General features: G+C 73.3%; 220 protein-coding genes, 3 tRNA genes, 1 other RNA gene and 1 riboswitch (1 of these 225 running past the window's edge). Of the genes, 152 read left to right on the top strand and 72 right to left on the bottom strand.

The genetic code is table 11. The features are described from left to right. Positions 1–322: 322 nt before the first annotated feature. The 3 genes from GFH29_RS01350 to GFH29_RS01360 are packed head-to-tail and all read left to right on the top strand — an operon-like array spanning position 323 to position 2,351. On the top strand, positions 323–637 hold the full coding sequence (locus GFH29_RS01350; protein ID WP_153321700.1) for a WXG100 family type VII secretion target: 315 nt from the start codon (positions 323–325) through the stop codon (positions 635–637). A gap of 45 nt (positions 638–682) precedes the next feature. After that, positions 683–988 (top strand): WXG100 family type VII secretion target, encoded by a 306-nt coding sequence (locus tag GFH29_RS01355; protein WP_153321701.1) that lies wholly within the window; start codon positions 683–685, stop codon positions 986–988. Between the two features lie 7 nt (positions 989–995). After that, positions 996–2,351 carry an EsaB/YukD family protein gene (locus tag GFH29_RS01360; protein ID WP_153321702.1) on the top strand — a complete coding sequence of 452 codons (1,356 nt, stop codon included), beginning with the start codon at positions 996–998 and terminating at the stop codon, positions 2,349–2,351. 284 nt (positions 2,352–2,635) lie between these two features. Here GFH29_RS01360 and GFH29_RS01365 read toward each other — a convergent pair. Further along, positions 2,636–2,724: transfer RNA gene (locus GFH29_RS01365), tRNA-Ser, on the bottom strand. 131 nt (positions 2,725–2,855) lie between these two features. Between GFH29_RS01365 and ffs the strand changes: the two genes are divergently transcribed. The 8 genes from ffs (at position 2,856) to GFH29_RS01400 (ending at position 9,312) form a co-directional block, all read left to right on the top strand. Continuing rightward, positions 2,856–2,946, top strand: an RNA gene (gene ffs / locus GFH29_RS01370) — signal recognition particle sRNA small type. Positions 2,947–3,048: 102 nt separating this feature from the next. Then, positions 3,049–4,653 (top strand): DNA polymerase III subunit gamma and tau, encoded by a 1,605-nt coding sequence (locus tag GFH29_RS01375; protein WP_228387689.1) that lies wholly within the window; start codon positions 3,049–3,051, stop codon positions 4,651–4,653. Further along, a complete protein-coding gene (locus GFH29_RS20585; protein ID WP_228387690.1) occupies positions 4,590–5,222 on the top strand; it encodes a hypothetical protein in 633 nt (210 codons plus the stop codon). The genes GFH29_RS01375 and GFH29_RS20585 overlap by 64 nt, the downstream gene beginning before the upstream one ends. Before the next feature lie 58 nt (positions 5,223–5,280). Further along, positions 5,281–5,664: a YbaB/EbfC family nucleoid-associated protein gene (locus GFH29_RS01380; RefSeq protein ID WP_153321703.1), complete on the top strand. Its 384-nt coding sequence runs from the start codon at positions 5,281–5,283 to the stop codon at positions 5,662–5,664. A 9-nt stretch (positions 5,665–5,673) separates the two neighbouring features. After that, positions 5,674–6,270: a recombination mediator RecR gene (gene recR / locus GFH29_RS01385; RefSeq protein WP_153321704.1), complete on the top strand. Its 597-nt coding sequence runs from the start codon at positions 5,674–5,676 to the stop codon at positions 6,268–6,270. Next, complete coding sequence (locus GFH29_RS01390; RefSeq protein WP_153321705.1) at positions 6,267–6,890, top strand: DUF5063 domain-containing protein; 624 nt, start codon at positions 6,267–6,269, stop codon at positions 6,888–6,890. Before recR ends, GFH29_RS01390 begins: the two co-directional genes overlap by 4 nt. A gap of 102 nt (positions 6,891–6,992) precedes the next feature. After that, positions 6,993–8,267 (top strand): aspartate kinase, encoded by a 1,275-nt coding sequence (locus GFH29_RS01395; RefSeq protein WP_153321706.1) that lies wholly within the window; start codon positions 6,993–6,995, stop codon positions 8,265–8,267. Between the two features lies 1 nt (position 8,268). After that, positions 8,269–9,312, top strand: coding sequence for an aspartate-semialdehyde dehydrogenase (locus GFH29_RS01400; RefSeq protein WP_153321707.1), 1,044 nt, complete (start codon positions 8,269–8,271; stop codon positions 9,310–9,312). A 30-nt stretch (positions 9,313–9,342) separates the two neighbouring features. Here GFH29_RS01400 and GFH29_RS01405 read toward each other — a convergent pair whose 3' ends face one another. The 3 genes from GFH29_RS01405 to GFH29_RS01415 form a co-directional block, all read right to left on the bottom strand. Next, the gene (locus tag GFH29_RS01405; protein WP_153321708.1) at positions 9,343–9,708 is read right to left on the bottom strand and encodes a hypothetical protein; all 366 of its coding nucleotides are present in this window, start codon (positions 9,706–9,708) and stop codon (positions 9,343–9,345) included. Positions 9,709–10,253: 545 nt separating this feature from the next. Then, a tRNA-Pro gene (locus GFH29_RS01410) sits at positions 10,254–10,327 on the bottom strand. Positions 10,328–10,403: 76 nt separating this feature from the next. After that, complete coding sequence (locus GFH29_RS01415) at positions 10,404–11,327, bottom strand: metallophosphoesterase (RefSeq protein ID WP_153321709.1); 924 nt, start codon at positions 11,325–11,327, stop codon at positions 10,404–10,406. Between the two features lie 25 nt (positions 11,328–11,352). Here GFH29_RS01415 and GFH29_RS01420 point away from each other — a divergent pair, with 25 nt between their 5' ends. Continuing rightward, positions 11,353–11,817, top strand: coding sequence for a GatB/YqeY domain-containing protein (locus GFH29_RS01420; RefSeq protein ID WP_153321710.1), 465 nt, complete (start codon positions 11,353–11,355; stop codon positions 11,815–11,817). Between the two features lie 86 nt (positions 11,818–11,903). Here the strand turns inward: GFH29_RS01420 and GFH29_RS01425 are convergent, their stop codons facing one another. Next, on the bottom strand, positions 11,904–14,129 hold the full coding sequence (locus tag GFH29_RS01425) for a transglycosylase domain-containing protein (protein WP_153321711.1): 2,226 nt from the start codon (positions 14,127–14,129) through the stop codon (positions 11,904–11,906). A gap of 192 nt (positions 14,130–14,321) precedes the next feature. Between GFH29_RS01425 and GFH29_RS01430 the strand changes: the two genes are divergently transcribed. Then, a complete protein-coding gene (locus GFH29_RS01430; RefSeq protein ID WP_153321712.1) occupies positions 14,322–14,624 on the top strand; it encodes a WhiB family transcriptional regulator in 303 nt (100 codons plus the stop codon). Between the two features lie 58 nt (positions 14,625–14,682). Here the strand turns inward: GFH29_RS01430 and GFH29_RS01435 are convergent, their stop codons facing one another. The 3 genes from GFH29_RS01435 to GFH29_RS01445 are packed head-to-tail and all read right to left on the bottom strand — an operon-like array spanning position 14,683 to position 17,721. Next, positions 14,683–15,894 carry an ArsA family ATPase gene (locus GFH29_RS01435; RefSeq protein ID WP_153321713.1) on the bottom strand — a complete coding sequence of 404 codons (1,212 nt, stop codon included), beginning with the start codon at positions 15,892–15,894 and terminating at the stop codon, positions 14,683–14,685. Further along, complete coding sequence (locus tag GFH29_RS01440) at positions 15,891–16,928, bottom strand: ArsA-related P-loop ATPase (protein ID WP_153321714.1); 1,038 nt, start codon at positions 16,926–16,928, stop codon at positions 15,891–15,893. Before GFH29_RS01440 ends, GFH29_RS01435 begins: the two co-directional genes overlap by 4 nt. Before the next feature lies 1 nt (position 16,929). Further along, a complete protein-coding gene (locus GFH29_RS01445) occupies positions 16,930–17,721 on the bottom strand; it encodes an IclR family transcriptional regulator (RefSeq protein ID WP_228387691.1) in 792 nt (263 codons plus the stop codon). 103 nt (positions 17,722–17,824) lie between these two features. Between GFH29_RS01445 and GFH29_RS01450 the strand changes: the two genes are divergently transcribed. The 3 genes from GFH29_RS01450 (at position 17,825) to GFH29_RS01460 (ending at position 20,095) form a co-directional block, all read left to right on the top strand. Further along, a complete protein-coding gene (locus tag GFH29_RS01450; protein WP_153321716.1) occupies positions 17,825–18,607 on the top strand; it encodes a CoA transferase subunit A in 783 nt (260 codons plus the stop codon). Beyond that, positions 18,604–19,242 (top strand): CoA transferase subunit B, encoded by a 639-nt coding sequence (locus GFH29_RS01455; protein WP_153321717.1) that lies wholly within the window; start codon positions 18,604–18,606, stop codon positions 19,240–19,242. Before GFH29_RS01450 ends, GFH29_RS01455 begins: the two co-directional genes overlap by 4 nt. Before the next feature lie 112 nt (positions 19,243–19,354). Then, positions 19,355–20,095, top strand: a complete 741-nt coding sequence (locus tag GFH29_RS01460) for an SDR family oxidoreductase (RefSeq protein WP_153321718.1) — start codon at positions 19,355–19,357, stop codon at positions 20,093–20,095. 20 nt (positions 20,096–20,115) lie between these two features. Here the strand turns inward: GFH29_RS01460 and GFH29_RS01465 are convergent, their stop codons facing one another. Further along, positions 20,116–21,468: an MFS transporter gene (locus tag GFH29_RS01465; RefSeq protein WP_228387692.1), complete on the bottom strand. Its 1,353-nt coding sequence runs from the start codon at positions 21,466–21,468 to the stop codon at positions 20,116–20,118. Between the two features lie 76 nt (positions 21,469–21,544). On the opposite strand from GFH29_RS01465, the gene GFH29_RS01470 reads away from it, so the two are divergent. The 3 genes from GFH29_RS01470 to GFH29_RS01480 all read left to right on the top strand — a co-directional run bounded on the left by GFH29_RS01470 (position 21,545) and on the right by GFH29_RS01480 (position 24,864). After that, positions 21,545–22,834, top strand: a complete 1,290-nt coding sequence (locus GFH29_RS01470; protein WP_153321719.1) for an Nramp family divalent metal transporter — start codon at positions 21,545–21,547, stop codon at positions 22,832–22,834. Positions 22,835–23,119: 285 nt separating this feature from the next. Further along, positions 23,120–24,154, top strand: a complete 1,035-nt coding sequence (locus GFH29_RS01475; protein WP_228387693.1) for an IS30 family transposase — start codon at positions 23,120–23,122, stop codon at positions 24,152–24,154. Positions 24,155–24,267: 113 nt separating this feature from the next. After that, entirely contained in the window at positions 24,268–24,864 is a 597-nt protein-coding gene (locus GFH29_RS01480) for a YdeI/OmpD-associated family protein (RefSeq protein ID WP_153321720.1), read from the top strand. A gap of 25 nt (positions 24,865–24,889) precedes the next feature. On the opposite strand, the gene GFH29_RS01485 is transcribed toward GFH29_RS01480, so the two are convergent. After that, positions 24,890–27,289: an ABC transporter permease gene (locus tag GFH29_RS01485; RefSeq protein WP_153321721.1), complete on the bottom strand. Its 2,400-nt coding sequence runs from the start codon at positions 27,287–27,289 to the stop codon at positions 24,890–24,892. Next, a complete protein-coding gene (locus GFH29_RS01490; RefSeq protein ID WP_153321722.1) occupies positions 27,286–28,032 on the bottom strand; it encodes an ABC transporter ATP-binding protein in 747 nt (248 codons plus the stop codon). The genes GFH29_RS01485 and GFH29_RS01490 overlap by 4 nt, the downstream gene beginning before the upstream one ends. A 178-nt stretch (positions 28,033–28,210) precedes the next feature. On the opposite strand from GFH29_RS01490, the gene GFH29_RS01495 reads away from it, so the two are divergent. Continuing rightward, positions 28,211–29,137 (top strand): hypothetical protein, encoded by a 927-nt coding sequence (locus GFH29_RS01495; protein ID WP_153321723.1) that lies wholly within the window; start codon positions 28,211–28,213, stop codon positions 29,135–29,137. Positions 29,138–29,189: 52 nt separating this feature from the next. On the opposite strand, the gene GFH29_RS01500 is transcribed toward GFH29_RS01495, so the two are convergent. Together GFH29_RS01500 and GFH29_RS01505 are read right to left on the bottom strand one after the other, a co-directional pair. Beyond that, complete coding sequence (locus GFH29_RS01500; RefSeq protein ID WP_228387870.1) at positions 29,190–29,858, bottom strand: response regulator; 669 nt, start codon at positions 29,856–29,858, stop codon at positions 29,190–29,192. A gap of 20 nt (positions 29,859–29,878) precedes the next feature. Then, positions 29,879–31,060 (bottom strand): sensor histidine kinase, encoded by a 1,182-nt coding sequence (locus tag GFH29_RS01505; RefSeq protein WP_153321725.1) that lies wholly within the window; start codon positions 31,058–31,060, stop codon positions 29,879–29,881. A gap of 92 nt (positions 31,061–31,152) precedes the next feature. Between GFH29_RS01505 and GFH29_RS01510 the strand changes: the two genes are divergently transcribed. From GFH29_RS01510 to GFH29_RS01530, 5 genes are all read left to right on the top strand, one after another. After that, the gene (locus GFH29_RS01510; RefSeq protein WP_153321726.1) at positions 31,153–31,311 is read left to right on the top strand and encodes a DUF4177 domain-containing protein; all 159 of its coding nucleotides are present in this window, start codon (positions 31,153–31,155) and stop codon (positions 31,309–31,311) included. Positions 31,312–31,313: 2 nt separating this feature from the next. Beyond that, positions 31,314–31,787, top strand: a complete 474-nt coding sequence (locus GFH29_RS01515; RefSeq protein ID WP_153321727.1) for a RidA family protein — start codon at positions 31,314–31,316, stop codon at positions 31,785–31,787. Beyond that, positions 31,787–32,665, top strand: coding sequence for an NUDIX hydrolase (locus GFH29_RS01520; RefSeq protein ID WP_153321728.1), 879 nt, complete (start codon positions 31,787–31,789; stop codon positions 32,663–32,665). The genes GFH29_RS01515 and GFH29_RS01520 overlap by 1 nt, the downstream gene beginning before the upstream one ends. Beyond that, positions 32,662–33,471: an MBL fold metallo-hydrolase gene (locus GFH29_RS01525; RefSeq protein ID WP_228387694.1), complete on the top strand. Its 810-nt coding sequence runs from the start codon at positions 32,662–32,664 to the stop codon at positions 33,469–33,471. Before GFH29_RS01520 ends, GFH29_RS01525 begins: the two co-directional genes overlap by 4 nt. Positions 33,472–33,617: 146 nt before the next feature. Then, the gene (locus GFH29_RS01530) at positions 33,618–34,526 is read left to right on the top strand and encodes a DUF559 domain-containing protein (RefSeq protein WP_153321729.1); all 909 of its coding nucleotides are present in this window, start codon (positions 33,618–33,620) and stop codon (positions 34,524–34,526) included. A 134-nt stretch (positions 34,527–34,660) separates the two neighbouring features. Here GFH29_RS01530 and GFH29_RS01535 read toward each other — a convergent pair whose 3' ends face one another. Then, positions 34,661–35,377 carry a Crp/Fnr family transcriptional regulator gene (locus GFH29_RS01535; protein WP_153337075.1) on the bottom strand — a complete coding sequence of 239 codons (717 nt, stop codon included), beginning with the start codon at positions 35,375–35,377 and terminating at the stop codon, positions 34,661–34,663. Between the two features lie 130 nt (positions 35,378–35,507). Between GFH29_RS01535 and nth the strand changes: the two genes are divergently transcribed. From nth to GFH29_RS01555, 4 genes are read left to right on the top strand one after another with little or no spacing between them, the layout of a single operon-like run. Further along, positions 35,508–36,224: an endonuclease III gene (nth, locus tag GFH29_RS01540; RefSeq protein ID WP_228387695.1), complete on the top strand. Its 717-nt coding sequence runs from the start codon at positions 35,508–35,510 to the stop codon at positions 36,222–36,224. Next, a complete protein-coding gene (locus tag GFH29_RS01545) occupies positions 36,221–36,844 on the top strand; it encodes a TlpA family protein disulfide reductase (RefSeq protein WP_153321731.1) in 624 nt (207 codons plus the stop codon). The genes nth and GFH29_RS01545 overlap by 4 nt, the downstream gene beginning before the upstream one ends. Then, entirely contained in the window at positions 36,841–37,569 is a 729-nt protein-coding gene (locus tag GFH29_RS01550) for an NUDIX hydrolase (protein ID WP_153321732.1), read from the top strand. The genes GFH29_RS01545 and GFH29_RS01550 overlap by 4 nt, the downstream gene beginning before the upstream one ends. Then, on the top strand, positions 37,566–38,741 hold the full coding sequence (locus GFH29_RS01555) for a MarP family serine protease (protein WP_153321733.1): 1,176 nt from the start codon (positions 37,566–37,568) through the stop codon (positions 38,739–38,741). The genes GFH29_RS01550 and GFH29_RS01555 overlap by 4 nt, the downstream gene beginning before the upstream one ends. 79 nt (positions 38,742–38,820) lie before the next feature. Here the strand turns inward: GFH29_RS01555 and GFH29_RS01560 are convergent, their stop codons facing one another. Continuing rightward, a complete protein-coding gene (locus GFH29_RS01560) occupies positions 38,821–39,225 on the bottom strand; it encodes a phage holin family protein (protein ID WP_153321734.1) in 405 nt (134 codons plus the stop codon). Positions 39,226–39,401: 176 nt separating this feature from the next. Between GFH29_RS01560 and nhaA the strand changes: the two genes are divergently transcribed. Next, positions 39,402–40,772: a Na+/H+ antiporter NhaA gene (gene nhaA / locus GFH29_RS01565; protein WP_153321735.1), complete on the top strand. Its 1,371-nt coding sequence runs from the start codon at positions 39,402–39,404 to the stop codon at positions 40,770–40,772. Positions 40,773–40,975: 203 nt separating this feature from the next. On the opposite strand, the gene GFH29_RS01570 is transcribed toward nhaA, so the two are convergent. The 10 genes from GFH29_RS01570 to GFH29_RS01615 form a co-directional block, all read right to left on the bottom strand. Further along, on the bottom strand, positions 40,976–41,233 hold the full coding sequence (locus GFH29_RS01570; RefSeq protein ID WP_153321736.1) for a hypothetical protein: 258 nt from the start codon (positions 41,231–41,233) through the stop codon (positions 40,976–40,978). A gap of 506 nt (positions 41,234–41,739) precedes the next feature. After that, a complete protein-coding gene (gene acs, locus GFH29_RS01575; RefSeq protein WP_153321737.1) occupies positions 41,740–43,746 on the bottom strand; it encodes an acetate--CoA ligase in 2,007 nt (668 codons plus the stop codon). 126 nt (positions 43,747–43,872) lie between these two features. Next, positions 43,873–45,486, bottom strand: a complete 1,614-nt coding sequence (locus tag GFH29_RS01580; protein ID WP_153321738.1) for a cation acetate symporter — start codon at positions 45,484–45,486, stop codon at positions 43,873–43,875. A 1-nt stretch (position 45,487) separates the two neighbouring features. Next, positions 45,488–45,850 (bottom strand): DUF485 domain-containing protein, encoded by a 363-nt coding sequence (locus GFH29_RS01585; RefSeq protein WP_153321739.1) that lies wholly within the window; start codon positions 45,848–45,850, stop codon positions 45,488–45,490. A gap of 140 nt (positions 45,851–45,990) precedes the next feature. After that, a complete protein-coding gene (locus GFH29_RS01590) occupies positions 45,991–47,178 on the bottom strand; it encodes a PucR family transcriptional regulator (RefSeq protein ID WP_153321740.1) in 1,188 nt (395 codons plus the stop codon). 21 nt (positions 47,179–47,199) lie between these two features. Continuing rightward, positions 47,200–48,726: a cation acetate symporter gene (locus GFH29_RS01595; RefSeq protein WP_153321741.1), complete on the bottom strand. Its 1,527-nt coding sequence runs from the start codon at positions 48,724–48,726 to the stop codon at positions 47,200–47,202. Between the two features lie 4 nt (positions 48,727–48,730). Continuing rightward, positions 48,731–49,108, bottom strand: a complete 378-nt coding sequence (locus tag GFH29_RS01600) for a hypothetical protein (protein WP_153321742.1) — start codon at positions 49,106–49,108, stop codon at positions 48,731–48,733. Further along, complete coding sequence (locus tag GFH29_RS01605; RefSeq protein WP_153321743.1) at positions 49,105–49,851, bottom strand: LytR/AlgR family response regulator transcription factor; 747 nt, start codon at positions 49,849–49,851, stop codon at positions 49,105–49,107. Before GFH29_RS01605 ends, GFH29_RS01600 begins: the two co-directional genes overlap by 4 nt. Then, a complete protein-coding gene (locus GFH29_RS01610; protein WP_228387696.1) occupies positions 49,848–50,975 on the bottom strand; it encodes a sensor histidine kinase in 1,128 nt (375 codons plus the stop codon). Before GFH29_RS01610 ends, GFH29_RS01605 begins: the two co-directional genes overlap by 4 nt. A gap of 77 nt (positions 50,976–51,052) precedes the next feature. Then, positions 51,053–51,925: a class I SAM-dependent methyltransferase gene (locus GFH29_RS01615; protein WP_153321745.1), complete on the bottom strand. Its 873-nt coding sequence runs from the start codon at positions 51,923–51,925 to the stop codon at positions 51,053–51,055. A 47-nt stretch (positions 51,926–51,972) separates the two neighbouring features. On the opposite strand from GFH29_RS01615, the gene GFH29_RS01620 reads away from it, so the two are divergent. Continuing rightward, positions 51,973–52,725 carry an oxidoreductase gene (locus GFH29_RS01620; RefSeq protein WP_194289571.1) on the top strand — a complete coding sequence of 251 codons (753 nt, stop codon included), beginning with the start codon at positions 51,973–51,975 and terminating at the stop codon, positions 52,723–52,725. A 307-nt stretch (positions 52,726–53,032) separates the two neighbouring features. On the opposite strand, the gene GFH29_RS01625 is transcribed toward GFH29_RS01620, so the two are convergent. From GFH29_RS01625 to GFH29_RS01640, 4 genes are all read right to left on the bottom strand, one after another. Further along, complete coding sequence (locus GFH29_RS01625; protein ID WP_153321746.1) at positions 53,033–54,007, bottom strand: ABC transporter substrate-binding protein; 975 nt, start codon at positions 54,005–54,007, stop codon at positions 53,033–53,035. A gap of 94 nt (positions 54,008–54,101) precedes the next feature. After that, the gene (locus tag GFH29_RS01630) at positions 54,102–54,827 is read right to left on the bottom strand and encodes an ABC transporter ATP-binding protein (RefSeq protein ID WP_153321747.1); all 726 of its coding nucleotides are present in this window, start codon (positions 54,825–54,827) and stop codon (positions 54,102–54,104) included. After that, positions 54,824–55,681 (bottom strand): ABC transporter permease, encoded by an 858-nt coding sequence (locus GFH29_RS01635; protein WP_228387697.1) that lies wholly within the window; start codon positions 55,679–55,681, stop codon positions 54,824–54,826. Before GFH29_RS01635 ends, GFH29_RS01630 begins: the two co-directional genes overlap by 4 nt. A 103-nt stretch (positions 55,682–55,784) precedes the next feature. Continuing rightward, complete coding sequence (locus tag GFH29_RS01640; RefSeq protein ID WP_153321748.1) at positions 55,785–56,582, bottom strand: HAD family hydrolase; 798 nt, start codon at positions 56,580–56,582, stop codon at positions 55,785–55,787. 130 nt (positions 56,583–56,712) lie between these two features. On the opposite strand from GFH29_RS01640, the gene ssd reads away from it, so the two are divergent. The 8 genes from ssd to GFH29_RS01670 all read left to right on the top strand — a co-directional run bounded on the left by ssd (position 56,713) and on the right by GFH29_RS01670 (position 62,812). Further along, positions 56,713–57,759 carry a septum site-determining protein Ssd gene (gene ssd / locus GFH29_RS20390; protein WP_153337077.1) on the top strand — a complete coding sequence of 349 codons (1,047 nt, stop codon included), beginning with the start codon at positions 56,713–56,715 and terminating at the stop codon, positions 57,757–57,759. After that, the gene (locus GFH29_RS01645; protein WP_194289572.1) at positions 57,756–58,934 is read left to right on the top strand and encodes a TadA family conjugal transfer-associated ATPase; all 1,179 of its coding nucleotides are present in this window, start codon (positions 57,756–57,758) and stop codon (positions 58,932–58,934) included. The genes ssd and GFH29_RS01645 overlap by 4 nt, the downstream gene beginning before the upstream one ends. After that, complete coding sequence (locus GFH29_RS01650; protein ID WP_153321750.1) at positions 58,931–59,713, top strand: type II secretion system F family protein; 783 nt, start codon at positions 58,931–58,933, stop codon at positions 59,711–59,713. Before GFH29_RS01645 ends, GFH29_RS01650 begins: the two co-directional genes overlap by 4 nt. Further along, a complete protein-coding gene (locus GFH29_RS01655; protein ID WP_228387698.1) occupies positions 59,710–60,450 on the top strand; it encodes a type II secretion system F family protein in 741 nt (246 codons plus the stop codon). The genes GFH29_RS01650 and GFH29_RS01655 overlap by 4 nt, the downstream gene beginning before the upstream one ends. 166 nt (positions 60,451–60,616) lie before the next feature. Next, on the top strand, positions 60,617–60,808 hold the full coding sequence (locus tag GFH29_RS01660; RefSeq protein ID WP_153321751.1) for a DUF4244 domain-containing protein: 192 nt from the start codon (positions 60,617–60,619) through the stop codon (positions 60,806–60,808). Positions 60,809–61,054: 246 nt separating this feature from the next. Further along, on the top strand, positions 61,055–61,195 hold the full coding sequence (locus tag GFH29_RS20590) for a hypothetical protein (RefSeq protein ID WP_228387699.1): 141 nt from the start codon (positions 61,055–61,057) through the stop codon (positions 61,193–61,195). After that, positions 61,192–61,509, top strand: coding sequence for an Rv3654c family TadE-like protein (locus GFH29_RS20400; RefSeq protein ID WP_228387700.1), 318 nt, complete (start codon positions 61,192–61,194; stop codon positions 61,507–61,509). The genes GFH29_RS20590 and GFH29_RS20400 overlap by 4 nt, the downstream gene beginning before the upstream one ends. Positions 61,510–61,594: 85 nt before the next feature. After that, entirely contained in the window at positions 61,595–62,812 is a 1,218-nt protein-coding gene (locus GFH29_RS01670; RefSeq protein WP_153321753.1) for a cysteine desulfurase-like protein, read from the top strand. Between the two features lie 33 nt (positions 62,813–62,845). Here GFH29_RS01670 and GFH29_RS01675 read toward each other — a convergent pair whose 3' ends face one another. Then, positions 62,846–65,206, bottom strand: a complete 2,361-nt coding sequence (locus GFH29_RS01675; RefSeq protein WP_153321754.1) for a DEAD/DEAH box helicase — start codon at positions 65,204–65,206, stop codon at positions 62,846–62,848. Between the two features lie 187 nt (positions 65,207–65,393). Between GFH29_RS01675 and GFH29_RS01680 the strand changes: the two genes are divergently transcribed. The 7 genes from GFH29_RS01680 (at position 65,394) to GFH29_RS01710 (ending at position 76,140) form a co-directional block, all read left to right on the top strand. Continuing rightward, positions 65,394–65,732: an anti-sigma factor antagonist gene (locus GFH29_RS01680; RefSeq protein WP_153321755.1), complete on the top strand. Its 339-nt coding sequence runs from the start codon at positions 65,394–65,396 to the stop codon at positions 65,730–65,732. Positions 65,733–65,897: 165 nt separating this feature from the next. Beyond that, positions 65,898–68,264, top strand: a complete 2,367-nt coding sequence (locus GFH29_RS01685; protein ID WP_153321756.1) for a sodium-translocating pyrophosphatase — start codon at positions 65,898–65,900, stop codon at positions 68,262–68,264. Between the two features lie 64 nt (positions 68,265–68,328). Beyond that, positions 68,329–69,816, top strand: coding sequence for a methyltransferase (locus GFH29_RS01690; protein ID WP_153321757.1), 1,488 nt, complete (start codon positions 68,329–68,331; stop codon positions 69,814–69,816). A 126-nt stretch (positions 69,817–69,942) separates the two neighbouring features. Then, complete coding sequence (gene topA / locus GFH29_RS01695; RefSeq protein ID WP_153321758.1) at positions 69,943–72,660, top strand: type I DNA topoisomerase; 2,718 nt, start codon at positions 69,943–69,945, stop codon at positions 72,658–72,660. Positions 72,661–72,740: 80 nt separating this feature from the next. Continuing rightward, positions 72,741–73,391, top strand: a complete 651-nt coding sequence (gene tmk, locus GFH29_RS01700; RefSeq protein ID WP_153321759.1) for a dTMP kinase — start codon at positions 72,741–72,743, stop codon at positions 73,389–73,391. Then, positions 73,388–74,566, top strand: coding sequence for a DNA polymerase III subunit delta' (locus GFH29_RS01705; RefSeq protein ID WP_153321760.1), 1,179 nt, complete (start codon positions 73,388–73,390; stop codon positions 74,564–74,566). Before tmk ends, GFH29_RS01705 begins: the two co-directional genes overlap by 4 nt. After that, positions 74,563–76,140 carry an alpha/beta hydrolase gene (locus GFH29_RS01710; protein ID WP_153321761.1) on the top strand — a complete coding sequence of 526 codons (1,578 nt, stop codon included), beginning with the start codon at positions 74,563–74,565 and terminating at the stop codon, positions 76,138–76,140. The genes GFH29_RS01705 and GFH29_RS01710 overlap by 4 nt, the downstream gene beginning before the upstream one ends. A gap of 27 nt (positions 76,141–76,167) precedes the next feature. On the opposite strand, the gene GFH29_RS01715 is transcribed toward GFH29_RS01710, so the two are convergent. Then, positions 76,168–77,094: a LysR family transcriptional regulator gene (locus tag GFH29_RS01715; RefSeq protein WP_153321762.1), complete on the bottom strand. Its 927-nt coding sequence runs from the start codon at positions 77,092–77,094 to the stop codon at positions 76,168–76,170. A gap of 102 nt (positions 77,095–77,196) precedes the next feature. Between GFH29_RS01715 and GFH29_RS01720 the strand changes: the two genes are divergently transcribed. Both GFH29_RS01720 and GFH29_RS01725 read left to right on the top strand, forming a co-directional pair. Continuing rightward, positions 77,197–77,385: a hypothetical protein gene (locus GFH29_RS01720; RefSeq protein ID WP_153321763.1), complete on the top strand. Its 189-nt coding sequence runs from the start codon at positions 77,197–77,199 to the stop codon at positions 77,383–77,385. A 98-nt stretch (positions 77,386–77,483) separates the two neighbouring features. Next, a tRNA-Thr gene (locus GFH29_RS01725) sits at positions 77,484–77,559 on the top strand. Positions 77,560–77,646: 87 nt separating this feature from the next. Here the strand turns inward: GFH29_RS01725 and GFH29_RS01730 are convergent. After that, positions 77,647–78,261, bottom strand: coding sequence for a malonic semialdehyde reductase (locus GFH29_RS01730; protein ID WP_153321764.1), 615 nt, complete (start codon positions 78,259–78,261; stop codon positions 77,647–77,649). Between the two features lie 91 nt (positions 78,262–78,352). On the opposite strand from GFH29_RS01730, the gene GFH29_RS01735 reads away from it, so the two are divergent. Further along, positions 78,353–78,721 (top strand): winged helix-turn-helix transcriptional regulator, encoded by a 369-nt coding sequence (locus GFH29_RS01735; protein ID WP_153321765.1) that lies wholly within the window; start codon positions 78,353–78,355, stop codon positions 78,719–78,721. A gap of 188 nt (positions 78,722–78,909) precedes the next feature. Further along, entirely contained in the window at positions 78,910–79,317 is a 408-nt protein-coding gene (locus tag GFH29_RS01740) for a DUF6157 family protein (protein ID WP_153321766.1), read from the top strand. A gap of 14 nt (positions 79,318–79,331) precedes the next feature. On the opposite strand, the gene GFH29_RS01745 is transcribed toward GFH29_RS01740, so the two are convergent. Then, positions 79,332–80,039 (bottom strand): YoaK family protein, encoded by a 708-nt coding sequence (locus GFH29_RS01745; RefSeq protein ID WP_153321767.1) that lies wholly within the window; start codon positions 80,037–80,039, stop codon positions 79,332–79,334. On the opposite strand from GFH29_RS01745, the gene GFH29_RS01750 reads away from it, so the two are divergent. The 3 genes from GFH29_RS01750 to GFH29_RS01760 are packed head-to-tail and all read left to right on the top strand — an operon-like array spanning position 80,032 to position 82,715. Continuing rightward, entirely contained in the window at positions 80,032–81,030 is a 999-nt protein-coding gene (locus GFH29_RS01750) for an endonuclease/exonuclease/phosphatase family protein (RefSeq protein ID WP_153321768.1), read from the top strand. The two genes, GFH29_RS01745 and GFH29_RS01750, sit on opposite strands and share 8 nt — an antisense overlap. 15 nt (positions 81,031–81,045) lie before the next feature. After that, positions 81,046–82,029 (top strand): alpha/beta hydrolase, encoded by a 984-nt coding sequence (locus GFH29_RS01755; protein ID WP_153321769.1) that lies wholly within the window; start codon positions 81,046–81,048, stop codon positions 82,027–82,029. Next, a complete protein-coding gene (locus GFH29_RS01760) occupies positions 82,026–82,715 on the top strand; it encodes an acyltransferase (RefSeq protein ID WP_228387701.1) in 690 nt (229 codons plus the stop codon). The genes GFH29_RS01755 and GFH29_RS01760 overlap by 4 nt, the downstream gene beginning before the upstream one ends. A gap of 28 nt (positions 82,716–82,743) precedes the next feature. Here the strand turns inward: GFH29_RS01760 and GFH29_RS01765 are convergent, their stop codons facing one another. Then, complete coding sequence (locus GFH29_RS01765; protein WP_153321770.1) at positions 82,744–83,508, bottom strand: IclR family transcriptional regulator; 765 nt, start codon at positions 83,506–83,508, stop codon at positions 82,744–82,746. A gap of 145 nt (positions 83,509–83,653) precedes the next feature. On the opposite strand from GFH29_RS01765, the gene GFH29_RS01770 reads away from it, so the two are divergent. From GFH29_RS01770 to GFH29_RS01825, 12 genes are all read left to right on the top strand, one after another. Then, positions 83,654–84,511, top strand: coding sequence for a 2-keto-4-pentenoate hydratase (locus GFH29_RS01770; protein ID WP_153321771.1), 858 nt, complete (start codon positions 83,654–83,656; stop codon positions 84,509–84,511). Then, positions 84,511–85,467, top strand: coding sequence for an acetaldehyde dehydrogenase (acetylating) (locus GFH29_RS01775; protein ID WP_153321772.1), 957 nt, complete (start codon positions 84,511–84,513; stop codon positions 85,465–85,467). The genes GFH29_RS01770 and GFH29_RS01775 overlap by 1 nt, the downstream gene beginning before the upstream one ends. Then, positions 85,464–86,498 carry a 4-hydroxy-2-oxovalerate aldolase gene (dmpG, locus tag GFH29_RS01780; protein WP_153321773.1) on the top strand — a complete coding sequence of 345 codons (1,035 nt, stop codon included), beginning with the start codon at positions 85,464–85,466 and terminating at the stop codon, positions 86,496–86,498. Before GFH29_RS01775 ends, dmpG begins: the two co-directional genes overlap by 4 nt. A 125-nt stretch (positions 86,499–86,623) precedes the next feature. Next, positions 86,624–87,019: a hypothetical protein gene (locus GFH29_RS01785; RefSeq protein WP_153321774.1), complete on the top strand. Its 396-nt coding sequence runs from the start codon at positions 86,624–86,626 to the stop codon at positions 87,017–87,019. Positions 87,020–87,150: 131 nt separating this feature from the next. Next, the gene (locus GFH29_RS01790; protein ID WP_153321775.1) at positions 87,151–87,696 is read left to right on the top strand and encodes a hypothetical protein; all 546 of its coding nucleotides are present in this window, start codon (positions 87,151–87,153) and stop codon (positions 87,694–87,696) included. A 181-nt stretch (positions 87,697–87,877) separates the two neighbouring features. Next, entirely contained in the window at positions 87,878–88,813 is a 936-nt protein-coding gene (gene paaA / locus GFH29_RS01795; RefSeq protein ID WP_153321776.1) for a 1,2-phenylacetyl-CoA epoxidase subunit PaaA, read from the top strand. After that, positions 88,810–89,097, top strand: a complete 288-nt coding sequence (gene paaB, locus GFH29_RS01800) for a 1,2-phenylacetyl-CoA epoxidase subunit PaaB (RefSeq protein ID WP_153321777.1) — start codon at positions 88,810–88,812, stop codon at positions 89,095–89,097. The genes paaA and paaB overlap by 4 nt, the downstream gene beginning before the upstream one ends. After that, positions 89,081–89,962: a 1,2-phenylacetyl-CoA epoxidase subunit PaaC gene (paaC, locus tag GFH29_RS01805; protein WP_153321778.1), complete on the top strand. Its 882-nt coding sequence runs from the start codon at positions 89,081–89,083 to the stop codon at positions 89,960–89,962. The genes paaB and paaC overlap by 17 nt, the downstream gene beginning before the upstream one ends. Before the next feature lie 5 nt (positions 89,963–89,967). Then, entirely contained in the window at positions 89,968–90,468 is a 501-nt protein-coding gene (gene paaD, locus GFH29_RS01810; RefSeq protein ID WP_153325574.1) for a 1,2-phenylacetyl-CoA epoxidase subunit PaaD, read from the top strand. Then, positions 90,468–91,529 (top strand): 1,2-phenylacetyl-CoA epoxidase subunit PaaE, encoded by a 1,062-nt coding sequence (gene paaE / locus GFH29_RS01815; RefSeq protein ID WP_153321779.1) that lies wholly within the window; start codon positions 90,468–90,470, stop codon positions 91,527–91,529. The genes paaD and paaE overlap by 1 nt, the downstream gene beginning before the upstream one ends. Positions 91,530–91,623: 94 nt before the next feature. Then, the gene (locus GFH29_RS01820) at positions 91,624–92,493 is read left to right on the top strand and encodes a fumarylacetoacetate hydrolase family protein (protein ID WP_153321780.1); all 870 of its coding nucleotides are present in this window, start codon (positions 91,624–91,626) and stop codon (positions 92,491–92,493) included. A gap of 20 nt (positions 92,494–92,513) precedes the next feature. Continuing rightward, entirely contained in the window at positions 92,514–93,482 is a 969-nt protein-coding gene (locus GFH29_RS01825; protein ID WP_153321781.1) for an aldo/keto reductase, read from the top strand. Positions 93,483–93,501: 19 nt separating this feature from the next. Here GFH29_RS01825 and GFH29_RS01830 read toward each other — a convergent pair whose 3' ends face one another. Then, positions 93,502–94,107 (bottom strand): TetR/AcrR family transcriptional regulator, encoded by a 606-nt coding sequence (locus tag GFH29_RS01830; RefSeq protein WP_153321782.1) that lies wholly within the window; start codon positions 94,105–94,107, stop codon positions 93,502–93,504. Positions 94,108–94,149: 42 nt separating this feature from the next. On the opposite strand from GFH29_RS01830, the gene GFH29_RS01835 reads away from it, so the two are divergent. After that, positions 94,150–94,650 (top strand): pyridoxamine 5'-phosphate oxidase family protein, encoded by a 501-nt coding sequence (locus GFH29_RS01835; RefSeq protein WP_153321783.1) that lies wholly within the window; start codon positions 94,150–94,152, stop codon positions 94,648–94,650. Positions 94,651–94,707: 57 nt separating this feature from the next. Then, positions 94,708–95,178, top strand: coding sequence for a ribonuclease H family protein (locus tag GFH29_RS01840; protein ID WP_228387702.1), 471 nt, complete (start codon positions 94,708–94,710; stop codon positions 95,176–95,178). A 117-nt stretch (positions 95,179–95,295) separates the two neighbouring features. Here the strand turns inward: GFH29_RS01840 and GFH29_RS01845 are convergent, their stop codons facing one another. Both GFH29_RS01845 and GFH29_RS01850 read right to left on the bottom strand, forming a co-directional pair. Next, positions 95,296–96,069, bottom strand: a complete 774-nt coding sequence (locus GFH29_RS01845; protein ID WP_153321784.1) for a CoA-transferase subunit beta — start codon at positions 96,067–96,069, stop codon at positions 95,296–95,298. Then, positions 96,066–96,959: a CoA transferase subunit A gene (locus GFH29_RS01850; protein ID WP_228387703.1), complete on the bottom strand. Its 894-nt coding sequence runs from the start codon at positions 96,957–96,959 to the stop codon at positions 96,066–96,068. The genes GFH29_RS01845 and GFH29_RS01850 overlap by 4 nt, the downstream gene beginning before the upstream one ends. A gap of 145 nt (positions 96,960–97,104) precedes the next feature. Here GFH29_RS01850 and GFH29_RS01855 point away from each other — a divergent pair, with 145 nt between their 5' ends. After that, positions 97,105–97,986, top strand: coding sequence for an IclR family transcriptional regulator (locus GFH29_RS01855; RefSeq protein ID WP_153321785.1), 882 nt, complete (start codon positions 97,105–97,107; stop codon positions 97,984–97,986). Between the two features lie 13 nt (positions 97,987–97,999). On the opposite strand, the gene hsaA is transcribed toward GFH29_RS01855, so the two are convergent. Further along, positions 98,000–99,166 carry a 3-hydroxy-9,10-secoandrosta-1,3,5(10)-triene-9,17-dione monooxygenase oxygenase subunit gene (hsaA, locus tag GFH29_RS01860; RefSeq protein WP_153321786.1) on the bottom strand — a complete coding sequence of 389 codons (1,167 nt, stop codon included), beginning with the start codon at positions 99,164–99,166 and terminating at the stop codon, positions 98,000–98,002. 170 nt (positions 99,167–99,336) lie between these two features. Between hsaA and GFH29_RS01865 the strand changes: the two genes are divergently transcribed. Then, the gene (locus GFH29_RS01865) at positions 99,337–100,125 is read left to right on the top strand and encodes a hypothetical protein (RefSeq protein ID WP_153321787.1); all 789 of its coding nucleotides are present in this window, start codon (positions 99,337–99,339) and stop codon (positions 100,123–100,125) included. Between the two features lie 15 nt (positions 100,126–100,140). Here GFH29_RS01865 and GFH29_RS01870 read toward each other — a convergent pair whose 3' ends face one another. Further along, positions 100,141–100,725 carry a TetR/AcrR family transcriptional regulator gene (locus GFH29_RS01870; RefSeq protein ID WP_153321788.1) on the bottom strand — a complete coding sequence of 195 codons (585 nt, stop codon included), beginning with the start codon at positions 100,723–100,725 and terminating at the stop codon, positions 100,141–100,143. 228 nt (positions 100,726–100,953) lie between these two features. On the opposite strand from GFH29_RS01870, the gene GFH29_RS01875 reads away from it, so the two are divergent. From GFH29_RS01875 to GFH29_RS01940, 14 genes are all read left to right on the top strand, one after another. Continuing rightward, entirely contained in the window at positions 100,954–101,508 is a 555-nt protein-coding gene (locus GFH29_RS01875) for an FAS1-like dehydratase domain-containing protein (RefSeq protein WP_153321789.1), read from the top strand. After that, complete coding sequence (locus tag GFH29_RS01880; RefSeq protein ID WP_153321790.1) at positions 101,505–101,927, top strand: Zn-ribbon domain-containing OB-fold protein; 423 nt, start codon at positions 101,505–101,507, stop codon at positions 101,925–101,927. Before GFH29_RS01875 ends, GFH29_RS01880 begins: the two co-directional genes overlap by 4 nt. Beyond that, entirely contained in the window at positions 101,924–102,349 is a 426-nt protein-coding gene (locus GFH29_RS01885; protein WP_153321791.1) for a MaoC family dehydratase, read from the top strand. Before GFH29_RS01880 ends, GFH29_RS01885 begins: the two co-directional genes overlap by 4 nt. After that, positions 102,346–103,527, top strand: a complete 1,182-nt coding sequence (locus GFH29_RS01890) for a lipid-transfer protein (RefSeq protein WP_153321792.1) — start codon at positions 102,346–102,348, stop codon at positions 103,525–103,527. The genes GFH29_RS01885 and GFH29_RS01890 overlap by 4 nt, the downstream gene beginning before the upstream one ends. Before the next feature lie 24 nt (positions 103,528–103,551). Further along, entirely contained in the window at positions 103,552–104,385 is an 834-nt protein-coding gene (locus tag GFH29_RS01895) for an SDR family NAD(P)-dependent oxidoreductase (RefSeq protein ID WP_153321793.1), read from the top strand. Then, positions 104,382–105,521 carry a steroid 3-ketoacyl-CoA thiolase gene (locus GFH29_RS01900; RefSeq protein WP_153321794.1) on the top strand — a complete coding sequence of 380 codons (1,140 nt, stop codon included), beginning with the start codon at positions 104,382–104,384 and terminating at the stop codon, positions 105,519–105,521. The genes GFH29_RS01895 and GFH29_RS01900 overlap by 4 nt, the downstream gene beginning before the upstream one ends. Positions 105,522–105,565: 44 nt before the next feature. Next, positions 105,566–107,794 (top strand): acyl-CoA dehydrogenase, encoded by a 2,229-nt coding sequence (locus GFH29_RS01905; protein WP_153321795.1) that lies wholly within the window; start codon positions 105,566–105,568, stop codon positions 107,792–107,794. A gap of 48 nt (positions 107,795–107,842) precedes the next feature. Continuing rightward, positions 107,843–109,057 carry an acyl-CoA dehydrogenase family protein gene (locus GFH29_RS01910; RefSeq protein ID WP_153321796.1) on the top strand — a complete coding sequence of 405 codons (1,215 nt, stop codon included), beginning with the start codon at positions 107,843–107,845 and terminating at the stop codon, positions 109,055–109,057. 1 nt (position 109,058) lies between these two features. Further along, positions 109,059–110,189 carry an acyl-CoA dehydrogenase family protein gene (locus GFH29_RS01915; protein ID WP_153321797.1) on the top strand — a complete coding sequence of 377 codons (1,131 nt, stop codon included), beginning with the start codon at positions 109,059–109,061 and terminating at the stop codon, positions 110,187–110,189. After that, entirely contained in the window at positions 110,186–110,797 is a 612-nt protein-coding gene (locus GFH29_RS01920) for a PaaI family thioesterase (protein ID WP_153321798.1), read from the top strand. The genes GFH29_RS01915 and GFH29_RS01920 overlap by 4 nt, the downstream gene beginning before the upstream one ends. Beyond that, positions 110,794–111,618 (top strand): SDR family NAD(P)-dependent oxidoreductase, encoded by an 825-nt coding sequence (locus GFH29_RS01925; RefSeq protein WP_153321799.1) that lies wholly within the window; start codon positions 110,794–110,796, stop codon positions 111,616–111,618. Before GFH29_RS01920 ends, GFH29_RS01925 begins: the two co-directional genes overlap by 4 nt. A gap of 146 nt (positions 111,619–111,764) precedes the next feature. Continuing rightward, positions 111,765–113,360: an ABC transporter substrate-binding protein gene (locus GFH29_RS01930; RefSeq protein WP_228387704.1), complete on the top strand. Its 1,596-nt coding sequence runs from the start codon at positions 111,765–111,767 to the stop codon at positions 113,358–113,360. 113 nt (positions 113,361–113,473) lie between these two features. Continuing rightward, on the top strand, positions 113,474–114,907 hold the full coding sequence (locus tag GFH29_RS01935) for an MFS transporter (protein ID WP_194288897.1): 1,434 nt from the start codon (positions 113,474–113,476) through the stop codon (positions 114,905–114,907). Positions 114,908–114,978: 71 nt separating this feature from the next. Continuing rightward, positions 114,979–116,646 (top strand): AMP-binding protein, encoded by a 1,668-nt coding sequence (locus GFH29_RS01940; protein ID WP_153321801.1) that lies wholly within the window; start codon positions 114,979–114,981, stop codon positions 116,644–116,646. Between the two features lie 77 nt (positions 116,647–116,723). Here GFH29_RS01940 and GFH29_RS01945 read toward each other — a convergent pair whose 3' ends face one another. The 3 genes from GFH29_RS01945 to GFH29_RS01955 are packed head-to-tail and all read right to left on the bottom strand — an operon-like array spanning position 116,724 to position 118,919. Next, positions 116,724–117,512: an SDR family NAD(P)-dependent oxidoreductase gene (locus GFH29_RS01945; RefSeq protein WP_153321802.1), complete on the bottom strand. Its 789-nt coding sequence runs from the start codon at positions 117,510–117,512 to the stop codon at positions 116,724–116,726. Continuing rightward, positions 117,509–118,003: a nuclear transport factor 2 family protein gene (locus GFH29_RS01950; protein WP_153321803.1), complete on the bottom strand. Its 495-nt coding sequence runs from the start codon at positions 118,001–118,003 to the stop codon at positions 117,509–117,511. Before GFH29_RS01950 ends, GFH29_RS01945 begins: the two co-directional genes overlap by 4 nt. Positions 118,004–118,061: 58 nt before the next feature. After that, entirely contained in the window at positions 118,062–118,919 is an 858-nt protein-coding gene (locus GFH29_RS01955) for a TIGR03619 family F420-dependent LLM class oxidoreductase (protein WP_153321804.1), read from the bottom strand. A 169-nt stretch (positions 118,920–119,088) separates the two neighbouring features. On the opposite strand from GFH29_RS01955, the gene GFH29_RS01960 reads away from it, so the two are divergent. Beyond that, positions 119,089–119,976, top strand: a complete 888-nt coding sequence (locus GFH29_RS01960; protein ID WP_228387705.1) for an IclR family transcriptional regulator — start codon at positions 119,089–119,091, stop codon at positions 119,974–119,976. A 213-nt stretch (positions 119,977–120,189) separates the two neighbouring features. Here GFH29_RS01960 and GFH29_RS01965 read toward each other — a convergent pair whose 3' ends face one another. Then, positions 120,190–120,732, bottom strand: coding sequence for a flavin reductase family protein (locus GFH29_RS01965; protein WP_228387706.1), 543 nt, complete (start codon positions 120,730–120,732; stop codon positions 120,190–120,192). Positions 120,733–120,987: 255 nt separating this feature from the next. Between GFH29_RS01965 and GFH29_RS01970 the strand changes: the two genes are divergently transcribed. The 6 genes from GFH29_RS01970 to GFH29_RS01995 all read left to right on the top strand — a co-directional run bounded on the left by GFH29_RS01970 (position 120,988) and on the right by GFH29_RS01995 (position 128,357). Then, positions 120,988–121,857, top strand: a complete 870-nt coding sequence (locus tag GFH29_RS01970) for an alpha/beta fold hydrolase (RefSeq protein ID WP_153321805.1) — start codon at positions 120,988–120,990, stop codon at positions 121,855–121,857. Next, a complete protein-coding gene (locus GFH29_RS01975; RefSeq protein WP_153321806.1) occupies positions 121,854–123,572 on the top strand; it encodes an FAD-binding protein in 1,719 nt (572 codons plus the stop codon). The genes GFH29_RS01970 and GFH29_RS01975 overlap by 4 nt, the downstream gene beginning before the upstream one ends. Before the next feature lie 6 nt (positions 123,573–123,578). After that, the gene (locus tag GFH29_RS01980; RefSeq protein ID WP_153321807.1) at positions 123,579–124,598 is read left to right on the top strand and encodes a ferredoxin--NADP reductase; all 1,020 of its coding nucleotides are present in this window, start codon (positions 123,579–123,581) and stop codon (positions 124,596–124,598) included. Between the two features lie 124 nt (positions 124,599–124,722). Further along, the gene (locus tag GFH29_RS01985) at positions 124,723–125,907 is read left to right on the top strand and encodes an acyl-CoA dehydrogenase family protein (RefSeq protein WP_153321808.1); all 1,185 of its coding nucleotides are present in this window, start codon (positions 124,723–124,725) and stop codon (positions 125,905–125,907) included. Positions 125,908–125,988: 81 nt separating this feature from the next. Continuing rightward, on the top strand, positions 125,989–126,903 hold the full coding sequence (locus GFH29_RS01990) for a VOC family protein (RefSeq protein WP_153321809.1): 915 nt from the start codon (positions 125,989–125,991) through the stop codon (positions 126,901–126,903). Further along, positions 126,900–128,357 (top strand): FAD-dependent oxidoreductase, encoded by a 1,458-nt coding sequence (locus GFH29_RS01995; RefSeq protein ID WP_153321810.1) that lies wholly within the window; start codon positions 126,900–126,902, stop codon positions 128,355–128,357. The genes GFH29_RS01990 and GFH29_RS01995 overlap by 4 nt, the downstream gene beginning before the upstream one ends. A gap of 281 nt (positions 128,358–128,638) precedes the next feature. Here GFH29_RS01995 and GFH29_RS02000 read toward each other — a convergent pair whose 3' ends face one another. From GFH29_RS02000 to GFH29_RS02010, 3 genes are read right to left on the bottom strand one after another with little or no spacing between them, the layout of a single operon-like run. Next, entirely contained in the window at positions 128,639–129,436 is a 798-nt protein-coding gene (locus tag GFH29_RS02000; RefSeq protein ID WP_153321811.1) for an SDR family NAD(P)-dependent oxidoreductase, read from the bottom strand. Then, the gene (locus tag GFH29_RS02005) at positions 129,433–129,750 is read right to left on the bottom strand and encodes a ferredoxin (RefSeq protein WP_153321812.1); all 318 of its coding nucleotides are present in this window, start codon (positions 129,748–129,750) and stop codon (positions 129,433–129,435) included. The genes GFH29_RS02000 and GFH29_RS02005 overlap by 4 nt, the downstream gene beginning before the upstream one ends. Beyond that, on the bottom strand, positions 129,750–130,913 hold the full coding sequence (locus GFH29_RS02010) for a Rieske 2Fe-2S domain-containing protein (RefSeq protein WP_153321813.1): 1,164 nt from the start codon (positions 130,911–130,913) through the stop codon (positions 129,750–129,752). Before GFH29_RS02010 ends, GFH29_RS02005 begins: the two co-directional genes overlap by 1 nt. 249 nt (positions 130,914–131,162) lie before the next feature. Between GFH29_RS02010 and GFH29_RS02015 the strand changes: the two genes are divergently transcribed. Continuing rightward, positions 131,163–131,762, top strand: a complete 600-nt coding sequence (locus GFH29_RS02015) for a TetR family transcriptional regulator (RefSeq protein ID WP_153321814.1) — start codon at positions 131,163–131,165, stop codon at positions 131,760–131,762. Positions 131,763–131,786: 24 nt separating this feature from the next. Here the strand turns inward: GFH29_RS02015 and GFH29_RS02020 are convergent, their stop codons facing one another. Continuing rightward, on the bottom strand, positions 131,787–132,710 hold the full coding sequence (locus tag GFH29_RS02020) for a 3-oxoacyl-ACP reductase (RefSeq protein ID WP_153321815.1): 924 nt from the start codon (positions 132,708–132,710) through the stop codon (positions 131,787–131,789). Positions 132,711–132,909: 199 nt separating this feature from the next. Between GFH29_RS02020 and GFH29_RS02025 the strand changes: the two genes are divergently transcribed. The 4 genes from GFH29_RS02025 (at position 132,910) to GFH29_RS02040 (ending at position 136,998) form a co-directional block, all read left to right on the top strand. Further along, positions 132,910–133,782, top strand: a complete 873-nt coding sequence (locus GFH29_RS02025) for a MaoC/PaaZ C-terminal domain-containing protein (RefSeq protein WP_153321816.1) — start codon at positions 132,910–132,912, stop codon at positions 133,780–133,782. A 1-nt stretch (position 133,783) separates the two neighbouring features. Continuing rightward, positions 133,784–134,410 carry a PaaI family thioesterase gene (locus GFH29_RS02030; protein ID WP_153321817.1) on the top strand — a complete coding sequence of 209 codons (627 nt, stop codon included), beginning with the start codon at positions 133,784–133,786 and terminating at the stop codon, positions 134,408–134,410. A gap of 7 nt (positions 134,411–134,417) precedes the next feature. Next, positions 134,418–135,875 carry an MFS transporter gene (locus GFH29_RS02035; RefSeq protein ID WP_153321818.1) on the top strand — a complete coding sequence of 486 codons (1,458 nt, stop codon included), beginning with the start codon at positions 134,418–134,420 and terminating at the stop codon, positions 135,873–135,875. Between the two features lie 154 nt (positions 135,876–136,029). Further along, entirely contained in the window at positions 136,030–136,998 is a 969-nt protein-coding gene (locus GFH29_RS02040) for an MsnO8 family LLM class oxidoreductase (RefSeq protein ID WP_153321819.1), read from the top strand. Between the two features lie 14 nt (positions 136,999–137,012). Here the strand turns inward: GFH29_RS02040 and GFH29_RS02045 are convergent, their stop codons facing one another. Continuing rightward, on the bottom strand, positions 137,013–138,662 hold the full coding sequence (locus GFH29_RS02045) for a class I adenylate-forming enzyme family protein (RefSeq protein ID WP_153321820.1): 1,650 nt from the start codon (positions 138,660–138,662) through the stop codon (positions 137,013–137,015). A 205-nt stretch (positions 138,663–138,867) separates the two neighbouring features. Here GFH29_RS02045 and GFH29_RS02050 point away from each other — a divergent pair, with 205 nt between their 5' ends. From GFH29_RS02050 to GFH29_RS02075, 6 genes are all read left to right on the top strand, one after another. After that, a complete protein-coding gene (locus GFH29_RS02050; protein ID WP_153321821.1) occupies positions 138,868–139,629 on the top strand; it encodes an SDR family NAD(P)-dependent oxidoreductase in 762 nt (253 codons plus the stop codon). 217 nt (positions 139,630–139,846) lie between these two features. Next, the gene (locus GFH29_RS02055) at positions 139,847–140,797 is read left to right on the top strand and encodes an ABC transporter permease (RefSeq protein ID WP_228387707.1); all 951 of its coding nucleotides are present in this window, start codon (positions 139,847–139,849) and stop codon (positions 140,795–140,797) included. Then, complete coding sequence (locus GFH29_RS02060; protein ID WP_194288898.1) at positions 140,790–141,827, top strand: ABC transporter permease; 1,038 nt, start codon at positions 140,790–140,792, stop codon at positions 141,825–141,827. Before GFH29_RS02055 ends, GFH29_RS02060 begins: the two co-directional genes overlap by 8 nt. Then, positions 141,824–142,867, top strand: coding sequence for an ABC transporter ATP-binding protein (locus GFH29_RS02065; RefSeq protein ID WP_153321823.1), 1,044 nt, complete (start codon positions 141,824–141,826; stop codon positions 142,865–142,867). Before GFH29_RS02060 ends, GFH29_RS02065 begins: the two co-directional genes overlap by 4 nt. After that, positions 142,867–143,856: an ABC transporter ATP-binding protein gene (locus GFH29_RS02070; RefSeq protein ID WP_153321824.1), complete on the top strand. Its 990-nt coding sequence runs from the start codon at positions 142,867–142,869 to the stop codon at positions 143,854–143,856. The genes GFH29_RS02065 and GFH29_RS02070 overlap by 1 nt, the downstream gene beginning before the upstream one ends. A gap of 6 nt (positions 143,857–143,862) precedes the next feature. Continuing rightward, entirely contained in the window at positions 143,863–145,266 is a 1,404-nt protein-coding gene (locus GFH29_RS02075; RefSeq protein WP_153321825.1) for an amidase, read from the top strand. A 68-nt stretch (positions 145,267–145,334) separates the two neighbouring features. Here GFH29_RS02075 and GFH29_RS02080 read toward each other — a convergent pair whose 3' ends face one another. Next, entirely contained in the window at positions 145,335–145,907 is a 573-nt protein-coding gene (locus GFH29_RS02080; protein ID WP_153321826.1) for a VOC family protein, read from the bottom strand. A 33-nt stretch (positions 145,908–145,940) separates the two neighbouring features. Here GFH29_RS02080 and GFH29_RS02085 point away from each other — a divergent pair, with 33 nt between their 5' ends. Beyond that, positions 145,941–147,251 carry an HNH endonuclease signature motif containing protein gene (locus tag GFH29_RS02085; protein ID WP_153321827.1) on the top strand — a complete coding sequence of 437 codons (1,311 nt, stop codon included), beginning with the start codon at positions 145,941–145,943 and terminating at the stop codon, positions 147,249–147,251. 479 nt (positions 147,252–147,730) lie between these two features. Here GFH29_RS02085 and GFH29_RS02090 read toward each other — a convergent pair whose 3' ends face one another. The 3 genes from GFH29_RS02090 to GFH29_RS02100 form a co-directional block, all read right to left on the bottom strand. Next, entirely contained in the window at positions 147,731–149,359 is a 1,629-nt protein-coding gene (locus tag GFH29_RS02090; RefSeq protein WP_194288899.1) for an ABC transporter substrate-binding protein, read from the bottom strand. Positions 149,360–149,526: 167 nt separating this feature from the next. Continuing rightward, positions 149,527–150,012 (bottom strand): nuclear transport factor 2 family protein, encoded by a 486-nt coding sequence (locus GFH29_RS02095; RefSeq protein WP_228387708.1) that lies wholly within the window; start codon positions 150,010–150,012, stop codon positions 149,527–149,529. 25 nt (positions 150,013–150,037) lie between these two features. Continuing rightward, entirely contained in the window at positions 150,038–150,859 is an 822-nt protein-coding gene (locus GFH29_RS02100) for an SDR family NAD(P)-dependent oxidoreductase (protein WP_153321829.1), read from the bottom strand. A 66-nt stretch (positions 150,860–150,925) separates the two neighbouring features. Between GFH29_RS02100 and GFH29_RS02105 the strand changes: the two genes are divergently transcribed. Both GFH29_RS02105 and GFH29_RS02110 read left to right on the top strand, forming a co-directional pair. Then, on the top strand, positions 150,926–151,696 hold the full coding sequence (locus GFH29_RS02105) for an SDR family oxidoreductase (RefSeq protein ID WP_228387709.1): 771 nt from the start codon (positions 150,926–150,928) through the stop codon (positions 151,694–151,696). Between the two features lie 72 nt (positions 151,697–151,768). Beyond that, positions 151,769–152,986, top strand: a complete 1,218-nt coding sequence (locus tag GFH29_RS02110; protein WP_153321830.1) for an acetyl-CoA C-acetyltransferase — start codon at positions 151,769–151,771, stop codon at positions 152,984–152,986. A gap of 81 nt (positions 152,987–153,067) precedes the next feature. On the opposite strand, the gene GFH29_RS02115 is transcribed toward GFH29_RS02110, so the two are convergent. Further along, positions 153,068–154,672, bottom strand: a complete 1,605-nt coding sequence (locus tag GFH29_RS02115; RefSeq protein ID WP_323368675.1) for a FadD3 family acyl-CoA ligase — start codon at positions 154,670–154,672, stop codon at positions 153,068–153,070. Positions 154,673–154,798: 126 nt separating this feature from the next. On the opposite strand from GFH29_RS02115, the gene GFH29_RS02120 reads away from it, so the two are divergent. Beyond that, entirely contained in the window at positions 154,799–155,431 is a 633-nt protein-coding gene (locus GFH29_RS02120) for a TetR/AcrR family transcriptional regulator (RefSeq protein WP_153321831.1), read from the top strand. Between the two features lie 101 nt (positions 155,432–155,532). Here the strand turns inward: GFH29_RS02120 and GFH29_RS02125 are convergent, their stop codons facing one another. From GFH29_RS02125 to GFH29_RS02150, 6 genes are all read right to left on the bottom strand, one after another. Beyond that, entirely contained in the window at positions 155,533–156,294 is a 762-nt protein-coding gene (locus GFH29_RS02125) for a CoA-transferase subunit beta (protein WP_153321832.1), read from the bottom strand. Further along, positions 156,291–157,157, bottom strand: a complete 867-nt coding sequence (locus GFH29_RS02130; protein WP_153321833.1) for a CoA transferase subunit A — start codon at positions 157,155–157,157, stop codon at positions 156,291–156,293. The genes GFH29_RS02125 and GFH29_RS02130 overlap by 4 nt, the downstream gene beginning before the upstream one ends. A gap of 83 nt (positions 157,158–157,240) precedes the next feature. Beyond that, a complete protein-coding gene (locus GFH29_RS02135; RefSeq protein WP_153321834.1) occupies positions 157,241–158,344 on the bottom strand; it encodes an acyl-CoA dehydrogenase family protein in 1,104 nt (367 codons plus the stop codon). A 9-nt stretch (positions 158,345–158,353) separates the two neighbouring features. Then, positions 158,354–159,334: an acyl-CoA dehydrogenase gene (locus GFH29_RS02140; RefSeq protein ID WP_153321835.1), complete on the bottom strand. Its 981-nt coding sequence runs from the start codon at positions 159,332–159,334 to the stop codon at positions 158,354–158,356. Then, positions 159,331–160,524 carry an acyl-CoA dehydrogenase family protein gene (locus GFH29_RS02145; RefSeq protein WP_153321836.1) on the bottom strand — a complete coding sequence of 398 codons (1,194 nt, stop codon included), beginning with the start codon at positions 160,522–160,524 and terminating at the stop codon, positions 159,331–159,333. Before GFH29_RS02145 ends, GFH29_RS02140 begins: the two co-directional genes overlap by 4 nt. Further along, positions 160,521–161,426 carry an enoyl-CoA hydratase gene (locus GFH29_RS02150; protein ID WP_153321837.1) on the bottom strand — a complete coding sequence of 302 codons (906 nt, stop codon included), beginning with the start codon at positions 161,424–161,426 and terminating at the stop codon, positions 160,521–160,523. Before GFH29_RS02150 ends, GFH29_RS02145 begins: the two co-directional genes overlap by 4 nt. 114 nt (positions 161,427–161,540) lie before the next feature. On the opposite strand from GFH29_RS02150, the gene GFH29_RS02155 reads away from it, so the two are divergent. From GFH29_RS02155 to GFH29_RS02165, 3 genes are read left to right on the top strand one after another with little or no spacing between them, the layout of a single operon-like run. Beyond that, positions 161,541–162,722 (top strand): acyl-CoA dehydrogenase family protein, encoded by a 1,182-nt coding sequence (locus tag GFH29_RS02155; protein WP_153321838.1) that lies wholly within the window; start codon positions 161,541–161,543, stop codon positions 162,720–162,722. Further along, positions 162,719–163,516, top strand: a complete 798-nt coding sequence (locus GFH29_RS02160; RefSeq protein ID WP_153321839.1) for an SDR family oxidoreductase — start codon at positions 162,719–162,721, stop codon at positions 163,514–163,516. The genes GFH29_RS02155 and GFH29_RS02160 overlap by 4 nt, the downstream gene beginning before the upstream one ends. A gap of 33 nt (positions 163,517–163,549) precedes the next feature. Beyond that, complete coding sequence (locus GFH29_RS02165; RefSeq protein ID WP_153321840.1) at positions 163,550–164,713, top strand: acetyl-CoA C-acetyltransferase; 1,164 nt, start codon at positions 163,550–163,552, stop codon at positions 164,711–164,713. A gap of 78 nt (positions 164,714–164,791) precedes the next feature. Here GFH29_RS02165 and GFH29_RS02170 read toward each other — a convergent pair whose 3' ends face one another. Further along, a complete protein-coding gene (locus GFH29_RS02170; protein ID WP_153321841.1) occupies positions 164,792–165,226 on the bottom strand; it encodes a VOC family protein in 435 nt (144 codons plus the stop codon). 294 nt (positions 165,227–165,520) lie between these two features. Between GFH29_RS02170 and GFH29_RS02175 the strand changes: the two genes are divergently transcribed. Beyond that, positions 165,521–166,789: an HNH endonuclease signature motif containing protein gene (locus GFH29_RS02175; protein WP_153321842.1), complete on the top strand. Its 1,269-nt coding sequence runs from the start codon at positions 165,521–165,523 to the stop codon at positions 166,787–166,789. A 50-nt stretch (positions 166,790–166,839) separates the two neighbouring features. Here the strand turns inward: GFH29_RS02175 and GFH29_RS02180 are convergent, their stop codons facing one another. After that, the gene (locus tag GFH29_RS02180) at positions 166,840–167,097 is read right to left on the bottom strand and encodes a hypothetical protein (RefSeq protein WP_153321843.1); all 258 of its coding nucleotides are present in this window, start codon (positions 167,095–167,097) and stop codon (positions 166,840–166,842) included. A gap of 138 nt (positions 167,098–167,235) precedes the next feature. On the opposite strand from GFH29_RS02180, the gene GFH29_RS02185 reads away from it, so the two are divergent. Next, complete coding sequence (locus GFH29_RS02185; RefSeq protein ID WP_153321844.1) at positions 167,236–167,787, top strand: GNAT family N-acetyltransferase; 552 nt, start codon at positions 167,236–167,238, stop codon at positions 167,785–167,787. 59 nt (positions 167,788–167,846) lie between these two features. On the opposite strand, the gene GFH29_RS02190 is transcribed toward GFH29_RS02185, so the two are convergent. Together GFH29_RS02190 and GFH29_RS02195 are read right to left on the bottom strand one after the other, a co-directional pair. Then, entirely contained in the window at positions 167,847–168,917 is a 1,071-nt protein-coding gene (locus GFH29_RS02190; protein ID WP_153321845.1) for an NAD(P)H-dependent flavin oxidoreductase, read from the bottom strand. Between the two features lie 50 nt (positions 168,918–168,967). Continuing rightward, positions 168,968–169,720 carry an enoyl-CoA hydratase family protein gene (locus GFH29_RS02195; protein WP_153321846.1) on the bottom strand — a complete coding sequence of 251 codons (753 nt, stop codon included), beginning with the start codon at positions 169,718–169,720 and terminating at the stop codon, positions 168,968–168,970. A 135-nt stretch (positions 169,721–169,855) separates the two neighbouring features. On the opposite strand from GFH29_RS02195, the gene GFH29_RS02200 reads away from it, so the two are divergent. The 4 genes from GFH29_RS02200 to GFH29_RS02215 are packed head-to-tail and all read left to right on the top strand — an operon-like array spanning position 169,856 to position 173,332. After that, positions 169,856–170,728, top strand: coding sequence for an SDR family oxidoreductase (locus GFH29_RS02200; RefSeq protein ID WP_267128530.1), 873 nt, complete (start codon positions 169,856–169,858; stop codon positions 170,726–170,728). Beyond that, positions 170,725–171,513 (top strand): MaoC/PaaZ C-terminal domain-containing protein, encoded by a 789-nt coding sequence (locus tag GFH29_RS02205; RefSeq protein WP_153321848.1) that lies wholly within the window; start codon positions 170,725–170,727, stop codon positions 171,511–171,513. The genes GFH29_RS02200 and GFH29_RS02205 overlap by 4 nt, the downstream gene beginning before the upstream one ends. Positions 171,514–171,569: 56 nt before the next feature. Continuing rightward, positions 171,570–172,499, top strand: a complete 930-nt coding sequence (locus GFH29_RS02210; protein WP_153321849.1) for an NAD-dependent epimerase/dehydratase family protein — start codon at positions 171,570–171,572, stop codon at positions 172,497–172,499. Continuing rightward, a complete protein-coding gene (locus GFH29_RS02215) occupies positions 172,496–173,332 on the top strand; it encodes an SDR family oxidoreductase (RefSeq protein ID WP_153321850.1) in 837 nt (278 codons plus the stop codon). The genes GFH29_RS02210 and GFH29_RS02215 overlap by 4 nt, the downstream gene beginning before the upstream one ends. A gap of 13 nt (positions 173,333–173,345) precedes the next feature. Here GFH29_RS02215 and GFH29_RS02220 read toward each other — a convergent pair whose 3' ends face one another. Continuing rightward, a complete protein-coding gene (locus GFH29_RS02220) occupies positions 173,346–173,951 on the bottom strand; it encodes a TetR/AcrR family transcriptional regulator (protein ID WP_153321851.1) in 606 nt (201 codons plus the stop codon). A 123-nt stretch (positions 173,952–174,074) separates the two neighbouring features. Here GFH29_RS02220 and GFH29_RS02225 point away from each other — a divergent pair, with 123 nt between their 5' ends. Together GFH29_RS02225 and GFH29_RS02230 are read left to right on the top strand one after the other, a co-directional pair. Then, positions 174,075–175,241, top strand: coding sequence for an acyl-CoA dehydrogenase family protein (locus GFH29_RS02225; RefSeq protein WP_153321852.1), 1,167 nt, complete (start codon positions 174,075–174,077; stop codon positions 175,239–175,241). A gap of 26 nt (positions 175,242–175,267) precedes the next feature. Beyond that, positions 175,268–176,395, top strand: a complete 1,128-nt coding sequence (locus GFH29_RS02230) for an acyl-CoA dehydrogenase family protein (protein ID WP_153321853.1) — start codon at positions 175,268–175,270, stop codon at positions 176,393–176,395. Positions 176,396–176,716: 321 nt separating this feature from the next. Here the strand turns inward: GFH29_RS02230 and ilvA are convergent, their stop codons facing one another. Next, entirely contained in the window at positions 176,717–177,985 is a 1,269-nt protein-coding gene (gene ilvA / locus GFH29_RS02235) for a threonine ammonia-lyase IlvA (protein ID WP_153321854.1), read from the bottom strand. An 89-nt stretch (positions 177,986–178,074) separates the two neighbouring features. Between ilvA and GFH29_RS02240 the strand changes: the two genes are divergently transcribed. Then, positions 178,075–179,127, top strand: a complete 1,053-nt coding sequence (locus GFH29_RS02240; RefSeq protein WP_228387710.1) for a hypothetical protein — start codon at positions 178,075–178,077, stop codon at positions 179,125–179,127. 108 nt (positions 179,128–179,235) lie between these two features. Here the strand turns inward: GFH29_RS02240 and GFH29_RS02245 are convergent, their stop codons facing one another. Beyond that, on the bottom strand, positions 179,236–179,991 hold the full coding sequence (locus tag GFH29_RS02245) for a putative protein N(5)-glutamine methyltransferase (protein WP_228387711.1): 756 nt from the start codon (positions 179,989–179,991) through the stop codon (positions 179,236–179,238). Positions 179,992–180,021: 30 nt separating this feature from the next. On the opposite strand from GFH29_RS02245, the gene GFH29_RS02250 reads away from it, so the two are divergent. Next, entirely contained in the window at positions 180,022–181,227 is a 1,206-nt protein-coding gene (locus GFH29_RS02250; protein ID WP_228387712.1) for an NADH:flavin oxidoreductase, read from the top strand. Here GFH29_RS02250 and GFH29_RS02255 read toward each other — a convergent pair. After that, positions 181,211–182,983 carry a GNAT family N-acetyltransferase gene (locus GFH29_RS02255; RefSeq protein WP_153321858.1) on the bottom strand — a complete coding sequence of 591 codons (1,773 nt, stop codon included), beginning with the start codon at positions 182,981–182,983 and terminating at the stop codon, positions 181,211–181,213. The genes GFH29_RS02250 and GFH29_RS02255 overlap by 17 nt on opposite strands. Before the next feature lie 42 nt (positions 182,984–183,025). On the opposite strand from GFH29_RS02255, the gene GFH29_RS02260 reads away from it, so the two are divergent. The 3 genes from GFH29_RS02260 to GFH29_RS02270 all read left to right on the top strand — a co-directional run bounded on the left by GFH29_RS02260 (position 183,026) and on the right by GFH29_RS02270 (position 185,781). Then, entirely contained in the window at positions 183,026–183,808 is a 783-nt protein-coding gene (locus tag GFH29_RS02260; protein WP_153321859.1) for an alpha/beta fold hydrolase, read from the top strand. Positions 183,809–183,879: 71 nt separating this feature from the next. Then, positions 183,880–184,710, top strand: coding sequence for an SDR family oxidoreductase (locus tag GFH29_RS02265; RefSeq protein ID WP_153321860.1), 831 nt, complete (start codon positions 183,880–183,882; stop codon positions 184,708–184,710). 9 nt (positions 184,711–184,719) lie between these two features. Then, complete coding sequence (locus GFH29_RS02270) at positions 184,720–185,781, top strand: MBL fold metallo-hydrolase (protein WP_153321861.1); 1,062 nt, start codon at positions 184,720–184,722, stop codon at positions 185,779–185,781. A gap of 16 nt (positions 185,782–185,797) precedes the next feature. On the opposite strand, the gene GFH29_RS02275 is transcribed toward GFH29_RS02270, so the two are convergent. After that, positions 185,798–186,256, bottom strand: coding sequence for a GNAT family N-acetyltransferase (locus tag GFH29_RS02275; protein ID WP_153321862.1), 459 nt, complete (start codon positions 186,254–186,256; stop codon positions 185,798–185,800). Between the two features lie 88 nt (positions 186,257–186,344). Next, positions 186,345–186,453: riboswitch (TPP riboswitch) on the top strand. On the opposite strand from GFH29_RS02275, the gene GFH29_RS02280 reads away from it, so the two are divergent. The 6 genes from GFH29_RS02280 to GFH29_RS02305 all read left to right on the top strand — a co-directional run bounded on the left by GFH29_RS02280 (position 186,446) and on the right by GFH29_RS02305 (position 195,000). After that, complete coding sequence (locus GFH29_RS02280) at positions 186,446–187,513, top strand: thiamine ABC transporter substrate-binding protein (protein WP_153321863.1); 1,068 nt, start codon at positions 186,446–186,448, stop codon at positions 187,511–187,513. (Overlaps the previous riboswitch by 8 nt.) Before the next feature lies 1 nt (position 187,514). Next, positions 187,515–189,155, top strand: coding sequence for an ABC transporter permease (locus GFH29_RS02285; RefSeq protein ID WP_228387713.1), 1,641 nt, complete (start codon positions 187,515–187,517; stop codon positions 189,153–189,155). After that, positions 189,155–190,144: an ABC transporter ATP-binding protein gene (locus GFH29_RS02290; RefSeq protein ID WP_153321865.1), complete on the top strand. Its 990-nt coding sequence runs from the start codon at positions 189,155–189,157 to the stop codon at positions 190,142–190,144. Before GFH29_RS02285 ends, GFH29_RS02290 begins: the two co-directional genes overlap by 1 nt. A 62-nt stretch (positions 190,145–190,206) precedes the next feature. Further along, positions 190,207–191,247, top strand: a complete 1,041-nt coding sequence (locus GFH29_RS02295; protein ID WP_228387714.1) for a phosphatase PAP2 family protein — start codon at positions 190,207–190,209, stop codon at positions 191,245–191,247. Positions 191,248–191,558: 311 nt separating this feature from the next. Then, complete coding sequence (locus GFH29_RS02300; protein ID WP_153321866.1) at positions 191,559–192,893, top strand: C40 family peptidase; 1,335 nt, start codon at positions 191,559–191,561, stop codon at positions 192,891–192,893. A 61-nt stretch (positions 192,894–192,954) separates the two neighbouring features. Next, on the top strand, positions 192,955–195,000 hold the full coding sequence (locus tag GFH29_RS02305) for an acyl-CoA dehydrogenase (RefSeq protein ID WP_153321867.1): 2,046 nt from the start codon (positions 192,955–192,957) through the stop codon (positions 194,998–195,000). Between the two features lie 69 nt (positions 195,001–195,069). Here the strand turns inward: GFH29_RS02305 and GFH29_RS20405 are convergent, their stop codons facing one another. Continuing rightward, positions 195,070–195,564 (bottom strand): inorganic diphosphatase, encoded by a 495-nt coding sequence (locus tag GFH29_RS20405; RefSeq protein ID WP_416224758.1) that lies wholly within the window; start codon positions 195,562–195,564, stop codon positions 195,070–195,072. Between the two features lie 162 nt (positions 195,565–195,726). On the opposite strand from GFH29_RS20405, the gene dacB reads away from it, so the two are divergent. From dacB to tilS, 3 genes are read left to right on the top strand one after another with little or no spacing between them, the layout of a single operon-like run. Beyond that, on the top strand, positions 195,727–197,223 hold the full coding sequence (dacB, locus tag GFH29_RS02310; protein ID WP_194288900.1) for a D-alanyl-D-alanine carboxypeptidase/D-alanyl-D-alanine-endopeptidase: 1,497 nt from the start codon (positions 195,727–195,729) through the stop codon (positions 197,221–197,223). A 34-nt stretch (positions 197,224–197,257) separates the two neighbouring features. Continuing rightward, positions 197,258–198,301 carry a zinc-dependent metalloprotease gene (locus GFH29_RS02315; RefSeq protein WP_228387715.1) on the top strand — a complete coding sequence of 348 codons (1,044 nt, stop codon included), beginning with the start codon at positions 197,258–197,260 and terminating at the stop codon, positions 198,299–198,301. 3 nt (positions 198,302–198,304) lie between these two features. Beyond that, a complete protein-coding gene (tilS, locus tag GFH29_RS02320; protein WP_153321869.1) occupies positions 198,305–199,321 on the top strand; it encodes a tRNA lysidine(34) synthetase TilS in 1,017 nt (338 codons plus the stop codon). Between the two features lie 143 nt (positions 199,322–199,464). Here the strand turns inward: tilS and GFH29_RS02325 are convergent, their stop codons facing one another. After that, positions 199,465–200,052 carry an LppM family (lipo)protein gene (locus GFH29_RS02325; RefSeq protein WP_153321870.1) on the bottom strand — a complete coding sequence of 196 codons (588 nt, stop codon included), beginning with the start codon at positions 200,050–200,052 and terminating at the stop codon, positions 199,465–199,467. Between the two features lie 104 nt (positions 200,053–200,156). Between GFH29_RS02325 and GFH29_RS02330 the strand changes: the two genes are divergently transcribed. From GFH29_RS02330 to GFH29_RS02375, 10 genes are all read left to right on the top strand, one after another. Next, entirely contained in the window at positions 200,157–201,011 is an 855-nt protein-coding gene (locus GFH29_RS02330) for a hypothetical protein (RefSeq protein WP_153321871.1), read from the top strand. 76 nt (positions 201,012–201,087) lie between these two features. Then, positions 201,088–201,639 (top strand): hypoxanthine phosphoribosyltransferase, encoded by a 552-nt coding sequence (hpt, locus tag GFH29_RS02335; RefSeq protein WP_153321872.1) that lies wholly within the window; start codon positions 201,088–201,090, stop codon positions 201,637–201,639. Between the two features lie 111 nt (positions 201,640–201,750). After that, the gene (ftsH, locus tag GFH29_RS02340; protein WP_153321873.1) at positions 201,751–203,835 is read left to right on the top strand and encodes an ATP-dependent zinc metalloprotease FtsH; all 2,085 of its coding nucleotides are present in this window, start codon (positions 201,751–201,753) and stop codon (positions 203,833–203,835) included. After that, positions 203,832–204,452: a GTP cyclohydrolase I FolE gene (gene folE / locus GFH29_RS02345; protein ID WP_153321874.1), complete on the top strand. Its 621-nt coding sequence runs from the start codon at positions 203,832–203,834 to the stop codon at positions 204,450–204,452. Before ftsH ends, folE begins: the two co-directional genes overlap by 4 nt. A gap of 49 nt (positions 204,453–204,501) precedes the next feature. Beyond that, positions 204,502–205,368 (top strand): dihydropteroate synthase, encoded by an 867-nt coding sequence (gene folP, locus GFH29_RS02350; RefSeq protein WP_228387871.1) that lies wholly within the window; start codon positions 204,502–204,504, stop codon positions 205,366–205,368. Beyond that, entirely contained in the window at positions 205,365–205,760 is a 396-nt protein-coding gene (gene folB, locus GFH29_RS02355; protein ID WP_153321875.1) for a dihydroneopterin aldolase, read from the top strand. The genes folP and folB overlap by 4 nt, the downstream gene beginning before the upstream one ends. Continuing rightward, positions 205,757–206,326 (top strand): 2-amino-4-hydroxy-6-hydroxymethyldihydropteridine diphosphokinase, encoded by a 570-nt coding sequence (gene folK / locus GFH29_RS02360; RefSeq protein ID WP_153321876.1) that lies wholly within the window; start codon positions 205,757–205,759, stop codon positions 206,324–206,326. Before folB ends, folK begins: the two co-directional genes overlap by 4 nt. A gap of 15 nt (positions 206,327–206,341) precedes the next feature. Further along, on the top strand, positions 206,342–206,851 hold the full coding sequence (locus GFH29_RS02365) for a DUF3180 domain-containing protein (protein WP_153321877.1): 510 nt from the start codon (positions 206,342–206,344) through the stop codon (positions 206,849–206,851). A 10-nt stretch (positions 206,852–206,861) separates the two neighbouring features. Further along, a complete protein-coding gene (locus GFH29_RS02370) occupies positions 206,862–207,467 on the top strand; it encodes a hypothetical protein (RefSeq protein WP_153321878.1) in 606 nt (201 codons plus the stop codon). A 108-nt stretch (positions 207,468–207,575) separates the two neighbouring features. Then, positions 207,576–208,661 (top strand): GNAT family N-acetyltransferase, encoded by a 1,086-nt coding sequence (locus tag GFH29_RS02375; protein WP_228387716.1) that lies wholly within the window; start codon positions 207,576–207,578, stop codon positions 208,659–208,661. Between the two features lie 182 nt (positions 208,662–208,843). Here the strand turns inward: GFH29_RS02375 and GFH29_RS02380 are convergent, their stop codons facing one another. After that, the gene (locus GFH29_RS02380; RefSeq protein ID WP_228387717.1) at positions 208,844–209,899 is read right to left on the bottom strand and encodes an ABC transporter ATP-binding protein; all 1,056 of its coding nucleotides are present in this window, start codon (positions 209,897–209,899) and stop codon (positions 208,844–208,846) included. 3 nt (positions 209,900–209,902) lie between these two features. On the opposite strand from GFH29_RS02380, the gene GFH29_RS02385 reads away from it, so the two are divergent. Genes GFH29_RS02385 through GFH29_RS02395 form a run of 3 tightly spaced genes read left to right on the top strand, consistent with a single transcriptional unit; the run spans position 209,903 to position 212,340 of the window. Then, positions 209,903–210,619, top strand: a complete 717-nt coding sequence (locus GFH29_RS02385) for an ABC transporter permease (protein WP_228387718.1) — start codon at positions 209,903–209,905, stop codon at positions 210,617–210,619. Continuing rightward, on the top strand, positions 210,616–211,371 hold the full coding sequence (locus GFH29_RS02390) for an ABC transporter permease (protein ID WP_153321879.1): 756 nt from the start codon (positions 210,616–210,618) through the stop codon (positions 211,369–211,371). Before GFH29_RS02385 ends, GFH29_RS02390 begins: the two co-directional genes overlap by 4 nt. Positions 211,372–211,389: 18 nt before the next feature. Then, entirely contained in the window at positions 211,390–212,340 is a 951-nt protein-coding gene (locus GFH29_RS02395) for an ABC transporter substrate-binding protein (RefSeq protein WP_153321880.1), read from the top strand. Positions 212,341–212,368: 28 nt separating this feature from the next. Here the strand turns inward: GFH29_RS02395 and GFH29_RS02400 are convergent, their stop codons facing one another. Beyond that, positions 212,369–213,496, bottom strand: coding sequence for a glycosyltransferase family 2 protein (locus tag GFH29_RS02400; RefSeq protein ID WP_228387719.1), 1,128 nt, complete (start codon positions 213,494–213,496; stop codon positions 212,369–212,371). A gap of 90 nt (positions 213,497–213,586) precedes the next feature. Between GFH29_RS02400 and GFH29_RS02405 the strand changes: the two genes are divergently transcribed. The 9 genes from GFH29_RS02405 to GFH29_RS02445 form a co-directional block, all read left to right on the top strand. After that, a complete protein-coding gene (locus GFH29_RS02405) occupies positions 213,587–216,391 on the top strand; it encodes a glycosyltransferase (RefSeq protein ID WP_153321881.1) in 2,805 nt (934 codons plus the stop codon). A 354-nt stretch (positions 216,392–216,745) separates the two neighbouring features. Further along, positions 216,746–217,660, top strand: coding sequence for a Rossmann-like and DUF2520 domain-containing protein (locus GFH29_RS02410; protein WP_153321882.1), 915 nt, complete (start codon positions 216,746–216,748; stop codon positions 217,658–217,660). Then, positions 217,657–218,592 carry a pantoate--beta-alanine ligase gene (panC, locus tag GFH29_RS02415; protein ID WP_153321883.1) on the top strand — a complete coding sequence of 312 codons (936 nt, stop codon included), beginning with the start codon at positions 217,657–217,659 and terminating at the stop codon, positions 218,590–218,592. The genes GFH29_RS02410 and panC overlap by 4 nt, the downstream gene beginning before the upstream one ends. Continuing rightward, positions 218,592–219,011: an aspartate 1-decarboxylase gene (panD, locus tag GFH29_RS02420; protein WP_153321884.1), complete on the top strand. Its 420-nt coding sequence runs from the start codon at positions 218,592–218,594 to the stop codon at positions 219,009–219,011. Before panC ends, panD begins: the two co-directional genes overlap by 1 nt. Positions 219,012–219,020: 9 nt before the next feature. Beyond that, complete coding sequence (locus GFH29_RS02425; RefSeq protein WP_153321885.1) at positions 219,021–220,721, top strand: L-aspartate oxidase; 1,701 nt, start codon at positions 219,021–219,023, stop codon at positions 220,719–220,721. Beyond that, positions 220,718–221,644, top strand: coding sequence for a carboxylating nicotinate-nucleotide diphosphorylase (nadC, locus tag GFH29_RS02430; protein WP_153321886.1), 927 nt, complete (start codon positions 220,718–220,720; stop codon positions 221,642–221,644). The genes GFH29_RS02425 and nadC overlap by 4 nt, the downstream gene beginning before the upstream one ends. Beyond that, positions 221,644–222,435 carry a type III pantothenate kinase gene (locus tag GFH29_RS02435; protein ID WP_153321887.1) on the top strand — a complete coding sequence of 264 codons (792 nt, stop codon included), beginning with the start codon at positions 221,644–221,646 and terminating at the stop codon, positions 222,433–222,435. Before nadC ends, GFH29_RS02435 begins: the two co-directional genes overlap by 1 nt. 166 nt (positions 222,436–222,601) lie before the next feature. Continuing rightward, positions 222,602–222,937: a histone-like nucleoid-structuring protein Lsr2 gene (locus GFH29_RS02440; RefSeq protein WP_153321888.1), complete on the top strand. Its 336-nt coding sequence runs from the start codon at positions 222,602–222,604 to the stop codon at positions 222,935–222,937. Positions 222,938–223,250: 313 nt separating this feature from the next. Then, on the top strand, positions 223,251–225,078 hold the 5' portion of the coding sequence (locus tag GFH29_RS02445; protein ID WP_153321889.1) for an ATP-dependent Clp protease ATP-binding subunit. 752 nt of this gene lie beyond the right edge of the window; 1,828 of the gene's 2,580 nt are visible here — the first part of the coding sequence; it begins with the start codon at positions 223,251–223,253; its stop codon lies beyond the right edge, outside the window.

The following is a 225,078-nucleotide window of genomic DNA, read 5'->3' on the forward strand; positions in this document are numbered from 1 at the left end:
GTGCGGGTGATGCTGCGACGCCGCGCCCCCGGCCCCGCGCCGCCCGGTGCCAGTGCTGTGCAGAAGCCCGCCGTACGCCGCGGTGTGGACGACTCCCGGCCCGCCCCGACCGCTGCGCTGGTGGCCCGGCCGAGCGGGTCTCGGCGAGGGCTGTGGAAAGCGGGGAAGGCCGGTTTCGTGGTCCGGGACGAGCGGTAGGGGCGCAGTGTCCGGACGCGCCGCACGGCCCGCTCGGACCGCGACATCGACGTCGCAGCACCATCCCCCTCTCGCCCATCTCGACTGCGTGACGGCGCCCGCTGTCACCGGACAGGAGCACGTGATGACCACCGGTACCTACGGCCAGGGCGCAGGCACCCTCTCGACCGGGGCGGCGCTCGTCGCCGACGCCCGCGTCGACTTCGACCAGCTCTCCGCCCAGCTCTCCGAACAGATCGGCGGCGCCCAGGCGCGGTGGCAGGGGCAGGGCGCGCAGGCGTTCTTCCGGCTGCACCAGGCGTGGACGGCGAAGCAGTCCACGATCGTCGCCGCGCTCGAGGAGCTCGAGAGCTCGTTGACCCGCACCGAGCAGATCAACACCACGACCGACGACCAGCAGTCGGCCACCTTCACCGCGGCCGCCGCACGGCTCGGCTGACCCGGCCCTCTCGACCATCCCCACCACTGACCACAGGAGCCCCCCATGACCTCAGCACCCGACGGCGGCATGCTCGTCGACCACGCCGGCCTCGACCAGGCCGCCGACGACCTGCGGCGCAAGGCCCGCGAGATCGACCAGCGCCTCGACCGGCTCGAGAGCGAGCTCGCATCGCTGCGCAGCGAGTGGACCGGGCGCGCCCAGGAGGCCTACCTGCAGGCCAAGGCGACCTGGGACGCCGCGATGACCGAGATGCGTGAGCTGCTCGACGACACCGGTCGCGCCGTCTCCGTCTCCAACGCCGACTACGCAGCGGCCGACGCCCGGGGCGCCGCGACCTTCGGCGCCTGAGCGCGCGGTGGCCGGCCCGACGCCGTCCGCGGGCGGCCCCGACCCTCCCGGGCCCGCCGCGTTGCTGCGGGTGACGGTGGCCTCGGCCACCCGCCGGGTGGACCTGGTGCTGCCCGGCACGGTCCCGGTCGCCGAGCTGCTCCCCGAGCTCGCGCGGTCGGTCGGGCTGCTCGATCCGCGCACGGCGCACCTCGGCCACCGGCTGCGCACGACCACGGGACGCCCGCTCTCCGGCGAGGTGGGGCTGCTCGCGCAGGGCGTCGCCGACGGCGCGCTGCTCACCGTGGTCGGCGGGATCGCGGACCCGCCGCCGCGCCGCCACGACGACCTCGCCGAGGCGGTGCTCGACGTCGTGGAGCACGACCTGGCCCACCACCACACGTCCACCACCCGGCGTACTGCCCTGGTCACCGCCACCCTGCTCCTGGTCCTCGGGGCGCTCGCGCTGCTGGCCCAGGACGAGCCGATGCGCGCCGGGGCCGGAGCCGCGGGCGCCGCCGCCGGGCTGCTCGGCGGTGCGGTCCTGCTCTCCCGGCTGCGTCCCGAGCCGGGCGCGGCGCTCACCGCCCTCGGTGCCGCGGTGGCGTACGCCGTGGTCGCGGGCGTGCTGCTCGCCGCGCAGGGCGGCGTACCCGTCGTGCTGGGTGGGTCCGTCGGCGCCGCGTCCGCGGGGCTCGTCGGCCTGGTCGCTCTCGGGCCGGGCCGCACCTGGGCGATCCCGCCGGTGCTCGCCGGCCTGCTGGGGGTGGCCGGGGTCGTGGCCGAGCGGGAGCTCGCGGGCGGTCCGGGGGCCGTCGCGGCGGTCCTGCTCGTGCTCGTGGTGCTGGGGTCCGTGCTGCTCCCGCGGCTCGCGCTGAGCCTGGCCGCCCCGGACCTCGACCCGGCGCGGCGCCACCCCGACCGGCCCGTCGACCTGGCCGGCGTACGCCGCGACGTGCGTGCCGCCCACGAGATCCTGCTGGCCCTCCTGGTCGGCGTCGGCCTCGCCGTTCTGGTGCTGGCACCGGTCGCGGTGTCGCTCGGCGCTGCGGGCACCGCGCTCGCGGTGGCCGGTTGCCTGGTCGTGCTGCTGGGCGCGCGCCGCCACCGCGTCGGCGCCGAGGTGGTGGCCACGACGGTCCTCGGCCTCGCCGCCCTGCTCGCCACCGCCGTGACCGCGCTGGTGCTGCACCCTCACTGGCGACCGGGCGCCGCGGCGGCACTCCTCGCCTCCGGTGTCGGCGTCCTCCTCGCGTACGTCGTCCCAGGAGCGGGGTCGGTGCGGCGGGGCCGTCTCGGCGACCTCGCCGAGACCGCCGTGGTGCTGTCCCTTCCCCCGCTGCTCGTGGTGGCCAGCGGGCTGTCGGCCGCCATCCGAGGCTGACGTGGTCACCCGACGCGATCTCGCGGAGGCGCAGTCCTTCGAGCGTCGCCGGGTGGTGGCGGCGTTCGTGTCCGGCACTCCTGACGGGCGCGAGGCGGAGCCGCCCCGGGCCGGCCGGCTGCTGCTGGGAGGGGTGGTGCTGGCGGTGCTCGTCCTGCTCGGCAGCGTGGCCGCGGGCCCGGTCGAGGAGCTCCTGACCGAGCGGGGACGGTCGGGCGCCGCCCCGCAGCAGGGCGGTGGCGAAATGCGAAGGAGCCCCCGACGCGGACGTCGAGGGCTCCTGCTGGCGGAGGATAGGGGATTCGAACCCCTGAGGGCTGTTAACCCAACCCGCTTTCCAAGCGAGCGCCATAGGCCACTAGGCGAATCCTCCGCGACGGAGCGTACCGGTCACGCTGACAGGGGGTGAAATCGACCCCGCCCGAGCCCGGTTCCCGGCCGTCGTGGCGTCCGCGGGGCCGGCCGTCTTGGTGCCTCCCGCGGGCGTCGCCTAGAGTTGCGGCCAACCCCCCGCGTGGCGGCATCTCGCCCAACTCCCCCAGGGCCGGAAGGCAGCAAGGGTAAGTGAGCTCTGTCGGGTACGCGGGGGGCCTTTTCATGTCCCGGGCAGGTCGCGCTTCTGTCGTGCCTGTGTCCGGAGCGACGTCGTCGGACCGGTGCGCTACCGGCTGTCGGACCCGGTGGTTAGGGTTCTGACGTGGAGTCACCCCTCGCGTTGTACCGCCGCTACCGGCCCGAGACCTTCGCCGAGGTCATCGGTCAAGATCACGTGACCGGCCCGCTGCGCGCCGCGCTCGCGAACAACCGGGTCAACCACGCCTACCTCTTCTCCGGCCCGCGCGGCTGCGGCAAGACCACCTCGGCGCGCATCCTGGCCCGAGCCCTGAACTGCGAGAAGGCGCCGGTCGCCGACCCGTGTGGGGAGTGCGAGAGCTGTCGTGACCTGTCCCGCGACGGGGGCGGCTCGATCGACGTGATCGAGATCGACGCCGCCTCGCACGGCGGTGTCGACGACGCCCGCGACCTGCGCGAGAAGGCGTTCTTCGCGCCGGTGAAGAGCCGCTACAAGGTCTACATCATCGACGAGGCCCACATGGTCTCCCCGCAGGGCTTCAACGCCCTGCTCAAGCTGGTCGAGGAACCGCCCCCGCACCTGCGCTTCATCTTCGCGACCACCGAGCCGGAGAAGGTCATCGCGACCATCCGCTCGCGCACCCACCACTACCCCTTCCGGCTGATCCCGCCGCGGCTGCTCTCCTCCTACCTCTCCGAGCTGGCCGCCAAGGAGGGTGTCGCGATCGAGCCCGCGGCCCTGCCGCTGGTGGTCCGCGCCGGCGGCGGCTCGGCGCGCGACACCCTGTCGGTGCTCGACCAGCTGCTCGGCGGCAGTGGGCCCGAGGGAGTCACCCGCGAGCTCGCGACCGGCCTGCTCGGCTACACCCCCGACACCCTGCTCGACGAGGTGGTCGACGCGTTCGCGGCCGGTGACGGCGCGGCGGTGTTCGGGGTCGTGGACAAGGTGATCGAGACCGGGCAGGACCCGCGCCGCTTCACCGAGGACCTGCTGCGCCGGCTGCGCGACCTGGTGATCGTGGCCGCCGTGCCCGAGGCCACGGTCTCCGGGCTGATCGACGTCTCCGAGGACCAGGGCGAGCGCCTGGTCGCCCAGGCCGCGCGCTTCGGCAGCACCGAGCTCTCCCGCGCCGCCGACCTGGTCGCCACCGGGCTGACCGAGATGCGCGGCGCGACCGCGCCGCGACTGCTGCTGGAGCTGATCTGCGCCCGGGTGCTGCTGCCGGGTGCCGACCACTCCACCGAGGGCGTGATGGCCCGCCTCGACCGCCTGGAGAAGCGCCTCACCATCACCGGCACGCCCTCCCCCGCCGCCCGTCCGGCCGCTGCCCCGGCACCGCCGGCCCAGGACCGTCCGGCCGACGTGCACGTGGCGGCCGAGCGGCACCCCGAGGTGGCCGCTCCGCCCGCTCCCGCCGCGGCCCCGCCCGTTCCCGCCGCGGCCCCGCCCGCCCCGCAGCAGCCCGCCCCGCAGCAGCCTCCCGCGCCGGCACCCCAGCAGCCGCCGCCCAGTGGTCGACACCTGCCGCGCCCGGCTCCGCCGCGCCCGCCCAGCAGTCCGCTCCGCAGCAGTCCGCGCCCGCCCAGCAGTCCGCGTCCGCCCAGCCCGCCGCCCAGCCCTCCGCGCCGCACGCGGCCGGGTCCGGCGGCCTGTCGCTGGTCGACGTGCGTCGGCTGTGGCCCGACATCGTCGAGGCCACCAAGCTGCGCCGGCGGGTGGCGTGGATGATCCTCACCCAGAACTGCCAGGTGGTCGGGCTCGAGGGCAACGTGCTGACCGTCGGGTTCTCCAACGTCGGTGCGCGCGACTCCTTCGTGGCCGGCGGCTGCGACGCGGTGCTGCGCCAGGCCGCGATCGACGTGGTCGGAGCCGAGTGGCGCATCGAGACGATCATCGACCCCGGCACCCAGGTCGACGCCTCCCGCCCCGCGGCACCGGCGCCGGCCGCACCCGCCGCACCTGCCGCGCCCGCGGATCCCGCTCCTCAGCAGGTTGCGCCGACCGCGCCCGCCCAGCAGCCGGGTCACGACGCCCCGCCGGCCGGCGCGGACCAGGCGCCGCCCGAGGCCCGCGCGCCGCGCGCGCCCGACCACGACCCGATCCACCTGGCCCGCCAGGCGGTCCAGCCGACCCGCGCGGCCGGGACCCCCGAGCCGGTGGTGACCGAGGACGTCGTCGACCGCGACGCCGACGCCCGGCGTGACGACCTCGACGCCGACCTCGACGAGCTGGGCGGCGCGGAGCTGCTCCAGCGTGAGCTCGGAGCCAAGCTCATCGAGGAGATCCGCCACCAGTGACCCCGTTGACCCAACAGATCCAGCACCAGACCCAGGACAGGACCCAGGTGAGACCGCGATGACCCAGAACCCCTTCGACGCGCTCGGCGGCGGCGGTTTCGACATGAACGCGCTCCTGCAGCAGGCCCAGCAGATGCAGGAGCAGCTCCAGCAGGCCCAGGAGCGCCTGGCCGACTCCACCGTGGAGGGCACCGTGGCCGGCGGCGCCGTGACGGTGACTGTCAACGGCGTCGGCGAGCTGGTCGGCGTCGCGATCAAGGCCGGGCAGTTCGACGGCGAGGACGCCGACGACCTCTCCGATCTCGGCGACATGGTCGTGGCCGCCTACCGCGACGCCAAGGCCCAGGCCGACGCCCTCGCGAGCGAGACGCTCGGCCCGCTGGCCGGAGGTCTCGCCGGGGGCGACGCCCCCGGCGGGCTGCCCGGTCAGCTCGGTTTCTAGGAACCCGCCTTGTACGAAGGTGTCGTCCAGGACCTGATCGACGAGCTGGGCCGCCTGCCCGGTGTGGGTCCCAAGAGCGCGCAGCGCATCGCGTTCCACATCCTGCAGGCCGACCCGGTCGACGTGCGCCGTCTCGCCGACGTGCTCACCGAGGTCAAGGCCAAGGTGAAGTTCTGCTCGGTCTGCTTCAACGTCTCCGAGGACGAGCAGTGCCGCATCTGCCGCGACCCACGTCGTGACCCCTCGGTGCTGTGCGTGGTCGAGGAGTACAAGGACGTCGTCGCGATCGAGCGGACCCGCGAGTTCCGGGGTCGCTACCACGTGCTCGGCGGGGCGATCTCGCCGATCGACGGGATCGGCCCCGACCAGCTGCGCATCCGTGAGCTGATGACGCGCCTGGCCGACGGCGCCATCACCGAGACGATCCTGGCGACCGACCCCAACCTCGAGGGGGAGGCGACGGCGACCTACCTGACCCGGATGCTGCGTCCCCTGGGGTTGCGCGTGACGCGTCTGGCGAGTGGACTGCCGGTGGGGGGTGATCTCGAGTACGCCGATGAGGTGACTCTCGGCCGAGCATTCGCAGGAAGGCGGACCGCCGAATGAGCAGCCACAGCCCCACCCCCAGTGCTCCTCCCGCCGCGGTCCTCGACGCCGCGACCGAGGACTTCGCCCAGCAGATCGCCGACCAGGTGGAGAGCTTCCTGCTCGCCCTGCAGGCCATCGCCCGCGACGAGGCCGGCGGGCGGGCGATCTCGCTGCTGCTCCTCGAGGTCAGCCAGCTCCTGCTGGCCGGTGCCCGCCTGGGCGCGCAGTCGGACTTCACCCCGGACGAGGAGTACCAGCCCGACGTCGGGCCGGACCCCGACCTCGACCTGATGCGCGAGCGGCTGGCCCGGCTGCTGGAGTCGGTGGACACCTACGTCGTGAACTTCGACGCCTACGCCCCCGAGCTTGTCGAGGAGCACCTCTCCGACGACCTCGCGGCCATCGCCGCGGAGGTCGCCAACGGACTGCGCCACCATCGGGCCGGCAACCTCGCCGAGGCGCTGTGGTGGTGGCAGTTCTCCTACGTCTCCTCCTGGGGCAATACCGCGAGCGGCGTCCTGCGCGCGCTCCAGTCGATCGTGACCCACGACCGCCTCGACACCGAGGAGCTCGACGAGGACGAGCAGCTTGCCGCAGCTGATGAGATGCTCGGTGGGAGCGAGGAGCCCGCGCGATAAACTCGGGGGCGCCGCCAGGGGCGCCCGGGCCAGACTTGGTCCGCGCCCCTTTTGCTGTGCGGTTCGTCCAGGGATCTCCACCGAGTTGCGAGGGAAGCAGTCGTGAGCATTGTCGTGCAGAAGTACGGCGGCTCGTCCGTCGCTGACGCAGCCGGCATCAAGCGGGTGGCGCAGCGCATCGTGAACACCCGCAAGGCCGGTCACGACGTCGTCGTGGTCGTGTCGGCGATGGGTGACACCACCGACGAGCTCCGCGACCTCGCCGAGCAGGTCTCCCCGCTGCCGCCGCCGCGCGAGCTCGACATGCTGCTGACCGCCGGGGAGCGGATGTCGATGGCGCTCGTGGCCATGGCGATCGCCCAGCTCGGTCACAAGGCCCAGTCCTTCACCGGCTCCCAGGCCGGCGTGATCACCGACTCCGCCCACGGTCGCGCCAAGATCATCGACATCACCCCGGGCCGCATCGAGCAGGCCCTCGCCGACGGTGCGATCGCGATCGTCGCCGGCTTCCAGGGTGTCTCGCAGGACACCAAGGACGTCACCACGCTGGGTCGCGGTGCCTCGGACACGACGGCCGTGGCGCTCGCCGCGGCGCTCGGCGCCGAGGTCTGCGAGATCTACAGCGACGTCGACGGCGTCTTCACCGCCGACCCGCGCATCGTCCCCGCCGCGCGCAAGCTCGACCGGGTCTCCGCCGAGGAGATGCTCGAGATGGCCGCCTCCGGCGCCAAGATCCTCCACCTGCGGTGCGTCGAGTACGCGCGCCGCTACCAGATGCCGATCCACGTCCGCTCCTCCTTCTCCCAGAAGGAGGGCACCTGGATCATTCCCGACGCCCAGGCAGGAGCACAGTCCATGGAGCAGCCGATCATCGCCGGTGTCGCCCACGATCGGTCGCAGGCCAAGATCACGGTCGTCGGCGTCCCCGACAAGGTCGGTGAGGCCGCGCGGATCTTCGAGACCCTCGCCGCCGCCGGCGCCAACATCGACATGGTCGTGCAGAACGTCTCGGCCGCGGCGACCGCGCTGACCGACATCTCCTTCACCCTCCCGCGCGCCGACGGGCAGGCCGCGATGGCTGCGCTCGCCCGCATCCAGGACACGGTCGGCTTCGACCGGCTGCTCTTCGACGACCAGGTCGGCAAGGTGTCGCTGGTCGGTGCGGGCATGCGCTCGCACCCCGGCATCACCGCGAAGTTCTTCTCGGCGCTCGCCAACGCCGGGGTCAACATCGGGATGATCTCGACCTCCGAGATCCGCATCTCGGTGATCGTCGACGAGGTCCAGGTCGACGAGGCCGTGCGCGCCACCCACACGGCGTTCGACCTCGACGCCACCGAGGTCGAGGCCGTCGTCTACGGCGGGACCGGTCGCTGACATGGGCATCCGGATCGGCGTCGTCGGCGCCACGGGCCAGGTCGGCGTCGCGATGCGCCAGATCCTCGCCGAGCGCTCCTTCCCCGTGGAGGAGATCCGCTTCTTCGCCAGCCCGCGTTCCGCGGGCAAGGTGCTGGCCTACGAGGGCCGCGAGGTCGTGGTCGAGGACTCCACCACCGCCGACCCCAGCGGTCTCGACGTCGCGCTGTTCTCGGCCGGCGCCACCGCCTCGCGGGCGCTGGCGCAGAAGTTCGTCGACGCCGGCGTGATCGTGGTCGACAACTCCTCGGCGTTCCGCAAGGACCCGACGATCCCGCTGGTCGTCTCCGAGGTCAACCCCGAGGACGCCCGCGGTGTCATCGAGGCCGGGCGTGGGATCATCGCCAACCCGAACTGCACGACGATGGCCGCGATGCCGGTGCTCAAGCCGCTGCACGACGAGGCCGGCCTGCGTCGTCTCGTGGTCTCGACCTACCAGGCCGTGAGCGGCTCCGGCATCGCCGGCGTCGCGGAGCTGGCCGGCGGCGTCGCCGCCGCCGGGGACAAGGCCAGCGAGCTCGCCTACGACGGCGAGGCCGTGGACTTCGGCGAGCCGGGCGTCTACCGCCGCACCATCGCCTACAACGTGCTGCCGTTCGCCGGCAACCTCGTCGAGGACGGTCTCAACGAGACCGACGAGGAGCAGAAGCTGCGCAACGAGTCGCGCAAGATCCTCGGGATCCCCGAGCTGCGGGTCTCCGGCATCTGCGTGCGGGTCCCCGTCTTCACCGGCCACTCGCTCTCGGTCAACGCCGAGTTCGACCGCGCGATCACCCCCGAGCGCGCCACGGAGCTGCTCGCCGGCGCCCCCGGCGTCGAGCTCGCCGAGATCCCCAACCCGCTCCAGGCCGCCGGCAAGGACCCGTCGTACGTCGGCCGGATCCGGCGCGACGAGGGCGTCGACGGCGACCGGGGTCTCGCGCTGTTCATCAGCAACGACAACCTGCGCAAGGGCGCGGCACTCAACACCGTGCAGATCGCGGAGCTCGTCGCCGCCGCGCGCTGAGCCCGCCCACGCTGCGAGCCCGCCCGGGAGTCACTCCCGGGCGGGCTCGTTCGCGTCGGAGACCACGGCGTGGCTCAGGGCGTACGCCGCGGCGGCGAGCGCCGGCACCGCCGCCACCATCCAGGTCTCGAAGACGTGGTCGGCCAGCACCAGCACGACCACGGCCAGCAGGCCGACGCCCAGCAGGCTGGTCCCGAGCGGCCCGGGATGGCGCAGCGCCCGCAGCACGGCGCCGCCGAGCACGACCAGCACCGCCGTGATCGCCAGCAGCAGCGCGAAGCCCGGACCGCGCCCGCACGCGGACGTGCCGCGCACCGACTCGCAGGCCTGCATGCCGCCGGCGGTCAGCGAGACCGCGCCGAGCCCCACCACGAGGCCGCTCAGGATCGCCGCCACCAGTCCCGGGACGACCAGGTCGACCAGCAGCGGCTTGCGCGGCTCTCGAGGAGCCCAAGGGGCGGGCGGGGGCGCCAGGGGCCGTGACGGGCGCTCAGGGGCCCGTACGCCGCCCGCAGGACGCTCCTGGACCCTCTGCGGGGCCGGTGGCGGGGGAGGAGGCTTCGGCGCGGCAGCGGCAGGAGCAGGAGCAGGAGGAGGCGCGGGCGGCGCAGCCGGCGGGGCTGGCGGCGCGGCTCGCCCGGCCGCGGCGCGGCGCCGGCGGAACGGGTTCAGCGAGGGCGGCTCGAGGGAGGGCGCACCCCCGACGCGGTCATCGTCTGCCATGGCGCAGAGTGTCGCAGACCACGTTCTCTGCCGGCAGAACGGTCGAGTCGAGACTTGTGACGCTCGAGTCGAGACTTCTGACCGCATGAGTCGAGACCTGCGCCGCCATTGGCGCCGACTCGCGCAACCATTGGGGCCGACTCGCGCAACCATTGGCGCCGACTCGCGGAAATGACAGGAGCCGGACCCGCCTGAGCGGATCCGGCTCCTAATCGGTGTCGGGCTGACAGGATTTGAACCTGCGGCCTCCTCGTCCCGAACGAGGCGCGCTACCAAGCTGCGCCACAGCCCGATCTTGATCACGGGTTTCACACCCGCTCACAAGCACGGGAGCATACCGGAGGTGGGCTCCGGTTCCCCAATCGGGCTCAGTCGCGGGCGACGAGGGTCAGCAGCGTCGCCTCCGGGCGGCACGCGACGCGCAGCCGGAGGTAGGGGTTGGTCCCGACGCCGGCGGACACGTGCAGCCACGAGGAGCCGGGGTCGCCGGGGCGGGAGTCCGCCGGGTGGCGGTGCAGGCCGCGGGCGCGCGCCGGCTCGAGGTCGCAGTTGGTGGTCAGCGCCCGCCCGCCGGGCAGGCACGCCTGCCCGCCGTGGGTGTGCCCGGCCAGGATCGCGTCGTACCCGTCGGCGGCGAGCTGGTCGAGCACCCGCAGGTACGGCGCGTGCGCGACCCCCAGGCGTACGTCGGCGTCGGGGGCGGCGCGGCCGGCGATGAGGTCGAGGCGGTCGTAGGACAGGTGCGGGTCGTCCACCCCGGCGAAGGCGAACCGCGTTTCGCCGACGCCCAGCTCGGCGCGGGTGTTGGTGAGGTCGCACCAGCCCGCCTCGCTGAACCGCGAGCGGAGCTCGCGCCACGGCAGCTCGGGGACGTCGGTGTGGCGCCGGCCGTCGTCGGGCAGCAGGTAGCGCAGCGGGTTGCGCATCCGGGCCTCGTAGTAGTCGTTGCTGCCGAGCACGAAGACGCCGGGCACGTCGAGCAGGCCGCCGAGCGCGTCGACCAGCGGCGCGACGGAGTCGCGGTGGGCGAGGTTGTCGCCGGTGTTGACCACGAGGTCCGGGCGCAGCGTGACCAGCGAGGAGAGCCAGTCCTGCTTGCGCTGCTGCCCCGGGGTGAGGTGGATGTCGGAGAGGTGCAGCACCCGCAGCGGGCGCTGTCCGCGGGGCAGCAGCGGCACCTCGACGCGGCGCAGGGTGTAGGCGCGGGCCTCGGTCGCGGCGTAGGCGGTGAGCGCGGCGCCGCCCACCGCGCCGAGGCCGGCGGCAGCCGTCAGAGCGCGGGTCCAGAGCATGGGACAAGGCTGCCACAATGGCGCCATGAGCTCTTTGAAGGACCGTCTCCGTGCCGACCTCACCACGGCCATCAAGGCCCGCGACGAGGTCCGCTCGGGGACCCTGCGCATGGTCCTGACCGCGATCACGAACGCCGAGGTCTCGGGCAAGGTCGCCCGCGAGCTCACCGACGACGACGTCATCGGCGTGCTGTCGGCCGAGGCCAAGAAGCGGCGCGAGGCCGCGGTCGCCTTCGAGGACGGCGACCGGCCCGACCGGGCCGCGAAGGAGCGGGCTGAGGCGGCGGTGATTGCCGACTACCTGCCCGCGCAGCTGACCCCGCAGGAGATCGCCGACGTGGTCCGCGAGGCGCTGGAGAAGACCGGCGCGGCCGGCGAGGGCATGAAGGCGATGGGCAAGGTGATGGGCGTCGTGACGCCGCAGGTCAAGGGCCGCGCGGACGGTGCCGCCGTGGCCGCGGAGGTACGCCGCCAGCTCGGCGCCGCCTGAGCGTTCCGCCCCCGCTACGACGACGGACCCGCACCCTCGAGGAGTCGAGGGTGCGGGTCCGTTGCTGTCCGGTCCTGGCGGCGGGCTCAGCGCCCGCGGCCACCGCCGCGTCCGCCGCGCCCGTTGTTGCCGCGGTTGCCGCCGTTGCCACGGTCGTCGTCGCGACCGACGTCGTCGCCACGGTCGTTGTCGTCGCTCTCCGGGGCCGGCGGCGGGGCGACCGCGGTGACGCCCGCGCCCGGCACGTCGGAGGGGTAGACGAAGGTGTTGTTGTCGGTGAAGTCGTCGATGACCTTCATCGCGTCACCCCACATCGGCCCGGCGAAGCCGGAGCCGGAGGCGGTGGAGATGTAGTCGCCACCGATCGTCTGGCCGACCAGCGGGATCGGGGTGCCGAAGTCGTTGGCGCCGGCGATCATCGCGGCGGTGGCCACCTCGGTGGTGTAGCCGATGAACCAGACGGCCTTGCCGTCCTGGGTGGTGCCGGTCTTGCCGGCGGCGTCCTGGTCGAGCGCCTGGGCCGAGGCGAAGCCGCCCTCGATGACACCGCGCAGCACGTCGTTCACGGCGTCGGCGTTGCGCTGCTCGAGCACCTGCGTGCAGCGGTTGGGGTACTCCTTGAGCACGTTGCCCTGGGCGTCCTCGATGCTCACGACCGGGCGGCTCTCGCAGTGCAGGCCGCGGGCGGAGAACGTCGCGTAGGCCTCCGCCATCTCCAGCGGGCTGACGTCGGCGACGCCGAGGGTGAACGTCGGCACCCGCTCGGCCTGGCCCGGCCCGTCACCGGTGGGGTTGTCCAGCTCGAGGCCGAGCTTGCGGGCGAGCTCGTAGGGCTTGCAGATACCGATCTGGCGCTCGAGCTGGGCGTAGAAGGTGTTCACCGACTCGCGCGTGCCGGAGTACATGTTCTTGGTGCCCGAGGTCGTGGAGTTGCCGACCTGCCAGGTGCCGTAGCCGTACGGCTCGCCGTCGCAGTCCTCGAAGCCGGACTCCGACAGGGTGAGCGAGGAGGGGGAGTTGAACGACGTCGTCAGCGGCAGGCCGTCCTCGAGGGCGGCGGCCAGCACGAACGCCTTGAAGGTGGAGCCGCCCTGGAAGCCCTGGGAGTTGCCCAGCGACTCCTTGACGACGTAGTTGAGGAACGTCTGGCCCTTGTCGCGGTCCGGGCCCATCGGCCGGGACTGCGCCAGGGCGCGGACCTTGCCGGTGCCGGGCTCGACCATCGCGAGACCGCCGATCGCGGAGTCGGTCGGGTAGACGTGGGTGGCGACCGAGGCGTCCGCGGCGTCCTGGAAGCGCTGGTCCAAGGTGGTGCGGATCGTCAGCCCGCCGGCCCACAGCAGCTCACGGCGCTCGGCCTTGGTGCTGCCGAGCGCAGGGTCGCGCATGAGGTACTCGACGACGTAGTCGCAGAAGAACGGCGCCGCGGAGTCGACGCAGCCGTTGTTGGTGGGCTGGGGGTCCAGGCGCAGGCCCTGGCGCTTGATCTTCTCGGCGCGGGCGCGCGGCACGACGTTGAGCTCGGCCATCCGGTCCAGGACGATGTTGCGGCGCTCGAGGGCGCGGTCCGGGGCGTTGGTCGGGTCGTAGCCGGAGGGGTTCTTCACCAGCCCGGCCAGCATCGCGGACTGGGCGAGGTTGAGGTCCTTGGCGTTGACGTCGAAGTAGTTCTTCGCCGCGGCCTGGATGCCGTAGGCGCCGTCGCCGAAGTAGACGGTGTTGAGGTAGCGCTCGAGGATCCAGTCCTTGCTGTGGGCCTGCTCCATCGCCACGGCGTACTGCAGCTCGCGCAGCTTGCGCGCATAGCTGCGGTCGGTCGCCTCGAGGCGCTCCTGCTTGGTCTTGGCCTGGGTCACCAGGGTCTGCTTGACCAGCTGCTGGGTGATCGAGGATCCGCCCTGCACCGCGCCGTCGTTGGCGGCGTTGGTCAGGAATGCGCGCAGCGTGCCCTTCAGGTCGAGGGCGCCGTGCTGGTAGAAGCGGTAGTCCTCGATGGCCACGATCGCCTTGACCATCGTGCGCGAGATCTGGTGGAGCGGGACCTCGACCCGGTTCTGGTCGTAGAGCGTGGCGATGGTGTCGCCCTCGGTGTCCACGATCCGGGTGCGCTGCGGCAGCGCGAGCGTCTCCAGCTCCTTCGGCAGGTTGTCCACGGTCTCGGCGACGTTCTTCGCCCCGATCCCTGCGATCCCGGCGAACGGGATGACTAGACCAGCGACGACGACACCGAGGACAGCGGAGACCGCCACCATCACGGCCAGGTGGCTGAGCAGCCTGCGGGCTCGCAGGCGCTCGGAGGGGAGCTGCGACATGACCTCAGGGTACGGGGCTGAATCGACCCCTCCCATGTCGTAGTCGACACAGACTAGTCAATTCGGACTATGCCCAGTGGTCCTTCTGGGCCTGTACGGGAGGGGAGATGCCCCCTACCTTCATGGTGGAGGGGTAACCCGGGAAGGCGTCATGGGGACGTTGACCTATCTCGGAACGATGTGGGGACATCTATGTGGGTAGAGGACTGGACGCCGCGTGCCGCGTGCCGCGAGACGTCGCCTGACCAGCTTTTCGTCAGGGGAGCAGAGCAGAACAAGGCCAAGCTGGTGTGCTCGGGATGCTCCGTGCGCACCGAGTGCCTGGCCGAGGCGCTCGACAACCAGATCGAGTGGGGGGTCTGGGGAGGGATGACGGAGCGCGAGCGCCGTGCGCTGCTGCGCCGCCGCCCCGCGGCCTCCTGGCGCACGGTCCTGGAGACCGCCCGCGCGAAGGGCACCACCGGGACCCCGGTCCCGGATCAGACCACCGTCTGAATCGGCGCGTCGGCCACGGCGGTCCCGCGCGAGCGGGATCGCCCTGGCTGCCGACCCGTCAGCTTTCGCCGGCCTGGCCGGCCAGCAACGCACCGACCTGCCGCAGCCCGGCGAGGTCGTGGACGTCGCCGGGCAGCGCGGGCACCACCGCGGTCTCGACCTCCGGGTGGGCCGCCGCGAACCGCTCGCCCAGCGCGGCCTCACGCTCCACCGCGCGGACCCGGTCGGCGTGCAGGCGCAGCAGGCCCGCGGTCAGCGACCGGGGGTCGCGCTTGCGGATGCGCGCGGCGGCGGTCATCGCCTCGTCGGCGGAGAGTTCGCCACGCGGGGTCGGCGTCGCCCGGTTGACGACGAGTCCGCCCAGCGGCATCTGGTCCTCGCCGAGGCGCTCGACGAAGTACGCCGCCTCGCGCAGCGCGTCGGGCTCCGGCGCGGCGACCACCAGGAACGACGTGCCGTCGGCCTGCAGCAGCGCGTAGGTCTTCTGCGCGCGCGCCCGGAAGCCGCCGAACACGGTGTCGAGCGCGGCCACGAAGGTCTGCAGGTCGCGCAGCATCTGCCCGCCGATGACCTTGGTGAGGGCGTTGGTCACGATCCCGACGCCGGCGCTCATCAGCCTGGCCGGGCCGCGGGCCGGGGCGAGCATCACCCGCACGAAGCGGCCGTCGAGGAAGCTGGAGAGCCGTTCGGGGGAGTCCAGGAAGTCCAGGGCCGAGCGCGACGGCGGGGTGTCCACGACGATCAGGTCGTAGCTGCCGTCGGCGCGCGCGTCGTGGTGGATCTGCCCGAGCTTCTCCATCGCCATGTATTCCTGGGTGCCGGCGAAGGAGCTGGACAGCGCGATGTAGAAGGGGTTCTCCAGGATCTGCTGGGCCTTCTCGGGCGTGGCCTGGGAGAGCACGACCTCATCGAACGTGCGCTTCATGTCCAGCATCATCGCGTCGAGGCTGCCGCCGGCGGCGTCGTCGACGCCGACTACCCGGCGCGGGGTGTTGTCGAGCTGCTCGATGCCCATCGACTGGGCCAGGCGGCGCGCGGGGTCGATGGTGAGCACGACCACCTTGCGGCCGCGCTCGGCGGCCCGCAGCGCGAGCGCCGCGGACGTCGTGGTCTTGCCGACGCCGCCGGAGCCGCAGCACACGATGATCCCGGTGGCGGGGTCGTCGAGCATCGCGTCCACGTCGAGGACCGGCGCGGTGCCGGGGCGGGCGGCGAGCGGGCCGACGCGGGTGCGACCGGTGCGGGTGCGACCGGGGCGTGCGGGGCTCATCCGAGGCCCTGCTCGCGCAGTCGGGCGGCGAGGTCGTAGAGCCCGCCGAGGTCGACGCCCCCCGGCAGGCGGGGCAGCTCGATCACCGGGACGCCGAAGCCGTCGACCACTGCCCGTTGGGCCTCCTCGAGCGCGCGGCGCTCGGCGTGGTCGCGTGCCTCGGCCACCAGCGCGTCCACGAGCTCGGGGGTGACCTCGACCCCGGCGGCCTCCAGGTCGGCGCCGAACCCCGCCTCGTCGAGGTCGCCGGCGCGGACCAGCGCCAGGTCGCGCTCGGGGATGTCGCGGGGGCGGACCTGGTTGACCACCACGCTGCCGACCGGGAGCGCGTCCGCGCGCAGCTCCTCGATGCCGTCCCAGGTCTCCTGCACGGGCATCTCCTCCAGGACGGTGACCAGGTGGATGGCGGTTCGCGGCGAGCGGAAGAGGGTCATCATCGTGTCCGCCTGGCTGCGGATCGGCCCGACCTTGGCCAGGCCGGCGAGCTCTCTGCCGACGTTGAGGAACTGGGCGATCCGGCCGGTCGGCGGCGCGTCGAGCACGACCGCGTCGTAGGTGACCGCGCCCTTGTTGCGGCTGTTGCGCTCGACGGCCTCGTAGACCTTGCCGGTCAGCAGCACGTCGCGCACGCCCGGGGCGATCGTCGTGGCGAACTCGGTGACCCCGAAGCGGTCCAGGGCCCGGCCGGCGCGCCCGAGCTTGTAGTACATCGCGAGGTACTCCAGCAGCGCCGACTCCGCGTCGATGTGGAGCGCGTGCACGCTGCCGCCGCCCCGCCCGCTGCGCGCGTCGTCGGCCTCGTTGTGCGCGAGGCCCGTGGCGATGCGGCGCTCGGCGTACGGCAGCGGGTCGACGTCGAACATCCGGGCGATGCCCTGGCGCCCCTCCACCTCGCACAGCAGCACGTCGCGCCCGTGCGAGGCGAGCGCGAGGGCGAGGGCCGCGGCGACCGTCGACTTGCCGGTGCCGCCCTTGCCGGTGACGACGTGCAGGCGCACCTGCTCGCGCCCGGCGCTGGTGTCGGTCTGGCTCACCTCACGAAGAGTAGGCGCTGGGTCCACGGCGTTGCAGTGCTCGGGACAGCTCGTGGGCCTCGCGCAGCAGCAACCGGCCGAGCTCGCGGCGGCGCTCGGGGCCCAGGCGCTGCTCGATCGCGGTGATGCTGAGCGCCCACCGGGGCCGGCCGTCGGTGTCGAAGACCGCCGCGCCCAGCCCCCAGCTGCCGTCGACGATGAGGCCGGGGTTGACGGCGTACCCCTGGGCGCGGGTGAGCGCGATGTGGCGGCGCACCTCCTCGGTGCGGTGCTGCTCGCCCCACGCGGGGGTGAGGTCGGTGCGGGCGAGCAGCTCGTCGATCTCGGCGTCCGGCAGGTGGGCCAGCACGACCATGCCGGCCGAGGCGACCCCGAGCGGGAAGCGCACCCCCTCGCTCAGCACGTGCGAGCGGATCGGGAAGCTGCCGTCCTCGCGGACCAGGCAGATCGTCTCGTCGCCGCGTCGCGCGGAGAAGAACGCGCTCTCGCCGCTGGCGTCGGCCAGGCGGCGTACGAACGGGTGCGCCACCGCCGTGACGTCGTAGCGGGCCGCGGCCGCGGTGCCGAGGAAGAACAGCTCCGGGCCGAGCAGCCAGCGCCCGTTGCCGGGGTCCCGGTCGGCCAGTCCCTCCCGGGCCAGTGCGCTCAGCAGCCGGTGGGAGGTGGGGCGGGCGAGCCCGCACCACTGGGCCACCTCGGTGGTGGTGGCGCCGCCGGGCTCGTGGGCGGCCAACGCCCGCAGGACGGTGGCGGTCCGACCGACGACGTCCACCGGCGGGGTCGTCGCGTTCACCTGGTGAACGCTACCGCGTGCCGGGGTCCGGTGGGCGAGTGATCCGCGGGGACCGGGGCGCGCGGCGTTGACGCGCCGGGGGGCTGCTGCCTTGAATCGCGGGATGGACAAGGTGATGGAGTCGGCTGCGGCCGCGGTCGCCGACATCCCCGACGGCGCCTCGCTGGCCGTCGGCGGTTTCGGCCTCTGCGGCATCCCCTCGGTGACGATCCAGGCGATCCTGGAGGCGGGCACCCGCGACCTGGAGGTCTTCTCGAACAACGCCGGCGTCGACGACTGGGGGCTGGGGCTGCTGCTCACCGCCGGTCGGTTGCGCCGCGTCGTCGCGTCGTACGTCGGGGAGAACAAGGAGTTCGCCCGGCAGTACCTCTCCGGGGAGCTCGAGGTGGAGCTGAACCCGCAGGGCACGCTCGCGGAGCGGATGCGCGCGGGCGGCACCGGGATCCCGGCGTTCTTCACCGCGACCGGCGTCGGCACCCAGGTCGCCGAGGGCGGGCTGCCGTGGCGCTACGACGACGCCGGCAACGTGGTCGTCGCCTCCCCGGCGAAGGAGGTCCGGGTCTTCGAGACCGCCGAGGGCCCGCGCGAGTTCGTGCTCGAGCAGGCGATCGTCGCCGACTTCGGCCTGGTCCGCGCCTGGAAGGGCGACCGGCACGGCAACCTGGTGTTCCGCGACGCCGCCCGCAACTTCAACCCGCTCGCGGCGATGTGCGGGCGCACCACCGTCGCGGAGGTCGAGGAGCTCGTCGAGCCCGGCGAGCTGGACCCCAACGAGGTGCACCTGCCCGGCGTGTTCGTGCACCGCGTGGTCGCGCTGACCCCCGAGCAGGCCGCCGACAAGCGCATCGAGAAGCGGACCGTGCGCGCCCAGGAGGAGAACCGATGAGCTGGACCCGCGAGCAGATGGCCGCCCGCGCGGCCTCCGAGCTGACCGACGGCTCCTACGTCAACCTCGGCATCGGCCTGCCGACGCTGGTGCCGAACTACGTCGCCGACGACGTCGAGCTGGTGCTGCAGTCCGAGAACGGCATCCTCGGCGTGGGCGCCTACCCGGTCGCCGGCGAGGAGGACCCCGACCTGATCAACGCCGGCAAGGAGACCGTCACGGTGCGCCGCGGTGCGTCGTTCTTCGACTCCGCGCTGTCGTTCGGGATGATCCGCGGCGGCAAGATCGACGCCGCGATCCTCGGCGCCATGCAGGTCTCGGCGGCCGGCGACATCGCCAACTGGATGATCCCCGGCAAGATGGTCAAGGGCATGGGCGGCGCGATGGACCTGGTCCACGGCGCGAAGAAGGTCATCGTGCTGATGGAGCACGTCGCCCGCGACGGCTCCTACAAGATCGTCGAGGAGTGCTCGCTGCCCTACACCGGCAAGGGTGTCGTGCAGCGCATCATCACCGACCTCGCCGTCATCGACGTGCACCCCGACGGGCTGCACCTGGTCGAGCTCGCGCCCGGTGTCACCGAGGACGAGGTGCGCGAGAAGACCGAGCCGGAGCTGGTCTCCGCGCTCGGCTGACCCGGGGTCTTTCCGCGCAATTGCTGGGAAAAGCACGTCGATTCGGCCGCGGCCGGTGTTTTTCCCAGCAATTGCGCAGATATGCGCACCCGCGGCGCGGCAGGATCGGTCCATGCTGATCGCTGTCGCCGGGTCCACCGGGGTGGTGGGCCGCCACGTCGTCGAGGTCGCGGGCGAGCGCGGCCACCAGGTCGTCGAGCTGGCCCGCGCGCACGGGGTGGACCTGACCACGGGCGCCGGTCTCGCCGCGCGCCTGGACGGCGCCGGGGCGGTCGTCGACGTGACCAGCGTGCGCACCCAGCGGCGCTCGCAGGCGGAGGCGTTCTTCGGCGCCGTCACTCGTACGCTGCTGGACGCCGAGCAGGCGGCCGGCGTCGGGCACCACGTCGCGCTCTCGATCGTCGGCGTCGACGACGTGGCCTCGGGCTACTACCAGGGCAAGCAGCTGCAGGAGCGGCTGGTGACGGCCGCGCCGGTCGGATGGAGCCTGCTGCGGGCGACGCAGTTCCACGAGTTCGCCGAGCAGGTGCTCGGGTTCGCGCCCCTCGGCCCGATCTCGCTCGTGCCGCAGATGCTCAGCCAGCCGGTCGCCGCCGTCGAGGTGGCGCAGGCGCTCGTCGACCTCGTCGAGGCCGGGCCGTCCGGCCGCGTCCCGGACCTGGCCGGCCCGGAGCGGCTGTCGATGGTCGACCTGGCGCGCAGGGTGTCGCAGGCCCGGGGGCTGGGGCGCCGGGTGGTCGGCGTACCCGTGCCCGGCGCCGGGGGTCGGGCGATGCGCTCCGGCGTGCTCTGTCCGACCGGCGACGGCCCCCGCGGCACGACGACCTTCGCGGACTGGCTGGCCGGCTCCTGAGCCTGGGCCTGGCCTGCGCCTCAGCCGGGTGGGCGGGTCCGCGCGGCCGTGAGCACACCGAGCACCGCGAGGACGGCGGCCAGCACGAAGACGCCCAGGAACGGGTCGGCGCCGGCCCGCTCGGCGGTCGCGTAGACGATCCCGGACGCCGCGAGCGCGACCGCACCGCCCAGGGAGTCGGCGATCGACAGCGCGGAGGAGTTGAAGCCGCGGTCGGCGTCGGTGGAGGCGGCCAGCGTCGCCACCCCGGTCCGGGGGTAGCCGAAGCCCATCCCGGCACCCGCGACGACGTACGACGCGACGGCGAGCGCGGGGTGCCGGTCCGTGGCGACGACCAGGGCGAGCGCGACGGTCCCGCCGAGCACCAGTCCGGTGCCCCAGCACATCGCGCCCCGATCGGAGACCCGCTGGCCCAGGCGCGACTGGAGCTGGCTGGCCGCCGCCCACACGACGCCGACGATCATCAGCGCGACCCCGGCCCGGGTCGGTGTCTGCCCCCACCGCTCCTGGAGCACGAAGACGATGTAGGCCTCCGCGCAGAAGAACGCGGCGCTGAGCATGCCGCGGGTCCCGACCACGGCCGGCAGCCCGGGTGCGGCGAGCAGGGCGCCGGCGGGAAGCAGCCGGCGCAGGCTGACCACGACCACCACGAGCGCGAGCACCGCCAGCGCGAGCAGCGCCCCGCGTCGCGACCCGAGCAGCTCGAAGGCCAGCACGGCGGTGGCCGCGGCCATCGCCCACAGCAGCCGGGCGGTCGGGAACGGCGTGTCCGCGCCGGTGGCGCCCACCCGCCGCAGCGCCGGCGCGACCAGGCCTGCGGCCAGCGCCACGAGGGCCACCACGCCCAGGAACACCCAGCGCCAGCCGAGCGCGTCCGCGACGCTCGCGGCGAGCGCCGGGCCGAAGAGCGAGGGCAGCACCCAGGCCGCGGCGAAGCTGGCGAACACCGCCGGCTGCAGCACGGGTGGGAACACCAGCCCGACCAGCACGTAGAGGCAGACGGTGAGCGCCCCGCCGCCGAGCCCCTGGAGCACCCGGCCGGCGACGAGGACCTCCATCGAGGGAGCCGTCCCGCAGACCAGCAGGCCGAGCGAGAACAGCACCAGCGCCGCGCCCAGCGGGCCCGCCGGGCCGCGCCGGTCGCTCCAGCCGCCGGCGACCACCATGCCGACCACGCCGCTGGCCAGCGGCGCGGCGAAGGACAGCGCATAGAGGCCGACGCCGTCCAGGCGGTCGGCGACGGTCGGCATCACCGTCGTCACCGCCGTCGCCTCGAACGCCACGAAGGCGCACAGCGCGAACATGCCGATCGTCGTCGCGGCGTACGCCGGGGAGAGCAGCCGCGGTGGCTGCGGAGGTGCTGCGGGATCCACCCGTGGACCGTAGGACCTGCCGAGCGTGCGGCGTCAACCAGGTTGCGGCGCGGGCCCGTTGGGGCACCGTCAGCCCATGACCGACCTCGGGAACCAGGCCGACACCGCCCGCCCACCGCGCTGGAAGGTGATCGGTCCCGGCCTGGTCGTGGCCGCGACCGGCGTCGGTGCGGCCGACTTGGTCGCCACGCTGGTCGCCGGCGCGAAGTTCGGCTACACGCTGCTGTGGGTGGCGGTGCTCGGCTCGATCATCAAGGTGGTGCTGGTTGAGGGCGCGGGGCGCTACTCGCTGGCCACCGGGCGCACGATCTTCGAGGGCTGGCGCAGCCTGGGCCGCTGGACCACGTGGTACTTCGCGCCGTACATCGTCATCTGGGGGCTGGTGTACGGCGCGACCGCGATGTCGTCCTCCGCGCTGCCGCTGGTGGCGATCTTCCCGGACCTCTCGCTGCGCTGGACCGCTGTCGTGATCGGCCTGGTCGGGCTGGCGCTGGTGTGGTTCGGCAGCTACGCGGCCTTCGAGAAGGTGATGGCCGCGCTGGTCGGGGTCATGTTCGTCGCGGTGGTGGGCGCGGCGCTGGTGGCCACGCCCAACCTCGGCGAGATCGTGCTCGGTCTGCGCCCGGTGTTCCCCGACGACTCGGTGGTCAACGTGCTGGCGATCGCGGGCGGGGTCGGCGGCACGATCACGCTGGCGGCGTACGGCTACTGGCTGCGCGAGAAGGGCTGGAGCACCCCGAAGTTCATGCGCGTGATGCGCATCGACAACGGCGTCGCCTACACCGTCACCGGCATCTTCGTGGTCGCCATGCTGATCGTCGGCGCCGAACTCTACCACTCGGTCGGGATCGCGGCGGAGACCGGCGACCAGGCGCTCGTGCAGCTCTCCGACATCCTGGACGACCGCTACGGCGAGGTCTTCGGCAAGCTGTTCCTGATCGGGTTCTTCGCCTCGTCGTTCTCCTCGCTGATCGGCGTGTGGAGCGGGGTGAGCCTGATGTTCGCCGACTTCGTCGGCAACCTGCGCGACCTGCCGTCGGGGCACCCCGACACCCGCACCGGCGGCCGCTACTTCCGCGGCTACATGCTGTGGCTGACCTTCCCGCCGATGCTGCTCCTGCTGCTCGACGAGCCGGTCGGCCTGATCCTCACCTACGGCGTGCTCGGCGCGCTGTTCATGCCGTTCCTCGCGATCACCCTGCTGGTGTTGCTCAACAAGCGCCGCGCCGGTGCGCTCCCGCACTCCGACGTCCCGCCCGAGTGGCGCAACGGCTGGCTGTCGAACGGCTTCATGGCGCTGTGCGCGGTGCTGTTCATCGCGCTCGCGGTCAACGAGATCCGCGAGACGCTCGCGCCGTACGTGTGAGTCGGGGTGCGTCGGCGGTGGGGGCGTCCATAACCGCGCAATTGCTGGGTTTGGTACCTGTTCTGCGGGGCGGTCTCAACTGGTCGGTGCAACACGACTGCGGAGGTTGTGTTGCGGGATCTCGATATCGCGTGTGCTCGGGCGTTGGAGTTGTTGGCTCATGGCGTGTCGGTCAAACACGCTGCGGAACTGGTCGGGATTGATCGGGGCACACTGCGGGAGTGGGCCAGGCTCGCGGGCATGCAGATGCGCAGGGGACGCCACGGTGGGGTCGTCGGGGCGAGGATGCCCTCGATCGAGGGCGATTGGGTCGATCAGCACGGGCGGTTGACACAGGCCGGGCGGGCGTTGATCCAGATCCGCCGAAGTGAGGGGCGCTGCCCGGCGAGGATCGCGACCGAGTTGGGAGTTCACCGCAGCACGGTGGGACGCGAGCTGGCGCGTAATACCCACGACGGCCGCTACCAGGCCGCGGGCGCGCAGGCGATGACGCTGGCGCGCCGCTCGCGGCCCAAACCGGTCAGGCTGGGCGAGGACGGCGAGTTGCGTGCTGCGGTGCTGCATCGGCTGCGCGACCGGTTCTCTCCTGAACAGGTCAGTCATGATCTACGCCGGGCCTATCCGGGGCGCGACGATATGCAGGTGAGCCACGAGACGATCTACCAAGCCCTCTACGTGCAGGGCAAAGGATCGTTGCGTGAGGAGCTGGCGCTGGAGAAGGCGCTGCGTTCGGGTCGTAGCACTCGGCGGCCGCGATCGAAGCTGCCCTCGCGTGGGGGCCGGTCCTGGATCGGGGCCGAGGCTCACATCAGCCAGCGCCCGCCCGAGGCCGCCGACCGAGCTGTACCGGGCCACTGGGAGGGCGACCTGGTCATCGGTGCCGGTGGTAAGTCGGCCTTGGTCACGCTGGTCGAGCGCGCCACCAGATACGCCTTGATCCGGCGGCTACCGATGACCCACGACGCTGCCACGGTCGCGGCCACACTCGTGGAGATGATGAGCAGCCTGCCCGAGTCGCTGCGCCGGTCGCTGACTTGGGACCAGGGCAGCGAGATGGCCACGCACGCGACGTTCACCCTGGCCACCGGGTGCGGGGTCTACTTCGCCGACCCGCACAGCCCCTGGCAACGCGGCACCAACGAGAACACCAACGGCCTCGTGCGCGACTTCCACCCCAAGGGAACTGACTTCAACCAGGTCAGCGACGAGGACATCGCCGAGATGGAACGCCTCCTCAACATCCGACCCCGACAGACCCTCGACTGGGACACCCCCGCCGATAGGCTCCGCGAACTACTGGATGTTGCACCGACCACCTGAGGCCGCCCGGCGGGAGCGGTGCTTTTCCCAGCAATTGCGCGGATAGACGCGCACCCGCGCGCCCGCACACCCGCACCCGCGACGCTGTCGGCGCAGGCGCCTAGGGTCGGGACATGGCGGACCTCGAGGAGCTGCTCGTGCCCGACGCCGCGGCGTGGCGGGCCTGGCTGGTCGAGCACCACGCGGACTCGCCGGGGGTGTGGCTGGTGCTGACCAAGAAGGGCGGCACGCTCACGGCGCTGACCCGGGCGGCCGCGCTCGACGACGCGCTCTGCTTCGGCTGGATCGACGGGCAGGCGCGGCGCCGCGACGAGGCGACGTCGTACCAGCGGATGACGCCGCGCACCGCACGCAGCCGCTGGTCGCAGGTCAACGTCGACCTGGTCGCGCGCCTCGAGGCGGAGGGCCGGATGATGCCCGCCGGCCGGGCCGCGGTCGAGGCGGCGCGGGCCGACGGGCGCTGGGCTGCGGCGTACGCACCGCCCTCGACCGCCGAGCTGCCCGACGACCTGGCCGCCGCGATCGCCGCCGACCCGGCGGCGCAGGCGATGCTCGAGGTGCTGACCAGCCAGAACCGGTACGCGCTGATCCACCGCCTCGGCGCGATCAAGCGGGCCGAGACGCGCGAGCGGCGGATCGCGGAGTTCGTGGCGATGCTGGGCCGTCACGAGACCATCTACCCCCAGAAGCGCCGGCCCGCGCCCGGGTGACCCGGGCGCGGGCCGGCGGTGCTGCTCAGTCCAGGGCCAGCCCGGCCGCGGGGGTGATCCGCGCGGCCCGGCGTGCAGGCAGCACCCCCGCGAGCAGCCCGGCGACCGCCGCGACCACCGCCACCAGGGCCAGCTGGCCCCAGGGCAGCACCACCGCGACCTCGTCCACCGCGCCGCCGACCAGCGTCCGCACCGCGACCCAGGCGAACACCACCCCGATGAGCGTGCCGAGGGTCGTGGCCACCGCCGAGAGCAGCACCGCCTCCGCGGCGAGCATCCGGCGCAGCTGACGGCGGGTCAGGCCGAGCGCGCGCAGCAGGGCGTTCTCCCGGGCCCGCTCCAGCACCGAGAGCCCCAGCGTGTTGGCGATGCCCACGAGCGCGATCACGACCGCGATGCCCAGCAGGGCCAGGACGGCGATGGTCAGCACGTCGAGCTGGAGCAGCACCCAACCGCGCAGTGCCAGGGCGTTGGTCAGGTCGACGCCCGCGTTGGCCGCCAGCGCTCCCAGGTCACCGGCGAGGTCCTCGGTGTCGGCGGTGTCGGTGGCGCGCACCCAGACCGCGCGCGGCAGCGGGTCGGCGCTGAGCCGGGCGAGCGTCTCGGGCGCGACCAGTGCCGCCTCGCCCCAGCCGTCGGCGGTCTCCAGCCGCAGCCGCTCGGTGTGCCCCTCGACGGTGACGGCGACCTTGGCGGGCACCTCGCCGCTCTCGAGGAGCTCCCACGGGACCACGATCACGCCAGGATCCGGGGTGATCCTTCGTGCGTCGTGGGCGAGGGACACGGCCGGGGCGCTGTCGAGCACCGGGATGGTGCCGACGCCGTCGACCTCGGCGCTCACGCCGTCGAGCGCGACCGCCTCGCGGACGCCCGCGGTGGACCGGACGTCCCCCAGCAGGCTCTCCTCCAGCGGCGCCCCGCTCGAGGTGAGGGCGAGGTCGAGCGGGTAGGAGCGGTCCAGGTCGGTGTCGACGGAGTCGCGCGAGCTGGCCAGCCCGGTCAGCACCGCTGTCGTCAGCGTGACGCCGACGAGCAGCGAGGCCGTCGTGGCGGCGGTACGCCGGGGGTCGCGCACGGCGTTCCCGGTCGCGAGCCGGGCGGTGCTGCCGCGGCCGAGCGCGCCGACGACGCGGACCAGTGCGGGCACGACCCACGGCCCGAGCACCAGCACGCCGGTGAAGGACAGCATGCCGCCGGCCAGCATCGCCAGCACGTGGTGCTGCGTGACCGCCACGGCGAGCAGCCCGGCGCCGCCGAGCACCGCGAGCAGGCCGGTCACGCTGCGCACCCGTCCGGACGCGGTGCGCACGTCGACGCCCGGGTCGGGGCGCAGCGCGGCGAGCGGGCTGACCCGGACCACCTTGCGCGTCGGCAGCCAGGCCGCGAGGACGGTGACGAGGACCCCGACCGCGCCCGCCGCGGCGTACCACGTCGGCGGCGCCCACGAGCTGCCCAGCGTCCCGGAGGCCAGCTGGGTGCGGGCGAGGGCGACCAGGCCGTGGCCGAGCGCGGTACCCACGGCGAGGCCGAGCACCGAGGCCCCGACGCCGAGGGCGAGGGCCTCCAGGCGGATGGAGCGCAGCAGCTGGCGTCGGGTGACGCCCACGCAGCGCAGCAGCGCGAGGTCGCGGGTGCGCTGGGCGAACAGGATCGAGAAGGTGTTGGCGATGACCAGCACCGAGACGAACAGCGCGATCGCGGCGAAGACCAGCAGCAGCATCGCGACCACGTCGACGTCGCGGGTCACCTGGGCCTGCCGCTCCTGGACGAACTGCGCGGTGGGGCGCACCACAGCGCCGGTGCCGCGGGCGGCCTCGGCGGCGCCGGGCCCGGCGTAGGCCACGCTGTCGACGTAGAAGGTCGAGGACCAGCGCTGCAGCTGCGACCACGGCAGGTAGAGCGCGGCCCTGTCCGAGGCGGCCGGGGTGTCGACCATGCCGACGACGGTGGCCTCGAGCGCCCGGCTGCCGGAGCCGATGCGGATCGGGTCGCCCACGGTGAGCCCGGCGGTCTTGGCGCCGTTCACGTCGGCCACGGTCTCACCCGGGCCCTGCGGCCAGCGTCCCTCGCGCAGCTCCTGCCAGCGCAGGGCCGCGACGTCGGCGAGGGGCGCGACGGTGGCGCGCTGGTCGAGCACCGCGTCTGCGGAGGTGACCGGCAAGGTGACGTCGCCGATGATCACGGCGTCGTCGCCGACCGACTCGGCGCGGCGCACGATGGTGGCGGCCTGGTCGGTGCCGAGGTCCGAGACCACCGAGTCGGCGCCGGTGTAGGGGAGCCCGACCCCGGCGACCAGGCCCTCCTTGGCGGCCGAGGACAGCGCGGCGGTCACGACGACGAACGAGACGCCGATGACGACGGCGACCACCGCCGCGACGTAGCGCCGCGCGTGGCTGCGCAGCGAGGCCAGGAGCACGGTCCTCATCGCTCGCCCCGCAGCGTCGCGACCAGCGCGTCGGGCGTGGGGTCGAGGAGGTGCGCACGGACCGCGCCGTCGGCGAGCACCACCACGTCGTCGGCGTACGCCGCCGCGTCGAGCTCGTGGGTGACCATCACGACCGTCTGGCCGAGCTCGCGCACCGAGTGGCGCAGCAGGTCGAGGACCTCGGCGGAGGTCTCGCTGTCCAGGTTGCCGGTCGGCTCGTCGGCGAAGACCACCGCGGGCCCGGTGATCAGGGCGCGGGCGATCGCGACGCGCTGCTGCTGGCCGCCGGAGAGCTCGCTGGGCCGGTGGCTCAGGCGATCGGTGAGCCCGAGGATCTCCACGAGGCGGGTGAAGCGCTCGGGGTCGGCTTGGCGTCCGGCGAGCTCGAGGGGGAGGCGGATGTTCTGCTCGGCGGTGAGCATCGGCAGCAGGTTGAAGGCCTGGAACACGAAGCCCAGCTGCTCGCGGCGAAACGTCGTCAGCTGGTCGTCGGTGAGCCGCTCCAGCGAGCGCCCGGCGACGGTGACCGTGCCCGAGGTCGGCTGGTCGAGGCCCGCCAGGCAGTGCATCAGGGTGGACTTCCCGGACCCGGACGGGCCCATGATCGCGGTGAAGCGGCCGCGGGGGAGGTCCAGGTCGACCCCGCGCAGGGCGGAGACGAGGGTGTCGCCGCGGCCGTAGGTGCGGGTCAGGGCGCGGGCGCTGGCGGCCACGCTGGTGGAGGTGTCGAGCATCTGGGTCATGGCCCCGAGTCTTCGCGTCCGCGGGCCTGCGGTCGTCAGGCCGCGGTGTGGTCCGTCGTACGACCTGGGGATGACAGCGGTGCTCGGCTGTCAGCCCGTGGCAGGGCAGCACCGCTGTCCTCCACAGCCGCCGCGCCGGCCGGTTGCCGGTCGCCACCGGGGCGCCGAGGGTGACGGCGTGGACCCGTTCGCCGACCTCCTGCACCACCAGCACGGCGTGCTGAGCCGCGCGCAGGCGCTGCGTGGGGGGCTGCAGGAGCACGACCTGCGCCGCCGGATCAGGCGCCGCGAGTGGGCGGTGGTCCATCCGGGGGTGTACGTCGAGCACACCGGTCCCTTGACGACTCACCAGCAGCACTGGGCGGCAGTCCTCGCCATGGCACCCGCCGCGCTGTCGCACGCCTCCGCCCTCGCGGTGGCCGCCGGCACCGCGCCCCCGGCAGTGATCCACGTGATGGTGGACCGCGACCGGGTGGTGGCCGCGCCGCGCGGCGTGGTTCGGCACCGGGTGGCCGACTTCGAGGGCAAGGTGCTGACCAGTTCCTCCCCGCCGCGCCAACGGCTCGAGGAGGCGGTGCTCGACGTGGCCGCGGAGTCGGTGCGCGACCTGGATGCCGTGGCGGTGCTGTGCGAGGTCGTCGGCACCCGTCGTACGACGCCGGCGCGGGTGCGGACCGCGCTCGACGCACGGAGTCGCCTCGCGCGGCGTGCGCTCCTGGAACAGGTCCTCGACGATCTCGAGGCGGGGGCCTGCTCGGCGCTGGAGCAGGGCTACCTGCAACGGGTCGAGCGAGCCCACGGGCTGCCCGCCGCCGGGCGCCAGGTGCGGGCGTCGGGACGCGGCCGCGTCTACCGCGACGTGGAGTACCGGCCGTGGGGCCTGGTGGTGGAGCTCGACGGCCGGGCGTTCCACACGAGCGTGCGCGACCGGGCGCGCGACCTCGACCGGGACCTCGCCGCCGCCGTGACCGGCCGGGACACGGTGCGGCTCGGCTGGGGTCAGGTGTACGCCGGGTCCTGCGCGACGGCCACCGCGATCGGCACGCTGCTGCGGCGGCGTGGCTGGCCGGGGGAGCCGACCGCGTGCGCCGACTGCGGCCGCTGAGGAGGGAGACAGCGGTGCGCAGCTGTCAGCCGGTGACTGGGGAGCACCGCCGTCAGCCGACCAGCCCGGCGTCGTAGGTCAGCACCACGAGCTGCACCCGGTCGCGCGAGCCGGTCTTGGCCAGCAGCCGGCTCACGTGGGTCTTGACCGTGGCCTCGGCGACCACGAGCTCGGCGGCGATCTCGGTGTTGGACAGCCCGCGCCCGACGAGCACCAGCACCTCGCGCTCCCGCTCGGTGAGGGCGGCCAGGCGGGGGTCGGGGGCGGAGCTGCTCGCCGCGGGGTCGGGCAGGGCCGCGGCGAAGTGCTCCAGCAGGCGGCGGGTGGTGCTGGGCGCGACCACGGCGTCGCCGGCGTGCACCGAGCGGATCGCGTTGAGCAGGTCGGGAGGGGTGGCGTCCTTGAGCAGGAAGGCGGCGGCGCCGGCCTTGATCGCGGCGAAGGCGTACTCGTCGAGGTCGAAGGTGGTCAGCACGATCACCCGCGGCGCCCCCGGCCGGGCGGCGAGCGCGCGGGTCGCCTCGACGCCGTCGAGGCGGGGCATCCGCACGTCCATGAGCACGACGTCGGCGCGGGTCGCGGCCAGCCGCTCGAGCGCCTCGCGGCCGTCGCCGGCCTCGCCCACGACCTCCATGTCGGGCTGGCTGCCGACGAGCATCGCGAACCCCGCGCGCACCATCTGCTGGTCGTCGACGAGGAAGACGCGGATCGGGTCCTTCACTGCCTCCTTCACAGGGCCATTCATAGGGGGAGCCTCGCCGACACCCGGAACCCGCCACCCGGTCGGGGTCCCGCGCACAGTTCGCCGTCGTGGACCAGCACCCGCTCGCGCATCCCGACCAGACCGAGACCGCGGCCGTCGTCCGGAGACGCAGCGCCGCGTCCGTCGTCCTCGACGACCACCTCGACGTCCGTGCCGACGCGCACCTCGACCCGCACGGTGGCGCCCGGGCCGGCGTGCTTGCGGACGTTGGTGAGCGCCTCCTGCACGACGCGGTACGCGGTCAGCGCGACCCCCGGCGGCACCGGTACGCCGGGCTCGGGCAGCCGGGCCTCGATCCGGGTGCCGTTCCCGGCGCTCGCGGCATGCTCCTGGGCCTCCGCGACCAGCACCGCGATGTCGTCGAGGTGCGGCTGCGGGCGGGTGCCGGTCGCGCCGTCGGTGCGCAGCAGCCCGAGCAGCCGGCGCATCTCGGTGAGCGCCTCGCGCCCGGTCGCGGCCACCGTCTCCAGGGTGCGGGTGGCGATCGCCGGGTCGTGCTCGGCGGCGTAGCGCGCCCCGTCGGCCTGCACCACGATCACCGACAGCCCGTGCGCGACCACGTCGTGCATCTCCCGCGCGATCCGGGTGCGCTCCTCGGTGGCGGCCAGCGCGACGCGCTGCGCGGCCTCGTGCTCGATCCGCTCGCCGCGCTCGACCAGCGCCGCGACGTACGCCTGCCGGGTGCGGCCCAGGGTGCCGAGCGCCCAGGCGGCGATGACGATCACCGACATCGTGATGATGTAGGAGACGGCGCCGGTGCGGTCGTTGTCGGAGTACGGCGCGAACCAGGAGTACGTCGCGGCCCAGGCGGCACACAGGCCGACGCCGAGCGCGACCCAGGAGGCGAGGGCGTCGGCGTGGCGGGCGACCGCGTAGGTCGCGACCGGGAACGCGACCTGACCCCAGGTCGGCTCGTGGAGGACCACGGCCTGGAGCGCACTGACCCCGGCCACGGCCGCGAACACCGCGACCGGGTGGGAGCGGCGCCACAGCAGCGGCACCAGCTCGAGCACCGTGAAGGTGACCGACCGGGCACTGAGGCCGCTGAGCGCCATCAGCGGGACCGGGAGCAGCAGGACCGCGACCAGCGTGCGGTCGAACCAGCGCCGCCCCCGCTCGTCGAGGCGCCAGGGCTGGCGTGGGGCGTGCAGAGGGTCCACGGGACACCACCGTAGAGGCCTCGGCGCGCCGGCGCGTCCGACCACGGGATGACCTCGCTCGGCGGCCGGTCGGTCCGGAGTAGGGTCGCGCCATGACCAAGTGGGAGTACCTGACCGCGCCGATCCTGACGCATGCCGCCAAGCAGATCCTCGACAACTTCGGGGCCGACGGCTGGGAGCTGGTGCAGATCGCACCGGGGATGAACCCCGAGAACCTCGTCGGCTACTTCAAGCGCCCGATCGAGGGCTGAGCGTGAGCGCCGCGGAGGACCGCCTGGCCGAGCTCGGCCTGACCGTGCCCGACGTCCCCGCGCCGGTGGCGTCGTACGTCCCGGCCGTGCGCTCGGGCAACCACGTCTTCACCTCCGGCCAGCTGCCGATGAGCGGCGGCGAGCTGAGCGTGACCGGCAAGGTGGGCGGCGAGGTGTCGGCCGAGGAGGCCTACGCCTGCGCCCAGCAGTGCGCGCTCAACGCGATCGCCGCGGTGAAGAGCGTGATCGGCGACCTCGACAAGGTCGTCCGGATCGTCAAGGTCGTCGCGTTCGTGTCCTCGACGCCGGACTTCACCGGCCAGCCGCAGGTCGCCAACGGCGCCTCGGAGCTGCTCGGTCAGGCCTTCGGCGAGGCCGGGCTGCACGCCCGGTCCGCGGTGGGCGTGCCCTCGCTGCCGCTGGACGCGCCGGTCGAGGTCGAGATCCTGGTCGAGGTCGCCCCCGAGGCGAGCTGATGCGCATCCCGCTGCCGCCGGTCCCGTTGCCGGCGCACGTCGTCGAGGCCGCCCGTGAGTACGACGAGGGCCACCGCGAGCCGGTCGCCCCGCGCGACGCGGCGACGGTGATCCTGCTGCGCCCGTGCGCTCCGGGGTCCGGGCAGGGCCCGGAGGTCTACTACATGCGCCGCCAGGTCTCGATGGACTTCGCCGGCGGGATGGCGGTCTACCCCGGCGGCGGGGTGGACCCGCGCGACTTCGACGCCGACGTGGCCTGGGCCGGCCCGGGGCCGCAGGACTGGGCCGAGCGCCTGGGCTGCGACGCCGACACCGCCCGGGCGCTGGTGTGCGCGGCGGTGCGGGAGACCTTCGAGGAGTCCGGGGTCCTGCTCGCCGGGGCCTCCCCGGACGAGGTGGTCGCGGACACCACCGGCGCGGACTGGGAGGCCGACCGGGTCGCCCTGGAGACCCGCGAGCTGGCGATGACCGACTTCCTCAACCGGCGCGGGCTGGTGCTTCGCACCGACCTGCTCGGGGTCTGGGACGCCTGGCTGACGCCGGTCTTCGAGCCGAAGCGGTTCCGCACCTGGTTCTTCGTCGCCGCCCTGCCGGAGGGGCAGCTGACCCGCGACGTCTCCTCGGAGTCGTCCTCGGTCACCTGGCTGCCGGCCCGGGTCGCCGCGGCGCAGGCCGACGCCGGCGAGCTGGCGCTGATGCCCCCGACGTACCTCACCAGCCTGGAGGTCGGCGTCCACGACAGCCCCGAGGAGGTGCTGGCGGTGGCGTCGAGCCGTGCGGTGGAGATGTTCACCCCGTCGGTGGAGCCGCTCGGCGACACCTGGACCCTGTCGATGCCCGATCGGCTGCGCGGGCTGGTCGCGGAGCGACGCCGGTGAGCGCCTGGACTGGCGGGAGCTACCCGCCGCGGGCGGAGTGCCTGCTGGCGCCGAACCCGGGGATCATGACGCTGGACGGCACCAACACCTGGGTGCTGCGCGAGCCCGGCGCCGACCGTGCCGTGGTCGTGGATCCCGGGCCGGTCACCGACGGCCACCTCGACCGGCTGCTCGCCGAGGTCGGCGAGATCGGGCTGGTGCTGCTGACCCACCACCACTTCGACCACTCCGAGGTGGCCGAGGAGCTCGCGCGGCGCACCGGCAGCTCGGTGCGCGCCTTCGACCCGGCGTACTGCTTCCGCGGCGAGCCGCTCGGCGACGGCGAGGAGCTCGACGTCGACGGGCTGCGGCTGCGGGTGCTCCACACGCCCGGGCACACCGCTGACTCGGTGTCCTTCGTGCTGCCCGAGCAGCGTGCGCTGCTGACCGGCGACATGGTGCTGGGGCGCGGCACGACGGTGGTCGCGCACCCCGACGGCCAGCTCGGCCCGTACTTCTCCTCCATCGAGACCATGCGGTCGCTGGTCGAGGCGGGCGAGGTCGACACCGTCTGGCCGGCCCACGGCCCGGTGCTGGAGGACGCCGGGGCCGTGCTCGACTTCTACCTCACCCACCGCCGCGAGCGCCTCGCCCAGGTCGAGGACGCCGTCCGCGAGCTCGGGGCCCACCCGCACCCCGAGGGCCTGGCGAGCGAGGAGCTCCCGCGCCGCGTCGTCGAGCTCGTCTACGCCGACGTCGACCCGGTCCTCTGGGACGCCGCCGAGCTCTCCGTCCGCGCCCAGCTGGCCTACCTCGCCGCCCGTTGAATCGAGACCTCTGACGGTCGAATCGAGACTTCTGACCGGTTGAGTCGAGGGCCGGGTGTCGTCCACCGACGGGTGCCGGAGCGTCGTCTCCACAGGGCGGCCCCGGCTCCCGACCGAAGCAGCTCGGGCGGCGCGATCGTCGGGTCATGGAACCTCGCTGGCCAGACGCGCCGTTCTCGAGCGCGGACCTGTGCACCCGTGACATACCGCCGTCCCGGCTGCGTCGTGCGTTGCGCAACGGTGAGGTGCGCCCCGTCGTACGCGGCGTCTATGCGCCAGCCGACCTGGAGGACAGCCTCGAGCTCCGGGCGCGTGCCGTCGCCAAGGTGGTCAGGCCCCACCAGGTCGTCGCGGATCGTACGGAGGCCTGGCTCCACGGCGTCGACGCCCACGTGTACGCCGAGCACGACGGCGTGCCGCACGTCGAGATCTGCGCACTCCGCTGGCACGCTCCGACGAAGGTGTCGGGGGCCGACGGGCGGACGAGGGACCTGTCGCCCCAGGACGTGACGACCCTGCACGGCGTCCGGGTGACGACGCCTCTGCGCACGGCCCTCGATCTCGGCTGCTGCCTGCGGCGCCGCGAGGCGTTCGCCGTCCTCACGGCGATGGCGCGGCTCCACGGGCTCATCCGCGGCGACTACCTCCGTGCGCTGGGCCGCTATCGCCGGCGCCGCGGCGTCGTACAGCTGCGCGAGCTCGTCAACTATGTCGATCCCCGCGTGGAGTCGCAGCGCGAGGCGTGGGTGCTGCTGGCGATCCTCGACGCGGGCCTCCCGGCTCCCGAGCCGCAGGTCTGGATCGAGGTCGACGGCGTGCCGACGTACCGGCTCGACTTCGCCTACCGCCGGCGACGCGTGTGCGTCGAGTACGACGGCGAGGAGGCGCACCGCGGCCGGGAGGAGTACGACGCGGACCGCCGGGCCTGGCTGCGCGGCCAGGGCTGGCGCGTGATCGTGGTGCGGGAGGGGGCCTTCGCCGATGACGCGCTGGACCGCTGGCTCACGGAGCTCCGCGAGGCGCTGGCGGCGGCGTACTCAAACCGTCGCTGGTGACGACAGGTCTCGACTCGAGCGGTCAGGACTCTCGACTCGACGGTAGAAAGTCTCGATTCAACCTGCGGCGGCGGGCCCAGACGTGAGAAGGGCCCGCCTCAACCGTGAGGCGGGCCCAGCTCGACGCGGGGGTGTCAGCGGGCGCGGCGGCCCAGACGGTCGAGGTCGAGGATGACCACGGAGCGGGGCTCCAGGCGCACCCAGCCGCGCGAGGCGAAGTCGGCGAGCGCCTTGTTGACGGTCTCGCGGGAGGCGCCGACCAGCTGGGCGAGCTCCTCCTGGGTGAGGTCGTGGTGGACGTGGACGCCGTCGTCGGCGGTGCGGCCGAAGCGGTCGGCGAGGTCGAGCAGCGCCTTGGCGACGCGGCCGGGGACGTCGGAGAAGACCAGGTCGGCGACGACGTCGTTGGCCTTGCGCAGCCGGCTGGCGAGCTGGGTGAGCAGGCCGCGGGCGACGACCGGGCGGCCCTCGAGCCAGCGCAGCAGGTCCTCGTGGGAGAGCGAGGCGAACGACGCGTCGGTCACCGCGGTCACGGTCGCCGAGCGCGGGCCCGGGTCGAAGAGCGAGAGCTCGCCGAACATCTGACCGGGGCCGAGGATCGCGAGGAGGTTCTCGCGACCGTCGGAGGAGGTGCGCCCGAGCTTCACCTTGCCGTCGAGGACGACATAGAGCTTGTCTCCGGAGTCCCCCTCGTGGAAGAGCACATCACCACGGCGGAGGCGGGACTCGGTCATCGAGCTGCGCAGCGCCGTGGCGGCCTCGTCGTCCAGCGCGCTGAAAAGCGGGGCTTGACGAAGTACGTCGTTGTCCACGGATCCTCCTTCGGTGCGCCCGCCTTGGCGTGCGGGCATCGGTCGAATCTTACGCGTGCCGTTTCTCACAGCCTCATCGGCACAGAAACGCGCCGGTCGTGGCCCGTCCCAGAGTAGGGGTGCGCGGCTCTTGGCGCGCGGCGTCGGCGCCCCGCCGTACCCTAGGGCCGTGCCCGCTGCCGTCCCACTGTCGCGCCCCGACACCTCGCTCGTCCGACGCGCCCGCAAGATCGGGCGCGTGCTGGCCGAGACCTATCCGGAGGCGCACTGCGAGCTCGACTTCGACAACGCCTTCGAGCTCCTCGTGGTCACCGTGCTCTCGGCGCAGACCACCGACCGGCGCGTCAACGCCGTGCGTCCGATCCTGTTCGGCGCCTACCCCGACCCCGCCTCGATGGCGCAGGCCGAGCGCGAGGACCTCGAGCGGATCGTGGGCCCGCTGGGGTTCTTCCGGGCCAAGACCGAGGCGCTGCTCAAGCTCTCCGCGGCGCTCGTCGCCGACCACGACGGTGAGGTCCCGCCCCGCCTCGACGACCTGGTCAAGCTGCCCGGCGTGGGCCGCAAGACCGCCAACGTCGTGCTCGGCAACGCCTTCGGCATCCCCGGCATCACCGTCGACACCCACTTCGGTCGCCTGGTGCGCCGCTTCGGCCTCACCGAGGAGACCGACCCGGTCAAGGTGGAGCACGCGATCGGTGCGCTCTACCCCAAGCGCGACTGGACGATGCTGTCGCACCACGTGATCTGGCACGGCCGGCGCCGCTGTCACGCCAAGCGGCCGGCCTGCGGCGCCTGCCCGGTCGCGCGCTGGTGCCCGTCGTACGGCGAGGGGCCGACCGACCCGGTCGTCGCCGAGGCGCTCGTGCGCACCCAGGGTCCGGCGTGAGCCGGCGCCTGCGCGCCGGCCTCGTCGCGGGCGTGCTCCTCGCGTCCGCCGCCCTCGCCGGCTGCGCGCCCGACGCGAACCCCCCGTCCGGCGAGCGGGCCGAGCCGTCGGAGTCCAACGTCGCTGTGGACACCCCCCAGCTGCGCCGCATGAAGGCCGACGCCGGGGTGGAGCCGTGCCGCCCGGGCACCGCGACCGAGGGGGCGCTGCCCGCGGTCAGCCTGCCCTGCCTCGGCGGCGGGGAGCGGGTCGATCTCTCCACCCTCGAGGGGCCGCTGGTGATCAACTTCTGGTCGTCCACCTGCCCGCCGTGCCGCAAGGAGATGCCGGTGCTGCAGGAGTTCCACGAGACCTACGGCAAGCAGGTGCCGCTGATCGGCATCGACTTCCTCGACGTGATGCCGGAGGCCGCGATGGAGCTCGTCGAGCGCACCGGCGTGACCTACCCGCTGCTCGCCGACCCGGGCGGGGAGCTGCAGGGGACCGACCTGCGCTCGATCTCGCTGCCGACCTTCGTGTTCCTCGCCGAGGACGGAGAGGTCAGCATGGCGGGCGGCGGCGTGCACACCACCGACGACCTCGTCGCGATGGTCTCCGAGCACCTCGGCGTGGACCTGTGAGCTCTCCCGCCGGGCTGCCGGCGTGGCTGCTGCCCGTGCACGAGGCGGCCCGCACGATCGAGGGCCGCGACCTGACCAGGTTCCTGCCGCCCGACGCCGCCGACGTACGCCGGGGCGCGGTGCTGATGCTGTGGGGCGAGGGTGATCAGGGCGCCGAGCTGCTGCTCACCGAGCGCGCCCACGACATGCGCTCGCACCCCGGGCAGGTCTCCTTCCCCGGCGGCTCCCTGGACCCCGGCGAGTCGGTGATCGAGGCGGCGCTGCGCGAGGCCGAGGAGGAGGTCGGGGTCGACCCGGCCTCCGTCGAGGTCTTCGGTCTGCTCCCCGAGCTGTTCCTGCCGCCGAGCAACTTCGCGGTGACCCCGGTCCTGGGCTGGTGGCGCGAGCAGCACCGCGTCGAGGTCGTCAGCGCCGCGGAGGTGCACGCGATCCACCACGCACCGATCGCCGAGCTCGTCGACCCCACCCACCGCGTGACGGTGCGCCACCCGTCGGGCTACACCAGCCCCGGCTTCCTGATCGGGCCCGACAAGGACGTCATCTTGTGGGGCTTCACCGGCGGGATCATCTCCCGGCTCCTGGACTACCTCGGCTGGACCGAGCCGTGGGATGCCTCCCGGGTGCAGGACCTGCCGGAGTACATGTTCGCCGGCGACTCCGCCACCCAGCGCAACGCGCGCGCCGGCCTGCTCGACATCTCCGACGAGGAGCGACGCGCCCGGTGAACCCGCTCGACTGGATCCTGGTGGTCCTGCTCGCCCTCTACGCGCTGTCCGGCTATTGGCAGGGCTTCGTGACGGGCGCCTTCGCCACGGCCGGGCTGCTGTGCGGCGGCCTGCTCGGCATCTGGCTGGCACCGCACGCGCTCGGCGACGCCGCCCCGTCGCTGCTGGTCTCGATCGGCGCGCTGCTCATCGTCATCCTGTCCGCCTCGCTCGGCCAGGCGCTCCTGCAGTACGTCGGGGCGCGGATCCGTTCGCGCATCACCTGGCAGCCGGTGCGCGCGCTCGACGCGCTCGGGGGCGCGGCGCTCAGCGTCGGCGCCGTACTGCTGGTGGCCTGGGCCCTCGGCGTGGCGGTCTCCGGCACCAAGATCGGGCCGGTCACCTCGATGGTGCGTGAGTCCACGGTGCTGGCCAAGGTCGACGAAGTGCTCCCGACCTCCGCGGACTCGGTGCTCAACGCCTTCAACGACGTGGTCGGCACCGGGTTCTTCCCCCGGTACCTCGAGCCGTTCGCCCCCGAGCGGATCGTCGAGGTGGCCCCGGGCAACGACAAGCTGCTGAGCACCCCGCGGGTGCAGCAGGCCCAGCAGAGCGTGCTGAAGATCCGCGGCGCCAACCGCTGCGGCCGCGGCGTGGAGGGCACCGGCTTCCTCTACGCCGATGACCGGCTGATGACCAACGCCCATGTCGTCGCGGGGGTCAGCGACCCGGAGGTCGTGGTCGGCGAGGAGAGCATCCCGGCCGAGGTCGTGCTCTACGACCCGGACCTGGACCTCGCGGTCCTCGCCCTCGACGACCGCGGCCGTCCGGCCCTCGACTTCGACGACTCGGCAGGTCCCACGGACGCCGTGGCGATCCTCGGCTACCCCCTCGACGGGCCCTTCGACGCCCGCGCCGGCCGGATCCGCGACGAGCAGCGGCTGCGCTCGCCCGACATCTACGGCGACGGCTCGGTCTTGCGCGAGGTCTTCTCGCTGCGCGCGCTGGTGCGCCCGGGCAACTCCGGTGGCCCGGTGATCGCGCGCGACGGCGACGTCGTGGGCGTGGTCTTCGCGGCGTCGGTCACCGACAGCGACACCGGTTATGCCCTCACCGCCGAGCAGGCGCAGGTGGTCGCGACCGAGGGCATCGCCCGCAGCGCCGAGGTCTCCACGGGCGACTGCGCCAGCTGATCCACCAACGACACGAGCCCGGCCCCGGAGACTGCTCCGGGCCGGGCTCGTGTCGTTGGTGCTGGACTGCGGGGGAGCGTCAGCTCTGGCCCTTGAGTGCGCGCGGGATCTCGCGGCCCTGCTCGATGGCCTTCGCCGGCGGTCCGACCTGCTTGACCTTCTTGATGCCGATGAAGGCGAGCAGGCCGGCGAGCAGGAGGTAGAAGCCGAAGACGATCAGGAACGCCCAGTGCAGGGACAGCCCGGAGCCGTTCCAGTGGATCAGGTAGGCGATCGCGATCGAGAGCATGATGATCGCAAGGACGGCGATGAAGCCGGCCGCGGCGAACAGGGCGATACCGAGCCCGCCCGCGCGGACGCTGACCTTGAGCTCGGACTTGGCGAGCTGGATCTCCTTGGAGACCAGCGTCGAGATGTCCCGACTGGCGTCAGCGACGAGCTTGCCGATCGTCGGATCGGTGTCCTTGACCGGTTCGGTGGCCATGTGGCTCCTCTGGCGGTGTGCGTGGCGGTGAGTCCTCGACCCGGCGTGGCGTCGGACGATGTCCCTGACCCTACCGAACGCCGCCCCGCCCAACCGCCGGTAGGATCGACTCCGGAGCGCCGGGAAGTCTGGTCGGCACGTCTTTGCCACGCCCCCACGTCGAAGAGGCTCCTCATATGCCCGACTCCCGCTCGACCACCTCTGCCCCAGGCCCCGCCGGGCCCGGTGGCGGGCGGCGTGTGCTCACCCGCCCCAGCTGGCCCGAGTACCAGCGCATCACCGAGATCCTGCGCCTGGAGACGGTGGGCGGGATGCTGCTCATCGCCGGCGCGCTCATCGCGGTGGTCTGGGCGAACCTGCCGGGGGACTCCTACGCCTCGCTGCGCGACCTGCACGTCGGCGGCCAGGTCCTCGGCTTCGACCTCGACCTGAGCCTGGGGCACTGGGCGGCGGACGGGCTGTTGGCGGTCTTCTTCTTCCTGGTCGGCCTGGAGCTGAAGAAGGAGTTCGTGGCGGGTGACCTGCGGCGCCTGGACCGCGCGATCGTGCCGGTCGCGGCGGCGTTCGGCGGCGTCGCGGTGCCGGCGCTGCTCTACACCCTGGTCAACCTGTCCTCCGGTGGGGAGACGCTGCGCGGCTGGGCGATCCCCACCGCGACCGACATCGCGTTCGCGGTGGCGGTGCTGGCGGTCGTCGGCTCGCGGCTGCCCTCGGCGCTGCGGCTGTTCCTGCTCACCCTCGCGGTGGTCGACGACCTGGTCGCGATCTCGATCATCGCCCTCTTCTACACCGAGGAGCTGCACATCGAGCAGCTGCTGTGGGCGCTGATCCCGCTGGCGGCGTTCGGCCTGCTGGTGCAGCGCCGTACCGCCTTCTTCGGGGTGCACGCCTGGGCCGGCTGGGTGCTGCTGGCGCCCCTGGGTGCGCTGGTGTGGGCCTTCTTCCTCGAGTCCGGGGTGCACGCGACGATCGCCGGCGTGGTGCTGGGCTTCCTGGTCCCGGTGCTGCGCAAGGAGGGGAAGGGGCCCGGCCTGGCCGAGGTGCTCGAGCACCGGGTCCGCCCGCTGTCGGCCGGGTTCTGCGTACCGGTCTTCGCGTTCTTCTCCGCCGGTGTCGCGATCGGCGGCGGCGACGGCGGGTTCGGCGCGCTGCTCACCGACCCGGTCGCCTGGGGGATCGTGGTCGGGCTGGTGGTCGGCAAGCCGATCGGCATCCTGGCCGCCACCTGGCTGGTCACGCGCACCCGGCGCGCCAACCTCGACAGCGACATCGCCTGGCGCGACCTCATCGGCATGTCGATGCTGGCCGGCATCGGGTTCACCGTGTCGCTGCTGATCTCCGAGCTCAGCTTCGAGACGGGCTCGCCGCACTACGACCACGCCAAGATCGCGATCCTGGCGGCGTCGGTGCTCGCCGCCGGGCTGTCCGCGCTGGTCCTCGTCCCCCGCAACCGTCACTACCGAGAGCTCGAGCGTCTCGAGCAGGTGGACGAGGACCACGACGGCATCCCTGACCTCTTCCAGCGGCCCGAGGACCAGCGCGGCTAGCTCATCGCCGTGCTGCGCCGACTGGGGCAACCTTGACGGTCAGGCCGGCCTGGGAGCGGCTGTGTGAGCGCACCGGCGCCTTGTGCGGCCTTGTGTGGCCGTCGTACGACGGCGTACGCTGTGTGTATTGCTCCTCCCCGCTGGGGAAGTGAGAAGTGAGGTCGGGACCCCCGCCGGACGACGGGACCCGACCTTCGCGCATTTCAGAGCGCGATTTCGATTTCCTGGACCATGGCGCCGAGGACCTGGCGGTGGCCGGCCTGCGAGCCCTTCCGCGCACCCGCGACAGCGCCCGCGATGGCGTCGGGAACCCACAGCATCGGCTCCACGGATGGCAGGCCGAAGTCCACGCGCAGTGCCGGGCTGACCGCCTTCTCGCTGCGGAGTGCGTTGACCATCTGGGCGAACCCGACCGCAGAGTCCGCCGATGCCGGCGAAGAGGTCGGGTCGAGAGTGCTCACGGGTCCATTGTCCTGATCCCACCGACAGTCGGGGTGGTTGATGGGGACGGTCATGCCGCATGTCCTCACGGCCGGAGTGCTTGCGTCTCCTGCTCAGCGCACGACGTCTCCCGAGGGTCGCAGCGGCGTACGGATTGCGGGAGGACGGCGGCGGAGTCGTGCGCCTGGCATCGGAGAACAGTCCATTCTCCGCGATTCCCCGCACGAAAGGTCCCCCACGATGACGACCAGCGACCTTCTCCCGCACGATGCGGCCGCCACACCGGCCTGGAGGGTCGCGGTCGACGCGTACCTGTCGGCGCGCGACTCGCCCCTCCGGACGGTGAAGGCCTACCGGTTCACGCTCGACGCGCTCGGCCTTCTCCTCGGCGTAGAGCGCCTTGTCGGTCTGGTGGCCGCTCGGGACCTGGCCGACGCGCACGCCAAGCTGTACGGAGAACGCGCCCCAGCGCCGTGGAACCGCGCCTGCTCGACTGTTGAACGTCGAGGACCTGGACCTGGGGACCTCACTCCGAGGAGCCCGAGCCGGACAGCCCCGAGGAGATCAGCTTCATCACCGAGCTGTCGGCCAGCGTGGTGACGTCGCCGATCTCGCGGTGCTCGGCGACATCGCGCAGCAGGCGCCGCATGATCTTGCCCGAGCGGGTCTTCGGCAGCTCGGGCACGATCATGATCTGGCGCGGGGTCGCGATCGGGCCGATCTCCTTGCGCACGTGCTGGCGCAGCTCGGTGACGATCTCGCTGCCCTCGCCGACCTCGTCGGCCGCCACCACGAACTCATCGCGCAGGATCACGAACGCGCAGACCGCCTGGCCGGTGTCCTCGTCCTTGGCGCCCACCACCGCGGCCTCGGCGACCTTGGGGTGCGACACGAGCGCCGACTCGATCTCGGTGGTGGAGAGACGGTGGCCGGAGACGTTCATGACGTCGTCGACGCGGCCGAGCACCCACAGGTCGCCGTCGGTGTCCTTCTTGGCCCCGTCGCCGGCGAAGTAGTAGCCCTGGCGACGGAAGCGCGACCAGTAGGTGTCGACGAAGCGCTGGTCGTCACCCCAGATCGTGCGCAGCATCGAGGGCCACGGACGGGTGAGCACGAGGTAGCCGCCGGAGCCGTTCGACACCGGGGTGCCCTCCTCGTCGACGACCTCCGCGGCCACGCCGGGGATCGCGGTCATCGCCGAGCCCGGCTTGCCGGCGGTGACGCCCGGCAGCGGGCTGATCATGATCATGCCGGTCTCGGTCTGCCACCAGGTGTCCACGACCGGGGTGCGGTCGCCGCCGATCACGTGGCGGTACCAGATGTAGGCCTCCGGGTTGATCGGCTCGCCGACCGAGCCGAGGAGCCGCAGGCTGGAGAGGTCCGCGCGGTCCGGGATCTCGCGGCCCTGCTTCATGAACGAGCGGATCGCGGTGGGCGCGGTGTAGAAGATCGTGACGCCGAGCTCCTCGATGATCTGCCACCACCGGCCCTTCTCCGGGCTGTCCGGGGTGCCCTCGTAGAGCACCTGGGTGGCGCCGTTGGCGAGCGGGCCGTAGACGATGTAGGAGTGCCCGGTGACCCAGCCGATGTCGGCGGTGCACCAGTAGACGTCGGTCTCGGGCTTCAGGTCGAAGACCGCCCAGTGGGTGTACGACGTGCCGACGAGGTAGCCGCCGGTGGTGTGCAGGATGCCCTTGGGCTTGCCGGTGGTGCCGGAGGTGTACATGACGTAGAGCGGGTGCTCGGCGTCGAAGGCCTCCGGGGTGTGCTCGGGGGAGGCGGCGTCGACGACGTCGTGCCACCACACGTCGACGGCGTCGTCCCACCCGTCGGCGCCGAGGTCCTGGCCGGTACGGCGGACCACGAGCACCTTCTCGACCGTGTGGCCGCGCTCGGCCGACTTGGCCCGCGCCTCGTCGACGGCCGGCTTCAGGGCGGAGGCCGAGCCGCGGCGGTAGCCGCCGTCGGCGGTGACGACGACCTTGGCCTGGCAGTCCTCCAGACGGGAGGCCAGGGCGTCGGAGGAGAACCCGCCGAAGACCACGGTGTGCGGGGCCCCGATGCGGGCGCAGGCCAGCATCGCCACGATCGCCTCGGGGATCATCGGCATGTAGATCGCGACCCGGTCGCCGGTGGCCACCCCGAGCTCGGTCAGCGCGTTCGCCGCCTGGGACACCTCGTCCTTGAGCTGGGCGTAGGTGATGTCGCGGCGGTCGTCGGCCGGCTCGCCGACCCAGTGGATCGCGACCTTGTCGCCGCGCCCGGCCTCGACGTGGCGGTCCACGCAGTTGTACGCCGCGTTGAGCTTGCCCCCGACGTACCACTTCGCGAACGGCGGGTTCGACCAGTCCAGGACCTGCTCCCACCTGGTGTCCCAGGTCAGCCGCTCGGCCTGCTCCGCCCAGAACGCCTCGGGGTCGGCGTCGGCGCGGGCGTAGGCCTCCTCGGTGAGGTTGGCCGCGGCCGCGAGGTCGGCCGGGGGCTCGAACCGGCGGTCTTCCTTCAGCAGGTTGGACAGGGTCTCGTCGCTCACGTCAGCTCCTCTGGCAGGGGTGGATCCCAGGTCGGATGAACAGAAAGGGGAGTGGCCCCCGCCACAGTAGCGGCGGGGGCCACCGTGCTCGGTGCTCGGTCAGTGCCCGTTTCGGGCGCCGTTCCCTCAGTGCTTGATCGCCTGCTCGGCGCCCGCTCCGGTGAGGGCGCGGACCTCGAGCTCGATGTAGCGGTCCTCGGCGGTGGGCTCGCGCGAGGTCACCGTCCCGAGCCAGCCGAGGAAGAAGCCGAGCGGGATGGAGACCAGGCCGGGGTTCTCCAGCGGGAACCAGGAGATGTCGATGCTGGCGGGCAGCAGCGAGAGGTTCTCCCCGGTGGGGCCGACCTTGCCGGAGGTGACCGGCGAGAAGAAGACGAGCCCGACCGCGGAGATCAGGCCGCCGTAGATGCTCCAGATCGCCCCACGGGTGTTGAAGCGGCGCCAGAACATGTTGTAGACGATCGCCGGCAGGTTGGCCGAGGCGGCGACCGCGAAGGCGAGCGCGACCAGGAACGCGATGTTGAGGTTCTGCGCGGGGATCGCCAGGAGGATCGCCACCAGGCCGATGACGCCGGCCGCGATCCGGGTCACCCGGATCTCCTCGTTCTCGGTGGCGGTGCCGTTGCGGATCACGTTGTTGTAGATGTCGTGGGCCACCGAGGCCGACGACGTCAGCACCAGGCCGGCGACCACCGCCAGGATCGTCGCGAACGCCACCGCCGCGATCAGTGCCAGCAGCACGGCGCCTCCGGTCGAGCCGGCGCCGCCGCCGACCGCCTCGGCCAGCTTCGGCGAGGCCAGGTTGCCGGCCGCGTCGAGCTTGCTGGTGTCGAGCAGCGCCGCGGCGCCGAAGCCGAGCACCAGCGTGAACAGGTAGAACACGCCGATCAGGCCGATCGCCCAGAGCACCGACTTGCGGGCGTCGCGGGAGGTCGGGACGGTGTAGAAGCGGATCAGGATGTGCGGCAGGCCCGCCGTACCGAGGACCAGGGCGATGCCGAGGCTGAGGAAGTCGAGCTTGCTGGTCAGGTCGGCGCCGTAGCGCAGGCCGGGCTCCAGGAACGCCGCTCCGGCGCCGGACTCGCTGGCGGCGCTGCCGAGCAGGTCGGAGAGGTTGAAGTCGAACTTCGCCAGCACCAGGATCACGATCAGCGCGGAGCCGGTCATCAACAGCACGGCCTTGACGATCTGCACCCAGGTGGTGCCCTTCATCCCGCCGACGGTGACGTAGAAGACCATCAGCGCGCCGACGACCGCGATCGTGAGGTTCTTGGTGACCTGGCTGTCGACGCCGAGCAGCAGCGCGACGAGCGCTCCCGCGCCGACCATCTGGGCCAGCAGGTAGAAGATCGAGACCACGACCGTCGAGGTGGCCGCGGCCATGCGGACCGGCTTCTGGCGCATCCGGAAGGCCAGCTGGTCGGCCATCGTGTAGCGCCCGGAGTTGCGCAGCATCTCCGCGACCAGCAGCAGCGCGACCAGCCAGGCGACCAGGAAGCCGATGGAGTAGAGGAAGCCGTCGTAGCCGTAGAGCGCGATGGCGCCGGAGATGCCGAGGAACGACGCCGCGGACATGTAGTCGCCGCCGATCGCCAGGCCGTTCTGGAAGCCGGAGAAGCTGCGACCGCCGGCGTAGAAGTCGGCGGTGCCGGAGGACTGCCGGCTGGCCCAGAACGTGATCGCGACGGTCAGCGCGACGACGGCGAGGAACAGCAGCGTGGTGATGACCTGACTGTCCATCTCAGCCCTCCCGTCCGATGGTGGTGCGGCCCTCGAGGGCTGCGACGTACTCCTCGTCGAGCTGGCGGGCCAGCGGGTCGAGGCGACTGGAGGAGAAGCGGCTGTAGAGCCAGGCGAGCAGGAAGGTCGTCACGAACTGGAGGAGGCCGAAGACGAGCGCGACGTTGATGTTGCCGATGAGCTTGTGGGCCATGAAGTCGCCGGCCCAGTTGGAGAGCACGACGTAGAGCAGGTACCAGGCGAGGAACGCGACGGTCGCCGGGAAGACGAAGCCGCGGTATCGGCTGCGCAGCTCGGTGAACTCGGGGCGTTCGTGGAGGTCGTCGTAGATGGGATCGTGACGCGCGGGCTGGTCGGTGGACACGGGAGCCCCTTCCGTGAGGACGTGTGATCGCCGTCACAGTAGAAGTGCCCACCCCCGGTCCGGCACGACCCGGCACCGCCCGGGCGCTCAGCGGCGTCCGCCGTCGCCCAGCGGTCGGATCGGTACGACGAGCGGTCGGACTAGCCGGACCGGGAGCCCCGCTCCGCCTCCGGCGGTACGCCGAGGGCGACCACGAGCTCGAGCACGGCGCGCGGGTCGGTGAGGCGGTCGCCGAAGAGCTCGCGCAGCTGCCCGACGCGGTAGCGGACCGTCTGCGGGTGCACGAACAGCTCCTCGGCGACGGCGTCGCGGCGGCCCTGGTGCAGCAGCCACGAGCGCAGCGTCTCGGTGAGCCGGGCGGCGGTGGCCGGGCGCAGGTCGGCGAGCGGGGCCAGCGCGCGGGCGCGCAGCTCGGCCAGGGCGTCGGGGTCGGCGGTCAGCACCAGCTCGGGCAGGTGGTCCTCGGTGTCGCCGCCGTCGGGGAGCAGCCCGCTGTCGAGGGCGCGGCGGGCCCGGTCCAGCGAGACCCGCACCGCTGTCCAGGGCTGTGCCGGCCCGGCCACCGACCCGGTCGCGCGCAGGGCGGGGCCGAGCGTGCCGCGCGCGTGGCCGTGGACGTCGGGGACCAGCACGAGCGTGCGCCCGGGCAGTCCCGGCACGTCCTCGGAGTACTCCAGCGTGCCCGGCGGCAGCGCGGTGAGCGCGCGGCGTACCTCCGCCTCCGGCACCAGCACCGCGGTCAGCGTCGTCGCGGGCTCCCACAGGGCGGTGGCGGCGGCCTCGCGGACCGCCTCCACCGAGCTGTCGCTCAGCAGCAGGTGGATCATCCGGTCGCGCAGCCGCTGGCGCAGCAGCCGCGAGCTGGTGAGCTCGTCGGTGTGCCCGGCCACGCTCGCCGCGGAGAGCTCGTCGATGTAGGCGAACACCACCCCGGCCAGTCCCGCCACCAGGTCGGCGGGGGCGTCGAGGCGCACCGCGGTCGCGGAGATGTGCTCCCAGCAGATCCGGGCCCCGATGCGGAACGCCGCGAGCAGCGCGTCGACGGTGCGCCCGCTGCGCGCCTCGCCGCGACCGAGCTGGTAGGAGTAGTCCTTCGCCAGCGCGGTCGGCTCCGCGGCGTTCTCGACCTCCTCATCGAGCAGGTCCACGAACCCGGCGAGCGCCAGCTGCACCGAGCGTCGGATCTTGGCGCCCATCGGCCCGCTGAGCGCGTTGGCATAGCTCGGGACCTCCGCGATGATCGTGCGCACGGCGAGCACCGCGACGTCGGGCAGCCGCTCACGCAGCGCCGCGACCAGCGGGGCGGGGTACGCCGGGATCTCGGTCATCGCGCTCGATCCTAGGCGGGGTCAGGCCCGGTCGAGCCCGAGCGCCTCGGGCGTGTGCAGGCGCACCATCAGCCGCCGGGTGTGACCCGGGACCCGGCTCGGGGTGAGCAGGCTGCCGATCACCATCGCCGAGGCGGCCAGCGGCACCGTCCACGCGGCCGGCTGGGCGAGCAGCACCCCGCCCCAGCCGTCGACCGGCTCCCCGGCGAGCGTGTGGGCGACCGCGACCGCCGAGCCCAGGCCACCGAGCACCAACCCGGCGATCGCGCCCACGTCGGTGAGCCGCCACCACCAGATCCCGAGCAGGAGCAGCGGGCCGAACGTCGAGGCCGCGACCGCGAAGGCCAGCCCGACCACCCGCGCGACCCCGACGTGCGGCGCGGCCAGCGCGGTCAGCACCGGCACCGACACCGCCAGCACCGCGGCCAGACGGAACGCGGTCACCCCGCCGATACGACGACCCCGCGGCCCGCGGCTGGTGACGTCCTGGCTCAGCACGCCGGCCACCGCGATCGCCAGGCCCGAGGCAGTGGACAGGAACGCCGCGAAGGCGCCCGCGGTCACCAGCCCGGTGAGCACCTCCCCGCCCAGCCCCGAGACCATCAGCCGCGGCAGCTCCAGCACGATCACGTCGGAGCCCGAGCCGGCGTGCTCGGGTGCATAGACCCGCCCGAGCGCGCCGTACGCCGGGGGCAGCAGGTAGAACGCGCCCAGCAGCGCCAGCACGACGAGCGTCGTACGACGCGCCGCCCGCCCGTCGGGGTTGGTGTAGAAGCGGACGACGACGTGCGGCAGGCCCATGGTGCCCAGGAACGTCGCCAGGATCAGCGAGTACGTCGTGTACAGCCCCGGCCCGCCGCCGTCACCCGCGAGCGGCACCGACCAGGCCGGGTCGCCCGCGCCGGCGCCGCGGGCGCCGGGGGAGCCGTCGCCGAGCCACACCACCACCAGCACCGCGAGCGGCACCAGCAGCGCGGTGAGCTTGAGCCAGTACTGGAAGGCCTGCACGAAGGTGATGCTGCGCATGCCGCCGGAGGTGACGTTGGCCAGCACGATCACCCCGACCAGCACCGGGCCGACCCAGCTCGGGGCGCCCACCGCGGAGCGCAGCGTGATGCCGGCGCCCTGGAACTGCGGCAGCAGGTAGAGCCAGCCGATCGCCACCACCAGCACCGAGCACGCGGCCCGCACCGGGCGCGAGGCCAGCCGGGCCTCGGCGAAGTCGGGCAGCGTGTAGGCCCCGCTGCGGCGCAGCGGCGCCGCGACCAGCACCAGCAGCACGAGATAGCCGGCGGTCCAGCCGATGGGATACCAGAGCATGTCCGCGCCGAAGGCGAGCACCAGGCCGGCGACTCCCAGGAAGGACGCGGCGGAGAGGTACTCCCCGCTGATCGCGGAGGCGTTGAGGCGGGGGTTGACCGAGCGCGAGGCGACCATGAAGTCGCTGGTGGTGCGCGAGATGCGCAGGCCCCAGGTGCCGATCGCCAGCGTCGCCACCGTCACGACGGCGATCGCGACGATGCCGGGCACCGCGTCCAGGGTGCTCACCCGCTCATTCCTCGGCCTCGCTCATCAGCTCGGCGAAGGCGCGCTCGTTGCGCTCGGCGCGGCGGACGTAGGACCACCCGAGCGCCACCAGGAAGGGGTAGACCAGCACCCCGAGCAGCAGCCAGGCCAGCGGCATCCCGGCGACCTCGACCTGCGCGAGGGAGGGCACCAGGTGGAAGGCCAGCGGCAGCAGCCCGACGGTGAGCACCAGCACGGTGAGCACCCGCAGCGCCAGCCACAGCTGCTCGCGCAGCAGCGAGCCGAGGTAGATCCCGCCCAGCCCGGTGCCGGCGTCGATCGCGCCGGCCCGTGACGGAGAGGCGGTACGCCGCCGGGGCGGGCCGCTCACGCGCACCCGCGGCGGCCGCGGGGTCTCGCTCACGGGCGCGGCTCCGAGGCGCGGCGCAGCAGCAGGTCGCGCAGCTCGCGGGTGTGGCGCCGGCTGACCCCGAGCGCGGGACCGCCGGGCCCGCCGACGACCACCGTGCAGCGCCCGGCGTCGGTGCGCACCTCGGTGACGTGGGCCAGCGAGACCAGCAGCGAGCGGTGGATGCGCACGAACCCGGCCGGCCCCCACTCCTCCTCCAGCTGCGAGAGCGGGGTCCGCACCAGGTGCGAGCCCGTGGCGGTGTGCAGGCGCGCGTAGTCGCCCTGGGCCTCGACGTGGCTGATGTCGGCGCGGCGTACGAACCGGGTGACGCCGCCGAGCTCCACGGGCACCTGCAGGTCCCCGCCGGTGCCGCGCTCCGCGCCGCCGTCGGCGACGCCCGCGACCCGGCGCACCGCCTCGGCGAGGCGTTCGGCGCGCACCGGCTTGAGGACGTAGTCGACCGCGTGCAGCTCGAAGGCCTCCACCGCGTGGGCCTCGTGAGCGGTGACGAAGACGATCGGCGGCGGGGTCCGGAACCGGGCCAGCACCTGGGCCAGCTCGAGGCCGGTGAGGCCGGGCATCTGGATGTCGAGGAACACCGCGTCGACCTCGGTCTCGCGCAGCGTGCGCAGGGTCGCGGTCGCGGAGTCGCAGGTGAGCACGCGGGAGACCCGCGGGTCGCGGTCCAGCAGCCAGGCCAGCTCGTCGAGGGCGGGCCGCTCGTCGTCGACGACCAGGACGCGCAGCCCGCTCACACCTGCACCCCCGGCGCGAACTTCGGCACCCGCACGGTGACCCGGGTGCCGGCGCCCGGTGCGGTCTCGACCACCAGGCCGTGCTCGTCGCCGTAGGCGTTGCGCAGCCGGGCGTCGACGTTGCCGAGCCCGACCGCGTCGAGGCCGACGTCGCCGGCGAGCGCGCGGCGTACCCGGTCGGGGTCCTCGCCGATGCCGTCGTCCTCGACCTCGATCACGCACTCCTGGCCGCGGTCGCTGGCGGTGATCTGGATCCGGCCGCCGGCATCGGAGCCCTCGAGCCCGTGGCGTACGGCGTTCTCCACCAGCGGCTGGATGCACAGGAACGGCACCGCGACGGGCAGCACCTCGGGGGCGATGCTCAAGGTGACCTGGAGCCGGTCGCCGAAGCGCGCCTGCTCGAGGAGCAGGTAGCGCTCGATGCTGCGCAGCTCCTCGGCGAGCGTCGTGTACTCGCCGTGACGGCGGAAGGAGTAGCGGGTGAAGTCGGCGAACTCCAGCAGCAGCTCGCGGGCCCGGTCGGGGTCGGTGCGCACGAAGCTGGCGATCGCGCCGAGGGAGTTGTAGATGAAGTGCGGGCTGATCTGGGCCCGCAGCGCGCGCACCTCGGCCTCCATCAGGCGGGTGCGGGAGGCGTCGAGCTCGGCCAGCTCGAGCTGTCCGGAGACCCAGGCGGCCACCTCGTCGGTGGCGCGGGCCAGGCCGGCGGTGGGGTACGGCGCGAACGCCAGCAGGGCGCCGACGATCCGCTCGTCGACGACCAGCGGGCTGGCGATCGCGGTGCGCACGGGGCAGCCGGGCTCGGTGCAGGGCAGGTCGCCGCGCTCGAAGCTGCGGGTGCCGCCGGCCTCGGTGGTGGCGGCCACCAGGCGGGGCACCCGGTCGGCGTGGTGCTGCCCGGCGCCGTCCCAGGCGAGCACGGAGACCGGGTCGGTGATCGCGAGGGCGGGGGTGCCGAGCAGGGAGCGCAGGTGCCGGATCGAGCGCTGGGCGCTGTCGACGGTGAGCCCGGCCCGCAACGCGGGGCTGGCGAGCGAGGCCTGGTGCAGCGTGCGGAACGTCGCGCGGTCGGCCTCCGTGCCCAGGTGCCGGCGGCGCCACGGACGACTCGTCGGGCCCCTCATGGCCCCATCCTGACCACTCCCCGCCGTCCCCATGCGCTTCCCCGCCCCGCGAGTCGGCGCGAACACCGGGGGAGGGGTCAGCGGAAGTCGATGAGCAGCAGGTCGGTGTCGGTGCCGTCGAGGGGACCGGAGGGGGCCTGCTTGCGGGGGGAGCGGTGGGTGTGGGGGTCGTCGGGCGGCGGGGCGGGGTCGGAGCCGAAGCCGACCGCCGGCGTGCGGCCGGGGCCCTCGGTGACGGTGGCGCGGTAGCAGCGGGCGCTGTACGGCAGCTGCATGCCGTCCATCCCGCGGCCGAAGTCGTCGTAGAAGGCGAGCACCTCGGCGAGCTTGGCCTCGCGCTCCTCCTCCGGCAGCGTCGAGATGCTCGAGCGCGAACGAGCCAGGTCGAGCACGCTCACCCGGTCGAGGCGCTGCCAGTGCTTGAAGGACGCCTCCTCCACGAACCCGAAGTGCGGCGACATCACGACCGGCTCGGCCAGGTCCTCGCGGTGCTCCTGGTCGCCGATCAGGCGGGCCAGGCGGCGCACCCAGGGGATGCTGAGGTCGGTCTGGTTCCAGACCAGCGCCAGCCGGCCGCCGGGGCGCAGCACCCGCGCGATCTCGGGCAGCGCCTTGTCGGTGTCGAACCAGTGGAACGCCTGTGCGCACACCACGACGTCGACGGAGCGGTCCGCCACCGGCAGGTCCTCGGCCGCCGCGACCGCGGTGCGTACGCCGGGGAGCCGCTCGGCCAGCCGGGCGAGCATCTCCTCGTCGGGGTCGGTGGCGAGCACGTCGTGGCCGCGCTCGACCAGCCGCGCGGTCAGCTGCCCGGTGCCGGCGCCGAGCTCGAGCACCGTCGCCGGCCGCTCGCCGGTCAGCCAGGACACCGCCGCCGCCGGGTAGGAGGGGCGGCCACGGTCGTAGGAGTCGGCCACGGAGCCGAACGAGCGGGCTGGTCGGTCACTCATCCCCTCGACCCTAACCCCGCCGAGGTGCCCCAGTAGCGTGTGCCGGCGTGAGCCCCGTTCCCCGCGCCGACCCGCCCGCCGCGGCCCTCGAGGCGCTGGCCGCCCTCGAAGGCGTCCCGAGTGCGTACGCCGCCGCGCGCGACGGCATCGACGTGATGCTGCGTGACCGCGGGCTGCGGCGCACCTCCCCGGAGACGACCGCGGAGTCGCTGCTGCGCGGCGCCCACGCCAGCGGCGTGCTCGAGGGATCGGCCTCGACGCTGGCCGAGGTCCGCGCCGGCGAGGGCGACGCGATCGCGGCCGACGCGGTGCGGGTCTCGGCGATGCTGCTCTCGGTGGTGCCGACGCTGCGCCAGGCGCCGCTGCAGGCGCTCGCGCGCGTGCACGCCGTGGCGGCGGGCGCCTCGCTGCCCGAGGACCGCCTCGGTCGCCCGCGCGACCCCGAGTCCGCCCAGCGCCTGCGCGGGGTGGCCGACCTGCTGACCGCGCGCACCAGCGCGCCTGCGCTGCTGGTGGCCGCGGTCGTGCACGCCGAGCTGGCCACCTCGGCCCCGTTCGGCTCCCACAACGGCATCGTCGCCCGCGCCGCGGAGCGGCTGGTGCTCGTCGCGCGTGGCGTGGACGAGAAGTCGCTGGTCGTCCCGGAGGCCGGTCACCTGGCGCTGCGCGCGGCGTACGAGTCCAACCTGCGGGGGTACGCCGACGGCGGCCGCGCGGGCGTGCACGCCTGGGTGCTCTACGCCGCGGAGGCGTACGCCGCGGGCGCCGAGGCCAGCCCGCTGCGCCGGGCCGCCGAGTAGACCCAGCAGCCACGGCACCGGAACGCCCCGGAACGGTCCGGACGAGCAAGTGGCGCTCGGTTCTCGGGAGACCGAACGCCACTGCTGACACGTGGTCGCTGGCTAACAGGCGTGCGCGCTCCAACTGCTGCGTCCGGGTTCCGGATCGAATCAGCGCCCATGAGGAAGGGTAGGTCGCCGCGTGGGTACCGCGGACCACGTGTGAGTCTGTGCTCTTGTGAATCCCTGTCTACGCCGCTTCGCTCGCGGGTTCAAGGGTTGACTTCGCGGCCCCTCCATGGACGCAGGGGCCGCGAGCCGGATCCGCTCAGTCGATGAGGCCGGGCTCCACGATCGAGGCGAAGTCGATCTCCTCGGGCAGCTCGCCGAGCTCGTGGAACAGGTCGGCGAGCTCCTGGGTCTGGGCGATGATCTCGTCGCTGACCGGGATCACGTCGGAGGCCTTCTGGGCGGCGACCACGGTGGTCGTGCTGGCCGGCAGGCCCGACTCGGCGGCCCACGCCTCGCCCCACTCCTCGGGGTTCTCCACGGCCCAGGCCAGGCCCTGAGACAGGCGGTCGACGAAGTCGGCGACGAGCTCGCGGGTCTCGGGGTCCTCGAGCGCCTCGGTGGAGGCGATCTCGAACTGGGTGCCGAACTCGTCGGGACGCCCGCCGGTGATCGCGACCGCGCCCTCCTCCTGGACCGCCTGGGTCACGAACGGGTCCCAGACCACCCACGCGTCGACCGCGCCGGAGGTGAAGGCCGCGAAGCCGTCGGCCGGCGCGAGGTAGTTGGCGTCGATGTCGTCGAAGGTCAGCCCGACCCGGTCCAGCGCGCGGGCGAGCAGGCCGTGGGCGGAGGTGCCGCGGCCGACCGCCACCCGCTTGCCCTTCAGGTCCGCGACGTCCTTGATGTCGGAGTCGCCGGTGACCAGGATGGAGTTCTCGTGGGAGTCGCGCTCCTGGACCGCCGCCACCACCTTGAAGTTCGCGCTGGAGGCGGCGCCGATGATCGGCGGGGCGCTGCCGACCCAGGCGACGTCGATCTGGTCGGCCGAGGCGGCCTCGACGATCGGCGGGCCCGAGGTGAACTCCGCCCACTCGATCTCGTAGTCGAGGTCGTCGAGCAGGCCGGCGGCCTCGAGGACGGCGCGGATGCCGTCCTTCTGCACGCCGACGCGCAGCACCGGTCCGTCGTCGGAGCTGGCGTCGTCACCGCCGCAGGCGGCCAGCGCCGAGACGCTCAGGCCGAGAGCGGCGAGGAGGGCCGCGGTACGGCGGGCACGGGTGGTTCGGGGCATGGGGCTTCTCCTGATGGGTGGGTGGCGCGCGCCGACGCCGACGCGTCGGGGTGCTGCGAGTGGCTGCGAGCGGTGGGGGAGAGCGGGAGCGGCGTCAGAGCGGGGCGGTGTCGTCGCGTACGCCGAGCAGGGAGAGGAGCTCGACGCGGCGGGCGACGATCTCGGGGTGGTCGCGACGCCGCGGCATCGGCAGGTCCAGCCGGTCGTCGTGCACCACGCGGCCCTCGTGGAGCACGAGCACCCGGTCGGCGAGTAGCAGCGCCTCCTCGACGTCGTGGGTGACGAGCAGGACGGCGGGCTGGTGGCGTTGGCACAGCGCCTGCACGAGCTGCTGGGCGGAGATCCGGGTCAGCGCGTCGAGGGCGCTGAACGGCTCGTCGAGCAGCAGCAGGTCGGGCTCGCGGACGAGCGCGCGGGCCAGCGCGACGCGCTGGCGCTGGCCGCCGGAGAGCTCCCGGGGCCAGGCGTCCTCGCGACCGGCCAGGCCGACCTCGGCGAGCATCTCGCGGCCGTGGGCCTCGGGGTCCGCGCCACGGTGGCCCAGGACGACGTTCTCCAGCGCCCGGCGCCACGGGAACAGGCGCGGGTCCTGGAAGACGACGGCGGGCGCGCTGCCGGTGCGGATCTCGCCGGTGGCGCCGTCGTCCAGGCCGGCCAGGATCCGCAGCAGGGTGGACTTGCCGGACCCGGAGTGGCCGAGCAGCGCCACGAACTCGCCGGGGGCGATGTCGAGGTCGATGCCGGCGAGCACCTCGGTGTCGCCGAAGGCGCGACGTACGCCGCGGACCCGGACGACCTGCTCGGTGGTGGTGGTGGTCATGCGCGGACTCCTTCGTCACGCCAGCGCAGCGCGCGGCGTTCGAGGGCCCGGACGACCAGGTCGGTCAGCAGGCCGAGGACGGCGTAGCAGAGCAGGCCCACGACGATCACGTCGGTGCGCAGGAAGTCGCGGGCGTGGTTGATCAGGTAGCCCAGGCCGGCGCCGGCATTGATCTGCTCGGCGACGATCAGCGCGAGCCAGGCGACACCCAGCGACTGGCGCAGGCCGACGAGGGCCCCGGGCAGCACCGAGGGCAGCACCAGGTGGCGGGCCTGCTCCCATCGGGTGAGGCGCAGCGAGATCGCGGCCTCCTTGAGGTCGGGGTCCACGCCGCGCAGCGCCGCCACCAGGTTGAGGTAGAGCGGCACCACGACGCCGAGGGCCACCAGGTAGATCTTGGGCTCCTCCTTGATCCCGAACCAGACGATGAACAGCGGGATCAGGCCGAAGAGCGGCAGCATCCGCACCATCTGCATGAGCGGGTCGATCAGTGCGTCGCCGAGCCGGGACAGGCCGACCGCGAGGCCGAGCACGACGGCGGCGAGGGCGCCGAACGCGAAGCCCAGCGCGGCGCGGCGCGTCGAGACCAGGAGCGCGTCGACGAGCTCGCCGCTGCGGTAGAGCTCCGCGGTCGTGCTGGCCAGCTCGCGGGGCGCGGGCAGCACGTCGGGGTCGAGCAGGCCGGTCGAGGAGGAGACCTGCCAGAGCACCACCAGCGCCAGCGGGCTGACCCAGCGCAGGGCGGCCCAGGAGGCGCCGGTGCGTCGGCGGCGGGCGCGGGGGGAGGTGCCCGGGCTGCCCGAGCCCGGGGCGGAGGGTCCCGGAGCGGGTCCGAGGATCAAGGCTGTCGTCACAAATGATGAATATAGCCAAGTTACTAGGGTTTGAGTGCGTGTCTCACACCGTGTCGCCCGTGTCGGCCGTCGGCCGCTCGTGACGAGGGGATGGCCGCCGGGCTCAGGCCCCGATACGACGCCGGCGGGCGTTGGCCCACAGCGCCCCGCCGACCGCCACCACGCCGCTGACCGCGAGCGCGGCGAGGGTGGGCTTGACCGGGGGAAGCACCCGGCTGCGCAGGGTGACCGGACGGCTGAAGACCAGCACCGGCCAGCCGCGCTCGGTGGCGATCCGGCGCAGCTCGCGGTCGGGGTTCACGGCGTACGCGTGCCCGACCTCGGCCAGCATCGCCACGTCGGTGACGGAGTCGCTGTAGGCGTAGCACTCCGCGAGGTCGTAGCCGTGCTTCTCGGCGAGCTCACGGATCGCGCGGGCCTTCTCCTCGGCGTAGGCGTAGAAGGCGATCTCGCCGGTGTACTTGCCGTCCTCGACCTCCAGGCGGGTCGCCACGACCGTGTCGGCGCCGAGCAGCTCGCCGATCGGCTCGACGACCTCGGCGCCGGAGGCCGACACGATCACGACGTCGCGCCCGGCGGCGTGGTGCTCCTCGATCAGCGAGACCGCCTCGTCGTACACGAGCGGGTCGACGATCGTGTGCAGCGTCTCGGCGACGATCTCCTTGACCGTCGCGACGTCCCAGCCGGTGCTCAGCTGGGAGAGGAACTGCCGCATCTTCTCCATCTGGTCGTGGTCGGCGCCGCCGACCAGATAGACGAACTGGGCGTACGCCGAGCGCAGCACCGCGCCGCGGGAGATCAGCCCGCCCGCCTGGAACGGCTTGCTGAACGCGAGCGTGCTCGACTTGGCGATGATCGTCTTGTCGAGATCGAAGAAGGCCGCTGCTCGGCTGGTCGCCATGGGCCCATCGTAGGGACTCCCGGTGAGACCGGGCCGGGTCCGGCGCACAGGCGGGACCCGGAGACCTCTCCTCCACAGTCCTGCGCCCGCCCCGCCGCGGCCGGGGGTGGCCCGGGGGAGCGTCACAGTCATGAGTGCTGCCCTCTTCATCACCGCCGACGCGCAGCTGCGCGAGGAGCTGTTCCGTCTCGCCGCCGCCGCCGGGATCAGCCCCGACCACGCCAGCGACGCGGCCTCCGCGTTGCGCCGCTGGTCGAGCGCGCCGCTGGTGCTGCTCGGCGCCGACCTCGCTGAGGAGGTCGCCGGCCTCGGACCGGCGCGGCGCGCCGGTGTGCACGTCGTGGTCTGGGGCCACCCGCCCGATGAGCTCTTCCGCACCGCGCTGGCGGTAGGCGCGGAGAACGTCGCCGAGCTGCCGCGCTCCGAGACCTGGGTCACCGAGGCGCTGACCGACCTGGGCGAGACCGGCCGTCCGCGCGGCACGATGGTCGGGGTGATCGGCGGCTCCGGCGGTGCGGGGGCGACCACGTTCGCGTGCGCGCTGGGTCAGGTCGCCGCCCGCCGCGGGCCCGTCGTGGTCGTCGATGCGGACCCGCTCGGTCCCGGCGCCGACCGGGTGCTCGGCCTGGAGGACCGTGACGGCATCCGCTGGGACGCCCTGTGCCAGACCACCGGCCGGCTCAGCGCGCGCTCGCTGCGCGAGGCGCTGCCGCGCCGTGAGGGGCTGGGGGTGCTCACCTGGCACGCCGGCACCCAGGGGCCGCTGCCCGCGTTCGCGGTGCGGGAGGCGGTCTCGGCGGCCCAGCGCGGCCACGCCACGGTCGTCGTCGACCTGCCGCGGACCCTGGACCCGCTGGTGGAGGAGGTGTGCGCGCGCTGTGACCTGGTGCTCGTCGTGGTAGCGCCCTCGGTGGTCGGGCTCGCCTCGGCGGCGCGGCTGTGCGGCCGGTTCGCGGACCGCTCGGCGCTGCGGCTGGTGGTGCGGGGCAGCGGCATGGACCCGCGCCAGGTGGCCCGGGTCACCGGGGTCCCGGTGCTGGCGACGATGGCGGAGCAGCGCGGACTCGCGGAGGGCATCGACCTCGGGCTGGGACCGGTGCGCTCGCGCCGCGGCGCCCTCGGCCGCGCCGCCGCCGAGGTCCTGGCCCGGCTCTCGCTCACCACGGTGGCCGCGTGAGCGCGCTCCCGGCCGGGCCCGGTGGCACCGACGCCGATGTCGACCGGGTCCGTGACCGGTTGGCCGCCCGCCCCGGCGAGCTGACCCCGCACCGGGTGGCCGAGGCGCTGCGGGAGACCGGGCGCCCGGTGGGCGACGCGACAGTCCTCGCGGTCTATGAGTCGCTGCGCCGTGACGTCGTCGGGGCCGGCCCGCTCGAGCCGCTGCTGCGCCTGCCCGGCGTCACCGACGTCCTGGTCAACGGTCCCGACGCGGTTCACCTCGACCGCGGCCAGGGGCTCGAACGCACCGCGGTCACCTTCCCCGACGACACCGCCGTACGCCGCCTGGCCCAGCGCCTCGCCGCGGCCGCGGGCCGCCGCCTCGACGACGCCACGCCGTACGCCGACGTACGCCTGGCCGACGGCACCCGCTTCCATGCGGTGCTCTCCCCGGTGTCACGGCCCGGCACCGTGGTGTCGCTGCGGGTGCCGCGGCGCGAGCACTTCTCGCTCGAGGAGCTGGTCCAGCGGGGCGCGCTGAGCCCCGAGGGCGGCCGGCTGCTGGAGGCGGTCGTGGCGGCCCGACTGGCCTTCCTGGTCAGCGGCGGCACCGGCACCGGCAAGACCACGTTGCTCGCCGCCCTGCTCTCCGCCGTACCGCCCGGCGAGCGGCTGGTGCTCGTCGAGGACTCCTCCGAGCTGCGCCCGGAGCATCCGCACGTCGTCGGCCTGGAGGGGAGACCGGCCAACGTCGAGGGGGCCGGCGCGATCGACGTACGCACCCTGGTCCGCCAGGCGCTGCGCATGCGTCCGGACCGGCTGGTGGTCGGCGAGGTGCGCGGCGGTGAGGTGGTCGACCTGCTCGCCGCGCTCAACACCGGCCACGAGGGCGGCTGCGGCACCCTGCACGCCAACTCCGCCGCCGACGTCCCGGCGCGGGTCGAGGCGTTGGCGCTCGCGGCGGGGCTGGACCGGGCTGCTGCCCACAGCCAGCTGGCCTCCGGGATCGACCTGGTGCTCCACCTGGTGCGCGGGCGCGACGGCGTACGCCGGCTGCGCGAGGTGGCGGTGCCACGCCGGGAGCGTGACGGGCTGGTGGTGATGGAGACGGCCGTGTCCTTCGACGCCGGGGGCCGCTCGCGCACCGGCCCGGGCGCGGACCGGCTGTCGGGGCTGCTGGACCGGGCGCCATGAGCGGCGCCGTCCTGGTCGCGGTCGGGTCCGCGGCGCTCGCGGCGGCCCTCCTGGTGCGCCCGCCTCCCGCCGCGGCGGCGCCATCGCGGCGGCCGGGCGTGCGAGTGCTGGGGGCCCTGGCCGCGTTCGTGGTCACCGTGGTCGCGGTGGACGCCCCGGGACGCTGGATGGCGCTGGGCGCGGTCGCGCTGGGCTGCGCGGGTGGTGCCACGGCGCTGTGGCGACGCCGGCGACAGCGGATCGCCGCCCTGCAGACGTCGCGGCGGGTGCTGGAGTCCTGCGAACAGCTCGCCGCCGAGCTCAGCGTCGGCCAGCCTCCCGGCCGCGCGCTCGAGCGGGCCGGCGTCTCCTGGCCCGTGCTGGGCCCGGTCGCCGAGGCGTTCCGGGTGGGCGCGGACGTCCCGCGGGCGCTGCGGACCGCCGCCGGGCACCCCGGTGCGGGCGACCTGCGCCTGGTCGCCGCGGCCTGGCAGGTCTCGCAACGCACCGGGCAGGGGCTCGCGGATGCCGTCGACCGGGTCGCGGCGGGGCTGCGTGCGGCGCAGACCACGCGCCGCGTCGTGGACGGCGAGCTGGCCTCAGCCCGGGCGACCGCGCGGTTGGTGGCCGGGCTGCCGGTGCTGGCGCTGGCGATGGGCTCGGGCGCCGGCGGCGACCCGGTGGGCTTCCTGCTCGGCCATCCCCTCGGGATCGCCTGCCTGGCCGGTGGACTCGGGTTCGGGTTCCTCGGGCTGTGGTGGATCGAGGCGATCGCCCGCGACGTCGACCGGGTGCGGTGAGCGTGGCCGCCGCCGCGCTGGTCGCCGTGCTCGCCGCCGGAGCGGCCGCCGCCCTGGCGCTGCCGGCCCGGCCCACGACCCGGCTCACCGCCCCGGCTCCCGGCACGACGAGCCCCGCGGTGGTCCCCGCGGACGGTTGGATGCTGCGCTGGCGCCCGCTGTGGTGCCTGCTCGCCGGGGTCGCGGCAGCGGTCTTCGTCGGCGGCCCTGCGGGCCTCGTGGCGGGCGCGGCCGGCGCCACCGCGACCTGGGTGGGCATCGGGCGCACGGAGCCGCCGGCCCGACGCCGAGCGCGGGAGGCCGTGCTCGCCGACCTGCCGCACGTCGTGAGCCTCCTCGGGGCGGCGCTGCGCTCCGGCACCCCGCCGGGCGCCGCGGTCGCCGCGGTGTGCGCGGCGCTGCCCGGCGCGGCCGCCGACCGGCTCGCCCCGGTCTCGGCCCGTCTGGCGCTCGGGATGGAGCCGGGTGCGGTGTGGCAGAGCCTCGCCGACGACCCCGAGCTGGCGCCGCTGGGCCGGGCGATGGCCCGCGCCCAGGCCACCGGGACCCCGGTGGTGCGCACCGTGGAGCGGCTCGCCGACGAGCTCGCCGCCTCCGCCCGCTCAGCGGTCGAGGACCGGGCCCGCGCGGTCGGGGTCCGCGCGGCCCTGCCTCTGGGGCTGTGCCTGCTGCCGGCGTTCGTGCTGGTCGGCATCGTCCCGCTGGTGGCCGGGATGCTCGGCACGCTGGGGCTGTGAGCCCGACCGCGGCTCGCCGGGCGGCCTGCACCGGGCCACCAGCCGTCCACCGGCGTCCGCCCCGCACCGGGTTCCACAGCGGCGCTCGCGAGGCCTGCTGGCGGGGGAGGCGCTGCCGCAGTCTCGGAGCACGAGGTCACGCCCGTGACCACCGAAGGAGGAGCCCATGCGACACCTGCCCAACCATCCTCGGCCCACGAGCGACGAACGGGGCATCACCACCGCCGAGTACGCCGTCGGCACGGCCGCCGGCGCCGGGCTGGCCGGTCTGCTCTACAAGCTGCTCACCGGAGGTTTCGGCGACAAGCTGCTCAAGACCCTGTTCGACCACGTGCTCGGGCTGCTGGGCATCGGATGAGGTCGGCCGGCTCCCGGTGGCCGCGCCGGCGCGGGCGCGGCGACCGCGGCGCGGCCACCGCGGAGCTGGCGCTGGTGCTGCCGCTGCTCGTCGCTGTGACGATCGGCCTGGTCTGGCTGCTGTCCGCGGGGCTGGCCCAGTGCGCGCGGTGGACGCGGCGCGCGAGACCGCCCGGATGGCGGCCCGCGGGGATCCCGACGCCGAGGCGCTGGCCGCGGGCGTGCGGTCGCCGTCGACGGCAGCGAGGTGACGCTGGTCCGTGCCGGCGGCGAGGTGCGGGTGGTGGTGCGGGGCACCGTCCACGGTCCCGGCGGCCTGTTCGGCGCCCTGCCCGGCATCCGGGTGGAGGCCGAGGCGGTGGCCGTCGACGAGGAGGCCGCCCCGTGACACGCCCCATGACCCGCGACGAGCGCGGCGGGGCGAGCGTGCTGGCGGTCGGGCTGATCGGCCTGCTGCTGCTCCTCGGCACGGCGCTGGCCGCCGTGACCGGCCTGGTGGTGGCCCACCGTCAGGCCCAGTCGGCCGCGGACCTCGCCGCGCTCGGCGCGGCCACCGCGTTGGCCACGGGCCAGGACGGGTGCACCCGGGCGCGGACGTTGCCGGGCCAACGGCGCGAGGCTCCTCGGCTGCGCGGTCCAGGGGCGCGCGGTGCTCGTGCGGGTGCAGGTCGACGGGCCCTGGTGGCGGGGGAGCGGCGGTGACCCGACGGCGCAGGCGCGCGCCGGGCCGGAGTGACCCGCCGGGGCGTGTCGCGGCTGCGCGGCCCGCGCGGGTGAGGATGTCGTCATGAGCTTCGACGTCGACCGCGTCCGTGCGGACTTCCCGGCCCTGCAGCAGGGCGTGGCTTTCTTCGACGGGCCCGGCGGCACCCAGGTGCCGCGGCAGGTCGCCGAGGCGGTCGCGGCCACGATGACCTCCGGGATCTCCAACCGGGGCGCCGTCACCGCCGCCCAGCGACGCGCCGACGCGGTGACCCTCGGGGCGCGCGCGGCGGTGGCCGACCTGCTCGGCTGCGACCCGGGCGGGGTGGTCTTCGCGCGCTCGGCGACCCAGGCGACGTACGACGTGTCGCGGGCGCTGGCCCGGCAGTGGCGTCCGGGCGACGAGGTCGTGGTGACCCGCCTCGACCACGACTCCAACATCCGCCCCTGGGTGCAGGCCGCCGAGCGGGCCGGGGCGACCGTGCGCTGGGTCGGGTTCGACCCCAAGACCGGCGAGCTGGGCGTCGACGCCGTCCGCGCCGAGCTGTCGGAGCGCACCCGGCTGGTGGCCGTGACCGGCGCCTCCAACGTGCTCGGCACCCGTCCCGACGTGCCGGCGATCGCGGCCGCCGTGCACGAGGTCGGGGCGCTGCTCTACGTCGACGGCGTCCACCTGACGCCGCACGCACCGGTGGACGTCGCCGCGCTGGGCGCCGACTTCTACGCCTGCTCGCCCTACAAGCTCTTCGGTCCGCACCACGGCCTGGTGGTCGCGGCGCCCGAGCTCTGGGAGGGGCTTCGCCCCGACAAGCTGGTGCCGTCCTCCGACGCCGTGCCCGAGCGCTTCGAGCTCGGGACCCTGCCCTACGAGCTGCTCGCCGGCACCACCGCGGCGATCGACCACCTGGCCGGTCTCGCCCCGGGTGACGCGGCCGCGAGCGACCGGCGGGCCCGGCTGCTGGCCTCGATGCGCGCGGTCGAGGAGCACGAGGCCCGCCTGTTCGACCGGCTGCTGGCCGGACTGCGCGGCCTCGAGGCGGTGACCCTGCACGGAGACCCGGCCCGGCGTACGCCGACGGTGTTCTTCTCGGTCGCCGGGCGCACGGGCCACGAGGTCCAGACCTACCTGGCCTCGCTCGACGTCAACGCGCCGGCCGGTCACTTCTATGCGATCGAGGCGTCGCGGTGGCTCGGTCTCGGTGACGACGGCGCGGTGCGGGCGGGCCTGGCGCCCTACACCAGCGACGACGACGTCGACCGGCTGCTGGCCGGGATCGCCGAGCTCGCGGAGCTCGCCGGCTAGCCGAGCTCGCCGGCTGACCGCGCGGGTCGGTGCTCAGTCCGCGCGGGGCGCGTGCTCGAGCAGCAGGTCCAGCAGCGCCACCGCGCCGGGCTTGTCGAGCGGGTTGTTCTGGTTGCCGCACTTGGGCGACTGGATGCACGAGGGGCAACCCTCGACGCAGCCGCAGGCCGCGATCGTGTCGCGGGTCGCGGTCAGCCAGTCCCGCGCCGCGAGGTAGCCGCGCTCGGCGAAGCCGGCGCCGCCGGGGTGGCCGTCGTGGACGAACACCGTCAGCTGGCCGGTGTCGGGGTGCAACGCGGTGGAGACGCCACCGATGTCCCAGCGGTCGCAGGTGGCGAAGAGCGGCAGCAGCCCGATCGAGCAGTGCTCGGCGGCGTGGGCGGCGCCGGGCAGGTCCGCCGGAAGGATCCCGCTCTCGGCGAGCACGTCGGCCGGCACCGTCCACCACACCGCGGAGGTGGCCAGCGTGCGTTCGGGCAGGTCGAGCGGCTCCTCGGCCACCACCTCCCCACTGGGGTGGCGCCGCTTGAGGAACGAGACCACCTGGTGGCGCACCTCCACGTCGCCGAAGGCCAGGCGGCACGGGCCCCAGCTGGTGTGCTGGCGCTCGGCGACGATCGCGATGTCGGTGATCTCGCGCGCCGAGGTGGAGTAGTCGGGCTCGGCGCGCACGATCTCGGCGACGTGCTCCTCGAGGTCGAGCGAGGTCACCAGCCAGGTCTCGCCGCGGTGCACGTAGACGGCACCGGGGTGAGCCGCGGCGTGGGAGCTGGCCGCGTCGACGGTGCCGACCACCCGGCCGGTGTCCTGCTCGACCAGCTGCACGGCGCTGCCACCGCTCGAGCGGATGTCGGCGAGGTCGGCGGCGCGGCGCCGGTCGGTCCAGAACCACCCGCGCGGGCGCCGGCGCAGCAGCCCGATCTCGGTGAGGGAGTCGACCACCGCGCGGGCGTCGGGACCGAAGAGCGGCAGGTCCTCCTCGGTCAGCGGCCGCTCCTGCGCCGCCGCGCACAGGTGCGGGCCCAGCACGTAGGGGTTGCCGGGGTCGAAGACCGTCGCCTCGACCGGGCGTCCGAGCAGCGCCTCGGGGTGGTGCACGAGGTAGGTGTCGAGCGGGTCGTCGCGGGCCACGAGCACGCCGATCGCGTCCTGGGCGCCGCGTCCGGCCCGGCCGACCTGCTGCCACAGCGCGGCACGGGTCCCGGGGAACCCGGCGATCAGCACGGCGTCGAGGCCGCTGATGTCGATGCCGAGCTCGAGGGCGTTGGTGGCCGCGAGCCCGGTGAGCTCGCCGCGGCGCAGCGCGTCCTCGATCGCGCGCCGCTCCTCGGGCAGATAGCCGCCGCGGTACGCCGCGACCTGCCCGGCCAGCCTCGGGTCCACCTCGGCCAGCATCCCCGCGGCGCTCATCGCGACCTGCTCGGCGCCGCGGCGCGAGCGCACGAAGGCGAGCGTGCGCACCCCGGCGACCACCAGGTCGGCGAGCAGGTCGGCGGTCTCGGAGGACGCGGCGCGCCGCACCGGGGCGCCGTTCTCGCCCGCGCCGGCGGTCAGCGGCGGCTCCCACAGCGCCAGCGAGAGCCGGCCACGCGGCGAGGTGTCCTCGGTGACCGCCAGGACGTCCAGACCAGTGAGCCGCTCGGCGGCACGCTCCGGCTCGGCGACCGTGGCCGAGGCGAGCACGAACGTCGGGTGGGCGCCGTAGTGGGCGCAGATGCGGCGCAGCCGGCGCAGCACGTGGGAGACGTGGGCGCCGAACACGCCGCGGTAGTGGTGGCACTCGTCGATCACGACGTAGCGCAGCGAGCCCAGGAACGCCGCCCACCGCTCGTGGCCCGGCAGGAGCGAGCGGTGCAGCATGTCGGGGTTGGTCAGGACGTATTCGGCGTAATCGCGGGCCCAGTCGCGCTGCTCGCGGCCGCTGTCGCCGTCGTGGGTGGTGATCCGCACGTCGAGGCCGAGCCCGGACATCGAGTGCAGCTGGTCCTGGGCGAGCGCCTTGGTCGGGGCGACGTAGAGCACGGTGGCGCCGCGCCGCTCCCGCGGCCCCCGGGCGGCGCGGATGTCGGTGAGCGCGGGGAGCTGGTAGGCCAGGGACTTGCCCGAGGCGGTGCCGGTGGACAGGACGACGTGCTGGCCCTCGTGGGCGGCCTCGGCGGCCACGGCCTGGTGGCGCCACGGCGCGACCACCCCGCGGGCGGCGTACGCCGCGACGACCTCGGGATCCGCCCACGTCGGCCAGTCCGCGGCGATGCCCTCGCGCGCCGCGAGCGCCTCGAGGTGGACCAGGCGGTCCTCGCGCCCCGGCACGGCCGCGAGCCGCTCGACGAGCCCGGTCACCGGCCCCGCACCGGAGGCTCCTGAAGCGCTCCGAGGGTGCAGCGAGACGGCCATGTGGGCAGTGTCGCAAACGGCGCCGACAGCCCCGGAATCCGCCGTGCGGAGGCCGAGTCGTCCACCACAGGTGTGGTCGTGTCTGTGCGCGGGAGCGGACCCCGTGGTTTCATATGGCAGGCCGGATGTCGGGGCGGGGGACGTCTCGGTGGCCGGCTCGCGTCAGCCCGCCTCTCGAGGAGTAACCGTGGACCTCACTCTTGCAACACGCGACGTCGATGGGAAGACCATCGTTGCCGTCGGTGGCGAGATCGACGTCTACACCGCCCCGAAGCTCCGTGACAAGATCACCGAGCTCGTCGCTGCGGGCGTCTATGACCTCGTGATCGACATGGAGGCGGTGGAGTTCCTCGACTCCACCGGCCTGGGCGTGCTCGTCGGCGGACTGAAGAAGGTCCGCGCCCACGACGGCTCGCTGCACCTGGTCTGCACCCAGGACCGCCTGCTCAAGATCTTCCGCATCACCGGCCTGTCGAAGGTGTTCGTGATCCACGACTCCGCCGACGCCGCGCTCGCCAGCAGCTGACCTCCGCGTCCGCGCAGCCCGGTCCCCGCCAGGGGCCGGGCTCGTCGTCGTCCCCGGAAATCTCCTCGCCGCGCCCTGGTGTGACCCAGGTCTCATCTGCGTAGACTCCGGCTCGTTCCGCCGCCGACGCCGCGGAACGCATCCGCCGGCAGCAGGAGGAAGCACATGACGGGGTTCTCACCAGCAGTCCTGCCAGCAGTCGTCCCAGCAGTGGTGGAGGTCTCCGGGGGCAATCTCGTCCTGGTCATCGTCGTCGCCCTGATCGCGCTCGGCGCGCTGGCGATGGCGGCGATGTTCCGCCAGGAGGTCCTCGCCGCCCCCGAAGGCACCGACGACATGAAGACCATCGCGCAGGCGGTCCAAGAGGGCGCTGACGCCTACCTCCAACGCCAGTTCCGCACCCTCGCGGTCTTCGCGGCGCTCGCGTTCTTCCTGCTGCTGGCGCTGCCGGCCGACGACTGGACGGTGCGGATCTTCCGCTCGGTCTTCTTCCTGATCGGCGCCGGGTTCTCCGCGGCCGTGGGCTACCTCGGCATGTCGCTGGCGGTCCGGGCCAACCTGCGGGTCGCCGCGGCGGCCAACACCACCGGGCGCGAGACGGCCATGCACATCGGGCTGCGCACCGGCGCGATGGTCGGCATGCTCACCGTCGGCCTCGGCCTGCTCGGTGCCAGCGTCGTGGTGATCTTCTTCCAGGACCACGCGCCGGAGGTGCTCGAGGGCTTCGGCTTCGGGGCCGCGCTGCTGGCGATGTTCATGCGTGTCGGCGGGGGCATCTTCACCAAGGCCGCTGACGTCGGGGCCGACCTGGTCGGCAAGGTCGAGCAGAACATCCCCGAGGACGACCCGCGCAACGCCGCCACCATCGCCGACAACGTGGGCGACAACGTCGGCGACTGCGCCGGGATGGCCGCTGACCTCTTCGAGTCCTACGCCGTCACGCTGGTCGCCGCGCTGATCCTCGGTTCCCAGGCGTTCGGCGACGCGGGCCTGGTCTACCCGCTCCTGATCCCCGCGATCGGCGCCCTGACCGCGGTCGCGGGGGTCTACCTGACCCGGCCGAAGTCCAGCGAGAGCGGCCTGACGACGATCAACAAGTCGTTCTACCTCTCCTCCGCGATCGCCGCGGTGGCGTCGGTGATCGTCTCCTTCCTCTACCTGCCCACCACCTTCGGTGAGCTCGAGGGGCTGGAGGGCAACCTGATCGACCAGGTCCTCGGCGGCACCAGCGAGGGGAACCCCGCGCTGATCGCCGCGGTCGCCGTCGTGATCGGCATCGTGATGGCGGCCGGGATCCTCGCCCTCACCGGCTACTACACCGGCACCGAGCACACCCCGGTGCGCGAGGTCGGCGAGACCTCGCTGACCGGCCCCGCCACGGTGATCCTCTCCGGCCTCGCGCTCGGCTTCGAGTCGGCGGTCTACACCACCCTGGTCATCGGGGCCGCGGTGTTCGGCGCCTTCCTGCTCGGCGGCGCCTCCCTCACCGTCTCGCTGTTCGCGGTCGCCCTGGCCGGCTGCGGCCTGCTGACCACCGTCGGGGTCATCGTCGCGATGGACACCTTCGGTCCCGTCTCCGACAACGCCCAGGGCGTCGCGGAGATGTCGGGCGACGTCAGTCCGGAGGGGGCCCAGATCCTCACCGAGCTCGACGCGGTCGGCAACACCACCAAGGCGATCACCAAGGGCATCGCGATCGCCACGGCCGTGCTCGCCGCGACCGCGCTGTTCGGCTCCTACGCCACCTCGGCCTTCGAGGCCCTCGAGGAGGCCAATGCGGTCGACTTCGACCTCGCGGACTTCTTCGTCTTCAACCCCGCGGTCCTGGTCGGCGTGCTGATCGGCGCGGCGGTGGTGTTCATGTTCTCCGGCCTGGCCATCAACGCCGTCGCCCGCGCCGCGGGCGCGGTGGTCTTCGAGGTGCGCCGCCAGTTCCGCGAGATCCCCGGGATCATGGAGGGCACCGGTCGCCCGGAGTACGGCAAGGTCGTCGACATCGTCACCCGCGACTCGCTGCGCGAGCTGGTCACCCCGGGCCTGCTGGCGGTGCTCGCCCCGATCGCGGTCGGCTTCGGCCTCGGTGTCTCCGCGCTGGCCGGGTTCCTGGCCGGCGCGATCGGCACCGGCACCCTGATGGCGGTCTTCCTGGCCAACTCCGGCGGCGCCTGGGACAACGCCAAGAAGCTGGTCGAGGACGGCCACCACGGTGGCAAGGGCTCCGAGGCGCACGCGGCCACGATCATCGGCGACACCGTCGGCGACCCGTTCAAGGACACCGCCGGTCCGGCGATCAACCCGCTGATCAAGGTGATGAACCTCGTCTCCCTGCTGATCGTCGGAGCCGTGGTCTCGCTGAGCGTCGGCGAGGACGAGAACGACGTCGCGCGCATCGTCATCGCCCTGGTCGCGGTGGCGGTGATCGCGGCCGCGGTCTACATCTCCAAGCGCCGCGGGGTCTCGATCGGCGACGACCAGACGCCGGTGCCGCCCGCGCCGTCGTCGGACCCCTCGCCCGCCGCCTCCGGTCACTGACGGGTCACTGGTCGGGCGGACGGCACCGTCCGAGGTGTCGGGCACGGACCCCTAGGCTGGGCCCGTGCCCGACACCGATCTGCCCGCACGACTCCGATCGGCCCTCGAGGCCGCCGACTTCACCTACGACGCCGTCGCCGAGCTGCTCGGCCCCCGCGCGCACGACGCGCTGGCCCGCAACGAGACCACCCCCGGCGTACGCCGTACCGCCGGCGGCTCGCCGCTGGAGACGCTGGTGCGGCTGTTCCTGCTCCAGCAGACCGTCCCGCGCGCCGCGGCCGACGCGGCGCTGCCCGGCCTGGTGGACCGGCTCGCGGTCGAGGGCCTGATCGAGCAGTCGGTGAGCGAGGTGGCCGCGCGCCTGGACGTGCGGCCCTACGGCACCGACGCCGACGAGCCGCTGTGGGTGGTCAGCGACCTGACCCCCGGCCTCGACGGTGGCCCGCAGCGCGTCGGCCCCGACCACGTGCTCGGCATCAGCTCGGCCTCGACGTCGCTGGCCCAGCTGACCCTGCGCGACCAGGTCGGCCGCTCCCTGGACCTGGGCACCGGCTGCGGGGTGCAGGCGCTGCACCTCGCGCGCCACAGTGACGCGGTGGTCGCCACCGACGTCAACCAGCGCGCCCTGCGCATCACCCGCTTCAACGCCGCCCTCAACGGCGTCGCCGACACCGTGGAGGTGCGCGACGGCTCGTTCTTCGAGCCGGTGCGCGAGGAGCGCTTCGACCTGATCGCCACCAACCCGCCGTTCGTGATCTCCCCGGCGACCGGCGAGCGGCTGGTCTACCGCGACAGCGGCCTGCCCGGCGACCGGGTCGTGGAGGACATCGTCCGTGCCGCGCCGGCCCACCTCAACCCCGGCGGCTGGTGCCAGGTGCTGGCCAACTGGGTGATCAGCCGCGACCGGCCCTGGGACGAGCGGCTGCTGCCCTGGCTCGCCGACGACTGCGACGCCTTCGTCGTGCAGCGCGAGGTCCTCGACCCCGCGGCGTACGTCGAGCTGTGGCTCAAGGACGCCGGCCAGCACGGCGCGGCGGACTACGTGCGTCGCTATGACACCTGGCTGTCGTGGTTCGACGAGCAGGGCATCGAGGCGGTCGGGTTCGGCTGGATCAACCTGCGCAAGCGCCCGGAGGGCGGCCCCGGCAGCGCGGCCCGGGAGCTGCTGGAGTGGCCCTACGACGTCGAGCAGCCGGTCGCCCCGGCGATCGGCGCCTGGGGTGACGCGGTCGAGGTGCTCGACGACGGGATCGACGCGGGCAGCCGCCTGGTCGTGCGCGCGGACGTGCAGCAGGAGACCATCGGGGTGCCCGGTGCGGAGGACCCCGAGGCGCTGGTGCTGCGCCAGCAGCGCGGCCTGCGCCGCGCCCGCCGCGCCGACACCCTCGAGGCCGCGCTCGTCGGCGCCTGCGACGGCGAGCTGACCCTCGGCCAGATCCTCGACGCGCTCGCGCAGCTGCTCGAGCGCGACCCCGCCGAGGTGCGCGAGACCTACCTCCCCGTCGTCCGCGACCTGGTGGCCGAGGGCTTCCTCGAGCCGGCCGACGTCTAGGACACCACGGTCCCGCCCGGTGCGGGCGGGACCTCCGACCAGCCGCGTGGCGGCTCGTGGGCAGCAGCGTCTCGGGCACGCGCTACCGTGAGCCGCTGACCGGCAGCACGAAGAGAAAGAGCAGACGTGGCACACAAGTTGGTGATCGTCGAGTCCCCGGCGAAGGCCCGCACCATCGGCGGGTACCTCGGCCCGGGGTACGTCGTCGAGTCCTCCATCGGCCACATCCGTGACCTCCCGCAGAGCGCCGCGGAGACACCGGCCAAGATCAAGGACAAGCCCTGGGGCCGGCTCGGCGTCGACGTCGACCACGGCTTCGAGCCCTACTACGTGGTCCCGCGCGACAAGAAGGCCCACATGGCCAAGCTCAAGTCGTTGCTGAAGGACGCCGACGAGCTCTACCTCGCCACCGATGAGGACCGCGAGGGCGAGGCGATCGCCTGGCACCTCCTCGACGAGCTGAAGCCCAAGAAGGGCGTCCCGGTCAAGCGGATGGTCTTCCACGAGATCACCAAGCCGGCCATCCAGGCCGCCGCGGAGAACCCCCGCGAGCTCGACATGGACCTCGTCGAGGCCCAGGAGGCGCGCCGCATCCTCGACCGCCTCTACGGCTACGAGGTCTCCCCGGTGCTGTGGAAGAAGATCATGTCCGGCCTCTCCGCCGGGCGCGTGCAGTCGGTGGCGACCCGCCTGGTCGTCGACCGCGAGCGCGAGCGGATGCGCTTCCACGTCGCGTCGTACTGGGACCTCGAGGGGACCTTCGACGCCGGCAGCAAGCACGACCAGCGGATGTTCCCGGCCAAGCTGCACTCCGTGGACGGCGCCCGCGTGGCCCGCGGCTCCGACTTCGGCCCCGACGGGCTGCTGAAGAAGAGCGACGGCATCGTCCACCTCGACCGCACCCGCGCCGAGGCGCTCTCCGAGGCGCTCCAGGACGCGACGTACGACGTGCGCTCGGTGGAGTCCAAGCCGTACCGCCGCAGCCCCTACGCGCCGTTCCGCACCACGACGCTGCAGCAGGAGGCCAGCCGCAAGCTCGGGATGAGCGCGAGCGTGACCATGTCGGTCGCCCAGCGCCTCTACGAGAACGGCTTCATCACCTACATGCGTACCGACTCCACCACCCTCTCGGGCGGTGCGGTCGAGGCGGCGCGCAACCAGGTCCGCGAGCTGTACGGCGCCGAGTACCTCCCCGACAAGCCGCGCACCTACGCCTCCAAGGTCAAGAACGCCCAGGAGGCGCACGAGGCGATCCGGCCCGCCGGCGAGTCCTTCCGCACCCCCGCGCAGACCGGGCTCAGCGGCGAGCAGTTCCGCCTCTACGAGCTGATCTGGATGCGCACCGTCGCCTCGCAGATGAAGGACGCGACCGGTCAGTCGGTCTCGATCCGGCTCGGCGGCACCGCGTCCACCGGCGAGGACGTCGTGTTCGCGGCCAGCGGCCGGGTGATCACCTTCCACGGCTTCCTCAAGGCCTACGTCGAGGGCGTCGACGAGGGCGCGGCCAAGGACGACGCGGAGACCCGGCTGCCCGCCCTGGCCCAGGGCGACGCCGTCTCGGCCGCGTCGGTCAGCGCCAGCGGCCACGAGACCAAGCCGCCGGCCCGCTACACCGAGGCCACGCTGATCAAGGAGCTCGAGGACCGCGAGATCGGTCGCCCCTCGACGTACGCCTCGATCATCGGGACGATCCTCAACCGCGGCTACGTCTACAAGAAGGGCACCGCGCTGGTCCCGGCGTGGCTGGCCTTCTCAGTGGTGCGCCTGCTCGTGGAGCACTTCCCCCGGCAGATCTCCTATGAGTTCACCGCCGAGATGGAGGACGTGCTCGACGAGATCGCCGCCGGTCGCAAGGACCGCAACACCGAGCTCGGCGAGTTCTACTACGGCTCCGGTGACATCGACGGGCTCAAGAAGCTCGTCGACGGGCTCGGAGACATCGACGCCCGCGAGCTCGCGACGTTCCCGATCGGCGACCCCGAGGCGGGCATCAACCTGCGCGTGGGTCGCTACGGGCCCTACCTCGAGGGCCCCGGCGACGACGGCACCCCGGCGGGCAAGCGCGCCAACGTGCCCGACGACCTGCCGCCCGACGAGCTGACCCTGGAGAAGGCCGCCGAGCTGTTCGCCAACCCGGCGGGCGAGGAGATCGCGCTCGGCACCCACCCGGAGACGGGGCTGCAGGTGGTGGCGAAGAACGGCCGCTTCGGCCCCTACGTCACCGAGGTGCTGCCCGAGGACGCCCCCAAGTCCGCCAAGCCGCGGACCGGGTCGCTGTTCAAGTCGATGTCGCTGGACACCGTGACCCTCGCCGACGCGGTCAAGCTCCTCGAGCTGCCGCGGGTGGTCGGCGAGGACCCGGAGAGCGGCGAGGAGATCACCGCCCAGAACGGCCGCTACGGGCCGTACCTGAAGAAGGGCACCGACTCGCGCTCGCTGGCGAGCGAGGACCAGATCTTCACGGTGACCCTCGACGAGGCGCTCAAGATCTACGCCCAGCCCAAGCAGCGCGGCCGTGCGGCCGCGGCGCCGCCCCTCAAGGAGCTCGGCAACGACCCGGTCTCCGGGCAGCCGGTCGTGGTGAAGTCGGGCCGCTTCGGCGAGTACGTCACCGACGGCGAGTACAACGCGACGCTGCGCAAGGACGACACGGTCGAGGCGATCACCCTCGAGCGCGCCGCCGAGCTGCTCGCCGAGCGTCGCGAGCGGGGCCCGGCGAAGAAGACCGCCAAGAAGGCCGCGAAGAAGGCGCCGGCGAAGAAGGCCGCCGCCAAGAAGGCGCCGGCCAAGAAGACGGCCGCCAAGAAGACCACCACGAAGAAGACGGCCGCCAAGAAGGACTGACGGGTGCGGGCGCGACCGACGGTGCGGCCTCGACAGAGGCGCACCGGGCACCGTCGGCGGGCCCGCATAAGGTGGACGGCGTGAGCAGTCATCCGGGTGTGTTCGCCGACAGCGGCGTCTTCGTGTGCTTCGAGGGCGGCGAGGGATCGGGCAAGTCCACCCAGTCGCGGCTGCTCGCGCAGCGCCTGGACGCCGCCGGCTACGCCACCGTGCTGACCTTCGAGCCCGGTGACACCGGGGTCGGCAAGGAGCTGCGCCGCATCGTGCTGAGCCCGGAGACCGGGGCGCTGGCCGACCGCACCGAGGCGCTGCTGTACGCCGCGGACAAGGCCGAGCACGTCGAGACGCTCGTGGCTCCGGCGCTGGCGCGCGGCGCGGTGGTGATCACCGATCGCTACGTCGACTCCACGCTCGCCTACCAGGGCGCCGGCCGATCCCTCGCGGTGGCCGAGGTCGAGGAGGTCGCCCGCTGGGCCACCCGCGACCTGCGCCCGCACCTCACGGTCGTGCTCGACCTGGCCCCCGAGGCGGGGCTGGCCCGCTTCGAGGCTCGCGACCGGATCGAGGGCGAGTCGCTGGAGTTCCACCAGCGGGTGCGCGCCGCGTTCCTGGAGATGGCCGCGGCCGACCCCGACCACTACCTCGTGCTCGACGCGAGAGCGTCGGTCGAGCAGATCGCCGAGGCCGTCTGGGCCCGCGTCGAGCCCCTGCTCGGGCAGGCGGTCCGATGACGGCGGTGCGGCAGGCCGGCAGCGTGTGGGACGGCCTGGTCGGCCAGCGCGCCGCGATCACCGCCCTGCGCGCCGCGGCCGGCGGCCACGGGATGAGCCACGCCTGGCTGTTCACCGGCCCGCCCGGCTCCGGGCGCTCCAACGCCGCCCTCGCCTTCGCCGCCGCCCTGCAGTGCGAGGACCCCACGGAGCCCGGGTGCGGTCAGTGCCACGCGTGCCGCACCGTGCTGGGCGGCTCGCATGCCGACGTCAAGCGGGTCAGCACCTCCGGGCTGTCGCTGGGCGTGCGGCTGGTGCGCGACCTGGTGCGCTCCGCGTCCCTGGCCCCCGTCGGCCGGCGCTGGCAGGTGATCGTCGTCGAGGACGCCGACCGGCTCACCGAGCAGGCGGTCAACGCGCTGCTCAAGGCCATCGAGGAGCCGGCCGAGCGCACCGTGTGGATGCTGTGCGCGCCGACGGTCGAGGACGTCTTGCCCACTGTCCGCTCGCGCTGCCGCCTGGTCACGCTCAGCACCCCCAGTCCGCGCGACGTCGCCGGGTTCCTGATGGCCAGCGACGGCGTCCCGGAGGCGCTGGCCGTCTCCGCCGCCCGCGCCAGCCAGGGCCACATCGGCCGGGCCCGCGCGCTGGCCCGCGACCCCGAGACCCGCAAGCGCCGCAACGAGGTCGTCGCGATGCCGGCCAAGCTCACCAGCCTCGGCGCCTGCATGCGCTTCGCGGCCCGGATCGCGGAGGTCAGCAAGGAGGAGGCCGAGGCGCTCACCGGCGACCTCGACGCCCGGGAGAAGGCCGACCTCGACGCGGCGTACGGCGTGGTCGAGCGCGGCCGCCGGCCGCGGGAGTACGGCCCCGCGCTCGCCGAGCTGCTGAAGGAGCAGAAGACGCGCGCGAAGCGGCGCCACCTCGACGTCGTCGACCGGGCGCTGATGGACCTGGTCTCGGTCTACCGCGACGCGGTGGCGCTCGCCTCGGGCGCCCGGGGCGAGCTGGTCAACGAGGACATCCGCGCCGACGTGGAGTGGCTCGTCGAGACCGCGAGCCCGGAGCTCAACCTCCAGCGCATCGGGTGGATCTTCGAGGCCCGCGAACAGATGCTGGAGTTCAACGTGCCGCCCGCCCTCGCCCTGGAGTCGATGATGGTGTCCCTGCGTGCCCCGGACGGAGCCGTGCGGTGAAGCCCACGACCGTCCGCGTGATCGTCCTGCTCACCGTCGCCGCGCTGGTGCTCGGCACGCTCGGCGTCACGATCAGCGCGCTGACCTCCGGCTCGGGATCGGGCTCCTCCGGCGGGGACGACTGGAGCCCCGCGCCCACGGGCTCCGCCGCCCCCGGCGCGGCCGAGGCGCCCGCAGCCGACCTGCAGGAGTTCTACGACCAGCGCGTCGACTGGCAGCGCTGCTCGGGCGACGGAGACTTCGAATGTGCCCGAGTCGAGGTGCCGCTCGACTACGCGGACCCCGATGCCGAGAGCATCGAGCTCGCGCTGCTGCGCGACCCGGCCAGCGACCCCGAGGCGCGGATCGGCTCGCTGCTGGTCAACCCCGGCGGTCCCGGCGCGCCGGGCACGGCGTACGCCGAGCAGGCCGAGGCCGCGTTCCGCCCGGAGCTGACCCGGGTCTACGACGTGGTGGGCTTCGACCCCCGCGGCACCGGGTCCAGCTCGCCGGTGGACTGCCTCCCCGACGCCGCGCTGGACCGCTATCTCGCCTTCGACCCGACGCCGGACAGCGACATGGAGGCCGGCGACCTGCTCCTGCAGGTGCGCTCGTTCAACCGCGGCTGCGTCGAGCGCTCCGGCGATCTCGCCGCGCACGTGTCCACCGTGGAGGCCGCGCGCGACCTCGACATCCTGCGCGCCGTGCTCGGCGAGGAGACCCTCACCTACTTCGGCGCCTCCTACGGCACCCAGCTCGGCGCGACGTACGCCGAGCTCTTCCCCGACCGGGTCGGCCGGATGGTCCTCGACGGCGGTGTCGACGTCACCCTCGACGCCCGCGAGTCCAGCCTGGGCCAGGCGCGCGGCTTCGAGACCGCGCTGCGCGCCTACGTGCAGAACTGCGTGGACGCCGGCGACTGCTTCCTCGGCGACTCCGTCGATGAGGGCATGGAGCGGATCGCCGAGCTGCTCGACGACCTCGACGAGAAGCCGCTGCCCACCAGCGACGGGCGCACGCTCGAGCCGGGCACGGCGTTCCTCGGCATCGTCACCCCGCTGTACAGCCGGCAGTACTGGAGCCTGCTCGACGAGGGGCTCCAGGGCGCGCTCGACGGCGACGGCACGGTGCTGATGCTGCTGGCCGACACCTACGCCTCGCGCGGTCCCGACGGCTACCTCGACAACTCCACCGAGGCGATCGTGGCGGTCCGCTGCCTCGACGACCCCGCGTCGGTCCCGCTGAAGCGGATCCCGCAGGAGTTCGCGGCGTTCGACGAGGCCGCGCCCCTCTTCGGACGGGTCTTCGCCTGGGGGCTGCTCGGCTGCGTCGGCTACGACGCCCGCTCCGAGGAGAAGCCGCTCGACATCCGCGCCGAGGGTGCCGCCCCGATCCTGGTCATCGGCACCACCCGCGACCCCGCGACGCCGTACGAGTGGTCGGTCGCGCTGGCCGACCAGCTGGAGTCCGGCGTGCTGCTCACCCGCGAGGGCGACGGGCACACCGGCTACAACGTCGGCAACACCTGCGTCGACGAGGTCGTCGACTCCTACCTCATCGACGGCACGGTGCCCGAGGACGGCCGGCGCTGCTGACTCGCCGCTCCCGGCTCGCGCCGGCGATCAGTGCGGGCGGACCGGGTCCGCGATCGCCTGGATGCGTGCGGTGGCGAGCTCGATCATCAGCTGCGCGGCCGGGGAGAGGGCGGCGCCAGCGCGGTGCACGATCGCGAGCGTGTCGTACTGGCGTGGGCGCAGCGAGACCCAGCCGGCCTCGGGTGCCAGACGGGGGAGCAGCTGGAGCGCTGCACCCTTGTTGACCACGGAGTCGGCGAGTCCCATGCCGACCAGCTCGACGGCGGTCTCGACGTCCTCGACCTCGATGCGGGTCTGCGGGTTGCGCCCGGTCTCGTGCAGCATCTGGCGCAGCACCGTCCGGGTGGAGTCGCGGGCGCGCCAGGTGGTCTCCGGCATCACCAGCGAGGCCTGTGCGAGCCGGTGCGCGGTGAGCGGGCTGGTCAGGCGGCTGTGGTCGGCGCTGATGTAGACCAGCTCGTCGCGGGCCACCGGGGTGATCGTCAGCCCCTCGCTGGCCGCGCTGGAGACCGCGATCATCGCCGCCTCCAGTCGGCCGCGGCGCAGGTCCTCCTGGACGTCCAGGGAGTTCTGTCCCACCAGCTCGACGCGTACGCCGGGGTGGCGGGCGAGCACGTCGGCGACCAGGCCCGCCCCGGCGTACAGCCGAGCGGTGCCGAACATGCCGAACCGGATGGTCCCGGTCTCCAGGGAGCGGACCCGCTGCACGGCCTGCTGGGCCTCGCGGACCGCGGTGAGGGCCTGCTCGGCGTGGGGTCGGAGCGACTCGGCCGCGCCGGTGGGGACCACTCCGCGGCCCACGCGGCGGAAGAGCTCCACGCCGAGGCTGCGCTCGAGGCTGCGGATCTGCTCGGAGACCGAGGGTTGTGCGTAGCCGAGGTGCTCGGCGGCCGCGGTGAGCGAGCCGTGCTCGTAGGCGGCGAGGAAGCAGGTCAGCTGGTGCAGCGAGAGCATAGGTCCAACCTATGTGGCTTCGAGGAAAGCAAGGCTACCCCTTTGCCTGGGCCGGCGGGAGGATGATCGCGTCCCCGATCGCACCCACGGAAAGGAACCGCGGTGTTCACCCACGTCTGCAGCGCCTGCGACAAGCGTCAGCTCATCTTCCCCAGCCAGGTCACCGCGGTCGCCGAGGGCGCTCGCGGCCCCGTCGTCACCTTCACCTGCTGGTGCGGCGCCACCCAGTCCGCGCCGCTGCGCCTCGTCCCCGAGCCTCGCCGCCCGCGCGAGGTCGAGCTCGTCGCCTGACCCGTCTGTGGGTCGTCGCCGCGGGGTGGGCGCCGGTTTCGCGCCCGGCCTGCGGCATCGGTATGCTCTGCCGGGTTGTCCGGCGTGCCGGGCGACACGCCGCCTTAGCTCAGTCGGTAGAGCGAATCACTCGTAATGATTAGGTCGTCGGTTCGATTCCGACAGGCGGCTCCACTGCACCAGCCCCCGACCTGCACCGCAGGCGGGGGCTGTTCGCATCTGGGGCGGCCTCCGGAGATCCGACCGCCGCCCCGACCGCGCTCACGCCCAGGCGAGGGCCTGGTCGTGCTCGAGGCGCGGCAGGCGCGGGAACCACGGGTCGACGCCGGGGTGGCCGATGTTGACCACGAGGTGCGAGCGCCACGAGGTGCCCGCGAAGAACTCGGCGTCGATGCCGGCCGCGTCGAACCCGCCCATCGGGCCTGCCGCCAGGCCGGCCGCGCGGACGGCGAGGAGGAAGACGCCGGTCTGGAGCGAGGCGGACTGGCGGGCCATACCCTCGCGCAGCTGAGGCTGGCCGCCGAGGTTCTCGCGCATCTGCTCGCCGCGGGCCGGAAAGACGGTGGGCATGTGCTCGTGGAAGTCGAGGTCGTAGGCCATCACGGCGACGACCGGTGCGCTCGCGGCCTTCGAGCGGTTGCCCTCGGCGAGGTGGGGGATCAGACGGGCCTTGCCCTCCTCGGTGCGCACGAACAGCACGCGAAGCGGCTGGGTGTTGGCCGCGGACGGCGACCAGCGGGCGAGCTCCCAGATGGCGCCGAGCTCCTCGTCGGTGACGGGAGTGTCGGCGAAGGCGTTCGCCGTGCGGGCCTCGGTGAACAGGAGCGCACGCGCCTGCTCCTCGAGGGCGAAGAGGGTGGGGGGTGCCTGGGTCATGACCGCTCCTGGACTGGCTGCTTGAGATTGAGTAGGTACTACGAAAAACATAGCAACTAGTCCAGCAGATGGCGAGGGGTAGGCTGCCGGTATGGCGAAAGAGGCGGCTCCGGACGCGGCGGACCACGACCCGCGGGCGTGCAGCAGCGGCCTGATCCGCGCGTTCAGCTTCTTGGGCAAACGGTGGAACGGCGTGCTGCTGGCGACGCTCCTGGAGGGTCCGGCTGGGTTCGCCGATCTCAAGCGCGCCATCGCCGGGATCAGCGACTCGATGCTCTCGGATCGGTTGAGCGAGCTGTCCGGCGCGGGCCTGGTGCGGCGCTCGGTGGAGGAGGGGCCCCCGGTGTCGGTGCTCTACGACCTCACCGAGGCCGGGCACGCGATCCTGCCGGCGATGCGCGCGCTGTCGACGTGGGCGGACGAGCACCTGCCGAACGACGCGTGCCCGCCCCTGCGATAGGGACGGGCACGACGGCGGTGCGCTGGATCAGCTGATGAGCGCGTCGATCCCGCCGAGGTAGGCGCTCGGGTCGCCGGTCGGGTGGTGCCTCGGGCGGGACTTGCGGGCCGAGAGCCGCGCCGTTGTCCCCGGGCGCCGCTAGCGTCCGGGGACAGGCAGCACTCCCGACAGCACGCGGAGGAGACACCATGGACTACCGGACGACGTTCATCGCGGTGGCCGACGACTGCAAGGCCGACCACGGCAAGGTGCCGGTCCCTCGTGGGTCGTCGCGCACCGTCGCGGAGATCCAGTACGAGATGCTCGCCGAGCACCCGTACACCTTCACCCAGGAGGACGTCCTCTTCGAGTCCTGGTTCGCCCGCCAGGGCCTCGAGGTGACGGAGGAGGAGCAGGCCGAGCTGCGCGCTCAGTTCTTCGCGAAGGACCAGCCGTGCTTGCGGACCTCCCCGCTCGCCCGCTCCCACGGGTGGGGGCTGGTCTTCGACGCGGAGGGCCGGATCGCGCTGTGCGCGGTGGACTCCGCGGAGTACGCCGCTCATCTCGCCTCCGGGGAGCTGACGGTCCTCCGGGCGATGCGCAGCAAGCGCGCCTGAGGACGCCGGCGGCCTCAGGGCTGGGGCGACGGCGCCGTGGCGCGTACGGCGCGCGTGTGCAGGTCGCCGAGGACGGTGACGGCGGCGATGAGGAGGCCCGCGGCCAGCAGGGCGGAGGCGGGGTGCCAGGCCAGCAGCAGGGCGCCGAGCGCCGCACCGGCCACGAGCAGCGCCACGGAGGCGGAGCGCCGCCCCGCCGAGCGCTGGCGGCCGTTGCCGAGCGGTGAGTCGATCGCGAGCGCCGTGATGGTGCCGGTGACCACGACGGTCGTGACGTCCTTGACCCCGATGAACCGGGCGGCCGCGGCCTGGGTGCCCATCGCCACCCCGAGTGCCGCCGTGACGCTGAGGCGGACCGCGCGGTGCGGCTCCCCGCCGGTGACCAGCAGGACCACGCCGACGGCCACGACGACGACCGCGACCAGGGACAGGAGCCAGGTGGAGGGCGTGCTCCACGGCTCGGAGGAGTCCTTGAGCACGCGACCCACGAGCGCCCCGCCGACCACGAAGCCGACGAGCGCGAGCACCGGTCCGAGCGGCGCCAGGTCGCCGCCCCCGGCGAGGGCCATGCCCAGGAGCAGCACGTTGCCGGTCATGTTGGCGGTGAAGACCTGGTCCAGGCCGAGGTAGCAGACCGCGTCGACGAGACCGGTGGCGAAGGTGAGCGCCAGCATCAGTGCCAGGTGCAGGCCGGTGGTGGGAAGGCGCGCGAGGGTGTCCATCGCTCGATACAACCCCGTCGTCGCGCCGAGCGGCACCCGCCGGGACGGGTACGTTGCCAGCGGCAACGCCGTCGATCCCGGAGAACCCATGCGCCGTACCGCTGCCGTCCTCGCCGTGTCGCTCGCGCTCCTGCTGACGCTGGCGTCCCCGACGAGCGCTGCCGAGGAGCCCGCGGAGCGCGGCAGGGAGCGGTCGCCGATCTGGGTCGCGACGTACAACATGTTCCGCGAGATGCCCGCCAAGGCGGCGCGCCGCGACATCCGCGAGCTCGCCGCGAGGCCGCGTCTGGACATCATCGGCTGGCAGGAGATGTGGGGACGCGACAAGGCCCTGCATCGGCTGCGCAAGCACGGCTGGGCGACGTGGGTGCCCCCCGGCGAGGCGCGCCAGGACCCGATCTCCTGGCGACGCTCGGAGTTCGCCCTGGTGGAGACCGAGGTCTACCTGGCGCACCGGGCCGCGACGCTGAAGCGGCACCGCAAGGACGTGCCGCGCAAGTTCTTCAACCGGGTGACGCTGCGCCACCGCGCGACCGGCCGGGTGGTGTCGGTGTTCAACAACCACGTGATCCCGACCATCGAGTCGCAGGGCCAGGGCCGGCCCGGGCACCCGGTCCGCCCGCGGATCCGGTGGGCCCAGCAGCACTGGAACCGTCTCGAGGCGGCGATCGCCCGGGCACCCGGCCAGCCGATCGTGCTCGGCGACTTCAACGTCGATGCGTTCGTCGACCTCGAGGTGCGCCACCCCGCGATGATGTTCGCCCACCTGCGCGACACGCTGCGGTCGAGCTGGCAGGTCCTCGGCGGCAACGAGGCCGTCGCGCTCACCCACCCCGGCACGGGGCGTCACATCGACTACGTGATGGTGGGGCGCCGGGCCCTGCGCCGCGACGTCCTGGTGCCGACCCGGCAGGTGGTCATCGACGGGCTGCGCTCGGACCACCGCCCGCTCGCGGTCAAGGTGCAGGTGCGCACCAAGAAGCGCGGCTGAGCCGGAGATGCGCGCGTGAGCGAGCAGCCCCCGTCGCATCCGCCGCCCGCCGGGCTCAGCGCCGCGGCGCGGGCGGCGCTCGCGCGACCCCTCGGCGAGCCGGTGCCCGAGCCCGCGCTCGACGACGTCGCGGGATGGCGCCGGTACGCCGAGACGCTCGACGAGCTGACGACCGCGGCGCTCGCCGTACGCCAGCCGCCGGCGGAGGAGCTGCGCGCGACCCGCGTCGAGATCGCCGGCGCCGCGGCGTACGAGCTGGTGCCGGCGCACGTCCCCGCCCCGGAGGCTGCGCCGGTGGTGGTGGACCTGCACGGCGGCGCGATGGTCTCCGGCGGGGGCGAGCTGGCGTGGCGCGCGAGCGCGCCGACGGCGGTACGTCGTGACGCGATCAGCTGGGCGGTGGACTACCGGATGCCGCCGGAGCACCCGTTCCCTGCGGCCCTCGAGGACTGTCTGGCGGTCTACCGGGAGGCGGTGGCGCGGTGCGGGGCCGGGCGGGTCGTCGTCAGCGGCTTCTCGGCCGGCGGCAACCTGGCCGCGGCCCTGGTGCTGCGGGCCCGCGAGGAGGGCCTCCCGGTGCCGGCCGGGCTGGTGCTGCTCAGTCCCGCGCTGGACCTCACCGAGTCCGGGGACAGCTTCCGCACGCTGCGCGGGGTCGGCGGGCTCGCGCCGATGCCACTGGCCAACCGGCTCTACGCCGGCGGGCGCGACCTGGCCCATCCGCACCTCTCGCCGCTGTTCGGTGACGTGTCCGGGTTCCCGCCCACGTTCCTGCAGTCGGGCACCCGCGACCTCCTCTTGTCCAACGTCGTGCGCATGCACCGCCGGCTCCTCGATGCCGGGGTGCCGGTGGAGCTGCGGGTGCTGGAGGCCGCCGGGCACGGCGGGTTCGGCGGCGGGACGCCGGAGGACGAGGTGCTGCTCGCCGACATCCTGGCCTTCGAGGCGGGCGTGCTCGGGAGGGGACCGGGCGAGGCGCCGTTACGCTCGCGGGCGTGAACCTGCCGAGAAGATGGGTCAACCGCGCCGTCCACACGGCCTGGCGCTGGGTCGAGACCGCGGGGGAGATCGCTCCCGGCACCCATCGCGGGGACCGCTTCGGCAGCCTCGGAGACGGCAGCTGCATCGGCTTCCCGCTGGCCACCTTGATGAACGAGCACTGCATCCACGTCGGTGAGCGGACGCTCATCGGGCGCCAGGTGACGCTGTCGGTCGGCTACGGCCCCGGCGACCCGGGGGCGCCGGCGCGCGGGCTGGTCATCGGCGACCGCTGCGTCATCGGCGCCCGCACCTGCCTGACCGCGCACGAGTCGGTGGAGATCGGCGACGACGTCTGGTTCGGCCAGGACGTCTTCGTCTCCGACGCCAGCCACGGCTACCAGCGCCCCGACGTACCGATCGGGCAGCAGTTCGGCGCCCACGACCCGGTGGTCGTCGGGTCCGGCTCCTGGATCGGGCACGGCGCGATCCTGCTGCCCGGCACCCGGCTGGGCCGCAACGTCGTGGTCGCGGCCGGCTCGGTGGTGCGCGGCGAGGTCCCCGACCACGCGGTCGTCGCCGGCACCCCGGCCAAGGTGGTGCGGCGCTACGAGCCCGGTCTGGGCTGGGTCGGCCGCGCCGGCGACGTGCGACCGGTCGCCCCGCACCCCGGCGAGCCCGCACCGGAAGCCGCGACCGCCGGCTGATCAGACCCTTCGCCAACTCGCGGAGGAGTCAGGGGGCGAGGGCCTCGCGGCGGGCGACGGTGCTGGCCAGGCCGGTGGCCGCGGCGCGGACCGCGGCGACGTGCTGGTCGGGGCGGAACCGGGTGGTCGGGCCGGTGACGCTGATCGCGGCGACCGCCTCGGTGCCGCGCACCAGGACCGGCGCGGCGACGCAGGTCAGCCCGGGCGCGGACTCCTCGTGCTCGAAGGCGACCCCGGTCTCCAAGACGGCCTCCAGCTGGCGTTGCAGCAGCCCGGGGGCCACGACGGTGCGCGGCGTACGACGCTCCAGGGGGCCGGTGAGCACCTGCTGGCGCAGCGCGGGATCGGCGTGGGCGAGCAGCGCCTTGCCGATCGCGGTGCAGTGCAGCGGCATCCGGCCGCCGGTCCGCGACGGCGCGACCGCCTGGCGGTGGCCGCCGATCTTGGCGACGTAGACGACCTCGGTGCCCTCGCGGACGCCGAGGTGCACCGTCTCGTGGGTGCGCTCGTAGAGGTCCTGCAGGAACGGCATCGCCACCTCCAGCAGGCTGCGCTCGACCGATGCGCGCAGGCCGAGCTCGAAGAGCCCGCCGCTGAGCCGGTAGCCGCCCGGCTCGACGCGGTCCAACAACCGGTTGGCGACCAGGTCGCCGGCCAGTCGGTGCACGGTCGCCTTGTGCAGGCCGGTACGACGTACCAGCTCCGCCAGCGACAGCACCTGGTCGTCGACGGCGAACGCGCGCAGGATCGTGACCGCCTTGCCGAGCACCGTGTCGAGGTCGGCGTCGGTCATCGCAGTGCTCCCACGCGGTCCTCCTGGGCGGGCGGCGAACAATTCGCGCCAATGTATCGCTGAGCGAGACGAGGAGGTGGCCGGGGCGGAGCGCGGAGGGGAGGGTGAGGTCGTCACCACCCTCGGTCGATCCAGAAAGCAGGACATGACCACTCGCTCGTACGACGTCCCGGCCGGCGACAACGCCCGGCCGACCACCACCGTCGACCCCGCCTCCATCGCCGCCGCCGGCGACCGCCTCATCGAGGCACACTTCTCTGGCACGCCGTGCGCGCCGGTGCGCGACCTGATCGGCCCCGACGACGTCGCCGCGGCGTACCTCGTGCAGGAGCGCCTCAACGGCGCCCGCCTCGAGCGCGGCGCCCGCGTGGTCGGCCGCAAGATCGGCGCCACCTCCGAGGCCGTGCAGACCCAGCTCGGCGTGGACCAGCCCGACTTCGGCGTGCTCTTCGACGACATGGGCTTCGAGGACGGCGCGGAGATCCCGACCTCGGCGCTGATGCAGCCCAAGGCCGAGGCCGAGGTCGCCTTCGTGCTCGGCAAGGACCTCGCCGAGGGCCCGCTCGACGACGCCCAGATCCGCGACGCGATCGACTACGCCGTGGCCTCGCTGGAGATCGTCGGCAGCCGGATCACCAACTGGGACATCACCTTCGCCGACACCGTCGCCGACAACGCCTCCTCCGGGCTCTACGTGCTGGGCGCCGAGCGCCGCACGCTGGCCGAGGTCGAGCCGGTCGAGGTCACGATGTCGATGAGCATCGACGGCGAGGAGGTCTCCACCGGCAACGGCGCGGCCTGCCTCGGCGACCCGCTCAAGGCCGTCGCGTGGCTGGCCCACCAGGCCCGCACCTTCGGCGAGCCCCTCCGCGCCGGCCAGGTCATCCTCTCCGGTGCCCTCGGCCCGATGCGCCCGGTCGAGCCCGGCCAGGTCGTCACCGCCGAGATCAGCGGCCTCGGCACCGTCACCGCACGTTTCAGCAACGACAGCAAGGACCAGTGATGAGCGAGAAGAAGACCAAGGTCGCCATCATCGGGTCGGGCAACATCGGCACCGACCTGATGATCAAGGTGATGCGCACCTCCCAGCACCTCGAGATGGGCGCGATGGTCGGCATCGACCCCGAGTCCGACGGGCTGGCCCGGGCCGCGCGCTTCGGCGTCCCGACCACCCACGAGGGCGTCGACGGGCTGATGGCGATGGAGGGCTTCGAGGACATCGAGATCGTCTTCGACGCCACCTCGGCCAAGGCCCACATCGCCAACGACGCCAAGCTGCGCCCGCTCGGCAAGCGGATGATCGACCTGACCCCGGCCGCGATCGGCCCGTACGTCGTGCCCGCGGTCAACATCGAGGACCACCTCGACGCCGACAACGTCAACATGGTCACCTGCGGCGGCCAGGCGACGATCCCGGTCGTCGCCGCGGTGTCCCGCGTCGTCCCCGTCGAGTACGCCGAGATCGTGGCCTCCATCGCCTCGAAGTCGGCCGGCCCGGGCACCCGCGCCAACATCGACGAGTTCACCGAGACCACGTCCAACGCGATCGTGAACGTCGGCGGCGCCAAGCGCGGCAAGGCGGTCATCATCCTCAACCCGGCCGAGCCGCCGCTGATCATGCGCGACACGGTCTTCTGCCTGGTCTCCGCCCCCGACGAGTCGGTGCACGCCGAGATCGTCGCCTCGGTCGAGAAGATGGTCGGCGACGTCGCGGCCTACGTGCCCGGCTACCGGCTCAAGCAGCAGGTGCAGATCACCGAGATCCCCGCCGACCAGCCGGTCGAGACGCTGCTCGCCGACGGCGAGACCACCCGGCCGACCCACCAGGTGTCGGTCTTCCTCGAGGTCGAGGGCGCCGCCCACTACCTCCCGGCGTACGCCGGCAACCTCGACATCATGACCTCCGCCGGCCTCCAGGTCGCCGAGCGGATCGCGGCCGCGAAGGAGAACGCCCAGTGAGCGAGCAGAAGACCCCGATCTTCGTCCAGGACGTCACCCTGCGCGACGGCATGCACGCCGTGCGCCACCGGATCACCCCCGACAACGTCAAGCGCATCGTCTCGGCGCTCGTCGACGCGGGCGTGGACGCCGTCGAGGTCGCCCACGGCGACGGTCTCGCCGGCGGCTCGGTCAACTACGGCCCCGGCTCGCACACCGACTGGCAGTGGATCGAGGCGGCCGCCGAGGTCATCGGCAACGCCCGCCTCACCACCCTGCTGCTGCCCGGCGTCGGCACCATCGAGGAGCTCAAGCACGCCTACAGCCTGGGCGTGCGCTCGGTGCGCGTGGCGACCCACTGCACCGAGGCCGACGTGTCGGCCCAGCACATCGCGACGGCCCGCGAGATCGGCATGGACGTCTCGGGCTTCTTGATGATGAGCCACATGGCGCCCGCCGAGGAGCTCGCCAAGCAGGCCAAGCTGATGGAGTCCTACGGCGCGCACTGCGTCTACGTCACCGACTCCGGCGGTCGGCTCACCATGCGCGGCGTCGAGGAGCGGGTCAAGGCCTACCGCGACGTGCTCGACCCGGGCACCGAGATCGGCATCCACGCCCACGAGAACCTCTCGCTCTCGGTCGCCAACTCCGTGGTCGCGGTCGAGAACGGCGTCTACCGCGTCGACGCCTCGCTCGCCGGCCACGGCGCCGGCGCGGGCAACTGCCCGATCGAGGCGTTCATCGCGGTCGCCGACCACTCCGGCTTCGAGCACCGCTGCGACGTGTTCAAGCTCCAGGACGCCGCCGACGACATCGTGCGCCCGCTCCAGGACCGCCCGGTGCGCGTCGACCGCGAGACCCTGACCCTGGGGTACGCCGGGGTGTACTCCAGCTTCCTGCGCCACGCCGAGACCGCCGCCGCCCGCTACGGCCTCGACGTCCGCTCGATCCTGATGGAGTGCGGCCGTCGCCGGCTCGTCGGCGGCCAGGAGGACATGATCATCGACATCGCCCTCAACCTGGTCGCCGAGCGCGAGGCCGCCGCCAGCTGAACCCCGACGCTCCCGCGTCACCTCGACACCACGCCGTACCGGTCCTGCCGGTGCGGCGTGGTGTCGTTTTCCCCGGACACGGGGGACGGGGGAGGGCGCCGGCGGGGCGACCCTAGTCTTGTGCCATGCGCTTCACCGAGCAGGAGATGACCGTCGGCCTGACCGCCTGTGCCAAGGCGGTGGTCGCGGCCCAGCGCCGCGGCCGGCGCAAGCGCGAGGACGTCGAGCAGATGTGGGCGCAGATGACCCGCTTCGAGCGCTTCAGTGCGCTCGACCAGCTCGGCTCGCAGGTGCTCCCCGTGCTCGTCGCGCTCCCGGACGTCGACGTCGAGCCCGGCACCCGGCCCACCTTCACCGACGCGCAGATCACCGAGGCCGTGGAGGCCCGGCTGGGCGAGGAGGGCGGGCGGCTCAAGCGTGCGGTCGCGCTCAAGGCGCGCGTGGAGCTGGTGCGCATCGCGCTCGCGGCGATGCCGCCGCGCCAGGACCCCGACGCGCTGATCGTGCCTGACCACCTCTGAGGAGGGTGCGATCCGGAGGTCGAGGAAGGACCGCACAAACCCTTCCTACTGGCGCGTAGATCGTATACGTTCGGGCTTCACCGCAGGCGACTGCTGCGGTCCGTCCCGGGCAACAGATCAGGAGTCATTCGATGACCGCTTCCACCTCCACCCGTGCTCGTCTCGCCGCGGCGCTCGCCGCCGGCGCGCTGATGGTCGGCGCCCCGCTCGCGGGCATGGGCACCGCCCAGGCCGAGCCGGTCGCGAAGAAGAAGGCCTCGGTCAGCAAGTCGATCGCGTTCAAGTGCTCGCTGCCGGCCTTCGGCGACTTCAACCACACCGGCAAGGTCACGGTCACCGCGACCAAGAAGAAGAAGGCCGCCAAGGCCAACGTCACCGTCAAGATGGCGCCGATGACGATCGCCGGCATCCCGGACGGGCTCGGCATCACCACCGAGCTCCAGGCCACTGCGACGCTGAAGTTCGGCGCCAAGACGGCCAAGGCGTCGGGCAAGGCGAACATCGAGGTCAAGTCCAACCTCAGCGTGCCCACGCTGAAGGGCAAGGCCAACGTCGGCAAGAAGGCCAAGAAGTCGGTCGTCAAGATCACCAAGCTCGACTTCAGCGTGCCGGCGTTCGACATGGCCGGCTCCTGCACGCCGTCGGGCAAGAACACGATCGGCACCGTCAAGTACTAAGCACCTCCCTCGCGCACGCGAGTCTGATCCGACCTCACGACGGGGCGGCGACCTCCGGGTCGCCGCCCCGTCGTGAGTCCCGGACTCGGAGGTCTTCAGCCCTTGAGGGTGTCGGCGGGCCGTGGCAGCATCATTACTGACCCCTTGGTCAGTAAATGGCGGCCGACACCCGGGAGACGCGATGGGCGCGAGGTTCGAGGAGCTGCTCGAGCGGCACGAGCGGGTGGAGCCGCGCGATGAGATGCCGGACGCCTACCGCGCCACGCTGGTGCGTCAGATCGCCCAGCACGCCCACTCCGAGGTGATCGGCATGCAGCCCGAGGGCGCCTGGATCACCCGCGCGCCCACGCTGCGCCGCAAGGCGATCCTGCTCGCCAAGGTGCAGGACGAGGCCGGCCACGGCCTCTACCTGTACGCCGCCGCGGAGACCCTCGGCGTCAGCCGCGACGAGCTCGGCGCCAAGCTGCTGAGCGGGGCCCAGAAGTACTCCTCGATCTTCAACTACCCGACCCCGTCGTACGCCGACGTCGGCACCATCGGGTGGCTCGTCGACGGCGCGGCGATCTGCAACCAGGTCCCGCTGTGCCGCACCTCTTATGGCCCCTACGGCCGCGCCATGGTGCGCATCTGCAAGGAGGAGTCCTTCCACCAGCGCCAGGGCTTCGAGCTGCTGCTCGCGATGTCGCGCGGCACCGAGGAGCAGCGGGCGATGGTGCAGGAGTCGGTGGACCGGTTCTGGTGGCCGTCGTTGATGATGTTCGGCCCGCCCGACACCGACTCACCCAACACCGCACAGTCGATGGCGTGGGGGATCAAGCGCAACACCAACGACGAGCTGCGCCAGAAGTTCGTGGACATGACGGTGCCGCAGGCCGACGTGCTCGGGGTGACGCTCCCGGACCCCGAGCTGCGCTGGAACCCCGCGCGCGGTGCCCACGACTTCGGCACCCCCGACTGGGAGGAGCTGCGCCGGGTCGTCTCCGGCGACGGCCCGTGCAACGCCGAGCGCCTCGCCCACCGGCGCCGCGCCCACGACGAGGGCGCCTGGGTGCGCGAGGCCGCGACCGCGTTCGCCCGCCGTCAGGCCGAGCAGGCGCATCCGGAGGTGGCGCGATGAGCACGCCGCAGTGGCCCCTCTACGAGGTCTTCGTCCGCGGGCGCCGCGGTCTCGACCACGTCCACGTCGGCTCGCTGCACGCCGCCGACGACGCGATGGCGCTGCGCCACGCGCGCGACGTCTACACCCGCCGCAGCGAGGGCGTCAGCATCTGGGTGGTCCGTGCCGACGCGGTCACCGCCTCGAGCCCCGACGAGAAGGACCCCTTCTTCGCCCCCAGCGGCGACAAGGTCTACCGCCACCCGACCTTCTATGAGCTGCCCGCCGATGTCCCGCACATCTGAGCCGCCCGGCGTGCCGGAGCCCGAGGAGCAGTCGGTGTACGCCGGCTTGGTCGACGCCACCGGCGCCGACGCCGCGCACTGGGCCTTCGGCACCCGTGCGGAGGACCCGCTCGCCGGCCTCGACACCTCGGTGCCGCCCGGGCTCGACGCCGGCGACCTGGCGCGCGAGTGCCTGGCGCTGGGCGACGACGCGCTGGTCCTGGGCCATCGGCTCTCCGAGTGGTGCAGCCGCGCCCCGGAGCTGGAGGAGGACATCGCGCTGGCCAACGTCGCGCTCGACCTGCTCGGCCAGGCGCGGCGCCTGCTCGCCCGCGCGGCCGCCGCGGACCCCGGCGTACTGCCCGCGCTGCCGGAGGGCGCCCCGGTCGCGCCCGAGGACGCCCTCGCGTTCTTCCGCGGGCCGGCGCAGTTCCACAGCTCACGCATGGCGGCGCTTCCCGACCCCGACTTCGCGCAGGCAGTGGTCCGGCTGTTCTGGTGGGCGAGCGCCCGGCTCGCGGTGCTGGCGCGCGCCCGCACCCATCCCGACCCGGTGCTGGCCGCGATCGCCGCCGCCGGCGTGCCGGAGGTCGCCTACCACCGCGACTGGGCCGCCTCCTGGGTGCTCATCCTCGCCCAGGGCACCGAGGAGTCGCGCCGCCGCACGCTCGCCGCGGTCGCCGCGCTCGCCCCGTCGTACGCCGAGCTGCTGGGGCGGCACCAGCAGGTGCGCGAGGAGGTGGTCGAGGTGGTCGGGGAGCTCTTCGACCGGGCGGGCCTCGTGACGCCGCCGACCGCGTCGCCCGACAGTCCGGCGGACCGGCTCGCGGGCCTGCTCGCCGAGATGCAGTCGGTGGCCCGGGCCCATCCGCGGGGCAGGTGGTGAGCGCGATGCGCACCGCGTGGGAGGTCGCCGCCGACGTCGTGGACCCCGAGCTGCCGATGATCACGCTGGCCGACCTCGGGGTGCTGCGCTCGGTCGTCGAGAGCGGGGACGGCATGGACCGGCAGGTCACCGTGACCCTGACCCCGACGTACTCCGGGTGCCCGGCCACCGCGACGATGCGCGACGACCTCGAGCATGCCCTGCGCGCGGCCGGCTGGGCTCGGGTGCGGGTGTGCCTGCAGCTCGCCCCGCCGTGGAGCACCAACGACATCACCACGACCGGACGCGCCGCACTGGTCGCCGCCGGCGTCTCGCCGCCCGGCCCGGCTCCGTCCCGCACCGCCGCGGTGCCGTTGCTGCTCGCCCCGACGCGCTACGCCGCGCGCTGCCCGCGCTGCGGCTCCGAGCGCGTCGAGCTGCTGTCCCGCTTCGGCCCGACGGCCTGCACCGCGATCCTGCGCTGCTCGGACTGCGCCGAGCCCTTCGAGCACGTGAAAGAGGTCTGATGGCCTTCCACACCCTGCGGGTGGCGGCGGTCGAGCCGCTGTGCGCGGACGCCGCGGCGATCACCTTCGAGGTGCCGCCCGAGCTGCGCGGGGAGTACGCCTTCGCCGCCGGGCAGTCGCTCACCCTGCGCCGCGAGGTCGACGGCGTCGAGCAGCGCCGGTCGTACTCGCTGTGCGCCCCGGTCGGCCAGCCGCCCCGGATCGGCGTGCGCGAGATCGCCGACGGGCTCTTCTCCACCTGGCTGGTGCGCGACGTGCGCCCCGGGACGCCGGTCGAGGTGCTGGCGCCGAGCGGTCGCTTCCGCGCCGAGCCGCGACCCGGCGAGCGGCACCTGTGCGTGGCCGCCGGCTCCGGCATCACGCCGGTGCTCTCGATCGCGGCAACCGTGCTCCAGCAGCCCGGCACCGAGGTGGCGCTGCTCTACGGCAACCGCACCAGCGGGTCGGTGATGTTCGTCGACGAGCTCGCCGACCTCAAGGACCGCTACGGCCCGCGGGTGCAGCTGGTCCACGTGCTGAGCCGCGAGGCCCGCGACGCCGAGCTGCTCACCGGGCGCCTGGACCCCGACCGGCTGCGCCGGCTGCTCACCGAGCTCGTCCCGCTCGACGTCCTCGGCGTCGACCACGTCTGGATCTGCGGGCCGTTCGCGATGGTCAGCGGGGCCCGCCAGGTGCTCGCCGAGCGGGGGGTGCCGCCCGAGCGGGTCCACGTCGAGCTCTTCCACGTCGACGAGGACGACGTACCGCCGCCGCCCCGGCGCGCGCCGGTCGCCCCCGCCGGCGCGACCAGCGAGGTGCGGGTGGTGCTCGACGGACGCAGCACCGTGGTCACCGCCGCCCGCGACGCCACGGTGCTGGACGCCGCGCAGCCGGCCCGCGCCGACCTGCCGTTCGCGTGTCGCGGCGGGGTCTGCGGCACCTGCCGCGCCCGGGTCGTGGAGGGCGAGGTGGCGATGCGACGCAACCACGCGCTGGAGCCCGAGGAGGTCGCCGCCGGCTTCGTGCTCACCTGCCAGGCTGAGCCGGTCTCGGCCACGGTGAGCGTCGACTTCGACGCCTGAGGCGTTCGGCTCCGCGGTACGACGCACGTGCCGGGGGCCCCACCGCGGCGATATCGTCTCGGTGTCCACGACCACACGACCCGAGGAGACCCGCATGCGGCTGGCAAACCTGGAGGGCCGTGCGGTCCTGGTGCTCTCGACCGGTACCGCCGACGGCTCCGGCGCCCGGGGCGTGGACCTGCACGCCGCGTCGGACGGCGCCTTCGGCCCGGACCCGGCCGCGGTCTACGAGCGCTGGGACACGCTGCGCGAGTGGTACGCCGCGGCGGCGGGCGACCTCGTCGCGGACCTCGCCATCGACCCGGACCGGCTGGGCCCGCCCTCGCCGCGCCCGCCGCAGGCGATGGGGCTGGGGTTCAACTACGCCGAGCACGCCCGGGAGACCGGCTTCGAGGCGCCCACCGAGCTGCCGCCGGTCTTCCCCAAGTTCGCCAGCAGCCTCACCGGCCCGCGCGGCGTCGTCGAGCTGCCCGAGGGCGGCACCACCGACTGGGAGGTGGAGGTGGTCGCTGTCATCGGCCGCGCCGCCCACCGGATCACCCCCGAGCAGGCCTGGGACCACGTCGCCGGGCTCTGCGTGGGCCAGGACCTCTCCGAGCGGCGCCGCCAGTTCTCCGGCCCGGCCCCGCAGTTCGGCCTGGCCAAGTCCTACCCCGGCTTCAGCCCGACCGGGCCGTGGCTGGTGACCCCCGACGAGCTCGCCGACCCCGACGACCTCGCCCTCGGCTGCGCGATCGACGGGGAGGTCGTCCAGGACGGGCGCACCAGCCGGTTGCTGTTCTCCATCCCGCGCGCGGTCGCCGAGCTCTCGCAGGTGCTCACGCTGCTGCCCGGGGACGTCGTGTTCACCGGCACCCCGGACGGCGTCGGCGTCGGGCGCGAGCCGCAGCGCTTCCTGCGTCCCGGGGAGACGCTGCGTACCTGGGTCGAGGGGATCGGGGAGATGCGCCACACCTTCGGTTGAGCACGGACTAGCCTCGCGCCATGCGCTACGTACGCCTGGGCAGCACCGGTCTCGAGGTCTCCGCGGTCAGCCTCGGCTGCATGAGCTGGGGTGACGCGACCCAGGGCTGGCACCCGTGGATCCTCGACGAGGACGCCGCCCGACCGATCGTGCGCGCGGCGTACGAGGCCGGGATCAACGTCTTCGACACCGCCAACGTGTACGCCGGCGGCACCAGCGAGGAGGTCACCGGCCGGCTGCTGAAGGAGATCGCCTCGCGCGATGAGGTCGTCATCGCGACCAAGGTGCACGGCGTGATGCGCGAGGGCCCCAACGGCGGCGGGCTCTCGCGGCGCGCGATCATGGCCGAGATCGACCACAGCCTGCGCCGGCTCGGGGTGGACCACGTGGATCTCTACCAGATCCACCGCTGGGACCCGCACACCCCGATCGAGGAGACCATGGAGGCCCTTCACGACGTGGTGAAGGCCGGCAAGGCCCGCTACCTCGGGGCCTCCTCGATGTATGCCTGGCAGTTCGTCAAGGCCCAGCACGCCGCTGACCTGCACGGCTGGACCCGCTTCGTGTCGATGCAGGACCACTACAACCTGCTCTACCGCGAGGAGGAGCGGGAGATGCTGCCGTACTGCGCCGACTCCGGCGTCGGCGTGCTGCCCTGGAGCCCGCTGGCGCGCGGGCGGCTCACCCGGCCTTGGGAGGAGACCACCCGGCGCCTGGAGACCGACGCCTGGGGCGCCGATCTCTACCCCGAGTCCGACCGGGCGATCGTGGACGCGGTCGGCGCCGTCGCCGAGCGGCGCGGCGTCTCCCGGGCCCAGGTGGCGCTCGCCTGGCTGCTGCACCAGCCGGTGGTCACCTCCCCGATCGTGGGCGTCACCAAGATGCAGCACCTCACCGACGCGGTCGCCGCGGTCGACCTGGAGCTCTCCGCCGGCGAGCTCGCCGAGCTCGGCGCGGGCTACGTCCCGCACGCCGTCGCGGGCCACTGAGCGCGCGCCCCCGCCCGCGTTACAGCTCGCGCCCGGCGCCCGCGTGCAACCCGTCGAAGACCACCGTGCTGACCGCCTCGGCCAGCGCGTCCGGGGTGAGCTCGCCGCCGGGGCGGTGCCACTCCACCAGCGAGTTCACAGTGCCGAAGACCAGCCTGCTGACCAGCTCGGGGTCGAGGTCGGTGCGCACCGAGCCCTCGGCTGCGGCGGCGCGCACCAGGTCGGCCAGCCGGGTGTCGACCTCGCGGCGCCGGCGCAGCGCGGCGAGCTCGACGGGGCTGTTGCCGCGCACCCGCAGCAGCAGCGTGACCGCCGGCTGGTGCGCGACCAGCACGTCCACCGCACCGCGGACCACCGCGCGCAGCCGCTCGTACGCCGTACCCGGGGCGGACGCGGCGTCGGTGACGAGCGCGTCCAGCTCGTCGAGCGCCTCGTCGAGGGCCTGGGCGAGCAGGTGCTCCTTGCTCGGGACGTGGTGGTAGATCGCGGCCTTGGTGACTCCGAGCGCGGCGGCCAGGTCGCCCATGCTGGTGCCCTCGTAGCCGCGGCGGTTGAACAGCTCGATCGCTGTCTGCAGCACCGCGGCCTGGTCGTGCCCGGGCCGCCCGCGGCGGGGCTGGGTCATGGTCGCAGGATCCCACAGCCGCGAGGCGGGTACCGGGCCGCCATGACCCACAGCACCGACCCCGCCCAGCGCGTCGCCGACCTGGTCAGCGCCGCGCACCTGTGCATGCTCACCACCCAGACCGACGACGGCCGGCTGGTGAGTCGGCCGATGGCGCTCCAGGAGGCCGAGTTCGACGGTGACCTGTGGTTCTTCACCCACGAGGACTCCAGCGCCGTCACCCAGATCGGTGCCCGGCCGCAGGTGGGCGTCTCCTTCGCCGACCACCGCAACACCGCCTGGACCTCGATCGCCGGCACCGCGGAGGTGGTGCGCGACCGGGCCCGCATGGAGGAGCTGTGGTCGGCGCCGCTGAAGGTCTGGTTCCCCGACGGTCCGGACACCCCGGGCCTGGTGCTGCTGCGCGTCGCGGCCCTGAGCGCCGAGTACTGGGACAGCCCGGCCTCGCGGGTCAAGCGGCTCGTCGGTGCCGCCCGGGCCGCGGTCACCGGGGACCCGGAGAAGTTCCCGGGCACCAACGAGAGCGTCGACCTGGACCAGTGACGGCGGCGGCGGTCCCGGGGTGAGGTCGCCGCGGCGGCTGTGCCAGGGTTGCCGGTCGTGCCTCCCCGGACCCGCCGCCCCACCCCGCCCGCCATGCCCGTGCCGCCCGGCGCGCGCGAGGTCTTCACCGACGGCGCCTGCGCCGGCAACCCCGGCCCCGGCGGCTGGGCCTGGGCCGTCGACCAGGCGGTGTGGGCGTCGGGTCGCGAGGCCCCCTCGACCAACCAGCGCATGGAGATCCGCGCCGCCCTCGAGGCGGTGCGCTCCCTCGACGGACCGCTGCTCATCGTCAGCGACTCGACGTACGTCGTGAACTGCTTCCGCGACGCCTGGTGGCGCGGCTGGCGCACCCGCGGCTGGGTGAACACCGCCCGCAAGCCGGTCGCCAACCGGGACCTGTGGGAGCCGCTGGTCGACGCCGTCGAGTCGCGCGGCGACATCGCGTTCCGCTGGGTCAAGGGCCACTCGGGCGACCGGATGAACGACTTCGTCGACCGGCTCGCGGTGGCGGCGAGCAAGAAGGGCTGACCCCCTCCACGACACGGGATGACCCGGCGACCGGCGGGTAGAAGTGGCCCTCCGCTGAGGACGCCCCACGTGCGGCGACCGCCGGCGAGGACTTCTGCCCGTCGGTCGACGAGTGACTCAGCGCGCCGGCACCTCGCGCTCGCGCAGGCCGCGCGGGTCGAGGACCTCGCGGATCAGGCGCAGCTCCTCGGGGCGGGGAAGCCGGGTGCGGGGCAGCGGGTCGGGCAGCTCGAGGGCGAAGCCGGTCGCCGCGCGCAGCTCCTCGGCCGAGACCCCGGGGTGCACGCTGCGCACCCGCAGGGTGCCGTCCGGGCCGGTGAAGTCGAGCACCGCGAGGTCGGTGACGACCCGGTGCAGGTCGTGGAAGCGGGTCGCGCCGCTGCCGGCCGCCCGCGCCGCTGCCGCGCCCACACCGCACACGACGTCGACCCGCTCGACCAGGGCCCGCGGGGAGTGCCGCGGGATCCAGTACGACGTGCGGTGGTTGACGGTGTTCGCCGGGGCCGCGCGGGTGCCGAGGAGCTGGCGCTCGGGCCGGTCGAAGTCGCCGATCGCGGAGAGGTTCTGGTTGCCGTGCCGGTCCAGCTGCGGCGCCCCCATCATCACGTGGCGCTTGCCGAAGGTGAGCATGTCGAAGACCCGGGGGTGCGGGAACCAGCCCTCCACCTCGCGCCCCGACTCGCCCAGCGGCGGATCGTCGGCCATGAACAGCGACACCCCGTCGCTGAGCACCAGGTCGGGGTTGACGGTGCGCCGCGCCAGTCGGGCGCCGAGCATCGGGATCAGCCCGATCGGGCTGGCCAGCGTCTCGCCGTCCTCGGCGAAGGCGTCGGCCACCGCGGCGGCGCACACCTCCGCGCGCGTGACGGGGCCCTGCGCGGTCGTGATCATCGCTGCTCCTCGCTCCAGGTCCGTACGGCGTGCTGGTAGGCCGCCTCGTCGCCGTCCAGGAACCGCTCGCGGAAGCCGGCCCAGTCCTCCTCGCTGCCGCGCGCGGCGCGGGCGTAGAGCTGCTGGAACGCCTCGTCGCGGGCGTAGTCCGGCGTGCAGGCGGTGAAGTGCGCGCCGTTCGGGGTCTCCACGACACCGCTCACCATCGGCCGGTTCAGCAGCATCCGCTGCACGGGCACCCCGTCGCTCAGCTCGGCGGTCGACACGATCCGCTCGGTGGAGACGTAGGCGCGCTCGGCCGCCAGGCAGAACAGGTCGTCGAAGTAGGGGTCCGGCCCGAGGTACGTCGCGTTGCCGTGCACGTCGGCGCGGTTGAGGTGGACCAGCGCCGCGTCCAGACGCAGCGCGGGCATCGCGACCAGGTCGTCGTACGCGCCGTCGGGGCCGGGGTAGGGGCTGCGGACCGTGCGGATGTCGGGGTTGTGGACCAGCACGTCGGAGCCGAGGCCGGCCCGGGTGGGCAGGAACGGCAGGCGCTGGGCGGCTGCGCGCAGCCCGGTGAGGAACATCTGCTCGTCGAGCTCGACGACCTCGGGGATCATGCCCTCCTGTCGGGCGCGCTGGAAGCTCGGCTCGAGCGGGATCGAGTCGAGGGACGCGAAGGCGTAGACGGCGCGGCGGACCTTGCCGGCGCGGGCGAGCAGGCCGAGGTCGGCCCCGCCCCAGCTCACCACCGTCAGGTCGCGCAGGTCGGAGCGCAGGATCGCGCGCACCAGTGCCATCGGCTTGCGCCGCGGGCCCCACCCGCCGATGCCGATCGTCATCTCGTCGCGCAGCTCGGCGACGACGTCGTCGATGCTCATCTGCTTGTCGCGCGGCCTGGTGGCCACCCGCCTCACCCGCTTCGTCTCGCCGTGGTCAACCTACCTAGCAATTGCTTGGTAGGTTACCATGCGCGTGGGGTTGCGCCCCGGCCTCGCCGAGGTCGAGGACGTGTCCGCAGGGTGCCCCGAGCAACGAGGGTGAGGAGATGTCGTGAGTGTGCTTCGCGCCGAGGCAGGTCAGCGCTCGAGCGGGCGCCGAGAGGTCCCGCAGTCCATGGTCGAGCGGATGACCACGATCATGGAGGCCTTCACGTCTCCGTCCACGCGGCTGTCGCTGGAGGACGTCGCCCGGGTCACCGGGCTGCCCCGCTCGACCGCGCACCGGATCATGAACCAGCTGGTCGGCCTGAGCTGGATCGAGCACGCCGCCGGCGGTTACTCCCTCGGCTCGCGGGCGCTCAGCCTCGGCACCGGCAATGCCACCCACACCGAGCTGCGCGAGGCTGCGGCCGAGGACCTGCGCGAGCTGCACCTGCAGACCGGGCTGGTGGTCCACCTCGCGGTGCTCGACGGTGCCGACGTGCGCTACCTGGACAAGGTCGGCGGCCGCTATGCCAGCAAGGTCCCGACGCGGGTGGGCGAGCGCCGGCCCGCGCACTGCACCGCGCTGGGCAAGGCGATGCTGGCCACGCTCCCCGCCGAGGACGTCGACGCACTGCTCGGCGGCCCGCTGCGGCGGCTGACCCGGCACAGCATCGGCGACCTCGGGACGCTGCACCAGGAGCTGACCCGGGTGCGGGCGCGCAAGGGCGCGGCCATCGACCGCGGCGAGTGCCACCTCGAGCTCGGCTGCGTGGCCGCCGCGGTGCCGGGGCCCGAGGGGCCGCTCGGCGCGATCTCGCTGGTCGGGGACCCCACCGTCAACTTCGAGCGCCTGGTCCCGCTGGTGCTCAGCGTGTCGCGCGGGATCGCCGGGCGGATGGAGCGCCGCCGCTCCTCGCGCTCGCGCCAGGCCGAGGCCCCGGCCGGGAGCGGCTGGTCCGCGGACACCCTCGACCGCCTGGTGGCCGTCGGCTCGGACGGGTGGCTCTGAGCCTCACCGGTCCTCAGACCAGGTTGTCCTCGACCTCCAGGCCGAAGGCGAACTTGCCGTACATCGCGAGCGCCCGCTCGACGTCGTTGGCGACGTGCACGCTGCCGGCGTGCGCGTCGCGCCAGGCGCGCTCGATGCGGTTGCCGCGGCGCAGGGAGGCCCCGCCGGCGGTCTTGAAGAGCACGTTGACGGCGCTGACCGCCCGCTCGGTGGCGCGGACCTGGTCGCGGCGCGCGCGGAAGCGCATGTGCATCGGGATCTCGGCGCCGGCGACGGTCTCGGCGTACATCTCGCGCACGTTGCGCTCGAGCTGGAGGACGGCGGCGTCGATCTCCGAGGCGGCCCGGGCGACCGCGACCTGGGCGTGGGCGTCCTCGGCGAAGCGCCCGCCGCCGAGGCTGAGGCGCATCCGGTCCCGCATCGCGTGCAGGTAGGCCTCGAAGGCACCCTCGACCACGCCGACGACGGGCGTGGTGATGGCGGTGGTGAAGATCGTGCCGAACGGCATCCGGTACAGCGGGCCGGGGTTGACCGCCAGGCCCGGGGCACGCATGTGCGAGACGTCGTAGTTGCGCAGCACCCGGTGGGCGGGGACGAAGACGTCGCGCACGGCGATGTCGTTGCTGCCGGTGCCGGAGAGGCCCACGGCGTCCCAGACGTCGAGGATCTCGGCGTCCTCGCGCGCGACCAGGACGGTGAGGAAGTCCACCGGGCGCCCGTCGGTGCCGACGACGAGGGCGCCGAGGGTGAGCCAGGAGGCGTGGTCGCACCCGGAGGCGAAGCTCCAGCGCCCGGTGAGCCGGAAGCCGCCCTCCGTCGGGACCAGTCGCCCCACCGGGGCGTAGGAGGAGGCGATCAGGGTGCCGGGGTCGCTGCCCCAGACCTCCTCCTGGGCCTCGCGGGGAAACAGCGCCAGCTGCCACGGGTGGCACCCGACGACCGCGCTCACCCATCCGGTGGACCCGCAGACCGTGGAGATGGTGCGGACCACGTGGAAGAAGTCCGACGGGTCGGACTCCAGGCCGCCGTAGCGTCGCGGCTGGAGCATCCGGAAGACCCCGGCCGCGCCGAGGTCGGTCATCGTCTCCGCGCTGATCCGCCGGTCGGCCTCGGCCTTCGCGGCGCGCTCGGCCAGCGTCGGCAGCAGGTCGGTGACCGCGCTCAAGACCTGCGTGCTCATCGTGTCCTCTCCCCGTGGTGCTGTGCAGAGGATGCCATGGCGCCCGGGCCCGTCCGGCGCGGGCCCGCGCCCGGGACGGGGTCGTCCCGCTCAGTCGAACGCGCCACCGAGGGGTGTCCCGGCGCGACATCATCGCCGGGTCCGTCCCGCCGCTGTCCCAGGAGGCACCCGTGTCCCGAGGCTCGCACGCCCTGTCGCGCTGCACCCGCGTGTTCTTCTCCTTCCCCGAGGTCACCGACCCGGCGCGGCACCGCGACTACAACGCCTGGCACCAGCTCGACCACCGCCCGGAGAACCTCGCCCTGCCCGGCGTGCTCCACGGCGAGCGCTGGGTGCGTACGCCGGAGTGTCGCGCCGCCTCGGCCGTCGATGCCGACCCGGTGCTCTCCGCCGCGCAGTACGTCGCGATGTACTGGTTCGCCGAGCCGGCGGCCGCCAGCATCGAGGAGTGGAGCGAGCTGGGCCAGACGACGCTCGAGCAGGGCCGGCGCCCCGAGCTGGACTGGACGGTACGCCGCCTGAACGGGTTCTTCCGACCGCTCGGCGGCCGGGTGGCGCCCGGGGTGGAGATCTCGCCCGAGGCGCTGCCGCACCGCCCGCACCGCGGGGTGGTGCTGGAGGTGCTGCGCGCGGACGAGCCGAGCGGCGCGGCTGCGGAGGCCGGCTTCGGGGCGCTGCACCGCGAGCACCTGCCGGCGGTCCTGGCCCGTCCCGGGGTGCTGGGCACCTGGAGCTTCACCAGCCGCGACGTGACGCTGCGCGAGGGCGTCCCCGGCCAGGAGCGGGTGCGACGCGAGGCCGACCGGGGCCGGCTCACGGTCCTCCTGCACTGGTGCGAGGCCGACCCGGTCGAGGTGGCGGCCACCCTGCCCGCCCCGGTCGAGCGACCCGGCCTGCGCACGGTGCTGCGGACCCCGCTGCGCTCGATCGTCGCGGGCGAGTGGTCCTGGTTCGACTGAGGCGACCGGTGGGGCTCACCCGCGAGGGGTGAACCCCTCGAGGAACACCGCGGCCAGCAGGTCGCCGAGCTCCTCGGTGCTGTGCGAGCCCCGGGTCGGCCAGTGCATGGAGGCCCACAGGGCGTCGCGCAGCGAGCGGTAGAAGATCTCGACCGGGATGTCGGTGCGGAAGGTGCCGTCCGCGACCCCGGCGCCCAGGGCGGCCATCCAGTGCTCGCGGATCAGCCGCGACTGGGCGTCGACCTCGGCGAGCAGGTCGTGGTCGCGCAGGTAGGCGCGGTCGTTCTGGTAGATCGCGGTGGCGTGCGGGTGCGTCTCGATCACGCGCAGCGTCGCGTGGATCATCCCGCGCACGGTGTCGGCGGGGGAGTCGCCGCGTGCGACCACCTCGCGGAAGCCCGCGTGGATGTCGCTCATGAACTCGACGAGGACCTCGCTGAGGATCGCGTTCTTCGAGGGGAAGTAGTGGTACAGGCTGCCCGAGAGCACGCCGGCCGCCTCACCGATGTCGCGCACCGTGGTCGCCGCGACGCCGTGGGTCGCGAAGAGCTCGGCGGAGACGTCCCTGATCGTGGCCCGACGATCCGATCCCTTGCTCATCGTGGTCCTTCCGGGGCGGGTGGGTCGTGCAGCGAGGGTGGCGGCTGCGCCGCCACGACGCGCGGAGGCTTCCGGTGGGTGGGAGGGGGTGTGGTCGCGGGGGCGGCCTCCGGGTGAGCGTGCCTCAGGGGCGCTGCACCGGTCCGTTGCGACCAGTGGGATCGACCGGCGCCGCTCGGCCCCAGCGGGTGCTACCGTGCAAAACCAAGCGCTTGCTACGGAGGTGTGATGAAGGAGCTCGAGGCACAGTTCGAGCAGTTCGTCGGTCAGGTTGCCGAGCCGCCGCGCGTTGCCCGCTACGCGGTCAACGAGGCGATGATCCGCAACTGGGTCGAGGCCCACGACGATCTCAACCCCGTCTACGTCGATGCCGACGCGGCGCGCGAGACCGGTCGCGACGGGGTGATCTGCCCGCCGGCGATGGTCAGCACCTGGGTCATGCAGGGCTATCGCCGCTGGCGGGCCGTGCAGCGTCAGCAGGCCGAGGGCCAGGTCGAGGACCACGCGTACTTCCGCCTGCTCGCGCTGCTCGCCGAGCACGGCTTCACCTCGGTCGTGGCGACCAGCCAGGAGCAGGAGTACGTGCGCGAGCTGCAGCCCGGCGACCACGTCACCTGCCACTTCACGATCGAGTCCATCTCGCCGGTGAAGCGGACCGGCCTCGGGCTGGGCTGCTTCATCACGCTCAACAAGCGCTACGTGGACCAGCACGGCGACCTCCTCGTCGACGAGCGGTTCGTGATGCTCCGATTCGACCCGAGCACCCAGGAGAAGGTGGCATGAGCGACGCCCCCCGCACGTCCGTCCCCGGGCTGACCGTCACCCAGGACAACGAGTTCTTCTTCCGCGCCGCTCGCGAGGGGCGCCTGGAGATCCAGCGCTGCACCTCCTGCGAGACGCTGCGCCACCCCCCGGCCCCGGCCTGCCCCTCGTGCCGCTCCTTCGAGTGGGACACCGTGGAGTCGACCCGGCGCTGCACCCTGCACAGCTGGACGGTGATCCACCACCCCCAGGACCCGGCGTTCACCTACCCGCTCGCGGTCGGCCTCGTCGACCTCGAGGAGGGCACCCGCCTGGTCGCCGACATCAGCGGCGTCGACCACGACGACCTCAAGACCGGCATGGAGCTGGAGGTCGGCTTCTCCGAGCACGCCCACGGCGAGGTGCTGCCGCAGCTGCGACCGGCCGGAGGCCAGGCATGAGCATCGAGACCCTCGACCTCCGCGGCCGCTCGGTCGGCGACACGCTGCCCGAGCTCGCCCTCCCGCTGGACCGTACGACGATCGTCGCGGCGGCGATCGCCTCGCAGGACTTCGAGGACGTGCACCACGACCCCACGAAGGCCAACGAGCGCGGCACGCCCGACATCTTCATGTCCATCAACTCCACCAACGGGTTCCTGGACCGCTACGTCACCGACGTGTTCGGCCCGACCACCCGGTTCAAGAAGGTCTCCCTGCGCCTCGGCGTACCGAACTTCCCCGGGGACACCATGACCTTCTCCGGTGAGGTCACCGAGGTCGCCGGCGACGACGTCACGCTCAAGGTCGTCGGGCGCAACTCCCGCGGCGCGCACGTCACCGCGACCGTCACGATCACCCCGAGCCAGGAGGCTGCGAAGTGAGCAAGGGTTTCTCCGGCGGCGCCGCGATCGTCGGCATCGGCGCGACCGAGTTCTCCAAGAACTCCGGGCGCAGCGAGTGGCAGCTGGCCTGCGAGTCGGTGCTCGCCGCCCTCGAGGACGCCCAGATCGGCGTCGAGGAGGTGGACGGCTTCGCGCTGTTCACCATGGAGACCAACCCCGAGATCGCCGTCGCCCGCGCGCTCGGCATCCCGGAGCTGAAGTTCTTCAGCCGGATCCCGCACGGCGGCGGCGGCGCGTGCGCCCCGGTGCAGCAGGCGGCCCTCGCGGTCACCTCCGGCGTCGCGGACGTCGTGGTCGTCTACCGCGCCTTCAACGAGCGCTCGGGCCACCGCTTCGGCGCCGGCCCGCCGCCGTTCGCCTACAACCAGAACACCGACCAGGAGTACCGCAACTGGATCAACCCCTACGGGCTGCTCACGCCGGCCCAGCAGGAGGCGTTCCTGGCGCGCACCTACATGGAGCGCTACGGCGCGACCAGCGCGGACTTCGGCGCGATCTCGGTGCTCTCGCGCAAGCACGCGGCGAACAACCCCAAGGCCTGGTTCCACGGGCGCCCGATCACCATCGAGGAGCACCAGGCCTCCCGGATGATCGCCGACCCGCTGCGGCTGCTCGACTGCTGCCAGGAGAGCGACGGCGGCCAGGCGCTGGTCATCGTCAGCGCCGAGCGCGCCCGCGACCTCCCGCACCCGCCGGCGCTGATCACCGGCGCGGCGCAGGGCGTCGGCCCCCAGCAGATCTCGATGAGCAGCTACTACCGCGAGGACATCGACGCGATGCCCGAGGTCGAGCTCGTCGCCCGTCAGCTGTGGAGCCAGGCCGGCATCGGCCCCGACGACATCGACGCGGCGATCCTCTACGACGCCTTCACCCCGATGGTGCTGCTCCAGCTCGAGGAGTACGGCTTCTGCGGCCGCGGCGAGGCGCGTCACTTCATCGCCGACGGCAACCTCGAGCTCGACGGCCGGCTGCCGATCAACACCCACGGCGGCCAGCTCGGCGAGGGCTACATCCACGGCGTCAATGGCATCGCCGAGGGCGTCCGGCTGATCCGCGGCACCTCGGTGAACCAGCCCGCCAAGACCCTCGACAACGTGCTCGTCACCGGCGGCTCGCCGGTGCCGCACAGCGCGATCGTCCTGGCGACCGACCGCTGAGGGCCATGACCCGGAGGAGCTGAGATGAGACGGTTCGAGGGTCGCCGAGCCCTGGTGACCGGCGCCAGTCGCGGCATCGGGGCCGGTATCGCCGAGCGGCTCGCCGCCGAGGGCGCCGACGTGGTGCTCGTGGCCCGCACCCTCGAGCCGGACTCCCACCCGCTGGGCGGCAGCCTGCGCGAGACCGCGCAGCGCCTGGCGCGCTACGGCACCCGGGCGGAGACCCTCACCGCCGACCTCAGCGACGAGGAGAGCCGCGCCCGGATCGTGCCGAGGGCCGCCGAGCTGCTCGGCGGGCACCTCGACGTCGTGGTCAACAACGCCGCGGCCGCGATCTACCAGCCGCTCGCGGACTATCCGCTGCGCCGGCGCCGGCTGATCTTCGAGGTCAACGTGCACGCCCCGCTCGACCTCGCCCAGGCCGCCCTGCCCGGCATGCGCGAGCTCGGCGCGGGCTGGATCCTCAATCTCTCCAGCGCCACTGCCCGGCACGCCCCGGGCCCGCCGTTCGAGCTGGTCGAGCCCGGCACCGCGATGGCGGTGTACGGCGCGTCCAAGGCCGCGCTGGACCGGATCACCCACGGCCTCGGCGCCGAGCTGCACGGCACCGGCATCCGGGTCAACACCGTCCAGCCGGCCGCCGCGGTGCTCAGCGAGGGTGCCGCGCACCTGGTCGGCGCCACCATCCGGCCCGACCAGGTCGAGTCGCTGGAGGAGATGGTCGAGGGCGCCGTCGCGCTGTGCGCCTGCCCCGAGGACGTCACCGGGCAGGTCACGGTCAGCCTCGAGCTGATCCGCGAGTGGGGGCTGGTCGTGCACGGGCTCGACGCCCGGCCGCTCGCCGGAGCCGACCGGTGACCCCGGTCATCGTGGACGCAGCCCGTACGCCGTTCGGCCGGCGCGGCGGCTGGCTCGACACCGTCCACGCGGCCGAGCTCCTCGGGCACGCCCAGCGCGGCGTGCTCGAGCGCACCGGACTCGACCCGCAGCTGGTCGAGCAGGTCGTCGGCGGCTGCGTGACGCCGCTGGCCGAGCAGTTCGGCAACGTCACTCGCACCGCCTGGATGCACGCGGGCCTGCCCTGGCAGACCGGCGCCACCACCATCGACGCCCAGTGCGGCACCGCCGCCCAGGCCACGCTCCTGCTCGCCGGACAGATCGCGATGGGCGCCGTCGACGTCGGCATCGCCTGCGGCGTCGAGCTGATGTCGCACGTCCCGCTGACCGCCAAGGTGGGCGCCGGGCTCGGCACCCCGCGCCCGGCGTCCTGGGCGATCGACAGCCCCGATCAGTACACCGGCGCCGACCGGATCGCCGTGCACCGCGGCTTCAGCCGCGCCGACCTCGACGCCTACGGGCTGCGCTCGCAGCAGCGGGCCGCCGCGGCGTGGGCCGCGGGGCGCTTCGATGCCCAGATCATCCCGGTCACCGTCCTCGACGCCGACGGGCGCGAGCAGGTCGTGTCCCGTGACCAGGGCCTGCGCGAGACCAGCCTGGAGGCCCTCGCCCGGCTGCGGCCGGTGAAGGAGGACGGCCTGCACACCGCCGGCACCTCCTCGCAGGTCTCCGACGGGGCGAGCGCCGCGGTGCTCATGTCGGCCGAGCGGGCCCGCGCGCTCGGCTACCGCCCGCGCGCCCGGATCCTCTCCCAGGCCGTGGTCGGCGGCGACACGACGTACCTGCTCGACGGCCCGATCGCCGCCGCCGAGCGGGTGCTGGCCCGCACCGGGCTGCGGATCGCCGACATCGACCACGTCGAGGTCAACGAGGCCTTCGCCTCGGTCCCGATGTCCTTCGCCCGGGTGCACGGCGTGGCCGAGGACCTGCTCAACCCGCTCGGCGGGGCGATCGCGCTCGGCCACCCCGCGGGCGCCACCGGCATCCGGCTGATCGCGACCGCGATCGAGGAGCTGGAGCGTCGCGACAAGCAGCTGGCGATGGTCGCCATCTGCGCCTCCGCCGCCACCACCTGCCTGGTGCTCGAGCGGCTCTGAGCCGCCCCCTGACCTGCTGCCCCGTCGACCCAGGAAGGCGCGCCATGCCTCTCGCCCTCTCACGTGAGCACCGCGATCTCGCGGTCTCCGTGGCCGCGTGGAGCCGCCGCGCCGCCTCGGTGGAATCGACCCGTGCCCGGCTCGAGGACCTCGCCGCCGGCGCCCGGCCCGCCTCCTGGCCCGGCCTGCTCGAGCAGGGCCTGCACGCGCTGCACCTGCCCGAGGAGCACGGCGGCGCCGGCGCCGGACTCGAGGAGCTGGCCGTGGTCGCCGAGCAGCTGGGCACCGAGCTGCACCCCGGTCCCTGGCTGGCCACCGTGACGACCAGCGCGGTGCTGAGCGCCGCCACCGCCACGGGCACGGTCCCGCGCCTGCTCGAGGAGCTCGCCGCGGGCGCGACCGCGGCCCTGGTGAGCGGGACCGGCCTGAGGGCCCGCGCCGAGCAGACCGGTGGCTGGGTGCTGGAGGGGGTCAGCGAGCCGGCCCTCGGCGTACCGGGAGCCGACCTGCTGCTCGTGCGCGGCGCGGCCGAGGACGGTGAGCGGTGGTTCGCCGTCCGGGCGGGTACGACGGCCCTCGTCCACCGCGACCAGCCCACCGACCTCACCCGCTCGGTCGGGCGCCTGGAGCTGCGCGCCCACCGGGTCCCCGCCGGCGACGCGATCGCCGGGATCGACCCCGCCCGGGTCGACCTGGTCGTGACCACCCTGCTCGCCGCCGAGGCCAGCGGCGTCGCGCGCTGGTGCCTGGACACCGTCGTCGACCACGTCCGCAGCCGCAAGCAGTTCGACCGCCCGATCGGCAGCTTCCAGGCCGTGCAGCACAAGGCCGCGATGATGCTGGTCCGCGCCGAGATCATCTGCGCCGCCGCCTGGGACGCCGCCCGCGCCGAGCACCACGACGCCGACCAGCAGCGCCTCGCCGCGGCGCAGGCGGGCGCGAGCGCCCTGCCGGCCGTGGTGGACACGGCCGTCGAGTGCATCTCGCTGCTGGGCGGCATCGGCTTCACCTGGGAGCACGACGCGCACCTGTACTGGCGCCGCGCCGTCAGCCTCGCCTCGGCGGCCGGCGCGCAGGCCCGGTGGGAGTCCATGCTCGGCGAGGCCGCGCTGAGCACCGCACGCGACTTCTCCTTCGTCGACCCCGACGCGCTGCCCGACCTGCGTGCCGAGGTCGCCGGCGTCCTGGCCGAGGTCGCCGGGCTGCCCGAGGACGGGCGACCCGCGCTCGGCTGGGCACCGGCTCGCGGCGGCGCCCGGCAGGAGCGCCTCGCCGAGGCCGGCCTGGTCGCCCCGCACTACCCCCGCCCGTGGGGGCGTGGCGCCGGAGCGCAGGAGCAGGCGGTGATCGCCCACGAGTTCGCCCGCGCCGGCCAGGTCCCGCCGTCCACCGTCATCGGCGAGTGGGTGCTCCCGACCCTCCTGGTGCACGGCACCACCGAGCAGCAGCAGCGCTTCGTGGCGCCGACGCTGCGGGGCGAGATCTTCTGGTGCCAGCTCTTCAGCGAGCCCGGTGCCGGCTCGGACCTCGCGGGGCTCGCCACCCGCGCCCGCAAGGTCGAGGGCGGCTGGGTGCTCACGGGGCAGAAGGTGTGGAACTCGATGGCCCACGAGGCGGACTGGGGCGTCTGCCTGGCCCGCACCGACGCCGAGGTGCCCAAGCACGAGGGCATCTCCTACTTCCTCCTCGACATGCGCTCCACGGGGGTCGACGTACGCCCGCTGCGCCAGGCGACCGGCATGTCGGAGTTCAACGAGGTGTTCCTCGACGACGTCTTCGTGCCCGACGAGTGCCTGGTTGCGGCCCCCGGCGAGGGGTGGCGCCTCGCGGTGACCACCCTGGCCAACGAGCGGCTGAGCATGGGCGCGCACCTGAGCCACGGCTCCAGCGACCGGGTCCGCGAGGTCCTGGCCGACCCCGGGCACCCGGTCCCGCGCGCCGAGGTGGTCCGGGTGCTGGGTCGCTGCGTCTCCCGCGAGATGTCGCTCTCGGCGCTCAACCTGCGCAGCGTCCTGGCCCGGCTCTCCCAGCTCGACCTGGGCGCCGAGATCAGCGTGCAGAAGGTCTTCAACGCGATCGCCCAGCGCGACAACTCCCGCGACCTGCTCGCGGTGCTCGGCCCGCGCGGCCTCGTCGCCGTACCGCCCACCGACCACGGCAGCACGGACCCGGTGATCGACCACCTCGGGCTGCCGTCGGTGCTCTTCGGCGGCGGCACGATCGAGATCCAGCTCAACGTCATCGCCCGCCGCGTGCTGCGACTGCCGCGGTGACGGGCGCGCCCCAACATCCCGTCCCGACCACACGAGAGGTGGCGCCCGATGCATCCTGATCTCTCCGAGAAGGCCAAGCAGCTCCGCGCCGAGCTGCGAGCCTACTTCGCCGAGCTGATCACCGAGGAGGACCGCCGCGACCTCGTCGACCAGACCGAGGGCGGCCCGACCTTCGAGCGGCTCTACCGCCAGATGGGCGCCGACGGCTGGCTCGGCCTCGGCTGGCCGGAGGAGTACGGCGGCCGCGGGGAGGATCCCGAGGCGCTCTACGTCTTCTACGACGAGGTCATCCGCGCCAACGCGCCGCTGTCGCTGGTCACGCTCAACACCGTCGCTCCCGCGCTGATGAAGGCCGGCACCCAGCAGCAGAAGGACTACTTCCTGCCCCGGATCCTCAGCGGCGAGCTGATGTTCGCCATCGGCTACACCGAGCCCGGCGCCGGCACCGACCTGGCCTCGCTGCAGACCCGCGGCCGCGTGGAGGGAGAGGAGCTGGTGATCAACGGCAACAAGATCTTCACCAGCGCCGGCGTCTTCGCCGACTGGGTCTGGCTGGCCGTGCGCACCGACCCCGACGCCGTGCGGCACCGCGGCATCTCGGTCGTGCTCGTGCCGACCACCGACCCGGGGTTCTCCGCCACCGAGATCCACACGGTCGGCGGGATCAGCACCGCCGCGACGTACTACGAGGACGTCCGGGTCCCGCTCACCAACCTGGTCGGCGGGCTCAACGAGGGCTGGGGCCTGATCACCAACCAGCTCAACCACGAGCGGGTCGCCCTGGCGGCCCGCGGCGGCATCGCCAACGAGCTGTACGACGAGGTGCTGCGCTGGGCGCTGGACGAGCGGGTCGGCGACCGGCGCGTCTACGACATCCCCTGGGTGCGCAGCACCCTCGCGGAGGTCTACGCCCTGCTCAGTGCGGCCGACCTGGTCAGCCTGCGCCTGGTCGCCGACGTCGCGGCCAACACCCTGGGCGGCGGGGAGTCCGCCGCGGCGAAGGTCTTCGGCACCGAGGCGGTCGTGACCGCCTACGGCCAGCTGCAGCAGGTGCTCGGCGCGACCGGCCTGCTGCGGCCGGGGACCCCCGGAGCGGGGATCCAGGGCCGGGTGGAGAACCTCGGTCGCCGCGCGCAGAACAACACCTTCGGCGGTGGCACCAACGAGGTCATGCGGGAGATCGTCGCGGCCAAGACCCTCGGCATGACGATCGGTGCGCGGCGTGCCGCCCCGCCGGTGGCGACCCAGAACGCGAGGAGCTGACATGGAGTTCGAGCTGACCGGCGACCACGTCGAGGTGCGTGACCTCGCCGCCACGATCTTCGCCGACCTGGCGAGCACCGAGCGGGTCGTGCAGGTGGAGAAGGCGGAGGACTCCTTCGACCGCCGGCTCTGGTCGACCCTCGCCGACTCCGGGATGCTCGGCATCGCCCTCCCGGAGTCCGCGGGCGGGGCCGGCCTCGGCATCCTGGGCCTGGTCGCGCTGCTGGAGCAGCAGGGCCGCCGCGTCGCGCCGGTGCCGCTGTGGTCGGTGGTCGCGGGCGCCGCGCTGCCGATCGCGCAGTTCGCCTCCCCGGCGCAGGCCGAGCGCTGGCTCCCGGGGCTGCTGGACGGCACCGGCATCCTCAGCGGCGGCTTCGACGCGCCGCCCGGCCGCCGCGCCTCGCTCACCGGGCGCCGCTCGGACCGCGCGATCACCGTCGACGGCGAGATCGCCCAGGTGCCGGCGGCCGGCCTGGCCGCCGCAGTCGTGGTGCCGGTCGAGCTGGAGGACGGCGACCTGGTCCTCGCCGTGGTCCCGACCGACCGTCCGGGCGTCGTCGTGACCCCGGTGGCCCCGACCAGCCGCGAGAACGCCGCTGCCGTCCGCTTCGAGGACGTCGTGCTGACCTCCGACGACGTCCTTCCCGGCGACGGCGCCCAGCAGGTCGAGTGGGTCCACAACCGGCTCCGGGTCGCCCTGGCCGCGATCCAGCTCGGGGTCTGCGCCGAGGCCGTGCGCCTCACCGCGGCGTACACGAGCGAGCGCGTGCAGTTCGGGCGGCCGCTGTCGACCAACCAGGCGGTCGCGCTGCGCGCCGCGGACGCCCACATCGACACCGAGGCGATCCGGGTGACCACCTACCGGGCCGCCTGGCTGCTCGACGAGGGCCAGGAGGAGGCCGCCGGGTCGGCGTCCCTGGTGGCGAAGTGGTGGGCCTCGCAGGGCGGGCTGCGCGTCGTGCACGCGACCCAGCACCTGCACGGCGGCATCGGCGCGGACGTCGACTACCCGATCCACCGCTACTTCCTGTGGGGCCGCCAGGTCGCGTTCTCCCTGGGGAGCGCGGCGGCGGTGGCCGCCGAGCTCGGCGACCGCCTCGAGGACGCCCCGGCGATCGGCGCCCCGGCATGACGACGGTGTACGAGACCACCGAGGTCGAGCAGGAGACCGTGGCGCTGGTCGAGGCGACCAGGGCGTTGATGCTGGCGGTCGCCACGACCGACCTCGGCGTCGAGGACCTGCGCGCGGCCCGCGGCGAGATCGAGCGGCTCACCGCCCGGCTCGGCACCCGCACGCGCGACCGGGTGCTGCGGGCGCCGCTGGACGGGCCCGCGCGGGCCCGCACGGCCGGGCCGGACCAGCCGTGGGCGATCTTCCGGTTCAGCCCGCAGGCGCTGCCGCTGGCGATCAGCTTCGGCGAGGGCACCGCGCACGCGCGCACCGTCGGCGACGCCCTCTACGAGGGGCCGCGGGACTCGGTGCACGGCGGCTACCTCGCGCACCTGCTCGACTGCATGCTGGGCACGCTCGTGCAGGCGCAGGGGCTGCTCGCGGTCACCGCGACGCTGGACCTGCGCTACCTGCGTCGTACGCCGCTGGACGTGCCGCTGGAGCTGCACGCCCGGATCCTCGAGCGCGCCGGGCGCCGCATCCACGCGGAGGGCTGGGTCGAGCACGAGGGTCAGCGCACCGTGGAGGCCACCGGCCTGTTCATCGAGATCGCAGGGGAGACGTCATGAGCTATGAGCTGAGCGGGCTGGCGGACCGGGTCGCGGTCGTCACCGGGGCCGGGCGGATGCGCTCGATCGGTCGCGCGATCGCCGTCGAGCTGGCCCGGGCCGGGTGCGACGTGGTCGTCACCGGGACCGGCCGCGGCCTGGAGCACCGGCCGGCCGACGAGGTGGCCGCCGACTGGCGCGACATCGACTCGGTGGCCGAGGAGGTCCGTGCCCTGGGGCGGCGGGCGCTCCCGGTGGTCTGCGACGTCTCCGACGAGGCCTCGGTCGACGCGCTGCTCGAGCGGGTGGTCGCGGAGCTCGGCCGGGTCGACGTGGTCGTCAACAACGCCGCCGCCTCCCGTGGCGGCGACCGGCTGCCCGTGCTCGAGGTCCCGGTCGAGGCCTGGGACCGGGTGGTCTCGGTGAACCTGCGCGGCACCTTCCTCATGACCCGGGCCTTCGGGCGCCGGCTCGTCGAGCAGGGCGAGGGCGGCAGCATCATCAACATCTCCTCGATCGGCGGCAAGCTCAGCGGCCCGGGCACCGCGGCGTACAGCGCCTCGAAGGCCGGCGTGCAGTCGCTGACCTCCTCCTCGGCCAAGGAGCTCGGCCGCCACCGGATCCGGGTCAACGCGATCTGCCCGGGGGTCACCGAGACCAGCCGGCTCGACGACCAGAGCCCCGAGGCCTGGCAGGCCTACGTCGCGGCCAACCTGCCGCTCGGTCGCGCCGGCACCCCGCAGGAGGTCGCCGCCACCGCGGTGTTCCTGGCCAGCGACCAGGCCTCCTGGATCACCGGCCAGTCCTGGAACGTCGACGGCGGCCAGCTCACCGTCCGCTGACCCCAGCGCCGAGTCGGCGCCAATGGCGGAGGGGCGGGGGAGTGGGACTCTCGGTGGCGGGATCGGCGGGAGGCTGGGACGGTGGTCACACGACCAAGCGCTTGCTAGATAACTGGCGACGTCCGACGTCCCCGAGGAGACCACACGTGGCACGACACCCCCTGATCCATCGCGCCGGCGCGGCCCTGGCCGTGGCGGTGCTCGCCGCCGGCTGCGCGTCCTCCAGCGAGGAGGACGCGAAGCCCCGCGAGGGCGCCGCCCTCAGCGAGGGCATGCGCGGCGTCTCCGACGGAGGTGAGCCCGTCGCCGGTGGCACCTTCACCTACGGCGCGTACGCCGAGCCGGCGTCGCTCGACCCCGCGGTCACGATCGCGGCGGTCACCACCGGGGGCGCGGAGATGATCAACCTCTACGACACCCTGGTGAACTTCGACGCCGACGCCCAGGAGTTCGAGCCCCGCCTGGCCGAGTCGATCGAGCCGGACAAGGACCACGACACCTGGACCCTGACCCTGCGTGAGGACGTGACGTTCTCCGACGGGACCCCGCTCGACGCGGCGGCGGTCAAGTGGAGCCAGGAGCGCTACGCCTCGCTGCCCGCCCCCGAGGCGGCGCTGTGGAACGGCAACGTCAGCGACGTGGTCGTCGAGGACGAGCGAACGGTGGTCTATGAGCTGAACAAGCCGTGGCCCGGCTTCCCCAGCATCCTCAGCACCGGGCCCGGCATGGTGGTCGCCAAGAGCGCCGTGGCCAAGGACGGCGACTTCACCCCGGTCGGCGCCGGCGCCTTCACCCTGGATCGCTGGGCACAGGGCGAGGAGCTGGTGCTCGCGGCCCGCGAGGACTACTGGGGCGGCGCGCCCCACCTCGAGCAGGTCCGCTTCGTCTACCTCAACGACCAGCGCGCCGGCCTGGAGTCGCTGCGCTCCGACGGCGTCGACGCGGTCTTCGTCCGTGACCCCGACATCGTCGATGAGGTCCTCGACGAGGAGTGGCCGGGCTACGTCAACATGGTCGCCGCCTCCAACACCGCGGTGATCAACGCCTCGGAGGGCCGCCCGGGCGCCGACGTCCGGCTGCGCCAGGCGATGGCGCTGGCCATCGACCCCGAGCTGATCGCCGAGCGTGGGTACGGCGGGTCCGGTCTGGCGTCCTCGACGCTGTTCGGCGACTACTCGGCCTGGCACGGCGAGAGCGTCGGGCTCGAGCCCGACCAGGAGCGCGCCCGCGAGCTCGTCGAGGAGGTCAAGGCCGACGGCTGGGACGGCACCATCGAGTACATCGACGCCGCCGACCCCGCCTCGCGCGCGACGACCCAGGCGGTCAAGGCCTCGCTGGAGGCCGTCGGCTTCGAGGTCGCCACCCGGCCGATGCGCACCATCGCCGAGCAGATCTCCACGATCGTCGTCGAGCGCGACTACGACGTCGCCGCGTGGGGCCTGAACTACCGCGAGGCCGACCCGTTCTCGAAGATGTTCGCGACCATGCACAGCGACGGCACGCAGGTCTATGAGATGTACACGAGCGCCGAGATGGACGCGCTGCTCGAGGAGCTCCAGGCGGCGGCGACGCCCGAGGAGCGGGTCGCGGCGATGGACCGCATCCAAGAGCAGGTCAACACCGACGTGCCCTACCTCAACTGGGCCCCGTTCGCGGAGTACACCGCGTGGGACGAGGACGTCCACGGCGTCGTCGGCGCGGCAGCGTCGATGATCCACCTCGCCGACGCCTGGGTCGGCTGACCCACCGCGACTCCCGCGACGTGACACCCGGGGCGGACCGGCCGTAGTGGCCGGTCCGCCCCGCCCGTCGGACCACCCCGGTGCTGCGGCGCCACGAGAGCGAAGGCCACACCGTGCGGCGAGCAGCGGCCGACCCCGCGACCGAGACCGACGCCCGCCCGGGCGGCACCCTCAGCGCGCGCCGTCTGCGCTGGCTGCTGCCGGGCCTGCTGCTCGTCACGACCGTGACCGGGATCGTCGGCAGCCTCGGCTCACCGCTCGTGCCGGGCATCGCCCGCTCCGAGGGCGTCTCCCTCGTCGCCGCGCAGTGGACCCTCACCGTCAGCCTGATCACCGGCGCGGTGGCCACGCCCGTCATCGGCCGACTCGGCGCCGGTCGCCGGCGCCGTCCGGTCCTGCTCACCTGCGTCGGCCTCGCCGCCCTGGGTGCCGTCCTGGGCGCGCTGCCGCTCGGCTTCGCCACACTGATCGTCGGCCGCATCCTCACCGGCCTCGCCTTCGGCATCGTGCCGCTGGTGATCTCGGTGGTCCGCACCGAGCTGCCCGAGCACCGCATGCGCCGCTCCGTGGCCGCGGTGTCGGTCGCCAACGTGACCGCCGCCGGCCTCGGCTTCCCGGTCACCGCGCTGGTGGCGACCTTCGCCGGCATCCGCGGCGCCTTCTGGTTCGCCTTCGCGATGTGCGCGCTCGCCTTCGTCGTGGCCCTGCTCGTCGTGCCCCGCAGCACCGAGCCCGTCCCGCCCGGCGTCGACTGGTTCGGCGCGGTGCTGCTCAGCGTCGCGACCGCCACCCTGCTCCTCGGCGTCAGCCAGGCCGCCGACTGGGGCTACGCCTCCCCGGCCACCGGCGCGGCGATCGGCGCCGGGCTGCTGCTCTACGCGGTCTGCGTGTGGTGGCTGCTGCGCGTGCGCGACCCGCTGGTCGACGTGCGGATCGCCGTACGACGGGGGGTGTCGGCCGCCAACGCCGCCGGGCTGCTCGCCGGCTGCGGGATGTACGTGATGCTCTCGCTGGTCATGGTCCTCGTGCAGACCTCCGAGGACCACGGCTACGGCCTGGGCCGCTCGGTAGCGGTGGCCGGTCTGATGCTGACGCCGTACGCCGCCGCGAGCGTGATCGGCTCCCGGCTCGCGCTGCGTCTGGGCAACGTGATCAGCGCCGACCTGCTGCTGCCGCTGGGCTGCCTGTGCTTCGGCCTGGCCAACCTGGTGCTGGCGATCTGGCACCAGGAGCTGTGGCAGGTGACGCTGGTGCTGCTGATCGGCGGCATCGGCAGCGGCATGACCTTCAACTCGATGCCCTGGCTGATGATGCGCCACGTCCCGGCTGCCGAGACCAGCAGCGCCCTCAGCCTCAACCTCGTGCTCCGGTTCCTCGGCATGGCGATCGGCAGCGCGCTCGCGCTCGCGATCCTCGACCTGCTCGCCGCGGACGGCATGCAGACCAGCCACGCCGGTTTCGTCGCCGGCGGGCTGTGCGGGGTCGGACTGTCCCTCGTCGCGGCGGTCCTCTCGCTGCTGCTGGGCCGACCGCGCCGCTTCCGATGAGCGGGAGCCCCCTGACCCACCCCCGCCGAGGCTGCTTGCATCGGCGCGTCCGACCCCCGGAGGAATGAGATATGCAGACATTCGCAGAGATCGTGCGCAGCCGCGTCGGTGACGACGCCGTCGGCCTGCGCTTCGAGGACCGTCAGTGGACCTGGGACGAGGTGGTCGCGGAGTCCGCGACCCGCGCCGCGGCCCTGACCGCGTCGGTGCCGGCCCCCGAGGGGCGCCAGATCCACGTCGGTGTGCTGCTGGAGAACGTCCCGGACTTCGTCTTCTGGCTCGGAGCCGGCGCGCTCGCCGGAGCGGTCGTGATCGGCATCAACGCCAGCCGCAGCGGCCCGGAGATCGCCCAGGACGTGCGGCACGCCGACGTCGACCTGATCATCACCGAGTCGCGCCTGCGCCACCTGGTCGAGGACCCCGCGCACGGCGTACCGGCCGAGCGGGTCCACGACGTCGACACCGAGGCGTACGCCGAGTGGCTGGCGCCGCACCGCGGCGCGCCGCTGCCCGACGCGCGGCCCGCGCCCGAGGACATCGCGATGCTGCTGTTCAGCTCCGGCTCCACCGGCGCGCCGAAGGCCGTCATCGTCGGCCAGGGCCGGCTCGGCCGCCTGGTCGAGGCGATCGTCGGGCGGGTGCGGATGGAGCGCTCCTCGGTCACCTACCTGTGCATGCCGCTGTTCCACGGCAACGCCGTGATGATGAACCTCGCGCCCGCGATGGCCGTGGGGGCGACGGTCGCGATGACCCGCAAGTTCTCCGCCAGCGCCTTCGCCGACGACATCCACCGGGTGGGCGCGACCTACGTCAACTACGTGGGCCGGGCGCTGTCCTACGCGCTGAGCCGCCCCGAGGACCCGCGCGACCGCACCAGCACCCTGCAGCTGGCTTTCGGCACCGAGGCCTCGGAGGCCGACGTGGCCCGCTTCTCCGAGCGCTTCGGCTGCGAGGTCATGGAGGGCTACGGGCTGAGCGAGGGCGTCTTCCGGATCAACCGGACCCCGGACACCCCGACCGGCTCGCTCGGCCTGCCGGCCGGCGGCCTGGACGTGCGCATCCTCGACGAGGCCACCGGCGAGGAGTGCCCGCGCGCCCGCTTCGACGAGGCCGGGCGCCTGGTCGACCCCGCCGCCGTCGGCCAGATCGTGGCGGTGGGCCTGGCGCACACCTTCGAGGGCTACTACAAGAACCCCGAGGCGATGGCCGACCGGGTCAAGGGCGCGGACTTCTGGTCCGGCGACCTGGGCTACCGCGACGCCGACGGGTTCTTCTACTTCGCCGGCCGCTCCTCGGACTGGCTGCGCGTGGACAGCGAGAACTTCTCCGCCGCGCCGGTCGAGCGGATCCTCGCGCGTGCCGAGGGCGTGGCGGTCGCGCCGGTGTTCGCCGTACCCGACCCGCGCACCGGCGACCGGGTGATGACGGCGGTGGAGCTCGAGCCCGGGGCGGACTTCGACCCGGTCGCGTTCGGCGCCTACCTGGCCGAGCAGCCGGACATGGGCGCGAAGTGGTGGCCCTCGTTCGTGCGGATCGTGGACTCGATGCCGCTGACCGGCAGCGGCAAGATCAACAAGGCGCCGCTGCGCCACGCCGCCTGGCAGACCACCGACCCGGTGTTCGTGCGCGTCGGGCGCACCGCGGAGTACGTCGCGCTCGACGAGGTGACCCGCAAGGAGATCGAGCGCGAGTTCCTCGAGCACGGGCGCGCCGCGCACCTGCCCGCGCCGCTCGCCTGACCCCGCGGGGTACGACGACGGGCCGGGCCCCCACCGCGGTGGGGGCCCGGCCCGTTCGTCGTCTGCCGGACCTTCGCTCAGCCCGCCGGCTGGTCGGGGAGCTCGGGAGCCCAGGCCACGCCGTTGATGTGACCGCCGCCGTCGGCGAAGATCGTGTTGCCGGTGACGTAGCGGCAGTCCTCGCTGGCCAGGAACAGCGCCACCGGGGCGATGTCGGTCAGCGGGTCGCCGAGGCGGCCCATCGGGTTCGCCGCGTCGACGGCCGCCGCGATGTCGGGGTTCTGCGCGACCCGGCGCCGCAGCGCCGCGGTCTTCGCGCCCGGGGCGATCGCGTTGACCACCACGCCCGTGGGCGCCCACTCCCGCGCCGCGGTGCGGGTGAGGGTGCGCAGCGCCTCCTTGGCGCTGTTGTACTCCAGCGACCCGATGTGGGCGTTGACGCCGTTGAGGCTGACCATGTTGATCACCCGGCCCCAGCCGGCGCGCTTCATGTGCGGGAACGCCGCGCGCATCGCCCAGAACGGGCCGTAGTAGCCCATCGCGAAGCCGCGGTGGAGCATCTCGTCGGTCTTGTGCTCGACCCGGCCGAGATTGGCCCCGCCCCAGGCGTTGTTGACCAGGATGTCGATGCTGCCCCAGGTCTCGACGGCGGTAGCGACCATCGCCTCGACCTGGTCGCGGTCGGTGACGTCGACGCGCACGAACAGCCCGCCGATCTCCTCGGCCACCGCCCGGCCGTTGTCCTCGTCGATCTCCGCGACGAGCACGCGCGCACCCTCGGCGGCGAACAGCCGCGCGACGCCCGCGCCGATCCCGTCACCGGCGCCGGTGACGACCGCGACGCGGCCCTCGAGGCGGCCGCTCACGCGCGCTCGAGGTGCTGGCCGCGGGCCCCGGCCGCGAGCAGTGCGCGCGCCTCGGGGCGACCGTCGAGCAGGCGCCCGGTCCGCACCACGACCCGCCAGCCCTGCTCGCCGCGACGCAGCTCCCAGTGGTTGGCGGTGGCGCGGCGTACGACGAAGCCCTCGTCGGTGTGGATGACCATCAGCGAGTGGTTGACCGCGACGGCGGTGTCGCCGTCGAGGGTGACCTTGACGGGGCCGTTGAAGTGCGCGGCGCCGTTGCCGATCCAGCCCTGGTGGTTGGTGGAGTTCACCATCGCGACGAGCTGGGCGTTGCCGACCATCGAGATCTCGTCGTTGTCGTAGACACCGTCGGGCTCCCAGATGGCGGCGAGCTCCTCGGCGCTGCCGGAGTCGGCGAGGGCTCCGTAGCCGGCGAGGAGCTGGATGATCTCCCGCTCGTCCTCGAGGGTCTGGAGGCGCTGCTCGAGGGCGGCGATCCGGTCGTCGGTCATGGTGGCTCCTGATCGGGGTGGGGATGGCGACCCGGTGCGCCCGGGCGGCGGGGAGGGGTCAGTCGATCTGGGCGGCGATGGCCGCGAGCGCCTCGAGCTGCTCGCAGTAGTGCTCGGCGGAGGTCGCGTCGACGGTGGTGCTCACGACGGTCGCTCCGGCGGCCCGGACCTCGCGCAGCCGGCGGGCGGTGCCCTCGGCGTCGCCGAGCGGGTCGAGCATGCGGCCGGGGGAGAAGTAGACCTCGAAGCCCTCGGGGAGCTCACGGGCCGCGAGCATCGCGGAGAGCGCCTCGAGGGGCAGCCCGAACGGCACCCAGCCGTCGCCGAGCTCGATCGCGCGGCGCAGCGAGCGGGCGGTGCGACCGCCGATGATCAGCGGCACCCGCTCCTGCACGGCGTGCGGCTCCACGACGAAGCCGGAGAAGTCGAAGTGCGGGCCGTGGTACTCCGGCTGGGAGCGCCCGAGGCTGGCGCGCAGGGCGGCGAGCGCGTCGTCGGCGATCGCACCGCGGCCCTCGAACGTCGCATCGAGGAGCTCGAACTCCTCCTGCAGCGAGCCGACGCCGATGCCGAGCACCAGGCGGCCGTTGCTGATCCGGTCGAGCGTGCCGTAGCGCTTCGCGATCTCGAGCGGGTGGTGGTAGCCGATGACCAGCACCTGGGTCATCAGGCGCAGCTGGGTGGTCTGGGCGGCGAGGTAGCCGAAGGTCGCCAGCGGGTCCCAGTACGTCGCGCCGCGCTGCTCGGCGATGTCGACGGGGACCGCGACGTGCTCGCTGCAGGTCAGGTGGTGCAGGCCGAGGGTGTCGGCGACCCGGGCGATCCGGGTGAGCTCCTCGATGCCGGCGCTGGCCTCCCAGGCGGCGTGGGCCCCCGGGTTGGCGGTGAGCACGGGACTGGTGATGCCGATCTGCATGGGTCTCCTTCGAGGCGGGATCGGCGTCATCCAAGCACCGGGCCGCCGGCGCTCGCCCGTGTCGCTCCCGGTGAGCGGGTGCGCGTCCGCTTCCCTTTCGGCCGGGCTCTTGTTACCGTCGTCACGCAGGGCAGAATGAATTTCAGTTTTGGGGTCTGGAGAGGACGTCATGAGCGCTCAAGGTGTGGAGCCGGTCGTCGAGCCGCGGCAGCTGCCGCCGTCGATGGTGGAGCGGATGTCGCTCATCCTGGAGGCGTTCACCAGCCCCTCGGTGCGACTGACCCTGGAGGAGGTCGCCCGGGCGACCCACCTGCCGCGGTCGACCACGCACCGGATCCTCGACCAGCTGGTGCGCCTGAACTGGCTGACGCACACGAGCTTCGGCTACGCGCTGGGTCAGCGCGCGCTCGAGCTCGGCGGCGGGGACAAGGCCCACGGCGACCTGCGCGCCGAGGCGGCCCCGGTGCTGCACGAGCTGCAGGTGCGCACCGGCATGGTGGCCCACCTCGCGGTGCTCGAGGGCGCCGAGATCTACTACCTCGACAAGATGGGCGGCCGCTTCGCCGCGTCCGTGCCCTCGCGGGTCGGTGGCCGGGCGCCCGCGCACTCCACCGCGCTCGGCAAGGCGATGCTCGCCTGGCTGACCCCCGAGGAGGTCGACCTGCGCCTCGAGGCCGGCCTGAGCCGGTTCACCGGCCGCACCATCGGCGACCTGCCCACGCTGCACCACGAGCTGCACCGCATCCGCGGCCGCAACGGCCTGGCCTTCGAGCGCGGGGAGAGCTTCCCCGACATCGCCTGCGTCGCCGTGGCCGTGCGCGGCCCCGAGGGCCCGCTGGGCGCGATCTCGCTGGTCGGCGACAAGACCGCCCCCGTCGAGCGGCTCGCCCCGCTGGTGCTGAAGGCCGGCCGCGCCGTCTCGGTGGCGCTGTTCCCCGGCCTGGAGACCCAGCGCCCGCGCATCGCGCGTCGTACGATCGCGCGCCCGGAGGGCGCCTGGTCCACCGAGACGATGAGCCGCCTGGTCGCCGCCAGCGAGAGCGGCGACTGGATCTGATCCGCAGTTGCACGCAGGCCCCCGCTCCGTCCCGGAGCGGGGGCCTGCGTCGTGGTGGGGGTCCGGTCGCTTGAGGCTGGTGGGTTGCGCGTAACTGCGCAATTGCTGGGGTTGGTACGTCGTACGCCGCGGAACCGGTGCTTTTCCCAGCAATTGCGCCAAAAAGCACCTACCCCAGGCCCCCACGAGTCCCAGCCAAGGACCCCGGCTGGCTCAGCCCCAGTGGTCGCCCCAGCCCCACAGGTCCGGGGCGGTGTACTCGTGCTGGTCCTCGACGCCGAACTTGCCGCGGAAGAACAGCATCGGCCGGTCGGTGGCGGGGGTCTCGAGGTCGAGGACGCGGCCGATCACGACGTCGTGGTCGCCGGCGACGTGGACCTCGTGGACCTCGGCGTGCACGCGCATCAGCACGCCGCGCAGGCTGGGGGTGCCGATCAGGGAGCTGTCGAAGTCCAGGCCCTCGAACTTCGCGCCGCGGCTGGAGCCGAATCGGTTGCACAGGTCGGTCTGGTCCTCGCCGAGGACGTTGACGCTGAACCGGCCGCTGGTGCGGATCCGGGGCCAGGCGCGGCCGCGGTGGTCGGCGCAGAAGAGCACGAGCGGCGGCTCGAGGGAGACCGAGGCGAAGGACTGGCAGGCGAAGCCGACCGGCTCCTCCCCGTCGTACCCGGTCACGACCGTCACGCCGGTCGCGAAGGAGCCCATCGCGCGGCGCATCTCCATCGGCGACGGTCCGGTGATCTGGGTGCTCGTCATGGTCTCGTTCCTTCCTGACCTGCTGCCCGGGAGGGGCGGCTGGTCCGCGCCCGGGGCGGGCTGTTCCGTGCTCATCGACGTCAACGTACGCCCGCCCGCCGGGCCGACCGCCGGGGGTCCCGATCAGTGGCCGCGGCCCGCGCCCGACCCCGGCCGGGGTCGGCGGACCGTCGGAGCAGGGCGCCGGGCGAGCGGCTCTCCCAGTGACCGGGATCGCCACAGGACGGGTCCGGAGCCCGTTCCTACCGTGGCGGGGTGAGTGACCTGACCTATGAATCCACGCTCCGTGAGCTGTCCACGCCCGCCGGCGTCCTGCGCTACCACGAGGCGGGTGACGGGCCGCCGCTGCTGATGCTGCACGGCTCCGGGCCCGGCGTGACGGGCTGGCGCAACTTCGGCGACAACCTGCCGCGGTTCGCCGAGCACTTCCGCTGCCTGGTGCTGGAGTTCCCGGGCTTCGGGGTCAGCGACACCACCGACCAGCACCCGATGATGGCCGCCCTGCCGGCCGTCGGTGCGTTCCTCGACGGCCTCGGCCTCGAGCAGGTCGACATCATCGGCAACTCCATGGGCGGCAGCGTGGGCGCCCGCTTCGCCATCGCCCAGCCCGACCGGGTACGCCGGCTGGTGACGGTCGGCGGGATCGGGCGCAACATCTTCAGCCCCGCGCCGGGCGAGGGCATCAAGCTGCTCGTCGACTTCACCGAGGACCCCACCCGCGACAAGCTGATCTCCTGGCTGCGCTCGATGGTCTTCGACCAGTCGATGGTCACCGAGGAGCTCATCGAGCAGCGCTGGGAGCAGGCCACCGAGCCGGAGACCCTCGAGGTCGCGCGCCGGATGTACAGCCGCGCCGCGATCGAGGCGACGTTCGCCTCCATCGACAGCTCCGCGCACGGCACCCCCGGCTGGGCGGAGTTTGACAAGATCCGCGCCAAGACGCTGATCACCTGGGGTCGCGACGACCGGGTCAGCCCGCTGGACCAGATGCTGATCCCGATGCGCACGATCCGCGACGTCCAGGTGCACATCTTCTCCCAGTGCGGGCACTGGGCGATGATCGAGCAGAAGGCCGCCTGGGAGAGCACCGTCGAGGCGTTCCTGCTCGCCGAGGACCAGGCGTGAGCACCACGGCCGGCTGGGACCACACCTACGACCTGGTCGTCGTCGGCTCCGGTGGCGGCGGCATGGCCGCGGCGCTCGCCGCGGTCGACGCCGGCCTGAGCGTCGTCGTCCTGGAGAAGGGCAAGAAGTTCGGTGGCAGCACCGGCATCTCCGGCGGCGGCATCTGGGTCCCCAACAACCCGACCCTGCGCCGCGCCGGCCACGACGACTCTCGCGAGTCGGTCCTGACCTACCTCGACGCGCTCACCGAGGGCCGGGTGCCCCGCGCCCGCCTCGAGGCGTACGTCGACCAGGGCCCCGCCGCGATGGAGCTGCTCGAGCGCTCCAAGTGGATGAAGTTCGCCTGGACCAAGGGCTACGCCGACTACCACCCCGAGCTGGAGGGCGGGCGACCGCGCGGGCGCTCCATCGAGCCCAAGCCGTTCGACACCCGCAAGCTCGGCGAGGACGAGGCGTTCCAGCGCCCGAACAGCATGAAGGGCCCGCTGGGCCTGTGGATCACCAGCAAGGACTACCACGACCTGGCGATGGTCAAGCGCACCTGGCAGGGCCGCCGCGCCTCGCTCACCGCCGCCTGGCGGGTCAGCTCCAACGTGATCCGCCGGCGCCACATGGCCACCGGCGGCCGCGCGCTCGTGGCCCGCATGCGGATGGCGCTCAAGGACGCCGGCATCCCGCTGTGGCTGCAGACCCCGATGACCGAGCTGGTCACCGAGGGCGACCGGGTGGTCGGCGTCGTGGCGACCCGCGACGGCGCCCCGGTGCGCATCCACGCCCGCCGCGGCGTGCTGCTGGCCAGCGGCGGCTTCGACCACAACCAGCAGATGCGCTCGACGTACCTGCCCGAGGGCGGCAAGGCCAACCACACCCTGGGCGCGGCGGAGAACACCGGCGACGGGATCCTCGCCGGCCAGGTCCTCGGCGCCGCGCTGGACTTCATGGACGACGCCTGGTGGATGCCGTCGGTCGAGCACCCGACCGGCGCGACGATCCCGCTGGTCTCCGAGCGGGCGATCCCCGGCCAGGTGATCGTGGGCGAGAACGGGCGACGCTTCACCAACGAGGCGGCGCCGTACGTCAACTTCGTCCACGACCAGCTCGCCGGCGGCCAGCACGTCGCCTGGTTCGTGATGGACTCCCGGGCCCGGGCGCGCTACCCGTTCGCCCAGATCCTGCCCGGCGCGCCGTTCCCGAAGTCGTTCTACGACTCCGGGCTCGTGCACCGCGCGGACACGGTGGCCGAGCTGGCCGCCTCGACCGGGCTGCCGGCCGAGGCCCTCCAGGAGACCCTCGACCGGTTCAACGGCTTCGTCCGCGCCGGCCGCGACCTGGACTTCCACCGCGGCGAGAGCGCCCACGACCGCTACTACGGCGACCCGACGCTGCCCAACCCGAACCTCGACCTGATCGACAAGGCGCCGTTCTACGCGGTGCGGATCCAGGTCGGCGACCTCGGCACCAAGGGCGGGCTGGTCTGCGACGCGGCCTCCCGCGTGCTGCGCGAGGACGGCTCGGTCATCGACGGGCTCTACGCGACCGGCAACGCCTCGGCCTCCGTCATGGGCAACGAGTACGCCGGCCCCGGCGCGACCATCGGGCCCTCGATCGTCTTCGGCTACATCGCCGCGCGGCACGCCGCCGGCATCGGTGCCGACTCGGTGTCCGGGTCCGTCCCGGCCGACTCCCAGGCGCGCCACGCGGCGCGGGAAGGGTAGATAGCGATGCCCATCGTCCGCGTGCGCGAGGTGGTCAAGGAGACCTCCGACGCCCACACCCTGGTGCTCGAGACCCTCGGCGGGGAGCGCCTCGACTACGTCGCGGGTCAGTTCCTCACCGTGCGGATCCCGAGCGAGCGGCCCGAGGGGGCGGCGCGCTGCTACTCGCTGTGCACCGCGCCCGGCCACGACGAGTTCCCCGCGGTGACGGTCAAGCGCACCGCCGGCGGCTACGCCTCCAACTGGCTGTGCGACCACGCCGGGGTCGGGACCGAGCTGGAGGTGCTCGCCCCCTCGGGGATCTTCACCCCCTCGACGCTGAGCGAGGACCTGCTGCTGATCGCCGGCGGCAGCGGCATCACCCCGGTGATGTCGATCCTCAAGACCGTCCTGCACAGCGGGACCGGCTCGGTGGTCCTGCTCTACGGCAACCGCGACGAGCACTCGGTGATCTTCGCCGACCAGCTGCGCGACCTGGTGGCGGCCTTTCCCGAGCGGTTGCGCGTCGTGCACTGGCTGGAGTCGGTGCAGGGGCTGCCCTCGCAGGCCTCGCTCGGCGGCCTGCTGCGCGGGTTCTGGGACCGCGAGGCGCCCGAGGCGTTCGTGTGCGGCCCCGCGCCGTTCATGGACCTGGCCGAGCGCACCCTGGCCGGCCTCGGCGTGCCCGGGCACCGGGTCCACGTGGAGCGGTTCACCTCGCTCACCGGCGACCCGTTCGCGGCGCCCGCCGAGATCGACGAGACCGGCGCGGCCAGCGAGGTGGAGGTGACGCTCAACGGGGAGACCCGGGTGCTGTCGTGGCCCGAGAGCAACAACCTCGTCGACGTGATGCTCGCGGCCGGGATGGAGGCGCCGTACTCCTGCCGGGAGGGCGCGTGCAGCGCCTGCGCCTGCATCGTCCTGGACGGCGAGGTGAGCATGGACCGCAACGAGGTGCTCGACGACGCCGACCTCGCCGACGGCCTCGTCCTGGGCTGCCAGGCGCGCCCGCGGAGCCCGCGGATCCGGCTGTCCTACGACGGCTGAGGACGGGGTCGAGACCCCGTCCGCGAGGCGGTCCCGATCAGCGGGAACGGCCCGAAGACGACCAATTCAGCGGTGCCACGGTGTGACAGCGGACACCGCGTCCGGGTGAGGAAGTGAAGAGCTCATGAGCAACGAAGTGCTGGCCAAGATCGAGGCACACGCCGAGGAGATCGCCGCGCTGGGTCCCAGCAACGAGAAGCTGGGCCGCCTCGACGACCAAGCCGCCGAGATCCTGCGGGAGACCGGCGTCATCAAGATGCTGCAGCCGGCCAAGTACGGCGGCGCCGAGGCGCACCCCGCCGACTTCGCCGAGGCCGTCATGCGCCTGGCGAGCCTGGACGGCTCGACCGGCTGGGTCGCCGGCATCGTCGGTGTCCACCCGTGGGAGATGGCGATGTGCGACGCCCGCGTGCAGGAGGAGATCTGGGGCTCCGACCACGACACCTGGATCGCCTCGCCGTACGCGCCGATGGGCGTGCTGCGCCCGGTCGACGGCGGCTACGTCTTCAACGGCCACTGGCAGTTCTCCTCGGGCACCGACCACTGCGACTGGATCTTCCTGGGTGCGTTCCTCGGCGACGCCGAGGGCAACCCGGTGAGCCCGCCGCAGGTCTACCACGTGATCCTGCCGCGCGCGGACTACACGATCGTGGAGGACTCCTGGGACGTCGTCGGCCTGCGCGGCACCGGCTCCAAGGACATCCTCGTCAAGGACGCGTTCGTGCCCGACTACCGGGTCGTGGAGTTCGCGAAGTTCATGGACGGCAGCCAGCCCCGCGAGGCCGGCCTGACCAGCCCGACGTACCACATCCCGTTCACGACGGCCTTCCCGATGGGCATCAGCTCCGCGGTCATCGGCATCGCCGAGGGCGCGCTGGCCGCCCACCTGGCCTACCAGAAGAAGCGGGTGCAGATCACCGGCACGCGCATCAAGGACGACCCGCACGTGCTCTACGCGATCGGCGAGGCCGCGGCGGAGATCCACGCCTCGCGCGTGACGATGCTCGACAACGTGCGCTCCTTCTACGACAAGGCCCAGCGCGGGGAGCCCGTGTCGCTCGCCGAGCGCGCCCAGTCGCGTCGTACCCAGGTGTCCGCCGCGTGGCGCGCCGCCCGGGCGATGGACGAGATCGTGGCCCGCTCCGGCGGTAACGGCATGCGCATGGACAACCCGATCCAGCGCTTCTGGCGCGACGGCCACATGGGCCTGGCCCACGCGATCCACGTGCCCGGCTCGGTCTTCCACGTGTCGTCGCTGACGTCGCTCGACGTGACGCCGCCGCCCGGCCCGATGCTGTCGATGATCTGACGGGACCGGCTCCCGCAACCGCCGCCGTGCCCGGGCCCTCCGGGGCCCGGGCCACAGAAGTGCAGTCAGGAAAGAGGAGAGATGACCCAGATCCGAGGACTCGGCTACCTGAAGGTGCAGAGCCAGGACATCCCGCGCTGGCGTGAGCTGACCGTGGAGTGCCTGGGCTTCCAGGAGACCACCGGCCCCGAGCCGGACGCGCTCCACCTGCGCATGGACGAGCGCGCCGCCCGCCTGATCGTGGTGCCCGGCGACGTCGACCGGGTGCTGGCGGTGGGCTGGGAGGTCCGTGACCAGTTCGCGCTCGCCGCCGTGGGCCGCGCCGTCGAGGCCGCGGGCACCGCGGTCAAGGTGCTCTCGCCCGAGGAGTGCGACGAGCGCCGCTTCGAGGCCGGCATCCGCTTCGACGACCCGGCCGGCACCCCCACCGAGGTCTTCTTCGGTCCCGTGCTCGACCACAGCCCGGTGATCACCTCGCACGGCAACACGTTCGTGACCGGCGCCCAGGGCATGGGCCACGTCGTACTGCCGACGACCAACCCCGACGAGACCATCGCCTTCTACGCCGAGGTCCTGGGCTTCCTGCCCCGCGGCGCGTTCCGGCTGACCCCCGCCGGCGTCCCGCCGGTCCGGATCCGGTTCATGGGCGTCAACCAGCGCCACCACAGCCTCGCGGTCTGCCCGGCCCCGCACGGCGAGGCCCCCGGCCTGGTGCACCTGATGGTCGAGGTCACCGAGCTCGACGCCGTCGGGCGCGCGCTGGACAAGATCAACAAGCACGGCTTCTCCGTCTCCTCGACCCTGGGCCGCCACACCAACGACAAGATGGTGTCGTTCTACGTGCGGGCTCCCGGTGGCTGGGACATCGAGTACGGCTGCGAGGGCATGCTGGTCGACGAGACCTACTACACGGCCGAGGAGATCACCGCCGACAGCTACTGGGGCCACGCCGGCGGCGGCGCCGAGCCGCTCGCGGCCTTCATGCCGCCCGCATGAGCGTCGTCCCGATCCGGCTCGCCGACGTCGCCCGCGTGGACCACGAGACCGACGTCCTGGTCGTCGGTTTCGGCTGCGCGGGCGGCGCCGCGGCGCTGGAGGCGCGGCGTACCGGTGCCGAGGTGGTGGTGCTCGAGCGGGCCAGCGGCGCGGGCGGCTCCTCCGCCCAGTCCGGCGGGGAGCTCTACCTCGGCGGCGGCACCCGGGTGCAGAAGGCGCTCGGGTTCGACGACGACGCCGAGAACATGTTCGCCTACCTCGTCGCCGCGCTCGGCCCGCACGCCGACGAGGAGAAGCTGCGCCTGTACTGCGAGGGCAGCCTCGAGCACTTCGACTGGTTCGGCTCCCTCGGCATCGACTTCGAGGAGAGCCTGTACGACGCCCCGAGCTGGATGCCGCCGACGCGTGACGGGCTGATGTGGCTGGGCGAGAACGCCTGGCCCTTCGACCAGCTCGCCCGCCCGGTCCCGCGCGGGCACCGGCCCTCGACCGAGGGCTTCGGCGGCTGGCTGCTCATGGAGCGGCTCACCGCCACCTGTGCCGAGGCCGGGGTCGAGACCCACACCGACACCCGCGCGGTTTCCCTCGTGGTCGACGACGCGGGCCGGGTCGTGGGCGTCACCGCACGCCGCTTCGGTGAGGACGTCACCTACCTCGCGCGCCGCGGCGTCGTGCTCACCACCGGCGGCTTCGTGGACAACGCGCGCATGCTCGAGAACCACGCCCCCGACCTGCTCGGCCACGACAAGGTCAGCGACGGCCTCGACGACGGCAGCGGCATCGAGATGGCCGCCGCCCTCGGCGCCGCGACCCGCCGGATGGGCGCGGTCGAGGTGGCCTACACGGCGCTGCCGGCGATGGCGGTGCGCGGGATGCTGGTCAACGGCCTGGGCCGGCGCTTCGTTAACGAGGACGTCTACCCTGGGGTGTTCAGCCACGCTGCGCTGCACCAGCCCGGCCCGTGCTGGGTGATCCTCGACGAGGAGGGCCTGGAGTCTATCCCGCCGCAGGACCTGTGGGGGGTGCGTCCCACGCACGCCGCGGAGACCCTCGAGGAGCTCGAGGAGGAGCTCGCGATGCCGCCGGGCTCGCTGCGCGACACGGTCGCGGCCTACAACGAGCACGCGGCGAAGGGCGAGGACCCCTACTTCCACAAGAACGCTCGCTGGCTGCGGCCCCTCACCGGGCCGTTCGCCGCGGTCGACCCGCGGCTCGGGTTCGGCGACACCGTCGGTACGGAGAACACCGGCTTCCGCGGGTTCACCCTCGGCGGCCTGCACACCGACGTCGACGGCCGGGTGCTGTCGGTGGCGGGTGACCCGGTGCCCGGCCTGTACGCCGCGGGCCGGGCGACCTCCGGCATCCACGGCCACGGCTACGTCTCCGGCACCTCGCTGGGCGACGGCACCTTCTTCGGCCGCCGCGCCGGGCGCACCGCCTCCTCCACCACCTGACCCGTCGCCGAGTCGCCGCCCGCGCCGACTCGCCTCGTACGGCCGTCCCGGTCGCGCCTCCACGGCGGCCGGGGCGGCCTTTTCGTGTCGTCCCGCGAGTCGGCGCTTGTGGCGCGCCGAGTCGGCTCTTGTGGCGCGCCGAGTCGGCTCTTGTGGCGACGTACCCGTCCAGAAGTCTCGATTCGAGCGTCAGAAGTCTCGATTCGACGAGTACGACGAGAGCCGGCCATCCCCCTGGAGGAATGACCGGCTCTCGTGTGGTGCTGGGGTGCGCGGGCTGGCTACTCGCTCGAGGGCGGCAGCAGCTTGCGGGACTTCTCGCGCGCGGCGCGCAGCAGGGCGGAGCGGTCGTGGCCGCTGCGGACCTCGACCAGGCGCTCGTTGCCGGCCGCGATCTGCACCGGGCCATCGGTGAGCTGCGACAGCGCCTGGCGGGCGACGTCGTCGGGCTCGGAGACGTGCATGCCGGGAACGTCGAAGTTCAGCCCGGCCCGCTCCATGGCGGGGGTCCGGGTGACACCGAGGACGAACTCGAGGACGTCCACGTCGTAGTCGGCCATCTCCAGCCACAGGCCCTCGGCGAAGACCCGGCAGAACGCCTTGACGGCCGAGTAGACGCTGATCTGCGCGGAACCCATGAAGCCGGCCAGGGAGCCGACGAGCAGGAGGCCGCCGCGGCGACGCTCCTTCATCGGGGCGCCGAAGAGCTGCACGAGCGCCATCTGGGCGGTGATGTTGAGGTCGATGACGTTCTGGAACCGGTCGAGGTCGCCGGTGACGAACTCGTGGCCGTAGCTGTTCGCGCCGGCGTTGTAGACCAGCAGGCCGACCTCGAGGTCCGAGGTCGCCTCCTGGATCCGCTTCACCGAGTCGGGGTCGATGAGGTCGACCGCGAGGGTGCGCACCTCCACGCCCTTCGCGCGGACCGCCTCCGCGGTCTCCTCGAGCGGGCCCGGCTTGCGGGCCAGCAGCACGAGGTTGAGACCGGCGTCGGCGAGCTGGTGGGCGAAGGACGCGCCCACCCCCTCGGAGCCACCGGCGATGACGGCCCAGGGGCCGTAGCGGGACGGATCGATCACGCGTTGCTCGCTTCGTTCAGGGCTGCCGGGTTGCTCGGCAGCGGTTCGTCGGACAAGACGTCCAGGTCGCCACGCACCGCAGCGGCGCGCACGGAGTCGCGCAGCGCGAAGCAGCCGACGAACGTCGCGCCGTTGGGCCCCGGGCGGGGCTTGGAGGCGCGGCGCTCGACGCACGCCGCGACGGCCTGGTCGTTCCACTGGATGGTGGTCTGGTCCCAGCTGCTCTTGCGGGCCTGGACGCTGACCCCGCAGCTGGTGCAGGACACCGGCTGCATGGGAGCGGTCTCCAGGCGGACGTCGGGGCGCACCGCCATCAGACCGGCTGCTCCTGCTGGGCAGCGGCGCGACGGGCCATGTTCTCCTCGACCTCGCGGCGCCAGGCCGCGTTCGGCTTGGTGGTGTCGATCTCGAACTCGAAGCGGTCGACCATCTCCGCCTGCACCTCGCCGACGTCGACGTAGAACTGCTCATACCAGCGACGCAGCTGGTAGACCGGCCCGTCCTCCTCGCACAGCAGCGGGTTCTCGATGCGCGCCTTGTTGCGCCAGATCTCCACGTCCTGCTCGAAGCCGATGCGGATGAAGTCGCCCATCTTGCGCGCCATCGCGGTCGAGGCCTCGTCGTCGAGACCGGGCAGCTTCTTCACCATCACGCCGTACTGCAGGACGAAGGAGTTCTCATCGATCGGGTAGTGGCAGTTGATGAGCACCGAGGGGACGTCGTTGCCGTCCTCGTAGTGGTAGGTGAGGTCGTCGATCATGAACGACGGGCCGTAGTAGCTCGCGGTGGAGCTGGTGCCCTTGTTCTTGGGGGCGTTGCTGCCGGCGGCCTGCGGCCGGGCGACGTCCTCGCGGCCCACACCGTTCATGATCTGCGTGGCCACGTGGCCCTCGAAGATGTTCTTGAAGTACGTCGGGAACGAGTAGTGCACGTAGAAGAAGTGCGCCATGTCGACCACGTTGTCGACGATCTCGCGGCAGTTCGCGCCCTCGATCGTCGTGGTGTACCAGACCCAGTCGGTCCACTCGGGGTCTTCGTAGCCGGCGATCTTGGGGATCGCGGCGTCGGCGGGCGGCGGGTTGCCCTCCGGGTCGTTCCAGACGAAGAGCATGCCGTCCTGGATCATCGTCGGCCACGCGGCGGTACGCGCGCGGAGCGGGACGCGGCGGGCGTAGGGGATCGACTTGCAGCGACCGTCGCCACCCCAACGCCAGTCGTGGAAGGGGCACGCGATCTCGTTGCCCTTGACCTCGCCCTGCGACAGGTCGCCGCCCATGTGGCGGCAGTAGGCATCGAGGACGTTGACCGCGCCGTCCTCGCCCGCGAACACCACCAGCTTCTGGCCGAAGGCCTTGATCTGGTGGGGCTTGCCGTCGGCGAAGTCCCGGATCAGGCCCAGGCAGTGCCAGCCCCGGGCGTACCGGGTGGGCGCGGGGCCCGTCTCGATGTGGCGAACCTCGTCCTCGACTGCGGTCATTGCGCTCTCCGTTCCCTGTCAAAAGTCCCGTGTCAAGCCGCACGAGCGGCCGATCTGAGGATCTCCGAGTGTGCTCGCAGCCACAGCCGGTCCCGGCGTCAAGTCCCACTCATCGAAACATCGCGTGACGATGTCGCACCTGACCTGCCGCCGGCGCCAGGTCCCACTCACCGGTAGCCTCGAAGGCGCCGCCGAACCAGTCCCAGCATCGTCGCCCCGGCTGGACCCGAGAGCAGAGGGAGAGGTGCCGTGCCGCGCATCGCAGAGGGCCGACCGGCCGCGGAGCCCAGCTCCTCAGAGCAGAAGGAGCGCCACCAGCGCATCCTGCGCGCGGCCTCTCGCCTGGGCGCCGAGCACGGCCTGGAGCACGTGCAGATGCACGACGTGGCGAAGTCCGCCGGCGTCGCGATCGCGACGCTCTACCGCTACTTCCCCTCCAAGACCCACCTGTTCACCTCGGTGATGCGCTACCAGGTCGAGCGGTTCTCCACCAGCGGCGCGCTGCCGGTCGGGCTGCCGCCGGCGCAGGCGGTGGAGTCGCTGCTGGTGGGGATGACCCACGAGATGGCGCGGCGCCCGAAGCTGTCGCTGGCGATGATCCAGTCCAACAACCAGGCCCAGTCCGCGGCGACGCCGGAGTCGGCGGTCAACGACGCGATCTTCCAGCAGGTCGTCCTCGAGACCGCCGGCCTCACCGACCCGACCGAGGAGGACGACCGGCGGGTGCGCCTGATCGTGCACTGCTGGTACGGCGTGCTGATCTCGGTGCTCAACGGTCGCCTGGGCATGACGGAGGCCGAGGGCGACATCAAGATGGCGACCGGGCTGCTGTTCACCGACCGTCCCTGAGCCGCCCCCGGCCCCGCGTGCGGGTCAGCCGTTGAGGGTGCCGACCCCGGTGGTGTCCAGCTTCGCGACGCTGTACGCCGCGTAGGTCTGGTGCTCGGAGCGGTCGGCGAAGTACGACGAGAGCTGCTCGTCGAGCTCCTCCACCGAGAAGGTGCCGTCGGCCGCGGTGAACTTCTGCTCCACCGTCGGGGCCGCCATCAGCGCCACGAAGTCGCCGTACGCCACGAACACCTGGCCGCTGATCCGCGCGGCGGCGGGAGAGGCGAGGTAGGACACGAAGGTGGCGACCCGCTCGGGGGCCAGGATGTCGAGCTCGCGGTTCTCCGGGTCCTCGGCGAAGACCTTGGAGGTCATCTCGGTGCGGGCCCGCGGGCAGATCGCGTTGGCCGTGACGCCGTAGCGCGACAGCCCGCGCGAGGTCGACAAGGTGAGCGCCACGATGCCGGCCTTGGCCGCGGCGTAGTTCGCCTGGCCGGGGGCGCCGAAGAGGAACGCCTCGGACGCGGTGTTGATGATGCGCCCGTAGACCGGGGCGTCCGCGGCCTTCGACGCGGCGCGGAAGTGCACCGACGCGGCGCGCGACAGCGAGGCGTGGCCCTTGAGGTGCACCCGGACGACGTCGTCCCACTGCTGTTCGGACATGTTGAACAGCATCGTGTCGCGGGTGATGCCGGCGTTGTTGACGACGATGTCGAGCCCGCCGTAGGTCTCCACCGCGGCGTCGACGAGCTGCTGGCCCATCTCCCAGGTGCCGATGTCGCCCTTGACGGCGATCGCCGCGGAGCCGAGGGCCTCGATCTCGGCGACCACCCCGTCCGCCGCGTCCCCCATGTCGTTGACGACCACGTTCGCGCCGCGCGCGGCGAGTGCCAGGGCCTCGGCCCGGCCCAGTCCGGCGCCCGCGCCGGTCACGACGGCGGTACGCCCCGTGAGGTCGGTGTTGCCCATGAACACTCCTGTCCTGCTGCTCGTCGGGGCGGGCAGCAGCCCGGCCCCCGGGTCGCTGCGACCCTAGGAGCGGGCGGGTACGACGTCTCGCCGCGCATCCCGCTGAGTGGGCCGCGCCCGGGGGTGCGCCGGGCCCGCCGGGGTCCAGTCAGTGGGACCGGGGGTCGACCCGACCCCGTCCGGGTGGTCACGTAAGCCCGTGCCTATCGACGTCGCCACCGCGCTCGGCGCGGAGCCCACCGTGCGAGAGGTCTGCTGGACCCCGCGCGACGTGCTGCTCTACCACCTCTCCGTGGGCGCCGGCCGCGACGCCGCGAGCGATCCCGAGCTCGCCTACACCTTCGAGCGCGGCCTGCAGGTGCTGCCGACGTTCGCGATGGTCGCCGGCAAGGGGCTCTCCGCAGGCGACGAGGCCAGCGCGCCGGAGATGCGGATGCCCGGCATCGACATCGACCTGCGCCGGATCCTCCACGGCGGCCAGGCGCTGACCGTGCACCGGCCGCTGCCCGCGCAGGGCCGCGCCCGCCTCCGCACCCGGGTCGCGGAGGTCTGGGACAAGGGCAAGGCGGCGGTGATCGTGCTCGAGCACGACGCGCGCGACGAGCAGGACCAGCCGCTGTGGACCACCCGCATGCAGATCTTCGCCCGCGGCGAGGGCGGCTTCGGTGGCGAGCCCGGTCCGGAGAGCGCCTGGAGCGCCCCGGAGCGCGGGCCCGACCACGTGCTGGAGTCCCCGACCCGCCCCGACCAGGCGTTGCTCTACCGCCTCAACGGCGACCTCAACCCGCTGCACATCGACCCCGAGTTCGCCCAGGCGGCCGGGTTCGAGCGGCCGATCCTGCACGGGCTCGCCTCCTACGGCATCGTCGCCAAGGCGATCGTCGACGGGCTGCTCGACGGCGACGCCGCCCGGTTGGACTCGCTCTCGGTGCGCTTCGCCGGCTCGATCCACCCCGGCGAGACGATCCGCACCGCGGTGTGGCGCGACGGCGCCGACCTGCTGCTGTCCGCGACCTGCCCCGAGCGCGATGGCCAGCCGGTCCTGACCCACGCGACCGCCCGGGTGCGCTGAGGTGGTCGCCGGGGAGTCCTTCCGCGAGTGCTCGTCGCCGCCGGTGGACGGCGGCGTGGACGCCGCGGTGGCCGCCGTACGACGGCTCGCGGAGGCGCTGCTGCGCACCGGCGACACGGCGGCCGTCGACCTCGACGACCTGGCCCGGCGGATCACCGCGCTGAGCGAGGAGGTCGAGGAGCACACCCCGGCCCTGGACACCCGGATGGTGGACATGTGGTCCGGGGAGGGCGCCACCCGCCACGACCCGGTCACCGGCCCCGAGAACGCCCTCGCACCCCCGCTGCACCTCACCGGCCACGAGGACGGCTCGGTCTCCGGCACGGTCCGCCTCGGGGTGCTCTACCAGGGCCCGCCCGGCTGCGTGCACGGCGGCGTGAGCGCGCTGCTGCTCGACCACACCCTCGGCGTCGCGAACGCCTGGGCCGGCACGGCCGGGATGACCGGCACGCTGACGGTCCGCTACCACGCACCGGTGCCGCTGCACGAGGAGCTGCTCATCAGCGGTCGCCAGGAGCGCGTCGAGGGCCGCAAGATCTGGACCACCGGCACGATCTCCCACGACGGAGAGGTGCTGGTCAGCACCGAGGGGCTGTTCATCGACGCCCTGCTCCAGCGCCCCCGATGAGCAGCAGGTGACCTCGGGCAGCGCCACCGCCGCGCGGGCCGGCACCCCTGGTGCGCCGCGCCCGGCGGCGATGATCGCGGTGCTGTGCGCGGCCGGCATCTGCGTGGCGCTCGTGCAGGCGATGATCTTCCCCCTGGTGCCCTCGCTGCCCGGCATGCTCGGCACCAGCGCCGCCGACGCGACCTGGGTGGTCAGCGCGACGCTGATGGCCGCCGCGGTCGCGACCCCGGTGAGCGGTCGCCTCGGGGACATGGTCGGCAAGCGCCGGGTGATCCTGGCGAGCCTGGGGTTCCTCATCGCCGGCTCGCTGGTCTGCGCGGCGTCCTCGAGCCTGCTGCCGATGATCGCCGGCCGGGCGCTCCAGGGCCTGGCGATGGGCACGATCCCGTTGGGGATCAGCGTGATGCGCGAGGAGCTGACCACCCGTCAGATGGCCACCGGCATCGCGGTGATGAGCGCGACGATGGGCATCGGCGGGTCGATCGGGATGCCGCTGAGCGCGCTCGTGCTCGCCGTCGCGTCGTGGCGGGTGATGTTCTTGCTGGTCGCGCTGATCGCGTCGGTGTGCGCGGTCGCGGTGCTGCTGGTCGTCCCGCCCTCGCGGGTCACCAGTCCCGGCCGCTTCGACCTGCTCGGGGCCCTCGGGCTGGCGGTGGCGCTGGTCGCGTTCCTCCTCGTGGTCACCCGCGGTCAGGAGTGGGGCTGGGCCAGCCCGCGCATCGGCGCCCTCGCCGTGCTCGTCGTCGCGGTGCTGGCCTGGTGGACCCGCTTCGAGCTGCGCCGCCGTGACGCCCTGGTCGACCTGCGGGTCTCCGCGCGCCCGACGATGGTCTGGGCGAACCTCGCGGCGCTGGCGCTCGGCTTCTCGATGTACCCCCAGGGGCTGGCCTTCCCGCAGATGATGAACGCCCCGACCTCCACCGGCTACGGCCTCGGCCTCGACATGGTCGTCGCGGGGCTGGTCATCGGCACCGGCGGGCTGACGATGCTGCTGCTCGCCCCGCTCGCGGCCCGCTTCATCGTCGTACGCGGAGCGCGGCTGAGCCTGATGCTCGCCGGCGTCCTGGTCGCGCTGTCCTACGCCGTGCCGCTCGTCTGGTACGACGAGCCCTGGTACTTCGCGCTGGCCAGCATCGTCATGTGCGCGGGCCTCGCCTTCGGGATGGGCGCGCTGCCGCAGCTGGTGATGTCGGCGGTCCCGGTGGGGGAGACCGGCGCCGCGAACGGGGTCAACGCGCTGATGCGCTCCCTGGGCCTCGCCGTCTCCGGCGCCGTGGTCAGCATCGTGCTGGCCGCCTCCACGCTCGAGGCCGGCGGCGCGACGTACCCCACCCTCGGCTCGCTGCGGCTGAGCTATGCGGTCACCCTGCTCGCCGCGCTCCTGGTCGTCCTCTGCGCCTGGCGGGTCCCGCGCGCCGGCACGGCGGTGGCGGGTGCCGGTGCGGGTGCGGCGGGGCGCTCGTAACTGCGCAATTGCTGAGATAAACACCTGGTACGTCCGGGGACCGGTGGTTTTCCCAGCAAGTGCGCCGAAAGACACCGCCCCGACCGCCCCGCCCCCGGCCCCCCGCCCCCGGCCCCCCGGGAAGCCCAGCCCACCCCGCGGCGTTGAGTCCTGGGTGAGGCTCTCGCTGCTCGACCGTTCCCGGACCCGTGTGGGGCACCCCGACGCGGAGGCGTTGCATGCCACGGTGGCCCGCGCGGAGCATGCCGAGCTGATCGGCTACGAGCGGTTCTGGGTGGCCGAGCACCACGCGGTGCGCGGTATCGCCTCGGGCGCGCCGGCCGTGCTGCTGGCCGCGGTCGGGGCGCGCACCTCCCGCATCCGGATCGGGTCGGGCGGGGTGATGCTGCCGCTGCACCAGCCGCTGGTGGTCGCCGAGCAGTTCCTGGTGCTCGACGCGCTGCACCCCGGACGCGTCGACCTGGGCCTGGGCCGCTCCCTCGGCTTCACCGCGCCGGTACGCCGCGCGCTGCGCCGCGACCTCGACGCGCCCGACTCCTTCGCCGACGACCTCGCGGAGCTGCGCGGCTACCTGGAGGGCAGCGGGGAGGTCACCGCGCGCCCGGCGACCCCGGGCCGGGTGCCGATGCACGTGCTCGCCACCGGGCGCGGCGTCGAGGTCGCCGCCCGGCTCGGGCTGCCGGTGGTGGTGGGCGGACCGGTCCTCGACGCCGAGGAGCTGCCCGACCTGTTGGCCGGCTATCGGCGCCGGTTCCACCCCCATCTCGGCAGCAACCCCTGGGTGACGGTCTCCCTCGACGTCCTGGTCGCCGCCGACGACGCGAGCGCCCGCGAGCTCGCGCTCCCGGAGGCCTGGGCGATGGCGCTGGCGCGTCGCGACGGCGAGTTCCCGCCGCTGGAGCCGGTGGCCGGCATCCGCGCGGCCACCTGGTCCGACCAGGTGCGCCGCCGCGTCGAGGCCTCGCTGGACCGCGCCGTGCTCGGCAGCCCGGCGACCGTGCGGCGGCGCCTGGAGGAGCTCGCCGAGCGCACCGGCGCCGACGAGCTGATGTCCAGCGCCTCGACGTACGACCGCGACGCCCTGCTCGTCTCCGACCGGATGCTGCGCGACCTCGTGTCCTGAGCGGCGCGCGGCCCTCAGACCTGCACGCGCGCCCGGACCACCTTGCCGGTGGCGTTGCGGGGGAGCGCCTGGTCGGTGATGCGCCAGTGGGTGGGGACCTTGAAGTAGGCCAGCGAGGCGGCGACGTGCTCGCGCAGCTCCTGCTCGAGCTTCTCGGCGTCCACCTCCGTGCTGCGTCGTACGACGACCGCCGCGACCTCCTGGCCGAGGTCGTCGTGATCGATGCCGAGGATCAGCGCCTCCTCGACGTCGGGGTGCTCCATCACCACGCCCTCCACCTCCGCGGGGTAGACGTTCTCGCCGCCGCGGATGATCAGGTCCGAGCGCCGCGTCGACAGGCGCACCCGGCCCTGCTCGTCGAGCTGGCCGAGGTCGCCGGTGTGCAGCCAGCGGTCCGGGCCGATCGTGGCCGCGGTGGCCTCGGGGTCCTCCCAGTAGCCGAGCATGTTGTAGACGCTGCGCGCGCAGATCTCGCCCTCGACGCCCGGCGGCAGCGCGTTGCCCAGCGGGTCGCGGACCTCGAGCTCGACGCCGATGATCGGGCGGCCCAGGGTGCCGGGGGCCTCCTCGAGGTCCATCGGGGTGGCCACCGCGAGGGCGGTGCACGACTCGGTGAGGCCGTAGCTGTCGGCCAGCGACGCGGCGAACGGCAGCTGGGAGCGCAGCTGGTCCTTGAACTGCGGGGAGGACGGCGCCGAGGCGAGCGCGAAGGCCCGCAACGAGGAGGTGTCGTAGCGGCCCAGGTCGCCGTGCTCGAGCAGCCGCTTGGCCATCGTCGGGACCGCGCCCCAGTTGGTCACGCGCTCGCGCTCGATCAGGCTCATGACGGCGTCCACGTCGAACGCGCCGAGGTGCATGCTGATCTTGGAGCCGGTGCCGAGCCGGGTGACCACCAGGTTGTGCAGGCTGCCGATGTGGAACAGCGGCATCACCAGCAGGTGGTTGCGATCGCGAGGGTCGGTCGGGTCGCCGAACGCCGCCAGCAGCGCGTCGTTGTAGCGGTGGTACTCCAGGACGGCCAGCAGGTTGCGGTGGGTGTGCACCGCGCCCTTGGGGCGCCCCGAGGTGCCGGAGGTGTAGATGATCACCGCCGGGTCGTCCTCGGCGATGGTGGCCGCGGGCAGCGGGCTGCCCCGGTGCTCGGCCACCAGCCGCGGCAGGTCCTCCTCGACCGTGAGCACGGTGAGCCCGTCGACGGGCTGCACGAGCGCCGCGCGGCGCTCGTCCACGACGAGCACCTGGGGGCGGGTGTGGCCCAGGCCGTAGGCGAGCTCGCGCTCGGTCCACCACGCGTTGTAGGCGACCGCGACCGCGCCGATCGAGACCGTCGCCCAGAAGGCGAGGACCCAGCCGGGGTTGTTCGCCGAGGCGATGGCCACCCGGTCGCCGGGCTGCACGCCGTACTGCTCGCGCAGGGCGTGCGCCAGCGCCGTGACCTGCTCGGCGTGCTCGGCGTAGGAGAGCCGCTCGTCCCTCGTGACGAGGTAGTCGCGGTCACCGTGCTCGACGGACTGCTCCAGCAGCGCGCGCAGCGAGAGGTCGCGGTGCGCGTGGACGCGCAGCGTCGTGCCGAGGACCTCCTCCTCGACGAGCTCGAAGCGACCGCCGGGACCGGTGAGGTCCGCGATGGCGCGCATGGCGTGGGCGTGCAGATCCGTGGTCATCGTGCCCTCGATCGGGGTGGTGGCGTGACGGGGGAGGCGGTCAGTGTGGGGCGCCTGGAAGCGACGCACACCACATTTCCCGATCACCGGGACGTGGACCCTACCCCGTTCCAGTGACCGGGATCACCTCTACCTGCGGGTGATCGCGGCCACTTCCATGGGCGCCCTGTGGCCGGCGCCGACGCCGGCCGGGAGGAGGGCATCGATGGGTTCGCTCGAGGGCAGGGTCGCGCTGGTGACGGGCGCAGGTCAGGGCGTCGGTCAGGGCATCGCCCTCGCGCTGGGCGCCGAGGGCGCCGACGTCGCGGTGCTCGGTCGCACGCCGGCCAAGCTGGAGACGACCTGCGAGCTGCTGCGCGAGCGCGGGGTCCGGGCCGAGGCGTTCGCCTTCGACGTCGCGGACACCCCCGGCGTGCCCGCCGTGGTCGACGCCGTGGCCGCCCGGTTCGGGCGCATCGACATCCTGGTCAACAACGCCTACACCGGCGCCTTCGGCCCGCTGCTGGAGCTGAGCGACGAGCAGTTCCAGCGCGGCTTCGTCTCCGGCCCGTTCGCGACGATGGCGATGATGCGCGCCTGCCACCCCCACCTCGCGGCCAGCGGCAACGGCCACATCGTCAACCTGGTCACCTCCGCGATGGTGCGCTGGGACCCCTCGACGTACGGCTCGTACGCCGCGGCGAAGCAGGCCGTGCGCTCGCTGACCCGCACCGCCGCGGTCGAGTGGGCCCGCGACGGCATCCGCGCCAACTGCATCGCCCCGCACGCCCTGTCGCCGGGGCTGAAGGCGTGGACCGAGGCGTTCCCGGAGGAGGCGGCGGAGTTCACCGCGACCATCCCCGCCGGGCGCATCGGCGAGTGTGAGGACGACATCGGCCGGGCGGTCGTCGCGCTGGTCGGCGACGACCTGCGCTACCTGACCGGTGCCACCCTCCCGCTGGACGGCGGACAGGCCTTCTTCGGCTGAGGAGCAGGGGGCGAGAGCCCTGCTGAAATCGGCCTCCCGGTCAGTGAGAAACCGCGTGTGGCCTCCACCACACGAGCCCTAGCGTCAGCGTTTCGCCGGCTCGGCCGTGCGTCCCCCCGCGTCACGTTCTCCGGCCGGTCTCCCGACCGGCCCGCCCGAAGGGAACTCCCTGGATGTCAACCGCAGCTCGTGTGTCACCGGCCGGACGTGGCCGCTGATGCGCACAGCACTGATTCGCATCGGCGAGCTCGTCGCCGTGCTGATGATCGTGAGCTTCGGCGTCTTCATGCTGGTCTCGCTGCTGCCCGGCGACCCGGCCGTCTCCATCCTCGGCGACGGCCGCAGCCCTGAGGAGTACGCCGCCAAGCGCGCTGAGCTCGGGCTCGACGACAACGTCCTCGTGCGCTACCTGGACTGGTTCGGGTCCGCCCTGCGCGGCGACCTGGGCACCTCGTTGATCCCGCCGCAGAACGACGTCGTGGACCGCATCCTCGGCGCGCTCCCGGTGAGCGTCCAGCTCGCCGCGATGGGTCTGCTGATGGCGCTGGCGATGGCGATCCCGCTGGCCATGTGGAGCGCCTCGCGCCCCGGCGGCCTGGTCGACCGGGTCATCGGGGCCTCGATGTTCGCGGTGCTCTCGGTGCCGTCGTTCCTCGCGGGCCTGCTGCTGATCGCCGTCTTCGCCAACGGCCTCGGCTGGTTCCCGCGCGCCCAGTGGGTGCGCATCACCGAGGACCCCCTCGGCAGCCTCTACCACTCCTTCCTGCCCGCGCTGACCATCGCGCTGATGGAGCTGGCCACGTTCACGCGCGTGCTGCGCAACGACCTGATCGGCACGCTCAACGAGGACTACATCCTCGCGGCGAAGGCGAAGGGGATGCCGCCGTGGCGGATCCTCGTCGTCGACGCGCTGCGCCCCTCGTCGTTCTCGCTGATCACGCTGCTCGGCATCAGCATGGGCCGCCTCGTGGGCAGCACGGTGATCGTCGAGTACCTCTTCGCGCTGCCCGGCATGGGCGGTGTGGTGGTGAACGCCGCCAACCAGGGCGACTACCCGCTGGTCCAGGGCTCCGTGCTCGTCATCGCGGCGATCTACGTGCTCGTGAACGCCGGTATCGACCTCTCCTATGGCTACCTCGACCCAAGGACCCGCCGTGTTCATGCCTAGGAAGCAGACCCCCGAGGGGTCCTCGCTGACCCGTTCCCAGCTCGGTGCCGTCGGCGCCGGCCTCCTGCTCGCCGGTGTGGCGCTGCTGGTGGTCGGCTGGTCGGCCCCGCTCGTGCTGTTCGCCAAGGCGGTGCTCGTCCTGGCGGGCGTCATCGTCGCCTCCCAGGGCCTGTCCCGCATCGTCTGGGCCGTCCGCGGCCGGCGCCCCGACATCCTGGTCTACCTGTGCTCGGCGTGGCTGATCGCGCTGATCACCGTGGCGGTCCTCGCCCCGGTGCTGCCGCTGGGCGAGCACGTCGACGTCGCCTCGGCGCTCACCGCGCCGACGTACCAGACCCCGGAGCTGCTCTCCGAGCACCCGCTCGGCACCAACAACTACGGCCTGGACCTGCTGGCGCGCTCGATCTACGGCGCGCGCACCTCGCTGATGATCTCGCTGCTCGCGGTCGCGATCGGCACCGTCGTGGGCGGCGCGATCGGCATCGTGGCGGGCTACTTCCGCTCCGGCGTCGACAGCGTCGTCGGCATCTTCACCAACGCGCTGCTCGCGGTGCCGCCGCTGATCCTGCTGATCGCGCTGGGCACCGTGCTGGACCCGAAGATCCGCAACATCGCCCTGGCGCTGGCCATCATCACCATCCCGAGCATGATCCGGCTGGCGCGGGCGAACACCATCGCCTTCGCCCAGCGCGAGTTCGTGCTCGCGGCCCGCGCGATGGGCGCCACCCGGCTGCGGGTGATGGTCCGCGAGCTCACGCCCAACGTCATGCTGCCGGTGTTCTCGATGATGATCGTGATGATCTCGGTGCTGATCGTCGCCGAGGCCTCGCTCAGCTTCCTCGGGCTCGGCATCCAGGCTCCCGAGCCCACCTGGGGCAACATGATCTCCGAGGGCGAGGGCGGCACCATGCAGGACTTCCCGCACGTCGTCCTGGTGCCGGGCACGTTCCTGTTCCTCACTGTTTTCTCCTTCAACCTGCTGGGCGAGAAGGCCCAGAAGCGTTGGGACGCAAGGAGCGCGAAGATATGACGAGTCATCCCATCCTCGAGGTCGAGGACGTCCGCACCGAGTTCGCCACTCCCCGCGGCCTGGTCCGCGCGGTCGACGGGGTCTCGCTGACGCTCCGCCCGGGGGAGACCCTGGGCATCGTCGGCGAGTCCGGGTCGGGCAAGTCGGTGCTCGGGCGCACGATCATGGGCCTGATCACCAACGGCCCCACGACCACCGTCAGCGGCATCGTCCGGCTGGCCGGCCAGGACGTCCACGCGATCTCGCCCAGCCAGCGGCGCAAGCTCTGGGGCCCCAAGGTCGCGATGGTCTTCCAGGACCCGATGACCTCGCTGAACCCGGTCAAGAAGGTCGGCGTCCACATCACCGAGGCGCTGCGCCTGCACCTGGGCGTCGGCAAGGCCGAGGCGCGCGAGCGGGCGGTCGACCTGCTCAAGAAGGTCGGCATCCCCGAGCCCGCGCGACGGATGAACCAGTACCCCCACGAGCTCTCCGGCGGCATGCGGCAGCGCGTGGTCATCGCGATGGCGCTGTCGTGCGACCCCGAGCTGCTGATCGCCGACGAGCCGACCACTGCCCTCGACGTGACGGTGCAGAAGCAGATCCTGGACCTGCTCGCCTCGCTCAGCACCACCATGAACATGGCGACGATCCTGATCAGCCACGACCTCGGCGCCGTCGAGGGCCGCACCGACCGGGTGCAGGTGATGTACGCCGGCCGGGTCGTGGAGACCGCGCACACCGGCACGGTCTTCGCCGCGCCCACGCACCCCTACGCCGAGGCGCTGCTGGCCTCGATCCCGCGGCTGCAGGACGCCCCGCACACGCTGCTGCGCGCCATCAACGGCACCCCGCCGGACATGGCGAACCCGCCCTCGGGCTGCCGCTTCGCCCCGCGCTGCGTCTACGCCACGGACCGGTGCCGCACCGAGACTCCGCTGCTGGAGGACCGCGGCACCTCGCAGGAGCCGCACCTCGCGGCCTGCCACTACCCGCTGTCGGCGCCCGGGGCCGCGAGCCCCGACCCCGCGCCGGCCGGCCTCGTGAAGGAGATCAACTGATGGCAGGCAGCGGAACCGCCCACATGCGCTCCTCGGACTCCCCGGTCCTCAGCGTCGACGACCTCGTCGTGGAGTTCCCGGTCGGGCGCAAGCAGAAGGTGCACGCCGTCTCCGGGCTCAACCTCGACCTGCTCCCCGGCGAGACGCTGGGCATCCTCGGCGAGTCCGGCTGCGGCAAGTCCACCGCCGGCCGCGCGGTCATGCAGCTGCCCGCGCCGACGTCCGGGCGGGTACGCCTCGGCGATCGGGAGCTCACCGGGCTCAAGACCCGCGACCTGCGCAAGGCACGGGCGCGGATGCAGATGATCATGCAGGACCCCACCTCCTCGCTGAACCCGCGCCGCAAGGTCAAGGACCTGGTCGCCGAGGGCCTCGCGATCTGGGGCTACGACGGCACCGCGGAGGAGAAGGAGACGCTGATCCGCGAGACCCTCACCGCGGTCGGGCTCGACCCGACGGTCGTGTGGGAGCGGCGTCCGCACGAGCTCTCCGGTGGTCAGTGCCAGCGCGTGTGCATCGCGCGGGCGCTGATGATGAACCCCGAGGTGCTCATCTGCGACGAGCCGGTCTCGTCCCTGGACGTCTCGGTGCAGGCGCAGATCCTCAACCTGCTCGAGCGCACCAAGGAGCAGTACGACCTGAGCATGATCTTCATCGCCCACGACGTGTCGGTGGTCAAGAACATCAGCGACCGGGTGATGGTGCTCTACCTGGGCAAGACCTGCGAGGTCATCCCGTCCGCCGACATGGAGGTGCGTGCCGCGCACCCCTACACCCGGATGCTGCTCGCCTCGATCCCCGGCGCCGGTGACCGCGAGGTCGCCAGCTCCGCGGCCGCCGTCGAGCTGCCCTCGCCGCTCAACCCGCCCTCGGGCTGCCGCTTCCGCACCCGCTGCCCGCTGGCCACCGAGCGCTGCGCGGCCGAGGAGCCCCAGCTGCGCGAGCTGCACCCAGGCCAGTTCGTCGCCTGCCACCACCCGGTCGGGTAGGAAGACATGGACCTCTCGCTGGGTGACGCCACCGCGACCGCCGACGCCGTACGTCGGGGGGAGGTGTCGGCGCGCGAGGTCGTCGAGGCGGCGATCGCGCGCATCGAGAAGCTCGACCCGACGCTGAACGCCGTCGTCGGCGAGCGCTTCGAGCAGGCGCTCGCCGAGGTCGACGCGGGCCTCCCGGACGGCCCGCTGCGCGGCGTACCGACGCTGGTGAAGACGCTGTCGACCGACGTCGCCGGCCTGCCCACCACCGGCGGCAGCCGGCTGTTCCGCGACAAGGTCGCCACGAGCGACAGCGAGCTCGTGGCGCGCTACCGGCGCGCCGGGATGGTGGTCCTCGGGATCACCAACACCCCCGAGCTGGGCAAGAACGCCAGCACCGAGCCGCTGCTCTACGGCCCCACGCACAACCCGTGGAACCCGGCGTACTCCCCGGGCGGGTCGAGCGGCGGGTCCGCGGCGGCGGTCGCCTCCGGCATGGTCCCGGTCGCGCACGGCAACGACGGCGGCGGCTCGATCCGGATCCCCGCCGCGATGTGCGGGCTGTTCGGGCTCAAGCCGAGCCGGGGCCGGGTGCCCGCGGCGCCGTACCTCTCGGGGCTCTCGAACCCCACCAGCGTGCACCACGCGCTGACCACCACCGTCCGCGACTCCGCGCTGCTGCTCGACGTCTCCCACGGCCGGGTGCCGGGGGCGCCGTTCGACGCCCCGACCCCGTCGGGGACGTTCCTCGCTGCGGCCGGACGCGACCCGGGCAGGCTGCGGATCGGCGTCGCGACGTCGGTGCCCGACGGCCCGCCCACCTCCCCGGAGTACGTCGCGGCGGTGCGGCGCACCGCCGACCTGCTCACCTCCCTGGGCCACGAGGTCCGCGAGGTCACGCTCGGCTACCGCTACGCCGAGATGGCGCCGTGGTCGGGTCTGGTCATGGGCGCCTCGCTGGCCGCGCTGGTCGACGACCGGCTGGCCGAGCTCGGCCGCGAGCTGCGCGAGGACGACCTGGAGCCGTTCACCCGCGGGATGTACGAGCACTACCGCCAGGTGCCGGCTGCCGAGGTCGCGCGGGCCCTGCAGGGCTTCGAGCGCACCGGTCGCAGCATCGGCGCGATGTTCGCCGACCTCGACGTGGTGCTGACGCCGGTGCTGTGCCAGCCCACCCCGCAGCTGGGGTTCCTGGACACGACCGACCCCGCAGCGATGTACGAGCGTGCGTCGAGCTACTCCGCCTACACCAGCCCGGGCAACGTCTCCGGCGCCCCCGCGATGTCGGTCCCCGCCGGCCTCGACGAGCGCGGCCTCCCGCTGGGCGCGCACTTCTTCACCGACCTGGGCGGGGAGGAGCTGCTGCTCTCCCTCGCCGCCCAGCTCGAGCAGGCCGCCCCCTGGCCGACCCGCGCTCCGTAGGTCGAGCGTGCCGTGGGTCCGGTGCGCCGTGGGTGCGGTGCGGTGGGGTCCTCTCGGCGGCGCAGCGGTCAGGCAGACAACCCCTGTGCTGCCATCCACTCGGGGTCGGGGTCGACCTGCTGCACGAGCTCGATGACGAGTCCGTCCGGGCCGGCCACCTGAAGCCGGCGCTGTCCCCACGGCTCGGTGAGGAGTGGTGTGAGGATCTGGACCCGGTTGGACACCATTCGCTCGTGCTGGCCGTCGACGTCGTGCACGACGAGCGCGAGCATGGCGCCCTGAACCCGGTTCGCGGGCCCGACCCAGGTCTGGTGGTCGTGCCGGACGAAGTCGACGCGTAGCTCTTCGCGGTCCGGGTGCTGGGTGCTGACGTACCAGCCGAGATCCACCAGGATCGTGAAGCCGAGGTGCTCGGCGAACCATCCGCCGGCAGCAGTCGGATCCGTCGAGGCGAATGCCGCACCGATCTGAGTCACCTGCATGAGCTCCCCGTTCTCGCTGTCTCGCGGTCGGGGCGAGAGTGTCAGTCGGTAGCGGCGGCGGCAACTGCTTTCAGCGCTGTGCCTGCGTGGGAGCCCCCCGGCGGTCGAGCTCGTCGAGACGACGGCCGAGGAGGCTGAAACAGCGGTGGAGAAAACCATTGCTCTCGAACGTTCGTTCGAGTAAGATGAGGCATGGCCGATCCCGAGCTCCCCGAGTGCGACACTCCAGCCGCCGTGCTGGCGTTCGCGCAGCGCCGTCGGGCGGCAGCCCAGCGGGCGGAGATCGACGTCCTGGAGGCCGCTCTGGTGTGGGCGTCGATGCACCCCGAAGAGTCGGTCGCCGACGCGGCACCGGCGACCGGGTTGGTCTTCGGCGAGCTGGCCGTCCCGCTCGCTGGTGAGGGTGCTCCGCTGGTGGCGGAGTTCGCGCCCCTGGAGTTCGGTGCCGCGATCGGCCTGTCCACCGACTCCGCCCGGTCCTTGGTCGGGGATGCGCTCGAGCTGGCACACCGCCTCAAGCGCACCTGGAAGCTGGTCCGCGCCGGCAAGGTCCCGCTGTGGAAGGCCCGGCGGCTCGCGCAGCTGACGACCACGCTGCCGCTGGACGGGGCGGAGTTCGTGGACCGCCAGCTCGCCGGGTTCGTGGGGAAGATCAGCTGGGCCGGGATCGAGCGGCTCGTCGATCAGGCCCGCGTCGCCTTCGACCCCGAAGGTGCGGAGAAGGAACGTCTCGCCTCAGTTGAGGGACGCCGGTTCGACGTCCACACCGACAAGGCCATCCACGACGGGACCGTCCACGTGGAGGGGGTCCTCGACCTGGCCGACGCGATCGACCTGGACACCGCGATCCGCCAGGGCGCCGAAGAGCTGGCGGCGCTGGGTTCCAGCGATTGCCTCGATGTGCGCCGCTCGATGGCGGCCGGTGAGCTCGCCCGACGCCAGCTCGCCTTCGACCTACGGGGCGAGGCGGGCAGCGCCGGTGAAGGCGCCGCCTCGGTGGTGAAGCCGCGGCAGGTGGTCATCCACGTCCACCTCTCCCACGCGGCGATCAGCCGCGACGAGGCCGGGATCGCCCACGTCGAGGAGACCCGATCCATCGTGTCGACCGAGCAGGTCCGCGACTGGTGCAGCGGTGACGCCCAGGTGGTCGTCAAGCCGGTCATCGACCTCGAGGCCCACCACCACACCGACGCCTACGCCGTCCCCGACCGGCTCGTCGAGCAGACCCGTCTCACCCAGCCGGTGTGCGCCTTCCCGTGGTGCGAGCGAACCGCGAGGCGTTGCGACACCGACCACGTCGTCGCCCATGGCGACGGCGGTCCGACCTGCAGCTGCAACCTGGCTCCGCTCTGCCGCCGACATCATCGGGCCAAGACCCACACGGGCTGGACCTACGACAAGACCGACGCGGCGACGTACCTCTGGCGATCCCCACACGGGCTGCACCTGGTGAAGGACCACGGCACCACCCGGCTCGTCACCGCGCACCCGCCCGACGAGTAGATCGACCGCCCCGGACCCCGCCTACATCCCGTCGGCGGGGCCGCATCCCTGTCCGGGCACGGTTCGGTAGCGGTTGGCTTCATGCGAGTGTTCGGGACGCTCCTACATGTGCCCCAGGGGCGTGAGGAGGGGGTTCTCGAGGCATCGGTCGAGGTCGCGACCGGCACAGGAGGCCCACCACCACACCGACGCCTACGCGATCCCCGACCGGCTCGTCGAGCAGACCCGTCTCACCCAGCCGGTGTGCGCGTTCCCGTGGGGCAAAGCCCGCGCGGCGCTGCGACGTACCTCTGGCGATCCCCCACGGGCTCCACCTGATGAAGGGCCGCGCTACCACGCGGCTCGTCACCGCGCACCCGCCCAACGAGTAGATCGACCGCCCCGGACCCCGCCCGGCAGGAGCGAGGAGAACGATCCGAAATGCGCCGAGGCCCGGCACCGCGATGCGGTGCCGGGCCCCGGCGGGAGTGCGGGTGCGATCAGTCCTCGATCCACACCTTGTCGAAGAGGATGCTCGACTCAGCGGTGGGCACGATGCCGTGCACGTCGTCGTGCCAGGCGTTCACGAAGGCGCCACCGGCGATGTTGACGTAGGGCACGTCCTCACGCCACAGGTCCTCGACGGCGGCCATCTCCTCGGCGCCGTCCTCGGGGGAGGCGGCGGCCTGCAGGTCGGTCAGGAGCTTGTCCATCTCCGGGTTGGCGTAGCGGCCCGGGTTGGACATGGAGGCGCTGCCGAGGGCGGCGTACAGGCGGGAGTAGACGTCCTCGTCCGGGATGGACGTGGCGCCGATGGCCATGTCGAAGTCACCGTCGATGTAGACCTTCTTGGTCTGCTCGGCGACGTTGTTCACCAAGTCGAGCTCGACCTCGAAGCCGACGGCCTCGAGCATCGCCTTGACGGCGACCGCGGCGTCCTTGGAGGTCGAGTCGGACTGGCCGAGGTAGGTGATCTTGCCGTCGTAGCCGTCGGCCTTGGCCTCCTCGAGCAGCTCCTTCGCCTTCTCGGGGTCGGTCTCGACCGGCTCGGCGTCGCTGGCCCACTCCGAGAACTCCGCGATCAGGCCGCGGTCGGCGATCTCGCCGTTGCCGGTGGTGCGCTCCATGTAGGTCTCGGCGTCGATGGCGTAGTTGATCGCCTGGCGCACCCGCACGTCGGAGCTCGGACGCCCCTCGCGGGCGTTCAGGGTGAGGATGCGAACGCCGCTCTGGGCGTTGACCATCGCGGGGTAGCCCGCCTCACGGACGTCCTGGACCACGTCGTCCTGGCGGATGTAGGCCATGTCGACCTCGCCGGCGCGCAGCGACTCCCACTTGGCCTGGTCGGCGCCGACCATCACGAACTCGATCTCGTCGAGGTAGGGCCGGCCGTCGATGTAGTCCTCGTTGGCGGCGACGATGGTCTTCTCGCCGGGGGCCTGCGACTTGAGCACGAACGGGCCCGCGCCGATGGGCTGGAACTTCTCGGGGTTCTTGTACGCCGCGGGGGCCATGATCAGGCCGGGGCCGCTGGCCAGCAGGTTCGGGAAGGTCGCCCACGGGGTCTTGAAGGTGAACTCGACGGTGCTCTTGTCGGTCGCCTTCATCGACTTCAGGTTCGCCTGGATCAGGGTGCCCTGGAAGCCGTAGTTGGCCATGTAGTACTCGATGCTGCCCACGACGGCGTCGGCGTCGAGCGTGGTGCCGTCGCTGAACTTCACCCCGTCGCGCAGCTTCAGCGTCCAGGTGACGTTGTCGGTCGTCTCGAGGGACTCCGCCAGGCGGGGCTCGAAGGTCTTGGACTCGACGTCGTAGCGCATCAGCGTGTCGTAGATCGCGGCGAGCACGTTCATGCCGGTCTGGCCGGTGGCGTAGGTCTGCACCGGGTTGAGGGAGACCGCCTCGGCGTACTCGGCGACGGTCAGCGTGCCGCCCTGGGTCGGCTCGCCGGCCGCCTCTGGCACGTCGACCAGGCCGGTGCGGTAGATCTCGTCCATGCTGAGCGAACCGGAGCCGCCGGAGCCCTTCTCCTCGTCATCGGACGAGTCGCTCGCGCAGCCCGTGGCGAGCAGTGCGCTCGTGCACAGCACCGCCGCGATGCGCGTGCGCAGATTGTTGGCTGTCTTCACTGTTCCTCCAGAAAGTTCGCACCGACAAGGCCCGAGCCCGTGGGGTCGCATCTCTTGTGCGGTGCATCACGGTAGGTGGGGGAGGTCACACGCGAGGGCGGCGATTCCCACTCAGTGGGCGGATGTGTCGACGGATCCGAGAAACCGTGGCGACTGGTCCGTGCAGGTCAGCGGTGCCGGCGCACCTGGCGGGTCTCGATGAAGTCGATGTGCAGCTCGCGGCGCGCGATCAGCCAGCGTCCGCCCTCGCGGACGTAGCGGTCGTCGTAGTGCAGGTGCCAGACCAGGTTGCGCTCGCCGGTGAGGTGGTTGGCGATGCAGGCGACCCGTCCGGTGGCGGTGGTCGGCGCCCCGCCGGCGGCCGGTACGTCGTACACCTCGCCCACGATCTGGTGGACGGTCAGCGAGAGCTCCTCGAGCACGGCGAGGTGATCGCCGATCTGTCGGGGTCCGGTGAGCACGCGGTGCGCCTCGAGCCGGTCCGGCGGCGTGGGGACCACGAGCTCTCCCGTGGCGGTGAACAGTGCGGCCAGCTGGGCGGGTCGGCGCAGGTCGCCGAGTGCGGCGTAGCGGTGCACCAGGTCCGAGAGGGCCGGGCGCAGGGCGGCCGACCGCGACAGGGTGGCCTCGTGCGGATGTTGGGCGTCGCTCATCGGGGCTCCGATATCAGGTGTGGTCTCAGGTGTGGAGGGGGAAGTTGGTCCAGCCCTTGCCGTCGACCCGGGCGTACCACCCCGAGGCGGCCAGCGTGCCGCCGTCGACCGGGATCGTGTGCCCGGTGACGTACGACGCGGCGTCGGAGGTCAGGAACTCGATGACCTTCGCGTACTCGCTCACGTGGCCGAAGCGCCCGAGCGGCACCCAGGTGCCGACCCGCTCGGGGTCCTTGCCCTTGAGCATCAGCTCGGCAGGGGTCTGCTGGCTGTCGGCGAGGTCGGGCGCGATCGCGTTGACCCGGATGCCGTGCGCGCCGACCTCGACCGCGAGGCTCTTGGTGAAGGCCGAGACGCCCGCGTTGAAGGCGGAGTACGCCGCGTGGCCGGGGATGCCGCGGAACGCCTCGACCGTCGAGTTGTTCACGATCGCCCCGCTGCCCTGGGCCTGCATGTGCGGGAGCACGGCGTGGGTCACGGCGAGCACGTGGAGCAGGTTGAGCTCGTAGAGGCGCTGCCACTGCTCGGGGCGGCTGCGCGCGAAGTCCTTCGACGCCGGGCGGAAGTCGCCGACGTTGTTGACCAGCACGTCGATGCGCCCGCCCGCCTCGAGCGCCGTCGCGACGAGGCGGTCCACCACGGGGGACTCGGTGATGTCGCCGACCACCGTGACGCAGCGCCCGCCGGCGGCCTCGATCTCCGCGCGCGCGGACTCCGCGCCGTCGGGGTCCAGGTCGTTGAGCACCACCAGGTCGCCGCGGGCGGCGAGCAGCCGCGAGGTCGCGCCGCCGATCCCGTGCGCCCCGCCGGTCACGATGCTCACCCGGTCCACTCGCTGCTCAACCATGTCCGGCAACCTAGCACTTGCTTGGGAACTGGCCTATGCTGCTCGCAACCGAGAGAGAGGATCACCGTGTCGTTCACGATCGACATGACCGGCAAGGTCGTGCTGGTGACCGGGGGAGCGCGCGGGGTCGGTGACGGCATCGTCGAGACCTTCCTGCGTGCTGGCGCCGAGGTCGAGATCTGCGGGCGCAACACGCCCGAGACGCTTCGCGAGGTCGAGGGGCGGCGTCCGGTGTTCACCGCCGTCGACGTCCGTGAGTCCGACCAGGTGGTGCGCTGGGTCGAGGACATCGTCGAGCGTCACGGCCGCCTCGACGTCGCGGTCAACAACGCCGGCGGTGCGCCGTACGCGGACTTCCGCGACGCCTCGGTGCGCTTCCACCAGAAGATCACCGACCTCAACTTCATGGCCACGGTCAACGTCGCGCACGCCGCGCACCGCCACCTGGTGGCGGCCGGCGACGGGGTGCTGCTCAACATCACCTCGATCTCGGCACGACGTCCCAGCCCCGGCACCGCCGTGTACGGCGCGGCGAAGGCGGCCGTGGAGAGCCTGAGCACCAGCCTCGCGGTCGAGTGGGCGCCCGCCGTGCGCGTCAATGCGGTCAGCTGCGGCCTGGTGGCGACGCCCGGCTCGACCGACCACTACGGCGACGAGGAGCAGTCCGCCAAGGTCGCCGCCACCATCCCGCGGGGCGTGTTCGCGACCCCCCAGGAGATCGGCGCGGCCTGCCTGATGCTGGCCTCCCCGCTGTCGAGCCACATCACCGGCGCCGTGCTCAACGTCGACGGCGGCGGCGAGTGGCCGGCGTTCCTCGCCCACACCCCGAACTCCTGACCGCCCGCGCCCCGGCGGCGCCGGTCGACTCGACCGGGCGCCGTCCCACCGCTTCACGAACGAAGGAAATCCATGCCTGAAGCAGTCATCGTCTCCGTCGCCCGCTCCCCGATCGGGCGTGCCTTCAAGGGCTCGCTCAAGGACGTGCGCCCCGACGACCTCGCCGCCCAGATGGTCGAGGCCGCGCTCGCGGCCGTGCCCGCGCTGGACCGCCGCGAGATCGACGACCTGATGCTCGGCTGCGCGCAGCCGGCCGGTGAGCAGGCCTACAACCTCGGCCGCATGGTCGCCCTGCGCCTGGGCCTCGACGGCCTGCCGGGCACCACCGTGCACCGCTACTGCGCCTCCTCGTTGCAGACCACCCGGATGGCCATGCACGCCATCCGCGCCGGCGAGGGCGACGTGTTCGTCTCCGCGGGCGTCGAGTGCGTCTCCCGCTTCGCCCAGGGCAAGTCCGACGGCATGCCGGACACCAAGAACCCGATCTACGACGAGGCCGCCGCGCGCACCCGCGCCCGCATCGAGGCCGGCGAGCCGTGGGTCGACCCGCGCTCGCTGGGCCAGCTGCCCGACGCCTACCTCGCGATGGGCGAGACGGCCGAGAACGTCGCCGAGCACTGCAAGGTCTCCCGCGAGGCGCAGGACGAGTACGCCGTGCGCAGCCAGAACCTCGCCGAGCAGGCGGCCGACCGCGGCTTCTGGGAGCGCGACATCACCCCGGTGACCCTGGCCGACGGCACCGTGGTCAGCACCGACGACGGGCCGCGCCGCGGGGTGACCCTGGAGAAGGTGCAGTCGATGCAGCCGGTGTTCCGCCCCGACGGCACGGTCACGGCCGCGAACTGCTGCCCGCTCAACGACGGCGCCGCCGCGCTGGTGGTCATGAGCGCCACCCGCGCCGCCGAGCTCGGCCTGACCCCGCTGGCGCGCATCGTGTCCACCGGCGTCTCGGCGCTCAGCCCCGAGGTCATGGGCCTGGGCCCGGTCGAGGCCAGCCGCCAGGCGATGGCCCGCGCCGGCATCTCGGCCAGCGACCTCGGCCTGGTCGAGATGAACGAGGCGTTCGCCGCCCAGGTGCTCCCGAGCATCGACCAGCTCGGTCTCGACATCGACCGGGTCAACGTCAACGGCGGCGCGATCGCGCTGGGCCACCCGTTCGGCTCCACCGGCGCGCGGATGGCGACCACGCTGATCCACGGCATGCAGGAGCGCGACGTGCAGTTCGGTCTCGAGACCATGTGCGCCGCCGGCGGTCAGGGCATGGCGATGGTGCTCGAGCGGCTCAGCTGACCCGCACCCACGACGCAGAACGGCGCCGCACCCCGGACGGGGGCGGCGCCGTTCTGCGTGCGAGGGGCTCGAGGCAATGACTCAGGCGTCGGTGCGCAGGTCGCGCTTGAGGATCTTGCCCGCGGCGTTGCGGGGGAACTCGCCGAGCGCGACGATCTCGCGCGGCACCTTGAAGTTGGCCAGCCGCTCGCGGCACCAGGTGGTCAGCTCGGCGGCGTCCACGCCCGCGTCCGGGCGGGTCACGACGTACGCGCGGCCCACGCTGCCCATCCGGTCGTCGGGGATGCCCACGACGGCCGCCTCGAGCACGCCCGGGTGGGCGCACAGGACGTTCTCGACCTCGGCGGGGTAGACGTTGAACCCGCCGACGATGAACATGTCCTTGATCCGGTCGGTGATCTTCAGGCAGCCGTGCTCGTCGAGGCGGCCCACGTCGCCGGTGTGCAGCCAGCCGTCGGGGTCGATCGCATCGGCGGTGGCCTCGGGGTCCTCGAAGTAGCCGAGCATCACGTTGTCGCCGCGCAGCCAGACCTCGCCGTCGACGCCGACCGGCTGGTCGGTGCCGTCGGCGTCGACCACCCGGACCTCGATGCCGGGGACGCCCGGCCCGGTGGTCTGCGCGACGTGCAGCGGGTCCTCGTTCGGGCGCGACTGGGTGGCCACCACGCACTCGGTGAGCCCGTAGGCCTGGGCGACCGCGTCGATGCCCAGGATCTCCTGCATCTCCGCGAAGAGCCGCTCCGGCACCGAGGCGGCGCCGGCGATCGAGAAGCGCAGCGAGGACAGGTCGAAGTCGGTGCGCCGCGGGTGGTTGATCAGCGTCGTGAAGATCGTGGGCGCTCCGGGGAGCACGGTGATCCGCTCGCGCTCCACGAGCGCCATCAGACCCTCGGGGTCGAAGGTCGGCACCGGGTAGATGCTCGCGCCGACGGTGAAGGCCGCGACCAGGCCGGCCTTGTAGCCGAAGGAGTGGAAGAACGGGTTCACCACTGCGTACCGGTCGTCCTCGCGCAGCGAGGCGCCGCGCGACCACACGGCGGCCACGCCGATGGTCTGGCGGTGCGCGCTCATCACGCCCTTGGGCACGCCGGTGGTGCCGGAGGTGAACAGGATGTCGCAGACGGTGTCCGGGGTGACCTCGGCGACGAGGATCTCGAGGTCGGCCTCGCTCACCGCCTCGGCGGTGGCCAGGAAGTCCGCCCAGCCCAGGGTGTCGGGCCGGCGCGGGCCGTCGCCGAGGTCGATGACCGTGTGCAGGTCGGGGAGGCCGGGCACGGGCCGCTCGCGGCTGGCGGGGGCGGCGGCGCTGTCGGCGGACCCGGCGAGCATGTCGACGAAGTCGGTGCCGAGGAAGCCGTTGGTCACCACCAGGGCGCTGGCGCGCGAGCGCTCGAGCACCACGCGGGCCTCGTGGCCGCGGTAGCGGGTGTTCAGCGGGACGACGGCGGCGCCGATCACCTGCGCGCCGAGCAGGGCGACGGCGTACTCCGCGCGGTTGGGCGCCCAGATCGCCACACGGTCGCCGAGGCGCACCCCGCGGGCGGCGTAGGCTCGTGCGGCGGTGCGGGCCGCTTCGGCGAGCTCGGCGTAGGTCAGACGGCGCTCACCGTCGACGATCGCCGGGCGGTGCCCGAAGCGTCGGGCGCCTTCGTCGAGAAGTGCCGGCATCGTGCGTGGAGTGTCCACGAAAGCTCCTTACTAACCAAGTGCTTGTTAGGTAACCTACGTCAGACCGATGTGTCGCGTCACGCGTCTTGCGAGTCGAATGTCGTCCGCGGCATCCGCGACGCTCGTTGCAGAAGGGACCACCCCATGACCCCCACCGGACCGGCCAGAGCGCCGCGGAAGGCCGCCGGCGCCAACGGCTCGAACCGCCGTGCCGAGCTGCTGGCGATCGCCGCCCAGCTGTTCGCCACCCGCGGCTACTCCCAGACCACCGTCCGCGACATCGCGGACGAGGCGGGGATCCTGTCCGGCAGCCTCTACCACCACTTCGACTCCAAGGAGGCGATGCTCGGGGAGATCCTGCACGGCTTCCTCGAGGGGCTGCACGCGCAGTACGCCGAGGTGGTGACGCAGGACGTGAGCGCGCGGGAGAAGTTCGACGGCCTCGTCCGCTCCTCGTTCCGCACGATCCACGAGCAGCAGCATGCGGTCGCGCTCTACCAGAACGAGTACGCCGTGACCGCGAACCTGCCCGGCTTCGACTTCGTCACCCGCACCAGCCGCTCGATCGAGCGGACCTGGATCGAGGTGCTCGAGGCGGGCCGGGAGAGCGGCGACTTCCGCCCCGCGCTGGAGATGAAGATCGTCTACCGCATGCTGCGGGACGCGATGTGGTCCACGGTGCGCTGGTACAACCCCCGCGGCAAGCTGCGCCACGACAAGCTGGCCGAGCAGTACCTCCAGCTCGTCCACGACGGCCTGCTGGCCGACGCGACCTGATCTGATCTGATCGGCCCCGGCCCCGTGGCAGTGCCACGGAGCCGGGGCCGGTCCTTCGTCGTGCTGTGCTGCTGGGATTGCCTGGTGCTGACCGGCTCCGGTCAGCTGCGGACCTCGCGGTCGCGCAGGCTGCGGGGGTCGAGCACCTCGCGGATCAGGCGCAGCTCCTCGGCGTCGGGGACCCGGGTGGTGCCCGCGGAGGAGACGTCGATGTCGAAGCCGGTGGCCTCCTGCACCTGCTCGGCGGTGACGCCGGGGTGCAGCGAGCGGACCTTGAGCCGGCCCTCGTCGTCGTAGTCGAGGACGGCGAGGTCGGTGATCACCACGCCGAGGTCGTGGAAGCGCAGCGACGGCGTGCCGTGGGCGCGGGCACGGTCGTTGCCGACGCCCGAGACCACGTCGACCGACTCCACGAACACCCGCGAGGAGTGCTTGGCGATCCAGTAGTCGGTGCGGTGGTTGACGGTGTTGCCGGGAGCGCCGCGCACGCCGATCAGCTGGCGCTTCGGCTTGCGCCAGTCGCCGATGGAGGAGATGTTCTGGTTGCCGAAGCGGTCGACCTGGCTGGCGCCCATCATGCTGTGGCGCTTGCCGGTGGCCAGGATGTCGAAGATCAGCCGGAACGGCGCCCAGCTCTCGATGGTCCCGCCCGCGGCGGCGCTGCGGCCCAGCGGCGGCGGCTCCGACATCAAGAAGCACTCACCGTCGGTGAGCACCAGGTCGGGGGAGTGGGTCAGCTTGGCCAGGCGCGCGCTGATCGTCGGCACCAGGCCGACCGCGTGCGCGAGGACCTCGCCGGAGCCGCGCCAGGCGTCGCTGCATGCGGCGACGCAGACCTCGGCGCGGGTGATGTCGGTGCTCATGCCTGCTCCTTGCTCTCCGCGTGGAACTGCTGGACGGCCGCCTGGTAGGCGGCCTCGTCGCCGGACAGGAAGCGCTCGGTGAACGCCTTCCAGGCGTCCGGGTCCTTCGCGCTGGCGGCGTAGTGCTTCTGGAAGGCCTCGTCGCGGCCGTAGTCGGGCTCGCAGGTGGTGAAGTGGGCGCCGTTGGGCGCCTCGACCACCGCGTCGGTGAAGATCCGGCTCACCAGCAGCGTCTGCGGCGCGGAGGCGCCGAGCTCCTCTGTGGGCACGATCTTCTCCGTCGACACGATGGTCTTGGTCGAGGCCATCGCGTAGAGGTCGTCGAAGTACGGGTCCGGGCCGAGGTACTGGGCGTTGCCCGTCGCGTCGGCACGGTTGAGGTGGATCAGCGAGACGTCCATGCGCACGCCCGGCACCGCGACGTACACCTCGTCGTCGTACGGCGAGGCGACGGTGCGCAGGTGCGGGTTCATCTCCAGCACGTCGCTCTCCAGCCCGGCCCGGGTGGGCAGGAACGAGAGGCGGTTGGCGCCGGCCTTGAGGGCGGCGACGAACATGCCCTCGTCGTACTCCCAGGTCTCGATGCCGCCGCTCTCGCGGATCGCCTGGAAGTGCGGGTCGAGCGCGATGCTGTCCAGCGAGACGAAGCCGTAGATCAGCTTGCGCACCTTGCCGGCCGCGCACAGCAGGCCCACGTCGGGGCCGCCGAAGGTCACCACGGTGAGGTCGGTGACGTCGCTGCGCAGCAGCTGGCGCACCAGCGCCATCGGCTTGCGCCGCGAGCCCCAGCCGCCGATGCCGATCGTCATGCCGGACTCGATGTGCTGGGTGAGATCCTCCAGCGGCATGGTCTTGTCGCCCATACGAGACTCCATTCTAACCTAGCGCTTGTTTGGTGAGAGTAGCAGCGCGCCACCGTGGGGCGGCTGCGGACCGAGCGGCCGGCTCAGGTGCTGGCCAGCACCCGGCGCCGGTGCTCGTGCGCCTGGCCGAAGAGCTGGGCCGTGGCGTGGGCACGCTTGAAGTACAGGTGGGCGTCGTGCTCCCAGGTGATCGCGATGCCGCCGTGCAGCTGGATCATGTCGCCGGCCACGTGGGAGAACGCATCCGAGCACCAGGCCTTGGCGTGGGCGGCCTGGAGCGGCAGGTCGTCGGCGCCCTGGCTGGCCGCGAAGCCCGCGGCCCACGACATCGACCGCGCGGTCTCGACCTTGACCAGCATGTCGGCGACGCGGTGCTTGAGCGCCTGGAAGGAGCCCAGCGGGCGCCCGAACTGCTCGCGCTCCTTGAGGTAGGCCACGGTGCGGTCCATCGCCGCCTCGGCGCCGCCGACCTGGAGCGCGGTGACGGCCGTCGCGGCGACCGCGTGGAGGCGCTCGAGGGCGTCGCCGAGGTCGTCGGAGAGGGTGCGCGCGGGGGTGTCGGCGAGCTCGACGGTGGCCAGGCGCAGGGTCTGGTCCAGCGCCGGCGTGGCGGTGCGGGTGAGCCCCGGCGCGTCGGTGGCCACCTCGAAGAGCCCGACGCCGGCGTCGGTGGTCGCGACCACGAGCAGCACGTCGGCGTGGGCGCCGTCCAGGACCAGGGTGGCGGCGCCGGACAGGGTGCGCTCGGCACCGGTGCCGGTGGCGACGACGTCGGAGCCGTCGGTGCGCCAGCGGCCGTCACGACCGGCCCAGGCGAGCGCGGCGGTCGCCGAGCCCTCGGCCAGGTCGGGCAGCAGCCGCTCGCAGTCCTCCGGGCCCGCGCCCAGCAGGAGCGCCTGGGTGGCCAGGACGCCCGAGCCCAGCAGCGGGGAGGGGGTGAGCGAGCGGCCGAGCTCCTCGAGGACCACGTGGGTCTCGAAGGAGCTGAACCCCGCCCCGCCGTACTCCTCCGGGACGGCGAGGGCGGCGACGCCGATCTGGCCGGCGAGTGCCTGCCAGAGCTCGGTGTCGTAGCCGCGCTCGGACTCCGAGGCGGCGCGGACATCGATGCTGCCGGCGCGCCGCTCGACCAGGCCGCGCACGGCGCGGCCCAGCTCGATCTGTTCCTCGGTCAGGGCGAAATGCACGTCAGCTCCTCAGCGCGCGGTGGTCAGGTGGTCGAGCACCCGGGCGCGGTGGGCCGCGACCGTGCCCCAGGCACCGTGCAGCGCGCGTGAGCGCAGCAGCCAGATGCTCAGGTCGCACTCGAGGGTGTAGCCGATGGCGCCGTGCATCTGGAGGGCCGCGCGACCGGCGCTGTGCGCGGTCTCGGAGGCGAACACCTTGGCGGCGGAGACGGCGCGCGGGGCGGTGGGGGACTTCTCCTCCAGCTCGAGCGCGGCGCCGTGGACCAGCGGGCGGGCGAAGTCGAGCGACACCTTGACGTCGGCGAGACGGTGCTTGACCGCCTGGTACTCACCGATCACGCGGCCGAACTGGCGGCGCTGGCCGACGTACTCCACCGCGGTGCGCAGCATCCGGTCGGCGGCGCCGACCTGGGCGGCGGCGGTGGCGAGGGCGGCCAGGTCGAGCGCCCGGTCCAGCGCGCCCTCGGCGAGCGGGGTGCGCTCGCCGGCGGTGACGGGGAAGAGCCGGCGCGAGGGGTCGACCGAGGCCATCGCCTCGCCCGCCTCGGCGACCGCGAGGCCGGCGGGGGAGACGTGGAAGACGTGAGTCGCGGCGTCGGCGTCCAGTGCGTACGGCGCGATGCCGTCGACGGCCAGCGTCGCGCGGACCGTGCCCTCGGCGAGCCCCTCGAGCAGGTCCGCGTGCGGGGTGTCGGCCAGCAGCAGGGGCGCCACGGCGACCGACTCGATCCACGGGCCGGGGACGCCGTGGCGACCGAGCAGCTCGAAGGCCACGACCAGGTCGAGCGGGCTCGCACCGATGCCGCCGGCCTCCTCGGGCACCGTCAGGGCGGGTACGCCGAGCTCGGCGAGCCGGCCCCACAGGGCCAGGCCGGGAGCGGTGTCGCCGGCGCCCCAGGCGCGGTTGATCGCGGGGACGTCGGCGCCCGCGAGCAGTCCGTCGATGGCGCTGGCGAACGAGCGCTGCTCGTCGTTCAGGGAGAACCTCATGCCCCTGCCCTCCTGTTCTCACCGCGCGGGAGCCCGAGGATGCGCTCCGCGACGATGTTGCGCTGGATCTCGTTGGTGCCCGCGTAGATCGGGCCGGCCAGCGAGAAGAGATGGTCGTCCACCCAGCTGCCCCCGGAGGGGGCGCCGGGCCCGCGCAGCTCGGCCTCGGGGCCGAGCAGGTCGAGCGCGGTCTCGTGCAGCTCGAGGTCGAGCTCGGACCAGAAGAGCTTGTTGACCGAGCCGTCGGCGCCCATGTCGCCGCCGCCGGCGAGCTTGTCGACGGTGCCCCAGGTGTAGAGGCGGTAGGCCTCCGCGCCGATCCAGGCGTCGACCACGCGGTCGCGCAGGTGCGGGGCGTCCGCGCCGCGCTCGGCCCACAGGTCGAGCAGCCGGTCGGCGGCGGCCATGAAGCGGCCCGGTGCGCGCAGCGAGAGGCCGCGCTCGTTGCCGGCGGTGCTCATCGCGACCCGCCACCCGTCGCCCACGCCGCCGAGGACGTCGGCGTCGGGGACGAAGACGTCGTCGAAGAAGATCTCCGCGAAGCCGGCGTCGCCGTCGAGCTGGTGCACCGGGCGCACGGTGATGCCGGGGACGTCGAGGGGGAAGGTCATGTAGGTCAGGCCCCGGTGGCGCGCGGCCTCCGGGTCGGTGCGGAACAGGCCGAAGCCGCGGTCGGCGAACGGCGCGCGCGAGCTCCAGGTCTTCTGCCCGCTGAGCACCCAGCCGCCGCGCTCGTCGTCGCGTACGGCGCGCGAGCGGATGCCGGCCAGGTCGGATCCGGCCTCGGGCTCCGACCAGGCCTGGGCCCAGATCAGCGAGCCGTCGGTCATCGGGCGCAGCCAGCGCTCCTGCTGCTCGGGGGTGCCATGCTCGAAGATGATCGGCGCGAGCAGCGAGATGCCGTTCTGGGCGATGCGGGTGGGGGCACCGGCGAGGTAGTACTCCTCCTCGAAGATGACCCACTCGGTCAGCGAGGCCTCGCGGCCGCCGTACTGCTCGGGCCAGGCGACGACCGACCAGCGGCCCTCGGCGAGCGTCGCCTCCCAGGCGCGGTGCAGGGCGGCGCCCTCGTCGGTGTCCATCGACGGCAGTCGGCCGGGGTTGTGGGCGGCCAGCCACTCACGCGCCTCCGCGCGGAAGGCCCGCTCGGAGTCGGTGAGCTCGGGGCCCTCGGGGTGGGTGTGGCTCATGCGTGGCTCACCGTGTCCTTTCCTGCAGCCTGGGCTGCGGCCTGCTTGCCGGCCTTGGCCATGGCGCGGCTGTCGAGGCCGGCCAGGGAGTCGCGGCCGACCTCGGCGTTGTGGGCGTGGGCGGCGTGGTGCAGGCCGAAGACCGAGTCCATCCCGGCCCGCAGGCCCATCAGGTCCTCGGCCTGGTTGACCGCCTTCTTGGTCAGCGCGAGCCCAAGGCGCGGCATCGCCGCGATCCGGTCGGCCATGGCGAGGGTGAAGTCCTCGAGCTCGGCGCGCGGCACGACGTGGTTGACCATGCCGAGCTCCTTGGCGCGCTGCGCCGGGAACCGGTCGGCGGTGTAGAGGAACTCCTTGGCGGCGCGCGGGTTCATCACCCACGGGTGGGCGAAGTACTCCACGCCCGGGATGCCCATGCGCACGACCGGGTCGGCGAAGAAGGCGTCCTCGGAGGCGATGATGAAGTCGCAGGACCAGGCGAGCATCAGCCCGCCGGCGATGCAGGCGCCCTGCACCATCGCGATCATCGGCTTGGGGGTCTCGGCCCAGCGCCGGCACATGCCGAGGTAGACCTCGGACTCGCGCGCGAAGCGGGACTCCACGCCCTCGGTGCCGACGTGGTCCCAGTGGATGACGGCCTTCCGGTCGAAGGACTCATCGATGTCGCGGCCCGGCGTACCGATGTCGTGGCCGCCGCTGAAGTGCTTGCCGGCGCCCGCGAGCACGATCACCTTGACCGCGTCGTCGTCGACCGCGCGCACGAAGGCGGCGTCGAGCGCGTAGGTCATCTTCGAGTTCTGGGCGTTGGTGTACTCGGGGCGGTTCAGGGTCACGACGGCGACGCTGCCGCGCACCTCGTAGGTGACGACGGGCGCTTCGTCGTAGCTCTCTTCGTCGCTCACTTCTTCTCCTCCGCGGGGGGCCTGTCGCGACGCACACTACCAAACAAGTGCTTGGTTTGGTAACGTGGTTGGCACACATTCCGGCGGTCGCGCCGGGTGAATCGGAGGCATCGAGTGGACCTGAGCTATTCCGCGGAGGACGAGCAGTTCCGCGCCGAGGTGCGCGAGTGGCTCGCCGACAACCTCGTCGGCGAGTTCGCCGCCATCAAGGGGCGCGGTGGATCCGGGCGCGAGCACGAGTTCCACGAGGAGCGGGTCGCCTGGAACCAGCACCTGGCCAAGCACGGGTGGACCTGTCTGGGCTGGCCCGTCGAGCACGGCGGGCGCGACCTGCCGCTGTTCCAGCAGGTGATCTTCTATGAGGAGTACGCCCGGGCGAACGCGCCCGCCGGGGTCAACCACCTCGGCGAGCAGCTGCTCGGCCCGACCCTCATCGCCCACGGCACCGAGGAGCAGAAGCGCCGCTTCCTGCCCGGCATCGTGAACGTGACCGAGCTGTGGTGCCAGGGCTACTCCGAGCCCGGCGCCGGCTCCGACCTGGCGGCGGTGCGCTCGCGCGCCGAGCTGCAGGGCGATGAGTGGGTGATCAACGGCCAGAAGGTGTGGACCTCGCTGGCCCACCACTCCGACTGGTGCTTCGCGGTCGTGCGCACCGAGCCCGGCTCGCGCCGCCACGCCGGGCTGTCCTACCTGCTGGTCCCGATGGATCAGCCCGGGGTCGAGGTCCGCCCGATCCTGCAGCTGACCGGCACCTCGGAGTTCAACGAGGTCTTCTTCGACGACGCCCGCACCGAGGCCGGCCTCGTGGTCGGCGAGCCGGGCGCGGGCTGGGCGGTGGCGATGGCCACCCTCGGCTTCGAGCGCGGCGTCTCCACGATCGGCCAGCAGGTCGGCTTCGCCCGCGAGCTCGACGGCGTCATCGAGACCGCCCGCCGGGTGGGCACCATCGACGACCCGGTGATCGCCGACCGGATCGCGCAGGCCCGCGTCGAGCTCGAGGTCATGCGGATCCACGCCCTGCGGACCCTGAGTGCCTACGACTCCGGCTCCAGCGGCCCGGAGGCGTCGGTCTCCAAGCTGCTGTGGGCGCGGTGGCACCGTGACCTCGGCGAGCTCGCGATGGCCGTGCGCGGCCCGGAGGCGCTGACCCTCGTCGGCGCGCCGTACGAGCTCGACGACCAGCAGACCAACTTCTTGTTCAGCCGGGCCGACACGATCTACGGCGGCTCGGATGAGATCCAGCGCAACATCATCGCCGAGCGCGTGCTCGGCCTGCCGAAGGAGCCCCGCCCATGACCAAGCCCGAGCAGCCCACCCCCGACTACGTCCCGGGTCACGACCTGCTCGCCGGACGCGTCGTCGTGGTGACCGCCGCCGCCGGCGCCGGCATCGGTGCGGCCGTGGCCCGCAAGGTGCTGGAGGAGGGCGCCAAGGCGGTCGTCATCTCCGACACCCACGAGCGCCGCCTGGGCGAGGCGCACGAGCTCCTGGCCAAGGAGTTCGGCGCGGACCGGGTCGCCTCGATCGTGTGCAACGTGACCAAGCAGGACGACGTGGTCGCCCTGCTCGACGCCGCCGAGCCGTTCGGCGGGGTCGACGTGATGATCAACAACGCCGGCCTCGGCGGCACCGACGACATCCTCGAGATGCCCGACGAGACCTGGAACCTGGTCCTCGACATCACCCTGACCGGCACGATGCGCTGCATCCGCGAGGCGGGTCGCCGCTTCGTCGCCGCCGGCAAGAAGGGCGTCATCGTCAACAACTCCTCGGTGATCGGCTGGCGCTTCCAGGAGGGCCAGTCCCACTACGCCGCCGCGAAGGCCGGTGTGAAGGCGCTGACCCGCTCGGCGGCCGCCGACCTGGCGGCGTACGGCATCCGGGTCAACGCGGTCTCGCCGAGCCTGGCCATGCACCCGTTCCTGGAGAAGGTCACCACCCCCGAGCTGCTCGCCGAGCTCAAGGGCAAGGAGGCCTTCGGCCGCGCTGCGGCACCGTGGGAGATCGCCAACGTCATGGTCTTCTTGGCCAGCGACTACTCCAGCTACATGACCGGCGAGGTCCTCGCCGTGTCCAGCCAGCACGCCTGACCCCCGAGCAACCCGAGTACGAGGAGAACCGACATGGCTGAGGCCTACATCGTCGACGCCGTCCGCACCCCGGTCGGCAAGCGCGGCGGCTCGCTCGCGTCCATGCACTCCGCCGACCTCGGTGGGCACGTGCTGAAGTCCCTCATCGAGCGCACCGGCGTCGACGCCGGTGCGGTGGACGACGTGATCATGGGCTGCTGCGACACCATCGGCTCGCAGGCCGGCGACGTCGCTCGTACGGCGTGGCTGGTGGCCGGGCTGCCCGACCACGTGCCCGGCGTGACCATCGACCGCCAGTGCGGCTCCTCCCAGCAGGCCGTGCACTTCGCGGCCCAGGGAGTCATGTCCGGCACCCAGGACCTGGTGGTCGCCGGCGGGCTGCAGAACATGTCCGCGATCCCGATCTCCGCGGCGATGCTGGTGGCGCAGCAGTACGGCTTCACCACGCCGTTCGCGGAGTCGTCGGGCTGGCGGGCGCGCTACGGCGACGTCGAGGTCAGCCAGTTCAACTCTGCCGAGATGATCGCGGAGAAGTGGGACTGCAGCCGCGAGGACATGGAGCGCTACGCGCTGGCCTCGCACCAGCGCGCGAAGGCCGCGATCGCCGAGGGCCGCTTCGAGCGCGAGATCGCGCCGGTCACGCTGGCCGACGGCACGGTCTTCAGCACCGACGAGTGCCCGCGCGAGACCTCGCTGGAGAAGATGGCCGGGCTCAACCCGCTCGCCCCCGGCGGCCGGATCACCGCCGGTGTCGCCTCGCAGATCTGCGACGGCGCCTCGGCGATGCTGATCGCCTCCGAGCAGGCGGTCAAGGACCACGGGCTCACCCCGCGGGCCCGCATCCACCACCTCTCGGTGCGCGGCGACGACCCGATCTGGATGCTCACCGGCCCGATCGGCGCCACCAAGCACGCGCTGGCCAAGACCGGCATGAGCATCGAGGACATCGACCTCTTCGAGTGCAACGAGGCGTTCGCCTCGGTCGTGCTGGCCTGGATGAAGGAGACCGGCGCGCCGCACGAGAAGGTCAACGTCAACGGCGGCGGCATCGCGCTGGGTCACCCCATCGGCGCCACCGGCACCCGCCTGATGACGACCATGCTCCACGAGCTCGAGCGCACCGGCGGCCGCTTCGGCCTGCAGACGATGTGCGAGGGCGGCGGTCAGGCGAACGTGACGATCATCGAGCGCCTCTGAGGGTCGGCTCCGTCGGCCGAGGCCGTCGAGACCACGCAGGGCGGTCATCCCACAGGGGTGGCCGCCCTGCGGCGTTCCTCAGTCGAGGCAGAACTCGTTGCCCTCGACGTCCTGCATGACCAGGCACGACTCGTTCTCCTCGTCGGCCTCCAGCAGGCGCACGCGGGTCGCGCCGAGCGGCAGCAGCCGGGCGCACTCGGCCTCGAGCGCGGCGAGGCGCTCCTCGCCCACGAGGCCGGTGCCGACCCGCACGTCGAGGTGGAGCCGGTTCTTGACGACCTTTCCTTCGGGCACGCGCTGGAAGTACAGCCGCGGGCCGACCCCGGCGGGGTCCACGCACGCGAACGCCGAGCCGCGCTGCTCCGGCGGGAGCGTGCGGTCGAACTCCTCCCAGCTGTCGAAGCCGGGCGGGGGCGGTGGCACGACGTAGCCCAGCACCTCGCACCAGAAGCGGGCCACGCGCTCGGGCTCCGCGCAGTCGAAGGTGACCTGGAACTCTCTCGCCGCAGCCATCGGGCCACGGTAGCGACGGCGGGCCGCCTCGTCATGCCCCTGGGTGAGCGTCAGGCTGGATCGGTATGCCATCCGCCCAGGCGTGGCCGCGTGGAGGTGGTAACAAAGCGACGGGTTCGGCGGTGGGGAAGACCTGCTGGGTGAGGGGCAATGAGCACGAATTCCACATGTCACGTGTGGATAAGTTGTCCACATTCATACCTCACCAGTTTTGACTAGGTGGGACCCATTCGAACAGAGGTATCATTGGCGTAGCGGTGAAGGACGCCGCTCCACCTTTCTCGGGAGGCGTCGATGGCCGGCCTGGCTCATCCCTACGTCGCCGGTCTGGAGCGCGTGGAGGCCGAGCTGGATGAGCTCGCGGGCCTGGATCCGGGGTTCTTGTCGCTGGCCGACAAACGGCAGGCGCTGTTGTCGATGGCACGGGTGTCCTCGCGGGCGCAGGCTCTCGAGTCGCGGGTGATCGCGTGCGCCGAGGACGTGGCGGACGCCGAGGGGTTCCGAGATGCGGCCGCGTGGCTGGCTCATCGCGCGCACGCCTCGAGCACCTCGGTGCGACGCGCGCAGCGGCTCGGCCTCGCCTGCGAGCAGCGCTGGCACCGGGTCGGGGCCGCGCTGGGCGAGGGCCGAATGAGCATCGACCAGGGCCATGTCGTTGTCGCGGCCCTGGACGAGGTCTGCTGCGCCGGCCGACTGCTCGAGGCGACCGCCGCGGAGTGGGCCGACGTGCTGGTCCGCGCGGAGGCCTACCTGGTGGAACAGGCGGTCGACTTCGGGCCGCGGGCGCTGCAGCGGTTGGGTGAGCGACTGCTCGAGGTGGTGGCACCGGAGTGGGTGGACGAGTTGGAGGAGCGTCGGCTGCGTGATGCGGAGCGGGCGGCGCGCCGGCGTACGACCTTGAAGGTGCAGCGCCTCGGCGATGGGACGGCGCTCATCAAGGCGCGGGTGCCGGAGTCGGTGGCGTTGCGGTTGACCACGTTGCTGGAGTCATTCGCCAACCCGCGCCGTGAGGACGCCGAGACCGCGGAGCCCGGTGCCGATGGGCGGCGGGTGCCCTATGAGCGGCGGCTGGGTGAGGCGTTCTGCAGCTTGTTGGAGTCACTGGACCCGTCCCGGCTGCCGCTGCACGGCGGCGATGCCACCGCGGTGGTGATCACGATGGATCTGGCGGCACTGGTCGAGGGACTGGGATCCGCGACGCTGGCCGATGGCTCCCGCATCACCGCGGGAGAGGCTCGGCGCCTCGCGTGCGCCGCCAACCTGGTGCCGGCCGTGCTCGACACCCGTTCGGTCCCACTGGACCTGGGTCGCGCGACCCGGCTCTTCAGTCCGGGCCAGAGAAAAGCTCTGGCAATTCGGGACCGGGAATGCCGGGCGAGCGGCTGTTCGATTCCCGCGACGTGGTGCGAGGCGCATCATCTGCGGCCGTGGTCGGAGGGCGGGAAGACCGATCTCGAGAATGGGTTGCTGCTCTGCAGTCATCACCATCATCTGGTCCATGACGACCGTTATCTGCATGAGCGGATGCCGAACGGCGACCTTCGGTTCGCTCGGCGGACGTAGACACGCGAGGGCCGGGCAGCCGGGGCTAGGTGCTGGGTGGGCGTGCCGAGTCAGAAGGCGCCGCCGCCGCCTCCGCCGCCGTTGTTGAGGTCGGGGTGGTACGCCGGCCACTGCCGGGGAGCAGGGTCCTTGCCCGCGTCGCTGCGCTTGGCCCGGGTGGCGGCGTCGGGGGTGTCGCCGTCCGCGCCGGGGCTGTTCGGGTAGGGGACCGGGGTGGCGAGGGCCTTCTTCAGGTTCTCGCTCCTGCGCCAGTCCCAGGCCAGCGCGCCGGTCACGACGACGCCGGTGCCGATGAGGAAACCGAGCATGTGGCTCTCCCTGCGTCGGTGGGCCCGATGGTTCCGGCTCCGTGGGTGCTCAGCACCGTAGCGGCGGACGGGGGATCGGAGAACCCCCGTGGCGCCGAGGCGGGCGCCCGGGGCCGGCGCCGTTCGTAGACTCGGCCCATGCCGAGCCCCATGTTCACCCGTGACCTCGGTGCCGGCTACGTGCTGGCGCTGCTCGATGAGTCCTCGGTGCCTGCGGTCCACCAGCTGACGCTGGAGAACCGCGAGCGGTTGCGCCGGTGGGAGCACTGGGCCCATGAGGAGCTGACCGAGGAGGGCCAGCGCGCCTATGTGCGAGCGCAGCTCGCGGAGTGGGTCGAGGGGCGCAACGTCCCGTGCGTGATCCTGGCCGGCGACACGGTCGTCGGTGCCGCCGGCGCGCGCATCGACCACTACACCGGCACCGCCGAGCTCGGCTGCTGGATCGACGCGGCGCACGAGGGACGGGGCGCGGTCTCGCGAGCGCTCACGTCACTGCTCGGGATGCTCTTCGACGAGCGCAGGATCGCCCGCGTCGAGATCCGCACCGACGTCGACAACGCGCGCAGCCGAGTGATGGCGGAGCGCCTCGGCTTCACCTATGACGGCACGCTGCGCTCGGCGATGTGGGTGGGCGAGGAGCGCCGCGACGTCGCGGTCTACGGGCTGCTCGCCGAGACCTGGGCGGCCTGAGACGACGCACGCCGGGCGCCGATGAACGGCGCCCGGCGGCGGGGATGCTCAGATGAGGCTCAGACGAGGTTGCCGGCCAGCGAGCCGAGCCGCTCGACCGCCTGGGCGATGATCCGGTCGACCAGCTCCTCGCAGCTGGGCAGGTCGTCGATCATGCCGACGACCTGGCCGGAGGCCAGCATGCCGGCCTCGGTGTCGCCGTCCACGAGCCCGGCCTTGAGCAGCATCGGGGTGTTGGCGGCCATCGTCATCTGCACCCAGGAGCGGTCGCTGCTGCGCTTCATCCGCAGACCGTCACCCGCGAACTCGCGCCACCCGGCGCCGCTGAGCTTCTTGAACTCCAGCATCCGGCGGGCGGTGGGGACCGCGCGCTTGACCACGCTGGTCTCCTCGAGGCCCTCGATGAACGGCGTACGCAGCAGGCGGTGCGGCATCCCGTCGGCCTTGGTGGTGACGACGGTGCCGTCGAGTCCGAAGCCGAGGTACTGGCGACGGATCTCCTCCGGCACGGCGCTGTCGCTGGTGAGCAGGAAGCGCGTGCCCATGCCGATGCCGACCGCGCCGTAGGACAGGGCGGCGGCGAGGCCGCGGCCGTCGAAGAAGCCGCCGGCCGCGACGACCGGGATGTCCACGGCGTCCAGGACGCTGGGCAGGAGCAGGGTGGTCGGGGTCGGACCGGTGTGGCCGCCGCCCTCGCCGCCCTGGATCATCACCGCGTCGGCGCCCCAGGCGGCCACCTTCTCGGCGTGGCGAGCGGCGCCGACCGAGGGCATCACGACGATGTCGTGCTCCTTGAGCTTGGCGATGAGCTCCTGCTTGGGCGCGAGGGCGAAGGAGGCGACCTTCACGCCGTGGCGGATGAGCAGCTCGACGCGCTTGCCGGCGTCGCCGGCGTCGGCGCGCAGGTTGACGCCGAACGGCTTGTCGGTGCGCTCCTTGACCTCGACGATCGCCTTCTCGAGCTCCTCGTAGGTCATCGTGGCCGAGGCCAGGATGCCCAGGGCGCCGGCGTTGGCGGTCGCGGAGACCAGGCGCGGGCCGGCGACCCAGCCCATGCCGGTCTGCACGATGGGGTGATCGACCCCGGTGAGCTCGGTGAGCGGGGTGCGGATGCGCTGCGGCGTGGTCATGGCGGGGAGACCTTCCGGGTCGTGAGGGTGGAGGAGGCGGTGGCGCTGCGTCAGCGCCGGGCGGCCTTGTCGGTGCCGGCGAAGTCGTCGCGGAGCTCGTCGGCGACGCCGGCGAGGTTGAGCTCGAAGGTGAAGCCCTGCTCGAAACGGTAGGACTTGTTGACGTCGATCGGGTCGATGCCGTTGAGGGCCTCCTTCGCGGCCCGGATCACGCGGGTGTCCTTCGCAGCGATCTCGCGGGCCACGGCGAGGGCGGCGTCGTCGAGCTGCTCGCGGGGCACGACCTGGAGCACGGAGCCGTGCTGGACCAGCTCGGCGGCCTTGATCGTGCGGGCGGTGAAGTAGAGCGAGCGCATCAGGTGCTGGGGGACCAGGCGGGCCATGTGGGTCGCGGCGCCGAGGGCGCCCTGGTTGACCTCGGGCACGCCGAAGTAGGCGTCCTCGCTGGCCACGACGATGTCGGAGTTGCCGACCAGGCCCACGCCGCCGCCGACGCAGAAGCCGTTGACCGCCGCGATGACCGGCACCGGGCACTCATAGATCGCCTTGAACGCCGCGTAGCAGCCGCGGTTCGCGCCGAGGATCGCCTCGAAGCCCTCGGTGTGCTGCATCTCCTTGATGTCCACGCCCGCGTTGAAGCCACGGCCCTCGGCGCGCAGCACCACCACGTGGTGGTCCACCGCCGCCGCGGTCACGGCACTCGCGACGTCGAACCAGCCCGCGACGGGCAGCGCGTTCACGGGCGGGTAGTTCATGGTGACGACGGCGATGTTCGCGTCGACGGTCGACGTGGTGACTGTCATGGTCGGTTCCTAACCTAGCGATTGCTTGGTACCCTAGCACCCGCTTGGTTCGGCTGGAATGGTCGAGATCGAACTATCCATGAGCAGGGAGTGACGGAAACGATGGCTGGGATTCTTCAAGGGCGGGTCGCGATCGTGACCGGAGCGGGCCGCGGGCTCGGACGTGAGCACGCGCTGGAGCTCGCGCGCCAGGGTGCGGCAGTCGTGGTCAACGACTACGGCGTCTCCCTGGCCGGCGAGGGGACCGGCGAGACCCCCGCCGAGTCCGTGGTGGCCGAGATCGTGGCCGCCGGCGGTCAGGCCGTGGCGAACCCCGCCGACGTGGCCGACTTCCAGCAGGCCGCCGACATGGTGCAGCAGGCGATCGACACGTTCGGCGGCCTCGACATCCTGGTGAACAACGCCGGATTCGTGCGCGACCGGATGCTCGTCAACACCTCCGAGGAGGAGTGGGACGCCGTCATCCGCGTGCACCTCAAGGGCCACTTCGCGCCGCTGCGTCACGCCGGCGCGTACTGGCGTGCGGAGGGCAAGGCCGGCCGCACCCGCGCCGCCCGCGTCATCAACACCTCCTCCGGCGCCGGCCTGCAGGGCAGCATCGGGCAGACGACGTACTCGGCCGCGAAGGCCGGCATCGCCGCGATGACGCTCGTCGGCGCCGCCGAGATGGGCCGCTACGGCGTCACCGTCAACGCGATCGCGCCGTCCGCGCGCACCCGCATGACCGAGGGCCCCTTCGCCGACAAGATGGCGGCGCCCGAGGACGGCTTCGACCTCATGCACCCCGGCAACGTCTCGCCGGTCGTCGCCTGGCTGGCCAGCGAGGACGCCGCGGACGTCACGGGTCGCGTCATCGAGGTCGAGGGCGGCCGGATCTGCGTCGAGGAGGGCTGGCGCCACGGCCCGGCGACCGACGTCGGCAAGCGCTGGGAGGCCGGCGCCGTCGGTGCCGAGCTGCGTTCGCTGCTCGGCCAGGCGCAGACCCCCGAGCCGGTGTACGGCGCATGAGCCACGCGGGGGAGTGGGCGGGTCGCCAGCTCGGTGAGCGCACCGTCGCCTGGAGCGACCGGGACCCGATCCTGTTCGCGCTGGCCATCGGCGCCCGGCCCGAGCAGCTCGACCTGGTCTTCGAGGACCGGCTGCGGGTGCTGCCGTCGTTCGCCCTCACGCTCGCCCAGTGGGCCCCTGACGTGCTCGGCTCGGGCGGCGCCTTCGACGTCGGGACCGCCGTGCACGGCTCGCAGCGCCTCGAGGTGCTCGCGCCGATGCCGGCGAGCGGTGAGCTGACGATGTCGGCGCGCGTCGACGACGTGTGGGACAAGGGCGGCGCCGCGGTCTTCGACGTGACGGTGGAGAGCGACTACTTCCGCGCCACCTGGTCGATCTTCGCCCCCGGCTGTGGCGGCTTCGGCGGCGAGCGCGGCCCGGGCCGTCCGCCGGCACGCACCGAGGAGCCGGCATGGACCCGGGAGCTGCCGGTGGCCGACAACGCGGCGGCGCTCTACCGCCTGCTCGGCGATCGCCACCACATCCACATCGACCCGGAGGCGGCGGCCGGGATCGGCCAGCCCCGGCCGATCCTGCACGGCCTGGCCACGCTGGCTGCGGCCACGCTGGCGGCGGCCGACGCGGCCGGTGCCCACCCGGCCGACCTGACCCGGCTCGAGGGCCGCTTCGCGGGCCCGGTGTTCCCCGGGGAGACCCTCGCGGTCCGCGGCTGGGCCGACGGCGGCTTCGAGGTCGCCTCCGAGCGCGGCACCGCGATCGACGGCGGCGTCGCGGTCTTCGGCTGACGCCCGCGAGCACGACCTGTGCCGGTCCGGCGCGGGAGACAGCGAGGAGGAGTGAGATGAAGACACTGGTGATCGGTGGTGCCGGGATGATCGGCGGCCACGTGGCGACGCTGCTGGCCGACCGTGGCCACCAGGTGAGCGTCGCCGGCCGTTCGGCGCCCGAGCCCGGCTCGCTGGTGGAGTCCTTCGACTTCCTCCCTGGCGACTACGCCGACGGGGGCTTCTCCGAGGCTGAGCTCGAGGGCTTCGACGCCCTGGTCTTCTGCGCCGGACAGGACATCCGGCACGCGGGTGCTGACGGTGGCGACGAGGAGTTCTGGGCGCGCTACCAGAGCGACGGCGTGCCGCGGCTGATGCAGCGCGCGAAGCGGGCCGGCGTACGCCGCGCGGTGCAGGTCGGCAGCTACTACCACATGGTCCGCCCGGACCTGGTGGAGTCGAACCCCTACGTGCGGGCCCGCCAGCTGGCCGACGACCGCTCCCGCGAGCTCGCCGACGCGGACTTCCACGTCTCGACGCTCAACCCGCCGTCGATCGTCGGGATGATCCCCGGGGTCGCGGTGCGGCGCTTCGCCAAGCAGCTGGCCTGGGGCCGGGGCGAGCTGACCGCGAAGGTCCCCGACCACGCACCGGCGGGCGGCACCAACTACATGTCGGTGCGCTCGCTGGCGCAGGCCGTCGACGGGGCGCTGGAGCGCGCCGAGCTGGGGGCGGCGTACCTCATCGGCGACGTGAACCTGAGCTACCGCGACTACTTCCAGATCATCTTCGACCTCAGCGGGGGCGGCCGGGTGCTCGAGGAGCGCGACGAGCCGCACCCGTTCCTGCCGGACTCGATGATCGTGCCGGGCCGCGGCGCGGTGATCGCCTACGAGCCGGACCCGCAGGTCGTGGACCTGCTGGGCTACCGGCGCGACGACGTGCGCCCGATGCTCGCCGAGATGGCCGCGGCCGTGGAGTCGGGCGCGGGGAACGCCGGACGATGAGCGAGGCCGCGGCGCCCCGGCGTACCGCCCTGGTGACGGGGGCCAGTCGCGGCATCGGCAAGCAGGTGGCGCTCGCGCTGGCTCGCGCCGGCTTCGACGTGGCCTTCACCGCGCGGACCGTGCGCGAGGGCGAGGGCGTCGTGCCGCCGCGCACCCAGCGCGAGGGCGAGCGGGCGATCGCGGTGCCCGGCAGCCTGGACAGCACCGCCGCGGCGGTGACGGCGCTCGGGGTGCGGGCACTGCCGGTGCCGATGGACCTCACCGACCTGGCCAGCGTGCGGGCCGCGGCGCGCACCGTGCTGGACGCCTGGGGCCGCATCGACGTGCTGGTCAACAACGCGATCCTGCACGTGCCCCACGCGCGGCTGCTCGAGCTCGATCTCGACGCGCTCACGCGCAGCCTCACCGCCAACCACGTGCACCAGCTCGCCCTGGTGCAGGAGGTGGTGCCGGCGATGGTGGCCCAGGGCGGCGGTACGGTCGTGGACCTGTGGTCCGGCTCGGTCCGCAACGACCCGCCCGCGCCGCCCGGCGAGGGCGGCTGGGGTCTGGCCTACTCCTCCGCCAAGGCCGCCTTCGGGCGGATCGCCGGCGCGATCAACGCGGAGTACCGCGAGGCCGGGGTGCGCGCGTTCAACGTCGACCCGGGGTTCGTGGTGACCGAGGCGGCCGCGGCCCGCGGCGGCACCGACCAGATCGCCGCCCACGGGGTGGCGATGGTCGCCGAGGACGCCGCCGGTCGGGTGATCGCCTGGCTGGCCACCAGCCCGGAGTCGGACGCGCACCTCGGCACCGTGGTGCGCGCCGCGCGGCTGGTCGAGCGGCTCGGCTGAGGCGCCGGGAAGCTCAGGGCAGCAGGCGGCGGGTGGCGTCCTCGAGCACGTCGCCCGCCTCGCCGGCGTCGCGCCCGGCCGCGACGCTCGTCATCGCGCCGAGGAAGAGCATCGAGAGGATCCGCGAGGCGGACTCGATGGCCTCCTCGTCGTGCCCGGCGGTGTCGCCGGCGCGCAGGGTGGCGCCGATCCAGGCGGCCTTCTCGGGCCCGAACCCGGCCTGGCCCTCGATCGCGAGCAGGGTCGGGGCGCTGGCCAGGTAGGCGCGGTAGAGGGCCTGGTAGAGCAGCGGCTTGGCGGCCGCCTCGCGCAGGATCCGGCGGAACACCAGCGTGAGCCGGTCGGCGGGGCTGCGCCCGGCGGGGGTCCGCTCGCGCACGTCGGCGGTGGAGCGGGCGCCGAGGGCGAGCAGCGCCTCGGTCAGCAGCTCGTCCTTGGAGCTCACGTGCTGGTACGCCGTCGGCACGGACACCCCGGCGTGCGCGGCGACCGCGCGGATGCCGACCGCGTCGTACCCGCCCTCGGTGGCCAGGTCGATCGCGGCCTCGATCAGCCGCTCACGGGTCGCGGCGCGCGCGGGGGAGAGCACCCGGCGTACGACCTGTCCCCGCTGCTCCATGGGCGGGAGTCTAGGGGGCGGTTGAGACGCGTGTCATCCTGCTGAGTAGATGAATGGTTGACACGTGTCTATCGCGGCGTCAGTATCGGGAGACCGAGCCGTTCCCACCCCAGGAGGAGTCCCATGGACCTGCGCGAGACCCCGGCGCAGACCGAGCTGCGCCGCGAGCTGCGGGAGTACTTCGCCCAGCTGCTCCCCGCCGACGAGCGCCGCGAGGTCGGCGAGGCCGGTGCCGGCGGCCCGCGCTTCCGTGAGGTGGTCCGGATGCTCGGCCGCGACGGCTGGCTGGGCGTCGGCTGGCCCACCGAGTACGGCGGGCGCGGCCTGGGCGCCGAGGAGCAGTTCATCTTCTACGACGAGGTGCAGCGCGCCGGCGTGCCGTTCCCCCTGGTCACGATCAACACCGTCGGGCCGACGCTGATGGCGTTCGGCACCGAGGAGCAGAAGGCGAAGTACCTGCCCGGGATGCTCACCGGCGACATCGTCTTCGCGATCGGCTACACCGAGCCCGAGGCCGGCACCGACCTGGCCTCGGTGCGCACCCGCGCGGTGCGCGACGAGGCGAGCGGCGAGTGGGTCGTCGACGGGCAGAAGATCTTCACCACCGGCGGCAACACCGCCGACTACGTGTGGCTGGCCTGCCGCACCGACCCCGAGGCGCCCAAGCACCGGGGCATCTCGATCCTCATCACGCCGTGCGACGACCCGGGCTACACCTGGAGCCCGATCCGCGCGGTCGGCGGGATGAGCGTCACCGCGACGTACTACTCCGGCATCCGGGTCTCCGACGCCGAGGTGGTGGGCGAGGTCAACGGCGGCTGGCGGCTGATCACCGCGCAGCTCAACCACGAGCGTGTGGCCCTGGCGGCACTCGGCGGCCGGATGATCCAGCTCTGGGAGGACGTCTGGGACTGGGCGCAGCACAACGGCGTGAGCGAGGTGCCGTGGGTGCGCGCGGAGATGGCGCGCACCTGGGCCCGGCTCGAGGCGATGCGCCTGATGAACTGGCGGATGACCGCCGCGGTCGAGGACGGCACCCTCAGCGGCGCCACCGCCGGCGCGGCCAAGGCCTACGGCACCGAGACCCACATCGACGTCCAGCGCACCCTGACCCAGGTGCTCGGCGCCGCCGGCCGGGTGCGCCCCGGGCAGCCCGCCGCGGTGCTCTCGGGCCAGGTCGAGCAGCTCTCGCGCCAGGGCATCGTGAACACCTTCGGCGGCGGCGTCAACGAGGTGCTGCGCGACATGATCGCGACGCAGGGCCTCGGCATGCCCCGCGCGAAGCGCTGAGACCCGGACCAGGACAGGAGACAGACATGGACTTCAACCTCGACGAGGACCTGGCCACCGTGGCCGAGCTGGCGAACACCGTGTTCGCCGGCAAGGCGAGCACGGACCGGGTCCGCGAGATCGAGACCATCCAGACGCGCGTGGACGAGGAGCTGTGGGGTTCACTGGCCGAGACCGGCCTGCTCGGTATCGCGCTGCCCGAGGAGCACGGCGGCGCGGGCATGGGCCCCTGGGCGCTCGCGCTGCTGCTCGAGGAGCAGGGCCGCACCGTCGCCCCGGTGCCGCTGTGGGCCGCCGGGGTGGCCGCCCTCGCCATCGCCGAGCACGGCACCGAGGAGCAGCGCAAGCGCCTGCTGCCCGGGTTCTGCGAGGGCGCCGAGCGCCTCACCCTCGCCCTGGAGGAGTACGTCGGGGAGCCGGACGCGCCGGAGTGCGCGGCCGCCCGCGACGCCGACGGCAGCTGGCGCCTCACCGGCACCAAGGCGGTCGTGCCGAGCGTGCAGGGCGCCGCCGGGGTGCTGGTCTCCGCGACCACGCCCGAGGGGCCGGGGCTGTTCCTGGTCCCGCTGGACGGCGCCGGCGTCACGACCGAGCTGTCCGCGGTCACCTCCCACGACCTCGCCGCCGAGCTGCGCCTCGACGGCGCGGTCGCCGAGGCCGTCGGCACCCCGGGCGGGACCGCCCTGGCCGACGTGCTGCGGCTGACCCGGGTCGCGCTCGCCGCGGTCCAGCTCGGCGTGGCCCAGGGGGCGATGCACCTCGCGGCGTCGTACCTCTCCGAGCGTGAGCAGTTCGGCCGCCCGCTCGGCACCTTCCAGGCGGTGCAGCACCAGCTGGCCGACTGCTGGATCGACGTCGACGCGATGCGGGTGACGCTGTGGCAGGCGCTGTCGGACCTCGGCGACCTCGCCGAGGGCGGCGACGACACGGGCGTGCGTGCCGCCGCCGATCGCTCCGCGATGGTCGCGACCTGGTGGCGCACCCAGGCCGGGCTCGACGTGGTGCACCGCGTGCAGCACCTGCACGGCGGAATCGGCGTGGACGTGGACTACCCCGTCCACCGGTTCTTCCTGTGGGGCAAGCAGCTCTCGACCACGCTCGGTGGTGCGGGCGCCGCCCTCGCCGACCTGGGCGCGCTGCTGCCCACGCGCTGAGGCACGTCCCGGCCCCGCCGTACCGTCTGGACGGCGGGGCCGGTCCCGTGCGCAACTCATCTCCGCCGAGTCGTCGCTAATGGCGGGGCGAGTCGGCGCCAATGGCGCGCCCAGTCGGCGCCAATGGCGCGCCCAGTCGTCGCTAATGGCGGGGTCCGCGGGTTCTCCGCAGGCCCCCGTGCAGAACTTCGCCATTGGCGCCGACTCGCGCAACCACACGCGCCGACTCGCGCAACCACACGCGCCGACTCGCGCAACCACACGCGCCGACTCGCGCAACCACACGCGCCGACTCGCGCAACCACACGCGCCGACTGGCGGTTACTGCACGAAGCGGAAGAGCGGGCTGTCGGGGTCGACGGTCTCGAAGCGGATCGGCGAGCGCTCCATGCGGGCGAGCAGGCCGGCGAGGTCGGCGGCGTGCTGGAGCTCGATGCCGACCAGCGCGGGTCCGGTCTCGCGGTTGGAGCGCTTGACGTACTCGAAGAGCGTGATGTCGTCGTCGGGGCCGAGCACCTCGTCGAGGAAGCGGCGCAACGCGCCGGGCTCCTGGGGGAACTCCACCAGGAAGTAGTGCTTGAGGCCTTCATAGACCAGCGCCCGCTCGACGACCTCGGCGTAGCGCGAGACGTCGTTGTTGCCGCCCGAGACGATCACCACGACCGTCGAGCCGGGCTCGAGGCGCACCCCGCCGTCGGCCTCGGAGAGGCGCAGCGTGGCCGAGGAGAGCGCGCCGGCGGGCTCGGCGATGATCCCGTCGGACTGGTAGAGGTCGAGCATCTCGACCGCCACGAGGCCTTCCGGCACCCGGACCAGCTCCGGGCCGATCTGCCGCACGACCTCGAACGTCCAGTCACCGGAGCGGCGTACCGCGGCGCCGTCGACGAAGCCGTCGACATCCGCTGCGTCCAGGTCGACCGGCTCGCCGGCGGCGAGGGCGGCCGCCATGCAGGCGGCGGAGGCCGGCTCGGCGCCCACGACGCGCACGCCCGGTGCGCGCTCGGCGAGGTAGGTGGCCATGCCGGCCAGCAGCCCGCCACCGCCGACCGGGACGATCACGGCGTCCGGCTCGCCGCCCAGCTGCTCGAGGATCTCGCGGGCGACGGTGCCCTGGCCGGCGATCGTGCGGGGGTCGTCGAAGGCGGGGACCGGGGTGGCGCCGGTCGCCTCGGCGTACGCCGCGCTGGCCGCGGCCGCGTCGTCGTAGCTGTCGCCGACGATCACGATCTCCACGTGGCTGCCGCCGAGGACCTTGATCCGCTCACGCTTCTGGCGCGGCGTGGTGCGCGGCAGGTGCACCCGGGCCTGGACGCCGGCGCGGGCGCACGCGAGCGCGACACCCTGGGCGTGGTTGCCTGCGCTGGCGCAGGTGACGCCGCGGGCCCGGGCGTCCTCGGACAGCTGCTCGATGAGGTTGTAGGCGCCACGCAGCTTGTAGGAGCGGACCGGTTGGAGGTCCTCGCGCTTGAGCCAGACCTCGAGGCCGAGCAGCGAGGACAGCCGGGCGCTGTGCTGGAGCGGGGTGCGGGTGACCACGCCGGCGATGCGGGTCGCGGCCTGGTCGACGTCGGAGGAGGTGGGCAGATCCACTGTCCCAGCCTCTCACCCGAGGTCGTTGACACGCGCACGCGGTGCTGACTGACTGAGCGCCCATGGGACAGCAGCGCAGGCTCCGGGTCGTGCAGTGGGCCACCGGCGGCGTCGGTCGCGCCGCGATCCAGGGGGTGCTCGCCCATCCCGAGCTGGAGCTGGCCGGGGCCTGGGTGCACAGTCCCGACAAGGCCGGGCGCGACGTCGGCGAGCTCGCCGGCCTCGACCCGGTCGGGGTGCACGCGGTCACCAGCCTGGCGGAGGTGATCGCGCTCGGCGCCGACTGCGTCGTCTACGCCCCGCTGGTCCCCGACGAGACCGAGGTCGCGGCACTGCTGCGCTCGGGGGCGAACGTCGTCACCCCGGTCGGCTGGATCTACCCCGACCCCGCGCGCACCGGCACCCTGCGGGAGGCCTGCCTGGCCGGCGGCAGCACGCTGCACGGCACCGGCATCCACCTCGGCGGGATCACCGAGCGGTTCCCGCTGATGGTCTCGGCGGTGACCGGGTCGGTCACGCACGTGCGGGCCGAGGAGTTCAGCGACCTGCGCACCTACGACGCCCCTGACGTGGTGCGCCACGTGATGGGGTTCGGTGGCACCGTCGAGGAGGCGGAGGCCAGCCCGATGGCGCGGCTGCTCGGAGGCGGGTTCAAGGCGTCGGTGCGGATGGTGGTCGCCGAGCTGGGCTTCCGTGCCGAGGAGGTGCGCACCACCGCGGAGAACGCCGTGGCCACGGCCCCGATCGACAGCCCGATCGGGGTGATCGAGCCGGGCCTGGTGGCCGGGCGGCGCTTCCGCTGGGACGCCCTGGTCGACGGCGAGCCCGTGGTCACCGCCGCGGTGAACTGGCTGATGGGCGAGGAGCACCTGGCCGGGTCCGACGGGCGGCCGTGGGGCTTCGGGCCCGACGGCGAGCGGTTCGAGATCGAGGTGACCGGCGACCCGTCGGTGCGGATGACCCTGCACGGGCTCCAGCCCGAGTCCGTGGCCGCCGGGCTGGTCCGCAACCCCGGCGTGGTGTCGACGGCCAACCACTGCGTGAGCGCGATCCCCTACGTCTGCGCCGCGGAGCCGGGGCTGCGCACCTACCTCGACCTGCCGCTGGTCGCCGGCCGGGCGGCCCCGCACCTGGCCCGCTGACCCTGACCGTCCCGTCGAGTCGGCTGTGGTGGCGCGAGCGCAGCTGTGGGGCCTGAACTCTCGACTCAACCGGTCAGAAGTCTCGACTCGACCGTCAGAGGTCTCGATTCAACCGGGCGGTGGGCGGAGGCCCTCGGCGACGACCGCGCCGAGCTCCTCGTCCGCGTGCAGCCGCACCGCGAGGCCCGCCGCCGCGAGCAGGGCGAGGGTGCGCGTCGACTGGGAGGCGCTGGTCTCGAGCAGCAGCCGGCCGCCGGGGGCCAGCCAGTCCGGGGCGCCCGCCGCGACCCGGCGGTGCAGGTCCAGTCCGTCGGCGCCGCCGTCGAGGGCGGTGCGCGGCTCGTGCAGCCGCGCCTCCGGTGGCATCAGCTCGATCTCGCCGGTCGGCACGTACGGCGCGTTGACCGCCAGCAGGTCGACCCGGCCGCGCAGGTCGTCGGGCAGCGCGGCGTACAGGTCGCCGAGGTGGACCCGCTCGGGGGACAGGTTGCGCCGGGCGCAGGCCACCGCGACCGGGTCGATGTCGGCGGCGTGCACGACCGCACCGGGCACCCGGTGCGCGAGGGCCGCGCCGAGCGCCCCCGAGCCGCAGCACAGGTCCACCACCACCGCGCCCTCCGAGAGCCCCGCGGCGCCGAGCCGGGCGACGTACGCCGTGCGGCGGCGCGGGACGAACACGCCCGGGTCGAGCGCGACGCGCACGCCGTCGAGCTCGGCCCAGCCCACGACGATCTCCAGAGGACGCCCCGCCAGCCGCTCGGCCACCAGCCGCTCGAGGGTGCGCGTGTCGCCGCGGGCCGCCTCCCGCAGGACGGCGGCCTCCTCCTCGGCATACACGCAACCGGCCGCGCGGAGCCTCTCCACCAGCACTAGAACACGTTATCGTTCACGATCGTGAGTGCTCCCGACGTCTTCGCCCCGGCCACCTTGGGGCCGGTCACCCTCCGCAACCGTACGGTCAAGGCGGCCACCTTCGAGGGGCGTACGCCCCACGGCCAGGTCACCGACGAGCTGATCGACTACCACCTCGCCCCGGCGCGCGGGGGGATCGGGCTGACCACTGTCGCCTACCTCGCGGTCGCGCCCGAGGGCCGCACCCACCGTGAGCAGATCGTGGTCGGCCCCGACACGCTGGCCGGGCTGAGCCGCCTCACCGATGCCGTCCACGAGACCGGCGCCGCCATCGCCGGACAGGTCGGCCACGCCGGCCCGGTCGCCAACGGGCGCTCCAACCGGGTGCACGCGATCGCGGCCAGCGCGATGCCCAGCCCGCTGTCGATGCAGATGGTGCGCGCGGCGAGCGAGGCCGACCTGACCCGGGTCACCGGGGCCTACGTCACCGCCGCGCGCACCCTGGTGCGCGCCGGGTTCGACGTGCTCGAGCTGCACATGGCGCACAGCTATCTGATCTCCTCCTTCCTCGCGCCGGGGCTCAACCGGCGCAAGGACCGCTGGGGCGGGAGCCTGGAGAACCGCGCCCGGCTGGCCCGCCAAGTGGCCCGGGCCGTGCGCGAGGAGGTCGGCGGCGAGGTCGCGGTGACCGCCAAGCTGAGCCTCGGCGACGGCTTCCGCGGCGGGGTGACCACCGACATCGGGCTGGAGGTCGCCCGGCTGCTCGAGGCGGACGGAACCCTGGACGCGATGCAGCTCAGCGGCGGCAGCTCGCTGATGAACCCGATGTACCTCTTCCGCGGTGACGTCCCGCTCAAGGAGTTCGCCGCCACGATGCCGCTGCCGGTGCGCCTCGGCATGCGGACCCCGGTGGGGCGCTCGTTCCTGAAGTCGATCCCGTTCGAGGAGGCCTACTTCCTGGACAAGGCGCTGCGCTTCCGCGACGCCCTGTCGACCCCGCTGATGCTGCTGGGCGGGATCAACCGGCGCGACACCATGCAGCGCGCGATGGAGCTGGGCTTCGAGTACGTCGCGATGGGGCGTGCGGTGCTGCGCGAGCCCGACCTGGTCAACCGGCTCCAGGCCGGGGACGTGGCGGCCGGCATCTGCATCCACTGCAACCAGTGCATGCCCACCATCTACGCACCGGGCGGCACCCACTGCCCGGTGCGCAGCCCCGGAGGCGCGGGCCTCACAGCTGCTTCTTGAACCCGACGTGGGTGGCCTGGTAGCCCATCCGCTCGTAGAAACGGTGCGCGTCGGCACGCTCGGCATCGGTGGTGAGCTGGGCCAGCGTGGCGCCTCGGGCGCGGCCGTGGTCGTGCGCCCACTCGAGCATCGCGGAGCCCAGCCCGAGCCCGCGCGCCGTCGCGCCGACCCGGACGCCCTCGACCTGGAGCCGGGTGGCCCCGGAGCGGGACAGGCCCGGCACGATGCTCAGCTGCATCGTGGCGACCACCGCGTCCTCGTCGTCGCGGACCACCGCGAGGAACTGCGCGGGGTCGCGGGCGACGGCGTCGTACGCCGCCTCGTAGTCCACGGGGTCGCCGCTCTCGCGGGTGGCGCCGATCGGGTCGTCGGCCAGCAGCGCGACCAGCGCCGCGACGTCGCCGCGTCCGGCCCGCTGCACCCGGAACCGGCGCCCGGAGACCTGCAGGACCCCGCCCGCCGACTCCCGGGCCCGGCTGCGCAGCTCGGCGACGAGGCGGTCCAGCCACCGCCCGACGTTGCGGCGGGCCTCGTCGGTGTCGGGGTAGCGGCAGCGCAGGTGCAGGCCGGACTCGTCCAGCACGAACCACAGCATCACGCCGTCGGTGAGGATCGAGGCCCCGACGTACTGCGCCTCCAGGCCCTTCGCATCCACCCGGACCGGCAGCCGGCGCAGGTCGAGCCAGGAGATCGCGAACATGCCGGGTGCCTCCGGCATCCCGCCCCAGGGGGCGAGCACGTCCTCCAGCGGCCACGACCCGAGCGAGACCGCCTCCTTGACCGCCGCGGCGGCGGCCAACGGATGCGGGTCCTCGCAGGTGAGGACGGAGTTGGTGATGAACCAGCCGACCGAGTCGTGCCAGGTCGGGTCGTAGCGGCTGTGCACCGGGAAGACCGCGCGCAGCGGCTCGTCGGCGAGCACCCGGGTCACCTGGGTCATCGCCGAGACCACCAGGCTCAGCGTGGAGACGCCGGCCTCGGCGGCCGACACCCCGAGCGCGGCCGCGTCGTCGACGTCGAGGACGTCGCGCACCTCGACCCGCTCGCGCTGGGGGCCCTCGGCCTCACCGAGCGACATCGGGAACCGCGGCATCACCCCGCCGGAGTCGTCGAGCACCTCGGCCCAGCGGCGGCGTACCTCCTGCGGGGCGCGGGGCCCGGCACGCAGCGCCGCGGTGTGCTCGGCGAACGGTGCGGCGTCCGGCCAGCCCGCGAACGGCTCGGTCCCGCGGCGGCGGGCGTCGAGCGCGGCGAGCAGGTCGCGGGCGACCACCAGCATCGACCACATGTCGACGTGGGAGTGGTCGGCGCCCACCACCAGCGTCGGGCCGTCGGCGGTCTCCAGCAGGCAGAGCCGGTGCGCCGGGGCGGCGTACGGCGTGCAGGCGGCGTCCAGCACCTCGCGCAGGGCGTCGTTGACCGCCTGGCCGGGGGCGATCGGGTGCTCCACCCACCGGCCCTCGCCGAGCCTCGCCGCGTGCAGGAGGGGTCCGTCGGGGCCGGGGAAGAAGACCGAGCGCAGGGTGCCGTGCCGGTGCAGGACGGCACGCCAGGCGGCCTCGACGTCGGCGAGGTCGCGCGGGCCGGGGAGGCGGAAGGACAGCGCCATCCACGAGCCGGGACGCTCGCCCGCGCCGACGTGGCGACGCTGGTCGAAGGAGATCGGCAGCGCGCGCGGCTGCGGTTCGACGCCGAGGTCGTAACCCAGCAGGCGGCCGAACGGGAGTCTCAGGTGGGCCACGTTCGTCAGCCGCATGGCCGTACTCTAGGGGCCCGTCCCCAGCCAGGAGCCGCCGCGTTGCCCACCTTCACCGTGCCCGGCGCCGCGCTGGACTGGGAGCTCAGCGACGAGGGCGGCGAGCCAGTGGTCCAGCTGCACGGGCTGACCTCGAGCCGCTACCGCGACCGGCTGCTCGACCTCGACCTCGGTGTCGGGCTGAGCGGCACCCGGCTGCTGCGCTACGACGCCCGCGGGCACGGCCGCTCCACGGGGCGCGCGGTGCCCGAGGACTACCGCTGGGAGGTGCTCGCCGACGACCTGCTGCGGATCCTCGAGGGGGTGTTCCCCGGCGAGCCCGTGCACGGCGTCGGCCCCTCGATGGGCTGCGCGACGCTGCTGCACGCGATCACCCGCGACCCGCAGCGGTTCTCCGCGCTGACGCTGGTGGTGCCGCCGACGGCCTGGGAGACCCGGGTCGCGAAGGCGGGCGACTACCTCGCCGCCGCCGAGCTGGTGGAGCGCGACGGGATGGCCGCGTTCGTCGAGGCCGGCCGCAGCGCGCCGCGGCCCCCGGCCACCGTGGACGCGCCCGAGACGGTGCCGGACGTGCGCGAGGAGCTGTTGCCGTCCCTGCTGCGCGGCGCCGCGCTCAGCGACCTGCCGCCGCCGGAGGCGGTCGCCGGGATCGGCGTGCCGACGACGGTGCTCGCCTGGACCGAGGACCCGGCGCACCCGCTGCGCACCGCCGAGCGGCTCGCCTCGCTCGTGGCCGGCAGCGAGCTGGTCGTGGCCGCCACCCCGGCCCAGGCGGGGGAGTGGCCGCGCCGGCTGCACGAGCAGGTCGTGGCCGCGCGCCGCTGAGCGCGACCCGACGGGCGGGGGAATCGCGAAGAGCCGGGACGTGGACCCCCCGCGCCGCTAGGGTCCCCGGCATGAGCATCCTGGACAGGTTCGCGGTCACCGACCAGGTCGCGATCGTCACCGGCGCCGGCCGCGGGCTGGGCGCCGCCACGGCGGTGGCCCTCGCCGAGGCCGGCGCCGACGTGCTGATCTCGGCGCGCACCGAGAGCCAGCTGGAGCAGGTCGCCGCGGCGGTGCGCGCCACCGGGCGGCGCTGCGTGGTCGTGGCCGCCGACCTCAGCGACCTCGACGCCGTGGCCGCGCTCGCGCAGACGGCGTACGACGAGCTGGGGCGGCTGGACACGGTCGTCAACAACGTCGGCGGCACGTTCCCGCGCGGCTTCCTCGAGACCAGCGAGCGGTTCTTGGAGGAGGCGTTCCGGTTCAACGTCGCCACCGCGCACGCGCTGAGCCGGGCGGCGGTCCCGCTGATGCTGCGCTCGGGGCCCCTCGGGGCGGGCACGGCGCAGCAGTCGATCGTGACGATCTCCTCGATGCTCGGGCGCACGGCGGGGCGCGGCTACCTCGCCTACGGCACCGCGAAGGCCGCGCTGGCGCACTGGACCCGGCTGGCGGCCACCGACCTGTCGCCGCACGTGCGGGTCAACGGGATCTTCGTGGGCTCGATCCGCACCAGCGCCCTCGACTACGTCGCTGGGCAGCCGGAGCTGATGGAGCAGCTGGAGGGCAGCACGCCGCTGGGCCGCGTCGGCGAGCCCGAGGACATCGCCGCGGCGGTGCTCTACCTCGCCTCGCGCGCGGGGCAGTACGTCACCGGCAAGCTGCTCGAGGTCGACGGCGGCATCCAGCAGCCCAACCTGGATCTGGGACTTGGCGACCTCGAACCCGCCGCTCTCTCCTAGGGTGCGGGAGTGACCTCCTCCTCCACCCCCACCGCCCGCGCGATCTCGCCGGACTCCGGCACCCACTGGTCAGCCGAGGGAGCGTGGCGGGTCGCGGACGGGATCCACCGGATCCCGCTGCCGCTGCCGATGGACGGGCTCAAGGCGGTCAACGTGTACGTCGTGGAGACCGGCGACGGGCTCACGCTGATCGACGGTGGCTGGGCGATCCCGGTGGCGCGCGAGCTGCTCGAGCGCTGCCTGCGCGAGGTGGGCTACGGCTTCGGCGACATCACCCGGTTCCTGGTGACCCACGTGCACCGCGACCACTACACGATGGCCTCGGTGCTGGGCGCCGAGACCGGCGCGCAGGTCTCGCTCGGGTCGGGGGAGAAGCCGGCGCTGGACCTGCTCAACAACCCCGACCTCGACGAGAACCCGTTCCTCGCGGTGCTGCGCACCGCCGGTGCGCAGGACATCGCCGAGCAGTGGGGCTCCGGCGACGGCGAGGGCCCCGACCCGTCGCTGTGGCGCTACCCCGACATCTGGCTGGACGGCGACCACGACATCGACCTCGGCACCCGCACGGTGCGCGCCGTACACACGCCGGGGCACACGCCGGGCCACTTCGTCTTCGCCGACACCGCCGCCGGGATGCTGTTCGCCGGCGACCACGTGCTGCCCACGATCACGCCCTCGATCGGGTTCACCGTGCCCCCGGCCGACCAGCCGCTCGGGGACTTCATGGCCTCCCTCGCCAAGGTCCGCGCCCTGCCGGACCTGCAGCTGCTGCCCGCGCACGGGCCGGTCGCGCCGTCCGCGCACGCCCGCGTCGAGGAGCTCCTCGTGCACCACGAGGGCCGCCTGGCCGAGAGCCTCGCCGCGCTCTCCTCCGGCCCGCGCACCTCGCGCCAGGTGGCCGCCGAGCTGCCCTGGACCCGTCACGACCACCACTTCGACACCCTCGACGCGTTCAGCCGCGGGATGGCCGCGATGGAGACGAAGGCCCACCTCGAGCTGCTCGTCGCCCGCGGTCAGGCCACCGCCACCGACGCCCCCGACGGCATCCTGTTCACCGCCACCACCCCCTGACCCGTTCGCGGAGGGGTCAGGGCGTGGCGCGGCGGGGGTCGCGGCGCATGGGGGTGTGCGGGATGCCGTCCTCGAGGTACTCCGGGCCGGTGGCGCGGAAGCCGTACGACGCGTACCAGTCGACCAGCGGGGACTGGGCGTCCAGGACGCAGGCGTGCTCACCGACCTCGCGGAGCGCGGCGCGCATCAGCTCGTCGGCCAGCCCGCGGCCGCGCGCGGAGGCCACCAGCACCACCCGGCCGATGCGGGCATGGGTGCGCTCGTCGAGCAGGCGCAGGTAGCCGATCAGCCGACCGGTCCCGCCCGCGCCCTTCTCCAGGAGCAGCAGGTGCCGGGTGCCGGGCTCGAGGTCGCGGCCGTCGAGGTCGGGGTAGGGGCACTCCTGCTCGACGACGAAGACGTCCTGGCGCAGCCGCCAGACGGCGTACGCCGTGCGGGGGTCGAGCTCGTTGAAGGCGAGGGTGCGGATCTCCACGCCCTCGAGTGTCACAGATGCCCGAGCCTCCCGCCCGGCCACGGCCCGGACCCTCCCCGGGCGGTGCGAGCAGCGGGCTAGGGTGTCCAGCACAAGACAGGGGAGCACGCGCGAGCGTGCTGAGAGTGCGGATGAGCCGCAGACCCTCCGAACCTGCTCCGGTTAACACCGGCGAAGGGAGTCACACCGATGGTGCTGTCCACCCATGCCCGCTCGGCCGTCCTCACCGGACTGGCCGTCCTCGCGACCTCCGTGCTCGGCGGCTGCTCCTTGACCGGCTCCTCCGGGGAGGAGGCCGCCGAGGGCAGCGACCGGGTCGTGCTCGTCACGCACGACTCCTTCGCGCTGCCTGACGAGCTGGTCGCGGACTTCGAGGAGCGCACCGGCCTCGACCTCGAGGTCCGTCCCTCCGGCGACGCGGGGACGTTGACCAACAAGCTCGTGCTGAGCAAGGACGACCCGGTCGGCGACGTCGCGTTCGGCGTCGACAACACGTTCGCCTCGCGGGCGCTCGCCGAGGGCGTCTTCGCCTCCTACGCGCCGGGCCTGCCGGCGGGTGTCGCCGCCCACGAGCTGCCCGGCGACGACGAGGACCTGCTCACCCCGGTCGACACCGGCGCGGTCTGCCTCAACGTCGACGACACCTGGTACGCCGAGCGCGACCTCACCCCGCCACGCACCCTCGAGGACCTCACCGACCCGGCCTACCGCGACCAGCTGGTGCTGCCCGGGGCGACCACCAGCTCGCCGGGCATGGCGTTCCTGCTCACCACGATCGCGCGGTACGGCGAGGAGTGGCCCGACTACTGGCGCGAGCTGATGGACAACGGGGCCCGGCTGACCAACGGCTGGTCCGACGCCTACCAGGGTGAGTTCACCCAGGGCGGCGGCGCCGGCGACCGCCCGCTGGTGCTGTCCTACGACTCCTCCCCGGCCTTCACGGTCTCGAGCGGCACCTCCACCACCAGCGCCCTGCTCGACACCTGCTTCGAGCAGGTCGAGTACGCCGGGGTGCTGGCCGGCGCGGACAACCCCGAGGGCGCCGAGCAGGTGATCGACTTCCTGCTCAGCGACGAGGTGCAGGCCGCGCTGCCGGAGAGCATGTACGTCTTCCCGGTCTCGGGGCAGGTCGAGCTGCCCGCCGCCTGGGCCAAGCACGCCCCGCGTCCGGAGCGGACCTGGCAGGTCGACCCCGCGGCGATCGATGAGAACCGCGCGGAGTGGCTGCGGGAGTGGAACGACCTGGTCGCGCGCTGACGTGGCCGGGCTAAGGAGGCTGCTGGCCCTCGCCGCGCTGGCCGCCGTACCGGTGCTCGCCCTCGGGCTGTTCTTCGTGGTGCCGGTCAGCGGCATGCTGGCGCGCGGCTTCGTCGTCGACGGCGTCTTCGACCCCGCCGCCGTGCTGGAGGTCCTGGCGCGTTCCCGGGTGCACCGGGTGCTGTGGTTCACGGCGTGGTCGGCCGGCGCCGCCACCGCGCTGGCGCTGGTGCTCGGCCTGCCCGCGGCGTACGTGCTGCACCGCCTGGCGCTCCCGCTGCGCGGGGTGGTGCGGGCGGCGTTGCTGGTGCCGTTCGTGCTGCCGACGGTGGTCGTCGGCGTCGCGTTCAAGCAGCTGCTCGGCCCGGACGGCCCGCTCGGGTTCCTCGGCCTGGACGGGACCCCCGCCGCCATCGTGCTGGGCCTGGCGTTCTTCAACGTCTCGGTGGTGATCCGGGTGGTCGGCGGGGCGTGGGAGTCCCTCGACCCGCGCCCGGGCGAGGCCGCCGCGGCGCTCGGGGCCTCCCCGCGCCAGGTGTTCACCACCGTCACCCTGCCCGCGCTGCGCCCGGCGATCGTGTCGGCGGCCAGCGTGGTGTTCCTCTTCTGCGCCTCGGGGTTCGGGGTGGTGCTCACCCTCGGCGGGCTGCGCTGGGCCAGCGTGGAGAGCGAGATCTACCTGCTCACCACCAACATGCTGGACCTCCAGGCCGCGGCCGCGCTGTCGATCCTCCAGCTCGTGGTGGTGAGCGTGCTGCTCGCGGTCTCCGCGCGGCTGCGGGCGGTGCCCGGCGGCACCGCCCGCACGGTCGCGCGCCCGCGCCCGGTGCGCCGCGCGGACTGGCCGTGGCTCGCCGCCACCGCGCTCCTGCTCGCGTACGTCGGGGCGCCGATCGCCACCCTGGTCGCCGGCTCGCTGCGGGTCGAGGGGGAGTGGAGCCTGGGCAACTACCGGGCGCTGGGCACCACCGGCTCCGAGCAGGCGCTGCTGGTGCCGGTGACCGACGCGCTGGCCAACTCGGTGCGGGTCGCGGTGGACGCCACCTGGATGGCGCTGCTGCTCGGCGGCCTGGTGGCGCTGGTGGTCACCCGGCGCTCCCGCGGGCGCGCCGAGCGTCGGCTGCGCGGGGCGCTGGACGCGTTCTTCATGCTGCCCCTCGGCGTCTCCGCGGTGACCGTCGGCTTCGGCTTCCTGGTCACGCTCGGGCGTGGCCCGGTCGACCTGCGCGACTCGCCGCTGCTGGTGCCGATCGCGCAGGCACTGGTCGCGCTGCCGCTGGTGGTGCGGACCCTGGCCCCGGTGCTCGGCGGCATCGACGACCGGCAGCGCCAGGCCGCCGCCTCGCTGGGTGCCGGGCCGCTGCGCACGCTGGCCACCGTCGACCTCCCGGTCGTGTGGAAACCGCTGCTCGCCGCGGCCGGCTTCGCCTTCGCTGTCTCCCTGGGCGAGTTCGGGGCGACGTCCTTCCTCGCTCGCGACGACCGGCCCACGGTGCCGGTCGTGATCTTCCGACTCATCGGCCACCCGGGTGCGATGAACTACGGCATGGCCCTCGCCGCGTCCGTCGTCCTGGCCGCCGCCACCGCAGTGGTGGTGCTGGCCGTCGAACGGCTCCGCGTGGGCTCGGTAGGAGCGTTCTAGTGCTGTCCCTGCGTGAGGTCTCGGTCTCCTACGACGGAGAGCCCGCCGTGCGGCAGGTGTCCCTCGACCTGCCCGACGGCCAGGTGCTGGCCGTGCTCGGCCCCTCGGGCAGCGGCAAGTCGACGCTGCTGCGCGCGGTCGCCGGCCTGGAGGACGTCACCGGCGGCGCCGTGATGTGGGACGGCCGCGACCTGACCGGCGTGCCCACCCACCGGCGCGGCTTCGCGCTGATGTTTCAGGACGGCCAGCTCTTCACCCACCTCAGCGTCGCGCGCAACATCGGCTACGCGCTGCGGCTGCGCCGCGTCCCGCGCGCCCAGGCCGCGCGGCGGGTCGAGGAGCTGCTCGACCTCGTCGGGCTCGCCGGGTACGGCGACCGGCTGCCCGGCACCCTCTCCGGCGGGGAGCGGCAGCGGGTCGCGCTGGCCCGCTCGCTGGCCGTCGAGCCGCGGCTGCTGCTCCTCGACGAGCCGCTCTCCGCCCTCGACGCGGGACTGCGCGAGCGGCTGGCCGCGGACCTGCGCGAGATCCTTCGCGCCGCCGGCACCACCGCGCTGCTGGTCACCCACGACCACGAGGAGGCGTTCGCGGTCGCCGACCGGCTGGCCGTGCTGCGCGACGGGCGTCTGGTGCAGGAGGGCGAGATCGGCCAGGTCTGGCGCGCCCCGGCCGACACCGCGACCGCGCTCTTCCTCGGCTACGCCCGCGTGCTCACCGGCCCGGCCGCGGCCCTCGTGCTCGACGCGGCGGGCGTGCCCGCCGCGCCGGCGCTCGCCGTACGACGCTCGGCGCTGAGCGCCGACCCGGCCGGCCCGTTGTCCGGCACCGTGCGCGCGGCACGCGACACGCCCGGACAGGTGCGTCTGGTCGTGGACGTGGCCGGGGTGGGCGAGGTGGACGCGGTCGCCGGTCTCGGCCGGCCTCCGGCCCCCGGGGAGCCGGTGCGGCTGCGCGTCGACCCGGGCCGGGTCGCGGTGATCCCGCGCTGAGGGAGCGGTCGTCGCGAGGATCCCCGACCTGGCCCGCAGGGCACGTCTCCTAGACTGCCGGCGTGTATCGCCGTTCCTATGCCCTCCTCGTCGTGCTCGCCGTCGTCATGGGCGCCTGGGCGGTGGTCACCTCGGTGGCGCTGGACCGGCCGCTCATCGACCCTGAGGGCAGCTTCCTCGGCCCCTCCTGGCTGCGGCTGCCGCTGCTGCTCGGCGGCGCGCTCCTGCTCGACCTCGTGCCGCGCACGATCTGGGTCTCCAAGGGCAAGCCCGCCCAGATGCCCGCGATCTTCCGCGAGCGCTGGCGCACCCACTGGACCCGCGAACGGCTCACGCTGGTCGGCGTCGGCATCGTGTGCTTCTACGTGATCTACGTCTGCTACCGCAACCTGAAGTCGTTCCTGCCCGAGGTGAACTCGGCGATGTACGACCGCGAGCTGCACATGCTGGACCGGGTGCTGTTCTTCGGCCACGAGCCCGGGCCGGTCCTCCACGAGGTGCTCGGCACCTTCTTCACGGCGCACTTCCTGTCCACGATCTACCTGTGGTTCATCCCGCTGGTCGCGATCCTCGTGACCGTGTGGCTGGTGTGGTCGCGCAACATCTCCTTCGGGTGGTGGTTCGTGACCTCCCAGGGCATCATCTGGGCGCTCGGCACCGTCACCTACTACCTGCTGCCCACCATCGGGCCGGGCCTGGAGTACCCGTTCCTCTACACCGACCTCACCCACACCGGCACCACCGACCTGATGAACTCGCTGGTCAACGCGCGCCAGGGCGTGCGCTGGGGGACGGGCGAGGCCCAAGGCGTCGCCGGCTTCGCCAGCCTGCACACCGGCGTCACGCTGCTGTGGGCGCTGATGATCCAGTACACCGTGCGCAACAAGGCGCTGCGCATCATCGCCTGGGCCAACTTCGCGGTCACCGTGGTCGCGACGATCTACTTCGGCTGGCACTACGTCGCCGACGTCGCCGGCGGCGTCGTGATCGCGCTGATCGCCTTCTGGCTCGGCGGCCTCGCCACCGGTCAGAAGTTCGAGCGCGGCGGCCTGCGGTCGCACCCGATCACGACGACCTCCGCGGTCCCCGTGGGCCGGCACTGACGCCGCCTCCGCATCTGCTGCACCGCCGACCCCCGGCCGGACCGTCTCCCGACGGACCGCCGGGGGTCGGTCTTTCTCCGCCGCCACGGCCGACGGCCCACCGGCAGCGCGAATTACATTCTTGTAATTCGTCAAGCCGACACGCCGGGCTGCGCAGAGAAAGATGGGCAAAATGTGGCGCTTGTGACCAGAGTTCACTAGCGTGACTGCCGAGACGCCCCGGACGGAGAGGAAGACGCCCGGGGTGTCGAGTCGTGGGACCCGGCGGAAGGCAGCGTGTGCGCACTCAGAACTCCCTGCGGAGAACCGCCGTGGCCCGCGGGCCGCGTCGGGCGCTGCCGGCCTCGCTCGTGGCGACAGGTCTCGCCGGCGCGCTCGCGCTCGGCTGCCTGAGCGGCAGCACCGCTGCACTCGCCGACGAGGAGGTCCCCTCGCGCGCCGAGGTGGCCCGGGCGGAGGACGCCGCGCTGGACCGCGCCGGCGAGCTGGCCGCGACGCGAGCCCGGCTGGCCCTCGCCGACGCCCGGCTCCGGGCGAGCGCGGAGGAGGCCGCGCAGGCCGCCGAGGCCTACAACGGCGCCCGGTGGGCGGCCGCCGAGGCGCGCCGCGAGCTGCGCGCGTCCCAGCGATCCGCCACCCGCGCCGGCGAGCTCGGCGAGCGTCAGCGTCGCGTGTACGCCGACGCGATGGTCGCCTCCTACCAGCTGGCACCCGAGCTGAGCGCCCTCGCGGCGCTCACCGAGTCCGACGGCATCACCTCGGTGCTGGAGACCACCACTGTCGTCGGCAACGCCCAGGAGGCGCTCGAGCAGCGCGCCGAGGCCTACCGTGCGGCGGCGACCGTCGCCGAGGTCAGCGCCGATCAGGCGGCGCAGGCCGCGGATCAGGCCCGGGAGAGCGCCGAGCAGGCGCGCGCGGCACGCGACGCCGCCGCCGGGGCCGCCCGCGCCGCCGCGGACGAGGCCGCCGCGATCGCGGCCGAGAAGGCCGACCTGGTCGCCGACCTGGCCCGTCTCGAGGGGATCAGCGTCGTCCTCGCCGAGCGCCGCCAGTCCGACCTGGAGCGCCGCGCCGCCGAGACCGCCGCCGCGGCCGTCGAGGCCGAGGTCCAGGCCGCCGACCAGCAGGCCCCCCATCCCGGCCCCGTCGCCGCTCCGGCCCCGGACCCCGCCCCGGTGACCCCGCCGAGCACACCGACCCAGCCGAGCACACCGAGCGCGCCGACCCAGCCGAGCGCGCCGGTGCCCCCGACCCCCCAGCCCGCCCCGGCGCCGCCGGTGGCCTCGGGCGCCGCTGCCGCCGTGGCCTTCGCACGCGCCCAGCTCGGGGAGCCGTACCGCTGGGCCGCCGCCGGGCCGGACGCGTGGGACTGCTCCGGACTCACCTCCGGCGCCTGGGCGGCCGGCGGGAAGCCGCTGCCGCACTACTCGGTCGCGCAGTACGAGCAGTCGACCCCGATCGGGGCCGGTGACCTGCGCCCCGGTGACCTGGTCTTCTGGGGCTCCACCTCCAGCCCGTCGTCGATCTTCCACGTCGCGCTGTACGTCGGCGACGGGCGCATCGTGCACGCCCCCCGCACGGGCCGTCCGGTGACCGAGGAGTCGATGTACTACTGGACGCCGCCCACCTTCTACGCGCGTCCCTGAGCGCGCCGGGCGCCTGTCCGGACCACGTCTGACGTGGGTGACCCGTGGGTAACGTGGGGCCATGTCCGCCGACACCGTGCACCCCTCCGCCGTGTCCCCGTCCGCCGTCCCCCACGTCCCCGAGGTCCCCACCGGACCGGTCCCGAGCGCCGTCCCCGGGGCGACCGAGGCCGACACCCGGCGCAGCCCCTCCGTCGACGTCGGGGCGCTGACCGCCCTGCTCGACGGGCGCTACGCCGAGGTCCGCGACCTGGTCCGCACCAACCTGGAGACCTTCTCCAGCGTCCTCGAGGACGCCGAGACCATGGACCACCACGCGTTCCGCGAGCGCGTCAAGGACGTCGTGCTGGAGATGGCCGCCACCGGCCAGACCGGCATGGGCTTCCCCGAGGAGTACGGCGGGGGCGGTGACATCGGCGCCTCGGTGGCCGCCTTCGAGACCCTCGCGTACGGCGACCTCTCGGTGCTGGTGAAGGTCGGGGTGCAGTTCGGCCTCTTCGGTGGCGCGATCCTCCAGCTCGGCACTCGCGAGCACCACGACCGCTACCTCGCCGACCTGGTCCGCGGCGACCTGCTCGGCTGCTTCGCGATGACCGAGACCGGGCACGGCTCCAACGTGCAGGCGCTCGGCACCCGCGCGACGTACGACCCTGCGACGCAGGAGTTCGTGATCACCACCCCCGACGACAGCGCCCGCAAGGACTACATCGGCAACGCTGCCCGGCACGCCCGGGTGGCGGTCGTCTTCGCCCAGCTCGAGGTCGGGGGCAGCTCCGAGGGCGTGCACGCGTTCGTGGTGCCGCTGCGCGACGCCCACGGCGCGTGTCTGCCCGGCATCCGCATCGAGGACGACGGGCTCAAGATGGGGCTCAACGGCGTCGACAACGGCCGGATCTGGTTCGACGACGTGCGCGTCCCGCGCGCCGCGCTGCTGAACCGGTTCGCCGACGTCACCCCCGAGGGCGTCTACGAGAGCGCGATCGAGAGCCCCGGGCGGCGGTTCTTCACGATGCTCGGGACCCTGATCCAAGGACGCGTCTGTGTCGGCGGCGCCGGCATCAACGCCGCCAAGGTGGCGCTCACGATCGCGGTCAAGCACGCGCTGCGGCGCCGGCAGTTCGAGGCCAGCAGCGACGGGCCGGAGGAGCTGCTGCTCGACTACGGGCTGCACCAGCGGCGGCTGCTGCCGCTCCTGGCGCGCACCTACGCGATGCACTTCGCCCAGGAGGTCGTCGCCGGGCAGCTGCACGACGTGACCTCGGGCCTGGTCACCGACGAGCACGTCAAGCGCGAGCTCGAGGCGCGCGCGGCCGGCACCAAGGCGCTCGGCACCTGGCACGCCACGCGCACCATCCAGGAGTGCCGCGAGGCCTGCGGCGGCGCGGGCTACCTCGCGATCAACCGGTTCGCCGCGCTGAAGGCCGACACCGACGTCTTCACCACCTTCGAGGGCGACAACCACGTGCTGCTCCAGCTGGTCGCCAAGGGGCTGCTGACCGACTACGCCAGCGAGTTCGAGGACATGGACCAGCTCGGCCTGGTGCGCTTCGTCGCGGGCCTGGCGGTCGAGACGGTCGTGGAGAAGACCCGCGTGCACCAGCTGCTCGAGCGGATCAAGGACGTGCTGCCCGGCGGTGACGAGTGGGACCAGGAGGCGGGCATCCTCGACTCCGACTACCAGCTGGCGATGTTCCGCTTCCGCGAGGAGCACATGATCAGCGGCGCCGCGCGTCGGCTCAAGCGCGGCATCGACGACGGCATGGCGCCGGGCGCGGTCTTCTCCCGGGTGCAGGACCACGTGATCGGCGCCGCCCGCGCCCACGTCGAGCGGCTGGTCCTCGAGGCGTTCGTCGACAAGGTGCGCGCGATGCCCGAGTGCGAGGAGAAGATCGCGATGGGGCTGCTGTGCGACCTGCACGCGCTGAGCGTGCTGGAGGCCGATCGGGCCTGGTTCATGGAGCACGGCCGGCTCTCGGTCGCCCGCTCCAAGGCGATCACCCGTGAGATCGGCAGCCTGTGCCGCCGGGTGCGCCCGCTGGCCGAGGACCTCGTCGACGCCTTCGCGATCCCTCCGGCGATGCTGCGCAGCCCCGACCTCGTGGGCTGAGCGGTCCCAGACGCAACGAGCGCCAGTGCCCCGCGGGGCGCTGGCGCTCGTCGTACGACGGGGCGGGGCTCAGTGGCCGCCGGTCTCCTTCGCACGCTCGAAGGAGGCGAGGACCTCGGCCTCGGCCTCGGCGCGGCCGACCCACTCGGCGCCCTCGACGGACTTGCCGGGCTCGAGGTCCTTGTAGACCTCGAAGAAGTGCTGGATCTCCAGGCGGTCGAAGCGGGAGACGTGGCTGATGTCGCGCAGGTGCTCCAGGCGCGGGTCGGCCGCCGGGACGCAGAGGACCTTGTCGTCGCCGCCGGCCTCGTCGGTCATGCGGAACATGCCGATCGCGCGGCAGCGGATCAGGCAGCCCGGGAAGGTCGGCTGCTGCAGCAGCACGAGGGCGTCGAGCGGGTCGCCGTCCTGGCCGAGGGTCTCCTCGATGTAGCCGTAGTCGGCCGGGTACTGCGTCGACGTGAAGAGCGTGCGGTCCAGGCGCAGCCGGCCGGACTCGTGGTCCACCTCGTACTTGTTCCGCTCGCCCTTGGGGATCTCCACCAGCACGTCGAACTCGAGCACGTCATTCCTCCGCGTTTTGGGTCCGGGCCGACGGGCCCACATGGTCATGGCCAGCAGTCGCTGGTCGGGGTGTTCTTCGATCAGGGTGTCACCCCCGCCGGGGATGCACGGGGTCAGTCTCGCGCACAATGGCCGCAACACACACTTGATGGGAGTGACTGGGTGCCTCGACGTGACCGACGCCACGGCGGCGCGCCCGAAGCGGGCCGGGCTGCGACCTGGCTCGTGCTGCTCCTCGTGCTGGTTCTCGGGGTCGGCGGTGTGGCCACCTACCGCTTCCAGGTCGCCGACGACCTGCTCGACGACTGGCTCGGCCCGCGCGAGGCAGCCTCGCCCGCCGAGGTCGCCCCGCCCGACGGGATCGAGCTCGGGGCGGTGGAGCAGCCCTCGCCGCTGGCGCGCCCGGCGGTGGCCGGTCAGCTGGATCCCCGCGCCGTACGCCGCGTCCTCGAGCCGGAGCTGCGCGATGAGGACCTCGGCCCGCACGTCCTCGCCGCGGTCGCGCCGATCGCCGGCGGTGCCCCGGTCGTCGTACGACGGGGGAGCGCGACAGCGATCCCGGCGTCGACCACCAAGCTGCTGACCTCGCTGGCCGCGCTCGCGGCGCTCGACCCCGACACGGGCTTCGAGACCCGCGTGCTGCAGCAGCCCGACAACGGCTCCGGCCCGGCCCGGATCACCCTGGTCGGCGGCGGCGACCCGCTGCTCGCCTCGCGCCCCGTCGAGGCGACCGGCGAGGGCGAGGAGACCCGCTGGCCGCCCCGCGCCGACGTGGTGACGCTGGCCAAGGAGACCGCGGCGGCGCTGGCCGTCGAGGGCCGCCCCGCGGTGCGGGTCTCCTACGACGACTTCCTGTTCACCGGCCCGAGCGCCAGCACCGGCTGGGAGCCCGGCTACGTGCCCGACGGGGTGGTCGCCCCGATCGGCGCGCTGTGGGTCGACGGCGGGCGTCCGGAGAACGGGTTCGGTCGGGTCGCCGACCCGGCCCGTGCGGCCGCGGACGAGTTCGTCGCGGCGCTGCGCCGCGCCGGGGTGCGGGTGCTCGGCGAGCCCGAGCACCGCCGTGCGGGAGCCGACGCGGCCCCGCTCGCCTCGGTCACCGGGCCGACCCTGCGCCAGCTGGTCGAGCACCTGCTGCTGGTCAGCGACAACGAGACCACCGAGGTGGTGCTGCGCCACGTCGGCCTCGCGGTGGCCGGGACGGGCAGCTTCGAGGCCGGCACCGCCGCCGTGCTCGAGGTCCTCGCCGACCTCGGCGTGCCCACCACCGGGGCGAGGATCTTCGACGGCAGCGGGCTCTCGCGGGAGAACCGGCTGCGCCCCGAGACGCTGCTCGGGGTGCTGCGGGTCGCGGCGACGCACCCGCGCGAGGACCTCGCCTCGCTGCTGTCCGGGCTGCCGGTGGCGGCGTTCTCGGGCTCGCTGACCGACCGCTTCGACACCGGCGCCCCCGAGGGGCGCGGACGGGTGCGCGCCAAGACCGGCACCCTCACCAACGTCAGCAGCCTGGCCGGCACCGTCACCACGCTCGACGGGGTCCCGGTGGTCTTCGTGCTGATGACCGACAAGGTCGCGGTCGAGGACACTCTCGAGGCCCGCGACGCCCTCGACGAGGCCGCCGCGGCGCTCGGCGCGTGCCGCTGCGCGGGCTCGTCGTGACCCGGCAGTCGGCACCCACAGGTACGTTCAGGACATGACTCAGCAGCTCCCACCCGCCCCCGAGATGATCGACTGGGGCTTCGCGGTCAAGGTCGGCTCCCGCATCGCCGGCGACGGCCCGCAGGTCGGCCGCGAGTCCGCCGCGGCGACCGTCGCTGAGCTGCGCGAGGGCGCGCGGCGCTCCACCGACCTGGTCCGCGAGTTCACCGGCCTGGACGCACCCGACGACACCGCGCCGGTGCTCGTGGTCGACCGGCCCGGCTGGGTGCAGGCCAACGCCGACGGCTTCCGGGCCGTCCTGGCGCCGATCGTGGACCAGCTGAGCGCCAAGCGTCCGCCCTCCGGCCTGGCGCTCACCCTCGGCTCCAAGGTGACCGGCGCCGAGGTCGGCTCGCTGCTCGGGTTCCTCTCCTCGCGGGTGCTGGGCCAGTTCGACCCCTTCCACGACCCGCACGGCCGGCTGCTGCTGGTCGCGCCCAACATCGTCCACGTCGAGCAGGCCATCGACGCCGACCCGCGCGACTTCCGGCTCTGGGTGTGCCTGCACGAGGAGACCCACCGCGTGCAGTTCACCGCGGTGCCGTGGATGCGCGAGCACCTGTTCTCCGAGATCGGTGCCATCGCCGACACCATCGACTCCACCGAGCTGGTCGAGACGGGGCTGCAGCGCGTCGTCGAGGCACTGCGCGGCGGCGGCCGCGGCAGCCTCATGGACGTGCTCGGCTCCCCGGCCCAGCGCGAGATCGTGGACCGCGTCACCGGCGTCATGTCGCTGCTGGAGGGCCACGCCGACGTCGTGATGGACGGCGTCGGCCCCACGGTGATCCCCAGCGTCGCGCGCATCCGCGCCTCCTTCGACCAGCGCCGCCAGGGTGTCGGCGCCCTCGACCGGCTGCTGCGCCGCCTGCTCGGGCTGGACGCCAAGATGGCGCAGTACCGTGACGGCGCGCGTTTCGTGCGCCACGTGGTCGGCACCGCGGGCATGGAGCAGTTCAACGCCGTCTGGGAGGGCCCGGCCAACCTGCCCACCACCGCGGAGATCCACGACCCCGACGCCTGGCTGCGCCGGGTCCTCTGACGCGTGGGCCTGCACCCCTCCGTCGCCGCGGTGCGCCGCGCCGTACGACGCGGCACCGACGACCTCGAGGCCGGCACGCCCGTCCTGGTCGCCTGCTCCGGCGGCCCGGACTCGATGGCACTGCTCGCCGCGACGGTCTTCGAGGGCCACCGGGCCGGGCTGCGCGTCGTCGGCGCGAGCGTCGACCACGGGCTGCAGGCCGGCTCCGCGGAGGTCACCGCCCGGGTCGTGCAGCAGATGGCGCGGCTCGGCGCCGACGAGACGATCTCCGCGCGCGTGCAGGTCGAGGGCGCCGGGCTCGGCCCGGAGGCCGCCGCCCGGCGGGCGCGCTATACGGTGCTCGAGCAGATGGCCAGCCACGTCGGCGCGGCGGCGGTGCTGCTCGGGCACACCCGCGACGACCAGGCCGAGACCGTGCTGCTGGGGCTCGCCCGTGGCTCGGGAGGGCGCTCGCTCGCCGGGATGCGCCGGCGCTTCGATCGCTACCGGCGCCCGCTGCTCGACGTCACCCGCGACGACACCGTGACCGCCTGCCAGGTCGAGGGGATCGAGGTCTGGCACGACCCCCACAACGACGACCCGGGCTATGCGCGGGTGCGGGTGCGGCGGGCGGTGCTGCCGGTGCTCGAGGAGCACCTCGGCCCCGGTGTGGCGGCGACCCTGGCCCGCACCGCGGACCAGCTGCGCGTCGACATGGACCTGCTCGACGACCTCGCCGAGCGTGCGTACGCCGACGTCGCGCCCGACGACCCCGCCGCCGGGCTGCCGGTGGACGGCCTGGCTGCGCTGCCCGACGCCGTACGACGCCGGGTGCTGCGGCTGGCGGCACTCGCCGCCGGCTCGCCGCCCTCGGAGCTGTTCCACGACCACGTGCTGGCGCTGGACGCGCTCGTCACCGGCTGGCGGGGGCAGAAGTGGGTCGACCTGCCGGGCCACGTGCGAGGGACGCGCTCGGCCGGGGTGCTGCGGGTGGCGGCCCACCGCCGCGGCGACGGCCCGGCGGACACCGCTCAGGCCTGAGGCAGGCTCCGGCGCCGCGACCACCAGGCCGGTGCTCGAGGACTCCTCGGCGGCCGGCTCCTGCGCCGCCGCCGGGCCCGTCTCGTCAGCCAGGGTCGCGGTCGCTGTCAGCTCGTTGCTCTCGGTCGCGGCGAGCTCCCAGGTCACGGTGTGCTCGTCGTCTCGCCGTTGGCCTCGACGATCCGCCCGGGCAGGGTGATGCTGACCCGCCCCTCCGGCTCGCGCATCCCCAGCGCCGCGGGGTCCATCTCCTCGACCGCGTCCTCGCCTGCGGCGTCGCTCAGGTCGAGGGTCATCGCCACCCGGTAGGTGTCGCCGTCACGGGTGATCTCCAGGGTCTCCTCGCCGTCCTCGTCGCTGAGCGCCTCGGTGAGGCCGGCCAGCGGCAGCTCGGTGAAGGAGACCTCGTCGCCGTTCTTCCCGCCGGCCCCGCTCTCGGGGAAGGCGTCCTTCAGGTCGGCGAACATCGTGCGAAGCTCCTCGAGCGCCTCGGTGTCGACGGCGGTCACGATCGTGCCCGAGACCACGTCGTCGGGGTCGACCACGAGGTCGAGGTCGATGCGGAAGCAGCCGGTGAGGGTGAGCAGGGCGGTGGCGGCGACGGCGGTGGCGGGCAGGAGACGGTGCAGGTGGTTGCCTTCCTCGGTACGAGAGCGGAGTTCCCGGCGGGGCTCGCGCCGACACGCACGGGGTCGGGTGCGCCCTGGCCCATCTGGACCACTGCGGTGCACGGCCGGGTCATTCCGGGACTTCTCCCGGCCGACACCCCGTGCGCCGCCCTAGGCTCGGGCAGCCCGGCTCCCGGGCCCCCGCCCTCACGAAGGAACCCCCTCTCATGGCCCTCCGCCCCCGCCGTTCCGGCGTGCTCGCCCTCACCCTCACGGGACTGCTCGCCGCCGGTCTCGCTCCGGTCGCCGCCCAAGCCGTCGACCGGGACACCGCGCCCCGGTTCGAGGCGCCCACCCTCACCGCCGCCCAGCTGGCCGGCACCCCCGAGCCCGGTCGCGGTTGGATCTTCGGCAGCGTCGTGGACCCCAGCGGCAAGCCCGTCGAGAACGCCCGCGTCGAGGCCTACGACTACTGGGAGGACATCGACGGCGTGCTGTCCAGCGGCCTGACGTACGGCGGGGACTTCGAGCTCTACAAGCTGCGGGGCGGTCCCGACATGCTCTACATGCTCAAGGTCAGCACCGGCCCCGGCTCCGCCCACCCGATCCGCACCACCTGGGTCGGTGAGGAGGACGGCATCGAGCTCAAGCGGCGTGAGGTGCTCGAGCTCGACCCGATCACCGTGCGGTACCAGAAGGTCGCCTCCCTGACCACGGCGAAGGCGTCCCGCACCACGATCGGCAACCGGTCCCGGGCCTCGGTCTCCGTGCGCGTCGCGCCCGGTGCCGACACCGGCAGCACGGCCGTGCCCTCGGGGAAGGTGAGCTACCAGGTGAAGTCGGGTGCGAAGACCGTCGACTCGGGCTCGGCCACGCTGCGCGACGGCGTCGTCACCCTGCGCACCGGCAAGCTCGCCGGCCCGGCCAAGGTCACCTGCACCAAGGCGCAGCGCAAGAAGAAGCGCTGCCCCGCGCAGCCGAAGCAGCGGGCCTACTCGCTGAGCGTCTCCTACGCCGGCTCGGCGCAGTTCAAGGCCTCCGCGGCCCGGAGCCTGCCGCTCAAGGTCACCTTCCGCCGGTGAGCCGCCGCGGGGGCGGGCCGCCCGCCCCCGCGCCCGGCGTCCGGGCGCCCCGGTGGGGACGTCTAGGGTGTCGCCCATGGACGCAGCGCACGTCGAACAGGACCTCGTCAACGTTCTCTTCACCGAGGCCCAGATCCAGGAGCGGATCGGTGAGCTGGCCCGCGAGATCGAGCGTGACTACGAGGGGGAGGACCTCCTCATCGTCGGCATCCTGCGCGGCGCGGTGATGGTGATGGCCGACATGGCCCGCTCGTTCTCCCGTCACATCGAGATGGACTGGATGGCGGTCTCCTCCTACGGCTCGGGCACCAAGTCGAGCGGCGTCGTCCGCATCCTCAAGGACCTCGACACCGACATCTCGGGTCGGCACGTGATCGTCGTCGACGAGATCATCGACACCGGGCTCACCCTGTCGTGGCTCACCAGCAACCTCACCTCGCGCAACCCCGCGAGCGTCGAGATCTGCACCCTGCTGCGCAAGCCCGAGGCGCTCACGATGCCGGTCGACGTGAAGTACGTCGGCTGGGACATCCCCAACGAGTTCGTGGTCGGCTACGGCCTGGACTACAAGGAGCGCTACCGCAACCTGCGCGACATCGGCACCCTGGCGCCGCACGTCTACTCCTGACCGGGTCCGTCGGCGGACGTCGGCCCGGGCGCGCGGGCTTCCTGAGAGAATCGTGATTGTCGGCGGGATGTACCGTCGGCACTTCAGTCGTGCTCGAGTCGAGAGAAGTCAGTGAAGCGCATATTCAAGGGTCCCTGGGTCTGGATCGTCGTCGCAGTGGTCGGTGTGCTGCTCGCTTTGCAGTACCTCGCCCCGAATGCGGGCGGCGACGAGATCAGCACCTCGGAGATGACCGCCTACATCGAGGCAGGCCAGGTCAAGGAGATCACCTTCGTCGACGGTGACCAGGAGATCCGCGCGACCCTCGACGAGGGCGTGCGCGACGACGGCGACGAGGTGATGACGCACTGGCTCAACGGCACCCAGGCCGGGATCGCCGATGAGGTGCAGCGTCAGATCGACGCCGACGAGATCGAGGAGTACAACACCGAGGTCGCCGAGGCCAGCTTCCTGGGCTCGCTGCTGCTGACCTTCCTGCCGATCATCTTGATCGTCGTGGTGTTCTTCTGGCTGATCAACAGCATGCAGGGCGGCGGCGGTCGCGGCGTCATGCAGTTCGCCAAGTCCAAGGCCAAGCTGATCACCAAGGACATGCCGAAGACGACGTTCAGCGACGTCGCCGGCGCCGAGGAGGCCATCGAGGAGCTCGGCGAGATCAAGGAGTTCCTCCAGGAGCCCGCCAAGTTCCAGGCCGTGGGCGCCAAGATCCCCAAGGGCGTGCTGCTCTACGGCCCGCCCGGCACCGGCAAGACCCTGCTGGCCCGCGCCGTCGCCGGTGAGGCCGGCGTCCCGTTCTACTCGATCTCCGGCTCCGACTTCGTCGAGATGTTCGTCGGCGTGGGTGCCTCCCGCGTCCGCGACCTGTTCGAGCAGGCCAAGGAGAACGCCCCGGCGATCGTCTTCATCGACGAGATCGACGCCGTCGGTCGCCACCGCGGCGCCGGCATGGGCGGCGGTCACGACGAGCGCGAGCAGACCCTCAACCAGCTGCTGGTCGAGATGGACGGCTTCGACGTCCGCGGCGGGGTCATCCTCATCGCCGCGACCAACCGTCCCGACGTGCTGGACCCCGCGCTGCTGCGTCCGGGTCGCTTCGACCGCCAGATCCAGGTCGACGCCCCGGACCTGTCCGGGCGCCACCAGATCCTCCAGGTCCACTCGCGCGGCAAGCCGATGGCCCCCGACATCGACCTGCGCTCCGTCGCGCGTCGTACGCCTGGGTTCACCGGCGCCGACCTGGCCAACGTGCTCAACGAGGCCGCGCTGCTCACCGCGCGCACCAACGAGAAGCTGATCACCAACGCCGCGCTGGACGAGGCCATCGACCGCGTCATCGCCGGCCCGCAGCGCCGGACCCGGCTGATGAGCGAGAACGAGAAGCTCATCACCGCCTACCACGAGGGCGGCCACGCCCTGGTCGCCGCGGCGCTGCCCGGCACCGACCCGGTGCACAAGATCACGATCCTGCCCCGCGGTCGCGCCCTCGGCTACACGATGGTGCTGCCCGACGAGGACAAGTACTCCCAGACACGTGCGGAGATGCTGGACAAGCTGGCCTACATGCTCGGTGGCCGCGCCGCGGAGGAGATGGTCTTCCACGACCCGACCACCGGCGCCGGCAACGACATCGAGAAGGCCACCAACCTGGCCCGCGCGATGGTCACCCAGTACGGCATGACCGAGCGCCTGGGCGCCATCAAGCTCGGTGAGACTCAGGGCGAGCCGTTCCTGGGCCGCGACATGGGGCACGCGCGCAACTACTCCGAGGACGTCGCGGCGATCGTCGACGACGAGACCAAGAAGCTGCTGGCCGCGGCGCACCAGGAGGCCTTCGACATCCTCGAGGAGAACCGCGACGTGCTCGACCAGCTCGTCTTGGAGCTCCTCGACAAGGAGACCCTCGACAAGGCCGAGGTGGCCCGCATCTTCGAGCCGCTGCGCCGGCGCCCCGTGCGCCCCGCATGGACCGGGTCGCCCACGCGACGCCCCTCGGACCGTCCTGCGGTCGAGATCCCGGCCGAGATCCGTGCCCGCGCGCACAACGGCGGACGCGTCGAGGAGAACGGCTCCTCGGTCGTGGTGACCCCGCCCGGTCCCGGCGGCGACGTGCACGGCGACCCCGGTCTCGGTGGCGGCGGCAGCACGCCCACCCCGCCCTCGTCCGGTTCCTCCTCGACCCCTCCGGGTGCGGTGTGACGGACCCGGTGAGCCTTCCAGACCGCGCTCCCGCCGAGCTCGCCCCGTACGACCACGCACGCGCCGAGGCCGCGATCCGCGAGCTGCTGCACGCGATCGGCGAGGACCCCGAGCGCGAGGGTCTGCGGGAGACGCCCGCGCGGGTGGCCCGCGCCTACGCCGAGCTGACGGCCGGCCTGCGGATGACCCCCGAGGACGTGCTGACCACCACCTTCGACCTCGGTCACGAGGAGATGGTGCTGGTCCGCGACATCGAGCTGTGGTCGATGTGCGAGCACCACCTCGTCCCCTTCACCGGGGTGGCCCACGTCGGCTACATCCCCGCGGAGACCGGCAAGATCACCGGGCTGTCCAAGCTGGCCCGCCTCGTCGACGTCTACGCCAAGCGCCCCCAGGTGCAGGAGCGCCTCACCAGCCAGGTCGCGGACGCGCTGACGCGGATCCTCGAGGCGCGCGGCGTGATCGTCGTGATCGAGGCCGAGCACCTGTGCATGACCATGCGCGGGGTGCGCAAGGCCGGCGCCCGCACGATCACCTCCGCGGTGCGCGGCAGCATGCTCACCGAGCCGGCGACGCGGGCCGAGGCGATGGCGCTGATCAGCAGTCCGCGTCGCTGACCCGTGGTGCCGGTGCCGCGTGCGGCCCGGTAGCGTCGGGGCCGTGTCGATGCTGCCCCCCGACCTCCGGGACCTCACCCGTCCCGCGGTGATGGGCATCGTCAACGTCACCCCGGACTCCTTCTCCGACGGCGGTCGTTACGTCGAGCCGGAGGCGGCGGTGGCCCACGGGCGCCGGCTGCTCGCCGAGGGCGCCGACCTGCTCGACATCGGTGGTGAGTCCACCCGTCCCGGCTCGACGCGGCCCCTGGTCTCCGAGGAGCTCTCCCGCGTCGTACCCGTGATCTCCGAGCTGGCTGCGGCGGGCGCGGTGGTCTCGGTCGACACCATGCGCGCCGAGGTCGCCGCGGCCGCGATCGAGGCCGGCGCGGTCGTCGTCAACGACGTCTCCGGTGGCCTCGCGGACCCCGAGATCCTCGACGTGGTCGCCGCGACCGGGGCGACGTACGTCGCGATGCACTGGCGCGCCCACTCCCACCACATGAACGACTTCGCCCGCTACGACGGCCCCGGCGGGGTGGTCGCGGCGGTGCGCGAGGAGCTCTCCCAGCGCGTCGCGGCGATCCGCGCGGCGGGCGTGCGCGACGAGCAGGTCGTGCTGGATCCCGGGCTGGGCTTCGCCAAGGTCGGCGAGCACAACTGGGAGCTGCTGCGCGACCTGTCCTGGCTGCGCGACCTGGGCTTCCCGGTGCTCATCGGGGCCAGCCGCAAGACCTTCCTCGGCCGGCTGCTGGCCGACCGCGACGGGGAGCCGAGACCGGTGGGGGAGCGCGAGTACGCCAACGTCGCGATCACCCTGCACTGCGCGCGTCAGCAGGTCTGGTGCGTGCGCGTGCACGAGGTCCGGGCCAGTCGCGACGCCCTCGCCGCCCACCAGCTGCTCAACCCGCCGTACCACCGAGAGGAACCCCTGTGACCCACCGAACAGCGCGGGGAGAGCCCGACGAGCTGGCCGTCCTCGGCATCGAGTGCCGAGGCCACCACGGCGTCTTCGACTTCGAGCGGCGCGAGGGGCAGACCTTCGTCATCGACCTCGTGCTCGGGATCGACACCCGCCCGGCCGCCGGCTCGGACGACTTGCACGACACCGTCGACTACGGAAGTCTCGTGGCCGCGGTGAGGACCGCCGTGGAGAACGATCCGGTCGACCTGATCGAAACCCTGGCCCAGCGCATCGCTGACGTCTGCCTCTTGGACGAACGTGTTCAATGGGCGCGGGTCACGGTCCACAAGCCCAACGCACCCATCGAGGGAACGTTCACCGACGTGACCCTCACGATCACCCGTAGACGCGAGGCCGACAAGTGACTGAGACTCCCAACCCGCACATCATCGACGCCGACACCCTCACCGGTGAGATGCGTCCGATCCGGCGCGCGGTCCTGGCGCTGGGATCCAACCTCGGGGAGCGGATGGCGAGCCTCCAGGGCGCGATCAACGCGGTCGCCGACACCCCCGATGTCTGGGTCACCGCCGTCTCACCGGTCTACGAGACCGCCCCGGTGGACTGCCCGCCGGAGGCGAAGCCGTTCCTCAACGCCGTCCTGCTCATCGACACCACCCTCGCCGCGACGCGCCTCATGGATCGCGCGCTGGCGATCGAGGACGCCTTCGAGCGGGAGCGTGGCGAGACCCCGAACGCCCCGCGCACCCTCGACGTCGACCTGATCGTCGTCGGCGACCGGCGCAGCAACGAGGACTTCCTGCGCCTGCCGCACCCGCGCGCCGCCGAGCGCGCCTTCGTGCTCAAGCCGTGGTTCGACCTCGAGCCCGACGCCGAGCTGCCCGGCCATGGCCCGATCTCCGAGCTGCTGGCCAAGATCGGCGTCGACGGGCTGGTGCGCCGCGACGACCTCGAGCTCGTCGTCGAGTGACCGGCACGCACCGCCGTGCGTGACCAGCCGCCGCTCCCGCCCGACGAGGACCCTCCGGGGCCTCCGGGCGGGGGACGGGTCCGGCCGGCCTCGCCGGCCGTCCTGACGACCTGCACGGTCATCGGCCTGATCGGCGGCTGGCTGCTCCACCCGGTCGTGGAGTCCGTGCGCGGCTACGCGCCGGTGGTCACCTGGGTGCAGCCCGCGGCGTTCGGCGTCGTGGCGATCATCCTCGGGCTCGCGGCCTGGTTCACCTGGCGCGCCGTGCAGGTGCGCCGCGAGCGGCTCGAGCCCCGGCGCGCCCTGAACCGCCTGGCGCTCGCCCGCGCCTGCGCCTACGTCGGCGCGCTGCTGGCCGGCGGCTACGGCGGGTACGCCGTGAGCTGGCTGGGCGTCGACAGCGACCTCGCGCGTGCCCGGATCCTGTGGTCCGGGCTGTCCGCGCTGGCCGGTGTGGCGATCATCGTGTGCGGGCTGCTGCTCGAACGTGCGTGTCGCGTCCGTTCCGACGGCGAAGACGCCTAACCTGAGCCCCATGGCTTCCGCACCCGCATCACGAGTGACCCGTCGTCGTCAGCGCAGCACCCGTCTGACGGTCGCCGTCTCCCTCCTCGTGATCGCCGCGCTCGCCGTCATCGGCGCCGTGGTGAGCGGCTCCTGGCTGCTGGTCTGCCTCGCCGCGCCCCTGGGCGTGCTGCTGGGCGCCGCGGCCACCAAGATCACCCACTCCGAGCTGCTCCAGTCGCGCCGTGACGCCGCGCGGGACCGCGCCGAGCAGGCCCAGGCCTACCGTCGCCTCACCGAGGAGCGCACGACCGAGCACGCGGCGTACGTCGAGCAGATGCAGAGCCGGATCACCGAGCGCGAGGAGACCCTCTTCGCGCTCCAGGAGGAGCTCGGCGCGACCCAGAAGCGGGCCGCCGACGTCACCCGCAAGATGAACGCCGAGGCCCGCCGCGGCGACGTGGCCGAGCACGAGCGCGACCGTGTCGTTGCCCGTCTCGACGACGCCGAGTCGCGTGCCGCCGATGCGATCGTGCGGATGGTCGAGCTCGAGCAGGAGGTCATCGTCCTGCGCGCCGAGCTCGAGACCGTCACCGCCGCCTGGCGCGAGGCCGAGCTGGTCCGCAAGCGCGCCTGATCGGCGTGCCGCCTCGGCGTCCGAGGTGTGCGGGGCTCCCGCGCCCGGTGACGTCCTTCACGGTCCCGCCGGGTGTACATCTGGGACGGTCGGGCAGAATCGACCAGTGTGATTCCCCAGGACTCCCGGTTCGAGAGTGATCCCGACGAGCTCGTGGCGCAGGCGCCCAGCCTCCCCGACGCGTGGCAGATCGCGAGCCCTGACCCTGGAGACCGCTTCGACATCGCGCGCCTGACGCACCTGCTGCGCGCCCACGAGAGCCACGGTCGTGGCTGGGCCGGCTCCGGCGTCGACGACGTGCTGGTCGAGGTCTCCGAGCAGGGTCTGCGCACTCGCGAGAACGTCGTCGTCCGCGACGAGGGAGGCGAGATCCGGGCCTGGGGCAGCGTGCACGACCGCGCCGGTGGCCGGATGCTCTACGTCCACATCGTCGAGCGCGACCTGCCCGAGCGGATCGCCCAGGCCTGCTCCGACGTGCTCGTCGAGTGGGCGGTGGGCCAGGCCAAGGCGGTCGGCTCCGCCCGAGGCATCGAGCTGCAGCAGATCGACACCGGCGCGTTCTCCGACGACGAGCGCCAGCACAAGTGGCTGGCCGACGCGGGCTTCGAGAAGGTCCGCACCTGGTGGCAGATGAGCCGGCCGGTCGGCCCCGAGGAGGCCGCCGCGGTGCCGGACCCCGACTCGTGGGAGGACCGCGGCGTCCGCTTCCGGCTGGTACGCCGGGCGCCCGACGGGATGCCCGACGAGGACGACCTGCGTGCCGTCCACGACGTGCTCGAGGAGGCGTTCCTCGACCACTTCAACTCCCGCGAGGAGACGTTCGACGAGTTCATCCACCGGCTGCGCGAGGACCCCGGCCACCGCTGGGACCACTGGTGGCTGGCCGAGCTGCTCGACGGCGCGACCCCCGAGCCGGTCGGCGCGCTGATCGGTACCGTCTCGGAGAGCACCGAGGGCCCCGACGGCTCCTACGTCTCCTACATCGGCGTGCGTGCCGCCGCCCGCGGTCGCGGCGTGGCCAAGGGCCTGCTCAACACCGTGATCGCCGACGCCGCCTCCCGCGGCCGCAACCGGGTCGGTCTCGAGGTCGACGCCGACTCCTCCACCGGCGCCGAGCAGCTCTACACCTCGCTGGGCTGGGAGACCCGCTACATCACCGAGTCCTGGCACCGCGACGTCGTCGTACCCGACTGAGCCTCGCCGGGCCCCGGGCTTGCCCGGGGCTGGTGCTTTTTCGGCGCAATTGCTGGGAAAGACACCGGTACGCGCGTGGACCAGGTGCTTTTCCCAGCAATTGCGCGGTTGTGTGCGCGGCCCGAGCCGGGCCCGAGCCCGAGTCCGAGCACCCGCCCGACCCCACCCGCCAGCGGGCAGCGTCAATCGGTCCGCAGGCTGGCGCGCAGCGTGCGGTGCACGCCGGCGGGGGTGAGTACGCCGAGGAAGCGCACGCCATCGCGGACACCGACCATCGGCCGGTCGTCGCGCAGCATGGCGGCGAGCGCCTCCTCGAGGGTCGCGCCGACGTCGACGGCGCCGCCGAGGTCACCGGCGCGTACGCCGTCGAGCGGGTCGAGCAACGCGGGGTCGACGGTGGTCACGCGGAGGCGGCGCAGCCCGCTCGTGGAACCCACGAAGTCGGCCACGAAGTCGTCCGCGGGCCGGGCGAGGAGGTCGGCGGGGGAGGCGTACTGCGCGAGCCGGCCACCCGCGGCGAAGACCGCGACCCGGTCGCCGAGGCGCACCGCCTCGTCGATGTCGTGGGTGACCAGGAGCACCGTCTTGCCCAGGTCGCGCTGCAGGCGCAGGAACTCATCCTGCAGCCGCAGGCGCACCACCGGGTCGACGGCGCCGAACGGCTCGTCCATCAGCAGCACCGGCGGGTCGGCGGCGAGCGCGCGCGCCACGCCCACCCGCTGGCGCTGACCGCCGGAGAGCTGGTGGGGGTAGCGCCCGCCGTGCGCCACGGGGTCCAGGCCGACCAGCTCCAGCAGCTCACGGGCGCGCTCGCGGTCGCGGCGGCGACCACCCCGAGCGCCCCGACCACCCGGACCACCCAGACCGCCCCGACCACCCCGACCACCCCGACCGAGCAACCGCGGCACCGTCATCACGTTGGCCTCGACGGTGCGGTGCGGGAACAGCCCGACCTGCTGGATGACGTAGCCGATGCTGCGACGCAGCTCGACCGGGTCGGCGTGGGTGACGTCGCGCCCGTCCACCTCGATGGTGCCGCGGGTCGGCTCGATGAGTCGGTTGACCATCTTCAGCGTGGTCGACTTGCCGCAGCCGGAAGGCCCGACCAGGCAGGCCAGCTCGCCGGCCCGCACCTCCAGGTCGAGGTCCTGCACCGCCCGGGTGCCGTCGTCGTAGGTCTTCGCGACACCCCTGAGCCGGATCATCGCCGGGGCGTCCGGAGTGCCGGTAGCGTCCATGCGGTGACCCTACTGGCGCTCGGAGCTCCCGTGCAGGAGGCCAGCGGCCCCGCCTGCTACAGCCAGCTGCGCAACGACTGGTTGTGCTGGGACTACGTCACCGACCGTCGCGAGGAGCTCCTCGACGCGACCACCCAGCACGTCACCATCACCCTGGCCGCGCTGCTGCTGGCGGTGGCGGTGGCGCTTCCGCTGGGACTTCTCGCGCGCCGCTACCCGCGCCTGGAGTCGGCGGTGCTGGGCCTCAGCGCGGGGATCTACACGATCCCCTCGCTCGCGCTGTTCCCGCTCTTCCTGCCGTTCACCGGCCTGTCGGCGGCGACGGTCATCCTCGGTCTCGCGCTCTACGCGCTCACCGTCCTGGTCCGGGCGGTGCTGGACGGGCTGCGTGCGGTGCCCGAGGACGTGCGCGAGGCGGCGCGCGGGCTGGGCCACGGGCCGACCCGGCTGCTGCTCGGGGTGGAGCTGCCGCTGGCGCTGCCCGTGCTGATGGCCGGGCTGCGGGTCGCCGCGGTCTCGACGGTGGCCCTGACGACCGTCGGCACCCTGGTGTCCTACGGCGGGCTCGGCAACCTGATCGCGCACGGGGTGGCGCGTGACTTCCGCGCGGAGCTGCTGACCGCCTCGGTGCTGTGCGTGCTGCTCGCGCTGCTCCTCGACGCGCTGATCGTCGGGGCCCAGCGGGTGCTGACGCCGTGGACCCGGGGGGCGCGCCCGTGAGGATCCTCGCCGACACCTGGGCCTACCTCAGCGACCCCGCCAACTGGACCGGCGGCGGGGGGATGCTGGCGCTCCTGGTCGAGCAACTGCTGCTCAGCGTGACCGCGCTGGTGCTCGCGGCGCTGATCGGGCTGCCGGTCGCGCTCGCCCTCGGCCATCTCGGCCGGGGCGGCTTCCTTGCCGTCAACGTGTCCAACATCGGGCGCGCGGTCCCGACGTTCGCCCTCCTGGCGATGCTGGTGACCGCGGACTGGCCGGGCACCGCGTCCCTGGGCCCCTACGGCCGCGCCGGGTTGGCGACGCTGATCGCGCTGACCCTCTTCGCGCTCCCCCCGATCATCACCAACGCCTACGTCGCGGTCCGCGAAGTGCCCGGAGACGTCGTCGAGGCGGCCCGCGGCATGGGGATGACCGGCTGGCAGCTCTTCACCCGCGCCGAGCTGCCGCTGGCACTGCCGCTGGTGCTCTCCGGGCTACGCCTCGCGCTGGTGCAGGTCTGGGCGACCGCCACGATCGCCGCACTGGTCGCCGGACCCGGGCTGGGTCGGGTGATCACCGACGGGTTCGCCGCCAACGACTACGGCAAGGGCATCGCCGGGGCGGTGGTGGTCGCGGTCGTCGCCCTCGTCCTGGAGCTGCTCTCGGCGCTCGGGCAGCGCCTCGCGACGCCGCACCCGCGCGCGGCGAGGCGGCGCACAGCGTCGGCGCCCGCGCCTAGGGTGGAGGCCCCGGCCGGGGAGCCCGGTCGCTGACCGCACGAAGGTGGACCCATGCACGTACGCCGCTCCCTCCTCTCCCTCGCTGCCGCCGGCGCCCTCACCCTCTCCGCCGGCTGCGCCGGTGACGACCTCGCCGAGGACGACGAGCCGTCGACCTCCGGCTCGCCCCAGGCGGGCGGGGAGGTCACGATCGGCACCCAGAACTTCGACGAGGCCGTCCTGGTCGCCGCGATGTACGAGCAGGTCCTTGACGACGCGGGCTACGACGTCACCGTCAAGGAGGTCGGGCGCCGCGACATCTACGTCAACCAGATGCCCGACCAGGTCGACGTCGCCCCCGAGTACGTCGGGGGCATCGCCGACTTCATGAACACCACCGTCAACGGCGCCGAGGCGAAGCCGATCACGACCAGCGACACCACCGAGACGATCGAGGCGGCCACCCCGCTGCTCGACGACGCCGGCCTGGTGCTGCTCGAGCCGTCCCCGGCCACCTCGCAGAACGCCTACTTCGTCACCCAGGAGTTCGCCGACAGCGAGGGCGTCACCGCGCTCTCCGACCTCGAGGGCCGCTCGGTGGTGCTGGCCGCGGCCGAGGACTGCCCGGGCCGTCCCGACTGCGAGGCCGGGCTGGTCGACACCTACGGCATCGACGTGACCGAGGTGCTGCCGCTGGGCTTCGCCTCCCCGCAGACCTTCAAGGCGGTGCTCGACGGCGAGGCCGACCTCGGCCAGACCGGCACCCTCGACGGCACCCTCGACGACCAGGGCCTGGTGCTGCTCGAGGACGACCTGTCCATCCAGCCGGCGCAGAACCTCGTCCCGCTCCTCAGCCGGTCCTTCCTGGAGGAGCACCCGGACGTCGAGGATCGCCTCGGCGAGCTGATGGCCGCGCTCGACAACGAGACCCTCGGCGAGCTCATCGCCCGCGTCACCGTCGAGCGCGAGCAGGCCGACGACGTGGCCGAGGAGTGGCTGCAGGAGCAGGGCCTGGTCTCCTGACCAGGGTCGGCTCCCGCGGCGCGGCGGCTCAGCTCTCCTCGGGGTGCAGGCGCAGAGCCGCGGGATCCACCCCGGCGAGGTCCAGCACCGGTACGTCGATGCGCACGTGGTCGGCCTCCTGGACCCGGTCCAGCGGGCGGCCCAGCTCGCGGGCGTAGGTCACCACCGCAGCGGCGTCCTCGCGCCGGTCCTGGGTGACCAGCCATCCGACCAGCCGGAAGACCGGGGCCATCCGGGTGTCGGTGATCGGCCACTCGGCGTCCCAGAAGTGCGCCACCCCGTCGCGCAGCTCGTGCCACCACTCCTCCTCGCAGCCGGGGATCTCGGTGAAGTAGCGGGCCATGTCGCCCGGCAGCACCCGGTTGCGGAAGATCCGGGTGACCTTCGCCGACCCGTGGGCCTGCACCGCGTCGAGGCTCATCTGCTTGGTGCGCCAGCGGTCCCGCAGGTCCGCCAGCGTGGCGCGCTGCTGGGTGATCGAGCTGCCGTCCTCGCGCACCCGCCAGTGGTAGACCACCTCGGGGATCACCGTGAACCGGCGCGCGCGCAGGTAGGCCTGCGTGGTGGCGGGCTGGTCCTCATAGCGCAGCCGCTCGGGCCAGTGCAGCGCGCCGTCGGCGACGAAGTCGCGGTGGAACAGCTTGTTCCACGCGAACACGTCGCCCAGGATCTCCGGGTGCTCCTCGATCGCGACGGTGCGTCGCTCGCGGTGCAGCCGGCGCATCCAGGGCAGCCCCACCAGCTCGGCGCCGTCCCCGTCGCCCTGGAGACGCTCGACGCCGCCGACGACGAAGTCGGCACCGTCCGTGCGCTGGGCCTCCACCAGGTGCGCGACCGCGTCCGGGGGGAGCAGGTCGTCGGAGTCGGCGAACCCGAGCAGCTCCCCGCGCACGTGGCGCATGCCCTCGTTGCGTGCACCGCCCAGGCCGCGGTTGGCGATGTGCAGCACCCGCACCCGCGGGTCGCGCGCGGCGTACGCCTCGGCGATGTCGCCGGAGGCGTCCGGCGAGCCGTCGTCGACGACCACCACCTCGAGGTCCTCGAAGGTCTGGGCGAGGATGCTGTCGAGACAGGCGGGCAGGAAGTCGGCCACGTCATAGGCCGGAACGACCAGGCTGACAACAGGGTTCCTCGGACGGCGGCGGAGCAATCTCACGTCCCGCAACCTACCGGTGGGCGCGGAGATGACGCCCCTTGCGCGATACCGTCCATGGTCGGTCGTTTGCAGTCTCATCGAAGAGGTCACATGTCCCCGCTCCCGTCCCTGCCGGAGTCTCGTGACGTCGTACGTCGCGCCGCTCGCACGGCTCGGTCCCTCCGTGCGCGCACCGTCGCCTCCGCCTCCACGGCGCGGCGCCGGGCCCTGAGCGACGGCGCCGCCGACGACCAGGGCGTCCAGGCGGACCCGGCGGCCACCGAGGCCGGCGCCGACGTGGTGGTCCCCGGCAGCGCCGGCTACCCGTTCGTGCGCACCTACTGGGCCCTCGGACGCCACCTCCTCGGCCGCGACGCGCTGCCGCGCTCCGCCGACGAGGTGCGTTTCGACCCCGAGGTCCTCGACGAGATGGCGGGTGCCACCCGGCGCGCGCTCGGCTTCGCCGTGCTCACCGAGCGACTGCTCGCCGGCGACCCGCTGCCGAAGGCGCAGGTCGTGGCCGTGCGCGCGATGTGCGAGCGCGGGCTGGTCAACGAGGCGCGGGCTCTCGCGCTGAGCCTGCGACACCACCCCGAGGGCGAGACGGCCCTCACGGTCAGCGAGGGCGTCGTCCTGCTGACGGCGATGGAGCGCGCCGACGTCGCCTGGGAGCGGTTCGCCGAGGTCGACGACACGGTGCTGGCCACGCTCGCACCGGTGGAGGCGATGACCGCGGCGATGTCGCTGCGCACCGCCGAGGGTGACGACCGCGCCGCCGCGATCGCGGCTCTCGCCGTGGCCGACCCCGCCCAGGACGCCCACGTGTGGGTCGAGGTGGCCGGTCGCCTGGTCGTGCTGGGGCGCACCGAGGAGGCGGCCCGGGTCGCCGCGGCCGCCCGCACCCGCGCCGCCGAGCTCTCCGAGCGCGCCGTGCAGGCCCTCGACAACCTGCGCCGCTGGACCGAGCCCGCACCCGCCGAGGAGCTGCCGGCCGGCACCATCTCGGTCGGCCTGATCAGCTATGACCAGCCCGACGTCGAGCGGGCCTCGCGCAACGTCGGCGACTACGTGCAGACCCTCGCCCTGCTCGGCAACCTGGCCCGCTTCCGCGGCACCCGGTTCACCGGCCCCGGCGGCCTGGGCGAGCTCGCCACCGAGGTGCAGGGCCGGGTGCGCCCCGAGCTGCAGCTGCCCGGCGGTGACGTCGAGGTCCGCCTCGTCGAGGTCAACCGCGACTTCAGCGTCGGCGACCAGCTGCCGCCGGACACCTGGACAGTGGTCTTCGGCTGGCACATGCACCCGTCGTTCCAGGTGCGCTACGGCATGCCGTACCACCCGCACGTCAAGCCGATCTTCGTCTCCTTCCACATCAACGACCTGGGCCTGCTCGACGAGGAGACCCTCGACTACCTGCGCGCCAACGGCCCGATCGGCTGCCGCGACTGGACGACCGTCGACCTGCTGCTCTCGGCCGGCGTCGAGGCGTTCTTCACCGGCTGCCTGACCACCACCAGCGACGCGGTGTTCCCCGACCGCGTCCCGGGTGACGGCAACCGCATCGTCGGCGCCGTGGACCTGCGCCCGCGCCAGGCCCGCAAGGTCGCGGAGTCCGTCGAGTCCGTCGAGATCGTGCGCCACGACGGCCCGGAGTACCGCATGATCGGCCTGGTCGACGGGGTGCGCGCCGCCATCGGCCTGCTCGAGGACTACCAGCAGCGCTTCCGGCGGCTGGTCACCAGCCGTCTGCACTGCTACCTGCCGGCCTCCTCGCTCGGCGTGCCGACCCGGCTGCTGCCGCCGAAGACCGGCGACGTGCGCTACGACGGCCTGCTCGGCATGCGTCCCGACAGCCCCGAGCTGCTCGGGATGCGCGAGAGCATCCGTGCGCTGCTCGCCGGTGCCTGGGAGCTGGTGCTCGCCGGTGAGTCCGAGGAGACCATCCGCGCCCACTGGCGCGAGGTGACCGCGCCGCTGGTCGCCGAGGCCCGCGAGCGCCTGGCCGCGCCGCTGGCCACGCCGCTGCAGGACTTCGACGTCGAGGCCGCGGTCGCCGCCGTGCGCGCCCGCGCCCGCCGCCTCGGCCCCCACGAGGGGGTCGTCGAGGGCGAGGTCACCGACATCGCGATGAGCACCGACGCCAACTTCCGCGACATCGTGCCGGTCGCGCTGTCCACCCTCGTCGAGAACGCCTCGGGCCCGCTGCGGCTGTGGATCACCACCCGCGAGGTCAGCCCCGCCTACGAGGAGTGGCTCGCCGAGTCCTTCCCGGACGTGGCGATGACGTTCCTGCCGTGCGACGACATCGACTACGGCGAGGTCTCGCGGATGATCAAGCACATCACCGTGGCCACCATGGACCGGCTGCTGCTGCCCGAGCTGCTCGACCACCTCGACCGGGTGACCTACGTCGACGGCGACACGGTCGTGCAGGGTGACGTCTGCGAGCTCGCCCGCACCGAGCTGGACGGGCACCCGCTCGCCGCCCGGTCCAGCTTCGTGACCCAGGCGCTGCACTGGCGCAACGCGGGCAACGACCTGTCCGCCCAGGCCGCCTCGGACCTGCGGCGGGCGATGGCGGCGCGGCACGCCTACGGCGCCCGCACCTTCAACGCCGGCGTGCTCGTCCTCGACCTGGCCCGCCTGCGCGCGGACCGCTTCAGCCACGAGTTCATCCCGATGGCGACCGCCTACGGCCTCAACGACCAGGACGTCTTCAACGCCTACGCCGGCGCGAACCGTGCCGCGCTGCCCGAGCGGTGGAACACCTGGCCGACCTACGACCGGGTCGGCGAGGGCGGCATCGTCCACTACGTCGGCTCCGGCAAGCCGTGGCTGGACATCCCGGTCCCGGAGGGCGAGCGCTGGCGCGCGAGCGCCGAGCGGTTCCGCGCACGTCGCGGGCTCTCGCCGGCCTGAGCCACTTCGCTGTGCCTCCGACCGGACCTTGTTGAGGTCCGGTCGGAGGGTGCGCGGAGACCGTGTGTCCCAGGTCATGGTCAGTGCCGTTCACACGCGGGAAACACGGGCGTAGATTCCAGGGTGCCTGGGTCTATGACGTAGTGCCAGGCATGCTTCAGGTACGGCGAGGGTCACCCGTCACGGGGACTCAACGCCACTCACCTGGGCAGCCGACGATCCAGCAGCGGCACCCAGCACCACCAGCACCACCCCGAACAACCGCACAGCACAGTCCGAGCATCGTCCGGTACCCGTCCCGGCCTCCGCAGCGTGGAGGTGGCGGAGGGACTGAAACGTAAGGTTCGAAAACCCATGACGCAGTCCCTCCGGGTCGGTGTCGTCGGCGCAGGCCGCGTCGGCGCCGTCCTCGCCGCAGCCCTCCGCGGCGCGGGCCACGAGATCGTGGCCGCCGCCGGCGAGTCCGACGCCTCCCGAGGCCGGATCACCGCCCTGCTCCCTGGCACCCCCGTCGCGAAGCCGAGTGCTGTCGCCCGCGACTGCGACCTGCTGCTGCTCACCGTCCCCGACGACAGCCTGCCCAACGTCGTGTCCGTGCTGGCCGCCAGCGGCGCGCTGCGCGAGGGCCAGTACGTCGTGCACACCTCGGGCCGCCACGGCCTCGACGTCCTCGCGCCCGCCGTGGCGGTGGGCGCGCGGGTGGTCGCGATGCACCCGGCGATGACCTTCACCGGCACCGAGGTCGACCTCGAGCGGCTCTCCGGCTGCGTGTTCGGGCTGACCGCCGACCCGCGCGAGCGGTCGCTGGCCGAGGCGCTCGTGGCCGACCTCGGCGGGCGCCCGATGTGGGTGCCCGAGCAGATGCGCACGCTCTACCACGCCGGGCTCGCGCACGGGGCCAACCACCTGGTCACCCTGGTGAGCGAGGCGATGGAGATGCTCTCCGCCGCCGGCGCGGACGACCCGGCGGGCACCCTGCGCCCGCTGCTGTCCGCGGCGCTCGACAACGCCCTGGCCCAGGGCGACGCCGCCCTGACCGGTCCGATCGTGCGCGGCGACGTCGGCACCGTCGAGGCGCACCTGGCCGACCTGGTCGCCAACGCCCCGCAGACGCTGGGCTCCTACCTCGCCCTGGCCCGGGCCACGCTGGCGCGGGCGGTCACCGACGGGCGGCTGCTCCCGATCCGCGCCGCGCGCATCCGCGAGGCCCTCGACGCGGCGACGCCGGTCCAGCTTCCTGCCACCGGGACGGGGGCCGGGCTGTCGTGAGTGCCCGTCCCGTCCTCGCCTCCACCCGCGAGGAGCTCGCCGCCCTGCTCGCCGAGGCCCGCGCCGCCGGCCGCCCCGTGGGCCTGGTGCCCACGATGGGCGCCCTGCACGAGGGCCACGCCAGCCTGGTCCGCACCGCCCGCGAGCGCGTGGGCGAGGGCCCCGTGGTCGTGTCGATCTTCGTCAACCCGCTGCAGTTCGGGGAGGGCGAGGACCTCGACCGCTACCCCCGCACGCTGCCCGAGGACCTCGAGGTCTGCGCCCGCGAGGGCGCCGACGTGGTCTTCGCCCCGAGCGTCGAGGAGGTCTACCCCGGCGGCGACCCGCAGGTCACGCTGGACCCGGGCCCGCTGGCCGGCGTCCTCGAGGGCCGCACCCGTCCCGGGCACTACCGGGGCGTGCTCACGGTGGTGGCCAAGCTCTTCGGCCTGGTCCGCCCCGACGTCGCGGTCTTCGGGCAGAAGGACTACCAGCAGCTGGTGCTGATCCGCCGGATGGTGGCCGACCTGTGCCTCGGCGTCGACGTCGTCGGCGCCGAGACCGTCCGCGAGCCCGACGGCCTGGCGCTGTCCAGTCGCAACCGCTACCTCTCCGAGGGCGAGCGGGTCGAGGCGCTGTGGCTCAGCCGCGCGCTGCGCGCCGCCGAGGAGAACGCGAGGTACGGCCCCGCGGTGGCGCTCGACGAGGCCCGCGCCGAGCTGCGCCACGCCAAGGAGGTCGCGCTCGACTACCTCGTCCTCACCACCCCTGAGCTCGAGGAGCTGCCCGACGACGTACCCCCCGGCACCGAGGCCCGCATCCTCGTCGCCGCGCGGGTCGGCGCCACCCGGCTCATCGACAACCTGCCTCTGATCCTGGGGGCGGAACCCGGCTCGACCACGTCCGTGGCGGGCACGCAGAACACCACGCACACCACGCAGGGAGGCAGCTGATGCTGCGCACCATGATGAAGAGCAAGATCCACCGCGCCACCGTGACGCAGGCGGATCTCCACTACGTCGGCTCCGTGACGGTCGATGAGGACCTGCTCGACGCGGCAGACCTGCTGCCCGGCGAGCTCGTGCACATCGTCGACATCACCAACGGCGCCCGTCTGGAGACCTACACGATCGCCGGCGAGCGTGGGTCGGGGATCATCGGCATCAACGGTGCTGCGGCCCGCCTGGTGCAGCCCGGTGACCTGGTCATCCTGATCGCCTACGGGCAGATGGAGACCGCGGAGGCCAAGGAGTACCAGCCCCGGGTCGTCTTCGTCGACGCCGACAACAAGATCATGGCGACCGGCTTCGACCCGGCGGAGGCGCTGGCGGGCAGCGGCCTGGTCCGGGGCGACACCGTCGCAGGTCGGTAGCCTGCGCCGATGGCCACCACCGCGGTACGCCGCGTGCCGCGCCGGCTGACCGCGCCGGCCCCGGGCTGGACGACCCGCGCGGACGTCGTCGTCATCGGCTCCGGCATCGCCGGGCTGACGGCGGCGCTGCGCCTGCGCGAGCAGGTCGACAAGGTCCTGGTGGTCACCAAGGACCAGCTCGCCGCGGGCTCCACGCAGTGGGCCCAGGGCGGGATCGCCGCCGCGCTCGGTCCGGGGGACACCCCGGCCGAGCACGAGCTGGACACGCTGGTGGCAGGCGCGGGCGCCTGCGACCTCGACGCCGTACGCGTGCTGGTGACCGAGGGGCCCGAGGCGGTGCACGAGCTGATCGCGCTCGGGGCGCGCTTCGACCTCGGCCTGAACGGTGAGCTCTCGCTGACCCGCGAGGGCGGGCACCACCGGGACCGGATCGCGCACGCCGGCGGCGACGCCACCGGTGCGGAGATCCAGCGGGCGCTGATCGCGGCCGTGCAGCGCGCGCCGGAGATCGAGGTGATCGAGCACGCCCTCGCCGTCGACCTGCTGCTCGCCGCCGACGGCGGCGTGGCCGGGGTGACCCTGCACGTGATGGGGGAGGGCCAGCGCGACGGCGTCGGCGCCGTGCACTGCCGCGCGGTGGTGCTGGCCAGCGGCGGCCTCGGGCAGGTGTTCTCCCAGACCACCAACCCGGCCGTGTCCACCGGTGACGGCCTGGCGCTGGCGCTGCGCGCCGGCGCGACGCTGCGCGACCTGGAGTTCGTCCAGTTCCACCCCACCGTGATGTACCTCGGCCCCGACTCGGTGGGCCAGCAGCCGCTGATCTCCGAGGCGGTCCGCGGCGAGGGCGCGTTCCTGGTCGACGGCCCGCCGGAGGGCGGCGGGCGCCGGATCATGGCGGGCGTCCACGACCTCGGCGACCTCGCGCCGCGCGACGTGGTCGCCAAGGCGATCACGCGGCGCATGCACGAGACCGGTCGCCCGCACGTGTGGCTGGACGCACGCCACCTGGGTGCGGAGTTCTGGGAGCAGCGCTTCCCCACGATCCTGGCCACCACCCGCTCCCACGGCGTCGACCCGGTGCACGACCTGATCCCGGTGGCCCCGGCCTGCCACTACGCCTCCGGTGGCGTCCGCACCGACCTGTGGGGCCGCTGCGACGTCCCCGGCCTCTATGCCACCGGCGAGGTCGCCTGCTCCGGCGTGCACGGCGCCAACCGGCTGGCCTCCAACTCGCTGCTCGAAGGGCTGGTCTTCTCCCGGCGGATCGCGACCGTGCTGCCCGGCGAGCTGCGCCCCTGGGCCGCGCCGGCGCCGGACCCGCGCGACGTCGGCCTGGTGTCTGGCCGGGCCCGCGTCGAGCTGCAGGAGACGATGACCGCCCGCGCCGGGGTGCTGCGCAGCGCCGCGGGGCTCGCCGAGGCCGACGCCGCACTGCGACGGCTGGCTGCGGGCGAGGACGGCGTGGTCGCCCAGGACGCCTGGGAGACCACCAACCTGCTGACCGTCAGCGCCGCGCTCGTCGCCGCGGCCCGGGCCCGTGAGGAGACCCGCGGCTCGCACTGGCGCGAGGACCACCCCGAGCGCGACGACCTGCGCTGGGCGGGACACGTCGACGTCACGCTGGGCGGTGGCGAGGGCGACGTGGCCGTGGCCTTCGTCCCGAGCACCCCCACCGACCTTCCCACCGAACCCGCAGGCGGCGCACGATGACCACGCTCCACCCCACGACGACCTTTCCCACCACGGCGTACGACGCGCTGCCCGCCGACCTGCTCGCCGAGCTGGCCGACGCCGGCCTGGACCCGCACGCGCTGCACCAGCAGGTCCTGCTGGCACTGGCTGAGGACCTGCCCGGGGGCGACGTGACCTCCGAGGCGACGATCCCGGCCGACGCGCGCGGCGTCGCCGACTTCGCGGCCCGTGAGTCGGGCGTGGTCGCCGGTCTGGGCGTCGCGGCGCTCGTCTTCCACCTCGTGCTCGGCGATGACGTGGTCATCGCCGACCGGGTCCCCGACGGCACCCGGGTCGCGCCCGGCGACGTGGTCATGCGAGTCGCAGGGCCGGTCCGCGGCCTGCTCACCGCCGAGCGCACCGCGCTCAACTACGCCAGCCACCTCTCCGGCGTCGCCACCGCGACGGCCGCCTGGGTCGACGCCATCGCCGGCACCGGCGCGCAGGTGCTGGACACCCGCAAGACCCTGCCCACCTACCGGGCGCTGCAGAAGTACGCCGTGCGCTGCGGCGGCGGGGTCAACCACCGGCTCAGCCTGTCGGACCGCGCGATGGTCAAGGACAACCACGTGGTCGCCGCCGGCGGGGTGGTGCCGGCGCTGGAGGCGGTCCGCGCCGCCCACCCGGGGCTCCGCGTCGAGGTCGAGGTCGGCACCCTGGAGGAGCTGCGCGAGCTGCTCGAGGTCGGCTGCGAGGAGATCCTGCTCGACAACATGCCGACCGAGATGATGGCCGAGGCGGTGCGGATCACCGCCGGGCGCGCCGTGCTCGAGGCCTCCGGCGGACTGACAGTGGAGCGGGCCCGCGAGGTGGCGAGCACCGGCGTGGACTTCATCTCCGTCGGGGCGCTCACCCACTCGGTGCGGGTCTTCGACCTGGGCCTGGACCTGCGGGAGGACTGATGCTCCTCGCCGCCGACATCGGCAACAGCCACACCGTCCTGGGGCTGCTCGCCGACATGCCCGACGGCGGGCCCGGCGGCGAGGTGGTCGCGGACTGGCGGGTCGGCACCGAGGCGCGGCGTACGGCCGATGAATGGGCGGTGCTGCTGCGCGGGCTGCTGGGCGAGCGCCACGGCGAGGTCGACAAGATCGCGGTGTGCTCCACCGTTCCCGCGGTCCTGCACGAATGGCGCGACATGATCGCGCGGCATTTCCCGGGCTGCCCCCACGTCGTCGTCGAGCCGGGCGTGCGCACCGGGGTGCCGGTCGTGACGGACAACCCCCGCGAGGTGGGCTCGGACCGCATCATCAATGCGCTCGCGGCCGTGACCGAATTCGGTGGGCCTGCGATTGTCGTCGATTTCGGGGGAACCGCGACGACGTTCGACGTGGTCAGCGCCGCCGGTCAGTACGTCGGGGGCGCGATCGCGCCGGGCATCGAGATCTCCCTGGAGGCGCTGGGACGGCGCGGCGCGCAGCTGCGCCACGTGGAGATCGCCCGTCCCCGCTCGGTCATCGCCAAGAACACCGTCGAGGCGCTGCAGTCGGGGCTGGTGTTCGGCGTGGCCAGCCAGGTGGACGGCATCGTGGCCCGGATGCTCGAGGAGCTCGACGCGCCGGCCGGCGAGGTCAGCGTCATCGCGACCGGGTATCTCGCGCCGCTGGTGCTTGACGTTTGCCGCTGCTTCACGGCTCATTCGCCGTGGTTGACACTGCGCGGCCTGGAATTGGTCTTCGAGCGCAATCGCTGAGCAAAGCCGCGCACTCGGCGGTGCAGGTGGCTCGCGCCTCCGCCACATTGGTGAAGCCTGGGCGCAGAGAAGTCTTTAATTGCCGCGGCCCCCTGACGCGTGGTTATGATGCATTTGAATACGGGGACCGTTCGTTTTTCTTCTCCTGAAAGGTCAGGAAATCACGATGGCGCAGAAGATCCATGTGGTGCTCGAGGACGATCTCGACGGCAGCGAGGCCACGGAGACCGTGTCCTTCGCCCTCGACGGCACCAGCTACGAGATCGACCTCAACGACGCGAACGCCCAGGGCCTGCGCGACGCGCTCGCGCCGTACGTCGGCCACGGCCGCAAGGTGAGCGGCGCCGGCCGTCGCACCGGTCGTCGCGCCAGCGGCGCCAACAACACCTCCGGCCCCAGCGCCCGCGAGGTCCGCGAGTGGGCGCGCGAGAACGGCTACGACGTGCCCGACCGTGGCCGCGTCTCCGCCGACGTGCGCGAGGCGTACAACGCCGCGCACTGACCCCTGGCGCCCGTCCCGCTCCCGCTGATCTCCACGGGACGGGCCACCGGAGCAGACCCGAGCCACGGCCCGGCCCGTCGCCCTCACGGGTGACGGGCCCCCGTGTCTCGGGGCCGTCCGTCCGGGACGCTCCACCGGATCCCCGCGCCTGCGCCGCCCGCACTCTCCCGACAGCAGCTCCGCCCGTGTTCGCTCTCAGCGGATGCCGACGGGGCCTGTGGTGGGAACGCGTAGGCTGTCCGTGGGGTTAGTTCTCTCGACACCACCCTGCCGCCCCGTGGTCGGGTGGCCCCGAAGTTCAGGAGCGATGCGCATGTTCGAGCGGTTCACCGACCGAGCCCGACGAGTTGTCGTGCTGGCCCAGGAAGAGGCCCGCATGCTCTCCCACAACTACATCGGCACCGAGCACATCCTGCTCGGGCTGATCCACGAGGGCGAGGGCGTCGCTGCGAAGGCGCTCGAGAGCCTCGACATCTCCTTGGAGGCCGTCCGCGCCCAGGTCGAGGAGATCATCGGCCAGGGCCAGCAGGCCCCGAGCGGTCACATTCCCTTCACCCCGCGCGCCAAGAAGGTCCTCGAGCTGTCGCTGCGCGAGGCCCTGCAGCTCGGCCACAGCTACATCGGCACCGAGCACATCCTGCTCGGTCTGATCCGCGAGGGCGAGGGCGTCGCCGCCCAGGTCCTGCAGAAGCTCGGCGCCGACCTCAACCGGGTGCGCCAGCAGGTCATCCAGCTGCTCTCCGGCTTCCAGGGCAAGGAGTCCGCGCAGTCCGCGGCCGCCGCGACCGGTGCCGCCGGCGACACGCCCTCCTCCTCCCTGGTGCTCGACCAGTTCGGTCGCAACCTCACCCAGGACGCGCGCGAGGGCAAGCTCGACCCGGTGATCGGGCGCGAGCAGGAGATCGAGCGCGTGATGCAGATCCTGTCGCGGCGCACGAAGAACAACCCGGTCCTCATCGGAGAGCCCGGCGTCGGCAAGACCACCATCGTCGAGGGCCTGGCCCAGGACATCGTCAAGGGCAACGTGCCCGAGACGCTGAAGGACAAGCAGATCTACACCCTCGACCTCGGCGCGCTCGTCGCCGGCTCCCGCTACCGCGGTGACTTCGAGGAGCGGCTGAAGAAGGTCCTCAAGGAGATCCGCACCCGCGGCGACATCGTGCTGTTCATCGACGAGATCCACACCCTCGTCGGCGCCGGCGCGGCCGAGGGCGCGATCGACGCCGCCAGCATCCTCAAGCCGATGCTGGCCCGTGGCGAGCTGCAGACCATCGGCGCGACCACCCTCGACGAGTACCGCAAGTACCTCGAGAAGGACGCCGCGCTGGAGCGCCGCTTCCAGCCGATCCAGGTGGCCGAGCCCTCCATCGCGCACACCATCGAGATGCTCAAGGGGCTGCGCGACCGCTACGAGGCGCACCACCGCGTCACCATCACCGACGAGGCCCTGGTCTCGGCGGCGACGCTGGCCGACCGCTACATCTCCGACCGGTTCCTCCCCGACAAGGCCATCGACCTCATCGACGAGGCCGGCTCGCGCCTGCGCATCCGCCGGATGACCGCGCCCGCCGACCTGCGCGAGTACGACGACAAGATCGCCGAGGTCCGCCAGCGCAAGGAGGCCGCGATCGACGGCCAGGACTTCGAGGCCGCCGCGCGCCTGCGCGACGAGGAGAAGCAGCTGATCCTCGCCAAGTCCGACCGCGAGAAGCAGTGGCGCGCCGGCGACATGGACGAGGTCGCGGAGGTCGACGAGGAGCTGATCGCCGAGGTCCTCGCGGTCGCCACCGGCATCCCGATCGTCAAGCTCTCCGAGGAGGAGTCGACCCGGCTGCTCAAGATGGAGGACGAGCTGCACAAGCGCGTCATCGGCCAGGACGAGGCCGTCAAGGCGCTCTCCCGGGCGATCCGGCGTACGCGTGCCGGCCTGAAGGACCCGAAGCGTCCCGGCGGGTCGTTCATCTTCGCCGGCCCCTCGGGCGTCGGCAAGACCTGGCTGTCCAAGACGCTCGCGGAGTTCCTCTTCGGCGACGAGGACTCGCTGATCCAGCTCGACATGAGCGAGTTCGGCGAGAAGCACACGATCTCGCGGCTCTTCGGCTCGCCCCCCGGCTACGTCGGCTACGAGGAGGGCGGCCAGC

Origin of the sequence: Nocardioides sp. dk884 (assembly GCF_009557055.1) — a bacterium.
In the GTDB taxonomy this organism is placed as follows: Bacteria; Actinomycetota; Actinomycetes; order Propionibacteriales; family Nocardioidaceae; genus Nocardioides.

Excerpts from the sequence above, each read along its gene's own strand:
- GFH29_RS01885 (WP_153321791.1), top strand. The coding sequence starts at position 101,924 with ATGAGCATCGAGACCCTCGACCTCCGCGGCCGCTCGGTCGGCGACACG.
- ssd (WP_153337077.1), top strand. The coding sequence starts at position 56,713 with ATGAGTGCTGCCCTCTTCATCACCGCCGACGCGCAGCTGCGCGAGGAG.
- GFH29_RS02050 (WP_153321821.1), top strand. The coding sequence starts at position 138,868 with ATGGGTTCGCTCGAGGGCAGGGTCGCGCTGGTGACGGGCGCAGGTCAG.
- GFH29_RS01910 (WP_153321796.1), top strand. The coding sequence starts at position 107,843 with ATGCATCCTGATCTCTCCGAGAAGGCCAAGCAGCTCCGCGCCGAGCTG.
- GFH29_RS02215 (WP_153321850.1), top strand. The coding sequence starts at position 172,496 with ATGAGCGAGGCCGCGGCGCCCCGGCGTACCGCCCTGGTGACGGGGGCC.
- nadC (WP_153321886.1), top strand. The coding sequence starts at position 220,718 with ATGACCACGCTCCACCCCACGACGACCTTTCCCACCACGGCGTACGAC.
- GFH29_RS02140 (WP_153321835.1), bottom strand. The coding sequence starts at position 159,334 with ATGAGGTTCTCCCTGAACGACGAGCAGCGCTCGTTCGCCAGCGCCATC.
- GFH29_RS01450 (WP_153321716.1), top strand. The coding sequence starts at position 17,825 with ATGGACAAGGTGATGGAGTCGGCTGCGGCCGCGGTCGCCGACATCCCC.
- GFH29_RS01745 (WP_153321767.1), bottom strand. The coding sequence starts at position 80,039 with ATGGACACCCTCGCGCGCCTTCCCACCACCGGCCTGCACCTGGCACTG.
- GFH29_RS02435 (WP_153321887.1), top strand. The coding sequence starts at position 221,644 with ATGCTCCTCGCCGCCGACATCGGCAACAGCCACACCGTCCTGGGGCTG.
- GFH29_RS02175 (WP_153321842.1), top strand. The coding sequence starts at position 165,521 with ATGGCCGGCCTGGCTCATCCCTACGTCGCCGGTCTGGAGCGCGTGGAG.
- GFH29_RS01965 (WP_228387706.1), bottom strand. The coding sequence starts at position 120,732 with ATGACGAGCACCCAGATCACCGGACCGTCGCCGATGGAGATGCGCCGC.
- GFH29_RS01510 (WP_153321726.1), top strand. The coding sequence starts at position 31,153 with ATGACCAAGTGGGAGTACCTGACCGCGCCGATCCTGACGCATGCCGCC.
- GFH29_RS01765 (WP_153321770.1), bottom strand. The coding sequence starts at position 83,508 with ATGACCGACGCCGACCTCGACACGGTGCTCGGCAAGGCGGTCACGATC.
- GFH29_RS01615 (WP_153321745.1), bottom strand. The coding sequence starts at position 51,925 with ATGAGTGACCGACCAGCCCGCTCGTTCGGCTCCGTGGCCGACTCCTAC.
- GFH29_RS01400 (WP_153321707.1), top strand. The coding sequence starts at position 8,269 with ATGGGCATCCGGATCGGCGTCGTCGGCGCCACGGGCCAGGTCGGCGTC.
- GFH29_RS01435 (WP_153321713.1), bottom strand. The coding sequence starts at position 15,894 with ATGAGCCCCGCACGCCCCGGTCGCACCCGCACCGGTCGCACCCGCGTC.
- GFH29_RS01415 (WP_153321709.1), bottom strand. The coding sequence starts at position 11,327 with ATGCTCTGGACCCGCGCTCTGACGGCTGCCGCCGGCCTCGGCGCGGTG.
- GFH29_RS02180 (WP_153321843.1), bottom strand. The coding sequence starts at position 167,097 with ATGCTCGGTTTCCTCATCGGCACCGGCGTCGTCGTGACCGGCGCGCTG.
- paaD (WP_153325574.1), top strand. The coding sequence starts at position 89,968 with ATGCGCACCGCGTGGGAGGTCGCCGCCGACGTCGTGGACCCCGAGCTG.
- GFH29_RS01380 (WP_153321703.1), top strand. The coding sequence starts at position 5,281 with ATGACCCAGAACCCCTTCGACGCGCTCGGCGGCGGCGGTTTCGACATG.
- GFH29_RS02315 (WP_228387715.1), top strand. The coding sequence starts at position 197,258 with ATGACTCAGCAGCTCCCACCCGCCCCCGAGATGATCGACTGGGGCTTC.
- GFH29_RS01425 (WP_153321711.1), bottom strand. The coding sequence starts at position 14,129 with ATGTCGCAGCTCCCCTCCGAGCGCCTGCGAGCCCGCAGGCTGCTCAGC.
- GFH29_RS01560 (WP_153321734.1), bottom strand. The coding sequence starts at position 39,225 with ATGGCCACCGAACCGGTCAAGGACACCGATCCGACGATCGGCAAGCTC.
- hpt (WP_153321872.1), top strand. The coding sequence starts at position 201,088 with ATGGACGCAGCGCACGTCGAACAGGACCTCGTCAACGTTCTCTTCACC.
- GFH29_RS02170 (WP_153321841.1), bottom strand. The coding sequence starts at position 165,226 with ATGGCTGCGGCGAGAGAGTTCCAGGTCACCTTCGACTGCGCGGAGCCC.
- folP (WP_228387871.1), top strand. The coding sequence starts at position 204,502 with ATGCTGCCCCCCGACCTCCGGGACCTCACCCGTCCCGCGGTGATGGGC.
- GFH29_RS01640 (WP_153321748.1), bottom strand. The coding sequence starts at position 56,582 with ATGGCGACCAGCCGAGCAGCGGCCTTCTTCGATCTCGACAAGACGATC.
- GFH29_RS02220 (WP_153321851.1), bottom strand. The coding sequence starts at position 173,951 with ATGGAGCAGCGGGGACAGGTCGTACGCCGGGTGCTCTCCCCCGCGCGC.
- GFH29_RS02070 (WP_153321824.1), top strand. The coding sequence starts at position 142,867 with ATGGCAGGCAGCGGAACCGCCCACATGCGCTCCTCGGACTCCCCGGTC.
- GFH29_RS01925 (WP_153321799.1), top strand. The coding sequence starts at position 110,794 with ATGAGCTATGAGCTGAGCGGGCTGGCGGACCGGGTCGCGGTCGTCACC.
- GFH29_RS02265 (WP_153321860.1), top strand. The coding sequence starts at position 183,880 with ATGAGCATCCTGGACAGGTTCGCGGTCACCGACCAGGTCGCGATCGTC.
- GFH29_RS01470 (WP_153321719.1), top strand. The coding sequence starts at position 21,545 with ATGACCGACCTCGGGAACCAGGCCGACACCGCCCGCCCACCGCGCTGG.
- GFH29_RS02020 (WP_153321815.1), bottom strand. The coding sequence starts at position 132,710 with ATGGGCAACACCGACCTCACGGGGCGTACCGCCGTCGTGACCGGCGCG.
- GFH29_RS02095 (WP_228387708.1), bottom strand. The coding sequence starts at position 150,012 with ATGAGCGACGCCCAACATCCGCACGAGGCCACCCTGTCGCGGTCGGCC.
- GFH29_RS02225 (WP_153321852.1), top strand. The coding sequence starts at position 174,075 with ATGGACCTGCGCGAGACCCCGGCGCAGACCGAGCTGCGCCGCGAGCTG.
- GFH29_RS01785 (WP_153321774.1), top strand. The coding sequence starts at position 86,624 with ATGCGCTTCACCGAGCAGGAGATGACCGTCGGCCTGACCGCCTGTGCC.
- GFH29_RS01820 (WP_153321780.1), top strand. The coding sequence starts at position 91,624 with ATGCGGCTGGCAAACCTGGAGGGCCGTGCGGTCCTGGTGCTCTCGACC.
- GFH29_RS02210 (WP_153321849.1), top strand. The coding sequence starts at position 171,570 with ATGAAGACACTGGTGATCGGTGGTGCCGGGATGATCGGCGGCCACGTG.
- GFH29_RS01740 (WP_153321766.1), top strand. The coding sequence starts at position 78,910 with ATGGACTACCGGACGACGTTCATCGCGGTGGCCGACGACTGCAAGGCC.
- paaE (WP_153321779.1), top strand. The coding sequence starts at position 90,468 with ATGGCCTTCCACACCCTGCGGGTGGCGGCGGTCGAGCCGCTGTGCGCG.
- GFH29_RS01580 (WP_153321738.1), bottom strand. The coding sequence starts at position 45,486 with ATGGACAGTCAGGTCATCACCACGCTGCTGTTCCTCGCCGTCGTCGCG.
- GFH29_RS01390 (WP_153321705.1), top strand. The coding sequence starts at position 6,267 with ATGAGCAGCCACAGCCCCACCCCCAGTGCTCCTCCCGCCGCGGTCCTC.
- GFH29_RS01590 (WP_153321740.1), bottom strand. The coding sequence starts at position 47,178 with ATGACCGAGATCCCGGCGTACCCCGCCCCGCTGGTCGCGGCGCTGCGT.
- nhaA (WP_153321735.1), top strand. The coding sequence starts at position 39,402 with ATGCCCGACTCCCGCTCGACCACCTCTGCCCCAGGCCCCGCCGGGCCC.
- GFH29_RS02080 (WP_153321826.1), bottom strand. The coding sequence starts at position 145,907 with ATGGTTTTCTCCACCGCTGTTTCAGCCTCCTCGGCCGTCGTCTCGACG.
- GFH29_RS02405 (WP_153321881.1), top strand. The coding sequence starts at position 213,587 with ATGTCCCCGCTCCCGTCCCTGCCGGAGTCTCGTGACGTCGTACGTCGC.
- GFH29_RS01920 (WP_153321798.1), top strand. The coding sequence starts at position 110,186 with ATGACGACGGTGTACGAGACCACCGAGGTCGAGCAGGAGACCGTGGCG.
- GFH29_RS01775 (WP_153321772.1), top strand. The coding sequence starts at position 84,511 with ATGAGCGAGAAGAAGACCAAGGTCGCCATCATCGGGTCGGGCAACATC.
- GFH29_RS02205 (WP_153321848.1), top strand. The coding sequence starts at position 170,725 with ATGAGCCACGCGGGGGAGTGGGCGGGTCGCCAGCTCGGTGAGCGCACC.
- GFH29_RS01770 (WP_153321771.1), top strand. The coding sequence starts at position 83,654 with ATGACCACTCGCTCGTACGACGTCCCGGCCGGCGACAACGCCCGGCCG.
- GFH29_RS01895 (WP_153321793.1), top strand. The coding sequence starts at position 103,552 with ATGAGACGGTTCGAGGGTCGCCGAGCCCTGGTGACCGGCGCCAGTCGC.
- GFH29_RS01455 (WP_153321717.1), top strand. The coding sequence starts at position 18,604 with ATGAGCTGGACCCGCGAGCAGATGGCCGCCCGCGCGGCCTCCGAGCTG.
- GFH29_RS01705 (WP_153321760.1), top strand. The coding sequence starts at position 73,388 with ATGACGGCGGTGCGGCAGGCCGGCAGCGTGTGGGACGGCCTGGTCGGC.
- GFH29_RS02395 (WP_153321880.1), top strand. The coding sequence starts at position 211,390 with ATGCACGTACGCCGCTCCCTCCTCTCCCTCGCTGCCGCCGGCGCCCTC.
- GFH29_RS02255 (WP_153321858.1), bottom strand. The coding sequence starts at position 182,983 with ATGCGGCTGACGAACGTGGCCCACCTGAGACTCCCGTTCGGCCGCCTG.
- GFH29_RS02185 (WP_153321844.1), top strand. The coding sequence starts at position 167,236 with ATGCCGAGCCCCATGTTCACCCGTGACCTCGGTGCCGGCTACGTGCTG.
- GFH29_RS01735 (WP_153321765.1), top strand. The coding sequence starts at position 78,353 with ATGGCGAAAGAGGCGGCTCCGGACGCGGCGGACCACGACCCGCGGGCG.
- GFH29_RS01880 (WP_153321790.1), top strand. The coding sequence starts at position 101,505 with ATGAGCGACGCCCCCCGCACGTCCGTCCCCGGGCTGACCGTCACCCAG.
- GFH29_RS02120 (WP_153321831.1), top strand. The coding sequence starts at position 154,799 with ATGACCCCCACCGGACCGGCCAGAGCGCCGCGGAAGGCCGCCGGCGCC.
- GFH29_RS01955 (WP_153321804.1), bottom strand. The coding sequence starts at position 118,919 with ATGCAGATCGGCATCACCAGTCCCGTGCTCACCGCCAACCCGGGGGCC.
- hsaA (WP_153321786.1), bottom strand. The coding sequence starts at position 99,166 with ATGAGCACGCAGGTCTTGAGCGCGGTCACCGACCTGCTGCCGACGCTG.
- GFH29_RS01535 (WP_153337075.1), bottom strand. The coding sequence starts at position 35,377 with ATGCCCGCACGCCAAGGCGGGCGCACCGAAGGAGGATCCGTGGACAAC.
- GFH29_RS02045 (WP_153321820.1), bottom strand. The coding sequence starts at position 138,662 with ATGACCACGGATCTGCACGCCCACGCCATGCGCGCCATCGCGGACCTC.
- GFH29_RS02440 (WP_153321888.1), top strand. The coding sequence starts at position 222,602 with ATGGCGCAGAAGATCCATGTGGTGCTCGAGGACGATCTCGACGGCAGC.
- GFH29_RS02425 (WP_153321885.1), top strand. The coding sequence starts at position 219,021 with ATGGCCACCACCGCGGTACGCCGCGTGCCGCGCCGGCTGACCGCGCCG.
- GFH29_RS02060 (WP_194288898.1), top strand. The coding sequence starts at position 140,790 with ATGCCTAGGAAGCAGACCCCCGAGGGGTCCTCGCTGACCCGTTCCCAG.
- GFH29_RS02075 (WP_153321825.1), top strand. The coding sequence starts at position 143,863 with ATGGACCTCTCGCTGGGTGACGCCACCGCGACCGCCGACGCCGTACGT.
- GFH29_RS01475 (WP_228387693.1), top strand. The coding sequence starts at position 23,120 with ATGCCCTCGATCGAGGGCGATTGGGTCGATCAGCACGGGCGGTTGACA.
- GFH29_RS02230 (WP_153321853.1), top strand. The coding sequence starts at position 175,268 with ATGGACTTCAACCTCGACGAGGACCTGGCCACCGTGGCCGAGCTGGCG.
- GFH29_RS01350 (WP_153321700.1), top strand. The coding sequence starts at position 323 with ATGACCACCGGTACCTACGGCCAGGGCGCAGGCACCCTCTCGACCGGG.
- GFH29_RS01485 (WP_153321721.1), bottom strand. The coding sequence starts at position 27,289 with ATGAGGACCGTGCTCCTGGCCTCGCTGCGCAGCCACGCGCGGCGCTAC.
- GFH29_RS02380 (WP_228387717.1), bottom strand. The coding sequence starts at position 209,899 with ATGGACGCTACCGGCACTCCGGACGCCCCGGCGATGATCCGGCTCAGG.
- GFH29_RS01650 (WP_153321750.1), top strand. The coding sequence starts at position 58,931 with ATGAGCGGCGCCGTCCTGGTCGCGGTCGGGTCCGCGGCGCTCGCGGCG.
- GFH29_RS02160 (WP_153321839.1), top strand. The coding sequence starts at position 162,719 with ATGACCAAGCCCGAGCAGCCCACCCCCGACTACGTCCCGGGTCACGAC.
- GFH29_RS02085 (WP_153321827.1), top strand. The coding sequence starts at position 145,941 with ATGGCCGATCCCGAGCTCCCCGAGTGCGACACTCCAGCCGCCGTGCTG.
- GFH29_RS02055 (WP_228387707.1), top strand. The coding sequence starts at position 139,847 with ATGCGCACAGCACTGATTCGCATCGGCGAGCTCGTCGCCGTGCTGATG.
- panD (WP_153321884.1), top strand. The coding sequence starts at position 218,592 with ATGCTGCGCACCATGATGAAGAGCAAGATCCACCGCGCCACCGTGACG.
- GFH29_RS02005 (WP_153321812.1), bottom strand. The coding sequence starts at position 129,750 with ATGGCGGTGCGCCCCGACGTCCGCCTGGAGACCGCTCCCATGCAGCCG.
- GFH29_RS02330 (WP_153321871.1), top strand. The coding sequence starts at position 200,157 with ATGGCCCTCCGCCCCCGCCGTTCCGGCGTGCTCGCCCTCACCCTCACG.
- paaA (WP_153321776.1), top strand. The coding sequence starts at position 87,878 with ATGGGCGCGAGGTTCGAGGAGCTGCTCGAGCGGCACGAGCGGGTGGAG.
- GFH29_RS01940 (WP_153321801.1), top strand. The coding sequence starts at position 114,979 with ATGCAGACATTCGCAGAGATCGTGCGCAGCCGCGTCGGTGACGACGCC.
- GFH29_RS01950 (WP_153321803.1), bottom strand. The coding sequence starts at position 118,003 with ATGACCGACGACCGGATCGCCGCCCTCGAGCAGCGCCTCCAGACCCTC.
- GFH29_RS02370 (WP_153321878.1), top strand. The coding sequence starts at position 206,862 with ATGGCTTCCGCACCCGCATCACGAGTGACCCGTCGTCGTCAGCGCAGC.
- GFH29_RS02165 (WP_153321840.1), top strand. The coding sequence starts at position 163,550 with ATGGCTGAGGCCTACATCGTCGACGCCGTCCGCACCCCGGTCGGCAAG.
- GFH29_RS01985 (WP_153321808.1), top strand. The coding sequence starts at position 124,723 with ATGAGCAACGAAGTGCTGGCCAAGATCGAGGCACACGCCGAGGAGATC.
- GFH29_RS01685 (WP_153321756.1), top strand. The coding sequence starts at position 65,898 with ATGACGGGGTTCTCACCAGCAGTCCTGCCAGCAGTCGTCCCAGCAGTG.
- GFH29_RS02130 (WP_153321833.1), bottom strand. The coding sequence starts at position 157,157 with ATGGGCGACAAGACCATGCCGCTGGAGGATCTCACCCAGCACATCGAG.
- GFH29_RS01790 (WP_153321775.1), top strand. The coding sequence starts at position 87,151 with ATGACCGCTTCCACCTCCACCCGTGCTCGTCTCGCCGCGGCGCTCGCC.
- GFH29_RS01835 (WP_153321783.1), top strand. The coding sequence starts at position 94,150 with ATGACCCACAGCACCGACCCCGCCCAGCGCGTCGCCGACCTGGTCAGC.
- GFH29_RS01715 (WP_153321762.1), bottom strand. The coding sequence starts at position 77,094 with ATGCTCTCGCTGCACCAGCTGACCTGCTTCCTCGCCGCCTACGAGCAC.
- GFH29_RS02100 (WP_153321829.1), bottom strand. The coding sequence starts at position 150,859 with ATGGTTGAGCAGCGAGTGGACCGGGTGAGCATCGTGACCGGCGGGGCG.
- GFH29_RS02305 (WP_153321867.1), top strand. The coding sequence starts at position 192,955 with ATGTCCGCCGACACCGTGCACCCCTCCGCCGTGTCCCCGTCCGCCGTC.
- GFH29_RS01830 (WP_153321782.1), bottom strand. The coding sequence starts at position 94,107 with ATGACCCAGCCCCGCCGCGGGCGGCCCGGGCACGACCAGGCCGCGGTG.
- GFH29_RS02065 (WP_153321823.1), top strand. The coding sequence starts at position 141,824 with ATGACGAGTCATCCCATCCTCGAGGTCGAGGACGTCCGCACCGAGTTC.
- GFH29_RS01915 (WP_153321797.1), top strand. The coding sequence starts at position 109,059 with ATGGAGTTCGAGCTGACCGGCGACCACGTCGAGGTGCGTGACCTCGCC.
- GFH29_RS01490 (WP_153321722.1), bottom strand. The coding sequence starts at position 28,032 with ATGACCCAGATGCTCGACACCTCCACCAGCGTGGCCGCCAGCGCCCGC.
- GFH29_RS02280 (WP_153321863.1), top strand. The coding sequence starts at position 186,446 with ATGGTGCTGTCCACCCATGCCCGCTCGGCCGTCCTCACCGGACTGGCC.
- GFH29_RS01625 (WP_153321746.1), bottom strand. The coding sequence starts at position 54,007 with ATGCCCCGAACCACCCGTGCCCGCCGTACCGCGGCCCTCCTCGCCGCT.
- GFH29_RS02190 (WP_153321845.1), bottom strand. The coding sequence starts at position 168,917 with ATGACCACGCCGCAGCGCATCCGCACCCCGCTCACCGAGCTCACCGGG.
- GFH29_RS01905 (WP_153321795.1), top strand. The coding sequence starts at position 105,566 with ATGCCTCTCGCCCTCTCACGTGAGCACCGCGATCTCGCGGTCTCCGTG.
- GFH29_RS01480 (WP_153321720.1), top strand. The coding sequence starts at position 24,268 with ATGGCGGACCTCGAGGAGCTGCTCGTGCCCGACGCCGCGGCGTGGCGG.
- GFH29_RS01530 (WP_153321729.1), top strand. The coding sequence starts at position 33,618 with ATGGAACCTCGCTGGCCAGACGCGCCGTTCTCGAGCGCGGACCTGTGC.
- GFH29_RS01610 (WP_228387696.1), bottom strand. The coding sequence starts at position 50,975 with ATGAGGGGCCCGACGAGTCGTCCGTGGCGCCGCCGGCACCTGGGCACG.
- GFH29_RS01420 (WP_153321710.1), top strand. The coding sequence starts at position 11,353 with ATGAGCTCTTTGAAGGACCGTCTCCGTGCCGACCTCACCACGGCCATC.
- GFH29_RS02195 (WP_153321846.1), bottom strand. The coding sequence starts at position 169,720 with ATGACAGTCACCACGTCGACCGTCGACGCGAACATCGCCGTCGTCACC.
- GFH29_RS01660 (WP_153321751.1), top strand. The coding sequence starts at position 60,617 with ATGCGACACCTGCCCAACCATCCTCGGCCCACGAGCGACGAACGGGGC.
- GFH29_RS01995 (WP_153321810.1), top strand. The coding sequence starts at position 126,900 with ATGAGCGTCGTCCCGATCCGGCTCGCCGACGTCGCCCGCGTGGACCAC.
- GFH29_RS01460 (WP_153321718.1), top strand. The coding sequence starts at position 19,355 with ATGCTGATCGCTGTCGCCGGGTCCACCGGGGTGGTGGGCCGCCACGTC.
- GFH29_RS01430 (WP_153321712.1), top strand. The coding sequence starts at position 14,322 with ATGTGGGTAGAGGACTGGACGCCGCGTGCCGCGTGCCGCGAGACGTCG.
- GFH29_RS01990 (WP_153321809.1), top strand. The coding sequence starts at position 125,989 with ATGACCCAGATCCGAGGACTCGGCTACCTGAAGGTGCAGAGCCAGGAC.
- GFH29_RS02410 (WP_153321882.1), top strand. The coding sequence starts at position 216,746 with ATGACGCAGTCCCTCCGGGTCGGTGTCGTCGGCGCAGGCCGCGTCGGC.
- GFH29_RS01980 (WP_153321807.1), top strand. The coding sequence starts at position 123,579 with ATGCCCATCGTCCGCGTGCGCGAGGTGGTCAAGGAGACCTCCGACGCC.
- GFH29_RS01825 (WP_153321781.1), top strand. The coding sequence starts at position 92,514 with ATGCGCTACGTACGCCTGGGCAGCACCGGTCTCGAGGTCTCCGCGGTC.
- GFH29_RS01960 (WP_228387705.1), top strand. The coding sequence starts at position 119,089 with ATGAGCGCTCAAGGTGTGGAGCCGGTCGTCGAGCCGCGGCAGCTGCCG.
- GFH29_RS01870 (WP_153321788.1), bottom strand. The coding sequence starts at position 100,725 with ATGAGCAAGGGATCGGATCGTCGGGCCACGATCAGGGACGTCTCCGCC.
- GFH29_RS01845 (WP_153321784.1), bottom strand. The coding sequence starts at position 96,069 with ATGATCACGACCGCGCAGGGCCCCGTCACGCGCGCGGAGGTGTGCGCC.
- GFH29_RS01730 (WP_153321764.1), bottom strand. The coding sequence starts at position 78,261 with ATGACCCAGGCACCCCCCACCCTCTTCGCCCTCGAGGAGCAGGCGCGT.
- GFH29_RS01675 (WP_153321754.1), bottom strand. The coding sequence starts at position 65,206 with ATGGCCGTCTCGCTGCACCCTCGGAGCGCTTCAGGAGCCTCCGGTGCG.
- GFH29_RS02145 (WP_153321836.1), bottom strand. The coding sequence starts at position 160,524 with ATGAGCCACACCCACCCCGAGGGCCCCGAGCTCACCGACTCCGAGCGG.
- GFH29_RS02125 (WP_153321832.1), bottom strand. The coding sequence starts at position 156,294 with ATGAGCACCGACATCACCCGCGCCGAGGTCTGCGTCGCCGCATGCAGC.
- GFH29_RS01875 (WP_153321789.1), top strand. The coding sequence starts at position 100,954 with ATGAAGGAGCTCGAGGCACAGTTCGAGCAGTTCGTCGGTCAGGTTGCC.
- GFH29_RS02110 (WP_153321830.1), top strand. The coding sequence starts at position 151,769 with ATGCCTGAAGCAGTCATCGTCTCCGTCGCCCGCTCCCCGATCGGGCGT.
- GFH29_RS01670 (WP_153321753.1), top strand. The coding sequence starts at position 61,595 with ATGAGCTTCGACGTCGACCGCGTCCGTGCGGACTTCCCGGCCCTGCAG.
- GFH29_RS01520 (WP_153321728.1), top strand. The coding sequence starts at position 31,787 with ATGCGCATCCCGCTGCCGCCGGTCCCGTTGCCGGCGCACGTCGTCGAG.
- GFH29_RS02010 (WP_153321813.1), bottom strand. The coding sequence starts at position 130,913 with ATGACCGCAGTCGAGGACGAGGTTCGCCACATCGAGACGGGCCCCGCG.
- GFH29_RS01630 (WP_153321747.1), bottom strand. The coding sequence starts at position 54,827 with ATGACCACCACCACCACCGAGCAGGTCGTCCGGGTCCGCGGCGTACGT.
- GFH29_RS01355 (WP_153321701.1), top strand. The coding sequence starts at position 683 with ATGACCTCAGCACCCGACGGCGGCATGCTCGTCGACCACGCCGGCCTC.
- paaC (WP_153321778.1), top strand. The coding sequence starts at position 89,081 with ATGTCCCGCACATCTGAGCCGCCCGGCGTGCCGGAGCCCGAGGAGCAG.
- paaB (WP_153321777.1), top strand. The coding sequence starts at position 88,810 with ATGAGCACGCCGCAGTGGCCCCTCTACGAGGTCTTCGTCCGCGGGCGC.